This is a genomic window from Rhodovulum kholense (assembly GCF_003053725.1).
GTDB lineage: Bacteria > Pseudomonadota > Alphaproteobacteria > Rhodobacterales > Rhodobacteraceae > Rhodovulum > Rhodovulum kholense.
Genome location: NZ_QAYC01000003.1, coordinates 113,617 through 336,538, shown reverse-complemented (window position 1 = coordinate 336,538; position 222,922 = coordinate 113,617). Strand labels below are relative to the sequence as shown.

Here is a 222,922-nt window from a genome sequence, read left to right as displayed (position 1 = left end):
CGCACCGTGAAGAAGTTGCCGAGGCTCTTCGACATCTTCTTGCCCTCGACCAGCAGCATCTCGTTATGCATCCAGATCGTCGCGAAATTGCCTTCGGGATGGGCGCAGCAGCTTTGCGCGATCTCGTTCTCGTGGTGGGGAAACTGCAGATCGATCCCGCCGCCATGAATGTCGAAACTCGGCCCCAAAAGCTCATAGGACATGGCCGAGCATTCGATATGCCAGCCCGGCCGCCCGCGGCCCCAGGGGCTGTCCCAGCCCGGCAGGTCACCGTCCGAGGGCTTCCACAGCACGAAATCCATCGGGTCTTCCTTGAAGGGCGCGACCTCGACCCGGGCGCCCGCGATCATGTCATCGACCGACCGGCCCGACAGCGCGCCATAGTCCTTGTAGGACCGCACCCGGAACAGCACATGGCCCTCGGCCGCATAGGCGTGGCCCTTCGCGATCAGGTCCTCGATCATCGCGATCATCGCGCCGATGAATTCGGTCGCACGGGGCTCGCGACCGGGCCTCAGCGCCCCAAGCGCGTCCATGTCGGCATGGTACCAGCCGATGGTCTCTTCGGTGCGCTCGCGGATCAGCTCTTCCAGCGAACGCGGATCGCCCGCCTGCTTGCGCTTCAGCGCCGCGGCGTTGATCTTGTCGTCGACATCGGTGAAATTGCGGACATAGGTGACTTTTTGCCAGTTCTTCTCCTTCGCGAGGCACTTCAAGAGCCGGTAGAGCACATCGAAGGTCACCACCGGCCGGGCATTGCCCAGATGGGCGCGGTCATAAACGGTGGGCCCGCAGACATACATGCGCACATTCGCAGGGTCGATCGGCTCGAACCGTTCCTTCTGCCGGGTCCTGGTGTTGTAAAGACGGATTTCGGTCATGGCGTCAGAGATCCTTCGCGCGCGTCCCGCGGCGGGTTCTGGCACATATCCTGTCTGAGGGAAATACGACGCCCGGCCCGCCCGAGGGATGTCAGCGGGTAATGCAGCAAATGGGGTTGCGGACGGTCGTCATGGCGCTGTCATATCAGCGCGGCACGGTCCTGCCAAGCCTGCGATCCCTGTCCCGACGCCCGGAACCCCGCCCCATGTCCGACCTGACACCCGACCAGACGCCTGCCCCGATGACCGAAGACCAGATCCTGGCCTTTTGCGACGGCCTGCCCGGGGCCGCGCGCAGCCAGCCCTTCGGCCCCGGAACCGACGTCTGGAAGGTCGGCGACAAGATCTTTGCGCTGATGGCGCCGGGCTCGGGCCGGGTCTCGCTGAAATGTGCCGATCCGGGCTTTGCCGAAATGCTGATCTCGGTCGGCCGGGCGGGGAAAGCGCCCTATCTGCCGCGCGGCGGCTGGATCGCGCTCGAAACCGCCAGCCAAGACCCCGAAGAAATGGCCCACCGCCTGCGCGAAAGTTACGACACCGTGCGCGCGAGCCTGCCGCGCCGGGTGCAGGCGACGCTCGACTGACCCCGCCCTCCCCCGCTGAGGCACCCCGCCTCCTTGCCCGCCACGCCGTCCCGGGCCTATCCCGGTCCCGAACAGAGGGGACAGGCCATGAATCACGACGATCTCGCCTATTGGTCGAAACGCGCCGCCGACTGGGCGCAGGCCTATCACGCGGGGCTCCGCGACCGGCCGGTCCGGGGCCAGACCGCCCCCGGCGAAACGGCCGCGAACCTGCCCGCCGCGCCGCCCGAGGCCCCGGAACCGGTCGAGACGATCTTCGCCGATTTCGAGGCGCTGGTGCCGGGCGCGATGACCCACTGGCAGCATCCCCGCTTCTTCGCCTATTTCCCGTCGAACGCCTCGCCCGCCTCGATGCTGGCCGAGCAGCTGGCCAATGCCATGGCCGCGCAATGCATGCTGTGGCAGACCTCGCCCGCCGCGACCGAGATCGAACAGGTGATGGTCAGCTGGCTGCGTCAGGCGCTTGGGCTTTCGGACCGCTTCACCGGCACGATCCATGACAGCGCCACCACCGCGACGCTTTCGGCGGTGCTGACGATGCGCGAACGCGCGCTGGGCTGGGCGGGCAACAGCGAGGGTCTGGCCGGGCAGCCGAGGCTGCGGATCTATGCCAGCGCCCAGACCCACAGCTCGGTCGACAAGGCGGTTCGGATCGCCGGGATCGGGCAGGAGAATCTCGTCAAGGTCGCGACCGACGCCGATTTCGCCATGGACCCGACCGCGCTCGATGCCGCGATCCGGGCCGATCTCATGGCCGGGCGGGTCCCGGCGGGGGTCATTCTGTGTGTCGGCGCCACCGGCATCGGCGCGACCGACCCCATCGCCGCCTGCGCGGCCGTGGCCCGGGCGCACGGGCTTTATATCCATGTCGATGCCGCCTGGGCTGGCTCGGCGATGATCTGCCCCGAATTCCGGGACCTGTGGGAGGGGATCGAGACGGTCGACTCGCTTGTCTTCAACCCGCACAAGTGGCTGGGCGTCCAGTTCGACTGTTCGGTACAGTTCCTGGCCGACCCGGCGCCGCAGGTCCGTACCCTTGGCCTGCGCCCCGACTACCTGCAGACGCTCGGCCAGGCGGAGGTGACGGATTTCAACGAATGGACGGTGCCTCTGGGGCGCCGCTTCCGGGCGCTGAAGCTATGGTTCACGCTGCGCGCCTACGGGCTCGAGGGACTGCGCACTCGGATCAGGAACCATGTCTCCTGGGCGGCCGAGGCGCGCGACGCCATCGCGGCGCTGCCGGGGATCGAGATCGTGACCGAACCGCGCCTGTCGCTGTTCACCTTCGCCCTGAACGACGAAGCCGCCACCGCCGACCTGCTCACGCGGGTCAACGATGACGGCCGTACCTATCTGACCCAGACCCGCCACGAGGGACGGCTGGTGATCCGGGTTCAGGTCGGGCCGTTCGACTGCACCCGCGAGGACGTTCTGACGATCCCGCGGGTGCTGGCCGATCTGACCCGGTGACCGGTCAGAACCGGTAGGACACGCGGACCGCCGCGGTGGTCGCGTCGGCGCCCACGCCCGAGCTGCCGAATTCGTCGAAGTCGTGATACAGCACTTCGGCGCCCAGCACCCAGTTCGGGGTCATCTGATAATCGACGCCGAGACCGACCAGATAGCCGGTTTCGCTGCCGATCGAGGTGTCGGTGGGCGCGATACCCGCGGTCGCGTAGGCCAGGGTACGGCCGAAATCGTAGCCGTACTGGCCCTTGATCCGCCACACCGAGTCGACCTCTTCCGAGCCGAAGTTCAGATCGGGTTCACCATATTCGACCTCGACACCGGCGACGGTCTTGCCGAAGTCCCAGCGATAGCCCGCCATGATGCCAAGGGCATCGCTGTCATCGTCCGGGGCCCCGCTATCGGTCGACACGTCGATATAGCCGTAGCTCAGACCAACATAGGCGCCGCCCCAGTCGCCATCGGGCGCGGCAGCCGGCACGGCGGGCACGATCACGGGTTCGGCCGGAGCCGGGGCATAGCTGCCCGCCATCGCCGGGGCGGCCATCGCCGCGGACAGACCCAATGCGATCGCGGCGGGTGCAAAATAGGATGTCATTGTCTTCTCCTTGCCTCTCGTTTGTTCTCCGCCTCCAGGGAGGAGGGGCGGTGTGTACGATTCTGGTGCGGAACCGGGAGCCATCCCGCACCTCATAACAAAATCCTCATGCCCGCCCCTGAAAAGAGCTAAGCACGGGGATGTGAGCCGTAGCGCCGCCGGTTGCACCGATCCGGCAGATACTGGCCGGTCCTTGCCCCTCGCTGAGCAAAGTCCTGCGCATCTGACGCAAGCGAAACGCCCGCCCCCGTGAAGGGCACCCCGACGGCCGCCCTTCAGCCAGAGAACGCCTCCCTTCCCCAAAAGTTCCCTTTGGCCGCCCGGGCCCGCGGCTTCACCAGCCCGGACCGGCGCCGCGCGGCGCGGATCCTGCTTGAGGCGCGACCCATGTGCGCCGCTCGCCGGATCGAGACGGACCTGGAAATACCTCCCAAGGTGCGTTTCCCGTCGATTGGTCATGACCGGTTCGCGAATGGACGGAGCGTCCAGCCGCTCGAAACACCCCAAGGTGCCGCCGACACATCCGGTGCGACTCAGGCGACCGGGACCCGGATCCAGCGGCATGACAGCGCGCCGGGCAAGCCGATGCCGAACGGACTGGCGCAGAGAACCAACGGTCAGATGCGGAAAGACCGCGCAACCACCCGACGGTCCGGAACCCGGCCCGGACTTGCGTCGGGACCGTGCCGGGATCGACGTTCTTGCTGCCGGTCATGCGCCCGTCCCCGCGGCCCCGGACGACCAGAGCGCGGAGGACTGCGCGCGGGCTCTGACTGCCGTGATCGCCCGCCGCTCTGCGCATCTGCAATGGTCCCCGAGATCGAGAGAGCAAGACAGCCGCGATTCTGCCGACCATGTGTCATTTCGGCAAAGCGCGTCGAGAACGGATCGTATCAGCAGGTTGCCAGGGCATTCCAACGGCATTGTGACCGGGCATCTGCACCAGGTCTTCTGCCCCCCGGGCCCGCGCAGCCGACGTGCTGGACGTCACAAAGCTCCGACAGGGTCAGTGAACCCGGGAACACTTCGCAAAAACGCCATAAGCCATTGAGAAGATGGTGGGTGATAAGAGATTCGAACTCCTGACATCTTCGATGTGAACGAAGCGCTCTACCACTGAGCTAATCACCCGTGGCGCGCTTGTTATCCGTCCGTGCCGAGCTTTGCAAGAGGGTCGGGGAAAATTGGCTTGGGCTTTTTTCAGGCACCGCCTTGTCGCCGTTGCGATGGCCGGATGCGAAAAGACGCGCCCTTTCGGGCGCGTCATTGGTTCTGTCCCGGAAAGGGATCGCGTCAGTGCGCGACCTGCCCCGCCGCCTCGCCGCCCGAGGCCTTGGCGGCGGCGGCCGCTGCGGCTTCCTCGGCGGCTTCGTCCCATTCGATGGGCTCGGGTTCGCGCACCAAGGCCTGTTTCAGAACCTCGCGGACATGAGAGACGGGGATGATCGTCAGCCCCTCCTTCACGTTGTCGGGGATCTCGCGCAGGTCCTTCTCGTTCTCTTCCGGGATCAGCACCGTCTTGATCCCGCCGCGCAGCGCCGCCAGCAGTTTCTCCTTGAGCCCGCCGATGGCCAGCACATTGCCGCGCAGCGTCACCTCGCCGGTCATCGCGATATCCTTGCGGACCGGGATCTGGGTCAGCACCGAAACGATCGAGGTCACCATCGCCACCCCGGCCGAGGGGCCGTCCTTGGGCGTCGCGCCCTCGGGCACGTGGACGTGGATGTCGATCTTGTCGAAGCGCGGCGGCTTGAAGCCGATCTCGGGCGCGATCGAGCGGACATAGCTCGAGGCGGCGTCGATCGATTCCTTCATCACATCGCCCAGCTTGCCGGTGGTCTTCATCCGGCCCTTGCCCGGCAACTTGAGCGCCTCGATCGACAGAAGATCGCCCCCGACCGAGGTCCAGGCCAGCCCGGTCACGACGCCGATCTGGTCTTCCTTCTCGGCCAGCCCGTAGCGGTACTTCTTGACCCCCAGATAGTCCTCGAGGACATCCGGCCCGATGGTGACCTTGTCGGTCTCTTTCTTGATCAGCTTGGTCACGGCCTTCCGGCCCAGCTTGGCGATCTCGCGCTCGAGGTTCCGCACCCCCGCCTCGCGGGTATAGCGGCGGATGATCTCGGTCAGCGCCTCGGGCGTCAGCTCGAATTCCTTGGCCTTCAGCCCGTGGTTCTTCATCTGCTTGGGCACCAGGTGACGTTCGGCGATCTCGCGCTTTTCGTCCTCGGTGTAGCCCGCGAGGCTGATGATCTCCATCCGGTCCAGAAGCGGGCCCGGCATGTTGTAGCTGTTGGCCGTGGTCAGGAACATCACGTTCGAGAGGTCGTATTCGACCTCGAGATAGTGATCGACGAAGGTCGCGTTCTGTTCCGGGTCCAGCACTTCCAGCATGGCCGAGGCCGGGTCGCCACGGAAATCCTGCCCCATCTTGTCGATTTCATCGAGCAGGATCAGCGGGTTGGTGGTCTTGGCCTTCTTCATCGCCTGGATGATCTTGCCGGGCATCGAGCCGATATAGGTCCGGCGGTGGCCGCGGATCTCGGATTCGTCGCGCACGCCGCCCAGGCTGATGCGGATGAATTCGCGTCCCGTCGCCCGCGCGACCGACTTGCCAAGCGAGGTCTTGCCGACGCCAGGCGGGCCGACGAGGCAGAGGATCGGGCCTTTCAGCTTCTGGCTGCGCTGCTGCACCGCCAGATATTCGACGATCCGTTCCTTGACCTTCTCAAGCCCGTAATGGTCGTTGTCCAGAACCTTCTCGGCCGCGGTCAGGTCCTTCTTGACCCGCGATTTCACGCCCCAGGGCAGCGACAGGATCCAGTCGAGATAGTTGCGCACGACCGTCGCCTCGGCCGACATCGGGGACATCGACTTCAGCTTCTTGACCTCGGCCGCGACCTTCTCGGAGGCTTCCTTCGACAGCTTGGTGCCAGCGATGCGTTCTTCCAGCTCGGCGATCTCGTTCTGGCCATCGTCGCCATCGCCCAGCTCGCGCTGGATCGCCTTCATCTGCTCGTTCAGATAGTATTCGCGCTGGGTGCGCTCCATCTGCGACTTGACGCGGGTCTTGATCTTCTTCTCGACCTGCAGGACCGACATCTCGCCCTGCATCAGGCCATAGACCTTCTCCAGCCGCTCGGCGACGGTCAGCGTTTCCAGAAGCTCCTGCTTCTGCGCGACCTCGACGCCCAGATGGCCCGCGACCAGATCGGCCAGCTTGGCCGGTTCGCGGGTATCGGCGACCGCCGACAGCGCCTCTTCGGGGATGTTCTTCTTGACCTTGGCATAGCGCTCGAACTCGGCGCCGACCGAGCGCAGCAACGCCTCGACCACCTCCTCGTCGCCTAGGTCCTCGGACAGCGGCTCGCAACTCGCCTCGAAGAAGGAGGGATTGTCGAGATAGCCGGTGGTGCGCACCCGCGTCTTGCCCTCGACCAGCACCTTGACGGTGCCGTCGGGCAGCTTGAGCAGTTGCAGCACGTTGGCCAGCACGCCGGTCCGGTAGATGCCCTCGGTCGAGGGTTCGTCCACCGCCGGGTCGATCTGTGCCGACAGAAGGATCTGCTTGTCGTCCTGCATCACCTCTTCGAGCGCACGGACGGATTTCTCGCGGCCGACGAAGAGCGGCACGATCATGTGGGGGAAGACCACGATATCGCGCAGCGGAAGGACTGGATAGGAAGAGCTGATATGCTCGGGCATGAGGTATCCTTAGGTTCGCTGGACGGCTACCGGCCCCGATCATCGGCAGCGCATGGCCGTCCCCGGTCTGCTGTCATTATCTGGGGCAATTGGTCGCCAATTCAACATGCCCGCCATGTTCCGGGGTCCAGAATGCCCGCCCGGCGCACCCGGCGCAAGCGCCGAGACGGCCCCCGTCCGGGCAAAGCCCCGCCAGGGTAAACCCGCCATCAACGGCGCCCGCCGCCTAGAGCGGGTCGATGTCGCCCTCGGCCCGCTTGGCATGGAACGCCGCCTGCCAGGCCGCGAAACGGCCCTCGGCGATGGCCGCGCGCATGCCCGCCATCAGCTCCTGGAAATAATGCAGGTTGTGCCAGGTCAGCAGCATCGACGAGAGGATCTCCTGCGCGCGGAACACATGGTGCAGATAGGCGCGCGAATAGTTGCGGCAGGCCGGGCAGGAACAGTGCTCGTCCAGCGGCCGAGGATCGTCGGCATGGCGCGCGTTCTTGATGTTGACGACGCCGCGCCGGGTAAAGGCCTGCCCCGTGCGCCCCGAGCGCGAGGGCAGAACGCAATCCATCATGTCGATGCCGCGCGCGACCGCGCCGACAATGTCGTCGGGCTTGCCGACGCCCATCAGATAGCGCGGCCGGTCCTCGGGCAAAAATCCGGTGGCATAGTCGAGGACGCCGAACATCGCCTCCTGCCCCTCGCCAACCGCGAGCCCGCCCACCGCATAGCCGTCGAAGCCGATGGCCGTCAGCGCCCGGGCCGATTCCTCGCGCAGCTCGCGGGTGACGCCGCCCTGCATGATCCCGAACAGCGCATGGCCCGGACGGTCGCCGAACGCCGCCTTCGACCGCTCGGCCCAGCGCATCGACAGCCGCATCGCGCGCGCGACCTCGGCCTCCGAGGCCGGGAGCGCCGGGCATTCGTCGAAACACATCACGATGTCGGACCCCAAGAGGCGCTGGATCTCCATGCTGCGCTCGGGGCTCAGCATGTGGGTCGAGCCATCGATATGCGACCGGAAGGCGACCCCGTCCTCCGACATTTTCCTCAGCCCCGACAGGCTCATGACCTGGAAGCCGCCGGAATCGGTGAGGATGGGCTTGTCCCAATGCATGAAGGCGTGCAACCCTCCAAGGCGTGCCACCCGCTCGGCCCCGGGCCGCAGCATCAGGTGATAGGTATTGCCCAGCAGGATGTCGGCGCCGGTCGCCGCCACGCTTTCGGGCAGCATCGCCTTGACCGTGCCGGCGGTGCCGACAGGCATGAAGGCGGGGGTGCGGATCGTGCCGCGCGGGGTTGCAATGGCGCCGGTGCGCGCGGCACCGTCGGTAGCGTGAAGGGTGAAACCGAATGTCGTCATGGACGTTCGCATATCAGCCCGGCGCGGCCGGGGACAGAGGCTCCGGCGCGCCGCTTCAGACGAAAATCTCCGGCCCCGGGACGATGCGCCGCTTGTGCCCCCGGAGCGGGCTTCGCTAACAGGGCGCGACAGGTCCGGCCTCGGGACAGGACACCGGACAGCACTTGGGAAGGAAACGGGCCGCGCGCCCGGCCACCGCACAGGACGATCCGCATGACCGAGCACACCGAACTGGCGCTCCCGGGCTTTCGCCTTGGCTGGGAAGAATGGATCTCGCTGCCCGAGCTGGGGTTGCCCGCGATGAAGGCCAAGGTCGATACCGGGGCCAAGACCTCGGCGCTGCATGCCTTCGACATCGAGCCCTTCGGGCCCGCCTCGCGGCCCAAGGTCCGCTTTGCGGTGCATCCGATCCCCGGGCGCGAGGATCTGTCGATCCCCTGCTCGGCCACCGTCGTCGACCGCCGCGAGGTGACCTCGTCGAACGGCGATTCCGAATGGCGCTATGTCATCGCCGCCGACATCGTGGTGGGCGAGCGGCGCTGGCCGATCGAGCTGACCCTGACCCACCGGGGCGGCATGGCCTACCGGATGCTGCTGGGCCGGCAGGCGCTGGGCGAGGACGTCCTCGTCAGCCCGGTCGACAGTTTCTGCCAGCCGATCCTGTCCTATGACGTCTATCACAGCCAGCGCGTGCGCGAGGTGGCGCCCGCGCGGGTGCTGCGCGTCGCCGTGCTCAGCCGCGAGCCGCACAACTATTCGACCGCGCGGCTGGTGTCCGAGGGCGAGACGCGCGGCCATGTGGTCGAGGTGATCGACACCGCGCGCTGTTACATGGCGCTCGACGCGCTGGCGCCCGAGGTCCATTACGACGGCGCCCGCCTGCCCCGCTATGACGCGATCATCCCGCGGATCGGCGCCTCGGTCACCGCCTACGGCACCGCCGTCATCCGGCAGTTCGAGACCATCGGCACCTATTGCGTCAACGGCTCCGAAGGCATCACCGCGAGCCGCGACAAGCTGCATGCCCATCAGATCCTCGCCCGGCACCGGATCGGCATGCCGACGACCGCCTTTGCCGCCTCGCCCAAGGATACCGGCAACCTGATCTCGCTGGTGGGCGGCGCGCCGCTGATCGTCAAGCTGCTGGAATCGACGCAGGGCAAGGGCGTCGTGCTGGCCGAAACCACCAACGCGGCCGAATCGGTGATCTCGGCCTTTCGCGGGCTGAAGGCCTCGTTCCTCGTCCAGCGCTTCATCAAGGAAGCCGCGGGCGAGGACATCCGCTGTCTTGTCGTCGGATCGAAGGTCGTGGCGGCAATGAAACGAACTGGCGCCGAGGGCGAATTCCGGTCGAACCTGCATCAGGGCGGCTATGCGGTGCCGGTCAAGATCACCCCGCAGGAACGCGAAACCGCGGTGCGCGCGGCCCGCGCCTTCAAGCTCAACCTCGCCGGGGTCGACGTTCTGCGCGCCCATGACGGGCCCAAGGTGCTGGAGGTCAATTCCTCGCCCGGGCTCGAGGGAATCGAGAAGGCCTCGGCCAAGAACATCGCGGGCATGCTGTACGACGAGATCGAAAAGCGGGTGCGCCCGCTGCCGGTTCCCAAGGGACGGCGGCGGCGCTGACGCTCAGCGCTCGGTCAGTTTCAGCTCGATCCGGCGGTTCTGGGCGCGCGCCTCCGGGCTGTCGCCCGCCGCCACCGGCTGGTACTGGCCGAAGCCCGCCGCCGCCAGCCGGTCGGGCGGAAAGCCCAGATCCTCGGTCATGTAGCGCACCACCGACAGGGCGCGGGCCTGGCTCAGTTCCCAGTTGTCGGCGAAATCGGCCCCCTTCGCCAGCGGCACATCGTCGGTATGGCCGTCGACCCGCAGGATCCAGTCGATATCGGGCGGGATTTCGCCCGCGACCTCGCGCAGGATCGACACCACATTGGCGATCTGCGCCTCGCCATCGTCCGACAGATCCGCCTTGCCGGTCTCGAACAGCACCTCTGACGAAAACACGAAGCGGTCGCCCACGATCCTGACGCCCTCGCGCCCGGCCAGAAGGGTGCGCATGCGCCCGAAGAATTCCGACCGGTAGCCTTCCAGCGTCTTCTTCTCGGCCGCCAGCCGCGCGGCCTCTTCCTCGGCCTTCCGGCGCGCGGCCTCTTCCAGCTCGGCGCGCGCGCGCTGTTCGGACGCCGCCTGCGCCAGCGCCGCGTTCAGCTTGCTGCCCAGCGTCTCGATCTGGACGCGCGCGGCGGCGTCGCGATCCTCGGCCGCGTCCAGCAGCCCCTGCAAATGGCCCAGCTGGCCGCGCAGCGCCGCCATCTGCCGGTTCAGCAACTCGACCTGCCGCTGGCTTTCGGCCGATTTGGCCTCTTCCTTGTCGAGCGTCTCGTTCGCCACCGCCAGCAACGCCGCGCGCCGGTCGGCCTCGTCCAGCGCGCCCTCGGCCTTCGTCGCGGCCTGATCGCGCGCCTTCTCGGCCGCCGCCAGCAGGGTCAGCGTGTCCTCGGCGCGCTTGCGGGCCTCTTCCAGCGCCAGGCTCATGGCGGTCAATTCATCCTCGGACCCGGCCAGCTTGTCGCGCAGCGCCGCAGCCGCCGCCGCCTCGGCCAGACGGTCCTTCTCGGCCTGCGACAGCGCGGCCTCGGTGCTTTCGACCTTGTCCGCCAGTTCCGCGCGCGCCGCCTCGGTTTCAGCGTTCCGGGCGTGCAGGTCGGCAATCAGGGCCTCCAGCGCCTCGCGTCGCGCCGCGGCCAGCCGCGCAGCCTCGGTCTGGGCATCGACCTCCTGCCGGGTGGAAGCCAGCGCCGCCTCCAGCCGGTCGCGGGTGCCCTTGAGATCGGCCACCTCGCCCGCCAGCGCATCGCCCCGCGCCTGCGCCGCATCGCGCTCGGTCAAAATCTGGGCCAGGCGCGCCTCGACATCGTCGATCCGGCTCCGCGCGGCGGCCAGATCGGCCTCGCCCACCGAGACCCGGTCGCGCAGCGTCGCGATCAGCGCGGCCTGCGCCTCGGCATCGCTGCGCGCCGTGCTCAGCGCAGCGCCCAGCTCGCCCACCTGATCTTGCAGCCCCGAGGCGCGCTGCCGTTCCATTCCCAGCGCATCGGCCAGTGCCGACAGCTCGGCATTCAGCTCGGTCAGTTCGCTTTTCTGCCCGGTGATGGTCTCGCGCAGCATCTCCTGCACCAGCATGAATATCGACAGCACGAACATCAGGACCAGCAACAGCGCCGTCATCGCATCGACGAAGCCCGGCCAGATCGTGGCCTGGAACCGTCCGCCGCTGCGCCGGGTCAGGGCCATCTCAGCCCCACCGCTCGTCCCCGGGCGCCAGTCGCGACAGCACCCGACCCAGCGCCGCCAGGTCGCCGCGCAGATCGGTGACCGTCTCCTGACGCCCGGCGGAAATCTCTTCGAGGATGCGCAGAAGCTGCACGTCGATCGACCGCAGCCGCATCCGCGCCTCGGCATCGGCCAGCGCGCCCTCCTCGCCCATCCGCGCCTCGATGGCAGCGGTGGCGCGGCCCTGCGCATCGGCCACCCGCGACAGCGCGTCCGTCACCGCGCGGGTGTCGTCAAGCTGCCGCTCCATCGCCGCGCCCAGCGTATTGACCGCCTCGGCCAGCGTGCCGACCCGGCTTTCCAGCGCCACCCGCTCGCCCTCGGATTCGGCGAAAAGCGTGTGCAGCCCCTCCATCTGCTCGGCCAGCTGGTCGAGCGTGGCAGCCAGAAGACCGACCTCGGCGCTGACTTCGCCCTCGCCGTCGCCGGACGAGAACCCGAGCCGGGTGATCGACGACAGCCATTCCTCGAGTTCCTGATAGAACCGGTTCTGGCCATGCCCGGCGAACAGCTCGAGCAGCCCCACCACCAGCGAGCCCGCGAGCCCCAGAAGCGACGAGGCGAAGGCCGTGCCCATGCCGCCCAGCTGGCTTTCGAGCCCGGTCATCAGCCGCCCGAACACCTCGACGCCGCCCTCGCCTTCGCGGGGCGCGAGCGAGCGGATGGTGTCCACCACCGCCGGCACCACCGTGGCCAGCCCGTAGAATGTGCCCAGAAGCCCAAGGAAAATCAAGAGGTTGGTCAGATAGCGCGTGATGTCGCGCTGTTCCTCGATCCGGGTTGCGACGGAATCGAGGATGGTGCGGGCCGAGCCCGTGTTGATCTGCATCCGCTTGTCGCGGCGCTTGCGCAGCAATGCCGCCAGCGGCGCCAGCAGCCGCGGCGCGCGGGTCAGGTTGTGCCCCGGAATGCCCGAGGCGAAATCCTCGATCCAGCGCACCGAGGCGCCCAGCTGGATCACCTGCAGAAAGCAGGTCGCGACCCCGATCAGAAAGACAAAGAAGATGGCCCCGTTCAGATAGGGGCTGGCCATGAAGACCGGCGCCACCTGGGGGTAGGCCAGATAGGCTCCCGTCGCGAACAGCACGCAGGAACTGGTCATCAACACAACCTGCCGCAGCGGTCTGGAAAACTGCGGCTCGGCCTCGCGGGGAGTCTTGTCCATGGGATTGGGTTCTGGCCCGGTCATTCCTGGGGCAGAGACTAGGCGAAGCCGGGCGGCCCCACAACAATCAATCCGTTTGCAACGCCCTGACCCGCTGGGCGAGCCAGTCGAGATCGGGGTCCGACAGGCCCAGTTCGGCCAGATGCGCCACCGTGTTGAACAGGTACTCGTCGTTCGGTCCCATCCCGCCCCGCGCGCGGGCGATGATGCGCGCCTGTTCCTCCAGCGGCAGCCCGCCGCAATACTGCACGTGATCGGGGTCGATCACATAGGCCACCACTCGCAAGGGCGCGGGCACCGTCCCGTCCGGGCTCGCCTCGGGCGTCACCTCAAGCTCGACCTCGAAATAGGCCGACGAGATCAGTTCGCGCTCGCGCAGCGCGGCCAGGGTCGCCGCCTCGGTCCCCGGCGCGGCCCGCAGCGCCACGCCATGGCAAGAGGCCCCCGGCGCGGCATCCAGCGCCAGCACCAGCCCCGGCTCGGCCTCGGTGCCGCGATGGTGGATCGAGCGCATGCAGAAGCTGCGATGCCAGCCGTCAAGCCGCGCGAGCCGCCGCTCGGCCACCTCGAAGCCCGGCTTCCACAGAAGCGATCCATAGCCGAAAACCCACAAGCCGTCCTGCATCGTCTGGTCCTTTCCCGTCGCCCCCTGTTACCCTCATCGGGGCATGGGACGAAAGGGGGCCCCGGCGATGCGGTTTCTTCTGTCTCTGGCGCTGCTGGCGGCGCTGGCCTGGTCGGGCTACTGGGCGCTGGCCGCGCGCGGGATCGAACGGGGTCTTGCAGCCTGGCTCGATGCCCGCCGCGCCGAGGGCTGGGTGGCCGATGCGGGCCGCATCTCGGTGAGCGGCTTCCCCACCCGTTTCGACACCCGTCTCTCGCCTCTGGACCTGGCCGATCCGCGCACCGGGCTCGCCTGGTCGATGCCCGGCTTCGGATTTTCCGCGCGCAGCCACCGGCCGCAACACGTCACCGTCCGCTGGCCCGAGACCCAGCGGATCGCGACACCCGCCGAGCGGATCGAAGTCACCGCCGAAGCGATGACCGGCGCGCTGGCCTTCCGCCCGGGCCTCGCGCTGGAGCTTGCCTCGGCGCGGCTTTCGGTCGGCGCCTTCGGGCTGGTGTCGGATGCGGGCTGGCGCGCCTCGATGGATGGCGCCGAGATCGAGACCGCCGCGCTCGACGACCGCCCCGGCGCCCAACGGCTGCGGCTCAGGGCCAGCGGCATGCGCCCGCCCGAGGGGCTTGTCGCGACGCTCGACCCCGCGGGGCTTCTGCCGCCAGTCTTCGACCGGATCGCGCTCGAGGCCGTGGCGGTCTTCGACACGCCCTGGGACCGGCACGCGGTCGAGGACCGGCGCCCGCAGCTGCAACAGGTCGAGATCGGACGGCTCGACGCGCAATGGGGCGATCTGGCGCTGAAGGCGGCCGGGCGCTTCGATGTCGATGCCGAGGGCCAGCCCTCGGGAACGATCACGCTGCGGGCCACCAACTGGCGCGAGATGATCGCGCTTGCGCGCGGCTCGGGGCGGCTTTCCGCGCCGCTGGCGGACCGGCTGGACGCGGCGTTGGGACTGCTGGCGGGGCTGTCGGGGCGGCCCGACATGCTGGACGTGCCGCTGCGCCTTGCGCTGGGGCAGGTCTGGCTCGGCCCGGTGCCGCTGGGACCTGCGCCGAATTTGCGGCTGCGCTAGACGGCGCCGGCCGCTTCAGCGGCAATAGGACCCGCTGCGATAGCGCGCGGTATCGACATGGATGTGATCCTTGTGGAACCCGTCCGAGCCGGGACCAAGCACCGTGCCGAAGGGACCGCAGGCCGCGCGATGGATGCGTTTCAGGATCTTGCCCTGCGAGGCGTCGTTCCAGCCCCGGGCCACCGTCATCGACACGCCGTTGCGCAAGGTCACCGCGCCGATATCGACGGCATGGCCGCGCCCGTGTTCGGACACCTTGGCGCCCTTCTGGTTGTTGCGCGGACGGCAGGCGTAATGGGCAAAGACCTTCAGCGAGGCAACGCCCCCGCCCAGACGGCCCACGGCGGGCTTGATGCCGTCGCTGACCCAGACCCGCAGCGCGCGGGCGGTGTCGCAATCGATGGTGGCGGCCTGGCTGAGCGCCACGCCGTCGACCGCCGTCACCCGCACCGGTCGGTCGACCCCGCAGCCCGCGATCCGGCCCGGGATCGGCGCGATCATCTGGCCCGTGATCGCCGGATCGCCGCAGACCACGCCGCCGCGCGGGGTCAGGATGGCCGAGGGCTGGGTGCGGATGCCCGCCGCCGCAAGCGAGGCGGTCTGATAGGGCGTTCTCGGGCGCGGCTCGGGCCGGGCGGACCGCTCGAGGGTCAGATCGGCCATGACCTCGCGCACGCGGACGGGCGCCCCCGCGACGGTCGGCCGGGGATGCGGGCGCAGCGCAAGCCCCGGGCCGGCCACAGGCGCGGCCCCGGCACCCGGCGGTGCGGCATCGTCCTCGGGACGCATCTGCGGCCGGGCCGCCAGAAGGGCGGCCACCGGCGCCTCGGCCGGGACGACCGTCTGGCTGGCAACCGGGCGCGGCTTCGGGCGCGGTGCACTGTCGAGCGTGGCGGCGCTTCCCGTTCCGGCGATCAGAACCAGCGCAAGACCGAGGCCCGCCCGCCGCATCAGCTGCGAGCCTTGGTGCCGCGGCCGAAATCGGGCGCGTCGGTATCCTGCCCGGCCTCGATGATGCCGCGGCGGATGGCGCGCGTCCGGGTGAAATAGTCGAACAGCTCGTCGCCCTGCCCGGTCCGGATCGCCCGTTGCAGCGCGAACAGTTCTTCGGTGAAGCGGCCGAGGATTTCCAGCGTCGCTTCCTTGTTGGTCAGGAACACATCGCGCCACATGGTCGGGTCCGAGGCCGCGATTCGGGTGAAATCGCGAAAGCCCGCCGCCGAATACTTGATGACCTCGCTGTCGGTCACCCGGCGCAGGTCGTCGGCGACGCCCACCATGGTATAGGCGATGAGGTGCGGCACATGCGAGGTCACCGCCAGCACCAGATCGTGGTGGTCGGGGTCCATCTCCTCGACATTGGCGCCCATGCCTTCCCAGAGCCGCTTCAGCCGCTCGGTCGCGGCGGGGTCTGTGCCGGGCACCGGCACGATCAGGCTCCAGCGATTGTCGAACAGTTCGGCAAAGCCCGAGCGCGGCCCCGAATGCTCGGTCCCGGCCAGCGGGTGCGCGGGAATGAAGTGAACCCCCTCGGGCACATGCGGCGCGACCGCCTCGATCACCGAACGCTTGACAGACCCCACGTCGGTCAAGGTGGCACCGGGTGCCAGATGCGGCGCGATCTCGGCCGCAACCGCGCCCATCGCGCCGACCGGCACCGCCAGAACCACCAGATCGGCGCCCTCCGCCGCCTCGGCCGCAGTCTCGACCACGCGGTCGACCAGCCCGATCTCGGCGGCAACGGCGCGGGTTTCGGCCGAGCGGGCGGTGCCGACGATCTCGCCCGCCAGCCCCGCCCGGCGCATCGCCAGCGCCATCGAGCCCGCGATCAGGCCCAGCCCGATCAGCGCGACCCGATCGTAGATGGGGCTCACCGAGCCCCCTCCTTGAAGGCCCGCACGGCATGGGCCACCCGGCGGCAGGCCGCCTCGTCGCCCACGGTGATGCGCAGCGCATGGGGCAGCTTGTAGCCCCCGACCCGGCGCACGATCAGCCCCTGCGACTTGAGATAGGCATCGCAGGCCTCGGCCTCGGCCGCGTCGGCAAAGCGCGGCAGCACGAAGTTGGCGAAGGTCGGATCGGTCGGTACGCCCGCCTCGGTCAGCGCCCCGGCCAGCCAGGCCGCAAGCCGCGTGTTCTCGGCCCGGCAGCGCGTCACGAACGCCTGATCGCGCACCGCCGCCTCGGCGGTCTCAAGCTGCGCCTGGCCGAGGTTGAAGGGGCTGCGGACCCGGTTCAGCACGCCGATCACCTCGGGCGCGGCAAAGGCCCAGCCGACCCGCAGCCCGCCAAGGCCGTAGATCTTCGAGAAGGTCCGGGTCATCACCACGTTATGGTGCCGGTCGACCAGCGCACGGCCGCCATCGAAGCCCTCGACATATTCGGCATAGGCCGCGTCAAGCACCAGCACCACGCGATCGGGCAGGTTTTCGGCCAGCCGCCGGGTCTCGGCCTCGGGGATCATGGTGCCGGTGGGATTGCCCGGATTGGCCAGAAACACGATCCGGGTCCGGTCGGTCACCCCGGCAAGGATCGCATCGACATCGACGGTGCGCTCGACCTCGTCGACCTCGACCGGGGTCGCCCCCGCCGCCAGCGCCGAGATCCGGTACATGGCAAAGCCGTGCCGGGTATGGATCACCTCGTCGCCGGGACCGGCATAGGCCTGACACAGAAAGGCGATGATCTCGTCCGAGCCGACACCGCAGATCACCCGCTCGGGGTCGAGATCGTGCTGTTCGCCGATGGCGGCGCGCAGCTCGGCATGGTCGGTCGAGGGATAGCGATGCAGGCTGTGCACGCAGCGCGAGAAGGCGGCTTTCGTCTTCTCGGAGGTGCCGAACGGGTTCTCGTTCGACGACAGCTTGACGACGTCGCTCATCCCCTCGATTTTCGACTGCCCGCCCTGGTAAAGGGCGATCTCGAGAATTCCGGGTTGGGGGGGGATCCTGGTCATTTTCGTTGTCTCCTTGGCGCGCATCCGTAGCCCACGGCAGGGGCCAAGGCCAGCACGAAAAGCCCCCGCCCGGGCCGTTCGGCGGACCGCGTGACCGGCGTGGCCGCGCCGTCCGGGCTCAGTGCTTCTTGGCGCGCGCCGAGAGCCAGTCCATCGCCGCCAGCAGCACGCCCGACAGCACGAAAACCATATGGATCAGCACCAGCCAGAACAGTTCTGTATTGCCATAGACCGCATCGGCCTTGGCCTGCCCGATCTCCATGAAGCGTTTCAGCAGGTGAATCCCGGAAATCGCCACGATCGAGGCGATCAGCTTCATCTTGAGGCCCGAGAAATCGACCGTGCCCATCCAGTCGGGCCGGTCGTTATGGGCGCCGATATCCAGCTTCGAGACGAAATTCTCGTAGCCCGAGAACAGCACGATCAGCAGCAGGTTGGCCGCCAGCGTCAGGTCGATCAGCGTCAGCACCGCCAGGATCGCGGTCTCGCTGGACATGGTCAGCACCTGTGGCGCGTAATAGGCGATCTCGCGCATGAAGACGACGACCAGCATCGCCAGCGACACCACAAGGCCCAGATACATCGGCGCCATCAGCCAGCGCGACGCGAAAAGCCCGCGTTCGAAAGCCTGCTCGACGGAAGGTTTTTCGGCCATGATCGGAACTCCCAGGGACCCTCTGCGCGCGGCCCATAGCGCGCCGCCCGGATTCGGGCAAGCGGGCGAACCGGCGCGGCGACAGGTGTGCCGTCGGACGGGCGCCCGAGACCGCAGCGCCGGCAATGGAAAGGGCCCGCCCTGCGCGCAGCAGGACGGGCCCCAGATCTTGCGTGTCGGCGCGGAACCTTAGTTCTGCGCGTAGAATTCGATGACGAGGTGGGGTTCCATCACCACCGGATAGGGCACATCGCCCAGCCCCGGGATCCGCACGAAGGTGGCGGTCATCTTGGAATGGTCGGCCTCGATGTAGTCGGGCACGTCGCGTTCGGACAGCTGGGTCGCTTCGAGCAGCGCGGCCATCTGCTTGGACTTCTCGCGGACCTCGACGACGTCGCCTTCCTTGACCCGGTAGGACGGGATGTTGACGCGCTGGCCGTTCACCGTCACGTGGCCGTGGTTCACGAACTGGCGGGCGGCGAAGATGGTCGGCACGAACTTGGCGCGGTAGACGACGGTGTCCAGACGGCGTTCCAGCAGACCGACCAGCAGCTCGCCGGTATCGCCGCGCTGACGTTCGGCCTCGGCGAAGATGCGGCGGAACTGTTTCTCGGTCATGTCGCCGTAGTAGCCTTTCAGCTTCTGCTTGGCGCGCAGCTGGATCCCGAAGTCGGACAGCTTGCCCTTGCGGCGCTGGCCATGCTGGCCGGGGCCGTATTCGCGGCGGTTGACCGGGGACTTGGCGCGGCCCCAGATGTTTTCGCCCATGCGGCGGTCGATCTTGTACTTGGCAGACGTGCGTTTGGTCACGGCTGATCTCCTTCAAACGGGCGCCGCCCGACGGGCGGCAATGAAGGGCGTTGTCCTCTGGACCCGTTCCGGCACGGCCCGGACCCTGACAGGCATCCCCTTGCGGGGGCCACCAACACCAATGAAAATCCCGGCCGCGAGGGGCCGGAATGGCGCGCTTATACAGGGGCGGCCGCCGCTGTCAAGCGCCCAGCGCCCGGATCGCCGCCTCGGCCGCCATCATCCCCATCCGCCGGAAGCTCTGGTCGCCGCGCGCCGCCGCATGGGGCGAGACCAGCGCATTCGGCAGCGTGAAAAGCGGGTCCGAGGGCCGCGCCGGTTCGGTCTCGAACACATCGAGCCCGATGCCGCCCAGCCGGGGCGCGGCCGCGACCAGCGCCGCCTCGTCGACGATGCCGCCCCGCCCGGTATTGATCAGGATCGCCCCCTCAGGGAGTGCCGCCAGCTCGGCCGCGCCGATCAGCCCGCGCGTGCCCTCGTTCAGCGGCAGATGCAGGCTGAGGATCTGCGCGGCGGGCAGTGCCGCCCGCAGATCGCGCACCACCGGCACGCCCGCGTCTTCGGCGCTCAGCCGCCGGTGCCACAGCGTGACCTCGATCCCGAAGGCCTGCGCCAGCTGCGCGACCCGCTGGCCGATCGGCCCGAAGCCCGCGATCAGCATCCGCCGGCCCGAAAGCTCGACCGGCGCCAGCTGCTCGACGCCGGCAAAGCCCGCCCGCGCGACCCGGTCCATCGCCACCGCCTGCCGCGCCAGCGCCAGAAGCAGCATCATCGTATGCTCGGCCACCGCATTGGCATTGGCCCCGGGGGTGTTGAAGACCGGAATCCCCCGGCCTTCTGCCTCGGCCACCGGGATGTTGTCGGTGCCGACCCCGTGCTTGCAGATCGCCTTCAGCGCGGGCGCCCCGGCGATCATCGCGGGGCTCAGGCGAAAAGTGCGCACGATCCAGGCGCGCGCGGCCGCCAGCCCGGCGGCGGGGTCGCTGTCCTGCCAGCCGCAGGATACACTCAGCCCCGCCGAGGCCAGCAGCGCCAGCGCGTCGGGATGGATCGGTTCGGTCACATGCACATCGGCCATCGAGGCCCTATGCGCCGCCGCCGCGCCGAATGCAATCGCCCCGGCCCCGGGCCGCGCTATAGTCGGGCCATGAGCGTTCTGAGCGTCACCGAGCACGGGCTTTACTGCCCCGCAGGCGATTTTTACATCGACCCCTGGGCGCCGGTCGACCGGGCGCTGATCACCCATGGCCATTCCGACCATGCCCGCCCCGGCCACCGCCGCTATCTGGCAACCGACACCGGCGCCCCGGTGATCCGCCACCGGCTGGGCGCCATCGCGCTGGAAACCATCCGCTACGCCGAGACCCGCCGGATCGGCGCGGCGATGGTCTCGTTCCACCCGGCGGGCCATGTGCCGGGCTCGGCCCAGATCCGGGTCGAGGTGGCGGGCGAGGTCTGGGTCGTCTCGGGCGATTACAAGCCCGGGCCCGACGGGCTGTCCGAACCGTTCGAGCCGGTGCCCTGCCATACCTTCATCAGCGAATGCACCTTCGGGCTGCCGGTCTTCCGCTGGCGCCCGCAAGCGCAGGTGATGGCCGAGATCCGCGACTGGTGGGCGGAAAACGCAGCTCAGGGCCAGGCCAGCCTTCTGGGCGCATATGCGCTTGGCAAGGCGCAGCGGCTGCTGGTGGGGCTTGGCGACAGCGGGGGACCGATCCTGACCCATGGCGCCATCGAGGCCACCTGCCGGGTGATGCGCGCGCAAGGTATCGCCCTGCCCGACACGGTGCCGGTCACGCCCGAGACCGATCCGCGCACCCATCCCGGCGCTCTGGTGCTGGCCCCGCCCTCGGCCCTTGGCAGCACCTGGGCGCGGCGCTTCGGTCAGGCCTCGACCGGGCTTGCCTCGGGCTGGATGGCGCTGCGCGGCGTACGGCGGCGGCGCGCGGCCGACCGGGGCTTCGTGCTGTCCGATCATGCCGACTGGGACGGGCTCAACGCCGCGATCCGCGCGACGGGGGCCGAGCGGGTGCTGATGACCCATGGCTACACCGGCCCGTTCCGGCGCTGGCTGGCAGAACAGGGCTATGACGCGGGCATCGTCGCCACCGCCTGGGAGGGCGAAACGACCGAAGGCGACGCGGAATGAAGCGCTTCGCCGCCCTCTATACCGCTCTTGACCGGACCACCCGCACCACCGCCAAGGTCGAGGCACTCGCCGCCTATCTGGCCGAGGCGCCCGAGCCCGACCGGCTCTGGACCGTGGCGCTTCTTTCGGGACGCCGCCCGCGCCGGGCGGTGACCGCGACGCGGCTGCGGGAATGGGCGGCCGAACGGGCGGGGCTGCCGCTTTGGCTGTTCGAGGACTGCTATCCGGTCGTAGGCGATCTGGCCGAAACCATCGCGCTGGTCCTGCCCCCGCCCGCGCAGGACAGCGACCTCAGCCTGTCGGCCCGGATGACCGACATCCTTGCCATGGCCGCGATGGACGAGCCCGCCCGCAAGGCCGCGATCCTAGACGCCTGGGACAGCCTCGGCGGGACCGAACGGTTCCTCTACACCAAACTGCTGACCGGCGGGTTTCGCGTCGGCGTCAGCCAGACCCTGATGACCCGCGCGCTGGCCCGCGCCACCGGGCAGGACGAGGCCGAACTGGCGCACCGGCTGATGGGCGACTGGACCCCCGCGACGACCAGCTGGCAGACGCTGATCGAGGCGCCCGACCCGGCGGCGGCGCTGTCGCGCCCCTATCCCTTCTACCTGGCCTATCAGATCGAGGGCCCGCCCGAGGCGTTGGGCGTGCCCGCCGACTGGATCGCCGAATACAAGTGGGACGGCATCCGCGGCCAGCTGATCGCACGCGGCGGGGTGCATTTCCTGTGGTCGCGCGGCGAGGACCTGATCACGGACCGCTTCCCCGAACTGGCCGTCGCCCGCGATTTCCTGCCCGCAGGCACCGTGCTCGACGGCGAGATCCTGGCCTGGAAGGACGGCCGCCCCCTGCCCTTCGCCGCGCTCCAGACCCGGATCGGGCGGAAGACCGTGTCGAAACGGCTGCTGGCCGAGACCCCGGCCGCCTTCGTCGCCTATGACCTGCTGGAAGATGGCGGCACCGATATCCGCGCCCGCCCGCTGGCCGAACGCCGCGCGCGGGTGGAAGAGATCATCGCAGGGGTGCCGCCCGGCGGGCCGCTGCGCCTGTCCCCGGTTCTGCCCTTCGACGACTGGCAGGATCTGGCCCGGACCCGGGGCGCGGCTCGTGCGGCCGAGGCCGAAGGCGTGATGCTGAAACGCGCGGACGCGCCCTATCTGGCCGGTCGCAAAAAGGGCGACTGGTGGAAATGGAAGCTCGACCCGCTGACCGTCGATGCGGTGATGATCTATGCCCAGGCGGGGCACGGGCGGCGCGCGACGCTTTACACCGATTTCACCTTCGCGGTCAGGGACGGCGAGGCGCTGGTGCCGGTGACCAAGGCCTATTCCGGGCTGACCGATGCCGAATTCCGCGAAATCACCGCCTGGGTGCGGAAGAACACGCTGCAACGCTTTGGCCCGGTGCGGCAGGTCGCGCCCGAACTGGTCTTCGAGATCGCCTTCGAGGGCATCCGGGCCAGCCCCCGGCACAAGTCGGGCCTTGCCCTGCGCTTTCCCCGGATGGCGCGCTGGCGGCGCGACAAGCCCGCGGCCGAGGCCAATACGCTGGACGATCTGAAGGCCCTGCTGGAGGCGCCGGACCGGGACGCAGGCTCTGAAGGACAGCGCGGCGCTTGAACCGCCGCCCCCCGGCACTCTATCTCTGGATCGAGACAACAAATGAGGATCGCCCATGCGCATCGCCCCGCCCGCCCCCGTCTTCGACGCCAATGCCAGCGCCGGCGGCGCGCTGGGCGATCTGCCGGAATGGGATCTGTCCGATCTCTACGCCGCGCCCGACGCCCCCGAAATCGCCCGCGACATGGACTGGCTCGAACAGGAATGCACAGCCTTCGCGGCCGATTTCGAGGGCAAGCTGGCCGGGCTCGACGCCGTTGGGATGCTGGCTTGCGTCGAACGCTACGAGGCCATCGACCGCGTCGCCGGGCGGATCATGTCCTATGCGGGGCTGCGCTATTACCAGAACACCATGGATGCGAGCCGCGCCAAGTTCCTGTCGGATTGCCAGGACCGGATCACCGCCGCGACCACGCCGCTTGTCTTCTTCTCGCTCGAATTCAACCGGATCGCGGACAGCGCCTATGAGGCCGTGATCACGGCCGACCCGGCCCTGACGCGCTACAAGCCCGTCTTCGACCGGATGCGGGCGATGCGGCCCTATCAGCTGTCGGACGAACTGGAAAAATTCCTGCACGACCAGTCGGTGGTGGGCGCGAGCGCCTGGAACAAGCTGTTCGACGAAACCGTGGCCGGGCTGGGCTTCGAGGTCGGTGACGAGGCGCTGGGGATCGAGGGCACGCTGAACCTGCTGACCGATCCCGACCGCACGAAACGCGAGGCGGCGGCGCGCGCGCTGGCCGAGGTCTTCGGCGCCAACATCAAGCTCTTTGCCCGGGTGCATAACACGCTGGCCAAGGAGAAGGAGATCGAGGACCGCTGGCGCAAGATGCCGACGCCCCAGACCGGGCGGCACCTGTCGAACCATGTCGAACCCGAGGTGGTCGAGGCGCTGCGCAATGCCGTGGTCGCGGCCTATCCCAAGCTCTCGCACCGCTATTACGCGCTGAAGGCCAAGTGGCTGGGGCTCGACAAGCTGCAGGTCTGGGACCGCAACGCGCCCTTGCCCATCGAGGAACCGAAGACCGTCGGCTGGGACGCCGCCAAGGCCACGGTGATGGAGGCCTATTCCGAATTCTCGCCGAAGATGGCCGAGATCGCGCAGCCCTTCTTCGACAAGGGCTGGATCGACGCGGGCGTCAAACCCGGCAAGGCCCCCGGCGCCTTCGCCCATCCGACCGTGACCGACGTCCACCCCTATGTGATGCTGAACTATCTGGGCAAGCCGCGCGACGTGATGACGCTGGCGCATGAGCTGGGGCACGGCGTCCATCAGGTGCTGGCCGCCGGTCAGGGCGAGCTGCTGGCCTCGACGCCGCTGACGCTGGCCGAGACGGCATCGGTCTTCGGCGAGATGCTGACCTTCCGCAAGCTGCTGGCGGGCGCCACGACTCCGGCGCAGAAAAAGACGCTGCTGGCGGGCAAGGTCGAGGACATGATCAACACGGTCGTGCGCCAGATCGCCTTCTACGATTTCGAATGCAAGCTGCACGAGGCCCGGCGCGGCGGCGAACTGACGCCCGAGGACATCAACGAGATCTGGATGAGCGTGCAGGGCGAAAGCCTTGGGCCGGTCTTCGAGTTCATGCCGGGCTACGAGACCTTCTGGGCCTATGTCCCGCATTTCGTCCATTCGCCCTTCTACGTCTATGCCTATGCCTTCGGCGACGGGCTGGTGAACGCGCTTTACGCGGTCTACGAGGAAAGCGGTCCGGGCTTCCAGGACAAGTATTTCGACATGCTGAAGGCGGGCGGGTCCAAGCACCACAAGGAACTGCTGGCGCCCTTCGGGCTCGATGCCTCGGACCCGGCCTTCTGGGACAAGGGCCTGTCGATGATCTCGGGCTTCATCGACGAGCTGGAGGCGATGGAGGACTGATCCCCCGCCGCACTGCCGGGCGGCGCAATCTCTGCGCCACCCGGCCCGATCAAGCCCGGGACCGGCTTATTTCCAGTCGGTCCAGGGGAAGGGCTTGGCTTCGCTCGTCACCGTCAGGTAGCGCGCGGCAATCGCCATCCAGTTGGCCAGCTTGTCGCCGAATTCGGCGATCCTCTCGCTCTCTTCCTTGGCAAAGAGAAGCCAGCCGAATTGCAGCACGGCCGCGATGATCAGGATCATCTGCGCGGCATAGAAGAGGGCCAGCATCAACAGCATCCAGCCCCCCCGGATCAGCGCGGGACGGTAGCCCGTTTCCTGGGCGCCCGATGCCCGCGCGCCGTCGTTGAGCGTCGAGTTGGTATCGGTCATAGGTCCAGCCTCCGCTGCGACCGCATTCCCGGGATACCCCACGCATCCCGTCTCAGAACACGATCACTTCCTCGAAATGGCGAGGCAGGTCCGCCGCTGCAACCCCCACGATGTCCTTGTTCAGATCGACGGCAAGCGCGCGCTCAAGCGGGCCCTCGATCCGGTTGCGCAATTCGCCCAGCATCTGCGGCGGCGCGGTCATCACGAAGCGGTCGTAATCCCCCCGCGCCCACACCTCGGCCGTGACGCTCAGCACGTCCGTCGCGAAACTTTCGCGGTTCTGGGTCCGGGGGCTTGTGGTCGGCTCCAGCGCATGGCGCCCGGCCGCCGGTCCGCCCTGGTCGCGGCCGCGCCCGTCGGCATATTCGATTTCGCGCGTCTTCTGGAAATGGCTGACCTCCCTCAGCCCCTTGCCGGGACCCAGATTGACCAGCAGTCGGGCCTCGCGCTCGTTGGCGACGAGAACCAGTGTCTTGAACGGTTTCATGGCCTCCCCTCCCTTGCCGTAGACATCCTTACAACAAGACAGGCGCGGCGGTTGTTCCGTCAAGCGGAGAACGGGGCTCTGCCCCGCCCGCTCAGCCCGGGCTCATGCCGCGCATCTTCTCGGACCTGCGGCGCAGGATTTCGACCGCGGTCAGCAGCCCGATCGAGATCACCACGAGGATCGTCGCGACCGCGAGGATGGTCGGGCTGATCTGCTCGCGCAGGCCGGTGAACATCTGCCAGGGCAGCGTCTGCTGATTGGCCGAGCCGACAAACAGCACCACCACCACCTCGTCGAAGGAGGTGATGAAGGCGAAAAGCCCGCCCGAGACGACGCCCGGCAGGATCAGCGGCATCTGCACCTTGAAGAAGGTCGTGACCGGGTTCGCGCCAAGGCTGGCCGAGGCGCGCGTCAGCGACTTGTCGAAGCCCACCAGCGTCGCGGTCACGGTGATGATGACGAAGGGAATGCCCAGCGCGGCATGGGCCAGCACCACGCCCAGATAGGTGCCCTGCAGCCCGATCCGGGAATAGAAGAAATACATCCCCGCCGCCGAGATGATCAGCGGCACGATCATCGGAGAGATCATGATCGCCATGATCGCCCGCCGGAACGGCACATGCTCCTGACTGAGCCCGACCGCCGCCAGCGTACCCAGCCCGACCGCCAGAAGCGTCGCGGCGGGCGCGATCTTGACCGAGTTCCACAGCGCATGCTGCCAGGCATTGCTGGTGAAGAACTCCTGGTAGTGCTTGAGCGAATAGCCCTCGGGGTCGAGCGCCAGCATTTTCGGCGTGAAGGTGAAGAAATTCTCGGCATTGAAGCTGAGCGGGATGATCACGAGGATCGGCGCGATCAGGAAGAAGAAGATCAGCCCGCAGATCACGTAGAAGGCATAATGCCAGATCCGCTGTCCGGTCGTGGCATAGGGGGGAAGGTCCATTTGCGACATCTGCGTTACCCCAGGCTCACGTTGTCGATGCCCACGAGCTTGTCATAGGCCCAGTAAAGGATCAGCACGACCGCCAGCAGGATCGAGCCCAGAGCGGCCGCGAGGCCCCAGTTGAGCGAGCTGGAGATATGATAGGCGATCCGGTTCGAGATGAAGGTGCCCGAGGTGCCGCCGACCAGTTCCGGCGTGATGTAATAGCCGATGGCCAGGATGAAGACGAGGATGCAGCCCGCGCCGATCCCCGGCACCGATTGCGGGAAGTAAACCCGCCAGAACGCCGTCCAGTTGGTGGCGCCAAGGCTCTTCGCGGCCCGCACGTAGGAGGGCGGGATGGTCTTCATCACCGAGTAAAGCGGCAGGATCATGAAGGGCAGCAGGATATGCGTCATCGCGATGATGGTGCCGGTCTGGTTGTTGATCAGGATCAGCCGCCCGCTGTTCGACACGATCCCCAGCCAGACGAGGATGTCGTTGATCACGCCCTGCTGCTGCAGCAACACCTTCCAGGCCGAGGTCCTGACCAGAAGCGAGGTCCAGAACGGCAAGAGCACAAGGATCATCAGCAGGTTCGAGGTCCTGAGCGGCAGGTTCGACAGCAGATAGGCGATCGGATAGCCCAGAAGCACGCAGGACCCCATGATCATCAGGCTCATGAACAGCGTCCGCTCGAACAGCATGATGTAGATCTGCCGGTCCTCGGGCTGGGCCGCGACCCCGTCCGGCGTCAGTTGCAGATCGACGGCGTTCAGGAAATAGCCCGGCGTATAGGCAGACGAGAAGGTCTTGATGGTGCCCCAGACCCCCGGATCGCCCCAGTCCTTGTCGGCCTCGAGATAGAGATCGGCAAGGTTGACCGTCTCGAACCCCTCGACCGCGTCATGGGCGGCATCCAGCATCGCCTCGGCCTCGGGACCGAGCTGGGCGATGGCGCCCGGTCCGACGTGCAGAAGATCGCGGTAAAGCGCCAGATAGACCGGCGCCCAGGGATCCTCGGCGGCCGGATCGTCGCCATCCTCGACCTGCGCGATGCGGGCGAATTCGGCATAGGCGCTGGCGGTCTCGGGCAGCACGTCCGCCACTTCGTCGCGCAGCCGGAACAGCGGCTGGGCCTGGGTGAACTCGCGCCGCGCGGCCTTGGCGGCCTCGCCCGCCGCGGTCCAGGCCCGGTATTCGGCGACCCAGTCCGGGTCGGCCATCAGCGCGATCCAGGTGGCGGGCTCTTCCCAGGCGGGATCGACGGCGGCGAACTGGTCGCGATAGGTCTCGCCGAAATCATCGACCCGGCGGCCCGCCTTGCGGAACAGCGACGAAACCCCGGTATATTCATAGTTCAGCCGCGTCCCCAGCCGGGTGTGCAGCTTGCGCTCGCTGGCGGCGGTCAGGTCGTAGGTGAAGGCCGCCAGCACCGCCTCGGAGGGCATGGTGCCGCTGTCGGGGTCGTAATCCTGGATCGCACGGGCGGTGCGCGGCAGGGTCTCGGCGACGATCTGGTTCTCGACCGACCGGAACAGCATGTCGGCGATGGGCGCGATGAAGGTCACCAGGATGAAGATCAGCAGCGGCGCGATCAGCATCAGCGCGCGCAGCTTCTGCGCCCTCAGCGCGCGGCGCAGGCTGCGCTTGAGCGGCAGGCCGTCGGCGGCCAGGACCGGGCCCGTGTCCGTGCCTGCGGGGGCGGTGGCAGTTTCCGTCATGCCACGCCCTCGACCAGAACGATGTCGCTGAACGCGGTGGCGTGGCGGATGCGCGCGACCTCCTGGTATTCGGGCGAATGGAAGGCGCGTTTCGCGGTTTCGAAATCGGGGAACTCGATCACCACATGGCGGTCCTTCATCGGGCCTTCGGGCGCTTCCGAGGCGCCGCCGCGGACGATGAACCGCCCGCCGAAGCCTTCGAGAATCGGCGTGTCGCGGTCGACATACTCGCGGTAGGCCTCCGGATCGGTCACGGTGATATGGGCGATGATATACCCCTTGGGCATCTCGCGCGTCCCCCTGGTCTTGTGCTGGGGCCGAGGCGCGCGCCGCCTGGGGCGCGCGCCGTGGCCGGGATGTCGGGGGCGGCGCGCCTCCCGAAGGGCACGCCGCCTTGCGGTCTTAGCGGGCGAGCCAGGCCTGGAACTTGGCCTCGACGTCGTCCTGGTTGTCGGCCCACCATTCGATGTTGTTCACCAGATAGTTCTTCTGGTTCGCGGGGTTGGTGGGCATGAACGGCGCCATCTCGATGCCCAGCTCGGCATGGGTCGACACCAGCGGCTGCGACGAGGCGCGTGACGGGCCGTAAGAGATATACTTGGCCTGATCGGCCAGGCGCTGGGTGTCGGTCGCGAAATGCAGGAAGTGCATCACCCGGTTCAGCCGGTCCTCGGGCAGGTCGGCGGGGATGATCCAGCCGTCATAGTCGAAGACCTGCCAGTCCCACAGCATCTTCACGGGTTGCTTCTGTTCCACGATCAGGCTGAAGAGCCGGCCGTTATAGGTCGAGCCGATCACCACTTCGCCATCGGCCAGGCGCTGCGGCGTCTCGGCGCCCGCCGACCACCAGATCACGTCGTCCTTGATGGTGTCGAGCTTGGCCAGCGCGCGATCGACACCCTCGGGCGTGTCGAGCACATCGTACAGGTCGTCCTTCTCGACGCCGTCGCACAGCAGCGCCCATTCGAGGTTCTTCTTCGGGCGCTTTTCGAGGCTGCGCTTGCCGGGGAAGGTCTCGGTATCGAACAGCGCGCAGAGATTCTCGGGCTCCTTGCCGTTCCAGGCCGCGACATCGGTACGGTAGCCGAAGGTGGTCGAGAAGACGATCTGCGGCACGAAACAGTCATTGATGACGCTGTCGCCGAAATCCTTGGTCGCCGGGGTGCCGTCGGGCGCGGCCGCCAGCATCTCGTCGAGATCCACTTCCATCGCCAGGCCCTCGTCGCAGAGCCGCTGGCTGTCGGGGCCCTCGACATCGACCAGATCCCAGGTGATGTTGCCCGCCTCGTTCATGGCGCGCAGCTTGGCCACCGCCTCGTTCGAGCTTTCGTCCCAGGTGAAGCCGGTGCCGGTCATCTCGGCATAGGGCTCGGAATAGGCCTTCTGCTGGCTGGTCTGGTAGGCGCCGCCCCAGGAGACGACAGTGAGGCCGTCGGCACAGCCCTCGCAGGGCGGCAGGTCCTCGGCAAGGGCAAACCCGGCGGGCAGTGCCGCCAGAGCGGTTGCGGAAAGAAGATGTCGGATCGTCATTGCGATCTCCCTGCTGACTTGGCCCGGATCCGTGTTGCTCCGGCCATCGCCCCCGGGCGAGGCGCGACCGGAAGCTGTCAGGGCGCGTCCAGCGCGCGGCAATCCTCGGGCAGCCAGCCGATCTCGATATGTTCGCCGGGCCTCAGCCGACGCTGGTCGGGGGCGTTGCGGGTCTTGATGACAAAATCGTCGTTGCCCGCGACCCGAAGCCGGGTCCGGTAAATGTCGCCCATATAGATGAATTCCAGCACCTCGGCATGGATCAGATGCGCCCCGGGCGTAAGCCGCTTGGGGTCGATCTCGACCCGCTCGGGCCGGATCGAGACCAGCGTGCGGTCGCCGCGGTTCCTGACGTTGACCGGGATCGCGTCGATCACCTCGCCATCGTCCAGCTCGACCAGCGCGGTGCCGTTGATTTCCTTGACGCGGCCAAGCAGCGTGTTGTTCTCGCCGATGAACTGGGCGACGAAACTGTTCACGGGCTTTTCGTAAAGCTCGTCGGGCCGGGCCAGCTGCTGGATGCGGCCGTCGTTGAAGACCGCGACCCGGTCGGACATGGTCAGCGCCTCGGTCTGGTCATGGGTCACATAGACGGTGGTGATCCCCAGATTATGCGCCAGCCGCGTGATCTCGAACTGCATGTGCTCGCGCAGCTGCTTGTCGAGCGCGCCCAGCGGCTCGTCCATCAGGACCAGCTCGGGCTCGAAGACCAGCGCGCGGGCCAGCGCGATCCGCTGTTGCTGACCGCCCGACAGCTGCGCCGGGCGGCGGCCGCCGAAGGCGCCCATCTGCACCATCTCCAGCGCCCGCTGCACCTTGGCCTCGCGGTCCGCCCGGCCGATCTTGCGCACCTCCAGCGGGAAGGCCAGGTTCTCGGCCACCGTCATGTGCGGGAAAAGCGCGTAGTTCTGGAACACCATGCCGATCCCGCGCTTGTGCGGCGGGATGTTGTTGATCGGCTTGCCGTCCAGAAGGATGTCGCCATGGGTCGCGGTCTCGAACCCGGCCAGCATCATCAGACAGGTGGTCTTGCCCGACCCCGAGGGCCCGAGCATGGTCAGGAACTCACCCTTGCCGATGGAGAGATTGAGGTCTTTGACGACGAGAGTTTCCCCGTCATAGCTCTTCTGCACGCGGTCGAAGACCACGAAACCGTCGCTTGTTCCGGTCAACCGGTATCCCCTGTCGTTCTGGCGCCCCCTTTTTGGGGCCGCTCTTCTTGTCGGCTCTGCGTCCGTTGCCCAAAAAGGTATCATCTGAACCCGTAAGTGCAACGCAGAACTTGAAGGCTGCGTGAAACGATCCGGCCCGTCCCCATCCCGACCGCGTCCGCAGGCCCCCCGGCCAAGGCCGACGGACCCCTTTCTCTTAGCCGAGCCCCGCGAGCCCACCATCCCCGCCCTGACGCCCGGCCGCGGGGGCGCTGACATCTGCCGCATCTTTGGGCAGATGTGGCCGTCGCTGCCCGGCGGCCGGGCAGCCGATGCGCCGCTGAGAGGTCGCACCTCGGCGACGGCCGCCCCGCGCGCGGGCCTTTCCCCGCAAAGGCTGCGATCTGGCAAGGCAGGTCGGAACGGCGGGCAGAAACCCGGGCGCCCCTATTCTTTGAACAATAGCGTCACGCCGTCGGGATCGACCCGGAAGGTCAGACTGCACGCCCCCGAGGCCCCGACGCGTCCGCAGGCACTGCCATGCACATCGACGCGCAGCACCCCCGGGCTTGGCACCTCGAACCCGTACATCGTATCGCCGTAGATCGGACGATAGCCCCCGCCCGCAACCCCCAGGTAGATCTGCTGCGAACAGCCGCCCGAGCCGCAATACATCGAGCTCGCGCTCGAACACCGGACCGCTCCGAAATCGACGGCAAGATCCATGGGCGCGACGCCGTCGATATCGACCGGCCGGGCCATCGGCGGCTCTAGCGTGACGGTGCCGCCGATGTCGGCGCAATCGCGCTGCACCTGCGCCAGCGCGGCCCCGGCGGGGTCCGCCACGGGCGCAGGCAGCGGCATCGGGCAGACCGACAGCGCATGGTCGATGGCCCGGGACGACCCCCGCAACGAGCCCTGAAGCGTCAGTCCCGCAGCGCCCCCCTCGAATTCCAGCGCGAAGCGGCTGCCCCGGCGCAGCGGTTCCGCGATGGCCTCGATGCCCTGCCGGGTCTCGCCAGCGAAGAAGAGATCGTCATGGCCCTCCTGTCGCTGGAACGCGGCAAAGGAGATGACGCGCCCATCGACAGTCAGCATCGCATCGGTCAGCCCGGACCGCGTGAGCGTGCGGGAGACGACATAAAGATCGATCGGCTGCCCGGCGCGGCATCCGAAAAGGATGCAGGAGCTTTCGCCCCAGGGGTGATCCTCGCAGACCACGGCACCGTCGAACTCGCCGCCGGTGCCGGTCAGCGGCATCCACATCTGGGCCTCGACCGAGGCCGCGTGCAGCAGGCCTGCCGCCAGAAGGATCAGAAACCGCCTCATGCCGCCCGACGTCCTTGCGCCGCCAAAGCCTAGGGGGCGGGGTGCGGCGGATCAAGTGCGCGGGCGCGCCCGGGAATCATGCCGACGGACCGTCCTCGCGGCCGCGTGGCGCGGATCTCGGTCCGGACGACACCGGGCGAGGTCCGAGCCGAGCGGAACCACCGGATCGGCCCGGTCGGGATCGGCATATTGCCCGGGGACCGTGACGCGCCAAAGCGTGAAGCCCCTGCGGTCAGGCTGCGCCGATGCCCGGCTGCGCATCGGGGGACTGGCGGGGGGGATTACTGTCAAACGCAGGTCCAAGCCTTTGATCTTGCCTGGACTATGGTGCGGTCGAGAAGACTCGAACTTCCACGGGAGTTACCCCACAGCGACCTCAACGCTGCGCGTCTACCAATTCCGCCACGACCGCACGTGTCTGGTAGTGCCGGGGTTCATAGCGAGTCGGTTCGGGGATGTGAAGGGGGATTCTTGCCTTTTTCGCCCCATCGGGTGCGGCGCAACGGCCGGGTCCCGCAGACGTGCGACACCCGGCCTCGCGGACAGCTAGTCCGCGACCGAAAACGCCGGCAGCGCAGGCATGGCCGCCCGCCCCGGGACAGCGGGGGCGGGCGCCGCAAACGCAGTCCCTTCGCCGCGCCCGCCGATCCGGTAGGCGGCCTTGCGGATCAGTTCCGACCGTTCGGGCTGGCCGGGGGCAAAGACCGGCGCGGCGCCCCGCGCCACGGCATCGAGCCCCGCATCGTACCAGTCGAGCGCCAGATCGGCCCGGGTCGCGGTGCCGAATCCCTGGCTCAGATGGTGGCCCAGAAGTTCGCTATAAACGTCCTCGCCCAGCACATTCAGCAAAAGCGCCGACCCCAGAGCCACATCCATATTGTCGGTGCGATAGCCGACCGACAGGCAGATCCGCGCGGTGCCCGCCAGCTGTTCGGGCGACATGCCCGAGCCCTGCACGAAGCCCCCGAGATCGGACATCACCTCGGCACGCGGCCGGAAGGACAGCGCCGAGACATAGGGCTTGAGCAACGGCCCGAGGCGGTCGCATTGTGCGGCGATCTGATCCTGCGACAGGGTCGAGACCCGGCCCGCCATGTCCTCGCCCGAAGCGATGGCATAGGTGCGCGCGAGGCAGAACTGTTCGTTCAGCGCGACCGAGGGGTCGGTCATCGCCGCCGAGGTGACGAAACCGCCATTGGTGCTGGTCAGCAGGCTGACCTTGTTGCAATGCGAGGCCAGCGACTTGCCGGTGCCCGAGCTCAGGAAATTGGGCAGCCCCGTGCCGCCCGCGCCCGGATCGCGCGCGGCATTCATCACCGGGATGGTCGCGGGGACCGGGGCTGGCGCGGGCGCGGCGGGCGCGATGACGACGGTGGTGTTCGGCACCGGCTGCGCCACAGGCGGCGGCGCAATGCCGGCGGCCTGCTTCTGATAGGTGCGCAGCAGCCCGCGCGGCCCCATCGGGTCGCCGGCGATCATCTGTGCGGTGGCCGGGCCGCCCGCGATGGCGCGGCGATAGGAAGCGGTCAGGAAATCACGCTCATAGGGCTGGAGCCGTCCCGTGACCGGGTACCCCATGGTCGCCTGATACTCGGAAATGGCCGTGCGCGACCGGCTGCCCAGAACGCCGTCGACGGCGCCGACCGGGAAGCCGAAATAGTTCAGCGAGGTCTGGACCTCGCGGTTCTGCGCCACCGTGGCCGGGTCGGCATAGGTCCGGTGCTGGCCGGTACGATGCTGGCGCCCCTTGCTGGCCTCGTTGAGGATGGCACCGCCGATGATCCCGGCGATCAGTCCGCCGACGACATCGCCGCCATCGGCGGCGGCCCGGGTGGCGGGGGTGAGGGCGAGGCTGGCCGCGAGGCAGGCCATTGCAACTTTCGTCTTCATGCCGACATGTCTCTCCTGCAATGCCGTGAAGGCGCCCGCCCCACCCGGAAGGCACCAGACTGCCCGCACTGTCCGGGCGCACCGCGATACCTGTCAAGCAAGGAAGGCCTTAAGATGGAGCCGGAATGGATTGAATTCGAACAGCTTTCTCCGTATCTGGAAACTGTTGCCGCGATGGAAACGCGCGCCGATGCCATCGCTGCCGGCCGCGCGGGCGAGGCGATCTGGCTGATCGAACATCCTCCGCTTTACACTGCGGGCACCTCGGCCCGGCCCGCCGATCTGACAGATCCCGGCCGGTTTCCGGTCTTCGAGACGCGCCGGGGCGGGCAATACACCTATCACGGGCCGGGCCAGCGGGTGGTCTATGCGATGCTCGACGTGGGCCAGCGCGGCCATGACGTCCGCCGCTTTGTCTGGCAGCTCGAGGAGTGGGTGATCGCGACCCTGGCCGAGTTCAACGTCCGGGGCGAACGGCGCCCGGGCCGGGTCGGGGTCTGGGTGGTGCGGCCCGAATTGCCCCCCGGCCCCGACGGCGCCCCGCGCGAGGACAAGATCGCGGCCATCGGCGTGAGGCTGCGCCGCTGGGTCAGCTTTCACGGGCTGGCGATCAATGTCGATCCCGATCTCGGCCATTTCGACGGCATCGTGCCCTGCGGCATCCGCGACCATGGCGTCACCAGTCTGGTCGATCTGGGGCTTCCGGTGACGATTGGCGATGTCGACGTGGCGCTGAAGCGCAGCTTCGCCCGGGTCTTCGGCCCGCTGCCCGCGCGCCGGACGGCGACGGGATAGCCGCCTCTTCGCAAGCGGACGGACCCCGGATCCGAGGCCCCTCCGCAGCATATCCTGTTTCGGCGACCGGTCAGTGCCGCGTCGAGCGGGTCGAGATGTCTTTCAGCGAGGCCGCGCCTTCGATCAGCAGCGGGTGGCGCTCGGTCTGCTGAGCGTCCTCCCGGGCACCGTGCAGTTCCTTTTCGTATTCCTCGGCCTTCAGGCGGAAGAACCGCTGCGACAGATCCTCATACATCTCGCGCGCCAGCAAAAGCCCCATCACCAGCGCGGACAGGATGAACAGCGGGTGCTGATAGATGAAGAGGAAGACGATCAGATGCACCGTGATCAGCAAGAGCGCCCCGACGCGCAGCAGCAGAGCAGGCCAGTCTTCCGGTCTGACTTTCTTCAGGTAAGTGAACATGAGCTGGTCCCCGCCTCCGTGTAAGCGTTCACGTTATCCCCCCTCGGGTCCGGGAGGAAGTGCCCGCAGATGCTTCCTATCCGCCGATCCGTTACCAAATCGCTTTCCAGATGGCCCCGCAGACGCGTGACACAAGACTTACAGGACAGGCTCCGCCGAAAAAACGGGCACAGGTTGCCGCAGGGCCGCCCACGTCACCGCGTTCAGGCCAGGCGCTGCCGCACCGCGGGGCCCACGGCCGCGAAATCCATCCGCCCGGCATACTCGGCTTTCAGCAGCGCCATGACCCGGCCCATGTCGCGGATCGAATTGGCCTGGGTCTCGACGATGGCGGCGCCGATCGCCGCATCGACCTCGTCCTCGGTCAGCTGGCGGGGAAGGAAGTCCTCGATCACCCCGATCTCGTCGCGTTCGCGTTCCGCGAGGTCGAGCCGCCCGCCCTCTTCATAGGCGCGCGCGCTTTCCTGACGCTGCTTGACCATCCGCGCGAGGATCGCCAGCACCTCGGCCTCGCCGACGCCGTCCTCGCCACCTTCGGTCCGTGCCGCGATGTCGCGATCCTTGATCGCGGCATTGATCAGCCGCAGCGTTCCCAGCCGGTCGGCCTCCCTGTCCTTCATCGCCGCCTTGAGCGCCGCCGAAATGCGGGTGCGCAGGTCCATGGGGTGCCTCGTGTCTTTGCTTGGATCAAGTTGGGCAAGATAAGGGCAGGATCTTGCCATGACAACCCGGAGAGACCCGCGCCAAGTCCTTGAAATCGTGTGGTTCTACAATTTGCCGCTGGCTCTTGATTCTTCCTTGGCACCGACCTAGTGTCCGCGCGACCAGCGCCCAGGAGATCCCGATGCCCGCCGCCACGCCCCGCCCGACCGCCTGCCTGACCCTTGCAGATGGCACAGTTTTCTACGGCCAGGGCTTCGGCGCCGTGGGCGAAACAGTGGCCGAGTTGTGCTTCAACACGGCGATGACCGGCTATCAGGAGATCATGACCGATCCGTCCTATGCAGGTCAGGTTGTGACCTTCACCTTCCCCCATGTCGGCAATGTCGGCGTCAATGACGACGACGACGAGACGGCCGAGCCCGTCGCCGAGGGCATGGTGGTGAAATGGGACCCGACCGAGCCGTCGAACTGGCGCGCCGCCGAAGAGCTGAAGACCTGGCTGGCCCGGCGCGGCCGGATCGGCATCGGCGGGCTCGACACCCGGCGGCTGACCCGGGCGATCCGCCAGCAGGGCGCGCCGCATGTGGCCATCGCCCATGACCCCGAGGGCAGGTTCGACATCGAGAAGCTGGTCGCCAAGGCGCGCGGCTGGTCCGGACTTGTCGGGCTTGACCTCGCCAAGGACGTGACCTGCGCCCAGAGCTATCGCTGGGACGAGATGCGCTGGGCCTGGCCCGAGGGTCACGCCAAACGGACCGAGCCCGGCCACCGGGTCGTTGCCATCGACTATGGCGCCAAGCGCAACATCCTGCGCTGCCTGGCCTCGGCCGGCTGCGACGTGACCGTGCTGCCCGCGACCGCGACCGCCGAGGACGTGCTGGCGCTGGATCCCGAAGGCGTCTTCCTGTCGAACGGCCCGGGCGATCCGGCGGCGACCGGGGATTATGCGGTGCCGATGATCCGCAAGGTTCTGGAAAAGGACGTGCCGCTGTTCGGAATCTGCCTCGGCCACCAGATGCTGGCGTTGGCGCTGGGCGCCAAGACCGTCAAGATGAACCACGGCCATCACGGCGCGAACCACCCGGTCAAGGATCTGGAAACCGGCAAGGTCGAGATCACCTCAATGAACCACGGCTTCACCGTGGACAGCCAGACCCTGCCCGAGGGCGTCAAGGAAACCCATGTGTCGCTGTTCGACGGGTCGAATTGCGGCATCCGGATGACCGGCCGCCCGGTCTTCTCGGTGCAGTATCACCCCGAGGCGAGCCCGGGTCCGCAGGACAGCTATTACCTGTTCGAACGCTTCGCGGACGCCATGGCCGAGCGCCAGCAGGCCTGACCGGACTGGGGGCTTCACGGGGGGCTTCCGCCCCCGTCCCCAGTTCGGCCCCCGTCACCGCCCGCCTCCGGGCTCAGTTTTCCAGCAGATCCAGCACCCGCTCGGGCGGACGGCCCAGCACGGCGCGGCCATCGGCCATCGCAATCGGCCGCTCGATCAGCCTGGGATGGGCGGCCATGGCGGCGATCAGCACCTCGTCGGGCGCGTCCTTCGTCAGGTCGAGATCCGAAAACACATCCTCGCCCGTGCGCATCATGTCGATGGCGGGTCCGCCCAGCATGTCAAGCGTCTCGCGCAGTTCCTTTTCGGTCGGCGGCACGTCCAGATAGCGCCGAACGGTCGGCTCGGCCCCCTTCTCTTCCAGAAGCCGCAGCGCCTCGCGCGATTTCGAACAGCGCGGGTTGTGCCAGATCACGATGCCGGTCATTCCCAATCCTTTCGTCCGGTGCCCACGGCCTCGGCGACATGCGCAAAGCCGTCCCGCGCCAGCAGCAGGTCAAGCCCGTCGACGATGTCGCGCACGAGGCTCATGCCGCCATAGACAAGCGCGGTGTAAAGCTGCACCGCCGAGGCGCCCGCGCGGATCTTGGCATAGGCCTCTTCGGCCGAGCCCACGCCGCCCACCCCGATCAGGGGAAGACGGCCACAGGTGGCGGCCGACAGCCGCGCCAGCACCCGGGTCGACCGGGCGAAAAGCGGCGCGCCCGAAAGCCCCCCGGCCTGCCCCGCCTCCGGGCTTTTCAGCCCGGCCCGGGCCAGCGTCGTGTTGGTGGCGACGATGCCGGAGACCCCGGCCTCCAGCGCCACCTGAGCGATATCGTCGATCTCGGCGTCGGTCAGATCCGGCGCGATCTTGAGGAAAACCGGGATCGGGCGGGAAAGTTCCGCCCGCGCGGCCATCACGCCCGCCAGCAACGCCGTCAGCGCGGCATGCCCCTGCAGATCGCGCAGCTTTTCGGTATTGGGCGAGGACACGTTCACGGTCGCGAAATCCACATGCGCGCCGCACGCCGCCAAAACCGTCGCGAAATCGGCCGCACGGTCGGCGCTGTCCTTGTTGGCGCCGAGGTTCAGCCCCACCGGCACGCCCGCGGGGCGCGCCGCCAGCCGGGCACCGATCGCCTCCATGCCGTCATTGTTGAAGCCAAAGCGGTTGATCGCCGCCCGGTCCTCGATCAGCCGGAACAGCCGCGGCCGCGGATTGCCGGGCTGCGGGCGGGGCGTCGCCGCGCCGACCTCGAGAAAGCCGAAGCCCGCGCACATCAGCGGGCCCAGCGCCACCGCGTTCTTGTCATAGCCTGCCGCAAGACCGACCGGATTGGGCAGCGACAACCCGGCCAGATCCGTTGCAAGGCGCGGGCTGGTGAGCCGCCCCGGCAGCGGCACGAGCCCGCTTTGCAGCGCCGTCAGCGACAGCGCATGGGCGCGTTCGGGGTCCATCCGGTGAAACACCGCAAGACCCGCACGTTCGAGCGGCGTCATACCACCCCCTCGGGAAAGATATGGCCCGTGGCACCCAGCGGCAGCGACTTGTCCCAGACCAGATCGGCAAGCCGAAGCTCGCGGTAAAGATGCGGAAACAGCGCGCCCCCGCGCGAGGGCTCCCATTTCAGGTCCGCCCCCAGCCTGTCGGCCTCGACAGCGACCAGCACCAGATCGCTTTCCCCCGCAAAATGCTTCTCGGCGGTGCCGGTCACCTGCTCGGCGGTCGACAGGTGAATGAAGCCATCGGCCAGATCGACCGGCGCGCCAAGGCTGGCGCCCCGCTCGCGGAGCGCGTCCCATTCGGCGCGGCGGAAAATCTTGTAGATCAGCATGTGCCCGACATGCCCCCTGCCGCGCCCCGGGTCAAGCGCGGCGGGCTTTGACAGCCCCATCGAACCGCGCCACTCTGGCCCGCGTCAACCCAGATGGAGACCCTGACCGATGACCATGCGCATCCTCTCCTCGGCGGCGGTGCTGGCGCTGCTGTCCGGCGGCGCGGCACAGGCCGAGTTCGCGCTGACCCTGCTGCACACCAACGATGTGCATGCCCGGCTGGAGCCGATCTCGAAATACGATTCGGGCTGCCCCGAAGAGGACAACCAGGCCGGGGACTGCTTCGGGGGGTCGGCGCGGCTGGCCACTGCCATCGCCGCGGCCCGGGCCGAGGGCGGGCCGAGCCTGCTGCTCGATGCGGGCGATCAGTTCCAGGGCACGCTGTTCTACACCTATTACAAGGGCAAGGCCGCCTCCGAGATGGTCAACCGGCTGGGCTATGACGCCATGGCCGTCGGCAACCACGAATTCGACGACGGCCCCGAGGTGCTGGCCGAATTCGCCGCCCGGCTGACGATGCCGCTTCTGATGGCCAATGCCGATCTCTCGGCCGAACCGCAGCTGAAGGACAGGATCCGGAAATCGGTCGTGATCGAGGAAGCGGACGAACGGATCGGCGTGATCGGCCTCACCCCCCGCGACAACCCCGAACTGGCCAGCCCCGGCCCCAATATCGTCTTCACCGATCCCATCGACGCGGTCCAGGCCGAGGTCGACCGCCTGACCGCCGAGGGCATCGACAAGATCGTCCTGCTCAGCCATTCGGGCTATGAGGCCGACAAGCGGATCGCGGCAGGTACCAGCGGCGTCGATGTGATCGTCGGTGGCCACAGCCATACGCTTCTGTCGAATACCGACGAGACCGCCGCAGGCCCCTACCCGACCATGGTGGGCGACACCGCCATCGTGCAGGCCTATGGCTATGGCAAGTATCTCGGGCGGCTGAACGTGGTCTTCGACGATGCGGGCAAGCTGGTCTCGGCCGAGGGCGCGCCGATCCTTCTCGATGCCTCGGTCGCCGAGGACGAGGGCGTCAAGGCCCGGGTCGCCGAACTGGCGCAGCCGCTGGAAGAGATCCGCCAGAAGGTCGTGGCCGAAACCACCGCCCCCATCGACGGCGAACGCGGCTCCTGCCGCGCGGGCGAATGCCAGATGGGCAATCTGGTGGCCGAGGCGATGCTCGACCGGGTGCGCAGCCAGGGCATCCAGATCGCGCTTCAGAATGGCGGGGGCGTGCGCGCCTCGATCGATGAGGGTTCGGTGACCATGGGCGAAGTGCTGACGGTGCTGCCCTTCCAGAACACGCTGTCCACGTTCCACGTCCCCGGCGCGACGGTGCGCGCGGCACTGGAACACGGTCTGAGCCAGGTCGAGGAAGGCGCGGGCCGCTTCCCGCAGGTCGCGGGGCTGCGCTTCACCTGGGACCCCGAGGCCGAGCCCGGCCAGCGGCTGCGCACGGTCGAGGTGCAGGAAGGTGCCGAGTGGCTGCCGCTCGATCCCGAAAAGTCCTACGGGCTTGTGTCGAACAACTATGTCCGGAACGGCGGCGACGGCTATGCCATGTTCCTCGACGCGCGCGAGGTCTATGATTTCGGCCCCGATCTGGCCGATGTGACGGCCGACTATCTGGCCGCCCGGGCGCCCTATACGCCCCGTCTCGACGGGCGCATCGCCACCGAGTGACCTCGGCCCGGGCGGCGCGTCCAGTCACGATGCCCCGCCCGGCGGGCGCGGCCGATCTTCCGGCTTGATCTTGCGCCCCCGGGCGGGTTCAACGGGGTCCGACCCGGCCCCGCGAAGGTTCCCCGATGCCCGACCCCGACCCCGCCGCCCCGATCGCGGGCACCCGCCCGGCCCCGCTCGCGACCGGGGTGCTGGTCGCGGGCGCGGGCTTTGCGGGCCTCGTCGCGGCCATCGAGGCGCGTCTGCAAGGCGTGGCGGTGACGCTGATCGACCCGGCTCCGCCGACGCTTCTGGGCGGCAATACCCGCCATTGCCGCAACATCCGTCTGGCCCATGACCGCGAGACGCCGTGGCAGCGCGGCGGCTATCCGGCGGCCGAGTTCGCCACCGATCTGGCGCGGCTTTCCCCGACCGAAACCGGCCTCGGGGCCGTTCTGGCCGAGGGCTCGGCCGGGCTCGGCCCCTGGCTGGCCGCTCGGGGCGTCGCCTTCGAGCCCTGGGCCGAGGGCAACCTGCCCTTCTCGCGCCGCACCGCCTTCTTCCGGGGCGGCGGGCAGGCGCTGACCAACACGCTTGTCCGTTGCGCCGAAGGGCTGGGGGTAGAGATCCTTTGCGGCTGGCGGATCGACGCGCTTCCCCAAGGCTGGGCCGAGGATCGCCCGCTGGTCCTGACCGCCGAAACGCCCGACGGTCCCCGCGCCGTCGAGGCCGGGGCGCTGATCCTCGCCTCGGGCGGCTACGGCGCCAACCGGGCCGAACTGATCCGCCATCTCGGCCCCGGCGCGGACGCGTTCGCCAATCGCGGCACGCCGCATCAGGACGGCGCGCCGCTTCTGTGGCTGATGGCGCACGGTGCAAAGACGGCCGGGCGGCCCGGCGACGGGCATCTGGTCGCCGTCGATGCGCGCGCGCCACGGGACGACGCGGGCATCGTCAGCCGCGCCGACGGGATGCAGGTCGGCCTTGTCGTCGACGCGGACGGGCGGCGGTTCCGCGACGAGGGCGCCGAGACCGGATCGGCGCGCTATTCGGTCTGGGGCCGGGCGCTGGCAGAGCGCGCCGATCCGCGCGCCTGGCTGATCCTCGACGCCGAGGGCGCCCGGCGGCTGCCGCCGCTCCTCTACCCGCCGCTTGCCGCCGACAGCCCGACCGAACTCGCCCGGCTCTGCGGCATCGATGCCGAGGGGTTGACCCGGACGCTGCAGACAGCAACGGAAGACGCCCCGCTCGACCCGCCCCGAAGCCGCCCCGGCGGCCTGTCCCTCGCCCGGCCGCCCTTTGCGGCGATCCCGCTGGTGCCGGGGCTCGGCTTCACCCGCCACGGGGTCGCGGTCGACGCGACAGCACGGGTCCGGCTTGAGGGCGGCGGCACCGCGCACCGGGTCTTTGCCGCGGGCGCCGCGATGACCGGCGCGGTGCTGGGCGAGGGCTATCTCTCGGGCACCGGGCTGACCGTCGGCGGCGTCTTCGGCCGCATCGCCGGGGCAGGCGCGGCCGCGTTTGCAGGCGCCGGCATCGCGGCGCGCGCGCCACGGCCCATGCCCGAAGCGCCCGCAGCCGAAACCGACCCGGAGCCCTGGGCCGAGGCCGCCCGCGCGCTGAACATCTGCAATACCTGCGGCTTCTGCACCGGGCTTTGCGCGGTCTTTCCGGCGGCCCGGCGGCGCCCGGACCTCACGGCGGGCGATCTGCGCCATCTGGCCCATCTCTGCCATGACTGCCGGTCCTGCCATTACGACTGCCAATACGCGCCGCCCCATGCGCTGGCCGTCAACCTGCCCGCGGCGCTGGCCGCCGCGCGCGCCGCCGATCACGCAGCAGGGCTGCCCCCGCGCCTGCCCGACCTGATCTTCCTGATATGCCTGATCGGCCTGCCGCTGGCCGCCCTGATCCTGCTCCCGCCCGAAGTTCTTTTTTCCCCAAGAACCGGGCCCGGCGCCTTCTATGCGGTGATCCCACACGCGGCGATGGCGGGCGGCGCGGCACTGGCCTTCGCGGGGGCCGGTCTTGGCCTCGGGCTGCGGCTCTGGCGGTTCTGGCGCGCAACCGGCGGCCCGGTCGCCCGGCCCTCGCTCGCAAGCCTTGGCCGGGGCTGCCGCGATGCGCTGACGCTCGCCAATCTCGGGGCCGCGCGCGCCTGCGATGGGGCGCACGGCCCGGTGGGGCGGGCGCGGCGCTGGAGCCATCACCTGCTGGTCACAGGCACCGCGCTGACCGCGCTCGCAACCCTTGCCGGAGCCGTCCTACATCTGGGCGGCGCGCTTGCGCCCTATCCGCTGGCCAGCGCGCCCGTGCTGCTGGGCAGCCTTGGCGGCATCGCCATGCTGGGGGGGCTCGCCGGGCTCGAACGCTGGCACCGGACCGCCGACCGCCGACCTGCCGCGGCGCGCATGCAGGCCGCCAATCGCGGGCTTCGGGCGCAGCTTGCCATCGTCGCAGCCTCGGGCCTTGCGCTTCTGGCCTTGCGCGACGGCGCCGCCATGGGGCTGATGCTGGCACTGCATCTGGGCGCGGTGCTGGGGCTGGTGCTGGCGCTGCCCTTCGGCAAGCTCGGCCATGGCGGGTTTCGCGGCCTCGCGCTGATCCGCCATGCGGGCGAAGAGGCCGCCCGCCGCCCCGGCCCCGACCATCGCGCTTGACAAGACCCGCGCGAGGCGGGCATGACACGCGGCGCTGGTGCCCGCCTCAGGACGGGTGAAAAGGGAATGCGCCAGAGGCCGGAGTCGATGCATCGGGCCTTCAAGCGCAGCCGCCCCCGCGACCGTGACCGGAGAGGCCGCCCGCTGCCACTGGCCCGATGAGGCTGGGAAGGCAGGGCCGCCGCCAGAGGCCCCGCCTCTGACATCCGCAAGCCGGGAGACCTGCCAGCCCGAACGACGTGAACCGGACGGGGTGTTCCGGTGTCGGGTCCGGCTTCGGCTCTGCCCGCGCTTCGCCCTTGTCCCCCGACCAAGTGGGGCCCGACGATGAGTGTTTCCGTTTCCTTCTGCCGCTCCTTCATGCGCCGGGCCTGTCCGGCATGAGCGCGCCCGAGCCCGCCGCGGTCGAGCTGCTGGTCTGCACGACCTGCAAGCGCCGCCAGCCCGCCGATCCCGATACCCCCCGTCCGGGCAGCCTGCTTCACGAGGCCGTCCGCGCCCATGGCTTGCCCGACGGCGTGCGCCTTGTGCCCGTCGAATGCCTCTCGGCCTGTGCCTCGGGTTGCACCGTCGCGCTGCGGGGGCCGGGCCGCTGGACCTATGTCTATGGCAATTTCGACGAGACGACCGGCGCGCCCATCCTCGCCGAGGGCGCCCGTGCCTATCGCGACGCCGCCGACGGGCTCGTGCCCTGGCGCGAACGCCCCGAGCATTTCCGCAAGAACTGCATTGCCCGCATCCCGCCCATGGAGGCCCTGAAATGACCGATCTCGCCAAGCTTCCCGTCACCGTCGTCACCGGCTTTCTGGGCTCGGGCAAGACCACGCTGATCCGCCACCTGATGCAGAATGCGGGCGGCCGCCGGCTGGCCGTCCTGGTCAACGAATTCGGCGATGTCGGCGTCGATGGCGAGATCCTGAAGGGCTGCGCCCTGCCCGACTGCCCGGCCGAGAACGTGGTGGAACTGGCCAATGGCTGCATCTGCTGCACCGTCGCCGACGAGTTCATCCCGACGATGGAGGCGCTTTTGCAGCTTGACCCGCGCCCCGACCATATCCTGATCGAGACCTCGGGGCTGGCCCTGCCGAAACCTCTGCTGAAGGCGTTCGACTGGCCCGCGATCCGCTCGCGCATCACCGTCGACGGGGTGATCGCGGTGGCCGATGCCGAGGCCGTGGCCGCGGGCCGCTTCGCGCCGAATGTCGCCGCCGTCGATGCCCAGCGCGCCGCCGATGACAGCCTCGATCACGAAACCCCGCTGTCCGAGGTCTTCGAGGACCAGATCGCCTGCGCCGATATCGTGCTGCTGACCAAGCCCGATCTGGCCGGGCCCGAAGGCGTGGCCGCCGCCCGCGCCGTGATCGAGGCCGAGGCGCCGCGCCCGCTGCCCGTGGTCGAGGTGACCGAGGGCGCGGTCGATCCGCGCGTGATCCTGGGGCTCGGCGCGGCCGCCGAGGATGATCTGGACGCCCGGCCCAGCCATCACGACAGCGGCGCCGAGCATGACCATGACGAATTCGAAAGCGTGGTGGTCGATCTGCCCGAACAGGACGACCCCGAGGCGCTCTCGGCCCGGATCGAGGCGCTGGCGCGCACGCAGAACATCCTGCGGGTCAAGGGCCATGTCGCGGTCGCGGGCAAGCCGATGCGGCTTCTGGTGCAGGCAGTTGGCGCGCGGGTGCGCCATCAGTTCGACCGGCCCTGGGGGCCCGACGAGACCCGCGCCACCCGGCTTGTCGTGATCGCCGAGCATGACGATATCGACGAAGGCGCGATCCGCGCGGCCCTGAGCGCCTGAGGCCGCCCCCATGCATGTCGTCTTCCGCGAAAGCCACGGGCTCGAGGAAACCGCCGTTCCGACGGATCTGGGTCAGGACCCGGCCGATCTGGCGGTGCTGTCCTTTTCAGACAGCGATCTCGGGGCCTTCGCGGCGGGCTGGCATCGCGGCGGCGGCCCCGAAGGCCGCATGCCCACCCTGCGGCTTGCCAATCTCGCCGCCCTGATCCATCCGCTGTCGGTCGATACCTATACCGAGCGCACGCTTTCGGCGGCGAAGGGCATCCTGATCCGGCTGATCGGCGGACGTGCCTACTGGGAGTACGGGCTGACCCAGATCGGGGCGCTGGCCCGCGCGCATGGCATCGCGCTGGCCGTGCTGCCCGCGGACGGACGGCCAGACCCCCGGCTCGACGCGGCGTCGACCCTGCCGATCTCGACGCTCAGGCGGCTCTCCGAACTTTGCGACGAGGGCGGCGCGGTCGCGGCGCAGGCGGCACTGGCGCAGCTGGCGCTGGCCGCGGGGCTTTACGCCGCGCCCGTGATCGGCACCAAGACCGTGCCCGAAATGGGCGCCTGGAGCCCCGAGGGCGGCGCCGTGCCCGCGCCCGACCTGTCGCCGGCGGATGCCCCACGGATCGTCCTGACCTTCTACCGTGCCTATGTCACCGCCGCCGATCTCGGCCCTGTCGAGGCGCTTTTCGACGCGTTCCGGGCGCGTGGCTGCGCCGTCACCGGGCTTTTTGTGCCGTCCCTGAAGGCGCCCGAGGCGGCGCGCTGGCTGGCGGACCAGCTGCGCGCCCTGAGCCCTGCCGCCATCGTCAACGCCACCGCTTTTTCCGGCAAGGGCGAGGATGGCAGCTCGGCGCTGGACGCGGCGGGCGTGCCGGTCTTTCAGGTGGCGCTGTCCGCCGCGCCGGAAACCGCCTGGGCCGAGGCCGAGCGCGGGCTTTCCCCCGCCGATCTCGCCATGCATGTGGTCCTGCCCGAGGTCGATGGCCGGATCTTCGCGGGCGTTGCGTCCTTCAAGGAGGCGGGCACCCGCGACCCCGACCTGCAATTCGCCCGCATCGCCCATCGCGCCCATCCGGGCCGGATCGCGGCCATCGCCGACCGCGTCATGGCCTGGACCGGCCTTGCCCGCACATCGCTGGCGAACCGCCGCCCGGCGCTGGTGCTCTCGACCTATCCCGGACGGCCCTGGCAGATGGCCCATGCCGTCGGGCTCGATGCGCTGGCCTCGGCCGAGGCGGTGCTGGAGGATCTGACTCGCGCCGGTCTTCCGGGCGCCCCGGCCGGGGATCTTGCGGGCGATCCGGCGAAAGATCTGGCTGAAAACCTGGCGGGCGCCCTCGGCCGCGAGACCCTGAGCTGGCCGCTTGCAGATTACCAGACCGCGTTGGCCGCCCTGCCCGCCGCCTTGCGCGACGCCCTGTCGGACGCCTGGGGCGCGCCCGGGGCCGATCCGGCCTGCCGCGACGGCGCCTTTCATTTCGCGGCCACCCGGCGCGGCGCGGCGCTGGTCGCGCTCCAGCCCGAGCGCGGCACGCCCGAGAGCCGCGAGGGCGATTATCACGACCTGTCGCGGGTGCCGCGCCACGGCTATGTCGCCTTCTACCTGTGGCTGCGCCGCGCCATGGGCTGCGATGCGCTGATCCATATGGGCGCGCATGGCACGCTGGAATGGCTGCCCGGAAAGGCGGTCGCGCTGTCCGAGGCCTGCTGGCCCGAGGCGCTGATCGGCGATCTGCCGGTGATCTATCCCTTCATCGTCAACGATCCCGGCGAGGCGGCGCAGGCCAAGCGCCGGATCGGAGCCGTCACCCTCGGCCACCTGCCGCCGCCCCAGCGGCGGGCGGGCGTCTCGGACCGGCTGGCCCGGCTCGAGGAGCTGCTGGACGAGTTTTCCAATGCCGACGGGCTCGACCCGCGCCGCCGCGACCGACTGATGGCCGATATCCGCGCCGAGGCGCAGGCGCTGGGCGTCGAGGCCGATCTGGGGCTGGACCCGGGCCTCTCGCCCGCCGAGGCCATCACCCGCATCGACCGCTTCGTCTGCGACGTGAAGGAAAGCCAGTTCGGCGACGGGTTGCATGTCTTCGGCCGCCGCCCCGAGGCCGCCTCCGGCTTCGACACCTCCCCCTCCGTCGCGGCCGAAAGCGCTGCCCTTCTCGGCGCGCTGCAGGGCGCCCCGGTCGCGCCCGGCCCCTCGGGGTCGCCCTGGCGCGGGCGGTGCGACGTGCTGCCGACGGGGCGCAACCTCTTCACCACCGATCCGCGCGCGGTGCCGACACGATCCGCCCATGCCCAGGGCGTGCGGCTGGCCGAGGATCTGGTGCGCCGCCACCTGCAGGACCATGGCGACTGGCCGCGCCAGTTGGTCGTCGATCTCTGGGGCTCGGCCACCATGCGCACGGCGGGCGAAGATTTCGCCATGGCGCTGCACCTGCTGGGCGTGAAGCCGGTCTGGGACGAGGGCTCGGGCCGCGTCTCGGGCATCGAGGTGCTCCCCATCGCGCTGCTCGACCGGCCGAGGCTCGACGTGACCCTGCGCGTCTCGGGGCTCTTCCGCGACGTCTTCCCGTCGCTTTCTGCGCTTTATCAGCAGGCCATCCGCGCGCTCGGCCAGCGCGACGAGGCCCCCGACTGGAACCCCTATGCCGGACGGCCCGAAACCCCGCGCGTCTACGGCCCCGCGCCGGGGATCTACGGGATCGGCCTGGAAACGCCCGAACCGACCGAGGCGGGCCGTCAGGCCGCTGGCGCCGCCTGGCTCGCCGCCAGTGCCTGGGCGCTGGACGGGGCCGAGGCGCGGCGCGACGCCGAGGGCATCCGCGACCGGGTCGCGGGGGCCGAGGCCTTCGTTCATGCCCAGGACCTGCCCGAGACCGACCTGCTGCTGGCGGCCGACTATGCCCGGCACGAGGCGGGCTTTGCCGCTGCGCAGGGCGTCACCGGGGGCCGCGCCGCGCTTTACCATCTGGACAATACCGACCCCGCCCGACCCCGCACCCGGACCCTGAGCGAAGAGATCGCACGCGTCGTCCGCGCCCGGGCCACCCACCCGGCTTGGCTGGCAGGGATGCAGCGCCACGGCTTTCGCGGCGCGGCCGAAATCGCTGCGACGCTCGACCACATGGCGGCCTTCGCCCGTCTGGCGGGGGTCGTGCCCGACCACCTTTTCGACCTCTATTTCGAAGCCACGCTGGCCGATCCGGGCTTGACGGCCTTCCTCGAAGAGGCCAACCCGCAGGCGCTCGCGGCGATGCGGGCCGAATTCGCGGCGCTGGCGCGGGACGGGCTCTGGCGGACCCGCCGGAACTCGATCGCCGCCGCGCTGACAGATCTGGAGACCCCGAATGCCCCATGAGTACGAAAAGGACGGCGCGGCGATCTACCTGCACTCCTTCGCCACGATCCGGGCCGAGGCCGATCTGGCCCGCTTCGACGCCGATGAGGAACAGGTGGCGGTGCGGATGATCCATGCCGCAGGCATGGTCGAACTGGCGCCCCATATCCGCTTTTCACCGGGCTTCGTGACAAAGGCCCGCGCGGCGCTCGAGGGCGGCGCGCCGATCCTCTGCGATGCGCGCATGGTGTCCGAAGGGATCACCCGCAAGCGCCTGCCCGCAGATAACGAGGTGCTCTGCACCCTGCAGGCCGAGGGCATCGCCGAACGCGCCGCCGCCATGGGCAACACCCGCTCGGCCGCCGCGCTGGAACTCTGGCGGCCGCATCTCGCGGGCGCGCTGGTTGCCATCGGCAATGCGCCGACCGCGCTGTTCCACCTGCTGAACATGCTGGAAGACCCCGCCTGCCCGCGCCCCGCCGCCATCATCGGCTGCCCGGTGGGCTTCGTCGGCGCGGCCGAGTCCAAGGACGCGCTCTGGGCGGACCAGCCCGTGCCCTGCTGCATCGTCGAGGGGCGCCTGGGCGGCAGCGCCATCGCCGTCGCCGCCATCAACGCGATCGCCAGCCGCAAGGAATGACCATGGCAACCGTCTACGGCCTGGGCCTCGGCCCGGGCGACCCCGACCTGATGACCGTCCGCGCCGACCGCCTGCTGCGGGGCGCGCGCCATGTGGCCTTCTTCCGCAAGGCGGGCTGTGAGGGCCAGGCCCGGTCCATCGTCGCCGATCTGATCCCCGAGGGCGCCGCCGAGCACCCGATGGAATATCCCGTCACCACCGAAATCCCCTTCGACGATCCGCGCTACAACGAGATCCTCGCGGCCTTCTACGCGGACTGCACCGCGCATCTGAAGGCGCTGGCCGAGGCGGGCGAGGACGTGGTCGTGCTGTGCGAGGGCGACCCGTTCTTCTACGGCTCGTTCATGCATCTCTATACCCGCCTCAAGGACGATGTCCCGGTCGAGGTCGTGCCCGGCATCACCGGCATGTCGGCGGCCTGGACGGCGACCGGCGCGCCGATCACCTGGGGCGATGACGTGCTGTCGGTGCTGCCCGGCACCCTGCCCGAGGAGGACCTGATCCGGGGCCTGCGCGCCGCCGATGCGGTCGTGGTGATGAAGATGGGGCGCCATCTGGGCAAGCTCCGCCGCGCGCTGCTGATGGCGGGCCGGGCCGACGAGGCCTGGATCGTCGAATATGCCTCGATGAAGGGGCAGACGGTGACCCGGCTCAAGGACTATCCCGGCACCTCGGCGCCCTATTTCTCGATTGCCCTGATCCACGGGCGGGGGCGGCGGCCGTGACCGGCTGGGTCGCCATCGCAGGCCTTGGCCCGGGCGCCGAGGCGCTGGTCACGCCCGAGGTCACCGCGACGCTCGCCGACGCCACCGACGTCGTGGGCTACATTCCCTATGTGGCGCGGGTCGCGGAGCGGCCCGGGCTGACGCTCCATGCCTCCGACAACCGGGTCGAGGTGGACCGCGCCCGCCATGCATTGCAGATGGCCGCCGAGGGCCGCCGCGTCGTCGTGGTCTCGTCGGGCGATCCGGGTGTCTTCGCCATGGCCGCCGCGGTCTTCGAGGCTTTGGAGGCGGGCGCGCCCGACTGGCGCGATCTCGAGATCCGGGTGCTGCCCGGCATCACCGCGATGCTGGCCGCCTCGGCCCGGGCAGGCGCGCCGCTGGGCCACGATTTCTGCGCGATCAACCTTTCCGACAATCTCAAGCCCTGGGCATTGATCGAAAAACGCCTGCGGCTCGCGGCCGAGGCCGATTTCGCGATGGCCTTCTACAACCCGCGCTCCAAGGCCCGCCCCGAGGGCTTTGCCCGGGTGCTGGAGGTGCTGCGCGCGGCCTGCGGCGACGACCGCCCGGTGATCTTCGCCCGCGCGGTCTCGACGCCCGAGGAAAAGCTGACCGTCGTGCCCCTGACCGAAGCCCGCCCCGAGATGGCCGACATGCGCACCGTGGTGCTGGTCGGGTCCTCGCTGACCCGGGTGCTGCGCGCGGGCGACCGGCCGCTGGTCTACACCCCCAGATCCGCCCCGGAATGAGCGAGCCAGTCCAGAACCTCGTCGGGATGCGCCAGTTCCCGCCGCGCGGGCAGGACGGGACGGTCGATCATCAGGACCGGCAGGCCCAGCGCCCGGGCCGCATCGATCTTGGCCCGCGCGCCCGTCCCGCCCGCGTTCTTCGACACGACAAGCTCGGTGCCATGCCCCTCCATCAGCGCCCGGTCGCCCGCTTCGGTGAACGGCCCGCGCGAGACGATGACATCGGCCTGCGGCAAGGGCAGCGGCCCCTTCGGCGCATCGACCAGACGCAGCAGATAGCGGTGCTGGGGCTGGGCCGCGAAGGCCTCCAGATGCATCCGCCCCACCGCCAGGAACACCCGCCGGGGCGGCCCGGACAGCGCCGCGACCGCAGATGCGATGTCGGGCACATGCCGCCAGGTGTCAAGCAGCCCGGCCATCCAGGCGGGACGGGTCAGCGCGACCAGCGGCAGGCCGAGGGCCGCGCAGGCCTCGACCGCGTTGCGGCTCATCTGGGCCGCGAAGGGATGGGTCGCGTCGATCACATGGGTCACGCCCTCGGCGCGCAGATAGGCGATCAGGCCCGGCACGCCGCCAAAGCCGCCCACCCGCATCGGAATGGGCTGGGCCTTCGGCGTCTCGACCCGGCCTGCCAGCGACAGCGTGGCCTTGAGCCCGGTGCCCGCCAGCCGCGCGGCCAGCGCCGTCGCCTCGGTGGTGCCGCCAAGGATCAGAAGGGTGGGACGCATGGCTGAGACTCCGTGGCTGACCATCGTGGGGCTTGGCGAAGATGGCCCGGACGGGCTGCCGCCTGCAAGCCGTGCGGCGCTGGAAGAGGCCGAAATCGTCATGGGGCCGGCCCGGCATCTGGCGCTTCTGCCGGATCTCGCGGCCGAGAAGGTCGACTGGCCCGTGCCCTTCGCCGACGGGCTGCCGCTCCTGCAGGGCCTGCGCGGGCGCCGGGTCGCGGTGCTGGCCTCGGGCGATCCGTTCTGGTTCGGCGCAGGCAGCGTTATCGCACGGACCTTCGCGCCCGAGGACTGGCGCGCCCTGCCCGGCCCTTCGGTCTTTTCGCTGGCCGCCGCGCGGCTTGGCTGGCCCTTGGAGGCCACCCATTGCGCCGGACTCCATGCCGCCCCCTTCGCCCGGCTGCGCCCCCTGCTGGCGCCGGGCTTCACTGCCATCGTCACCCTTCGGGACGGCGCGGCGGTGGCCGAGTTCGCGGCCTTCCTGACCGAAGCGGGCTTCGGCGACAGCCGCCTTCACGTGCTCGAGGCCCTTGGCGGCCCGCGCGAGCGCATCCGCGAGACCACCGCCCGCGCCATGGACCTGGAGGGTATCGCCCATCCGGTGGCCGTGGCGCTGGAAACGGCGGGCGACGGCCCCGCCATTCCCGCCGCCTCGGGCTGGCCCGACGGCTTTTTCGACAATGACGGCCAGATCACCAAGCGCCCCGTCCGCGCACTGACGCTGTCGGCGCTGGCCCCGCTGCCGGGCGAGCATCTGTGGGATATCGGCGGGGGTTCGGGGTCGATTTCCATCGAATGGCTCGCCCGTCACCCGAGGATGCAGGCGACCGCCATCGAGACCGATCCCGTCCGCGCCGAACGCATCGCCGCCAATGCCGCGGCCCTCGGGGTCGAGCGGCTGCGTGTCGTCACCGGCCGCGCGCCGGAGGCGCTCGAGGGGCTCGCCGCCCCCGATGCGGTCTTTGTCGGCGGCGGGCTCTCGCAAGAGCTGCTGGAGACGCTCTGGGCGCGCCTTCCCCCCGGCACGCGGATCGTCGCCAACGCCGTCACGCTCGAATCCGAAGCGCTGCTGGCCCTCTGGCAGGCCGCCCATGGCGGTGAGCTTTTGAGGATCGAGCTGGCCGAGGCCCGCCCGCTGGGCCGCAGGCGCGGCTGGCGCGCCGCCTTCCCGGTGGTGCAATGGACCGTCCGGCGGTGAGGGTCGCAGGCTTTGGCTTTCGGGCCGCCGCGACCGAGGCGAGCCTGACGGACGCGCTCGCGCGCGCGGGCGGGCCCACCGGGCTGACGGCGCTGGCCGCGCCCGCCGACAAGGCCGCCGCAGCCGCGATCACCGCACTGGCCGCGCGGCTGGCCCTGCCCATATGCCCGGTCACCGCCGACGCGCTGCACCGCCCCGCCACGCCGACCCGATCGGCGCAGAGCCTCGCCCGTCGCGGGACCGGATCGGTCGCCGAAGCCGCGGCCCTTGCGGCCTGTGGCGAGGGGGCTCGCCTTCTGACCCCGCGCAAGGTATCGAACGACCGGATGTCCACCTGCGCCATCGCAACGAAAGACCTGCCATGACCGTCCATTTCATCGGTGCCGGGCCCGGCGCCCCCGATCTTCTGACCCTGCGCGGCCGCGACCTGATCGCCGCCTGCCCGGTCTGTCTTTATGCCGGATCACTGGTCCCCGAAGAGATCCTCGGCCATTGCCCCGAGGGCGCGCGGATCGTGAACACCGCGCCGCTGGATCTCGATGCCATCATCGCCGAGTGCAAGCGCGCCCATGAGGCCGGGCAGGACGTGGCGCGGCTGCATTCGGGCGATCTGTCGGTCTGGTCGGCCATGGGCGAGCAGATCCGGCGGCTGAAGGCCGAAGGCATCCCGGTCAGCGTGACCCCGGGCGTGCCGTCGTTCGCCGCCGCCGCCGCCGCGCTCGGCACCGAGCTGACCCTGCCCGGCCTGGCCCAGTCGGTGGTGCTGACCCGGACGCCCGGCCGCGCCTCGTCGATGCCCGAGGGCGAGAGCCTGGCCAATTTCGCCGCGACCGGCGCGACGCTGGCCATCCATCTCTCGATCCACAATCTCGCGAAGGTGGTCGCGGATCTCGTGCCGCATTACGGCGCCGATTGCCCGGCCGCCATCGTCTACCGCGCCAGCTGGCCCGACCAGCAGATCCTGCGCGGCACGCTTGCGACGCTGGAAGCGGCGCTGCCCGAGGACATCGAGCGCACCGCGCTGATCCTTGTCGGCCGCAGCCTCGGCGCCGAGGGCTTCGACGAAAGCTGCCTTTACGATCCCGATTACGACCGGCGGTTCCGGCCGCGCTCGGCCCGGGCGGGCAGCGATGGCTGAAAGGTCGCCGGGTCTGGTGATCGCGGCGCCCGCCTCGGGCAGCGGCAAGACCACCGTCACGCTGGGGCTCCTTCGGGCCTTCCGCGCGGCGGGTGTTGCCGTGCAGCCCTTCAAGAACGGCCCCGATTACATCGACCCGGCCTTCCATGCCCGTGCCTCGGGACGGGCCTCCTACAATCTCGACCCCTGGGCAATGGACGAGGGTCTGCTGGCCACGCTGGCGGCCGAGGGCCATGGCGCCGATCTGGTGATCGCCGAGGGCGCGATGGGGCTTTACGACGGCACCCTGACGCGCGGCGTCGCGGGCCATGGCACAAGCGCCGAACTGGCGCGGCGCTTCGGCTGGCCGGTGGTGCTCGTGATCGACGTCTCGGGGCAGGCGCAATCGGCGGCGGCGGTCGCCCATGGCTTTGCCAGCCATCCCGACGCCCCGCCCCTCGCGGGCGTGATCCTGAACCGCGTCGCGGGCGCGCGGCACGAGGCGATGATCCGCCCCGAAATGGCCCGGCTCGGCATCGCGGTCCTGGGTGCCCTGCCCCGCCGCCCCGACCTCACCCTGCCCGAACGCCATCTGGGCCTCGTGCAGGCGGGCGAGCAGGCCGATCTGGAGGCGCGGATCGACGCCATCGGCCAGTTCGTCGCCGAGCATGTCGAGCTAGACGCGCTCCGCGCCGCCGCCCGGCCCGGGATCTCGGGCACCACGGGCAACTGGCCCGCCCCCCCGGCCCAGCGCATCGCGCTTGCGCGGGATGCGGCGTTTTCCTTCGCCTATCCGCATCTTCTGGAAGGCTGGCGCCGCGCGGGCGCCGAGATCCTGCCCTTCTCGCCGCTGGCCGACGAGGCGCCTGACGCGGGCGCCGATCTGGTCTGGCTGCCCGGCGGCTATCCCGAGCTTCATGCGGGCAGGATCGCCGGGGCCGCGCGGTTTCTGAAGGGCCTCCGCGCCCATGCCGGAACCCGCCCCGTCCATGGCGAATGCGGCGGCTACATGGTGCTGGGTGAGACCCTGATCGACAAGGACGGCACGGCACACGCAATGGCGGGGCTTCTGGGCCTTGTCACCAGCTTCGAAAGCCGCCGCCTGCATCTGGGCTATCGCCGGGCAGAACTGCTGGCGCCGATGCCCGGCCACGCCCCCGGCACGAGGCTGCGGGGCCATGAATTCCATTATTCGACGATCCTTTCCCAGCCCGACGCGGCCTTGGCACGCGTCACCGATGCCAATGGCGCCGAGCTGGCCGAAACCGGATCGCGGCGCGGCCCGGTCACGGGCAGCTTCTTTCACCTGATCGCGGAGGACCCAAGATGAGCGGTTTCGTGAGCTTCGTGAGTTCCGGCCCCGGCGATCCCGAGCTTCTGACCCTGAAGGCGGTCGACCGGCTGTCAAAGGCCGATGCGGTCCTGTTCGACGATCTGTCCTCGGGGCCGATCCTGGGCCACGTGCGGCCGGGCGCCGATCTGGTCGGCGTCGGCAAGCGCGCGGGCCGGGCCTCGCCCAAGCAGGACCATGTCAGCCGCCTGCTGGTCGACTACGCCGCCTCGGGTCAGCGCGTGGTGCGTCTCAAATCGGGCGATTCCGGGTTGTTCGGACGGCTCGAAGAGGAAATCACCGCGCTGCGGGCGGCGGGTATCGGTTACGAAGTCATCCCCGGTGTCACCTCGGCCTGCGCGGCGGCGGCGGCGGCGGGCATTCCGCTGACCCGGCGGCTGACCGCCCGGCGGGTGCAGTTCGTGACCGGCCATGACGTGACCGGCGACCTGCCCCGCGACATCGACCTGGCCGCGCTGGCCGACGAACATGCGACGACGGTGGTCTATATGGGCAAGCGCACCTTCCCCGCCTTGGCCGGGGCGCTGATCGCGCGCGGCCTGCCCGGCACCACGCCCGCGCTGCTGGCCGAGGGCGTGGGCACGCCCGATCAGGCGCTGACCCGGACCACGGTCGCGGACCTGGCGGCACGTCTGGCCGAGGCCCCGGGGTCGGCCGCGCCGGGTCTGATCCTGTTCGGGCCGCTGGTCGAGGAGGCCTCCGATGCATGAGCTGTTCCTGATCGGCATCGGCACCGGCAACCCCGATCACATCACCTTTCAGGCCGCCGAGGCGATCCGCGGCGCCGATCTGATCCTGATCCCGCGCAAGGGCGCCGACAAGGCCGACCTCGCCGATCTGCGCCGCCAGATCTGCGCGCGCGTGATGGGCGAGGACGCAAGCGACCGGATCGCCGAGTTCGACCTGCCCGTCCGCGACGCCTCGGGCGACTATCGCGCGGGCGTTCTGGACTGGCACGACGCCATTGCCGGGGTCTGGACCGACACTGTCGCCGCCGCCAGCCCTGCGCCGCGCAAGGTCGCGCTGCTGATCTGGGGCGATCCCTCGCTGTACGACAGCTCGCTGAGGATCGCGGCGCGGCTGTCGCCTGCGCCCAAGATCACCGTCATTCCGGGCATCACCGCGATCCAGGCGCTCTGCGCCGCCCATCGCATTCCGCTGAACGAGATCGGCGCGCCGGTCGTCATCACCACGGGGCGGCAGATCCGCGACCATGGCTGGCCCGAAGGGGCCGATACCGTGGTCGCGATGCTCGATGGCGGCTGCGCCTTTCAGACGCTGGCGCCCGAGGGCATCCGGATCTGGTGGGGCGCCTATCTGGGCATGGCCGAGGAAATCGTCCTGTCAGGGCAGCTGGCCGAGGCCGGGCCCGAGATCCTGACAACCCGCGAAGAGGCCCGTGCCCGGCATGGCTGGCTGATGGACATCTACCTGATGCGCCGAAGTCAGAAGCGGGGCTGAGACCGGCGCGGACCGCCGGGGCTGACGGCTGACGCCGGAGCCGACCGCTTGCGCCGGGGCTGACGGCTGACGCCGGGGCTGACCGCTGATGCGGGGGCTGAGGGCTTACGCCGGAACCAGCCGCCCGGCGCTGAGCCGCATTCCCTCGGGCGCGATGCGCGCGCGCATCTCTGCGTCATGGGTCACCAGCAGGATGGCCTGCGGCAAGCCTTGCAGGATCGCGACCAGCCGCTCGGCATTCTCTTCATCCAGCGCATTGGTCGGCTCGTCCAGAAGCAGCACCTCGGGCTCCATCGCCAGCACGGCGGCAAGGCTGACCAGCCGCTTTTCGCCGCCCGACAGCCGGTGGGTGACCCGGTCCTTCAGATGCATGAGGTCAAGCCGGGTCAGAACCGCCTCGACCTGCTCCATCGCCGCCGCGCGCCCAAGCCCCAGATTGAGCGGCCCGAAGGCCACGTCCTCGGCCACGGTGGGGCAGAACAGCTGATCGTCGGGGTCCTGAAACACCAGCCCCGCCCGGCGGCGCACCTCGTGGAAGTCGGGCTCGGCCCGGCGCTCCTGCCCGAAGGCCCGGATCTGCCCCGATTGCGGGACGAGAAGCCCCACCATCAGCTGCAGAAGCGTCGACTTGCCCGACCCGTTCGCGCCCGCGATCGACAGCCGCTGGCCCGCCTCGAGGGTCAGGCTCGCGCCTTGCAGGATCCTGGGCCGGCCGGGATAGCCGAAAACGAGCCCGTCGAGGTCAAAAAGCGCCATGGGCGACCTCGGCAACCAGCATCGCGATGAGGATCGCCCCCAGCCCCGCGCCGAAGACCGCGTCGCGCGGCCCGTAGGCGAAGGCAGCGAGGACCGGCATCCGGCCCGAAAAGCCCCGGCATTTCATCGCCGCCAGCACCCGTTCGGACCGTTCGACCGCGCGGACCAGCATCATGCCGACCAGATAGCCCAAGCTGCGATAGCTGTGCCAGGACGTGCCCGGCCGGAAGCCCCGGACCTTCATCGCCCGGCGCAGCCGCAGGTGTTCGGCGCGCAGCACCTCGATATAGCGGATGGTGAACAGCAGCAGATGCACCAGCCTCTCGGGCGTGCCCAGCCGGTGCAGCGCCTGCCCCATCACCGCCGGTTCCAGCGTGCCCGCCAGCGACAGCAGCGCCAGAACGACGGCATTGGCGGTCAAGAGGATCTCGGCCGAATGGACGATCCCCTCGCGCGAGGCGGCAAATCCCAAAAGCGTGAAGACCGGATCGCCGGGCGTGGTGAAGGGCAGCATGGCGATCAGCAGGAAGATGAACCCGTCCATCGCCGCCATCCGCCGCAGCGTCGGGCCGACCGCCCGCCCCGACAGCGTCATAAAGGCGATGGCAAGGATCAGCGCGGCCAGCAGCAGCGGCAGCCAGGAACAGGCGACGGTCACGCAGGCAAAGCCCGCCGCCCCGATCAGCCGCGCGCGGGGATCGATCGCGTCGAGCGCGGCGCCCTCCGGCCCGGCGCGGTCCTGCATCAGGATGTCGGACATGCCCCTATCCCTTCAGACGCCGGCGCGCGGCGATGTAGAAGCCAAGCCCGAAGAGCCCCGCGATATAGCCGATCCCGCCCAGGATCGACTGCAGGTCGTTCCGTTCGCGATAGGCGGCGATCTCGCGCCGGAGCGGGCGCATCTCGTCGCGGACGATCCGTGCGATCTCGGCCTTGTCGGTGTCGCTCAGCCCCGGCGCGGCGACCAGCGGCACCGCCGCCAGCGCTCCGGAGGCTGCCCCGGCGGGCGCCCGATCCAGGGGGAAGGTCGAGGGATTGCCCGCGCCGGTTTCGTCCCCCGTGCCAGGGGCGGCCCCGGTTTCGGCGGCGGCCCGGGCGGCGGGGCTGTCGAGGATCGCGGCGACCTCATCGGCGCTCAGGGTGAATTCGGCGACATGGCCCGCGCCCAGATCGGCGCGGAAGACATGGGCGACGGCGGCGGTCGGGCGGTAGGTGAAGATGCCGTCGCCATCGGTCCGGGTCTCGCCCAGCCGGGTGCCCGCCGGGTCGAAGACCTCGACCAGGGCATCGGCGGCCATGTCGCCATTCGAAAAGCCGATCTCGCCCTCGATCAGCGCGCCGTCGGCATAGGCCCCGCCGATCACCTTGTGGGCCAGCGCAGGCAGCGGCGCCATCGCAAGCGCCAGGGTCAAAGCAAGGGGTCGGATCATCGTTGGGGTCCTTGAACTGTCGCGAAGAGGTCGGGCTTCACCTGGGCGGCAAGATAGACGGCGGCGGCGGTCAGAAGACCCTCGACCGCCATCACCGGGATATGGGCCAGAAAGACCAGCCGGGCGGCGGGCAGGAAGGCCTCGCCCGACAGCGCCAGCGCGAGACCGACGCCAAGCGCCGTCAGCGCGATGGCCAGCGCCCCGCCCATCCCGGCCCAAAGCGCGGCGATCCGGGGGGTGCCGCGCGCAAGACCCCGGCGGCAGAGATAATGCACGATCACCGCGGGCAGCGCGATGTTCAGGGTATTGACCCCCAGCACCGTCAGCCCGCCGAACCCGAAAAAGACCGCCTGCAGCAAGAGCCCCACGAACAGCGCCGGAAAGGCGGCCCAGCCGAGCACCAGCCCGGCCAGACCGTTCAGGATCAGGTGCACCGAGGACGGGCCGATGGGCACATGGATCAGCGAGGCCACGAAGAAGCTGGCCGAGAGCATCCCGGCAGCGGGGATCTTTTCCAGCGTCAGATCGCGCAATCCGCGCGCCACGCCCCCCACCGCCAGCACCGCGCCGCCGATCACCACGGGCGCCGCCAGCGCCCCGTCCACGATATGCATGGGCCCGCCCCTATTTCAGATCGAAGGCGCGGATCCAGAGCACCGCATCCTGGCTGAGCTCCTTGCCCTCGAACGCGGTATCGGGGCCCACGCCCAGCGCGGCAAAGCCCCAATAGCCTGCCTTGGGCACGCCGAAAGTGAAATAGCCGTTCTCGTCCGACACGGCCACGATCGCGCCACCCGGCAGCGGCCCGGCGGTCGCGGGCTTGGGCGCGCCCGTGGCCATGTCGGGCTCGGCCGCCATGTATTCGATCTCGATCTCGGCACCCGCGACAGGCTGGCCCGCCGACAGCACCCGCCCGGTGAAGGTCGAGCCCGCGATCACGTTATAGGGTTTGACCAGCGGCACGATCTCGGCCTTCAGCCCCTGCGCGCTGTCCCAGTCGGTCGGCATCTGGCCGCGATTGAGATAGGTCTTGGTGATCTGCTGGATGTAGATATCCTCGGAGTCCTCGTAATAGGGCGCGGGCACCGTCACCAGCACGTAGTCGCCCATCCGCTTGACCGGCAGGCTGCCGTCCCAGGCGACGGCCTCGTTCAGCGGACCGCGGAACACGGTCTGGCTGAGGCTGGATTTGAGGTCGATCTTCTCGCCGCGATGGATGGCGTAGAATTCCAGCGGTTCGCCCATGTCCATGACCGGGCCGCTTTCCTGCGGGTGCCAGAAGATCAGCTTGACCGGCACGTCGCCGGGCGCGTCGATCAGGCTTTCTTCGGTATAGGCCAGCTGGAAATGCGCGGCGGCCACCCCGGGAACGAGGGTCAGGGCCAGCGCGGCGGTTACGAGATTGCCGTGGAAGATCAAGGTCGTTGCCTTTCAACAGGGGCGGCCGGACAGGCCGCGGGTGAAAGGACGAGGGGATGAGAGGCTCGAACGGGTCGCAACGCGGCCGATCCGGGCCAGACGCGCACCCCGGCGTCCGGTGGAAACCGCCTCCCTTGCGGGAAAACGGGCGGCCGGCAGGTCTCCTGGCTTGCGGGTCTCAGCTTGGCTGGCCTTCCCGGGGGGTATCCCCAGTGGCGTTCTCAGCCGTGCTCGCCGCTTACAGTTGCGGGGGCAGCCGCGGACTTGCCCCTTGCGGGGGCGCACCGCGTTCCCTTTTCACGTCCGGACCCTCGGGGCCCGGGCGAACCGGTCACGCCTCCGTCATTGCAAGCGGCTCGGGACTTGTCAATCGGCACGACCGCCGCGCGGCCCGGGTTTGACGCTGGGCCCCCGCCCGCTAAGCTGTCCCCGACACGCGCAAGGAGCCCCCATGACCGACGAGACCGCCGATACCGTTGCCGACGACGCCCGCCATGCCGCCAAGATGGCCAGGAAGAAGGCCGCGCGCGACAAGATCATGGCCGGGAAATCCGGCGAGAAGGGGCTGATCCTCGTGCATACCGGCACCGGCAAGGGCAAGTCTTCCTCGGGCTTCGGGATGATCCTGCGCTGCATCGCCCATCAGATGCCCTGCGCCGTGGTCCAGTTCGTCAAGGGCGCCTGGGACACGGGCGAGCGGCGGCTTCTGACCTCGCATTTCGGCGATCTCTGCCAGTTCCATGCCATGGGCGAGGGCTTTACCTGGGAAACCCAGGACCGCGCCCGCGACATCGCCGCCGCAGAAAAAGGCTGGGAAAAGGCGAAAGAGCTGATCCGCGATCCCGCCATCCGCATGGTGCTGCTGGACGAGATCAACATCGCGCTGCGCTACGGCTATCTCGATGCCGACCGCGTGGTGGCCTTCCTGCAGGCCGAAAAGCCGCCCCTGACCCATGTCGTGCTGACCGGCCGCAACGCCCCCGAGGCGCTGATCGAGGCGGCCGATCTGGTCACCGAGATGACGCTGGTCAAGCACCCGTTCCGGTCGGGCATCAAGGGCCAGCCCGGCGTCGAGTTCTGAGCCGCGCTTGACATCCGGAAAGGCCCGTCCGACACCCCTGCCGAACGCCGCAGGAGCCCCGATGACATCCCACAGGACCCCGAGCCCGCCTTCCGACCTGCCCCCCGACGACGCCGCGCCGCCGATGCCCGAGATTTCGGTGCCGATGCTCGATCCTGCCCCGCCGCGCCGGGCGAAGGCGCTGATGTTCCAGGGCACCAGTTCGGACGTGGGCAAGAGCCTGCTGGTCGCGGGGCTCTGCCGCGCCTATGCGCGGCGGGGCGTGAAGGTGGCGCCCTTCAAGGCGCAGAACATGTCGAACAACGCCGCCGTTGCCGCCGACAGCGACCTGCCCCCCGGCCCCGACGGCGAGGCCCCGAGGGGCGAGATCGGCCGGGCCCAGGCGCTGCAGGCCCGGGCGGCGGGCCTGCCTCCCTCGATCCACATGAACCCGGTGCTGCTGAAACCCCAGGCCATGGTCGGCTCGCAGGTGGTGCTGCGGGGCCGCGCGCTCGGCAACTGGCCCGCGCGCCATTATCACGAACTCAAGCCGAAGCTCCTGCCCGCGGTGATGGACAGTTTCAACCGCATCGCCGCCGAAGCCGATCTGGTGCTGGTCGAGGGCGCGGGCTCGGGCACCGAGACCTATCTGCGCAAGAGCGACATCGCCAATATGCGCTTTGCCGAGGCCGCCGACCTGCCGGTAGTGCTGGTCACCGATAACGACCGGGGCGGCGCGATGGCCGCTGTCGTGGGGTCCTGGCTGCTGCATACCGAACCCGAGCGGGCGCGCGTCGCGGGCTTTCTGGTGAACAAGTTCCGCGGCTATTTCTCGCTTTACGACCCGGCCTGCCGCAGCATCGCCGAGATCACGGGCTGGCCGCTTCTGGGGGTCGCGCGCTGGTTCGACGAGGCCTCGCGCCTGCCCGCCGAGGATGCGCTGGCGCTGGAACGGCCCGCTTCGGGCGGCGGGCACGGGCTGGTGATCGCGGTACCGCTGATCGCAAGGATGGCCAATTTCGACGATCTCGATCCGCTGTCGGCCGAACCGGGCGTCGATCTGCGCTGGGTCCGGCCCGGCGAGCCGATCCCGGCCGAGGCCGATGTCGTGCTGCTGCCGGGGTCCAAGACCACGCGGCCCGCGCTCGACTCGCTCCGCGCCAATGGCTGGGACATCGACATCCTCGCGCATCTGCGCCATGGCGGGCGCGTGGCGGGGATCTGCGCGGGCTTCCAGATGCTGGGGCGCACCGTCCGCGACCCGCAGGGCCTCGAGGGCCCGCCGGGCGAGACGCCGGGGCTGGGGCTTCTCGACATCGAGACCGAGATCGGCCCCGAGAAGCGGCTGGCCGAGGTCGACGCGCTCGACACCGTCAGCGGCGCCCGGGTCACCGGCTACGAGATGCATATGGGCGTGACCCGCGGTCAGGGGCTCGAGCGGCCGTGGCTGATGCTGAACGGCCATCCCGAGGGCGCGCTGTCGGCCGACCGGCGGGTGATGGGCTGCTATGTGCACGGGATCTTCGGCGCCGACGGGTTCCGGCGGCACTGGCTGACGGCGATGGGGGGCCGCGCCTCGGGGCTTGACCATGCCGCGCGGATCGAGGCCACGCTGGATGCGCTGGCCGACCAGCTCGAGACCGATCTCGATCTCGATGCCCTGCTGACGCTGGCCCGATGACCGCCCGGCGGCTCATGGTTCTGGGCACCGGCTCGGACGTGGGGAAAAGCCTGCTGGTCGCGGGGCTGGCCCGCGCCTATGCCCGGCGCGGGCTGAAAGTCGCGCCCTTCAAGGCGCAGAACATGTCGAACAACGCCGCCGTGACCGCCGATGGCGGCGAGATCGGCCGGGCACAGGCGCTGCAGGCCCGCGCGGCGGGCGTGGCCCTGTCGGTCGACATGAACCCGGTCCTGCTGAAGCCCGAGACAGACATCGACTGTCAGGTCGTGCTGCGCGGCCGCGTGCTGGGGCGGCAGTCGGCCAGCGCCTATCAGGCGCTGAAACCGACCTTGCGGGCCGAGGTCGTGGCCAGTCTGAACCGGTTGTCCGAGGCCCATGATCTGGTGCTGGTCGAGGGCGCGGGCAGCGGGGCCGAACGTTATCTGCGCCCGCAGGACATCTCGAACATGGGGCTGGCCGAGGCCGCCGATCTGCCCGCCGTCCTTCTGGGCGACGAGTCGCGCGGCGGCGTGACCGCGGCCGCCATCGGCCATCACCGGCTCTGGACCGAGGCCGAGCGGGCGCGGGTCGCGGGCGTCATCGTGACCAAATTCCGCGGCGATCCGGCCGTCTTCGCCCCTGCCGCGGCCGAGATCCGCGCCGAGACCGGCTGGCCGGTGCTGGGGCTGTTGCGCTGGTCCGAGGCCGCGCGCGCCCTGCCCGAGGAAGATTCGCTGGGACTCGGGCGGCGCGGCGGCCGGGCCGGCCGGCTGGTGATCGCGGTCCCCGAACTGCCCCGGATCGCCAATTTCGACGATCTCGACCCGCTGGCGGCAGAGCCCGACGTGGACCTGCGCTGGCTGAAATCCGGCCAGCCGGTGCCGGGCGATGCGGATGCGGTGATCCTGCTGGGGTCGAAGACCACGCGGCCCGCGCTCGAGGCGCTTCGGGCCGAGGGCTGGGACATCGACATCCGCGCCCATCTGCGCCGGGGCGGGCATGTGCTGGGGCTTTGCGCGGGCTATCAGATGCTGGGCCGCGTCGTGCGCGACCCCGAAGGCATCGAGGGACCGCCGGGCGAGACGCCGGGGCTCGGGCTTCTCGACATCGAGACGGTGATGACCGGCGACAAGCGGCTCGTTGCGGTCGACACGCGCGATGCGATCAGCGGCGCCCGCGTCACCGGCTATGAAATCCATGCCGGGCGCGTCTCGGGGCCGGGAACCGACCGGCCCTGGCTGCGGCTTGACGGCCAGCCCGAAGGCGCGGTCTCGGCCGATGGCCGCATCCGGGGCAGCCATGTGCACGGGCTTTTCGGCGCCGACGGGTTCCGCGCAGCCTGGCTCGCGGCGATGGGCGCGACCGCCGCCGAGGCCGGCCCCGACCGGGTCGAGGCCGCGCTCGACCGTCTGGCCGACGAGATCGAGGCCGATCTGGACCTCGACGCCCTGCTGACGCTCGCGCGCTGAGCCCCCGGCGCCCGGCGCCCGCCGGACGCGACCGACGCTTGCGAACCCCGCCCGCCGCCCGTATCGGAAAAGGCACGCGCGGACCCGACCCAGAGGAGATCGCAGGTGAGCAAGACCCCCCATGGACGGGCGCAGGACCTTGGCTGAGCGGACCGCGACGGCGGCCCCGCCCGAGCGGCTGTCGGCACAGATCCGCGACACGCTGGGTCTGTTCCGCAGTTCGGGCTTCGGGCGGCGGGCGGCGCTTCTGGTGGCGGCGCTGGTCTGCGTGATCGGGCTGACCGCCTATATGCAGATCCGGCTGAACGCCTGGAACGAGCCCTTCTACGACGCCCTCACCCGCAAGGACATGGCGGCCTTCGTGACCCAGCTTGGCGTCTTCGCGGTGCTGGCGGGCATCCTTCTGGTGCTGAATGTCAGCCAGCTCTGGCTGGACCAGACCATGAAACTGACGCTGAGGCGCGGGCTTTTCCGGGCGCTGGTGCGCGACTGGATGGCGCCGGGCCGCGCGCTGCGGCTGTCGCGGGCGGGCAAGATCGGCGAGAACCCCGATCAGCGGTTGCAGGCCGATGTCGACCAGCTGGCCGATCTCAGCGCGGCGCTGGGGATCGGGCTGTTTCAGGCGACGCTGCTTCTGGGGTCGTTCATCGGTGTCCTTTGGCAGAAATCCGAGGGGTTCAGCCTGAGTTTCGGCGGCCAAAGCCATGAAATCCCGGGCTTCATGGTCTGGTGCGCGCTGTTCTACGCGGTCGCGGCCTCCTGGCTCAGCTGGCGCGTCGGCCGGCCGCTGGTGGCGCTTCGGGCCGAGGAATCCGCCCGCGAGGCGGTCTTGCGCTTCGATCTGGTCCGGATCAGCGAGGCCGCCGGGCGGATCGCGCTCGAACGCGGCGAGCGGGCCGAAACCTCGCGGATCGAAACCAGCTTCGCGGGCGTCGTCGGCATCGTCGAGGCGGTGATCCTGGCCACCGCCAACCTGACCTGGGTGACGGCGGGCTATGGCTGGTTCACGCTGGTCGCCCCGATCCTGGTGGCCGCGCCTTTCTATTTCACCTCGGACATGAGCATCGGCGAGCTGATGATGGTGGCAGGCGCCTTCACTCAGGTGCAGGGGTCGCTGCGCTGGTTCGTCAGCAATTTCACCGTGATCGCGACCTGGCGCGCGACGCTCTTCCGGGTCACGAGCTTTCACCGCGCGGTGCTGGCGGTCGACCGCGCCGAAGCTGCGGCCGAAGCGGACGGCCCCCGGATCGTCCGGCGCGAGGACGCGGGCCGCATCGAGATTGCGGGGCTCCATGTCGTGACCCCGCATGTGGGGGTTCGGCTCGATCCGCCTGACGTCACCGTCGCCCCGGGCGAGCGGGTGCTGCTGCATGGCGGCTCGGGGTCGGGCAAGACGCTGCTGTTCGACACGCTGGCCGGGCTCTGGACCCGGGCCGAGGGGCGCATCGCGATGCCGCCGCCCGATCGGGTGATGTACCTGCCGACCCGGGCCTATGTGCCGCCGGGGCGGCTCGATCTGGCGCTGTGCTACCCCAAACCAGCCGACCGTTATGGCCATGATCAGATGGTGGCGGCGCTCGACGCGGTGGGGCTTGGGCATCTGGCCGCCGCGCTGGGCGAGTCGGGGCGCTGGGACCAGCTTCTGGGCCAAAGCGACAAGCAGTGTCTGGTCTTCGCCCGGGCCTTGCTGCGCTGTCCCGACTGGCTGGTGATGGACGACGTGCTGGACCAGCTCGACCCCGAGGCCCTGACCCGGATCGAGGCGCTGTTGCAGGGGCGGCTGGCGCGGCTTGGGGTGCTTGGCATCGGCGACGGGGCCACGCCCTTGCCGGTCTTCGGCCGGGTCGTGCAGATCGTCGCCGAACCGGGCAGCGCCCGGCCCGGGGCCGGGACCGCCGCCCCCTGACGCAAGGCCCGGCCCGACGGCGCCATTCTTGACGTAGCGGAAACTTGTGGAAACCACACGCAAGGAATGAGAGGATCGAAAGCATTCTACCTTGGGAGGACCAAATGTTTGCTCGATCCGTCTTTTCCGCTTTCCTTCTGTCCGCCGCAGCCCCCCTCGGGGCCCAGACCGTCTATGTCGATCAGGGCGACAGCTGGACCGGCGCGCTGCGCTCGGCCTTCTACACCCAGGATCAGGGCTCGCGGATCATGCCGTTGGCCTGGATGCAGGCGCTGACCGGGCCCGACGGGACGCCGTTCCTGGCGGACAGTCTGGCGCGCTACGGCTATCTGCCGATGCCCGACCGCGACGACGACGCGACCCTGCCGGTCGGCTTCACCACCAATGACAGCCCCGACGGCACCGCCATCGGCATGACCTGCGCCGCCTGCCATACCCGCCAGATCGAGGTCGGCGGCACCGCCTACCGGATCGACGGCGGCCCGGCCATCGTCGATTTCCAGAGCTTCCTCGCGGATCTCGACGCCGCGGTGCTGGCGGTGCTGGCCGATGACGCGGCCTTCGACGCCTTCGCCGACAAGGTGGCGGGCGGCGATGGCGACCGCGCCGACCTGCGTGCCGAGCTCGAGATCTGGAGCAAGCGGTTTCACACCCTCATCGCGGGCTCGCTGCCCGATCCGGCCTGGGGTCCGGCCCGGCTCGATGCGGTGTCGATGATCTTCAACCGGCTGACCGGGCTCGATCTGGGGGCGCCCGAAGACGCCTATCTGATCCCCGAGAACATCCTGATCGCCGATGCGCCCACGCGCTATCCGTTCCTGTGGAACGCGGCGCGTCAGGACATGACCCAATGGCCGGGCTTTGCCGAGAATGGCAACGACCTTCTGGGGCTCGCCCGCAATCTGGGCGAGGTCTATGGCGTCTTCGGCGAGTTCCACCCGACGGCAAAACCGGGGCTGTTGTTCGACCGCGACTATGTCACCGACAATTCGGCGAACTGGGAGGGGCTGAAATCGCTTGAGGACGCGATCTGGAAGATCGGCGCGCCGCGCTGGCCCTGGGCGCTGGACGAGGATCTGGCCGAGCAGGGCCGCACCGTCTTCGACCGCGCGACCGACCAGGGCGGCTGCGTCGAGTGCCATGGCAAGAAACAGGGCGCGTTCCGGTCGATCTTCCATTCGACCTGGGCGACGCCGATCCTGCCTGCGGGCACCGACGAACGCGAATGCGAGATCCTGACCCGCACCGCCAAGACCGGCGTTCTGGAGGGCGCCAAGGTGCCGCTGTCGGGCAAGACGCTCGGCGCCGAGGCCGCCGCCTTCGACCTGCTCGGGCTGTCGGTGATCGGGGCGATCATCCAGCATGCCACCGGTTTTCGCCCGACAAGCGACCTCGCCTCGGCCGCCCGCGCCGATCTTGCCAACGACGCGGACTTCATGGGCAGGTTCGACGACCTGCGCGGCGCCTTCCCGTCCAGCGGACCGGACGGCGTCACGCTTGAAACGGCGGCCCCGGCCTGCGCCTACGAATCCCGGGTGCTGGACGGGATCTGGGCGGCCGCACCCTATCTGCATAACGGCTCGGTCCCCACGCTGCGCGATCTGCTGACCCCGCCCGCCGAGCGCACCGCCGCCTTCACGCCCGGCCCCGCCTATGACATCGACGCGGTCGGCATGGCCGCAGGGCAGACCGCCTTCGATCATGTGATCGAGACCACCGGCTGCGACCAGATCAGTTCCGGCAACAGCCGCTGCGGCCATGACTACGGCACGGCGCTGAGCGACGCGGACAAGCGCGCCCTGCTGGAATATCTCAAGTCGATCTGACGCCCGAGCCCCGGGACGCGCCCGTCGCGTCTCGGCCCCGCCACGTCCCTCCCGACCGGCGCAGGACCGGCGCAGGATTGGCCAGCGGTCGCGCGCCGCGGGTCTTTGTGCCCGACCGGTCGCCAGCCGGGCCCGCAAAAGGCGTCAAGCCCCCGACTGCGGCGGCAATCGCCATTGACAACCGGAACGCGATAAATAAGCAACATCTTCACCGAATTGGAATCATCCGGCCATTTCAAATCACCCACATCTAACCACTTGCAAATAAGTCATTTCAGATTCTCCGGGACCGACCGACCCGGCGCCCACGCGACCCCGGCCGGGCGCGACGACGGCCACCCTGCCCCCGGGTAGGGAATTATCCACGTTTCGAAGAGAGAATTTTTTGGACTTTCGGCGGCTTTTCGCCGACAGTTATCGCGGCGCATTCGGAAAGGTGAGCCATCCGGCCCCCCTCGCGTCACACAAACAATCAAGGGCGTCTTGTCCGGGCGGCCGCCTGAAAGGGGCTGGCACGTCGCGGGGAAGGTGCGCGCGAACGAGGCGAGAGCGGTTGTGAGTAAACTGACTGGGTTTTGGGGGCTGGTGACAGCCTACTGGGTCTCCTCCCGCTGGAAAGAGGCCTGGGTCCTGACCATCGTGGTCTTCGGCCTGACGACGCTTCTGAGCAAGGCCAGCGTCTGGGTCGCGACCTCCAGCGCCGATTTCCTCGCCGCGCTTGCCAATTTCCATCGCGCCGAGGCGGGCGTCGACCCGGCCGAGGTCCTGCTGACCGCCGCCGCGGCCCTGGTCGGGATCTACGCCGCGCGGGCTTGCGGCGTCGCCTGTCGCCACTTCCTGTCCACGACGCTTCACCGCCGTGCCCGCGCCTGGCTGGTCGGCCGCTTCGACGCGGCGATCCTGGCCGACGAACGCATCGCGCTCGATCTGATGAGCGACCGCAGCGAAACCGAGCGCGGCGCCCGCCTGCCCGATGCCATCGACCAGCGGATCGACGAATGCTCGATCGGGCTTTACGGCGGGCTGATCGGGCTGACCATGGGGCTGTGGGGCGCGATCACCTCGGTCTGGTTCGTCTCGGCCGCAATCCTCGAACGCAGCCAGCCGGTGCCGCAGCTCGACCGCTGGGGCGCCTCGGCCAATGCCTGGATCGAGGCCCAGGTCGGCCCCGCCCTCGCCGCCCGCATCGACCTGGTGCCCGGCGCCCATGGCACGGCCCTGCTGGTCGCGGGGCTGATCCTGCTTTACGTGCCCGCGATCACCTGGATCGCCTGGCGGCTCGGGCGCATCCTCGAACGCCAGAAGCTGCAGCGCCAGCGCCGCGACGGCGCCTGGCGGGGCGAGCTGGGCGGGCTTTTGCACCGGGTCGGGCAGATCGCCGCCTCGCGCGGGGAACGGGCCCAGCGCCGGATCAATGCCCGGCTTTATGCAGCACTCGACCGGACCTGGGGCCGGCAGAACAGTCTGGGCGCGGCGATGATGCTGTTCACCGATCTCTACAACTTCCTGTCGCACCGGCTTCTGGCCTATCTGCCCGCCCTGCCCGCCTTCATGGCCGGGCATATGAGCTTCAAGACCTTCGCCGCCAGCAGCGAACTGACCGCCGGGCTGATCGGCGATCTTTCGTGGTTCATCAACGTGATGCCAGAAATCGCGACGCTGCGCGCCAATGCCGGGCGGCTGACCGAACTGGCCCGCGCGGTCGAGCGGGTTCGCGCGCGCCAGGACTTCTATGCCGAGACCGGGATCAGCCGCTTCGACCGGCGCCGCGACGCCCGAGGCGCGCTGGTCGAGATCCGGGATCTGGCGCTGTGCCATCGCGGCCACGATGCCGAACCCTTCCTGACCGTGCCGCGCCTGCGGCTCGGGCGCGGCGACCGGATCTATCTGCGCGGCGCCAATGGCTGCGGCAAAAGCAGCCTGCTCAAGGCCGTGGCCGGGCTCTGGCCCTATGGCGAGGGCCGGGTCTCGCTGGCCGGGGGCGCGCGGATGTTCTTTGCGGGACAAGAGCCCGACCTGCCCGAACGGATGAGCCTCAAGACGCTGGTCTGCTACCCCGAAGCTCCCGAGAAGCACGGCGATCTGGTGGTCGCGCGCGTGCTCTACCGGGCCGGGCTTGGGCAGTTCATCACCTCGCTCCATCACGACCTGCATCACGGCAAGACCTGGCGCACCGTGCTGTCGGGCGGGCAGAAACAGCGCCTCGTGCTGGCCCGCATCCTGCTGACGCGCCCCGATATCCTGCTGCTGGACGAGGCGACCTCGGCGCTTGACGCAAACGCTGCGGTAGATTTCCACGACGCGCTGTGCGAGGAATTGCCACGGACCGCGGTGATCGCGGTACTGCATGGCGAAACCGCGCCCTACGACCCGGACGGCCGCCCCTTCTATGCCGCGGTGCTCGACATTGCGGGGGGCGTCGGACAGGTCCGTCCGGTGCTGGCGCCGGGTCTGGCCGCCGCCCGCCACGCCGCGGAGTAGCCGGAAAGGCCACCGGCGCAAGGGGGAATGCGCATGGACCGCAGACGCGGCGGCGAGACCGTCGACCGGCTGATGGCGCAGATGACGCTGGCCGAAAAGATCGGCCAGCTGAACCTGCTGGCCGCGGGCGAAGGCCTGGTGACCGGCGCCGCCACCGCAACGCCGCTGGCCAAGCGGCTCGATGCGGGACAGGTCGGCGCGATCTTCGGTACCAAGTCGCTGGCCTCGGCCCGGGGCCTGCAGGACCGGGCTCTGGCGGGCTCGCGCCTCAAGATCCCGCTGTTCTTCGCCGAAGACGTGATCCACGGCCACCGCACCGTCTTTCCGCTGCCGATCGCGCTGGCCGCGAGCTGGGACATGGCGCTGATCGAGGCGACCGCCGGTTTCGCCGCCGCCGAGGCCTCGGCCGAGGGGCTGCATCAGGTCTATGCCCCGATGATCGACGTCTCCCGCGACGCGCGCTGGGGGCGGATGGCCGAAAGCCCGGGCGAGGACCCGCATCTGGCGGGCGCCATCGCCGCCGCTATGACCCGCGGCCTGCAGGGCGACGACCCCGCAGGTCCGGGCCGGGTCGCGGCCTGCCTCAAGCATTTCGTGGCCTATGGGGCGCCGCTTTCGGGGCGCGACTACGACAATGCCTCGCTGGCCTGGGAGGATCTGCTGGAGATCTACCTTCCGCCCTTCGCCCAAGGTGTGGCGGCGGGCGCGGTGTCGGTCATGGCCGCTTTCAACGCCGTCAACAAGCTGCCGATGCATGCCCATGAGCCATTGATCGAGGGCTGGCTGCGCGGCCAGACCGGTTTCGACGGGCTGGTCGTGTCGGACTATACCGGCATCCGCGAGCTGACCGCCCACGGGCTGGGCAGCCCGGCAACGGTCGTGCTGCGCGCGCTGGCCGCGGGCATCGACATGGACATGGTGGGCGAGGATTACCTCACCCATCTGCCCGCCCTGGCCGAGGCCGGGCTCGACGCGCCCGAGGCCGGGCTGTCCGTCCCGGCCGAGCGGGTGCGCGCCCTGATCGACCGCGCCTGCGCCCGGGTGCTGGGTTTCAAGGCGCGGCTCGGGCTGCTTGACGATCCCTGGCGCAAGCTGACCGGCACGCCCGCCGCGCCCGACCGGGCCGAGGGCCGGGCGCTGGCCCGCAAGGCCGCCGCCCGCTCGGCGGTACTTCTGAAAAACGACGGACTCCTCCCGCTCGATCCGGGCGCGCGGGTGGCGCTGATCGGGCCGCTGGCGCGGGACCGGGCCAACATGCTGGGCACCTGGGCCGTCTCGGGGCGGGCCGCCGACGTTACGCCGCTTTTCGAGGCCATGACCGCCATTGCCGGACACCCGCCCGCCCATGCCCCGGGCTGCAATCTGGTCGAGGAGGACTGGCTGATCGACCGGCTGAACGTCCATGGCGTCACTGTGACCCGCGACCCCCGCCCCGAGGCCGAGATGCTGGCCGAGGCGGTCGCGGTCGCGCAGGCGGCCGATATCGTCGTGGTGGCGCTGGGCGAGGCCAAGGAACATGCGGGCGAATCCTCGTCGCGGCTTTGCCCCGACCTGCCCGCGCCGCAGCGCCGTCTGCTGGACGCACTTGCCGCCACCGGCACGCCGCTGGTCGTCGCGGTCTTCGCGGGCCGGGCGCTGGCGCTGGGTGGCGTGGACGGGCGTTGCGGCGCGCTGCTTTATGCCTGGCATGGCGGCATCGCCGGGCCCGAGGGCGTCGCCGATCTGATCTTCGGCCGCGCCGAACCCTCGGGGCGGCTGCCCGTCACCCTGCCCGCCGCCCCCGGCCAGACCCCGGTCTGCCATGCCGAGGACCCGACCGGCCGCCCTTGGACCGGCCGCTTCGTCAAGTTCCGCACCGGCTGGCTGGATCTGTCGGGCGACCGCCAGCCTTACCCGTTCGGCTTCGGGCTGTCCTATACCGAGGTCGATTACGCCCCCCCGCGCCTGTCTGCGACCGACGCCGGGCCGGAGGACCGGGTGCGCCTCAGCGTAACCCTGACCAATACCGGCCCCCGCCCCGCGACCGAGACAGTTCAGGTCTACCTGTCCGACCCCGAGGCGCGGATCACCCGCCCAGCCCGCCATCTGGTGGCGTTCCGCCAGGTCGATCTGGCACCGGGCGAGGCCCGCGAGCTCGTCTTCGAGATCGGGGCGGACCTGGCGCGCTATCCGCTGGCGCCCTCGCTCGAAACCGCGCGCTGGGTCCGCGACCCGGGCCGGATCGTGCTGCATGTCGGGCCGAACAGCCGCGACACCCGTCCGGTAGAGCTGACATGGCGGGCGTGATCCGCGGCCTGGACGATGCCGCGCTGCGCGACCGCATCGCACAGGCGACGGCGGGGTATTTCCTCGACTGGAGCCATCCGGTCAGCGGCATGGCCCGCGAACGCAGCGCCGGGGCCTTCGGCTATGACATCGAAGACACGGTCTGCACCGGCGGCACCGGCTTCGGGCTTCTGGCCCAGATCGTCGCGGCCGAGCGCGGCTGGCGCCCCCGGCGCGAGATCCTCGACCGCGTCGAACGGCTGGTGGGGTTTCTGGAGACCGCCGACCGCTTCGACGGGGTCTTTCCGCATTTCCTGCATGGCGCGACCGGGCGCGTCCTGCCCTTCATGGCGGGCGACGATGGCGGCGATCTGGTCGAGACCGCCTTCCTGATGACCGGCCTGCTGGGCGCCGCCGCCTTCTTCACCGAGGCCCCCGGGATCGGCGCCCGGATCGAGGCGCTTTTCGACGCGGTGAACTGGGCCGCGCATCTGCGCGAGGATGGCGCGGTGATGTGGCACCGCCATCCCGACCGGCCCTTTGCCCCGAACGCCCTGCCGATCCGGGGCTGGAACGAGGCGATGCCGGTCTTCGTCCTGGGCGCCGGGTCGGACACCCATCCGATCCCGCCCGAAAGCTATCACCAAAGCTGGGTCCGGACGCCCACCTTCCTCAACGGCCGCAGCTATGATGGCACGGTCCTGCCGCTGGGTCCCGACTGGGGCGGGCCGCTGTTCCTGTCGCAATATCCCTTCCTCGGGATCGACCCGCGCGGGCTGACCGACGCCTATGCCGATTACGGCGCCCAGGCCCGCGCCCATGCGCTGGTCAACCGCGCCCATTGCCTGGCGAACCCCAGGGGCCATACGGGCTATGGCGCCGCGTGCTGGGGCCTCACGGCCAGCGACGACCCCAAGGGCTATGCCGCCCATTCGCCCACCCATGACACCGGCGTCATCACCCCCACGGCGGCGCTGTCGTCCTTCGCCTACGCCCCCGCCGAGGCGATGCCGGTTCTGCGCCATCTGCACGACGATCTGGGCGAGAGGATCTGGGGCGAGGCGGGCTTTGTCGATGCCTTCTGCCCCGGCGGCGAATGGGTCGCGGAAAGCCGTCTGGCCATCGATCAGGGCCCGATTGTCGTGGGGCTGGAAAACCACCGCTCGGGGCTGATCTGGCGGCTGGTCTCGGGCCGCCCCGAGATCCGGCGGGGCCTGTTGCGGCTGGGCTTTTCCGCGCCCTATCTGGCCGCCAGCGCCTGATCGCGGGCCGCCGCCGCCATCAGGAAGGCCGCCGCCGACCAGGTCAGCCCGAGGCAGGAGGTTGGCGCGCCGGTCCTGCGGTCGGCCTGTTCGGGCAGGTCGTCCCCCTCGGGCGCGAGGTCTTCGACCACCGCCATCAACGCCTCGGCCCGGCCGAACTCGGCCGCGTCGCCGGTCGCCGCCGCGATCCGGTAATGCGCCTCGGCAAAGCCCAGCGTGACCGGGAACCACGGGTTGCCGCCGCAGAAGACATCTTCGGCCCAGCGCCCCAGCGCGGGGGCCGCGCGGCCGTGGTTCAAGGGATAAAGCCCGGCAAACAGCGTCTCGAGCGCCGCCATGGTGGCCCGGGTCCGGGGCGCGGTCAGGGCAAAGGGGCCATCGCTCCGCCCGGCCTGCACCAGCGCCAGCACCGTCGCGGCATCGAGCGTGTCCGGCGCCACCTCGAGGCTTTCGCGCCAGCCGCCCGAGACCGGATCGGCGGCTTCGGCAATCAGATCGGCGACCGTCTCGGCCGCCCCGGCCAGATCCGCCCGCCCGAGACGCCGTGCCCCCAGCTCCAGCGCATCCCATTGCGCGATCAGCGTGAAGCCGCTGCGCCGGGCGGGCTCTTCCTCCCAGGGGCCGAGGCAGGGCGCCCCGGCCATCGCCAGCGTGAAGTCGAGATCGCGCGCGATCAGCCGGTCGGCCTCCGGACCTCGCGCCTCGGGCATCGCCGCGCCCAGCCGCATCAGCGCCGCCGCCCTGAGCGCCGGTCCATCGTATTGCGGCCGCCCCCAGCGTTCGAGATCGGGGCCGCCATCGGCCGCACAGCGCGGCTCGGCCAACCAGGCGGCGCCGGTCAGGGCGGCCAGCTCGGCATCGGGGCGCAGATAGGGCCGGAAGGCCTCGGTCGCGCTGTCTTTCAACGGGTTGACCGGCGGTCCCCGCCGGTCGGGGTCCGAGATCGCCAGAGAAAAGCGGACATGATCGGCCACCGCCTGCCGCCAGAACGCCGCCGCCTTGGGCTCGGCCGCCATCGCCTCGGGAATGGCGGCAAGCGCAATGGCCGCATCGCGGGTCCAGTGGTGGAAATAGTCGGGCTCGGGGTCCCATGAGGCCACCCGTGTCGAGGCCAGGATCGACCCCCGCGCGGGCACCACCGTCCAGCCGAAGCCCGCGCGGTGGCGCGACAGCCCGGTGGCCGACACCGCGCGGCGCAGCGCCCGCGCGGCCGCCTCGCGCCGGGCCGCGACCCAGTCCGGGTCCGGCCCCGCGCTCACGCGCCCAGCGCGGCCAGCGCGACGCCCAGCATCGCGGCCACGTCGGGGCCTGCCGGGCAATGGTTCTGCCCGGGCAGCGCCCCGAAGAACCGCCCGTTCGGCGCCGCGTTGAAATAGGCGCGCGCATCGGCCAGCGGCACGATCCCGTCCTCGGCCCCGGTGATCACGCCCAAGGGCGCCGCGACCCGGGCCAGCGCGGGCGCGGCATCCTCGGCCTCCATGCCCGCGCGCATCAGGGGCACCTCGCGCTCCAGCGCGGCGACAGCAGGCGGCCCCATGGCCACGCGCGCCGCCAGAAGCCGCGCCCCCGACAGCACCGGCGAGGCGCCCAGCACATGATGCGGGTCGCCCAGATCGGCGGCCAGATGGCCGATGGCGAAGCCGCCCAGACTGTGGCCCGCCAGCGCCAGCGGCGCGTCCGGCCAGCGCGCGCGGGTCCAGACCATGACCTCGGCCGCGGCCCGGCGCAGCCCGTCCATGGTCAGCCGGTCGGCCGGCCCCGAGGCGGGCAGCGCGATGGAATTGGGCAGTTCCGGTGCCACGACGCGCCAGCCGCGCGCCAGATAGGCCTCGGCGATCTCGACGATCTGCGGCTGATCGGGAGCGCCGTTGCGGCCATGCACCAGCAGAACCGTGCCAACAGGCGCCGTTACATCGCAGCCGATGACGACCGGCACCGGCCCGTCATCGCGGTCGCGGCCAGACCGGGCGGTCCAGAGATCGGAGGGCGTGTCCATGCGCCCAGTCTAGCCCGGCCGAGCGCCGCCGCAAGATCGGCCTTGCGGCCCGGCCGCGGAATTGTTGCAAGACTGGAAACTCTGCGGTTCCGCGATTCACGATCCGAACCCAGCCCCGCGCTGCTAGACCGCAAAAGACTGCGAGGAGGTCCGCCCGATGCCCGACCGCACCGTCTCCCTGTCGCTGCAGACCGGCACCGGCTTTCTGTCCGGCGCGCTGGACCGCGATGCCTTCGGCGGGATTTATCTTTCCTACAACAATCTCGCGCGGTTCGACGCGGCCTGTCAGGCCATGGGGTTGCAGGCGATCCGCTGGCCCGGCGGCACGCTCGCCGAGACCCGGGCCGACCGCTACGGCTTTGCCTTCGACGATTTCGTGGCCCCCGCCGCGCATCGCGCCGGGCTGACCGAGATGCTGGCCCATGCCAGCGCGGTCGATGCCAGCTTCTCGATGATCCTGCCGCTTGCGGCCTATGCCGGGGACGAGGCCGGGCTGCGCGCCGCGGTGGCCGGGTTCATGGCGCGGCTTCTGGGCGGCGAATTCGGCCCGTTGCCGCGGGAATTCACCCTCGAACTCGGCAACGAATATTACGCCCAGGACAGCCTTGCCGACGCCCCCGCGCTTTATGGCCAGCTCGCCAATGCCGCCGCCGAAGAGGTGTCGCGCGCGGTCTTCGATGCCGCGATCAATCCCGGCCTCGTCGATGTCTCGGTCGCGGTCCAGGCGGGCCGGACGGCGGCCGAAGACGCCGCGATCAGGGGCCGGATGACTCCGCTTGCGCTGGCCCAGATCGACGAGCTGGTGGTGCACCGCTTTGCCCCCGACTATGCCGGCGCCGATCAGCGCGCCGGGGCGGCGGCCGAGGCTCTGGCCGCCTGGAGCGACGCGGTCGAGGCGGCGGGCGGGTCCGCGCCGACGCTGTTCCTGTCGGCCTGGACCGTCGACAGCCAGACCCGGAGCGAGGCGCTCGATCAGTATGTCGCGGCCCAGGCGCGGCTTTTCGGGGTGGAAATCGACCCCGGCTCCATCGACCTCGACGCGCGCGGCGACGTGGGCTTCGAGACCTTCTGGCAAAGCGGCGTCGTCACCGGCCCCGACGGGCAGGCGGTGGCGCTAGACGCGGGCCTTGCCGCACGCGACTACGGGTTGGCCCAGGCCCGGCTGATGCTCGAGACGCTGGCCAGCTACGCCGCGCTCGGGCTTGAACGGGGCGCCGTCTACGGGATCGACATGGGCCATGCCGGGCATCTGTCGGACCGGTTCGAAACCTTCGTCGCCGCCGACATGATGCGGATGATGAGCGAAAGCCTGATCGGCACCCGGCTGGTGTCGGCCCCCGCCGACGAGGCTGCCGACGCGGCAGCGGTGCAAAGCTACGTCTTCGAGGCCGAGGACCGGATCGTCGTTTTTCTAACGGCGGGCGCGCTTGGCGCGGGGGGGCCGGTCGAGGTGCAGCTCGATCTTGGCGGCATCGCGGGCGGTTTCGCCCATGTCTGGGCCGAAAGCCTGACCTCGGACCTCGCCCCCGACTGGCGCACGCGCTACGGGGTGCCCGACACGCCCGGGGCCGACGAAAGCCCCGAGGCGCGGCTTTACGAAACCGGGCTGCGGCAGGCGCTGGTGCCGCAGATCACGGGCGACACGCTGCGGCTGACGCTGAGCGAGGATCATCAGGTGATCCGGTTGGTGATGGCCCGGACCACGGCCGCAATTCCCGCACTCGCCGACTGGGCCGGGGCGGTGAGCGAACCGCTGGGCTACAGCCCGGCGCTGCCGGTCTTCAGCGACGGCTCGGCGGAGGCGGACCTGCTGACCGGCGGGGGCGGCGACGACCGGCTGAACGGGCTGGACGGCGACGACCGACTGATTGGCGGCCACGGCGACGATCTGATCTTCGGCAGCGACGGCGACGATGCTCTGCGGGGCGACGCGGGCCGCGACCGGCTGCACGGCAATGCAGGCGAAGACGTGCTCGACGGCGGCGCGGGCAACGACGTTCTGGCGGGCTACGAGGGGGACGACACGCTGGCGGGCGGCACCGGCGACGACACGCTGCGCGGCGAGGACGGCCGCGACGCGCTTTACGGCAATGACGGCAACGATTTCCTCGACGGCGGCGCGGGGGCCGACCTGATGGTCGGCGGCGCGGGCGACGATACCTATGTCGTCAACGATCCCGGTGACCGCGTCGTCGAGCTCGAGGACGGCGGCACCGACCGGGTGCTGGCCTCGGTCGATCTGGCCTTGCGCGATTTCGGGCGCGAGATCGAGCGGCTCGACCTGCTGGGCAACGACGATCTGGCGGCCATCGGCAACGGCCGCTCGAATGTCATCGCCGGCAATGCCGGCAACAACCTGATCGACGGCGCCTGGGGCGATGACCAGCTTTGTGGCGGCGCGGGCGACGACACCTTCCGCGACAGCCCGGGCAACGACCGGATCTGCGGCGGGGCCGGGGCGGATCGCTTCGTGCTGGATGCCAATACCGGCTACGACCGCGTGCAGGACTTCGAGGTCGGGGTCGACAGGATCGTGCTTGGCGAGGGGCCGAGCGCCACCGATGTGAAGGTGCTGGATGTCGCGGGCGATGCCGTGGTGCGGATCGCGGGCGGCAACCAGCTCAAGCTGATCGGCGTCGACAGCGATCTCGTCGTGATCGACGACTTCCTGTTCCTCTGATCCCCGCCGCGCCCGGCCCGGCCTTCGGTCCCGGGGCCGACGCGGCATCGCCACGCGGAGAGCGGGCGAGGCGCCTGCGACTCGCTCCGCCGCCCGTCGCCTTGCTGCCCTTTTGGGCGCCAGCGCTGCCATCGCCCAGAAATTGGACGGGATTCCAATCGCCTGGCTGCGACAGATCGCGCCAATCCGGCCCCTGCCCCCGCAAATCCGCTATAAAGTCTGACTTGTTAATGTTCAGCCTTGCGAGGCTCCGGCCGTCACCGTTATGTCGCTTTTATACATAGCGAAACACAGCGACGACAGGAGCCCGGCAGATGTCGGACCCATCCCTGAAGGCAGCCCTGACGCTGCAGCGCGAAGGCGACCCCCGGATCGGCGGCGACCGCATCCGGCTTCTGCGGGCCATCGACGCCAATGGCTCGATCGCGGGCGCCGCGCGCGAGATGGGGCTGTCCTACAAGGCGGCCTGGGACGCGGTCGGCTCGATGAACAACCTCTTCGCCCGGCCCCTGGTCGAGGCCGCGCCGGGCGGCCGGACCGGCGGCGGCGCGCGCGTCACCCGCGCGGGCCATGCCCTGATCGCCTGTTTTTCCATGCTGGAAGCCTCGCTCGGCAAGGCGCTGGCCGCCATCGACACAGGATTGAAGACCTCGCCGGGCGGCGCGGTGAACACACTTTGGAGCCTGATGATGCAAACGAGTACCCGCAACACGTTCCGCTGCACCGTGACCCGGATCACGCCCGGCGCCGTCAGCACCGAGGTCGACATGGCGCTGACCGACGGCCACACGCTGACCGCCGTCATCACCGAACGCAGCGCCACCGACATGGGGCTGGCCGAAGGGTCCGAGGTCTTCGCGCTGATCAAGGCGACCTTCGTGATGCTGGCCGCGGGCGAGGCGCCCGCGAACATCTCGGCCTGCAACCGGCTGACCGGAACCGTCTCGGCGCGCGAGGACGGTCCGGTGAACAGCGAGGTCACCCTCGATCTGGGCGAGGGCAAGACCATCACCGCCATCATCACCCGCACCAGCGCCGATGCGCTCGACTTCGCCGTCGGCAGCACCGCGACCGCGCTGTTCAAGGCCAGTCATGTGATCGTCGCCATGCCGTGACCCGGCCCGAAAACCAGCCCGACACCCGGCCCCGTCTTCATCCATGAAAGGACCCATCATGACCTTCCGTCTGACTGCCCTGCGCGCGGGCTCTGCGGCGTTTCTGGCAGCCCTTGCCCTGAGCGCCCCGGCCCGCGCCGCCGACACCATTGCCGCCGTTGCCGCCAACTTCACCGATGCCGCGACCGAGATCGGCGCGGCCTTCGAGGCCGCAACCGGCCATCATGTCACCTACAGCTTCGGCTCGACCGGCCAGCTTTACACCCAGATCACCCAGGACGCGCCCTTCGAGGTCTTCCTCGCCGCCGACCAGGCCCGCCCCGAAAAGGCCGAGGCCGAGGGCTTTGCCGTGCCCGGCAGCCGCTTCACCTACGCGGTCGGCAAGCTCGTGCTGTTCAGCACCGATCCCGAGGCCATCGACGACAGCCCGGCCGCGCTGGAAAATCCCGACCTGACCCATGTCGCCATCGCCAATCCCGAAACCGCCCCCTATGGCGCGGCGGCGGTCGAGACGATGAAGGCGCTTGGGCTTTACGAGACGCTGGAACCGAAGATCGTGCAGGGCAAGAGCATCAGCCAGACCCATCAGTTCGTCGCGACCGGCAACGCGCCGGTGGGCTTCGTCGCGCTGTCGCAGGTGATCGCCGACGAGACCGGGTCGCGCTGGCTGGTGCCGCAGGACCTTTACACCCCGATCCGTCAGGATGCAGTCTTGCTGGCGAAGGGCGCCGACAGCGAGGCCGCCAAGGCCTATATCGACTTCCTGAAAAGCCCCGAGGCGCTCGCCATCATCGGGAAATACGGCTACGGCACCGAGGACTAGGCGATGACGGCGTCCCCCCTCTTCGACGCGGCGATGATCGAGACGATCCTGCTGACGCTTCGGCTCGCGGGCATCACGACGGTCGTGCTGCTGCTGGTGGGGACGCCGCTGGCCTGGTGGCTGGCGCGGGGCGGCGGGCTCTGGAAAGAGATCGTCGCCACCGTGGTCGCGCTGCCGATCGTGCTGCCGCCGACCGTGCTGGGCTTTTATCTGCTGATCGCGATGGGGCCGCACAGCCCGCTGACCGCCCTGCTGGGGCGGCAGCTGTCCTTCACCTTCACCGGGCTCGTGCTGGGCTCGGTCATCTATTCCCTGCCCTTCGTCGTGAACCCGATCCGCAACGCCTTCGAGGCGATGGGTCCGCGCCCGATGGAGGCCGCGGCGACGCTGCGCGCAGCCCCGCTCGACGCCTTCGTCAGCGTCGCCCTGCCGCTGGCAAGCCCCGGCATCATGACCGGCGCGATCCTGGGCTTTGCCCATACCGTCGGCGAATTCGGCGTGGTGCTGATGATCGGCGGCGGCATCCCGGGCCGGACCAAGGTGCTGTCGGTGACGATCTTCGACTATGTCGAGACGCTGCAATGGCCCAAGGCCCATGTGCTGGCGGGCGGCATGCTGGCGATGTCCTTCGTCGTGATCCTGGCGATGATGCTGATCGAGCGGCGCCTGAACGGAGGCCGGCGATGATCGAGGCCGAGTTTCGCGGCCAGCTGGGCAGCTTTGCGCTGGCGGCCGAGTTCACCGCCCCGGGCGAGGGCATTACCGCGCTGTTCGGCCCCTCGGGCTGTGGCAAGACCACCGTGCTGCGCGCCATCGCGGGGCTTCTGCGGCTGCCGGCCAGCCGCCTCAGCGTGAATGGCGAAACCTGGCAGGACGGTCGGCAGTTCCGCCCGACCCATCGCCGCGCCATCGGCTACGTCTTTCAGGAGGCGAGCCTTTTCCCGCATCTCTCGGTTCGCGCCAACCTGACCTTCGGGCTCTCCCGGGTGAAGGGACCGATCCGGATCGGCGAGGACGAGGTGGCCGATCTGCTGGGCATCGCGCCGCTCTTCGACCGGCCGACCCGGATGCTGTCGGGCGGCGAACGCCAGCGCGTCGCCATCGGCCGGGCGCTGCTGTCGCAACCCGAACTGCTGCTGATGGACGAGCCGCTTTCGGCGCTCGACCGGTTTTCCAAGGACGAGATCCTGCCCTATCTCGAACGGCTGCACGCGGCCCTGTCGATCCCGGTGCTTTATGTCAGCCACGACATCGCCGAGGTCGAGCGGCTGGCCGATACGCTGGTCCTGATGGAGACGGGCCGGGTCCGCGCCGCCGGACCGCTGGCCGAGATGCTGGCCGATCCGGCGCTGCCCCTGATCCACATGCCCCAGCCTGCCGCCGTGATCGACGGCGAGGTCGTGGGCCGCGATACGAAATACGGCCTCTCCGAGGTGCGGGTGCCGGGCGGCGTGGTCGTCGTGCCCGGCGATCTGGGGCCGACCGGCCGCACGCGACGGCTGCGCATTCCCGCCAGCGATGTCAGCCTCGGACGGCATGCGCCGCTCGACACCACGATCCTGAACGCCCTGCCCGCCCGGATCGAGGGCGCCGAGCCCGCGGGCGGCCACCAGATGACCGTGCGCCTGCGCCTTGGTCCCGACGGGCGGGGGGCGGCCCTTCTGGCGCGGGTCTCGCTGAAATCCTGGGACCGGCTGGCGCTGAAACCGGGCGAGCTGGTGGTCGCGCGGCTCAAGGCCGTGGCGCTGGCCGAACCCGCACCCTCGGCCGCACTGGCGCCCCCCGCCGCCGCCGCCCGCCTTCGCTGAGGGCCGGGGGTGAGGACCGCGCCTCGACAGACGTCGGTCGCGCGTCCCCACGCCACGCCCGCCGCACCGGCGCAACGCGGCAGGCAAGGCACCGGACGCGGGCGCGCGCGCCGTTGGCCGGCCCCGGCCCTTGCTGCCCGGCGCGGCCCTTGCCACGCTGGGCCATGACGCTCTGCCAGCCCCCCAGGGAAAGGACACCATTGCCATGCTGCCCCTCGACGACGCGACGCTCCTTGGCCTTCTGAAGGAGGACGCCCCCTATGGCGATCTGACCACCCGAAGCCTTGGCTTCGGCGCATCCGGGGCCAAACTGACGATGCGCGCACGCGGGCCGATGACCGTCTGCGGCAGCGAAGAGGCCGCGCGGGTCTTCGCCCTTCTGGGCGCCCGGGCCGAGATCGCGGCCCCAAGCGGCACGCCGGTCGCGGCGGGCACGCTGCTGGCCGAAGCCACCGGCCCGGCCGAGGCGCTGTTTCTGGGCTGGAAGGTCGCGCAGACCCTGACCGAATGGGCCTCGGGCGTGGCATCGGCCACCGCCGCCCTCGTCGACGCGGCCCGCGCCGTGACCCCCGGCATCGGCATCGCCTGTACCCGCAAGGCCGTGCCCGGCACCCGCGCGCTGTCGCTGAAGGCCGTCGTGGCGGGCGGCGCCGAGATCCACCGCACCGGGCTGTCCGACACGGTGCTGCTGTTTCCCGAACACCGCGCCTTCGGCGGCCCGGACGCGCTTGGAGCCCAGATCGCCCGGCTGCGCGCCGCCTGCCCCGAGCGCCGCGTGGTGGTCGAGGTCAAGACCCTGACCGAGGCCGAGGCGGCCGCCGAGGCCGGGGCCCATGTGCTGCAGCTTGAGAAATTCACCCCCGAGGAGGCCGAAGCCGCCGCCCGCGCGCTGGCGGGCTGGACCGGCTGCCTGGCCGCGGCCGGGGGCATCACCGCCGCCAATGCCGCCGCCTATGCCGCGACCGGCATGCAGGTTCTGGTTACATCCTCGCCCTATTACGCCAAACCTGCCGATGTTTCGGTCGCCATCGCCCCGGCCCGAGACCTGGCCTGATCCGGGCCTCTTGCCCCATGCGCCGTACCGGGCGTAAACCCGAGCACAAGACTCATCTTTGTTCCAGCCGAGGACTCTGCCATGACCGATGCCGTCCCCGAGATCCGGCCCCGCAGGCGCGGCGGCCGGGGCGCGTCCCTGACCGAGATCGCCACCGGGCGGCTTGTCCGCGATGTCTGGCTGTCGCCGCACCGGCCGTTCTTTGCGCTCTCGGCGCTCTGGGCGGTGCTGGCGGTTCTCTGGTGGCGCTTCGGCGACCGGATCGGGCTGCCGGTCCCGGCGCTCGGGACGACGACGCTCTGGCACGCGCATGAAATGACCGTCGGCGTCGGCGGCGCGGCGATGGCGGCCTATTTCCTGACCGCGATGCCCAACTGGACCGGAGCGCGGCGGGTGACCGGGCGGGGGCTGATGGTGCTGGCCGGGCTCTGGGCGCTGGCGCGGCTGGCGGCCGCCCTGGGGCAGGTGCTGCCGCTGGCGGTGGTGCTGGCGCCGGGCCTGGCCTTCTATGCGCTGTTCACGGCCGTCTATACCCGCGCGGTGGTCTCGCAAAGGCGCTGGGACCGCTGGGCCATCCCGGCAGCCATCGCCTTTCTGGGGCTGGCCGATGCGGCCTTCCTTGCGACCGCGCTGGGGTATCTGAGCTTTCCGGGCGACGCCGCGATGACCCGGGTGCTGGTGCTGTTCTTCGCGATCAAGGTCTCGATCATCGCGGGAACCATGGCCCCCGCCTTCATCGCGGGCTGGGTCGGGCGCACGGGCGGCCGCCTGCCCGAGGTCGACCCGATGGCCAGCCGCGCGGGGCTTGTCCTGATGCTGGCCGCGATGGTGCTGACGCTGGGCGGCGCCGTGACCGCCGGATCGGCGCTGTTGATCGCGGCCGGGGCGGCGCAGCTCTGGCGGATGCGGCATTGGCGGAGCGTCTCGGCCTTCGGCTACGCGCCCGCGCTGATGCTGGTGCTGGCCTTCGCCTGGGCGCCCTTGGGACTGGCGCTGACCGGGCTGGCGGCGCTGGTGCCCCTGCCCTGGCGCGAGGCCGACGCGGTGCACGCGCTGATGATGGGCGCGATGTCGGGGCTTGCCTTCTCGATCGCGGCGCGGGCGGCGGCCCGGCGCGCGGGCGGGCTCCTGCGCATCGGTCCGGTCCACAAGGCAGGCTTTGCGCTGATCTGGGGCGCGGTCTGGCTGCGGCTCGCAGCCCCTGCGGTTCCCTCGCTGTACGAGCCGCTTCTCGATGCCACGGCCGTTGCCTTCTGCGCTGGCTGGGGGCTGTTCCTGCTCGGCTATATCCCCAGCCTGCGCGGCCCGGTCATCAACCCGGTCTTCAATGCCGGCGGCCACGGGCATGGTCACCGGCACGGGCACGGGCAGGGCCATGGGCACGGGAATGGTCACGGTTGCGGCTGCGGCGGTCATGGTCACGGCGGGCAGGCGCAGGGCGGCTGCGGCTGCGGCGGTCATGGCGGGCAAGCCGGTCGGCAGGGCGGCTGCGGCTGCGGCGGCCATGACCACGGAAACGCAGGCAGCGCCTGCGGCATCGGCCCAAGCCGACGCGCCGGGCCGTTCCGGATGCCGGGCGAGGCCTAGGCCGGTTCGGTCAGACCGCCGATCTCGCACAGCAGCCGGACGATGGCCCCGACGCCCTCGCCCTGTTTCAGCGCGGCAAAGACGGTGGGCTGCGCCCCGCGCATGCGCTTGGCATCGCGATCCATCACCCCCAGATCGGCGCCGACATAAGGCGCAAGGTCGGTCTTGTTGATGACCAGCAGATCGGACTTTGTGATCGCGGGCCCGCCTTTCCGGGGGATCTCCTCGCCCGCGGCGACGTCGATCACATAGACCGTCACATCGGCCAGCTCGGGGCTGAAGGTCGCCGAAAGATTGTCGCCGCCCGACTCGATCAGCACGATTTCCAGATCGGGAAACCGGGCGGTCAGCTCGGCAATGGCGGCAAGGTTGATCGAGGCATCCTCGCGGATCGCGGTATGCGGACAGCCGCCGGTTTCGACCCCCTTGATCCGGTCCGAGGGCAGCACCTGCATCCGCATCAGCGCCTCGGCGTCTTCCTGGGTGTAGATGTCATTGGTGACGACCGCGATCGAATGGGTGGTCGAGAAGGCGCGGGCCAGGGCGGCCGTCAGCGTGGTCTTGCCGGCGCCGACGGGGCCGCCGATGCCGATGCGAAGGGGGCCATGCGGGGAAGTCATGTTCGAAAAAGCCTCGAATACTGGGTTTCATGCGTCATCGACGCGATATCGGCCAGGAAACTCGTCCCGGCAAGGTCATCGAGCGTCTCGGTCAGCGCGACCTCTGCCACCTCCTCGCAAAGCGGCTGCAGCGCGGTCAGCACCTGCTGGCCCTCGGTCTGGCCGATGGGGATCAGGCGGATACCGGCCGAGACGAGGTTCGACACGAAGGCCTGCAGATACAGCCGCGCGGTCAGCCCAAGCGGCAAATCGTGCAACCGCGCGGCGCGGCCAAGCGCCACCGGATAGGTGAAGTCGGGCAGATCGTCCGGCCAGACCGCAGCGGTGACCCGGGCGAAGGCCGCGCCCTGGGCCGTGGTCTCGGTCCGCCGCTCGGCCGAGGGCTGGAAGGCGCGGGCCAACGCGTCGATGTCGGGCAGATCCTCGGGCGGGGCCTCATAGGCGGCCCTGAGGAAGATGGTGTCGGACCGCCCGGCGCCGAAGCGCAGGATATCGGCCAGCCAGTCCGTCAGCGCGGCGCCGTCCGCGACCGCGCCGGTCGCGACCGCCGATTCCAGCCCATGGCTATAGGCGAAGGCCCCCACCGGATAGGCGGGCGAGAGCCATTGCGCCAGTCGCAGGATCTGGCCGTCAGTGGCCATGCCCGCAGCAGCCCCCGCCTCCGCACCCGCCGGTCTTGCGCCCGGACGCGGGCTCAGGGGTGCCATGATCGTGACCGCCGCAGCCGCAGCCGCCCTGCCCCGACCCGCCGCAGCAGCCTTCGGCCCCATGGTCGTGGTCGTGGTCATGCGCGTGCAGATGGTCCGCCGCCCCGTGGGTATGGTCGTGGATGTGGTGATGGTGGTGCCCATGCCCGTGGTCATGATCGTGCCCATGGTCATGGTCATGCGTGTGGCCATGGGCATCGCCATGGGAATGGCCATGGGTGCGGCCATGACCATAGGCGCCGCCTTCGGGGGTGAAGGGCTCGACCACCTCGCGCACGGTCGCGCCGATCCGGTCGAGCATGTCCAGAAGCACGTGATCGCGCTGGATCAACAGCCGACTCTCCTCGACCTGACAGGGCGTGTGGCGGTTACCGATATGCCAGGCGAGCCGGGCCAGATCGGTGCCCGTCACTTCCAGAAGCGGCTCGGCCGCGGCCCTGACGGCGATGCCGCGCCCGTCTTCCAGCACGATCAGATCGCCCTCGGCCAGCGAGGTCGTATGGGCCAGATCCAGCAGGAACGCGAACCCGCCATCGCTGACCAGCCGCTTGCGCCGCAAAAACCGCGCATCATAGTCAAGCGTCACGCTGTCCGCCCCCGCGCCTGCGCCGGGCCGGACCTCAAGCGCCACCGGAAGCCCGCTCATGCCGCCGCCTCCGGTGCGCAATCCCCTAGTTGAAGAGATCGCGGAAGACATAGCGCGGGATCTCGTCCCGGGTGATGCCAAGTTTGGCCAGCTGCGCGTCGGAACAGGCGTTCAGGTTCTGGATCTCCCGCATCCGCGCGCGCCGGAGCCCATAGGGGTTCACCCCCAGACCGAGGCCCGCAAAGAACAGGTCCAGCCGTTCCGCCATGCCGCCGGGCACGGACTTGACCGTCATGAATGGAGTCGCCATCGGAAACCTCCGTCTGTGTCCACAGGCATGGTTTCCCCCCTTTTCCCTTAAAATAGGGCTTACATACGGCCCGCCCCAGAGCATTCAATGCCCGGGCGCCGTTATTTTGCTGCATTGCAGCGCAAACCGGCAACGTGATCATTCTCGCCTCAGAACATGAAATAGCGTTGTGCCATCGGCAGCACCTCGGCGGGCGCGCAGGTCAGCAGCTCGCCATCGGCGCGGACCTCGTAGGTCTCGGGGTTCACCTCGACCTTGGGCATCGCGTCGTTGAGCTTGAGGTCGCGCTTGCCGATGCCGCGGGTGTGGCGGACCGCGACGGTCTGCTTGGCCAGGCCCAGCTTGCCGCGGATGCCGTCGGCAAGGGCCGCCTCCGACACGAAGGTCACGGCCGAATTCTCGACCGAGCGGCCATAGGCGCCCCACATCGGCCGCGTGTAGACCGGCTGCGGCGTCGGGATCGAGGCGTTCGGGTCGCCCATCTGCGCGCAGACGATGGTGCCGCCCATCAGCACCATCTCCGGCTTCACCCCGAAGAAGGCGGGGGTCCACAGCACCAGATCGGCGCGCTTGCCCTCTTCGATCGACCCGATCTCGTGGCTGATCCCGTGGGCGATCGCGGGGTTGATGGTGTATTTCGCGACATAGCGGCGGACGCGCAGGTTGTCGTTCGCGCCCTGTTCCTCGGCCAGACGGCCGCGCTGGAGCTTCATCTTGTGGGCGGTCTGCCAGGTGCGGATGATGACCTCGCCGACCCGGCCCATGGCCTGGCTGTCCGAGGCGATGATCGAGAAGGCGCCCATGTCGTGCAGGATGTCCTCGGCGGCGATGGTCTCGCGCCGGATCCGGCTTTCGGCGAAGGCCACATCCTCGGGGATCGACTTGTCGAGATGGTGGCAGACCATCAGCATGTCGAGATGTTCTTCCAGCGTGTTCACCGTGAAGGGCCGCGTCGGGTTGGTGGACGAGGGCAGCACGAATTCCTCGCCGCAGACCTTGATGATGTCGGGCGCATGGCCGCCCCCCGCGCCCTCGGTATGGAAGGCGTGGATCGTGCGGCCCTTCATGGCGGCGACGGTATGTTCGACGAAGCCCGATTCGTTCAGCGTGTCGGTATGGATCATCACCTGCACGTCCATCGCATCGGCGACCGACAGGCAGCAGTCGATGGCGGCGGGCGTGGTGCCCCAGTCCTCGTGCAACTTCAGCGCGCAGGCGCCCGCCCTGACCTGTTCCTCCAGCGCGCCGGGCAGCGAGGCGTTGCCCTTGCCCGCGAAGGCGAGGTTCATCGGGAAGGCGTCGGCCGCCTGCAGCATCCGGCCCAGATGCCAGGCCCCCGGCGTGCAGGTGGTGGCAAGCGTCCCATGGGCAGGCCCGGTGCCGCCACCCAGCATGGTCGTCAGGCCCGAATGCAGCGCATCCTCGATCTGCTGCGGGCAGATGTAATGGATATGGCTGTCGAAGCCGCCCGCGGTCAGGATCTTGCCCTCGCCGGCGATGACCTCGGTGCCGGGGCCGACGATGATGTCGACGCCGGGCTGGGTGTCGGGGTTCCCGGCCTTGCCGATCTTGAAGATGCGCCCGTCCCTCAGGCCCACATCGGCCTTGTAGATGCCGGTCCAGTCGAGGATCAGCGCATTGGTGATGACGGTATCGACCGCGCCCTCGGCGCGGGTCGCCTGGGACTGGCCCATGCCGTCGCGAATGACCTTGCCGCCGCCGAACTTGACCTCCTCGCCATAGACCGGCCCGTTGCCGCCCGCGCCCGCCCGCTCGGCGATCAGATCGCGCTCGACCTCGATGATCAGGTCGGTATCGGCCAGACGCAGCTTGTCGCCGGTGGTCGGACCGAACATCGCGGCATAGTCCGCGCGGGAAATCGTGGCAGGCATCTAGAACCTCTTGCGGATGGAAAGGGAGGCGGCGCCGGGGGTGCCGCCGGGAACTGGGAAAGACACAGAGACCCGATCCCCGGCGCGGGCGCCGCATCGCGTCGCGCGCCGGAGAGGGGCTTCGGTCATAGCGGCAACAAGCCGCGCAGGTCGGCCGTCCGCTGTTCGGTCAGGCGACGAAGACACTCGGCATGAACCAGCGGCTGGATGCTGCCGCCCTGATACTGCCCTGCTTCAACAGCGCAGGCGGCATCGCGAAAGGCGATCCACTTGCGTTGCGCATCAAGCAGCATCCCGTCGCCGCCCCAGTTGGCGGCCGCCGCCCGGGCCGCAGGCCAAACCGCGTTCAGCTGGGCGTCCGCGTTGCGATAGGCCGAGGCAGCACAGTCGTTCATCTCGATCTGGGTATTGCCCGGACAGGCGGCGCGCGCCAGACCGGGCAGCGCCGCGGCGATCAGCAGGACCGCCGCCGCAGCACGGGCCGTCACGCCCCGCCCTCGGGCGCCTTGCCACCCGACGGTGGCGCGGGCGGCGCCGACGGCTTGCGGCGGGCCCGCCCGGAGGCCGCCGGACGCGCGGATCGCGCCGACGGGGCCTTGCGGGCCGCGGCCGATGCGGGCTTCGGGTCAGGCTGGCCGGCCGGTGCCGCGGCTTTCGGCGCGGATGCGGCGGCAGCCGGGGCGGGCGCGGCCTCGGGTGTCGCCCCGAGTGTCGTCTCGGGGGGCGCGGACGGCTCCGACACGGCCTCGGGCTGGGCGCGGGCGAAGGCCGTCACGGCGGCGCGTTCGGCAGGCTGCGGCGCCGGTTCGGGTGCAGGCTTGGCCGCAGCCGCCTCTGCCGGTGCGACCTCTGCCGATGCGGCCTTTGCCGAGGCCGTCGCGGCCGACACGGCCGCGGGGGCGGTTTCGGAGGCCACCCCGGCATCGAGCGGCATTTCCTCGAGGCTGTCGGACTCGCTCAGGCCCGAATCTGCGGTCAGCGGGTCGAACCCGCCCGCCCGCATCATCAACACCCACGGATTGGCCCGCAGCATCATGTCGGTGGCGGCCTGAACAAGGCGCATCTGCTGATCGAACATCACAGTCGCCGCCAGGAACGGATTGGCGGCGGAAAAGGCCGGGGATGTGAACGTCATCGCGTCTCTTCCTTCTGATGGGGCGGTCGATGCGGGCGCGTCTCAGAGGGCGCCCATCACCTTCTGATTGAAGCCGAAGATGCGCCGCTGTCCCGAGATCGGGATCAGCCGCACCTCGCGGCGCTGGCCGGGCTCGAACCGGACCGCGGTGCCCGCGGCGATGTCGAGCCGCATGCCCCGCGCGGCGTCCCGGTCGAAGTCGAGCGCGGGGTTGGTCTCGGCGAAATGATAGTGGCTGCCGACCTGGACCGGCCGGTCGCCGGTATTCGCCACCATCAGGGTGAGCGACTCGCGGCCGTCATTCAAGGTCAGGCTGCCTTCGGCGGGAAAAAGCTCTCCGGGGATCATAGGCGCACCTCAGCGGATCGGGTTGTGGACGGTGACAAGCTTGGTGCCATCGGGGAAGGTCGCCTCGACCTGCACCTCGTGGATCATCTCGGCCACGCCCTCCATGCATTGATCCCGGGTCACGACCTGGGCCCCCGCCTCCATCATGTCGGCGACCGACCGGCCGTCGCGGGCCCCTTCGACCACGGCATCGGTGATCAGGGCGATCGCCTCGGGATGGTTCAGCCTGACGCCGCGCGCCAGGCGCTTGCGCGCGACCTCGGCGGCCATGGCGATCAGAAGCTTGTCTTTTTCGCGGGGGGTCAGTTGCATGTCAGGTCATCCATGATCTTGGCAGGGCTTCGGTCAGGCGCGTCAGCACCGGGATCAGCACCTTGCGCAAGTGGTAACTGTCGGGCGCCAGCAGACGCAATGCCAATACGTCCTCGGCCAGCAGGCTGGCGCCGCCGGTTGCGGGCAGAAGGGTGCGGATCGGCGCCAGATGCGCCGCCGCCTCGGGCGCGACCAGAACGAGGCTGGCCAGCGCCCCGGCCCCGGCCGCAACCGCCGGGCGGGCCAGCTGAGCGGCCACGTCACCCTCGAAGCGCAGCGCGTCGAGATAAACCGGCTCTCCCGCCCGCCGGATCTCGATCCGGTCGCGGAAGCGCGCGGCACGCAGGGTCTCGCCCATCGCGGCACGGCCGAAGACCAGCGGCTCGACCAGCAGAAGCCGGGCGCCGGGGGCAAGATCGACGACAAGGCTCCGGTCCAGACGGCAGCCCTCGAACAGGATCGTTTCCTGCGGCAGCCAGTCGAGCCGCGCGCCCGGCGCCACCCTCAGCCGGTTCGCGACCTGCCCGGTCTCGCCCGGCTGGGCGCGATAGGCGCGCTCGGCCGCCTGGGTGGTGACGCGCAGATGGCTGCCCGCCCCGGCCTCGAGCGTGCAGCAAAACCGGTCGCCGCCGGTGATCCCGCCCGCCGTGTTGACCAGCACCGCGTCAAGCGGCGTGCCGCCCGGCAAGGGCGCCGCGCGGGGAAACACCGCCTTGAAGGCGCCGCTTTGCCGGAGCCCGGCCAGGACCGATCCGCGCGGGCCGGGCTTGGACGACAGCCGCACCTCGCCCTGGGCGCGCGGCTGACGCAGCACGCAAGCCCGAGGGGCCGGCGCGAGGCCCGCCGCCGATGAGGCGTGAAAAGCGATGTCCCTGCCCCTTCCCGAAGCCTGCATCCTGTCCGCCCTGTTTTTCCCGCATCCCCGCCCGCTCTGCACGGATTTTCGGCGCGAACCAAGGAGTCGGACAACGTTAAGCCTATAATTTAACCACCTCACTCCATAGAGCCCTTTTCTTGGGCTCTTACCCGGGTCCGCCGGGGAATTCTCCGCCCGGTCACGGGCTCGCGATTGCGAGTCTGCCTGCCCACGGAAAACCTTCGCTCGCCCACACCGGCGACCGGGGTCGATCGAGGCGGGTGTGCGGCGGCCTGGGGGACGGACAGACCGAAGGCGCCGCGCGGGACGCAACAACAGAGGTGGCGATCAGGCCAGAGCCGCCCGCGCGTCAGGCGCAGGGCCGGGCGCGGGCCGGGGACGTCCGGAGGTAGACCATGACATCCATGAAGAAAATCCTGCTTGGCGCGGTCGCGGCCAGCGCGATCTCGCTGCCCGCCTGGGCCCAGGACACGATCAAGGTGGGCGTGCTGCATTCGCTGTCGGGGACGATGGCGATCTCGGAAACGACGCTGAAGGACACGGTCCTGATGATGATCGACGAACAGAACGCCAAGGGCGGGCTGCTCGGCAAACAGCTTGAGGCGGTCGTGGTCGACCCGGCCTCGGACTGGCCGCTTTTCGCCGAAAAGGCGCGCGAGCTGCTGACCGTGCAGGATGTCGACGTGATCTTCGGCTGCTGGACCTCGGTCAGCCGCAAATCGGTGCTGCCAGTGATCGAAGAACTGAACGGGCTGCTGTTCTATCCGGTGCAGTACGAGGGCGAGGAAAGCTCGAAGAACGTCTTCTATACCGGCGCCGCGCCGAACCAGCAGGCGATCCCGGCGACCGACTATTTCCTCGACGAGCTCGGGGTCGAGAAATTCGCGCTTCTGGGCACCGACTATGTCTATCCGCGCACCACGAACAACATCCTGCAGGCCTATCTGAAATCGAAGGGCATCGCGGAAAGCGACATCTTCATCAACTACACCCCCTTCGGCCATTCCGACTGGTCGAAGATCGTGTCGGACGTCAAGGCGCTGGGCGCCGACGGCAAGAAGGTGGGCGTGATCTCGACCATCAATGGCGATGCCAATATCGGCTTCTACAAGGAACTGGCGGCCCAGGGCATCTCGGCCGAGGACATTCCGGTGGTGGCCTTCTCGGTCGGCGAAGAGGAACTGTCGGGCCTCGACACCTCGAACCTGGTCGGCCACCTCGCCGCCTGGAACTATTTCGAATCCGCCGAGTCGCCTGAAAACGAGGCCTTCGTGGCCAAGTGGAAGGAACGCATGGGTCAGGACCGGGTGACCAACGACCCGATGGAAGCAACCTATATCGGCTTCAACATGTGGGTCGACGCGGTCGAGGCGGCCGGCACCACCGATGTCGACGCGGTGTCGGACGCGATGATCGGGCAGACCTATCCCAACCTCACCGGCTCGACCGCCGAGATGCTGCCGAACCACCACCTGACCAAACCGGTGCTGATCGGAGAAATCCGCGCCGACGGCCAGTTCGACATCATCAGCGAAACCGATCCGGTGCCGGGCGACGCCTGGACCGATTACCTGCCGGAATCCGCCGTCCTGACCTCGGACTGGAAGGACCTCGACTGCGGCATGTACAACACCGAAACCAAGACCTGCGTGCAGATCAAGTCGAACTACTGATCCGCACCGGGGGCGGGCCTGTCCGCCCCCCTTCCTTTCCGAGCAGGGTCCCCCATGCGCCTATTCTCCGTCCTTTACGCCTGCCTTGTGGTGGTCACGGTGGTTTTCGCGGGTCTGGCCGCGGGGCCCGCGCTGGCGCAGTCGGGCCCGGTCGATGCCGCCCAGGACCAGACCAGCCAGATCCAGAGCATTCTTCAGGAAAACCGCGAGCTTATCGAGAAAAGCTCGCGCAAGACCATAGGACCCGCCATCGCGGCGCTGCGCGACAGCGGCCTGCCCGCCGCCCAGAGCGTGCTGGAGAAATGGCAGGACAAGGCGCTTTACCAGCGCAAGTCCGACGGGCTGTTCTTTTTCGCCGACCCTGCGGGCGGCGGCACTCTTCGACTGATCGACATCGCGACCGGCGAGGCGGCGGGCGAGGTAGCGCGGGACGAGGTCGACCAGCTCAAACCCAACAGCGGCGTCCGCGGGCTGATCGGCGCGGCGCTGGTGCAGTTCCAGCTGTCCGACCCCGACCCGGCCCGGCGCGCGGCGGCGCTCGATGCCATCGCGCGCGATGCCGAACCCGACCATCTGGAGGCGCTGCGCGGCGCCATCGCGACCGAGACCGACCCGGGGCTCAAGGCCCGCAAACAGCGGCTCGAACGGCTGCTGACCATCGCCTACGCCCCCGACGCGGCCGACCGGATCGCCGCCATCGACAGCTTCGCGGGCGATCTGGGCGTCGACGTGCGCGCCGCGCTGAACCCGCTGGTCGCCACCACCCGCGCGGTCGCCCCCGGCGCGCCGCCCGAGGGCGAGAACGTCGCCCGCCGCCTGACCCCCGGCAGCGACGCCCTGCCCGAGGCCGAGGCCTACCGCCTGCTGGTCGCGGCCGGTCTGGCCCGCCCCCGCATCAGCCCCGCCGACAAGCGCAACGCACTGGCGACCCATGTCGAGAACGGCGCGGTCGCGGGCACGCCCCTGGCCGAGTTGAACAGCGACGAGGCCCGCGACCGCGCCTATGCGGCCCTTGCCGCGCAGGGCCTCGTGCCGCCCACCGCCACCGCCGAAGAGGTGCAGGCGGCCCTTGACGCCCACAGCTTCTACGACCGCTATGCCGAACCCGACCCGTCGGTCACCGCGGCCGCCGAGGACGCGCTGGACGCCATCGCCTTCAAGGTGGGGGTGAACCAGGCGGCGGATCTGTCGCTCGACGCGCTGTCGCTGGCCTCGATCTACTTCCTTGCCGCCATCGGGCTGGCCATCACCTTCGGGGTGATGGGGGTCATCAACATGGCCCATGGCGAATTCATCATGATGGGCGCCTATACCGGCTATGTCGTCCAGCAGATCGTGCCGAACTACACGGTCTCGATCCTGATCGCGCTGCCGCTGGCCTTCGCCGTCACTTTCGCGGCCGGGGTCGCGATGGAACGGCTGGTGATCCGCTGGCTCTACAACCGGCCGCTTGAGACGCTGCTGGCGACCTTCGGCATCTCGATCGCGCTGCAGCAGCTGGCCAAGAACATCTTCGGCACCCAGGCCCGGCCGCTGACCTCGCCCTCCTGGCTCGACGGCGCGCTGCAACTCAACGACGTGGTCTCGATCAGCTATATCCGGATCGCGATCTTCGTGCTGGCGCTTCTGTTCCTCGCGCTCTTCGTCTTCATCATGCGCAGGACCCGGCTGGGGCTCGAGGTGCGTGCAGTGACCCAGAACCCGCGCATGGCGGCCTCGATGGGGATCAATCCCGACCGCATCAACATGCTGACCTTCGGGCTGGGGTCGGGCATCGCGGGCGTCGCGGGCGTGGCGATCGGGCTTTATGCCAAGGTCACCTCGGAACTGGGGCAGGACTACATCGTGCAAAGCTTCATGACCGTCGTGGTGGGCGGCGTCGGTAATATCTGGGGCACCCTGCTGGGCGCCACGCTGATCGGCTTCCTGCAAAAGGGCATCGAGTGGCTGAACCCCAGCAACACGCTCGCGGCCCAGACCTACATGATCCTCTTCATCATCCTCTTCATCCAGGTCCGGCCGCGGGGCATCATCGCGCTGCGGGGCCGCGCGGCAGGAGACTGACACCATGGCCCTTCGCATCGCTCTGGCAGACCTGTCCGATCCGGCGATCCGCAGCCTTCTGGCCACCCATGCCGCCTTTTGCGAATCCACGAGCCCGCCCGAAAGCTGTCACTTCCTCCCGGTCGCGGCGCTCGACGTGCCCGAGGTGGCGGTCTGGGCCGCCTGGGACGGCCCCGATCTTGCCGGCATCGGCGCGCTGAAGGCGCTGTCGCCCGCGGCGGGCGAGATCAAGTCGATGCACACCGCCGCCGCCCACCGTGGGCAAGGGGTCGGCGCGGCGCTGCTGGCAGCGATCCAGACCGAGGCCAGCCGCCGGGGCTATCGCGCGCTCTGGCTGGAAACCGGCGCGACCGAGCCCTTCGCGGCGGCCCGCGCGCTTTACGAACGGCAGGGTTTCGAGCCCTGCGAGCCGTTCGGCGCCTACCGGATCGACCCGCACAGCGCCTATTACACCAAGATCCTCGCGCCGCAGGAGGCATGCCCGTGAAAGACAGCCTGTTTGCCCGAAACCCTTCGGTGCTGATCTTCCTCGGCGTGCTTGCGCTTTTCGTGGCCGCCGTCACGGTCCTTGGCGAGGGCGTCGGCCTGGGCCTGATCTCGACCAGCTTCGTCAAGACGCTGGGCAAGACGCTGTGCCTGTGCCTGATCGCCATCGCGATGGATCTGGTCTGGGGCTATACCGGCATCCTGTCGCTGGGCCATTTCGCCTTCTTCGGGCTTGGCGGCTACATGATCGGCATGTGGCTGATGTATGCCCGGACCGAGACCATCGTCGCGGCCTCGCTGGCCCAGGCCGAGATCCCGCCGACGCCGCAGGAAATCCGCGACGCCATCGGCACCCAGATCTTCGGCGTGGTCGGCGGGTCGGACTTCCCGGCGATCTGGGCCTTCTCCCATTCGCTGCCGTTGCAACTGGCCCTTGTGGTGCTGGTGCCGGGCCTTCTGGCGCTGGTCTTCGGCTGGCTCGCCTTCCGAAGCCGCGTGACCGGCGTCTATCTGTCGATCCTGACCCAGGCGATGACGCTGGCCCTGTCGCTGTATCTGTTCCAGAACGACAGCGGGCTGCGGGGCAATAACGGGTTGTCGGGGCTGCAGAACATCCCCGGCGCCGCGGACGTGCCGCAATCGCTGCTGTCGATCTGGTTCTTCTGGGGCTCGGCCGCCGCGCTGGCGCTGGGCTACGTGATCGCGGCCTTCGTGGTGTCGGGCAAGTTCGGCTCGGTGATCCGGGGCATCCGCGACGACGAGGCCCGGGTGCGGTTCCTCGGCTATTCGGTCGAGGCCTACAAGCTCTTCGTCTTCACCCTGACGGCGGTGATCGCGGGCATCGCGGGCGCGCTCTACTATCCCCAGGCGGGCATCATCAACCCTGCCGAAATGGCGCCCATCGCCTCGATCTATCTGGCGGTCTGGGTCGCCATCGGCGGGCGCGGGCGGCTTTATGGCGCCGTGATCGGCGCGGGCGTCGTGTCGCTTCTGTCGACCTGGTTCACCGGCGGACAGGTGCCCGACCTGCCGCTGGGGATCTACACGATCAAATGGGTCGACTGGTGGCAGGTGCTGCTGGGGCTCGGCTTCGTTCTGGTCACGCTGTTCGCGCCGAAGGGCATCGGCGGGCTTTTCGACCTGATCTCGGGCCGCCGCGCGCCCGCGCGCCATGGCGCCGATCTCGGCCCCGATACCGGGTCGTTCCGCGAGAAGGAGGCCGATCAATGACAGCCCTTCTCGAGGTCTCGGGCGTCTCGGTCACCTTCGACGGGTTCCGCGCCATCAACAACCTCTCGTTCGAGATCGGTCCTGCAGAGCTGCGTGCCATCATCGGGCCGAACGGCGCTGGCAAGACCACCTTCATGGACATCGTCACCGGCAAGACCCGCCCCGATAGCGGCCGGGTGCTCTGGGGCGAACGCTCGGTCTCGCTCCTGAAGATGAGCGAAAGCCAGATCGCGCGCGAGGGCGTGGGCCGCAAGTTCCAGCGCCCCACCGTGTTCGAGGACCAGTCGGTTTTCGACAACCTGCTGATGGCGCTGAAGAAGGACCGCGCGCCCTGGAAGGTGCTGGCCTATCGCCAGAGCGCCGAGGACCGCGCCCGGGTGGCCGAACTGGCCGACGAGATCGGCCTTGGCGACCAGCTTTACCGCAAGTCGGGCGAGCTGAGCCACGGCCAGAAGCAATGGCTGGAAATCGGCATGCTGCTGGCGCAGGAGCCGCGCCTGCTGCTGGTCGACGAGCCCGCCGCCGGCATGACCCTGGCCGAGCGCGAGCACACCACCGACCTTCTGAAGGAGGCCGCGAAGACCCGTGCCGTGGTGGTCGTCGAACATGACATGGAATTCGTGCGGCGGCTCGACTGCAAGGTGACGGTGCTGCACGAGGGATCGGTGCTAGCCGAGGGCAGTCTCGACCATGTCACGAAGAACCGGCAGGTGATCGATGTCTATCTGGGGCGCTGAGCGATGCTGAAAACAACCGGCCTGACCCTGCATTACGGCGGCTCGCAGATCCTGCACGGCGTCGATATCGAGGCCCGCGCGGGCGAGGTGACCTGCGTCATGGGCACCAATGGCGTGGGCAAGACCAGCCTGCTCAAGGCGATTTCGGGCACCCACCCCCGCTCGGGCGGCGAGATCGAGCTGGACGGCGCCGCCGTCGGCCGGGTCCCGGCCCAGGGCATGGCCCATCGCGGCGTGGGCTACGTGCCGCAGGGGCGGATGATCTTTCCGCTGCTGACCGTGCGCGAGAATCTGGAAACCGGATTCGCTTGCCTGCCCCGCCCCGACCGCGTCGTGCCGGACGAGATCTATGAACTCTTCCCGGTGCTCAGGGACATGGCGCACCGGCGCGGCGGCGATCTGTCGGGCGGCCAGCAACAGCAACTGGCCATCGCCCGGGCGATGATCACCAAGCCCAAGCTTCTGTTGCTGGACGAACCGACCGAGGGCATCCAGCCCAACATCATCCAGCAGATCGGCCGGGTGATCGACTATTTGCGCGACCAGGGCCGGATGGCCATCGTGCTGGTCGAACAGTATTTCGAATTCGCCTATGCCCTCGCCGACCGGTTCTACGTGATGGAACGCGGCGCGGTCACGCTGTCGGGCTCCAAGGCCGAGCTGGCAAAGGACCGCCTGATCCGCGCCGTCTCGGTCTGACCGGGGCAGGACCGCACCGAAAACGCCGCGCCCCTGCCCTAATTTCGCCCCGAGTCCCGCCTTCTCTGAGCCCATTGCGGCAGATGAATGGGAAACGGGAATGCTGGGTCTGGTCTTGGTCGGAATGGCCGTCGGGTATGCCTGCGCGGGTCTGGCCCTTGTGCTGACGCAGTCCTGGCTGATGGCGCTGGCAACCCTCTCGCTGACCGGAACGATCGCGGTGCTGACCGTGGCAGCCCGTCTGTGGATCTCTGCCGAGAGCCCGGCCGCGGTCGCAGGCTGACGTTTTTTCTGGCGCGGGCCGACCGGATCGGGGCCATACGGGCGTCCTGTCGCCGCCGTGCCGATATCGACGGTCCCGGACCCGTTCCGGGCCGCAACGGCTGGCTGTCCGCCCCTCCAGCGCCCTGGCTACCCCCATATCGAGGACTCCCCGGGCTGCGGAGCGCCCCCCCCCGAAGCCGACCGAAAAACGTTTCGAATGCGACCGAAGCGGGACCGTTAAGGGTCTTGTTAGGGGTTCGCTTCGTAGACCGTATCCGAGGCCACCCGAGGCCCGGATTCCGGAACGGCGTATGGATTCGACCAGTAACTCGTTTCACCGGTTGTTTGGAAATGCCGCAACCCCTGCGCTCCTGCTCGTTCCGGACGGGCGTGTTCTGGCGGGGAACCCGGCGATGGCGCGGGCGCTTGGCCTGCCGCACCGGCCGCTCGACGCGGTCCCGGATGACGGGCTGCTGGACGGGCTGCTCAGCGCGAAGGATGCGGCACGCTTCTCCGAAGCCTGCAGGGCGCTGCAGCGGCCCGGCACCGAACGGCTGCGGGCGCGCTTCGGGTTCCGGGCGGCCGACGGCACCGAACGGGTCTTCGACTGTTGCCTGCGCCCGGTGCCGAACGCCACCGGCGGGATCGAGGCCATCCTGCTTGAGACCGACGGCCCGGCCCTGCCCACGCTGACGGACGCGCGGCCGCCGCGCCCGGCGACCGGCGAGGGCATCTCCCCCGAGCGGCACGCCCGCATCCTTCAGATCGCCGCCGAAACCGCCGGGGTCGGCCAGTTCTATTTCGATCTCGAACGGCGGCAGATGTGGGCCAGCGACCCCTATTACCGGATGCTCGGCTTCGAGCCCGGGGCCTTCGCGCTCGACTCGGCCTGGGTGCGCGCCCGCATCCACCCCGCCGATCTCGATGCGGCAATCGCCGCCTTCGACGACCTCGTCAGCGGGAGCGTACCTCAGATCCGCCTGCGCTACCGGCTGCGCTGCCGCGACACGTCGTGGAAATGGGTCGAGGTGACCGCCAAGACCTACCGGGCCGAGGATCCGGGCGTGCCCGCCATGGTCTGCGGCAGCCTGATCGACATCACCGCGCACAAGGCCGCGGCGGCCGATCTGGCCGAGGCGCTGGCCGAAACCGAATCCGCGCGCGGGATGCTGCAGCGCACCGTGGCGCTGCACCGGGCCGCGACCGAAAGCGGCGGCATCGGCCCCTGGATGCTTGACCCCGAGACCCGGCTGGAAACCCGCAGCGACCACTTCTACCGCATCCTCGGTCTCGAGCGCAGCGACCTCGCCGACGCGCAGGACAGCTTTCTGAGCCTCGTGCATCCCGAGGACCGCGCCGCCGCCACCGCCGGGATCGACGACCTGATCGCCGGGCGACGCCAGAGCTATCAGGCCGATTTCCGGGTCCGCCACCGCGACGGCTCGTGGATCTGGTGCGAATCGAGCGCGCGCCCGGTGCGCACCGCGGGTCCGGGCCGCCCGCCGGTGATCTGCGGCAGCCTCAAGGACATCACCGCACGCAAACGCAACGAACAGCGTCTGGCCGAGGCGCTGGCCGAGGCCGAGGCCTCGCGCAATGCCGCCTGGGAACGTGAGGAGATGCTGCGCACCTCGGCCCGGTCGGGCGGGATCGGCCATTGGGCGGTCTGCCCGGCCGAACAGACCGGCTGGGCCCCGGCCGAAACCTACCGGCTTCTGAACTACGCGCCCTGGGCCTTTGCCTCGACCGTCGAGAACTGGCATGCGCTGGTCCATCCCGAGGACCGCCCGGGCGCCGTGGCGGCGTTCGACGACATGCTGGCGGGGCGGACCGACACGCTGGTTCACGATCACCGCAAGCGCCATGGCGACGGCAGCTATCACTGGTACCGGTCGGTGGCGCGCAAGATCGACCGCTCGGCCCGCGGGCTGGCCGATCTGATCGCGGGCGCGATGATCCTGATCGACGAGACCAAGGAGCGCGAGCGCATGCTGGCCGAGGCCGCCGCCAGCGCGCGCCAGGCCGGGGCGCTGCTGCAGACCCTGGCCGACAACCTGCCGGGCGCGCTTTACGAACGGCGGCAGGGGCCGGACGGGCGGATCTGGTTTCCCTATTTCAGCGCCCGCCTGCCCGATCTGATGGGCGTGACCCGGGCCGAAATCTCCGCCGATGGCGAATGCATCTATGCCCGCATCCATCCCGAGGACCGCGACCGCATCCGAAACCGGCGCCGCTCGCAGGATGCCGACAGGGACGAAAGCCGGTTCGAAGACCGGTTCCGGCTGCTCCATCCCCAGCGCGGCATGCGCTGGATCCTGGTTTCGGCGGTGCGCTTCCGGGCACCCGAGGGCACCGAAAGCTGGTTCGGCAACCTGATGGACGTCACCGACAACATGGAGGCCGAAAACCGCGCTGCCGATGCCGCCCGCGCGGTGCGCGACGCCCATGAGCGGCTGCGTTCCATCGCCGACAACACCCCCGGCGGGATCTTCGAATACCGCCTGCTGCCCGACGGGCGCAGCGAGTTCCTGTATACCAGCGGCCAGTTCGACGAGCTGGTCGATACGCCGGTGACCCGGGCCGGCCACGCCAGGACGATGGCCTTCGAGCAGATCGACCCCGAGGACCGCCCCGCCTTCATCGCCAGCATCCACGAAAGCGCCCGGCGGCTGACCGCCTGGCGTCGCCGGTTCCGGATCCGGACGGCCCGGAACGGCCAGCGCTGGCTGTCGGGCTCGGCCACGCCGCGGCGCGAACCCGACGGGTCGGTCTGCTTCACCGGTCTTCTGCTCGACGTGACCCGTGACGTGCAGCGCGAGAACGAACTGAAATCGGCGCATCTGCTGGCCGACAGGATGCGCCGCGAGAACGAGCATCAGGCGATGCATGACGGGCTGACCGGCCTGCCCAACCGCCGCGCCTACGACCAGCGGCTCGCCGCCCGCCTGCGCGCCGCCGCCGAAGGCCGTGGCCCGTGCGACGGGGTGCTGATCCGCATGGATCTGGACCATTTCAAGTATGTCAACGACACCCTGGGCCACGAGGCGGGCGACGAGGTGCTGATCCGTGTGGCCGAGGTGCTGCACTCGGCGCTGCGACCCATGGATTTCGCCGCGCGGATCGGCGGCGACGAATTCTCGATCCTGCTCGGGGCCGGGGTCACGCCCGCCCAGGCGCGCAACGCCGTCGAACGCATCCAGGCGCGGCTGGCCGCACCCCTGATGTATGGCGGGCGGCATTGCCGCTTCGGCGCGAGCTTCGGCATCGCCCATACCGAGGATCTGCGCGAGACCGGGGCCGAGCTGTCGCTGTTCGCCGATGCCGCGCTGTACCGCGCCAAGGAGGCGGGCCGGAACCGGATGGAATTCTTCACCTCCGACCTGCACCAGTCGATCCTGAACGACCGGCGCCTTGCGGCCGAGATCCAGGAGGGGCTCGAGCACGACGAGTTCGTGCCCTTCTTCCAGCCCCAGGTGTCGGCCGAGGACGGGCGGCTGGTGGGCGTCGAGACGCTGCTGCGCTGGCGCCATCCGGAAAAGGGACTGCTGGCCCCCGACGATTTCATGCATGTGGCCGAACAGCTGAGGATCGTGCCCGAGATCGACCGCATCATGATGCAGAAGGCGCGCGGCGCGCTCGATCGCTGGCAGGCGCAGGGGCTCCGGGTGCCCAAGATCAGCTTCAACGTCAGTTCCGGGCGGATGCATGACCCCGATCTGGTCTCGGGCGCGCTCGACATCGCCGCCACCGACACGCGGGTGACCTTCGAATTGCTGGAATCGATCCTCGTCGAAGAGGAAAGCGACGCCTTCCGCTTCCATCTCGACAAGATCCGCGAGGCCGGGATCGACATCGAGATCGACGATTTCGGCTCGGGCCATGCCTCGATCATCGGGGTGATGCAGATCCGCCCTTCGGCGCTGAAGATCGACCGGCGGATCGTCTCGCCCGCCGCGCGCGACCCGCAGGCCCGCAACCTGGTGCGCGCCATCGTCGAGATCGCCGAGACGCTGGGCATCGGCACCGTCGCCGAAGGGGTCGAGACCCAGGCCCATGCCGACATCCTGCGCGGCATCGGCTGCAACGTGCTGCAGGGCTACCTGTTCGCCCGCCCGCTGAGTGAGGCCGATCTGGTGGCCTACGCGCTCGATCAGACGCGCCAGACCGCCTGATCAGTCGACCCCCTGATCACCGGACGTGTCGTTCGCCGGACGTCCTGTTCGCAAGACTGCCCGGGCGACAGATTGGCGGACCGGCCAGACCCGACCGCCCCGCACCAGTCGCCCCGGACCAATCGGCCAGACGCAACCGGACCGAACAGACCGGCCCGAACAGACCGGCTTGCCCCGGCCGCCCCGGACCCGCTCAGGCCTCGGCCAGCACCGCGGCCAGCGTCGCCGCCGAAAGTGGCACCGGATTGCCCTTCATCGAGGACGAGCCCAGCGCCTCGGTCGCCACCGCCGCGCGGTCCATCTCTGGCAAGGGCGGCAGGCCCGAGGCCGCGATCCAGTCCGCGAACCGGTCCAGCGCCTCCGCGCCCTGCCCGCCGAAGGCCGCGCCGATCCAGTCCAGGACCCGCTCGATCCGGGCGAGGTCCCCCCCTGCCCCGGCCAGCGCCGCGCGGTTGGCGCGCAAGACCGGCACCAGCAAGCGGCCGCAGATCGCGCCATGGGCCGCCCCGGTCCGCCCGCCGATCACGCCCGCAAGCCCGTGCACCGCACCGAGCCCGGCATTGGCCAGCGCCAGCCCGCCGGTGAGGCTGACCCGCGCCATCGCCTCCCGCGCCGCCGGGTCCTCGGCCGCCATCAGCCGCGGCAGCGCCGCCAGCCCCTCGGGGATCGCGGCTGCGCACAGCGCATCGGTCAGGGGCGTCGCGCGGCAGGAAAGATAGGGCTCGATCACCTGCACGATGGCATCGAGCCCCGAGGCCAGCGTCACCGCCCGCGGGCAGCCGTCGGTCAGGGCCGGGTCGACCAGCGCCAAACGGGGCAGCATGCGGATATCGCGCAGGCTGACCTTGCGGCCCGCCGCAGGCACCCCGATGACCGCGTTGCGCGTGGCCTCGGCCCCGGTTCCGGCGGTGCTGGGCAACGCGGCGAACGGCAAGGGCGCGCGCGGCAGCGGCAGACCGGCACCCACCACCTCTAGATGGTCGATCACCGGCCGGTCCGAGGGCACCAGTGCCGCCAGCGCCTTGCCCAGATCGATGACCGCACCGCCGCCGACGGCCACCACCGCCTCGGGCGCGAAGGCCCGCGCCTCGGCCAGCGCCGCCTCCAGCCCCGGCAGATCGGGCTCGCCCCGGCTGCGGATCTGGCAGACCGTGGCGCCCGCCCCGACCAGATCGGCCGCGAGCCGGTCGGCAAAGGCCACCGACCCGCCGCGCACCAGCAGGATGCGCCGGCCCCAGCCCAGAAGCGCGGGCACCGCCTCGGCCGCCCGGCCCCGGCCGAAGACGATGCGCCCCGGCGCGGCGAAGTCGAAACCCGTCACGCTCAGACCGCCTGAACGGCCGCGACCGCGCGTTTCCAGCGGCCATAACGCGCCTCGCGCTCGTCGGCCTCCATGGCGGGGGTGAAGCTCCGGTCCAGCGCCCAGGTCTCGCCGAACTCGGCCATCGCCGGGTAAAGCCCCGCGCGCTGGCCCGCGAGCCAGGCCGCCCCCATCGCCGTCGTCTCCAGCACCTTCGGCCGGTCGACCGGGGCGCCCAGAATGTCGGCCAGGAACTGCATCGCCCAGTCCGACGCGCTCATGCCGCCATCGACACGCAGCGCGGTATCGCCCTCGGCCGACCAGTCGGCCCGCATCGCCTCCAGCAGGTCGCGGGTCTGGTAGCCGACCGATTCCAGCGCGGCCCGGGCGAATTCGGCAGGCCCCGAATTGCGGGTCAGCCCGAAGACCCCGCCCCGGCAGTCGGCGTTCCAGTAGGGCGCGCCAAGCCCCGTGAAGGCGGGCACCAGCACCAGATCCTGACCGGGATCGGCCCGTTCCGCGAGCCCCTGCGTCTCGGCCGCAGAGCGGATCACCTGCAGCCCGTCGCGCAGCCATTGCACCACCGCACCCGCGATGAAGATCGAGCCTTCCAGCGCATAGGTGCGCTTGCCGTCCATCTGATAGGCGATCGTGGTCAGCAGGCGGTTCTTCGAGGCGACCGGCGCATCGCCCGTGTTCAGGAGCGCGAAACAACCGGTGCCATAGGTCGATTTCAGCATGCCGGGCCGGAAGCAGGCCTGACCGATGGTCGCCGCCTGCTGGTCGCCCGCGATGCCCAGGATCGGGATCTCGCGGCCGAAAAGATCGGGCCGGGTCATGCCGAAATCGCTGGCGCAGTCCCGCACCTCGGGCAGCATCGCCATCGGGATGTCGAGCATCCGGCACATGTCCTCGGACCAGACGCCCTTGCGGATGTCGAACAGCATCGTCCGCGCGGCATTGGTGGCGTCGGTGACATGCACCTTGCCCCCGGTCAGACGCCAGACCAGCCAGCTGTCGACGGTGCCGAAGGCCAGTTCGCCCGCCTCGGCGCGCGCGCGGGCACCCTCGACAGTGTCGAGGATCCACTTGAGCTTGGTGGCCGAAAAGTAAGGGTCGAGCAGCAGCCCGGTGATCTCGGTCACCTGCGTCGCGCAGCCCTGCTCGCGCAGGTCCCGGCACAGATCGGCGGTGCGCCGGTCCTGCCAGACGATGGCATTGTGCACCGGGCGGCCGGTCGCACGGTCCCACACCAGCGTCGTCTCGCGCTGGTTGGTGATGCCGATGGCGGCGATATCCTCCGGACCCAGTCCGGCACGCTCGATCACCTCGCGGCTGGTCCCCGCGGTCGAGGTCCAGAGGTCGTCGGCATCGTGCTCGACCCAGCCGCTGGCCGGGTAATGCTGCTCGAATTCCTCCTGAGCGGTGGCGGTGACCGAAAGATCGGTGTCGAACAGGATCGCGCGGCTCGAGGTCGTGCCCTGATCGATGGCCAGGATATGCTTCATCGCGTTTGCCTCCTTGGGTCCTGCAATCGTTAACCAATTGCTATCGCCAAACCGGCAGGACAGGAAGAGACAGGAGAAACCCGGCGCCGCGCGCTCAGACGCGACCGTCCGCGCCCGAGAGGAAGACATCGACCGCAAGATCGATCCGGCCGCGAATGCTGTCGACATCGTCGGTCACGCCGCAGCCCTTGCACAGCAGGTCTTCCAGCGTGCAGGGCAGCGCCATGTCCAGCAGCAGTTCGGCCGCCTTCCCGGTATCGCTCAGCCGGATCTCGCCGCGCTCGACGGCGCGGTCGAGTTCCTTGCGGATCTCGCGGCGGAAGGTGCGCGGCCCCTCCTCCAGCAGCAATTCGACCAGATCGGAGTCACTGGTTGCCTCGGCAAGGGTCGCGCGCAAAAGCTCCAGCGGTGCCGCACAGATGCCGGGCGCCAGATCCGGTCCCAGCAGCCGACGCAGGCGATCCGGCAGCGGCAGCGCCAGATCCGGCGGATCGAGCGGCCGGACCACCCGGACCCGGAGCCGCCGCAGCACCCCCGCGAACAGCGCGGTCCGCCCGTCGAAGACCGCATAAAGCGTGCGCTTCGACATGCCGGCGGCGCCCGCCACCGCGGCCATCGTGGTGCCGGTCAGCCCCTGCTCCAGCAGCACCCGCTCGGCCGCATCCAGAATCACCGTCTCGCGTTCGAGAGCGGTCATCTGCAGCGGGCGGCCTCGCTTTGGTGCATCTTCGCATCGGTTCAAGACCACTGTCCCCGGATTAAGGTTCCTGTCATATCCGCATTGCAGTTTGATGTTGCAGAAATGCGCGGAAGCAAATACCGAAACTCGAAGGTTTTGTAAATCCGTCCGACCGAATTCCCCAGCCCCGAGAGGAGCTCCGCCATGCCGCGATCCTGTCCGCGACCCGTCCGGGCCGTCTTTCCCCTTCTTGCCGTGGTCCTGGCGCTCGGCGCCGCCGCGGCACAGGCGCAGGCACCCGGAGGCGGCGGCGACCGCCCGCCGCCGGCCGTGACCGTGGTGACGCTGCATGCCAGCGACGTCACGCTCCGGACCCGGCTTCCCGGACGCGTGGTGGCCTCGGGCGTGGCAGAGGTTCGCCCGCAGGTGGCGGGCATCATCATCGACCGATTGTTCGAGGAAGGCGCCGAGGTCGAGCTGGGCGACGCGCTTTATTCCATCGACCCGGCTTCCTACGAGGCGCAGGTCGCTGCGGCCAAGGCCTCGGTGGCCCAGGCCCAGGCCAATCTGAAGGCCGCCGAGAAGGACGCCAAGCGGGTCGAGGCGCTGCTCAATCGCAGTGTCGCCAGCGAACAGACCGTGGACGACGCGGTCGCCCAGCGCGACTCGGCGGCGGCCGCGCTGCAGGTGGCCGAGGCCCAGCTTCTGACCGCGCAGATCGATCTGGAACGGACCACGATCAAGGCGCCGCTGTCGGGCACGGTCGGCCGGTCGCTGACCACCCGGGGCTCGCTTGTGACCGCCGGTCAGTCCACCCCGCTGGCGGTGATCCGCACGCTCGACCCGGTCTATGTAGACGTGACGATGTCTGCGGCCGAACTGGTGCGCTGGCGCCGCGGCCATACCGAGGAGGCGCTGGCCGATGCCGATGTCTCGGTCCAGCTCAGCCTGCCCGATGGCAGCACCTATGAACATGAGGGCACGCTGACCGCGGCCGAACCCCATGTCGACGAACAGACCGGCGTGATCCTGCTCAGGATGAACTTCTCGAACCCCGAGGGGCTGCTGCTGCCCGGCATGTACGTGCAGGCCGAAATGCCCCAGGGCGTCGTGCCGAACGCGATCCTGGTGCCGCAGGAAGCCGTCGGCCGCGACACGCGCGGCCGTCCGACCGCGCTGGTCGTCACCGCCGACAACGTGGTCGAATCCCGTGTGCTGACCGTGCTGCGCGACAGCGGCACCGACTGGATCGTCACCGACGGCGTGGCCGATGGCGACCGGGTGATCGTCGCGGGGCTGCAGAAGGTCCAGCCCGGCGCGCCCGTGACCCCGCAGGAACGCGGCGCCCAGACGAACGGCGACGACGCCACCGGCGGCGGCGACAGCACCGGCGGCAACGGCCAGGGTGGCCAGCCGGCCCAAGGCAACTGATCGGCAGGGAACCCAAGTCATGGCCCGTTTCTTCATCGACCGCCCGGTCTTCGCCTGGGTCATCGCGATCCTGATCATGGGGATCGGCCTGCTGTCGATCTCGTCGCTGCCGATCGCGCAATATCCGCAGATCGCGCCGCCGAACGTGACGGTGTCGGCCACCTATCCCGGCGCCTCGGCCGAGACGGTGGCCAACACCGTGACCCAGGTGATCGAACAGCAGATGACCGGCCTCGACGGGCTGCGCTACATCTCGTCCTCCTCGACCTCGGCCGGGACCTCCTCGATCGAGCTGACCTTCGAGACCGGAACCGACCCCGACATCGCCCAGGTGCAGGTCCAGAACAAGCTGTCCCAGGCGACCGCGCTGCTGCCCGACACGGTGCAGCGCCAGGGCGTGACCGTGCGCAAGTCCTCGGCCAGCTTCCTTATGGTGGTCGCGCTGATCTCGAAGGACAGCTCGCTCGAACAGGTCGACCTGTCGGACTACATGGAATCGAACCTCGTCGACGAATTCGCCCGGATCCAGGGCGTGGGCGAGGTCCAGGTCTTCGGCGCGCAATACGCGATGCGGATCTGGCTCGACCCGTCCAAGCTGGCCGCCTATGACATGACGCCCGCGGACGTGGTCTCGGCGGTCTCGGCGGAAAACGCGCAGATCTCGGCCGGGGCCTTCGGCGAACTGCCCGCGCCCGAGGGCCAGCAGCTGAACGCCACGATCACCGCGCAGTCGCTCCTGTCGACGCCCGAGGATTTCGAGCAGATCGTGCTGCGCGCCGAAACCGACGGGGGACTTGTTTTACTGAAGGATGTCGCCCGGGTCGAGATCGGCGCCGAGGATTACTCGACCATCGCCAACCGCAACGGCCAACCGGCGGCGGGCATGGCGATCCGGCTGGCCTCGGGCGCCAACGCGCTCGACACCGCCGAACGGGTCAAGGCGAAGATCGAGGAATTCTCCGAGTTCTTTCCCGAAAACGTCGAATATGTGATCCCCTTCGACACCACCCCCTTCGTGAAGATCTCGATCGAAGAGGTGGTCAAGACGCTGTTCGAGGCGATCATCCTCGTGTTCCTGGTGATGCTGCTGTTCCTGCAGAACATCCGGGCCACGCTGATCCCCACGCTTGCGGTGCCGGTGGTGCTGCTGGGCACGTTCGGCATCCTGTCGATCTTCGGCTATTCGATCAACACGCTGACCATGCTGGCCATGGTGCTGGCCATCGGGCTTCTGGTCGATGACGCCATCGTCGTGGTCGAGAACGTGGAACGGATCATCGAGGAAGAGGGCCTGACGCCGCGCGAGGCCACGCGCAAGTCGATGGGCCAGATCACCGGGGCGCTGGTCGGGATCGCGCTGGTGCTGTCGGCGGTGTTCATTCCGATGGCTTTCTTCGGCGGCTCGACCGGGGTCATCTACCAGCAGTTCTCGGTGACCATCGTCTCGGCGATGGGTCTGTCGGTGCTGGTCGCGCTGACCCTGACGCCCGCGCTTTGCGCCTCGATCCTGCGCTCGAAGGATGCGGTCCACACCCATCGCGGGCCCTTCGGCTGGTTCAACATCTTCTTCGAGAAGCTCGCCGGAGGCTACGGGTCCACCGTGGGCTGGATCGTGCGGCGGCCGCTGCGGGTGGGGGTGGTCTATCTCGCGCTGGCCGCGGTGATGGCGCTGCTCTTCCTCCGGACGCCGACCGGCTTTCTGCCCGACGAGGATCAGGGCATCCTCTTCACGCTGGTCCAGGGGCCGACCGGCGCCAGCGCCCAGCGCACCGAGGAGGTTGCCAAGCAGATCCAGAACTACTTCCTGACCGCCGAAACCGACAACGTCGACTCGGTCTTCACGGTGGTCGGCTTCTCCTTCGCCGGGCGGGGGCAGAACATGGGGATCGGCTTCGTCCAGCTCAAGGACTGGGACGACCGGCAGGACCCGTCGCAAAGCGTGCAGGCCATCGCCGGGCGTGCCTTCGGCGCCTTCAGCCAGATCCAGGACGCAATGGTGTTCCCGATCGTGCCGCCCTCGGTGATCGAGCTTGGCAACGTTTCGGGCTTCGACTTCTACCTGCAGGCCCGCAGCGGCCAGAGCCACGAGGAATTGCTGGCCGCGCGCAACCAGCTTCTGGGCATGGCCTCGCAAAGCCCGCTGATCGGATCGATCCGGCCCAATGGGCTGGAGGATGCGGCCCAGTTCAATCTGGACATAGATTGGCGCGCAGCCGGTGCGATGGGGCTGTCGGCGACCGATGTGGGCAATCTGCTCTCGGTCGCCTGGGCAGGGCAATACGTCAACGATTTCGTCGACCGCGGGCGTATCAAGCGGGTCTATGTGCAGGGCGAGCCCGATGCCCGGGCGACGCCCGAGGACATCGAGCTCTGGCGGGTGCGCAACGACTCGGGCGGGCTGGTGCCCTTCTCGAACATCTCGACCGCCAGCTGGGACTTCGGCCCCCAGGGCCTGAACCGCTATAACGGCATGCCCTCGATGCAGCTGCAGGGCTCGCCCGCCGCGGGCGTGACCACCGGCGAGGCCATGGCCGAGATGGAGCGGCTGGCCAGCCAGCTGCCGCCGGGCTTCGCCATCGCCTGGACCGGGCTCTCGCTCGAAGAGCGCGAATCCGGCAGTCAGGCGCCCTTGCTCTACACGCTGTCGCTGGCGGCGGTGTTCCTGTGCCTCGCCGCGCTTTACGAAAGCTGGGCGATCCCCTTCGCGGTGATGCTGGCCATGCCGATCGGGGTTCTGGGGGCGCTGCTGGGGGCCTGGCTCGGGCATTTCGAGAACGGGGTGTTCTTCCAGGTGGCGCTGCTGACGGTGATCGGCCTGACCGGCAAGAACGCCATCCTGATCGTGGAATTCGCACGCGACCGGCAGGAGGCGGGCGACAGCCTGTTCGAGGCCATCGTTCAGGCCGCGCAACAGCGGTTCCGCCCGATCATCATGACCTCGATGGCCTTCAGCCTCGGCGTCCTGCCGCTGGTGCTGAGTTCGGGCGCGGGCTCGGGCGGGCGCAACGCCATCGGATCGGGGGTTCTGGGCGGGACGCTCAGCGCGACCATCCTCGGGGTGCTCTTCGTGCCGCTCTTCTATACCGCGATCCGCAAGATCGCCGGGGGCAAGATGGCCAAGTAGCGGCTCGCCCGCCCCAAGGACAACGAAACGCCCGGCCGCAGGACCGGGCGTTTTTTCATGCGCCGCGAACCGGTCCGACCCGTCCGGTCAGCCGGTGTCGCCGTTGGCCGACCGGCGCCGTTCCAGCCAGTCGTCGTAGAAGGTCACGCGGCCCCGGCCCCGGCGCTTGGATTCGTAAAGCGCGATGTCGGCTTCCTGCAGCAGAACCTCGGGCGAGGGATGGCGTTGCCGGGTCGCCAGCGCGATTCCGATGCTGGCCGAGATCCGGCATTCGGTCTCCTGCACCTGCATCGGCTGTTCGAGCCGCGCGATCAGCCGCGCGGCATTGTCCGACAGCTTCGCCCTGTCGGTGAAATCGACCATCAGGATCACGAATTCGTCGCCGCCGACCCGCGCCACCACATCGCGGCCGCGGCAATGGCCGCGCAGCACCGCGGCCACCGCCCGCAGCACGGCATCGCCCGCGGCATGGCCATGGCTGTCATTGACCGCCTTGAACAGATCGAGGTCCAGCTGCAGCAGCGCAAAGGGCAGCCCGCTGGCCGAAAGCCGCATCAGCGCCTCGTCGAAGGCGCGCCGGTTGGCCAGCCCGGTCAGCGTGTCGGTCGCGGCCTCCACCTCGGCGGTGACGCGGGCCCCGTTCAGCCGCAGCGCCAGCCGCCGCAATTCGCCCGCGACGGCGGTCTTGGCCTCGTTCAGATACAAGAGCTCGACCGCCAGGTCGGTCGGTGCGAAATCGGACAGGGTCAGGTCGAACCGCCCGACCGCCTCGATCAGCGAGATCCCGAGCGACAGGTTCAACAGCGCCGCCCCGCCGGGCAAGGGCACCACCAGCCCCTTCAGCGCGATCTCGGGCGCCGCGTTCAAGGTGAATTTCAGCGCCACCCCCTGCATCCGCAACAGCTCTTCCAGCCGCATCGTCGGGCGCGGCCGACGCAGGGTCACGACCTCGGTCCAGGGCCGCAGGGTCAGCGGTCCTCCGGCCAGCCGCGGCAGGGTCGGTCCGGTGCGGACCACATCGCCGGTGGCACTGATCCAGACATGCATCGGCATCAGCCGGTCGAGCGAGGCCCCGGGCAAGCCCAGCACACGGTCGCGCGGCCGGGGATCGAGCGGCAGGTTCATGCCATCGGCCCTTTCAGCGAGAAACTGCGCCCGGCCGAGAAGGAGGTATCCAGCAGGCGCACCCCGAGAAGCCCGCCATCGGGCCGCTCTTCCAGCGGGTCGAGCAGGACCAGCGCGCCGTAATCGTCCGCCATCGCCCGCAACAGGCCCTGCAGGATATAGAACGCCTCGGGCCAGCCGCCGCGACAGTCGAGCTTGAACCCGTCCGAGACGTCTTCGGCCAGGCGCAGCTCGGGCAGGTCGAGATCGGGCACCGCCAGCCGGGCGCGGTCGGGAAGATCCTCGAGCGAGAACAGGAACTCGAGAAATGTCTCGCCGCCGAAGCGCAGCAGGCGGCGGACCGGTTCCAGCGCGCGATGCGACACGAGATAGGTGCCCAGGTCTTCCAGCAGCATGGCGCGCGGCAGGCAAAGCCGGGCGCTGGCCGCGATCAGAAGCGCATCGGTGGTCTTGTCGTCATAGCTCAGCATCGACTCGAAGGCATGGCGTTCCAGCCCCGCATCGCGCACAATCTCGCCCCACACCTGACGGCCGTAGGTGTCGGCAAGAAAGAAATGAATAGCGCGATTGATCAGCCCGTGCATACGAACTGGCCCACTCCTGGATGATTGGCCTGGGCGATCCTCAGCGCGCCGCCTTAAGAAATGGCAAACGGACCCGAAGTGCCGCAGCGGCACCGGGACTTAACGACCGAAAAACAGGGTCCGGCCCTCGACCTCGACCGCGTTCAGCCGCATCGGCCGCAGGTCGTAGCGCCCCGCCAGCAGGGCGTCGATGGCAGCGGCCGCGTCGCGGTAAAGATCGTCGCCACCGACATAATCGGGACTGCGCATCGAGAAGCTGTCGCCATCGGCGAAATAGGCGCGCAGCAAGGGCCCCTCGCCCGGGCTTTGCGCCAGAATGAGGATCTCGTCGCCGGGCCGGTCCTGGGAAAGATCGGCCAGCAGCGCGACGCAGGCCGGGTTGCCCTGGGGCGTGCGCGCCTTGCAGGCCTCGGCGATCTGCTGCAGCTCCCAGGGCCGCAGGCTCGACAGGAATCCTTGGGGCAGAGCCGCCCCGGCCGGGCGCACCGGCAGCGTCCGGGCCAGACCGGCCCGGTCGGCCGCAATGTCCGAGCCGCGCCGCGCCACCTCGAAATCGGCGCGGGTCTCGGCGGTGTCCAGCGCCGCAAGCTGTTCGGCCAGCTTCGGGTCCCCCCCGGCCCCGGCCCGCTCTTCCAGCCGGTCGAGCGCCGCGCGCCCGGCCCGGCCCCAGTCATGGCCCAGCGTCCACAGATCCAGCCGGTCGGCGGCCACCCGGCCGCTGTCATAGCGCGCGAGCTGATTGGCGGCCGAAATCCGCTGCGGATCGAACACGGGCGTCAGAAGTGCCGCCGCCAGCGCCGCCGCCGCCAGTGCCATGGCCACGTTGACCCGCCGCACCCGGGCCGTCCAGCCCCGCGCCCCGAGCACGGCCCCTGCATAGCCAAGCCCATAGCCCATCGCCAGCACCGCCAGCGCGGCCGCCAGCAGCCGGTCCGGCGTCGCGCCGTACTGGCGCAGCCGCAGCGCGACCGCAACGCCCGCAAGCCCCGCAAGAAACGGCAGCAGCAGCGCCAAAAGCCGCGCGCTCCAGCCGGTCACCGCGCCAAGGCGCAGCCGTCCGTCCTCGGCATCGGCGGCCGACGAGATCAGCGTGACCGCCCCGAACACCATCGCCATCAGGATCGAGGCCGCCGAAAGCCCTCCGAAAAGCTGCCCGATCCCCCGCGCCGGAAGTGCTGCCAGAAACACCGCGACCACCGCCAGAACCACCGGCAGCAGCAGCCGGAAGAGCCCGAGCACCAGATCGGGCGAGACGTAATCGGACCGCTCGCCCACCACCGCCAGCGCAACCCCCAGCGTCAGTCCGGTCACCAGATAGGGCATCGCCTCGACATCGAGCAGCCAGTCGATGACCCCGATGCCGACCAGTCCGAACAGCGCGTTCGACAGAAACAGGATGCCCCAGACCAGCCCGACGAAAAGCCAGGCCGCGGCCATCCGCACCACGATCTGCCAGGCCCGGGTGAACAGCGCCGCATAGTCGAACCAGCGCGCCCCGGGCGACAGCCCCGTGATCGCGAAGGGCGTCGCCAGCACCAGCAGCGCCGCGAAAGCGGGCACCGCGACATCGTCGCCCAAAAGGGCCGCGACCGTATCGAAGCGGAGGCTCGCCCAGGTCAGCAGCCCCGCCAGCGGCAACCCCAGACCGGCGGCCGCGCCCAGCGCCCGTCCCGGCCGCAGCACTCCGGCCATGGCCAGCCCCGCCCCGAAAAAGGCCGTCGCGAAGGCCGCCAGAAACAGATGCAGCCGCGCGAGGCCCATCGCCGCCATGGGCTGAGGCAGGACGCCGAAAAGGACCCAGGCCGCCAGCCCGGCCAGGGCGCCCAGACCGCCCAGCATCCACCGCCCCGGCCGGACCTCTGCCGCTTCTGCCATCGCTGCCTCCGTTCAGACTGTCGGGCGACCATAGCGCCGCCCCCTGCCCCCGGCCAGACCGCCGGACACCCTTCCCGCCGGCTCAGGCGGCCCCGGCCCCAAGCCGGTCCAGATAGGCGGGCAAGGCGCCGATATCGGGCAGCACGACGCCCGCGAGATCGCAAAGCTCCTCGGCGCAGGCGGTGCCGGTCAGCACCGCGGCGGTCGAGGCGCCCGCGGCGCGCCCGGCGGCCAGATCGAAGCGACTGTCGCCCACCATCAGCACCTCGGCCGGGCGGCGGCCCGTCGCCTCGGCGAAGGCCAGCACCTGCCCCGGCCCGGGCTTGGCGCCGTGCCCGCTGTCGAAGCCCGCGACGAAATCGAAGGCCCGGCGCACGCCCGCCGCCTCGAGCTGGGCCAGCGCCGGGGCCTCGGCATCGTTGGTCGCGACCCCAAGCGCCAGGCCGCGCGCCGCCAGTCCCGCCAGCAGCGGCCCCAGATCGACCGCGGGCACCATCGGCGCCTGGGCCGAAGCCTCGGTCAGATAGGCGCCCAGCGCCGGCCCCGTCCAGCCCGGCAGATAGGGCAGCATCAGCCGCACCACATCGTCCGTCGTGCCCGCGACCACGGGGCTTTCGGGCCGGAACCGTGCCGCACAGAGATCGAAGCCCAGCGCATCGGCCAGCGCCGCGCGGCGCGCCGGACTGCCGTCCGAAAGCTCGGTCAGAAGATCCAGAGCCCAGCCCGCCCAGCTGCGCTGGAAATCGAAAAGCGTCCCGTCCTTGTCGAAAAGGACTGCCGAAATCTTGCCCATGCCGGTTCCTGTCTGCCCCGGCCCGTTCTGCGGGCCCAAAAGCCCGGCCGCAAGCATTTCCGGACGCAAAAGCAATGAAAAAACCTTGCCGTCAGGTCCAGTGCGGATCGGCCCCGCCCGGGAGCCCGGCGCGCGCCCTCAGCACCGCCTCGCCCGGCAGGCCGGCCGACTCGCAGAATCGCATCACCCAGCCATCGTCCAGCAAGATAAAGTCCAGAACCGACGCCAGAAAGTCGGTTTCCGACGCCCGGCTGCGCAGATCCTCCGCGCTGGCTCCGGTTGCCCCAAGGAAAACCGGCAGCAGATCGTCGTCGCCGACCAGCCAGGCCAGCGCCTCAAGCGCCACAGTCTCGGCAAAATCTTGCATGGGATCACACTCTGCAGAAGGTTAAAGGGTTTGTTAACGAATACGTCTCAAAGATGAACCCCGAAAACAGAGTAAATGGTTCCCAAACGCGAGTCCTGCGGAGAGCCTTTGCTGTGGAGAGCCAATGTCTCGCCGAATACTGATCGTGGATGACGTTGCGACCAACCGGATCGTGATGAAGGTTCGTCTTCGCAACGCTCATTACCAGGTCCTTCAGGCCAGCGACGGCCGGACGGCCCTCGAGGTGGCGCGCGCCGAACGTCCGGACCTGATCCTTCTGGACATGGGGCTGCCCGACATCGACGGAACCGATCTCTGCCGGATGCTGAAATCCGGCCGGGAGACCGCCTCGATCCCGCTGATCGTGGTGACCGCGGGCCGGGCGCCCGAAACCAAGATGCGCGCGCTGGAGGCCGGGGCCGACGAGTTCCTGTCGAAACCGCTGGACGAGATGATCCTGCTGGCCCGGGTGCGCAGCCTGCTGCGGGCCCGGGAGACCGCCGAGGAACTGGCGCTCCGGAACGGGACCGATCAGGTTCTGGGCTTCGGCGAGGCCGCGCCCGGCTTCATCCCGCCCGGGCTGGTCGCGCTGATCGCCAGCGACCCGCGCCGGGCGCGGGCCTGGCGCGCGGCGCTGGTGCCGCAGATCTCGGACAGCCTGACGGTGCTCAGCCGGGCCGAGGCGCTGAACCCGGTGCCCGGGGCGCCCAGACCCGATGTCTACGTCGTCGATGCCGATCTGTCGCCCGAGGGCGCCGGGCTGCGGCTGGTCAGCGAATTGCGCGCCCATCCCGGATCGCGCGATGCCGCGATCCTGATCGTGGTGCCGGAATCGGCGCGCGAAACCGCGGCGATGGCGCTCGATCTGGGCGCCAACGACCTGATCGCCGACCCGATGGACGCGCAGGAACTGGCGCTTCGGATCAAGATGCAGATCCGTCGCAAGACCCAGTCGGACCGGCTGCGGGCGACGCTCGAAGATGGCCTCCGGCTGGCCGTGACCGACCCGCTGACCGGGCTTTTCAACCGCCGCTACGCGCTGCCCCATCTGGCGCGGATCGCCGAACGCGCGGCCGAGACCGGGCGCAGCTTTGCGCTGATGATCCTCGACATCGACCGCTTCAAGCTGGTCAACGACCGCTATGGCCACGGCTCGGGCGACGCGGTGCTGGTCGAGGTGGCGCGGCGGCTGAAAGAGAACCTGCGCGCGGTCGATCTGGTGGCCCGGATCGGCGGCGAGGAATTCCTGGTGGCCCTGCCCGAGACCGACACCGACCGCGCCTGCACCGCCGCCGAGCGGCTGCGCCAGGCGATCGAGTGCCGTCCCGTGGCGCTGCCGGGCGGGGCGGGCGAGATCCGGGTGACGATCAGCGTGGGCGTCGCGCTGGGCGATGGCCGCAGGCTGATGTCCGGCGCGCCCGATATCGACGCGCAGGTGCGCGGGCTGATGGATCAGGCCGACCGGGCGCTTTACGGCGCCAAGGCCGCCGGGCGCAACACGGTCGAGATGTCGCGAAGCGCCGCCTGAGAAAGTCCGCGCAGCCCCCCCTCGAGTGCATCCGGGACAAGGCGATCGGGGTCGGCTGCGCGCGCAGCCGGCCCCTGGACGCATGCCGACAGGGCGGGCCCGGCCAATGCCCGGCCCCGGGACTGCGCGATCACGCTTGCTGCCGGAAGATGCCGAAACGCCCAGGCTGGCTCGGGCTTCAGGGCTCGGGTTTCAGGGCTCGGGGTTCACGGATCGGAGGGCGGACCGCCCCGGTCCCTGTGATCATGGCGCGGGGGGCCGCGCCGCAGCACGGCTTCCAGCCGGTCGGCGAAGGCCGCGCGCTCGGCCTGGCTCATCGTGGCAAGCCGGTCGATCATCAGTTGCCGCACCAGATCGACATGGGACTGCACCCCCCGCTCCTGCCGGTCGAGCAGGCTCGACACCTGCGCCGCATCGAACGGCTCGGCCCGCAGCGCCGCCAGCAGGTCGCGGAAGCTTTGCCGGACCTCGCGCCGTTCCTGCCGGAAGCGCGGCGCCTCGGTGCGCAGCGCCTCGCGGATCGCCGCACGGTCGGCCTCGTCCAGAGCCCGCCCGTAGGGACCAAGCGCCATCATCGCCCCGGGATCGTCGGGACCGCCGCCCGGCCGGTGCCCCAGCAGGGCGCCGCAGATCAGCCCCAGAAGCAGCACGTTCAGCGCCAGGCTCAGGCCCAGCGCCGGACGCAACCAGCTCCGGCGCCGCGGCGCTGCGGATGCGGCAGGATCGGACATGCTCATCCCTCCGTCAGATAGGTGTCGAGGCTTGGGACCAGGTCGTTCGGCCCATAGGCCGAGCCGAGGATCGTGGCGGTCAGCGTGCCGACATCGCCCGGCCCGGCATAGCCGATCCAGAGCCCGAAGACCCCTGCGGTCGCGACCCCGGCCAGCGCCGGCCAGCCGCCGATCGCGGCGACCAGAACCGCCAGCAGCCCGCGCCGCCCCGTCTGCGCCGCAACCGGACGTGGCGCGACCGGACGCGGCGCGGCAGCCTCCGCCGCCGCGATCATCGCGTCGTCCATGATCCGCGCCATCAGCGCCGCCGAGGGCTCGGCCCGCTCGGCGCGGGCGGCCGCGAACAGCGCCTCGATCTCGTGGTCGTTCATCCTCGGGTCAGTCATCGTCGAACCCCAATTCCTCGCGCCGCCCGGCCAGAGCCTGGGCCAGCGCCCGCTTGCCCCGCGCGGTCAGGCTTTCGACCGCCTCGGTGCCGATCTCGAGAATGGCGGCGATCTCGGGATTCGAAAGCCCCTCGATATGCCTCAGGATCACCGCCTGCCGCTGCCGGTCCGGCAGCCCTGCCAGTGCTGCGTCCAGCGCCGCCACCCGCGCCGCCTGCTGCAGCCGGGTCTCGGCCCCCGGGCTGTCATCGACCGGCTCGGGCACCGCGTCGAGCGCCGCCCCCCGCCGCCGCCGCAGCCGGTCCGTGCACAGGTTGGTGACGACGCGATAAAGCCAGGTCGTCACCTTGGCCTCGCCACTCCGCCAGTCGGGCGCGATCCGCCAGAGCCGCAGCATCGCCTCCTGCGCCACGTCCTCGGCCTCGGCGGCGTCGCGCAGAAGCCTGCGCGCATAGGCCAGAACCCAGGGCGTCAACCGCAACGTCAGCACGCGCGCGGCCCGGGCGTCGCCCCGGCCATAGGCCAGAAGCAGCGCCTCGTCCGTGTCCTGATCTGCGGCGTCGAAGGGCATGTGCATCCTGCCTCTGGCCTACTCCGTGGCACGGAGCGCGGCAAGCGGGCGGGTTCTCCCCGCCCGCACCGCGTCAGCGCCTTACTGCGCGGGGACCTGACGCTGGTCGCGCATGAAGCTGCGGAACTTCTCGAGAGCGGTCTCGAATTCCTCCTGCGTCAGCACGCCGTCGCCATCGGCGTCGATCCGGTTGAACATCATCGCCGGACCCGGCCGCTGGGCCAGTTCCTCGGGGCTGAGCAGGCCATCGCCATCGGCATCCATCATGTCGACCAGCCGCTGGGCGCGCTCGGCGCGGTCCTCGGGGCTGAGCGTCGGATCGCCGAAGCCGCCATAGCCCATCGGCCCGGTGCCCTCGAGCCCGCCGAACATGCCGTAGCCGCCGCCCATCGGCCCCGGCCCCTGCATCCCGGCACCGCGCCCGCCACAGGCCCCGGGCATGCCCATGCCCTGGCCGCCCATGCCCATGCCCGGCCCCATTCCGTGCCCCATGCCCATGCCTTGACCCATGCCGCAGCCGCCCTGCATCCCGGCGCCGCGATGCATGCCGTGATGACCGCCCTGCATGCCGTGCATGCCCGGACCGCCGCAGCCCGGACCGCCCTTGCCGCCCTGACCGCCACCCTGACCGGCTGCCCGCGCCTGGCGTCCGGCCGGGCCGAGCTTCTGCGCCTCCTCGGCCGAGATCTTGCCGTCGCCATCGGTATCCAGATCGGCAAAGCGGGCCCGTGCGCGGGCGGTGAATTCCTCAAGCGTGATCGCGCCGTCGCCGTCCGCATCCATGCGGTCGAACATCCTGCCCTGACGGCCCGCACCTGCTCCGGCTCCGGCTCCGGCACCAACTCCTGCTCCGGCGCCCATACCGGCGCCCGCTCCGGCCCCGGGCCCCTGTTGCGCCATCACCGGCTCGGCCAGGCCCAGAATCGCCGCCGCCCCGATCGCCAGCGCCGCGGTCGACATCTTCGTCACAGTCCATGCCATCTCGGTCTCCTTCGGTCGTTGCTTCCGGACGACCCCGTGCCGCCCGCCTTCCTCATCTCTTACGGAGCGCGCGCCGGTTTCCGTCTGCCCCGACAGGCAATTATTGTCCAAACGGGGAGAGGTGTTGTCCAGTTGCCGGGCCATTCCTGTCCCCCCCTGACTAACCGGTTGAAATATATCAATACGAGGACCGATCCCCTGAGGGACGGCAGCCCTCGTCTCCCGGATGCGCCGTCTGATCGCCGTCTCGTCGCGGACGGCGCCGCACGCCGTCCCTGCCCCCGCAGGCTCCCAGGTGGCAGGTCGTCCCGATCCAGCGTTCCGTCCGGAGCGGCGAGCACGTCCGGAAGAGCCCGCGGACAACTGAACGGCACAAGATGCCCGCTTGACCTTCTTTCCATGCGCCTCCGGGAAAAGAGATCCCGTGGGCACATGGTCCGCATCCCTTGTCGGTGTCGGCGACGGGTCGTGCGGTCGGCACCGTGCCGCCATCGATCAGATATTCGGTGCCGATAAAGGCCGTCGCGCGGTCGGAGGCGAGGACGGCGATGAGGCTGGCGATCTCCCGGCGCTTCGTGGGCCGCCCTCAGGGTCTGTGCCGGTCTCGGCGGCCAGGCGCCCGGCCAGCCGGATCGCGGCCCTGGTCTCGATCCGGCCGGGGGCGGCCATGCGCAGCACCCGGACGCCCTTGGGCGGGACCTCCCTCCAGAGGCTCTTGCTGCAGACCCGCAGCGCGGCCTTGGCAGCGGCAGCAGGCGCTGGATCGAGAAGACATGGATCACCAAGCCCGCGCCCGGACCACGGTCCGTCCATCAGCCTCGGAGACATCCATCAGGTCTGCATGGTGGCGATACCGGGCCTTCCGGATATCGCACAGGACAGTATCGGCGCGGCCTGACCGACGTCGGGCGCGGGCTGCCCCCGCCACGGAGGGACGGAGGCCCCCGTCGTCTCGATCAGCCAGGCAGGGTGATCGCCTTGGCGTTGATGAACTCGGTCATGCCGAAACCGCCATGCTCGCGCCCGTAGCCGCTGTCCTTCACGCCCCCGAAGGGCATTTCCGGCGTGGCGAGGTTGAAGTGGTTGATGAACACCATGCCGGTGTCGAAATGTTCTTTCGCCAGCTTCCGCGCGCGCGCCTCGTCTCGGCTGAAGATGCCGCCGCCAAGGCCGAAGCGGCTGTCATTGGCAATGCGCATGGCGTCCTCGTCGTCCCTGGCCCGGATCACCGAAGCCACGGGGCCGAAAAGTTCCTCGTCATAGGCCGGCTGGCCGGGGGCCACGTCCGTCAGGACGGTCGCCGGGTAGAAATAGCCGGTGCGCGCGGGCATCTCGCCGCCCACGGCGATCTTCGCGCCCTTCGCCACGGACTTTTCGACCTGCTCGTGGAGGGTGTCCCGCAGGTCCTTGCGGGCCATGGGGCCGAGGTCGGTCTCCTCCTCGGTAGGATCGCCCAGAGTCACATCGCCCATCGCCTGCACATAGCCCTCGACGAAGGCGTCATAGACCTTGTCAGTGACGATGAAGCGCTTGGCATTCACGCAGGTCTGGCCATTGTTGTAGATCCGGCCCGCGACGCAGGTCTTGACCGCGAGGTCGATGTCGGCGTCTTCCAGCACCAGATAGGCGTCGTTGGAGCCCAGTTCCATCACCGTCTTCTTGAGGTGCTCGCCGACCTTGGCCGCGATCTTGCGGCCGGACGCCGCGCTGCCGGTCATGGTGACGCCGCGCACCAGCTTGTGCCCGATCAGCGCGTCGGACTGGTCGTGGTCGATCAGCATGACGGTAAAGAGGTCTTTCGGCAGGCCCGCATCCTCGAAGATGTCGCGCAGCAGGAGGCCGGAGCCGGTGCAATTGCCGGCATGCTTCAGCAGGACGCCGTTGCCCGCCATCAGGTTCGCGATGGCATAGCGCACCGCCTGATAGGCCGGAAAGTTCCACGGTTGAATGCCGTAGACAACGCCGATCGGCGATTTGGCGATGACGCCCTTGCGCCCATCCTGCAGGCTGCGCTCTTCGTCTGCCAGAACCTCGGGACCGGCTTCGGCGGTCCAGTCGCAGATCGCGGCGCAAAGATCGACCTCGTCGCGGCTGTCCTGAAGCCGTTTGCCCATCTCGCGCGTCATCAGCAGGGCAAGGTCTTCCTTGCGCTCGCGCAGCTCCCGGCCGATGGCCCTGAGAACCTTGCCGCGCTCCGCGTGCGTTTCCAGCCGCCACCGGTCGAAGGCGGCATGACAGGCTTCGAGCGCAGCCACCATCTCTGCGTCGGTCATCAGGGGATAGGTTTCCAGCGCCTCCTCCGTGGCCGGGTTCGTGGTGGTCAGGGCGCGGTCGGGACTGAGACCATCCTTCATGTCGTATCCTTTCAATGTCGCTTCTGTTCCCCAACGTCCGCCTGTCGTCCCCGTTCCTTGGCAGGGGCTGACCTATGGCCCCTGTCAGGCGATCTCTCGCGATGGTGAGGACATGAGAGGCCGCGTTCGCGCTCCGCAGGCGCGACGGCGCCAAGGCGCGCGCTCCCGGACATCGGCAGCAAGCGCACCCGGCGAGATCGGGGCCAAGCCGGGCAAGGACGAGACGGCCTGCCATGGCGGTGCCAGGCGGCCGCAGGAAACCGACCCGAAATCTGCGCAGACCGAAACGCCTAGCCCCGGCTGTCCTCGGGCGCGTCGGCGGTGTCGGGGTCGTTGTAGGCGTCGGGATTGAACTCTTCCGGATCGAACCCCTCCTGGTCCTCGCCGATTCCGGTCACGTAAGAGGTTCCCGTCTCTTCGTCGAAGACCAGGCCATAGCTCGCCCGGCCCTCCGATCTGAACCGGAGGTATTCGTGGATGCCGGCGTAGAGGAACGCCACCACGAAGGGCGACAGGATCAGGACGGCAAGCAGATGAGCGTCGATGGGAAACTCCTTGGTGGTTGATCGGCAGGATGGGCTTTCGAGTCCGCGCGGCGCGGCGTTCGTGACGGCATATAGCATCAACCGGGCACGGATTCGAACACCCTGACGACGCAACGGGACCGGATCTCTGGCCAGTGCGCCCCAGTTGATGGCCGAGGCGGCCTGCCAATGTCACTCGCGCGGGTCGAGAAGATCGGGATGTTGCCCATCGGCTGCCCTGCCCCCCTGACCGAAACGGGTTTCGGCCATGTCAGGGCGCTGGCGCCGGGGGCATGTGCGGCCCGGTCGTCCAGACCCAGCGCGCGGGCGGCCTCCAGCGCGGCGCGCAGTTCCGCGACCGTCATCGTCTCTTGCAGGGCGCTGACGCCCCGGCCTGTCCGGAGGACCCGTTGCGCGACCATGAGGATCAAGACCCGTATCTCCGAACGTTCCGTGACGAACGCCAAGGGCGCGCAGACGAGGTTCATCGTGGTTCATCGTGGGGGCAGACATCAAGAGGTGTCTGCGTGATCATGTCAGCCTCGCAGACCTTGCGGCGTCCCGGTCCGTCGCGGTCAAGGCGATGAGGGCAGTACTCGATGCCCGGGGCATTGCGCCAATCGCTTCAGATCGCGGGGGGGAACGGCTCTATTGCCGGAAGGCCGATCCCCCCGGCCCAAGCCGCAAACTCCTGCTCGACCGGTCATCCGGGCCACCCATTCGGGCGGTTTTCTCTTCGCGCCCTGACGTTCGCTGGTCAAATACGGGTGTGTGAGGGGAACAAATCGCTGACCAAAGATCTTCCGGAAACCCAATAAAACAAGGCCTTTCGGTGATACATCGGACGATAAGCGGGGGTCTCGACACCCGCGCCGCGCCGCGACTCGCGCCGCCCGGCCGGCATCGGACCCCGCCAGGCGCCGTTTTGCGACATCCCGCCGCAAGGACAGACGGCCATCTTTTTAACCGTTCCACGCTTGACTAGGTTCAGACCAGCACGCCCGGGGACGGCGTGCAGTTGGGACAGACGGAAACAGGACATGATGGGATCTCATGCCAGGCCCCTTGGCGCGGCCGTTCTGCGCGGCTGGTGCAAGCGCTGCCCGAATTGCGGCGCAGGCCCGATGCTGTCGGGCTATCTGACGGTGCGCGAACACTGCCCGGTCTGCATGGAGGAATTGCACCACCACCATTCCGATGACGGCCCGGCCTACCTGACGGTGCTGATCGTGGGCCTGCTGACCGCGCCGCTGGTGGCCGGGGCGGTCACGGCGTTCCGTCCCGACCCGCTGGTGCTGACCTCGGTCTTTTCCGTTGGCTGCGTCGCGCTTGCCCTATACCTTCTGCCCCGGTTGACTGGGATAATGGTGGCGCTGCAATGGGCGAAACGGATGCACGGCTTCGGCCATCCGGCGGAATAGACGACCAACCGATCCGCGACGCGGCCACGGTGATCGTGGTGCGCGATGCCGCGACCGGCCCGCGTGTGCTGATGGGCCAGCGTGGCGAAAGCGCGGCCTTCATGCCCAACAAGGTGGTGTTTCCCGGCGGCGCGGTCGACGCGGCCGACGGGGACGTGCCGCTGGCCTGCCCGCTGTCGCCCGCCTGTGCCCGGCGGCTGACGGCCGAGGCCGATCCGGCGCTGGCCGGGGCGCTGGCGGCGGCCGCGATCCGCGAGCTCTGGGAAGAGACCGGGCTGATCCTCGGGCGCCCGGGGGCCTGGCCGGGTCCGGCGCCGAAGGGCTGGCGCGGCTTTGCCGCCTCGGGCCACCTGCCCTCGCCCGAAGGCTTTCACTTCATCTTCCGCGCGATCACCCCGCCCGGGCGGCCGCGCCGGTTCGACGCGCGGTTCTTCCTGGTCGAGGCCGAGGCGCTGGCCAGCGACCCCGACGATTTTTCGCGTGCCGAGGACGAGCTCAGCCAGTTGCAATGGATCCCGCTGGCCGACGTGCGCCGGTTCAACCTGCCCTTCATCACCGAGGTGGTGCTGGCCGAGGTCAGCCAACTGATCCGGGGCGGCCTGCCCCCGGCCAGCGTGCCGTTCTTCGACAATCGCGACAGGGTCTCGCGGTTCCAGCGGCTGGCCTGAGCCGACCCTTGCGTCAGCCCGGTTTCTGCCCGACTGCGCGGCCGATACCCTCGGGGCGGGGCAGGGTTGCATGGGCGCTGGCGATCTCGGACATCCGGCGCGCCACGTCCGGCCCGGGCTCCGAGGCCTGCCGGGTCTCGAGGCTGACATGCACCAGCAGCGCCTCGCCAGTCGCGATCTCGCGGCCGTCCGAGAACAGCCGGTGGAACAGATGCATCTTGCGCCCGCCCGCCGCCAAGCACAGGCTTTCGACCCGAAGCGCGTCGCCGACCCTGGCCTCGGCCAGATGGCGGATATGGGATTCGGCGGTGAAGAAGCTCGACCCGCCCGCGACATAGGCCGCGTCGCAGCCGACAAGCTCCATCATCCGGTCGGTCGCGTCGGAAAACACCTGCATGTAGCGCGGCTCGGTCATGTGGCCGTTATAGTCGGTCCAGTCCAGCGGCACGGTCCGCGCCACGGTACGGATCGGCCCGGCCACGTCGATCTCGCCGCCATCCAGCCGGGCGTCGAAGCCGCGCAGATGCGCGCCCGCGCCCCAGCCCGCCCATTTCAGCGCGCGCAACACCGCGACCAGGTTCTTGTCGCGCACCTGTTCCAGCTCTTCCAGCGGCCGGTCGCCCGCCTGCGCCCCGGTCTGTTCGGCCACGGTGCGGGCCAGCGCCTCGGTCGCCTCGGGCATCTCGGTCAGATGGGTGCGCGGCAGATCGAGCCCCGGCCCGATCCGCGACACCACCTCGTCGACCCCGGCCGCGCCCCCCGCCAGCAGCGCGGATTCGAAGGGCCCCATCTGCGCCCAGTTGAGCCCGAAGCCCATCCGCACCGCATCGTCGATCTCGGCCGTGGTGGCGACCCCGTCATGCACGAGCCACAGCGCCTCGCGCCAGACCGCCTCCATCAGCCGGTCGGCGATATGGCCGTCGATCTCGCGCCGGACCGGCAGGGGCATCATGCCGATGCCGCGCAGCACCTCATGCGCACGGTCGAGCGCCCAGCCGGGCGTGTCCTCGGCCACGACCAGCTCGACCAGCGGCAGCAGATAGACCGGGTTGAACGGATGCGCGACCAGGATCTGGCAGCGCCGGGCGCTTTGCCCGTAAAGCGCGGTCGGCGTGAAGCCCGCGGTCGAGGAGGCGATGATCGCCTCGTCGGCCGCGTGTTCCTGCACCTTCTGGTAAAGCGTGCGCTTGAGATCGAGCCGCTCGGGCACGCTTTCCTGGATCCAGTCCGCGCCCGACACCGCCTGCGAGATGGTGGCGGCATGGATCACCGCGCCCTCGGCGGGCAAGGGGCGGTCCGACAGGCCCGGCAGCGCGCGGCGGGCATTGTCCAGCACCGCAGCCACGCGCCCGGCCGCCTCGGGGTCGGGGTCGAAGACGCGCACGGTCCAGCCCATCAGCGCAAAGCGCGCGGCCCAGCCCGCGCCCGCGACCCCGGCGCCCAGTATGGCCACGGCGCCGGTCACGGTCTTCCGCCCGTCCTGGCAAGGCCCCGCCCCGGCCCGCGATCCGTCTGAACGTTCATGCATTTCCCCCATCCGCAGCGCCCATAATGTCCCCCCCGTCCGCGGGGGCAAGGGCCGAAGGGGAAGACACGCGCGATGGATGCCGGCCGTGCCAGAGATGCAACGGACCGGCGAGAGGCGACCGCGTCAGAAGGGCAGCGGATAGGCCTTGTGCATCGCCGCGATCTCGGCCTCGACCTCGGGCGACAGGGTCAGGTCGGCCGCGCCCAGCGCGATTTCCAGCTGCGCGGTCGAGGTGGCGCCGATAATCGGGATCACCGGGAAGGGACGGCTGGCCACGAAGGCGATGGCCATCTGCACCGGGTCGAGCCCATGCGCCTTGGCAATCGCCAGATAGCCCGACACCGCCTCCCATACCCGGGGCGTGATCCGGCCGCCAAGATCGGGGCTGCGCGACCGGCGCGACCCCTCGGGCGTGACATCGCCCGCATATTTGCCGCTGAGAAGGCCCGCGGCCAGCGGGCTGTAGGCCAGCAGCGTGACGTCCTCGTTGACGCCGAGTTCGGCCAGATCGGTATCATACAGCCGACAGAGCAGCGAATATTCGTTCTGAAGCGTCTCGGCCCGCGGCAGACCCTTGTCCTCGGCCAGGCGCAGCCATTGCGCCATGCCCCAGGCGCTTTCGTTCGACAGGCCGAAATGGCGGATCTTGCCCGCCTTGACCAGCTCGTCCAGCGTCTCGAGCACCTCGTGCATATGCGCAAGCGTCGCGGCACGGTCCTGATGCGAGGGGTCGTAGCGCCAGTTCTTGCGGAAATGGTAGGACCCGCGGTTCGGCCAGTGCAGCTGGTAAAGGTCGATATAGTCGGTGCGCAGCCGCCGAAGTGACCCCTCGACCGCGTTGATCAGGGACTTGCGGCAGATCGGCTCGCCCTCGCGCACCGCCTTCAGGCCCTCGCCGGTCATCTTGGTGGCGACGATCCAGTCCTTGCGGCGGCCGGTATCCCGGAACCAGTTGCCGATGATCCTTTCGGTGCGCCCGACGGTTTCGGCCAGGACCGGCGCCACCGGATACATCTCGGCGGTGTCCATGAAATGCACGCCCGTCTCATAGGCGAGGTCGATCTGGGCATGGGCCTCGTCCTGGTCGTTCTGGCTGCCCCAGGTCATCGTTCCCAGGCACAGGCAGGACACATCCAGGCCGGTCCGGCCCAGCTTCACTTTTCGCATGGTCTTCTGTTCCTCGTTTCGGTCTGGGAGGGAGGGTATCCTGCCACCCGCCGGGTGCAAGGCGGATTTGGCGATGGACAGGCATTCCGTAGCAGTGGCGCGACGGCCCGGACGCCGGCCCGAAACCCGGCACGGGCGCAGCCGCAAGGGCATGGCCGGGACGAAAACCCCGTGCCGTCCCGGCTGAACGGACTGTCCGATGGCGTGCCTCAGGCCCGGTCCTCCCTGTTCGCGCCGTCACTCTAGCAGATCGGCCCGCTGTCATGCTGGAGAAAACGCGTTGAGAACATATAAAGAACATCATAGAGTTTCGCCATGTCAGGTTCGTCGCTTTCGCTTGCCTCCGAGCTGTTCCGCACGGGCCACTCCCGTCCGGCGCTGACCGCGCTTGGCGCGCTGTCGCTGCCGCTGGCGCGCGCCCATGAACTGACGGGATCGTCCCGCCATGCGCTGGCCTTGCTGCTGGCCGCCGCGACCGAGGGGCCGGTGCTCTGGATCGTGCCCGCCTGGGCGCCCGGACGGCTTTATCCCGACAGCGTGGCCGAATGGATCGAGCCGGGGCGGCTGATCCTGGCCACGCCCAAGCGGGCCGAGGACCTGCTGTGGTGCATGGAAGAGGCGCTGCGCGCGGGCGTCGTGCCGGTGGTGGTGGCCGAACTGCCCGCGCCGCCGCCGCTGACCCCGGTCCGGCGGCTGCATCTGGCCGCCGAGACCGGCGCAAGCCTCGGCCGCTGCGCGCCGCTGGGGCTGATCCTCTCGACCGGGTCGGGCGGCGCCGCCGGGGTCGAGACCCGCTGGCACATGGCCTCGCGCCACGGCCCCGGCGTCACCGCCTGGCATCTGGAACGCCGCCGCGCCCGGCTGGACCCGCCCCGCGCCTGGCGGCTGAGCCGGGACGCGGACGGCCGCCTGTCGCTGGACCCCGCCCTGCTGGAACCCGAAACCGCTGGCGCCTGACTCTGCGGATGCCTGACTCTGCTGGCGCCTGTCTCTGCTGATACCTGTGTCTGCTGATACCTGTGCCTGCGGATGCCTGTGCGCGCCTGTCCCCCTGCGACCCGAGCGCACCCCGGCTTGCGCCGCCCTGCCCCGGTCCCGATCTCGACCGGGGATCGCGCGCAACCGGAGGAAAGAAAATGGAAATCCGCTTCGACGGGAAAATCGCTCTGGTCACCGGCGGCAGCACCGGGATCGGCGCCGCCATCGCCTGCGAGCTGGCCGCCTCGGGGGCCACGGTCTGCCTGGCCGCGCGCACGGCCTCGAAGCTGATCCCGGTGGTCGACCGGATCGCCGCGGCGGGCGGCAAGGCCTATGCCATGCCCTGCGACGTGTCCGACCCGGGCGCCGTCGAGGCGCTGGTCGCGCGCACGGTCGAAACCACCGGCGGGCTGCATCTGCTGGTCAACAATGCCGGGATCTCGGGGCCTTCGGCCGATGCCGGGGCCTATCCGCTGGACGGCTGGCGCGAGGTCATCGACACCAACCTCAACGGCGTCTTCTACGGCCTGCGCTTCGGCCTGCCCGCGATCGAGGCCTCGGGCGGCGGGGCGGTGGTCAACATGAGCTCGATCCTCGGCAGCGTCGGCATGGCCACGGCACCCGCCTATGTCGCGGCCAAGCACGCGTTGCTGGGCCTGACGAAATCGGCGGCTCTGGCCTATGCGACGCGCGGCATCCGCATCAACGCGGTCGGCCCCGCCTTCGTCCGGACGCCGATGATCGATGACGGGCTCGACGCCGAGACCCAGGCGCGGGTGACGGCACTGCATCCGGTCGGGCGGATGGGCCGGTCGGACGAGATTTCGGGGCTGGTGGCCTTCCTTCTGTCGGACCGGGCGAGCTTCATCACCGGCAGCTATCACCTCGCCGATGGCGGCTATACCGCGCAATAGCGCTCCGAAGGCCCGGCCAGAGCCCCACGAGGCTCTGGCCCTCGGGCGCATGGCGCGATAAACGGGCCTCAAGATCCGGCAAGAAGGCAACGGCAGATGGCACGCATCCTGATCACCTCGGCGATCCCCTATATCAACGGGATCAAGCACCTGGGCAACCTCGTCGGCAGCCAGCTTCCGGCCGATCTTTACGCCCGCTACTGCCGCGCCCGCGGCCATGAGGTCATGTTCCTCTGCGCCACCGACGAACATGGCACCCCCGCCGAACTGGCCGCGGCCAAGGCCGGCAAGCCGGTCGCGGACTACTGCGCCGAGATGCACGAGGTGCAGGCCGAACTGGCCCGCGGCTTCCGCCTGTCCTTCGACCATTTCGGCCGGTCTTCGAGCCCGCAGAACCACAGGCTGACCCAGTATTTCGCGGGCCGTCTGGCCGAGAACGGGCTGATCGAGGAAGTCAGCGAACGTCAGGTCTATTCCAATGCCGACGGCCGCTTCCTGCCCGACCGCTATATCGAGGGCACCTGCCCCAATTGCGGCTACGAGAAGGCCCGGGGCGATCAGTGCGAGAACTGCACCAAGCAGCTCGACCCGACCGACCTGATCGACCCGCGCTCGGCGATTTCCGGGTCCACCGATCTGGAGGTGCGCGAGACCAAGCACCTGTATCTCAAGCAGCGCTCGCTGAGGGGCGATCTCGAGGCCTGGATCGACAGCAAGACCGACTGGCCGGTCCTGACCACCTCGATCGCGAAAAAATGGCTGAACGACGGCGACGGGCTGCAGGACCGGGGCATCACGCGCGATCTGAGCTGGGGCATTCCGGTGAAGAAGGGCGAGGCAGACTGGCCCGGCATGGAGGGCAAGGTCTTCTATGTCTGGTTCGACGCCCCCATCGAATATATCGCGGCCTCGGCCGAATGGGCCGAGAAGAACGGCCGCCCCGAGGCCGACTGGCGGCGCTGGTGGCGGCTGGACGAGGGCGCCGAGGACGTGCGCTATGTCCAGTTCATGGGCAAGGACAACGTGCCCTTCCATACGCTGAGCTTCCCGGCGACGATCATGGGCTCGCGCGATCCCTGGAAGCTGGTCGACTACATCAAGTCCTTCAACTACCTGAACTACGATGGCGGCCAGTTCTCGACCAGCCAGGGGCGCGGCGTCTTCATGGATCAGGCGCTGTCGATCCTTCCGGCCGATTACTGGCGCTGGTGGCTTCTGTCCCACGCCCCCGAAAGCTCGGACAGCGAATTCACCTGGGAGAATTTCCAGGCCTCGGTGAACAAGGACCTGGCCGACGTGCTGGGCAATTTCGTCAGCCGCGTGACCAAGTTCTGCCGGTCCAAGTTCGGCGAGGTGGTGCCCGAGGGCGGCGCCTATGGCGACCGCGAACAGGAGCTGAACGACGATCTCTATATCCGCATCCGCGCCTATGACGCGCATATGGAGGCGATGGAGATCCGCAAGGCCGCGGCCGAGCTGCGCGCGATCTGGGTCGCGGGCAACGAATACCTGCAATCGGCCGCGCCCTGGACGGTCTACAAGGAAGACCCCGATCAGGCGGCGGCGATCATCCGCTTCTCGCTGAACCTGATCCGGCTTTACGCGGTGCTGTCCGCGCCTTTCATCCCCGATGCCGCCAAGGCGATGATGGACGCGATGGGCTGCGAGGACGACACCTGGCCCGCGCAGATGACCCATGCGATGGAGCGGCTCGCCCCGGGTCAGGCCTTCACCACGCCCGAGATGCCGTTCCGCAAGATCTCGGACGAAGAGCGCGAGGAGTGGCAGGCGCGCTTTGCCGGTCAGCGCGGCTGACCCCGGCCGCGCGCCCCTGGGCCAGCCTCTGAAGATGGGTATTTGAGCCAAGAAGAAGGGACCGTCGGGTCCCTTTTTCCACATCGGGACGGTTCGGCCCACTTGAGCGTTTTCAGGACGGGCGGGCTCTGGTTCACTTCGGACAGAGGCGCCGCGCCGGGCGACTCGTCTGTCCGGAGGCCCCATGTCTCATCTCATTCCCCGTGCTCCGGGCGCGGTCCGGCCCATGGTCGACCGCGGCGAGGGCGTCTATCTCATCGACCAGAGCGGCAAGCGCTATCTCGATGCCTCGGGCGGGGCAGCGGTCTCGTGCCTTGGCCATTCCGATCCGGCGGTCATCGCCGCGATCAAGGCCCAGCTCGACCGGGTCGCCTTCGCCCATACCGGCTTTTTCACCTCGGAGCCCGCCGAGCGGCTGGCCGATCTGCTGATCGCCCATGCGCCTGCGGGGATCGACCGGGTCTGTCTGGTCTCGGGCGGGTCCGAGGCGATGGAGGCGGCGCTGAAGCTCGCGCGGCAATACATGCTGGAGAGCGGCCAGCCGGGGCGCCACCGGGTGATCGCCCGGCGCCAGAGCTATCACGGCACCACGCTGGGGGCGCTGGCGACGGGCGGCAACGCAGGACGGCGCGCGCCCTTCGCGCCCCTGCTGGCCGAGACCACCCATATCGCACCCTGTTATGCCTATCGCGGCCGGGCCGAGGGCGAAAGCGACGAGGCCTATGGGCTGCGCGTGGCGGACGAGCTGGAGACCGAGATAGAGCGGCTCGGCCCCGAAACGGTGATGGCCTTCGTCGCCGAACCGGTCGTGGGCGCGACGCTGGGCGCGGTGCCTGCGGTTTCGGGCTATTTCCGCCGCATCCGCGAGATCTGCGACCGCCACGGGGTGTTGCTGATCCTTGACGAGGTGATGTGCGGCATGGGCCGGACAGGGACGCTTTTCGCCTGCGAACAGGACGGCATCGCCCCCGACATCGTCACCATCGCCAAGGGGCTGGGTGCGGACTATCAGCCGGTGGGCGCGATGCTCTGTACCGGCCGCATCCATGACGCGATCGCGGCGGGCAGCGGCGCCTTTCAGCACGGCCATACCTATATGGGCCATCCGACCGCCGCCGCCGCAGCGCTGGCGGTGCTGACCCGGCTGACCCGGGACGGGCTGGTCGCGCGGGCGCGCCGCATGGGCGAACGGCTTGAGGCCAGCCTGCGCGCGGCCTTCGCCGAGCATTCCCATATCGGCGACATTCGCGGCCGCGGGCTTTTCCGCGGGCTCGAACTGGTCGAGGACCGCGCCAGCCGCCGCCCCTTTGCGCCAGACCTCCGGGTTCATGCGCGGCTGAAGGCCGCCGCCTTCGAGGCCGGGCTGATCTGCTATCCGATGGGCGGCACCGTCGACGGGCGCGCGGGCGATCACGTGCTGCTGGCCCCGCCCTTCATCCTTGAGGACAGCCATGTTTCGGAGATCACGGATAAGTTGAAATCGGCCCTGACAGCGGCGCTGTGACCCGCGACGCCCGGCCCCCTGTCCCAAAGACGAGCTTGAAATCCGGCGCATTCTGATCTTCACCGGAAGGCAGAGAAAAGAACGGGATGGCAAAGCCGCCCGATAAAGGACCCCGGTCCGACACCCAACGACAGGAGACCACCCGATGCCCGGCCAGATGAGTTTCGATGCGTTGAAGAGGGCCGTGGCCGAGGGCGGGATCGACACGGTTCTGGTCTGCCTGATCGACATGCAGGGCCGGCTGATGGGCAAGCGCTTCGTCGCGCAGCATTTCGTCGACAGCGCCTGGGAAGAAACCCATTGCTGCAACTACCTGCTGGCCACCGATCTGGAAATGGCCACGCCCGACGGCTATGCCTCGACCTCCTGGCGCGCGGGCTACGGCGATTATGTGATGAAGCCCGACCTCGAAACGATCCGCCCGGTGCCCTGGCTGGAGGGAACGGCGCTGGTGCTGTGCGACCTGCTCGACCATCACAGCCACGACCCCGTGCCCCATGCCCCCCGCCAGGTGCTGAAGGCGCAGGTCGCGCGGGCCGAGGCGATGGGCCTGACCCCGATCATGGCGACCGAGCTTGAATTCTTCCTCTTCGAGAAGAGCCTGCGCGAGATCGCCGCCTCGGGCTTTCGCGACCTGACCCCGATCAGCGCCTATAACGAGGACTACAACATCTTCCAGACCACCAAGGAAGAGGCGGTGATGCGGCCCCTGCGCAACCATCTCTGGGCCGCGGGCATTCCGGTCGAGAATTCCAAGGGCGAGGCCGAGGCCGGGCAGGAAGAGCTGAACATCAAATACGGCCCGGCCCTGCTGGCGGCCGATTACCACACCATCGCCAAGCACGCGACCAAGGAGATCGCCTGGGCCCAGGGCCATGCCGCGACCTTCCTGCCGAAATGGCACAAGGACCGGGTCGGCAGCGCCGCCCATGTGCACCAGTCGCTGTGGAAGGACGGCCGGAACGCGTTTTTCGAGAAGGGCGCCGATCACGGCATGTCCGAGTTGATGCGCCAGTACGTGGCGGGCCAGATCAAATATGCCGCCGATCTGACCGTGTTCCTCGCGCCCTACGTCAACAGCTACAAGCGCTTCGTCAAGGGCACCTTCGCGCCGACGAAGACGGTCTGGTCGGTCGACAACCGCACCGCCGGGTTCCGTCTGTGCGGCGAGAACACCCCGGGCGTGCGGATCGAATGCCGGATCGCCGGGTCCGACATCAACCCCTATCTGGCGCTGGCAGCCCTGCTGGCCGCCGGGCTCAGGGGCATCGAGGAAAAGCTGGACCTGGCCCCGCCCACCCGGGGCGACATCTACGAAAGCGCCGACGTGCCGGAAATTCCGCGCACCCTGCGCGAGGCGACGGAAACGCTCCGGTCCTCGGCCATGCTGCGCGCGGCGATGGGCGATTTCGTCGTCGACCACTACACCCGTGCCGCCGAGGTCGAACAGGACGCCTTCGACCTGGCGGTGACCGACTGGGAACTCGCCCGCGGCTTCGAGCGCGCCTGATGCGCCCGGACCGCCTCCAACGAAGATCGGCCCTTGGCGCGGACAGGCGCCGCACGGGCCCGGACCTTTCACAACGGAAGACCCTCCGATGACCACATTGACCTGTATCTCTCCCATCGACGGATCGGTTCTGGCCGAACGCGAGGCGCTCGCGCCCGAAGCCGCCCGCGCCGCTGTGGCGCGCGCCCGCGCAGCCCAGGCCGCCTGGGCCGCGCGGCCGCTGGCCGAACGCATCGACCTGGTGCTGAAAGGCGTCGCCAATGTCGGCGCGATGAACGACGCCATCGTGCCCGAACTCGCGCGCCAGATGGGCCGCCCGGTCCGCTATGGCGGCGAATTCCGCGGCTTCGAAGAGCGCGCGAAATACATGGCCCAGATCGCCGAGACGGCGCTGGCCCCGATCGAGGCCGAGGACAGCGGCAGCTTCAAGCGCTATGTCGCCCGCGATCCGCATGGCGTGGTGCTGGTGATCGCGCCCTGGAACTATCCCTACATGACCGCGATCAACACCGTCGCGCCCGCGCTGATCGCGGGCAACACGGTGATGCTGAAACACGCGACCCAGACGCTTCTGGTGGGCGAACGGATGGCGCGCGCCTTCCACGAGGCGGGCGTGCCCGACGACGTCTTCATGAACGTCTTCCTCGATCACGACACCACCTCGGCGCTGATCGCCGAACGCGCCTTCGGCTTCGTCAACTTCACCGGCTCGGTCGGCGGCGGGCGCGCCATCGAGCGCGCGGCGGCCGGCACCTTCACGCCGCTGGGGCTCGAACTTGGCGGCAAGGACCCGGGCTACGTGATGGAGGACTGCAATCTCGACATGGCGGTCGAGGTGCTGATCGACGGGGCGATGTACAATTCGGGCCAGTGCTGCTGCGGGATCGAGCGGATCTACGTGGCCGAAAGCCTTTACGACAGTTTCGTCGAGAAGGCGGTGAAACTGGTCGAGGGCTACCGGCTGGGCGACCCGCTCGACCCCGAGACCACCATCGGCCCGATGGCGCAGGCGCGCTTTGCCGATCTGGTGCGCGCCCAGACCGCCGAGGCCGTGGCCGCTGGCGCCAGGGCGATGATCGACCCCGCGCTCTTCCCGCAGGATGGCGGCACCTACCTCATGCCGCAGATCCTGACCGGCGTGACCCACGAGATGCGGGTGATGCGCGAGGAAAGCTTCGGCCCCGTGGTCGGCATCATGCCGGTGAAGGACGACGAAGAGGCGATCCGGCTGATGAATGACAGCGATTACGGGCTGACCTGTTCGCTCTGGACCAATGATGTGGCGCGGGCCGAGCGGATCGGCCGGCAGATCGAGACCGGCACCGTCTTCCTGAACCGGGCCGACTATCTCGACCCGGCGCTCTGCTGGACCGGCTGCAAGGATACCGGCCGGGGTGGCGGGCTGTCGGTGATCGGTTTCCACAACCTGACCCGTCCGAAATCCTATCACCTGAGGAAACTCTGAATGACGCCGAACGCCAACTGGTCCTATCCCACCGCCATCCGCTTCGGCGCAGGCCGCATCGCGGAACTGCCCGCGGCCTGTGCCGCGGCGGGGCTGATCCGGCCGCTCTTGGTGACCGACAAGGGGCTCGCAGGGCTGCCGATCACCGCTCGCGCGCTGGACATCCTCGAGGCCGCGGGGCTCGGCCGCGCGGTCTTTGCCGAGGTCGACGCGAACCCGACCGAGCTGAATCTCGCGCTCGGGCTCGAGGCCTACCGGGCCGGGGGTCATGACGGGGTGATCGCCTTCGGCGGCGGCTCGGGGCTCGATCTGGGCAAGATGGTCGCGTTCATGGCGGGCCAGACCCGCCCGGTCTGGGATTTCGAGGATATCGGCGACTGGTGGACCCGCGCCGATGCCGATGCCATCGCCCCCATCGTGGCGGTGCCGACCACCGCGGGCACCGGGTCCGAGGTCGGCCGCGCCAGCGTGCTGACCAATTCCGAAACCCATGAGAAGAAGATCATCTTCCACCCGAAGGTGCTGCCCGGCGTCGTGATCTGCGACCCGGAACTGACCGTCGGCATGCCGAAAGCGATCACCGCGGGCACCGGCATGGATGCCTTCGCCCATTGCCTCGAGGCCTATTGCTCGCCGCATTACCACCCGATGTCGCAAGGCATCGCGCTGGAGGGGCTTCGGCTCGTGACCGAGTACCTGCCCCGCGCCTATGCCGACGGCACCGACCTTGAGGCCCGCGCGCAGATGATGTCGGCGGCGATGATGGGCGCGGTTGCCTTCCAGAAGGGCCTGGGCGCGATCCATGCGATCTCGCATCCCATAGGCGCCGTGCACAACACCCATCACGGCACCACCAACGCCACCGTGATGCAGCCCGTCCTGCGGATGAACCGCCCCGCCATCGAGGACCGTCTGGGCCGGGCCGCCGCCTATCTGGGCATCGGCCACGATTTCGACGCCTTCTATGCGCTGGTCGGCCGTCTGAATGCCGAGCTGGGCATCCCGGCCAGCCTGACCGCGCTGGGGGTCACCGACCCCGATCTCGACGCGCTTACGGCCTCGGCGCTGAAAGACCCCTCGACCGGCGGCAATCCGGTCGAGATGACGGCCGAGAACACGCGCCGTCTGTTGGAGGATTGCCTCTGAAACGGGCAGACGCGCCCTGAAAGAGACCGGCGGGCGGCGCGAGCCCGGCCGCCGGAGACCAGGAATGGACCCCAAAGCGCACGCGGGACAACACTCGCGGCAGGATGACGGGGCAACAGGGAAATGGTGACGGCATGACAGCCACAAGGATCGGCGCGCCCGCGCGAAAGGCGGCGCCATGACCGGGTTCATGCGCGGCTATGTGCGCACGGTCGACGGGGTCAATTACCACATCGGCCGGGTGATGATGTACGGGATCTTCGTGATGATGGGGATCCTGCTGTGGTCCTCGATCTCGAAGACCTTCTTCCTGCCCTCGCTCTGGACGCTGGAAATGGCCCAGTTCGCGATGGTCGCCTATTACATCATGGGCGGGCCCTATTCGATCCAGCTGGGGTCGAACGTGCGGATGGACCTGTTCTACGGCCGCTGGTCGGTGCAGACGCGGGCCTGGGTCGACAGCTTTACCGTGCTCTTCCTGATCTTCTTCCTGGGCGTGCTGCTTTATGGCGGCATCGACAGCCTGATCTACGCGATCCAGTACAACGAGCGCAGCCCGACCGCCTGGCGCCCGGTGCTCTGGCCGATCAAGTCGGTCATGTGCCTCGGCCTCTTCCTGATGATCCTGCAGGCCGTCTCCGAGCTCTTCAAGGACATCGCCCATATCCGCGGCGAGGAGCTTTAGCCCATGTCCTACGAGATGATCGCAATCCTGATGTTCGCCTCGATGATGCTGATGCTGATGACCGGACAACGGGTCTTCGGCGCCATCGGGGCGGTGGCGGCGGTGGCCGCGCTGGCGCTGTGGGGGACGGGCGGGTCGGTCATTCCGTTCTCGGCCTCGATGAAGCTGATGAAATGGTATCCGCTGCTGACCCTGCCGATGTTCATCTTCATGGGCTACGTGCTGTCCGAAAGCCGCATCGCCGACGATCTTTACAAGATGTTCCATGTCTGGATGGGGCCGGTGCCGGGCGGGCTGGCCATCGGCACCATCGGGCTGATGGTGCTGATCTCGGCGATGAACGGGCTGTCGGTCGCGGGCATGGCCATCGGCGCGACCATCGCCCTGCCGGAACTGCTGAGGCGCGGCTATGACAAGCGGATGGTCACGGGGGTGATCCAGGCGGGATCCTCGCTGGGCATTCTGGTGCCACCTTCGGTCGTTCTGGTGCTGTATGCCATGATCGCGCGCCAGCCGGTCGGTCAGCTCTGGCTGGCGGGCATCCTGCCGGGGCTGCTGATGGCCGGGCTCTTCATCCTCTATATCTACCTGCACTGCCGGATCTCGCCCGGGCTGGGCCCGGTCCTGCCGCCCGAGGAACGCGCCGGGATCGCCTTCGCCGAAAAGGTCCGGCTGTTGGGCGCGGGCGTGCTGCCGCTGGTGATCTTCGCCACGATGATGGTGCCCTTCGTCAACGGCTGGACCTCGCTTGTGGAAAGCTCGGCCATCGGCGCGCTGGCGGCGCTGGTCGCGGCGGTGCTGAAGGGGCGGATGAGTCGCACGGTGTTCGAGACCTCGGTGCGCCAGACGCTGGCGGTGTCCTGCATGTTCATGTGGATCATCGTCGCCGCCATGGCCTTCGGCGCGGTCTTCGACGGGCTGGGCGCCGTCAAGGCCATCGAGAGCCTCTTCACCGAAAAGCTGGGCCTCGACCCCTGGATGATCCTGATCCTGATGCAGCTGAGCTTCATCCTGATGGGGACCTTCCTCGACGATACCGCGATGCTGGTGATCGTGGCGCCGCTTTACATTCCGCTGGTCAAGGCGCTGGGGTTCGACCTGATCTGGTACGGGGTGCTTTACACCATCACCACCCAGATCGCCTACATGACACCGCCCTTCGGCTATAACCTCTTCCTGATGAAGGCGATGGCCCCGAAAGAGATCGGGCTGAAGGACATCTACGCCTCGATCGTGCCCTTCGTTCTGGTGATGATCGCGGCGCTGGCCATCGTCATGGCCTTTCCGCAGATCGCGCTCTGGCTGCCGCATCAGGTCTACGGCCTCTGAAGACGGCCCCAAAGAAACGGCCCTTCAAAACGGAGCCCCGGGTCGCGGGGTCCGGAAAACCGGGGGGCAAAAGCCCTCTGCCAACAAGGAGAGAAGACGATGACCACAAGACGCAAGTTCCTGGCCTCTGCCGGGGTCGGCGCCGCCGCAGCCGGTCTGGCCGCCCCGGCGCTCGCCCAGTCCAAGATCCGCTGGCGGATGCAGACCTATGCGGGCGTCGCGCTGGCCGATCACGTCATCCGCCCCGCCATCGAAAGCTTCAACAAGATCGCCGGCGACGAGATGGAGATCGAGCTTTACACTGCCGACCAGCTGGTCCCCACGGGCGAGCTGTTCCGCGCGATGCAGCAGGGCACCATCGACGCGGTGCAGTCCGACGACGATTCCATGGCCTCGCCGACCGAGGTCACCGTCTTCGGCGGCTATTTCCCCTTCGCCTCGCGCTATTCGCTCGATGTGCCGGTGCTGTTCAACCAGTACGGCCTGAACGAGATCTGGGGCGCCGAATATGAAAAGGTCGGCGTCAAGCACATCTCGGCCGGGTCCTGGGATCCCTGCAACTTCGCCACGATCAGCCCGATCAAGTCGCTCGACGACCTCAAGGGCAAGCGCGTCTTCACCTTCCCGACGGCGGGCCGGTTCCTCGCGCAGTTCGGCGTGGTGCCGGTGACGCTGCCCTATGAGGATGTCGAGGTCGCGATGCAGACCGGCGAGCTGGACGGCGTCGCCTGGTCGGGCATCACCGAGGATTACACCGTGGGCTGGGCCGGGCCTGCCAAGTATTTCCTGACCAACAACATCTCGGGCGCCTGGATCGGCCATTTCTTCGCCAACATGGACCGCTGGAACGAGGTGCCGGAACGGCTGCAAGAGCTGCTGCGGGTCTGCATGGAGCAGTCGCATTACTACCGTCAGTGGTGGTACTGGGGCGGCGAGGCGCGGCTGCGCGTCGAGGGCACCAAGATGGAGCTGACCTCGATCCCCGACGAGGACTGGGATCAGGTCGAGACCGCCGCCCGGACCTTCTGGGACGAGATCGCAGAGGAATCCGAGACCAAGGCGAAGATCGTCGACATCTTCAAGAAATACAACGAAGACATGCAGAAGGCGGGACGGCCCTACCGCTATACCAGGGCCTGATCCCCGGGCCCGATCGCAAAAGGGGCGCCCGTTTCCGGGCGCCCCGCCGCCTGCGGGCGGTCCCCACCCTGCGCGACCGCCGCCCATGGCGAACCGGCATCGCGCAAGACCGCCTGCGGGCGGTGCCCCCTGCCCCCAGATCCGTTTCCCGGCCCCGTTTCCCAGACCCGTCCCCGGCCCCGTTTCCCGGCCCCGCTCCCGGCGGAGCTTGCGCGCCGGTCCCCGGCGGGACCGGCGTGAAAAGGCGTGCTCCGGCCGCGCCGCAACGGGCGACCAAACCCGGCCGCGGCGCCTGACGGTCCCCGCTCCGCCCGCCCGGCCGGTGCCGGTCTGGCAATGCGGGGCCGCCCGGGCCGCAAGGCGCGCCGGTGGCCGGAGGCGGGATGCGCAAGTCGTGCCGTCGGACGAAAAACCTGACATTGGACCTCGTCACCAACCCCCAGGCACTGCGCATCCGCCCCCGCCTCCGGCCTCCGGCGACAGGACGCCGCCGGAGCACGCGAGCCACCTTTCGCCCGCTCCCCCCTTTGGAGCGTCCGAAAGGCTGGCCTGTGCCGAGGGTGCGAGGGAGGATCTCGGCACAGGCATCCGGCGTCAGGCGCGCATGCCCGCCGCCCGGATCAAGGCTGCCACCGTCGTGACCGGTTCGCCCGCCGGCCGGACCCCGTCGCGGGGATGCCAGCGGCCGTGATCCGACCCCAGATGGTGCCAGTAACTGTCGGGATCGCAGACGCAGAGCCCCACCAGGGTCTCGGCCACGATCCGGCTGCCCAGCGGGCCCAGACGACGCCCGCCGGTCCGCGCTTCGGCCTCGCGCAGGATGTAGTACCAAAGCGGCGTCGCCTCGAGCATCCCGGCCCGCGCCAGAACCCCGCCGCCGGGGCCCTCGGCCAGCTCGACCGCGCTCAGCGGCGCGATCCGCACTCCAAGCCGCGCCATCCCGCGCAGGCAGTCCTGCCCCGAGGCCAGGTTCAGCCGCAGCCCCCGGCGCAGCGTGCGCTCGGCCAGCTGGCGCATCCGCCCGTGCAGCCCCGGCGGCTCGTCATGCAGGCACAGCAGATCCGGCGTGATCCGGGTGTTGATGCCGCGCGCATGGCGGTCGGGACGGGTGCCGCTTTCATCGGTCAGGCGCGAGAAATCCATCCGCCCCGACGCCCGCCGCCACCCCGGCGGCCCGGCGACGGATGCCGCTCCGCAGCCAAAGCCATGGCGCGCCGACCAGTCATAGCTCGGCCGGGCCATGGTCTCGCCCAGACGGATGGCGGCGGCCTGGAACTCGAAGGGCAGCGGCAGCCGCCCCTCGGGCAGGCCGGGACAGCGCTGCAGCAGATCGCGATAGACCGGCGCCTCTTCGGCCATGACCGCGTCCAGAACCTCGGGCAAACAGATCCGGCGCAGGTAGTCGTTGACCACAAGCCACTGGAAGTGCTTGCGCACCTCGTCCCGGGCGAAGTCGAAGGCGGTATCGCCCGCCTCGGCCCGGGGGCCGCCGATCCCCGGCGCCCGGGCGACAACCGCATTGTGAAACCGCGCCAGAACCAGATGGACCTCGGCCGTCGCCAGGCCCGCATCTGTCTGCGGAGCGCCGATATAGGCCTTGTCCTGCTCGGCCAGGGCCGGTTGCGGCCAGCGGTTCCGCCGCGCCGGATCGACCCGGACCCCCTCCCCCATGCTCCCGGACGGACCGGTCACGCCCGACCAGAGCCGGGCCGGGGCCGCCGGATCGCGCCGCCACCCGCCCGTCTCGGCGCCATAGAGGCTCTCGAGGTTCAACCGGCCGCTTCTGTCATTGCTGAGATCGGCCATCGCCCGGCGGCGCGGCAGCGGATCGACGCAGTCGAGGTCAAGCCCCGACAGCCCACCCTCGGGGTCGGTCCCGGCGGCCAGTTCCCGGGCGATGACCTGTCCCAGATAGGTATAGATCGCGGGCATGCCGGAATCGTCCCCGCCGCCCGTCCCCCGGCCCGCCATCGCCGAGGCCAGATCGCGCAGCGCGGCAGTCGCCGCCACCCCGCCCCGCGCCTCGGCCGCGTCGGGAAAGAGATAGCCGAACGGGCCATGCGGGGCCTCGGGCCAGACCGGATAGGAAAACGCATCGATGGTGGCGCTCGGGGGGCAGGCGGTTCCTGCCTCCTCGGGCGCGGGGTGCGCGGCGAACGCGGGGCATTCGTGGCTTTGAAGCGGCAACATCTTCCCTCGACTCCCTGACCGTTTTCCCTCAACGACTCGAGGATCGCGGACCGCCGTCAACGCAGCGTCAAAGGTAAACAAAACCTTTACGACACGGGAAAAGGAGCGGTCGGGCAACGGCTTGACGCAACAAGGCCTGACACCCGCCGGGACAGTACGCAGGCCCGCCCTGTCGAAAGACCGGCGCCGGAGCGGCAAATGGTCCGCGCAAAACCGCTTCGTCCAACCAGGGGCCTCGGCCTAGGCTCTGTAACCCTATCACAGCGGAGCGCAGGAAATGGACCTGACCTATTGGGCCCTCTTTGCCGGCACGGTCATCGCCGTCTCGATGATCCCGGGACCGAGCACCCTGATCGCCTTTTCGCATGGGGCAAGCCATGGCTGGCTGCGCAGCACGATCACGGCCAGCGGAAATGCCGCGGCCTCCGCCTGTCAGGCCATCGCGGCCTCGGCCGGACTGGGGCTGGTCCTCACCGGGTCGGCAACGCTTTTCCTGACGCTGAAATATGCCGGGGCGGCCTATCTGGTCTATGTCGGTATCCAGCTCTGGCGCAGCGCCGCCCGGCGCGTCAGCCTCTCCGATAGAACCCACAACCTCCCCGAGCCCGCGCGCAAGCTGTTCGCCGGGGGCTTCACCGTGGCCGCGAGCAACCCCAAGGCCATCGCCTTCTTCACGGCACTCTTCCCGCAATTCCTGTCGCCGGAGGGCACGGGCGTCGGGCAACTGGCGGGCATGGTCGCGGTGGTCTGCCTCAGCGCCTTTGCCGTTGCCACCGTCTACGGCGGTCTCGGCGCCTGGCTGCGGCGGCTGGAGCTGTCGCAACGCGCGGTGACGCGGATCCACAAGACGACGGGCGGGATCTTCGTGGCCAGCGGGATCGGCCTTGCCGCATCGCGAAGCGGCTGAGCGCGGCCCCGCCGGTCGCCCGCCCGGCTCTCGTCTGGACGCGCCTGCCTCAGTCGCGCCAGGAGGTCATCCGGGTCAGGGTCTGGTCGCAGACCTCGGCATTCATCCGCGCCAGCCGCTCGGCCTCGTCGCGGCAGACCGCGACCGTCTCGCCCAGATAGTCGCCCTGCCAGTCGGTCAGGCTTTCGGGCGTGCGGCAGGCGGCCAGGCGCTGCATCGCGTCGGCGTTGCGCCGGGCCTCGTCGCGGGCAAAGGCCGCCATCTCGCTGCTGGTGCGGCGGACGTGATCGACCATGGTGGCACTCACCCAGGCCATCAGCCCCCAGCCCTCGGCCTGGGCACGCAAGGCCGCCTCAAGCGCGGCGGCGGCAGAGGGCGTCACGGGGGTCTTGGGCATGGTGGATCTCCTCACACGCAAACCGATGGCTACTGATCCGAAAATAGGAAAGTCCGGGGACCGGGTCAAAGCCTTGCAGCGCGCCGCGCCCCCGCAACCGGCAGCCTCAGGCGACGCGCCCCCCCTGCACCCAGGCGCCGCGCACCACCGGCACGCCGTCGATCCGCGCCACCCGGATCAGATCGGCCCGCGCCCCGGGCGCGATCCGGCCGCGATCCCTCAGCCCCACCGCATCGGCGGGCGCCCGGGTCACCGTGGCGATGCCCCGCGCCATGTCGTCCCAGAGATCGCCCAGCATCACCCCGGCCATCAGCAAGGCCGAGGGCACGTAATCCGACGACAGGATGTCGAGAAGCCCCAGACCGGCCAGCTCGGCCGCCGCCACATTGCCCGAATGCGACCCGCCCCGGATCAGGTTCGGCGCGCCCATCATCACCGCGATGCCGCTGGCCCGGCAGGCCCGCGCCGCCTCGAGCGTGGTCGGAAACTCGGCCAGCCGGATGCCATGCCCGGCCGAGACCGCGACATGGGCCTCGGTGGTGTCGTCATGGCTGGCAAGGATCGCCCCGCAGCGCCGGGCCTCGGCCACGGCGACCTCTTCGTGGCGCTCGCCATGACGGTCGCGCAACGCCTTCAGCGTCGCGACATGGGCCTCGAAATCGGCTTCGGAAAAGTTGTTCTTGCCCATCACATAGGCCTTCAGCTTGTCCAGATCGCGGAACTGCCGCTGGCCGGGGGTGTGGTCCATCAGGCTGACGATGCCGACCCGGTCCTCGGGACCGAATTCGGCCATCTCCTCGGCCAGGGTCTCGGAACAGACCTCGGCGCGCAGATGCAGGAAATGGCTGATCCTCAGCGCGCCCCGCGCCCTCAGATCCAGCATCTCGCTGGCCAGTCCGCGCGCATAGGCCCGGTAGCGCGCCTTGCCGGACGGGATCGACCCCACCCGCATCGCATCGAAGACCGTGGTGATGCCGACCCCGGCAAGTTCGGCATCATGGGCGACGATCGCGCTGGCATGGGGCCAGTCGACCGAGGGGCGCGGCTGGATATGCCGCTCCAGGTTGTCGGTATGCAGCTCGATCAGCCCCGGCATCACCAGATCGCCGCCGCAATCGATGGCCCCCGCGGGCACGGCCCCGCCGGGGTCGATCCCGGCGATGCGCCCGTCCGCGACCCGGACCGATCCGGTCAGCGTCTCATCGGGCAGAACCAGCGTGGCATTGGCAAGAACGGTCTCGGAAACCGGGGACATGGGCGCCTCCTTCTTGATGCGCGGGGAGGATTGGGGCAGGACAAGGGGGGAAACGGCGCGGCATCCCAGTGCGGAGGGGGCAATGGAAGGCTACCGGCGCTACGCGATCTATTTCGCGCCCGAAGAGGGCGCGCTTGGCGATTTCGGCAAGGCCTGGCTCGGCTGGGACGCCGAGGCCGGGGCACCACGGGCGCATCCCCGGCTGCGCGGGCTGCCGCGGCCGGTCGAGGACCTGACCGAGGTGCCCCGCAAATACGGGTTTCACGCCACCGTCAAGGCGCCGTTCCGGCTGGCCGAGGGCAGCGATATCGGGCTCTTGCATGCCTCGGCCGTGGCGCTGTCGGGCCAGCTGCGGCCGGTGCTGATCGAGGGGCTGCGGCTGTCGCTTCAGAGCGGCTTCCTGGCCCTCACCCCGCGCGGCGACACGCGGGCGCTGGCGGCGCTGGCGGGCAGCGTGGTCGAGGCGCTGGACGGGTTTCGCGCCCCACCCACCGCCGCAGAGCTCGCCCGCCGCAATCCCGACCGGCTGAGCGCCCGGCAAAGGAAGCTCCTTGAAAAATGGGGCTATCCCTACGTGATGGAGGAATACCGCTTTCACCTGACCCTGACCGGCCCGCTGAAGCCCCCCGAGGCCGACGCGACGCGGATGGTGCTGGGCCCGGTGCTCGACCCGCTGATCGACCGGCCGATCCGGATCAGAAGCCTGTGCCTCTTCGGCGAGGCCGAGGACGGGAAGTTTCACAACCTGCACCGCTATCGCCTGTCGGGCTGAAGCGCGGCCAGAAAGGCCTCGACGGCGTCGTCAAGCGCGCCGTCATTGTCGATGCGGACCGCCACGATCCCGTCGGGCAGCGCATAGCCCGCGCGCCCCAGCCGTGCCGCGATCTCCTCGGCGCTCTCGCGCCCGCGCCCGGCAAGCCGCGCCGCCAGCGTCTCGGGCCGGGCCATCACGTGCAGCACGGTCAGATCGGGAAACCGCGCCCGCGCCTCGGCCAGCATCGCGCGCGAGCCGTTGAAGACCACATCCTCCCCCTCCCAGAGCGCCTCGTCGACGCTGCGCGGGATGCCATAGCTCAGCCCGTGCGCGCGCCACCACAGCGCAAAGGCGCCCCCGGCACGCATCCGCTCGAACGCGGCCGCGCTGACGCAATCGCAGTCCTCGCCCCCGGCCCCGGGCGCCCGGGTCACCACCCGGCGCACCAGATGCAGATCGGGCCGGCGCAGCCAGGCCGCCGCCATCAGCGTGTCCTTGCCCGCCCCCGACGGCCCCACCACCGCGAACAACCGCCCCGGCCCGACCCCGCTCATGGCGCCACCGCAAAGGCCGAGACATCGACCTCGCGGTCGCAGACCCGCGCGCGCGCGCCCGCGTCGTGAAAGATCCCGAGGATCGCCGCGCCCCGCGCCTTGGCCGCCTCGATCAGCCCCAGCACCACCTCGCGGTTGCCGGGGTCGAGGCTCGCCGTGGGCTCGTCCAGCAGAAGCGCCGGATAGTCATGGGCAAAGCCCCGCGCGATATTGACCCGCTGCTGTTCGCCGCCCGAAAACGTGGTCGGGCTCAGATCCCAAAGCGGGCGCGGGATGTTCAGCCGCGCCAGCAGGGCCGCCGCCCGGTCGCGCGCGGCCTCGACCGGCACGCCCACCGCCAGCAAGGGCTCGGCCACGACATCGAGCGTCGGCACCCGCGGCACCACCCGCAGAAACTGGCTGACATAGCCCAGCACATGGCGCCGCAGCGCCAGGATCTCGCGCGGCTCGGCCGCCGCCACATCGAGCCCGCCGACGACGATCCGCCCCGAGGCGGCCAGGTAATTGCCATGGATCATCCGCATCAGGGTCGACTTGCCCGCGCCCGAGGCCCCGGTCAGCGCCACGCATTCGCCCGGCGCCACCGACAGCGCCGCCCCCGCCATCACCGGGATCGCCGCGCCCCCCTGATTATACAGCGTGAAACTCTTGGCCACGCCCGAAAGCTCGATCATCGCTTCGTCCTTCTTCTTGGCCCAAATACCCATTGCCCCGCCGCCCCCCACGGGCGCGCCTTCAGACCTGAAGCCCCTCAAACCTGAAGCACAGAACTCACCAGAAGCTGGGTATAGCCATGCTGCGGATCGTCCAGCACCTGATCGGTCAGCCCGGTCTCGACCACCCGCCCGCCCTTCATCACCATCAGCCGATGCGCCAGCAGCCGCACGACGGCCAGATCATGGGTCACGATCACCGCCGATAGCCCCATGTCCCGCACAAGCCCGCGCAGCAGATCCAGAAGCCGCGCCTGCACGCTGACATCGAGCCCGCCCGTCGGTTCGTCCATGAACACCAGCCGCGGCCCCGTCACCAGATTGCGCGCGATCTGCAGCCGCTGCTGCATACCGCCCGAAAAGGCCGCGGGCCGGTCGTCGATCCGGTCGGCCGCGATCTCGACCCGGCCCAGCCAGTCCAGCGCCGAGGCCCGGATCGCCCCGTAATTCCGCGCGCCGACCGCCATCAGCCGCTCGCCGACATTGCCGCCCGCCGAGACCGTCATCCTCAGCCCGTCGCGCGGGTTCTGATGCACGAAGGCCCAGTCGGTGCGGGCAAGCCGCCGCCGCTCGGGCTCGGACAGCGCCAGCGTATCGCAGAGGCCCTCCTCGCCCAGATCGAACAGCACCTCGCCCGCATCGGGCCGCAGATGGCCCGCGAGACAGTTCAAAAGCGTCGACTTGCCCGATCCGCTTTCGCCGACGATCCCCATCACCTCGCCGGGATAAAGATCGAAGCCCACATCCTCGCAGCCTACACGCCCGCCATAGCGTTTCGTCAGCCCCCGGACCGACAGAAGCGGTGCCACCGGCGCCTCGGCCCGGAACGCATCCGCCCTCATGCCCGGCCCTCCCCTGCGGCCGCGCCCTCGGCCCCCACATGCCCGGCCGCCCGCCGCCCGGCGCAGTAATCGGTGTCGGAACAGACGAACATCCGCCCGCCCCGGTCATCGACGATCACCTCGTCCAGATAGCTTGTCTCTGACCCGCAGAGCGCGCAGGCCCCTTCGGCCTTGCCGGGCACGAAGGGATGATCCTCGAAATCGAGGCTCACCACCTCGGTATAGGGCGGCAGCGCATAGATCCGCTGCTCGCGCCCCGCGCCGAACAGCTGGATCGCCGCCATCCTCAGCTTGGGGTTGTCGAATTTCGGGATCGGCGAGGGGTCCATCACATAGCGCCCCTCGATTTGCACCGGATAGGCATAGGCGGTCGCGATCTCGCCATGGCGGGCGATATCCTCGTAAAGCTTCACATGCATCAGCCCGTACTCTTCCAGCGCATGCATCCTGCGGGTCTCGGTCTCGCGCGGTTCCAGGAACCGCAAGGGTTCCGGGATCGGCACCTGATAGACGAGGATCTGCCCCTCGGTCAGCGGCGCTTCGGGGATGCGGTGGCGGGTCTGGATCACCGTCGCCTCGCCGGTATGCCCGGTCACGGCAATGCCCGCCGTCTTCTGGAAGAACTTGCGGATCGAGACGGCGTTGGTGGTGTCGTCCGCCCCCTGATCGATCACCTTCAGCCTATCCCCGGGCACCAGCACCGCGGCAGACACCTGCACGCCCCCGGTGCCCCAGCCATAGGGCATCGGCATCTCTCGGCTGGCGAAGGGCACCTGATAGCCCGGCACCGCCAGCGCCTTCAAAAGCGCCCGCCGGATCATCCGCTTGGTCTGTTCGTCGAGATAGGCGAAATTGTAGTCTGCCCCGGGGGCCTCGACCCGGCTTTCCGCTTCGGTCATTCCGCCGCCTCCCGCTCGGCCGCGCTGGCTGCGGCTTCGGCCCGGATCCGCCGCACCAGCTCCAGCTCGGACTGGAAATCCACGTAATGCGGCAGCTTGATATGTTCGAGAAAGCCCGAGGCCTGGATGTTGTCGCCATGCGAAATGACGAATTCGGCATCCTGCGCCGGGGCGCCCGTGAAATCCTCGCCCAGGTCCTCCCAGCGCAGCGCGCGGTCGACCAGCGCCATGGAAATCGCCTTGCGCTCGGACTGGCCGAAGACCAGGCCATAGCCCCGGGTGAATTGCGGCGGCTCGGTCTTCGAGCCCGCAAACTGGTTCACGGTCTCGCATTCGGTCAGCTCGATCTCGGCGATTTCGACGGCAAAGCCCAGCTCGGGGATCTCTACCTCGACGCCCACCCGGCCCAGGCGCAGCTCGCCCACGAAGGGGTGGTTGCGCCCGTAACCGCGCTGGGTCGAATAGGCCATGCCCAGCGCAAAGCCCTCGTCGCTGCGGGTCAGCGCCTGCAGCCGCAGCGCGCGGCCCGCGGGAAAGCCCAGCGGTTCGCGGGTCAGATCGGGCGGGGTCTCGTCCGAGGCCGGTTCCGTCTCGATCAACCCGTCGCGGTCCAGAAGCCCGGTGATCCGGGGCTTGGGCGCCGCATCCGGGGCGGCGGTGGCAGCCTCCGGTACCTCGCCCTCGGCGGCCAGCGCGAAATCCAGCAGCCGGTGGGTATAATCGAAGGTCGGCCCCAGCACCTGCCCGCCCGGCACGTCCTTGAAGGTGGCAGAGATCCGGCGGTCGCAGCGCATCCCGCCGGTCTCGACCGGTTCGGACGCCCCCAGGCGCGGCAGGGTGGTGCGATAGGCGCGGATCAGGAAGATCGCCTCGATCAGATCGCCCCGCGCCTGCTTGATCGCCAGCGCGGCCAGATCGGGATCGTACAGCGAGCCCTCGGCCATCACCCGGTTGACCGCCAGCGTCATCTGTTCGCGGATCTGGGCGACGGCGAGTTCCGGGATCGCGGGATCGCCCCGGCGTTCCTCGGCCAGCCAGGCATGGGCCGCGTCGATCGCCCGCTCGCCCCCCTTGACGGCAACATACATCAGACGGCCTCCACATGCGTGCTCCGGGGCAGCGCGGCCAGCCGCTCGCCCGCGGTCAGGAAGAAATCGAGCCCCAGCGGAAACCGCGCCCGATTGGCCCGGAAGGCCGCGATCTCGGGCAGCGACAGCCCATGGCTGGTCTCGATGCCGGGGCCGGTCAGCCGCGCCCCCGTCGCGTCAAGCGCGTCCATCTCGACGATCAGCGTGGCCGAGCGGTCGGGATAATCGGGCGTCCCGAGGCTGTAGGCATCGAGCGGCAACAGATCGGCCCAGCGCCCGACGGCAAAGACGGCGCCCGCGCGGTCCGAAAGCGGCGCCCCGGTGTGAAACCGCAGCCAGTCGCGGAGGCCGGGCCGGTCGAGCGCGCCCGCCAGATGCACCGGGGTCGTCGGATCGGCCAGCACCAGAAGAAGCGTCCCGGCGGCAACCGACAGCGGCGCGGGCGGCCGCGCCCCCGCGACAGCCTCGATGCGCCCGGGCCGCGCCATCGCGGTCAGCGCCGCGCGAAACGCCAGCGCCGCCTCGCGCGGGGTGTCGGCAAAACCGCCCGACAGGGCCTGATCGTCCATCGCCTCAATCCTCTCCGCGCACCATGGTGAAGAACTCGACCCGGGTCGCGGCGGCCCGCGCCGCCCGCCCCGTTTCAGCCGCCGCCATCTCTTCGGCCAGCGGGTCCAGCAGCCGCGCGCGCAGCTCGTCCGCCCGCCCGGTCTGCATCAGCGCATCGGCCAGCGCGGCCCGGCGCGCCTTGGCCTTGTCGCGCCCCTGCACCCAGGCATGACCGACCACGCCCCCCTCTTGCAGTCGCAGCGCACAGCGGGTAACCGTCACCTCCCCGAGGTTGAAGGGCGCGCCCGTGCCCCCCATCCGGCCGCGCACCATCACCCCTCCGGTTTCGGGGGGCCGAAGCCATGCGTATTCGGGATCTGGTCCCAGACTTATCCACAGGCGCTCCAGCGTCGCCGCAGGCGCGCGCGCCAGCAGCCCCATCCATTCGCGACGTGTTTCCGGTTCGGTCATCCGACTGCTTGCCGAGTTATCCACAGGCTTGTCCGACCTCTACAGATTCCCTATACAACTAGACAAATCCCTACGCGCGCTTCCCGAGTCGTGCAAGCGCCACCTGGATGAAGTTTCGATGACATGACCCCGACCGCGCTCTGGACCTCGATCGCCGCGACGCTTCGCGACGAAATCGCCGCGGGCCGCTACCGGCCCGGCGACAAGCTGCCGACCGAGGCCGACCTGGCGCGCCGGTTCGGGGTCAATCGCCATACCGTCCGGCGGGCGCTGGCCGATCTGGCCGAGGCGCGGCTGGTGCATGCCCGGCGCGGCTCGGGCGTCTATGTGGCGGCGCGGCCGACCGATTATCCGCTGGGCCGCCGGGTGCGGTTTCACCAGAACCTCGCCGCGGCCGGGCGCAGCGCCGACCGCAAGGTGCTGCTGCGTGCGACCGGCAAGGCCGACCGGCGCGAGGCCGAGGCGCTGGCCCTGCCCGAGGGCGCGGCCGTCCATGTCTACGAGGGCATCTCGCTGGCCGACGGTCAGCCGATCGCGCTGTTTCGCAGCGTGTTCCCGGCCGACCGCCTGCCCGGGCTGCTCGACGCGCTGGCCGAAGACCCCTCGGTGACCCGGGCGCTGGCGCGCGCGGGCGTCGCGGACTACACCCGCGCCTCGACCCGGCTGACCGCCAAGCGCGCCACGCCGACCCAGGCCCTGCATCTGGAATTGCGCCCGGGGGACCCGATCCTGCGCAGCGTCTCGATCAACGTCGATGCCGAGGGCCGGCCGGTCGAATATGGCCGCACTTGGTTCGCGGGCGACCGCGTCAGCCTGATCGTCGCGCCCGAGTAAGCGCCGCGAATGATCGAATTGAAGGCAGAACCGCGAGGGCTGTCATACCCGCGATACAGTGCAGAGGTATCCCGGTCGCCACGTAACCTCAGGACCGCCCGAGCAGCGACATGCCCCAGTATCTTCAGCCCCTGCGCTTTACCGGCGCGACCATCCTGCGCGACGGCGAGCTGCAACGGCGCTCGCTTGCCATTGCCGATGGCCGGATCACCAAGGGCCCGCTGCCCGAGGTCGATCTGTCGGGCTATCTGATCCTGCCGGGCATTGTCGATCTGCATGGCGACGCCTTCGAACGGCATATCGCGCCCCGCCCCGCCGCGCCCTTCGCGCTCGAGGTCGGGCTGGCCGCGACCGACCGCGAGGCGGCCGCGAACGGCATCACCACCGGCTGGCTCGCCCAGGGCTGGTCCTGGGAGGGCGGACGCCGTGCCCCCGATCAGGCCGAGGCCTTGATGGCCGCGCTCGACGCCTACCGGCCGCGGATGCTGACCGACCTGCGCATCCAGCTGCGCTGCGAGACCCATACCGTGGGCACCGCCCAACGCCTGCTCGAGGCGGTCGAGCGGCACGGGATCGACTATGTCGTCTTCAACAACCACCTCGAAGAGGCCGAAGAGCTGGCGCGCGCGCGGCCCGAGCGGCTGCACCACTGGGCGACCGAAAACGGCCGCTCCGTGCAGGATCACATGGCCGCGGTCGCCGCCGCGCAGGCGATGGCGCCCGACGTGCCGCGCCATCTGTGCCGACTGGCCGAGGCGTTCGACCTGATGGGCGTGATGTACGGATCGCATGACGATCCCGACGGCGAGACGCGCGAGCGGTTCTCGATGATCGGGGCCCGCATCGCCGAGTTCCCGACCACCCGCCGCGCCGCCGCCGCCGCCAAGGCGATGAACGACCCGGTCCTGCTGGGCGCGCCCAATGTGGCGCGGGGCGGCTCGCAGGCGGGCAACGCCTCGGCCACCGATCTGATCGCGCAGGGGCTGTGCGACGCGCTGGTGTCCGATTTCTACTATCCCGCCCTGACCCATGCGGTCTGGCGGCTGGTCGATCTGGGCCTCAGGACCCTGCCGCAGGCCTGGGCGATGATCTCGCAGCACCCGGCCGAGATCCTGCGCCTGCCCGACCGGGGGCGGCTCGATTTCGGACGCCGAGCGGATCTGTGCGTGATCAACGAAGAGACTCGCGCGGTCGAGATGACCATTGCGGGCGGGCGGCTGACCTATCTGGCCGGCGAGGCGGCGCATCGCTTCGCCCATCGCATCCATGCGCTGGATATGGCGGCGGAATAGCCGCAACGCAGCGAAATTTATAGCCGCGTCGCAGAAAATTTACCTCCCGGCAACGAATTCCATAGGCATCCGCCACAAAAGCGAATTAGACTAAGTCCCGTTAAACGGTGTGATCGGGGTTTTCGGTAGAGGTTGTTCCGCCGTCAGGCGACCGGGGATTTCAGCTTCGATTTCAGCAGGCTCAGGGGGATGCGGCTTCGGCCCGTTCCCCTTTTTCTGTCCGGCGGCCCGCGCGGCAGGCTCAGCCGCCATGGGCCTCGAGGAAGGCCTCGACAGAGAGGCTGCGAAAGCCGTCCAGCGCATGCCGCAGCGCCGCATGATCCCAGTCCCACCAGGCCAGCGCCTGCAGCCGCCGGGCGATGGCGGGGGCAAAGCGGTCGCGGATCGGCACCGCCGGAACCCCGGCCACGACGGTATAGGGCGCCACGTCGCGGGTCACCACGGCGCCCGCCCCCACCACCGCGCCGTCACCCACCGTTACCTCGGGGCGGACGATGGCGCCATGGCCGATCCAGGTGTCATGCCCGATCCGGGCGCGGCGGCTGGCGCGATGGGCGAAGAAGGCCGGGTCGTCCCCAGCATCCTCCCAGTAATCGGCCGAGCGATAGAGGAAATGGTGCAGGCTCGCGCGCTGCATCGGGTGGTCGGTGGGCCCGATCCGGGCGAAGGCGGCGATATTGGCGAACTTGCCCAGATCGGCATTGGCGATGTCGGCATAGCGGTCGCAATAGGAATAGTCGCCCATGGCGACGTTCAGCAGCCGCGCGCCCTGCCCGATCTCGACATAGCGGCCAAGGGTACAGCCTGTGACCGAGCAATCGGGATGCAGAACGGGCGTCTCGGCGGACAGGCGGGGCATCGGCGGGCTCCTCGGAAAGCGGGACGCATCGTCCCCGCGGGGAAGGTGCGGGATCAGGCGCCGCGGATCAGGCGGCGGCGGAGAATCCCCGAGATCCAGTCCATCGCCGAGACCATCAGCACGATCAGCACGATGTAATAGCTGACCTCTTCCCAGTCCTTCTGGGTGATGATCGCCTGGGTCAGCAAAAGCCCGATCCCGCCGCCGGTGATGGCACCGATCACGGTGGCGCTGCGGGTATTCGATTCCAGATAGTACAGCGCCTGCGACAGCAGCACCGGCGTGATCTGCGGGATCACCCCGAAGCGGTAGCGCGCCAGCAGCGGCGCCCCGGTCGACTGCACGCCCTCGATCTGGCGCCGGTCGACATTTTCCAGCGCCTCCGAGAACATCTTGCCGAAGGTGCCGCTGTCGGTGAAGAGGATCGCCAGCGCCCCGGTCATCGGCCCCGGCCCGAAGGCGCGCGCCAGAACGATGGTCCAGATCAGCCCGTCGACCCCGCGCACGAAATCGAAGACCCGCCTTATGCCGAAGCGGATCGCCATCACCGGCGTGAAGTTCCGCGCCGCCAGAAAAGCCAGCGGCAGGGCCACCAGCGCGGCCCCCATGGTGCCGAGAAAGGCCATCAGCACGGTCTCGAACAGCGCCCAGGCCACATCCGCGTGACGCCACATCGGGTTGCGCCAGAAATCGTGCCAGGCGCCCGCGAGATTGCTGCGATCAGGATCGATCTGGGGGCCGAACAGAAGGCTTGCGGCCGAGTGCCCGTGATAGGGGCTGTCGAGGGTGAAGAAGAACAGCTCCCATCCGACGAAATAGCGGAACACCTCGCTTCGGTTGCGGGTCACGGTCAGCCGCCCGGCCTCGGTCGTCACCGCAAGCCGGTTCCGCGACAGGCTGATCCAGTCGGGCAGCGGCCCGGTCAGGTTGGTCTCGACCCCGGCAGAAACGCTGGGCCGCGCCTCGATCAGCCCGTAGCCCGGGACGTTGTAGCTCACCATCTCCGGCCCGAAACTGACCAGATGGCCGTCGCCCAGGTCGATTTGGGTGCGCGCGCCCTTGCGCTCGACCCAGTCGGGCGGCGCGTCGGCGGCATAGGTGCCCTTCCTCTCGCCCTCGATGGCGACGGTAACCTCGCCCGAGCGGTTGTCGCGGGTGACATGGGTCTTGTAGCTGTAGCTGTCGGCCAGCAGCGTCCGGCCATTATCAAGCCGCGCCCTCTCGGCCAGCCCGGCCACGTCGAAGGCGATGGCGACATAGGCCAGATAGGCCAGGACCAGCCCCGGAAACGCGAAGGCGATCAGACGCTTGCGCCCGATCAGGCCGACCGCGCCCCGTTTGAGAACCGCGGTATCGCTCATGCCGCGGCTCCCTTTGTCAGGCGGTCGCGGACATGGCTCGACAGCTGGTCGAAGACGACGATGGCCGCGAAGAGCAGCAGGAAGATCGCCGCCGCCTGATCGAACCGCCCCTGCCCCCAGGACATCGCGTTCTTCAGCTCGTAGCCGAGCCCCCCCGCGCCGACGAAGCCGAGGATCGCCGAGGCGCGGATATTGATCTCGAATCGCAACAGCGCATAGCTGAGGTAATTCGGTGCCACTTGCGGCACGACCCCCAGCCACATCCGCTGCGCCCAGCCCGCGCCGACCGAAGCGAGCCCCTCGACGGGCTTAAGGTCGGCGTTCTCATTGACCTCCGAGAACAGCTTGCCCAGCGCGCCCGCGGTATGAAAGGCGATGGCGATCATCGCGGGCACCGGCCCGCCGCCCAGCACGTAGATCAGGACCAGCGCGATGACGATCTCGGGCACCGCCCGCATCACATCCATCGCCCGGCGAAAGAGCGGAATCGCCAGCGCCCAGGGCGCCAGCCCCCGGGTCGACAAGAGCGCCAGCGCAAACCCGGCCGTCCCGCCCACAAGGGTCGAGACCGCGGCGATGTTGACCGTCTCGACCAGCGCCGGGAAGAAGCGCAGCAGATTGGCGGGCATGTCGGCGATCTTGGCGGCGGCCTCTTCGATCACATTGGCCGGGAAGGCAAAGATGTTGCCGATCCCGTCCAGAAACCCGCCGGCATTGCGGTCATTGGCAAGCCCGAAGCCTGACGCCATCAGCACCGCGAAGATCGTCAGCGTCAGGCCCGAATAAAGCTGCCGGCGGCGCACCAGATCGAGATAGCGGCTGCGGATCGGATCGATCCGGGGGGCGGGGAAGCTGTCGGCCATGAGGAGGTACTTTCACGAGAAGGCGGCGGACCCGAACAGGGGCCCGCCGCCGCCGGTGATCCGGCTCAGTTCGATTGCGCCTTGCGGGCCTCGATGATCGACAGATAGGCGTCATGGGTGATCGGCATCACGCCCTTCGCCTCGCCCGCCAGCACGCCATAGGAACAGTCGGGGTCCATCGAGGCCAGCGACGCCACCAGCGCGGTCATCTTCAGCTTGGCATCTTCCGGCAGCGCGGTGCGCAGCACGAACGGGCCTTCCGGGATCTGCTTGGACCGCCAGATCTCGACCATGTCATTCATGTCGACGATGCCCGCATCGACGGCCTTGCGCAGCGCGCCGGAATTATAGCCGTCTTCCCAGTTGCCCTGCCCGTCGGCCCAGGTCACTCCCGCATCGACATCGCCGTTGTTGACCGCGACGATGGTCTGTTCGTGCCCGCCGGTGAACACGACCTCGCCGAAGAAGTCGCCCGACTGCATCGAATGGCCGGTCTCGGCCGGGATCTCGATCGAGGGGATCAGATAACCGCTCGTCGAGTTCGGATCGCCGAAGCCGAATTTCTTGCCCTGCATGTCGTCGAGCGAGGCGATGCCGCTGTCCTTGCGGGCAAAGCCGATGGCGTAATAGCCGTAGGACCCGTCGGTGTTGACCTTGACCAGCACCGGCTCGACCGCGGTCGGGTCTTCCAGATAGACCTTGGCATAGCCCGAGGCTCCCAGCCAGGCCATGTCGATGGTGCCGCCCAGAAGGCCCTGGATCACGCCGTCATAATCGGCGGGAGCGAACAGCTTGGTCGGCACGCCCAGCAGGTCCTCGGACTTGACGCGCAGGCATTCGTAGGAGTTCAGGCGGTCCTGGGCGTTCTCGCCGCCGAGGATGCCGATGCGGAATTCGTCGATCTTGTCCTGCGCGAAGGCGGGCGCGGCCAGCGCGGAGGTCGCGACAAGGGCAGCAAGCAGTCGGGTCATGGTCTTACTCTTTCTTTCGGTTGGAATGCCCCGTCGGACCGACCCGGGGGGCGGGAAAGCTGTCAGATCAGTTCGGTTTCGGCCATCGCGGCGCGCGTGGCGCGCGTGGCGCGGTCCAGCACCTCGATCGAGGTCGAGGTGGCCTGTTCCGAGAACGAGGCATCGGCGCCGTAGATGTCGCGGGCGACGCCGGTGGTCAGCTGTTCTGGGCGGCCGTCGAACACCATGCGGCCCTCGCGCATGCCGATCACCCGGTCGCAATAGCGCCGCGCGGTGTCCAGCGTGTGCAGGTTGGCGATCACCATCCGCCCGTCCTCCTCGTGGATGCGGCGCAGCGCGTCCATCACCACCTGGGCGTTCATCGGGTCGAGGCTGGCGATGGGCTCGTCGGCGAGGATGATCCTCGGGTCCTGCATCAGGGCGCGGGCGATGGCCACGCGCTGCTGCTGGCCGCCCGACAACGCCTCGGCGCGCTTGGCGGCCTGTTCGGCGATGCCCAGCCGGTCGAGAATGTCGATGGCGCGGTGAATGTCGGCGCGCGGATAGAGGTTGAAGACCGTGGCCAGCGCCGAGCGGCGGTTCAGCGTGCCGTGCAGCACGTTCGAGACCACGTCGAGCCGCGGCACCAGATTGAACTGCTGGAAGATCATCGCGCAGTCCGATTGCCAGGCGCGCTTGGCCGCGCCCGTCAGCGCCAGCACGTTGCGGCCCTCGAAGCGGATCTCGCCCGCGGTGGCGTCGGTCAGGCGGTTGAGCATGCGCAGCAAGGTCGACTTGCCCGCACCGGACCGGCCGATGATGCCGATGAAGGCCGGGCGCTCGACCGAAAAGCTGACGCGGTCGACGGCGGCGATCCGGCCGAAATGCCGTGTCAGATTGTCAACGCTAAGCAGCATCTGCCCCCCGGGTGCTGGTCCTTGCCGGGGTGGGTAGAGGCGCGGGGAAACGGAAATGTTGCGACGGGGTGAAGCTTTGGTGACACGGCCCGAACCGGGAACGACCGGGGCCGACCGGGTCCAGTCGCCGGGCCGAGGTTGCCGCCGCCCGCCATCTGGCGCATTGTGCGGCCCGCAACAGACCGGAAAAGACGGCAGGACGCATGGAACGATTCATTCCCGGCCCGGACACCCAGCGGCTTTACCGCGACGCGCTGGGCAGCTTTGCGACCGGCGTGACGGTGGTCACGGCGTTTGGGTCAGACGGGCCGGTCGGCATGACCGCGAACAGCTTTTCCTCGGTCTCGCTCGACCCGCCGCTGGTGCTGTGGTCGCCCGCGCGCGCCTCGACCCGCTATCCGGCGATGTCGGGCGCCGAGCGTTTCGCGATCCATGTGCTGGGCGCGGGCGAAGAGGACCTGGCCGCGCGCTTTGCCCGGTCGGGCGCCGATTTCGAGGGGCTCGGCCCCGAGACCGGGGACGACCCGCCGCTGCTGGAGCAGGGCTGGATCGCGCGCTTTGTCTGCCGCCGGGTCGCGCTGCACGAGGCCGGGGACCACGCCATCGTGGTCGGTCATGTCGAGGACTGCGCCCGGCGCGAAGGCCCGCCGCTGGTTTTCGCGGGCGGGGCCTATGGCGATTTCAGCCCGCTGGGCTGAGCCGCCCTCCGGGCGCCCGGCCGGAGGGCCTCCCCCGAAGGCAAGGCCCGGACCGAACCCGGTTGCGCTGGCGATGGCGATGGCGATGGCTTGGCAGGTGCCCCTGACGGCGGGGCGGACGATCAGTCCGCCGCCGCGTCGCAGACCCCGAGGCTGCGCTTGAGCCGCCGCACCGAGGACGGCGTCACGCCGAAATAGCGGCCGATCTCGGCCTCGTTCAGGCCGTAGCCGACCATCGCGCGCAGCGAGGCCGCCGGCATCGGGCCGAGCTTGCCGAAGACGGGATGCACACGCGGGCGCATCGCCAGCCGGCGGGCGGTGTTTCTGGGTTCCTGAATCATGTTCACGGCCGACTCCTCCCAATTCGTCTCTGCCGTACGGGCCGTCCTCATCGCCTGGCAGAGCAATGGGCGACCCTACGGAAAGATATACCACGTCCTGAGGGAATTTTCTCCTCTTGACGACAACCTTTCCGCGACCGGCCGGCAGGATTTCGCCACACCGCACCGCAGCATTACGCTGCGTCACAGCATCTTAGGCGCCGCGCCCGGCCCGCAAGGCGCCCCCGGGCGGCCCCTTCGGACCGTCCGGGGACGCCGCTCCGGACCTAGCCGAAGATGTCGGCGGTGATGCCCGCGTACCAGCCGAGGCTTTCCTCGAAGGTCGCCTTCCTCAGCGCCGCATCCTCGCCGGTCTGGCTGACGAAGCCGTCGACCTTGGCGATCTTGTCCTCGGCGGCCTGATAAGAGGCGCCGACCTTGACGCCGTCCCCGGTGTCGATCAGCGACCAGCAGGTGTTCGAGTATTTCGCCGGGAAGGCCCGTGCCCCGGTCAGCGCGGCACGCACTTGCATCGCCGCCACCTTGGCCTGGCTGTTGGCCGAGAAGGCCGATTTCGGCATGTCGCCCGCGATGGTCGCATCGCCGAGAACATGGATGGTCTCGTCGATCCGGCTTTGCATCGTCCCCGGCACGATGGGGCAGAAGCCGCTGTCATTGGCAAGCCCCGCCAGACCCGCGATATGCCCCGCCTTCTGGGCCGGGATCACGTTGCAGACATCGACCGCCTCGGGCGTGCCGTCGATCACGACCTCCATGCTGTCCGGCCGCACCTCGACATTGGCGGCGCCGAAATCGGGGCCGACCCGCTCGATCATGCCGGGATAGTGCCGTCCCCAGCCCTCCTCGAACAGCGCCTGTTTCGAGAATTTCTCCTTCGGATCGACGATCAGGATCTTGGCGGTCGGGTTCCGGTCTTTCAGCACATGGGCCACCATCGAGACCCTCTCGTAAGGGCCGGGGGGGCAGCGATAGGGGTCGGGCGGGGCCACCATGCAGAAGACGCCGCCCTCGCGCATCGCCTCGATCTGGGCCTTCAGCAGCTGGGTCTGGCTGCCCGCCTTCCAGGCATGGGGCATGCGGTTCTGCACCGTCAGGTCCCAGCCCGGCACCGCGCCGTCGACGAAGTCGATGCCCGGCGACACGATCAGCCGGTCATAGCCCAGCGCATGGCCCGAGGCGAGCGCGACCGACCGGGCCTCGCGGTCGATATCGACGGCAAGATCGTGGATCACGTTGATGCCGTAGCGGCTGGCAAGCCGCCCGTAGTCATGGGCGATCGAGGCGAAGTCGCGGAACCCGCCCAGATAGAGGTTCGAGAAGAAACAGGTGTAATAGGTCTTGCCCGGCTCGATCAGCACCACGTCGATGGCGCCGCCGCTGTCCTTGGCGATGTAGCGGGCGGCGGTGGCGCCCCCCGCGCCGCCGCCCACGATCACCACCCGCGGCCGGGCCTGGCCGATGACGGCGGGCGCCGACAGGGCCGCACCCAGCGCCAGCCCGGTTCCCAGAAAGCTTCGTCTGTTCAGGCTCATGTCTCTGTCTCCTCCCTGGACATGATTTCGCGCGTCTCCGGTCGTTTTCGTGAATGACGGCGGGCCGTCAGAGGCCGAGCGCCCCGAAATAGGCCGCCAGCGCCGCGATTTCCTCGTCCGAAAGCCGCCCGGCCATCATCTGCATCACCGGATGCGGGCGCAGATGCTGCTTGTAGGCATGCATCGCCAGCACGAACTTGCGCTGGGGCCAGAGCGTGATCGAGGGAATTCCCTGATCGGACCCGTCGCGCTGATGGCAGGTCGTGCATTCGCTCGACAGGTATTCGCCGTAAGCCGGGTCGCCCACCAGCGCCAGCGTCGCCTCGCTCAGCACCGGATCGCCCGCGCGCGCGGTCGGCGCCGCCTCGGGGATGTTCGAGGGCTTGTCGGAATACTGGCGCAGGAAGGCCAGCAGATCGGCCCGCTCGCCCGCATCCTCGAGCCCCGGAAAGCTCATCCTGGTGCCCGAGACCAGCACCACCGGGTTTTCCAGATAGGCATCGAGCGTCTCGAGCGTCCAGGTCAGCCCGTCCTGGCCCGCCCGCTGCATCGATAGCGAATAGGGAAAGCCCGCGACCGTCGCCGCGCGCCGTCCGAAAAGCCCTGTCAGCGGCGGCCCGATGCTGGCCTGAGCCCCGGGACCGATTTCATGGCAGCCGCTGCAATAGACCCAGATTTCGGCGCCGCGCACGGGGTCGCCGATGGCCTCGACATGCGTCTCGGCCCGCCCCGCGCCCGCCCCTCCCAAGGCGAGCGCGAGGATCAGACTTAGTTCCTCCCTCATATGCAAATAATGCAATTCCGCTATGCGTCGGGCAAGATGATTCGCCCCGTCGAATCGCCCCGGGGCATGGACGGAATGACGCGGGCGGACCCTGAAACGGAAAAGGGGCGACCGGACGGTCGCCCCATATCCCCTGCCCGCAGATCGCGTCGCTATTGACCTTCGTCCGGGGTCACGTCCAGCACGGCGGCGCGCATGGTGATTTCGACCTCCGGCTTGCAGTCGGTCATGCAGGGCGGCTGCGAGAAACGCGGCAGTTCGGTCGTCTCGCGGTCGTCGACGATGAAGCCGTCGGCATTGGGCATCTCGACCTCCAGGAAGTTCTCGTTCGACAGCACGAAATCTTCGTCGACCAGATAGTTCGAATAAAGGATGTAGGCGGTGACGGCATAGACCTCGTCGACCGTCAGCACCTGCGCCGCGCCGAAGGGCATCGAGCGGTGGACATAGTCCCAGACGGTCGAAAGGTACGGCCAGTAGGACCCCACGGTCTTGAGCGGGTCGTCGCGGTCGAGCGTGCCCTCGCCGCCCGCAAGCTTGGGATAATTGCCGACACCCTCGGCGAATTCGCCATGGCAGACCGCGCAATTGGCCGAAAAGATCTCTTCGCCATCCTCGACCGAGCCAGAGCCCTCGGGCAGGCCCACCCCGTCGGGGGCCACATCGAGGTTCCAGGCCGCGACCTCTTCGGGCAGCGCCGGACGGCCGAGCCCGAAATGACCCGCCTGGGCCGGACCGGTCAGGGCCAGCAGCAGGGCGGCCGCGGACAGGTTACGAGACCTCGACATTTTCCGCCTCCCCGTTGGCCTTGACCCACCAGGTCTGGATGCCGTTGTTGTGGTAGATCGAGTTCAGCCCGCGGATTTCGCGCAGCGCGTTCTTGGTCGGCTGGACATAGCCGGTCTCGTCCATCGCGCGGGATTGCAGCAGCATCTCGGACCCGTCCCAGTCGATATCCAGATAGAACCGGCTGAGCGCCATGTTCTGCCCGGGCTGCGCCAGCCGCGCGGTCTGCCAGGACTTGCCGCCATCGCGCGAAACATCGACCCGCGAGATCGCCCCCCGGCCCGACCAGGCGAGCCCGGTGATGACCAGCGGCCCCGGCCCGTGGGTAATGGGCGATTGCGGACTGGGCGAGGTGATGACCGATTTCGCATCCATCACCCAGGTCCATTTGCGCGAGGTGCCGTCAGCCAGCGTATCGGTGTATTTCGAGGTCTCCTCGCGGCTTTCGACGGCTTCGGTCGTGACCTCGACCCGGCGCAGCCACTTGATCCACATGTTGCCCTCCCAGCCCGGCACGCAGAGCCGGACCGGATAGCCATGTTCCTTGCGCAGCGCCTCGCCATTGGCCTTGAAGGCCACGAGGCAATCGTCGAGCGCCTTGTCCAGCGGGATCGAGCGGCCGTTCGACGAGGCATCGGCCCCCTCGACATAGACCCATTTGCCCTCGGGCTTGACGCCTGCCTCTTCCAGCAGCATCCGAAGCGGCACGCCGGAATATTCCATGTTGTGGATCATGCCATGGGTGAATTGCGCGCCGTTGAGCTGCGCCCCCGCCCATTCCATGCCCGAATTGGCCGCGCATTCGAGGAAATAGGTGTGATTCACCCGCGGGAAGCGTTCGAGATCGGCATAGGTGAAGACCAGCGGCGTCTCGACCAGCCCGTTGATCATCAGCCGGTAGTCTTCCTTCGGCAGGTCGATGGCGCCGGAATGGTGGCGTTCGAAGGCGCAGCCCTGGGGCGTGATGGTGCCGTCGAGCGCATGGATCGGCGAGAAATTGACCGACGAGATCGTGTCGGCGGTCAGCCAGCCCACATTGCGGCGGATCACGTCGGATTCGTACTCGATGGGCATCCCGTAGGGAGTCGCATCGACCCCGTCGCCCCACATCTGCGCCCAGGGCTGTTTTTCGGTGATCAGCGGATCGGGCTCTTGCGCCGCGGCGCCGCCCGCGACCAGCGCGCCGCCGCCCGCAAGCCCCGCCTTCAGAAATCCGCGCCGCGTGGGGGCGCCCGGCCGGTCCGTCATCGTCGTCTCCTCCTTCGTCCCGCTCATGCGCCGCTGACCACGACCGACGTGTTCGGATCGACCCGGACCGTGCCCTGACGCTTGACGTAGCTTTCGACCACCTCCCAGATCGGCGGTCCCTCGGTGCCCTCGTTGACGCTGGCCCAGCCCGAAACCACGTAGGACCGGGCCGGATCGACCGGCTCGCCGGTCTTCAGCAGCGTCATGTCGGTGATGCGGCTGCCCTGGGGTTTGGTGACGTCGATCCGGTAGCCCATGCCGCCGACCCGGACCATGTCGCCGCCCTGCTGGTAATAGGGATCGGGGTTGAAGAGGTTGTCGGCCACGTCCTCCAGGATCGTGTGCAACATCTCGCCCGTCATCTCGGAGCGGTAGGCGTTCGGATAGGTCATGGCGGTCGCGCTATACAGATCCTCGCGGGTGATCGGATCGCCCGGCAGCAGGCTCGGCCCCCAGCGGAAGCCGGGGCTCAGCGCGATATCGGCCTCGCGCTCGTCGATCAGTGCGTTGCAGATCAGATCGTCCCAGGTGCCGTTGAAATTGCCCCGCCGGTAGAGAAGCCCGTCGGTCGTGCCCAGCACCTCGGCCATCTCGTCGCGGTAGGGCGCGCGTTCGCGTTCGATCAGCGCGGCCATCTCGGGATCGGGGGCGATCGCGTCCGAGAAGACCGGGATCAGCTTGTGGCGGAAGCCCATCATCCGCCCTTCGCGCACGTCCAGATCGAGCCGGGTGACGAACTTGCCGTTCGAGCCCGAGGCGATCAGAAGGGTTTGCCCCACCATCACCGGCTCGGGCAGCGCGTCATGGGTGTGGCCGGTCAGGATCACGTCGATGCCGGGCACGTTGCCGGCCATCTTGCGGTCGACATCGAAGCCGTTATGGCTGAGCACCACCACCAGATCGGCGCCCTTGCCGCGGACCTCGGCCACCACCTCGGCCATGCGCTCTTCTCGAACGCCGAAGCTGAGGCCGGGGAACATCCATTTCGGGTTGGCGATGGGCAGATAGGGGAAGGCCTGGCCGATCACCGCGATCTGCGCGCCGCCCCGTTCGAACATCTTGTAGGGCTCGTAGGCGGGCTCGTCCCATTCGGCATCGAAGATGTTGGCACCGAGGAAGGCGAAGTCGAGCCCGTCCACGATCTCGGTCACCCGGTCGACGCCGAGGGTGAATTCCCAATGGCTGGTCATCGCGTCGGGTTTCAGCAGGTTCATGGCGTTGACCATGTCCTGCGCATCCGAGCGCAGGCAGGTATAGGACCCGTGCCAGGTGTCGCCGCCATCGAGCAGCAGCGCCTCGGGCCGCTCCGCGCGAATGGCGTTGATCACCGTCGCCACCCGGTCGAGCCCGCCCATCCGGCCATAGCTCTTCGCCAGCGAGACGAAATCGACATAGCTCAGCGCATAGGCCTCGGGCGTGCCGGGGGCGATGCCGTAAAGCTTGAGGAAATCGGCGCCGGTCACATGGGGCGGCTTGCCGGCCGCGGCGCCGACGCCGATATTGATCTCGGGTTCGCGGAACCACACGGGCACCAGCTGGCCGTGGATGTCCGTGACATGGATGAGGGTCACGTTGCCGAAGGTGTCGAACTCCAGCAGCCGGTCCTGGGTCAGCGCCTGCTGAGCCGCAAGCCGCGCCCAGTTTCCCATGCCCGACGCGCCCCAGACCGCCGAGGCGGCCAGCGCGGCCTGCAGGAAATCCCTTCGCGAAATCATCGTCTCGGCATCCTTTCCGGGTGGCGGCCCGCGCCTCACATGCACGAAACCGAATGTTTCAGATCGGACGGGGCCCGCGCCGGATCAGCGGCGCGGGCCCCGGGATCAGTTGCGGACGGACGGTCCTTCGACCGACAGCCCGTTGCCGCGCGAGGCGACGTAAAGCTCCAGCGCCACGAATTCGGGCGAGCCGACCGCGAAGGGCACGCCGCGGGTGTCGCGGATGCAGCCCTTGAACCGGTCCTGCACGGCATTGAGCTTGGTGTTCTTCAGCCGGTAGCTGGGAAAGCCGTTGATCTGGCCCTGACTCAGATGGTCGGCGCGGATGTAATGGTCGAAATACTGCTCGTGGCAATTCGCGCAGGACAGGTCGAGCTGGCCGTAGCGGGTGTAGTAGATGTCCTTGCCCTTCTCCCAGGTCGACCGGGCGGGGCCGTCGATGGCCACATCGACCGGCATCCCGCGCGAGACCGAGGCGATCAGCGCGACCATCTGGGTCATGTCGTCGCCGATGTATTTCCATTCGTCGGCACCCATGCGCGAGGTGCGGCAGGCATTGATCATCTGCTCGACCGTGCGGACCTCGCCCGCGCTTTCGACCCATTTCGGGTAATGCGCGCGGACCCCCAGCATGCCCTCGTCGACCGCGCCGTGGCAGTCGGCGCAGGACTTGCCGGCGCTGCCCTTGGGCGTGTCCCAGACCTCGCGCGCGGCCTCGACGAAGATCATGCCCGGATTGTCGAAATCGTCCATCTCGAGCGCCTGGGTATCGTCGGTGCGGAAGGTCCAGCCGGACCGGATCTCGTCGAGATGGCCTTCGAGATGGGGCGGCGCGGCGGTGCGGGTGACGATCTCGAGATCGCCGTTGATGATCAGCGGATCGTCCGGCCCGGCCCAGGCGGCCGCGCCCCCCAGCAGGGCGCCGCAGGCCAGCGCCGCAGCCATGCCCGTGAGTGTCTTGGTCTTCATCTGCTCCCCTCCCTCGAAACAGCGCGCCAGAGGCGCGGGCGGCTCAGCCGATGGCGATCGACTTCACGTCCTCGTAGACCGACCCGTCATCGTCGTACCAGGTGAACACCATGTCGCCCGCCTCCGGGATCACCGCGTCGAACTCGAAATAGGGATTGGTCGAGATCGCCGGGGCCAGCGCCACATCGACCACGTTCTGGCCGTTGAAGGCCACGGTGAAGCGGTTGATGATCGAGCGCGGAATGGGGATGCCGTCGCTGTCCTTGCGCTGGCCGGATTCCATCTGGTGGCTGATCAGGGTCTTGATGACCACGGTTTCGCCCGCCGCGGCCGTCTTCGGGGCCTTGACGCGGGGCTTGACGCCTTCTGCCATGTGCTTTCCTCCTCTCGTCTCAGCCGCCGCAGCCGCCGATGGTGACCTTCACGGTGTTCGCCGCGCGCTGGAAGCTGCCATCGCCCATCTTCGCGATGGCGATCACGTCCTGGGTGCCGCCCAGCCGGATGCGGGTCGACAGGCGCTGCGCGCCCGCGAGCGGGCCGAAGCTGACCCGCGCCACGTCGGGCGTCGGGTTGGCCGAGGCCAGAACCAGGATCTCGACCGCGCCGGGGGCGCTGACCTCGATCGGGACGGTGTTGCCGTTTTCGGCGATCTCGGGCGTGGTCAGGGTGATGCCCCCCTCGCCCATCGCGGCGCCGCCGGTGAATTCGGCGATCTTGTCATCGGCGGCCGCGCGCAGCGCGCGTGCCGGAAGCATCAGCGCGGCGGCGAGCCCCGCGCCCAGCGCCATTGCGCCTCGTCTGGTGAACTCCATCTCTTCCTCCTTGCTCAGGCGCGCCCGGTGGCCGGGGCGGTCATTGCGTCAGCGTCATCAGATAGGCGACGACATCCTCGATCTGCGCGGCCGTCATCAGCGGCTGGATCTCGCCCTCGATGGGTTTCGAGGTGAACTCGATGCCCGGGCGGTTGAAGCCCTCGACCCGGTAATAGGCGGGCATCACGGTCTCGGGGAACACGTTCTTGGAATTGACCAGAATGCCCCGGATCATCGCCTCGGAATAGCGCGTGGCGACCCCGTCGAGCGACGGGCCGACAGTTCCGGGGAACGGCGCGTCGGACATTTCGGTGACCTGATGGCAGGCGATGCAATTGGCCACCGTGCGGTCGGTCATCAGGCTGCGCCCGGCCGCCGGATCGCCCGGCGCATCGGTCAGCGGCGACGCCACATGGCCCTGCCCGTCGATCGCGACGTCGCGCGGCGCCACCTCGGATGCCAGCCCCGCGCCCGTCCAGACGGCCAGGCAGACGGCGGTCAGACCCACCTTTCTCATCGCTGAGACTCCTCCCTTTTCTCTCCCTTGACCCGACTGTAGCGGAGCGGTCCGGCGTGACGCAACAACAAATATAGTTTTTTGCATACGACTTTCCGGCACCCCCTGCCCCGGTCAGTTGGACGGGTCGGCCATGGTGCGGGCCACGTATTTCTGGAAATGCTCGTCGCCCTCATAGCCGCGGTCGAGCACCCATTGCAGCAGCGCCCGGGTCGTGCCCTTGCCGAAGGCGCCGGGCATGGTCGCAACCGCCGCCTGGGCCGCGGTGCCGCCTTCGGGGGCGGTTTCGGGCATGAACATCAGCGTGGGCGTGAACATCACCCCCCAGCGCGTCGCCATCTCTTTCTCGGGCAGCACGGTGCCGTCGAAATCGGTCACCTCGACATCGCCGAACAGGTTCATCTGCACGACGAAATAATTCTGGCGGATCAGCGCCTCGATCTCGGGATCGGGGAACACCTCCTCGTGCATCCTGGTGCAGTAGATGCAGCCGCGCTGTTCCCAGATCACCAGCATCCGCCGGTTCTCGGCCCCGGCCTCGGCCAGGTCCTCGCGCATGTCGCGGAAAGTGTCGCGCAGCCAGTCGGGCTTGTGCAACCCGTCATCGCCCATCGGCGAGGCCAGCACCGGGGCTGCAAGGGCCGCAAAGCCCGCGGCCAGAAGCGTCGTCAGTTTCATGGTTGTCCTCCCTGAAGCATGCTCAGCCGAGCGTGGTGAACCACGGCACGGTGTCGATCAGCACCTGCGCGAGGTAGCCGACCGAATTGGTGGCGATGAGCACGGCGAAGACGACCAGCATCACCCCCATCGCCTTTTCCACATGGCCCAGATGCCGCCGGTTGCGCTGCATCCAGGCCAGGAACGGCCGGGCGAAGGCCGCGGCCAGCACGAAAGGCAGCGTCATCGCCAGCCCGTAGACCAGCAAGAGAAGCGCCCCCCGGGCAATGTCGCCCATGCCGCTGGCCACCATCAGGATCGCGGCCAGCGCCGGGCCCACGCAGGGCGTCCAGCCAAAACCGAAGGCCAGCCCCATCAGATAGGCGCCCAGCACCGTCGTCGGCTCGGCCCGGCTTTCGATCCGCGCCTCGCGATACAATAGCGGAATGCGCAGGATGCCGAGGAAATGCAGCCCGAACAGGAACAGCATCGCCGCCGCCACATAGCTGAGTTCGTCCTTCCATTCGCGGAAGCCCTGCCCCAGCGCCGTCGCCCCCATGCCCAGAAGCACGAAGATCGAGGTCACCCCCAGCGCAAAGGCGATGGCCGACACCACCAGGCGGCGCACCGCGCCGGGCGGGATCCGGTCGGACCCGCGCAGCTCGGTCATCGAGATGCCCGCCATGTAACACAGATAGAACGGAACGATCGGCAGGATGCAGGGCGACAGGAAGGACAGAAGCCCCGCCAGCGCCGCACCCCCGTAGGAAATCTCCAGCATCACAGCCCTCCCTTGCCGATGACGCGAAAACATATTACGATTTGTCTATGTGATAGGATAGCCCAAAATGAAACCTGACCTTGCGGCACGGATCTGCGCGGCGGGGCTGGCGCTGATCGCCGGGTCGGCCGTGCGCGCCGATCTGGCGCTTGGGATTGTCGAACGCACGGGCTGTGCCTATTGCGTGCTGTGGAACCGGGAAATCGCGCCGATCTGGCCGAAGACCCGCGAAGGCCGCACCGCCCCCTTGCGCCGGATCGATCTGGACGCCAAGCTGCCAGAGGACGTGCGACTTGTCTCCAGACCCCAATTCACGCCGACCTTCGTGCTGTTGCGCGACGGGGTGGAGGTCGGTCGTCTTGAAGGCTATCCGGGCGAGGATTTCTTCTGGGGCCTGATCGGCGCCATGGTACAGCGACAGCCCGAATGGGCGCAGACGGACGAGGGTGAGTGAGGATGAGCAACAGGCAGGCCGGACCCCGTGGCGCGGCGGGCGCGGCCGCAACCGGGGAGAAGACGGGGCGGTGATGATGCCCCGCGATGCCATGGCGACAGAGGCTGCCCCGCCAGAGGACGATGGCCGCAACGGCGGCCGCGACGGCGCCATGCCGTCGATGGATGAGGTGCAGGCCGAGGATATGGTCCAGCATGCCGAGACCGCGTCGAGCTTTCTGAAAGCGCTGTCGCATGAGGGTCGGCTGATGATCCTGTGCCACCTGTCGACCGGCGAGAAATCGGTGACCGAGCTGGAAACGCTTCTGTCCTCGCGCCAGGCGGCGGTCAGCCAGCAACTGGCGCGGCTGCGGCTTGAGGGGCTGGTGTCCTACCGGCGCGAGGGCAAGGCGATCTACTATTCGCTGGCCGACGAACGGGCGCGTCGGCTGCTTGAGCTGATGCATGACATGTTCTGCACTGCCAAGGCGCCGCCCCGGGCGGCGACGGGGCGCGACTGACGAAGGAGGCGGGCGCCCGCAGAGGCGGCCCGGCCGAGGGGGGAAGACGCGATGGAGACGATACCGCCGGGCGCCCTGGCCGCGCTGATCGGCCTTGTCACCGGCTCGGTGCTGGGGCTTGCCGCCCGGCTGGGCGATTTCTGTACGCTCGGCGCGCTCGAGACCGCGGTCTGGGGCGGCGACCAGCGGCGGCTGCGGATGTGGGGCGTAATCCTCGGCACCGCCATCGCCGCGACCTCGCTGCTGGCCGCCGCGGGCCAGATCGACACCGGCGCCACCATCTATCACGCGATCCGCTGGAACCCCGCGGCCAGCGTGCTGGGCGGGGTGACCTTCGGCTATGGCATGGCGCTGGCAGGCAATTGCGGCTTTGGCGCACTGGCGCGGTTCGGCGGCGGCGACCTCAGGTCGCTGGTGATCGTGGTGGTGATCTCGATCTTCGGCTTCGTCACCCTGTCGGGCCCGCTGGCACCCCTGCGCGATCTGGCCTTCCCGCAAGAGCCCTCGGACGGGCTGCAAAGCCTGGCGGTCTCGGCCGCGCAGGTGACCGGTCTGCCGCCCCTTGCGCTGGCTCTGGCAATTGCCGCCGCAGCCTTCGGCTGGGGCATCCTGCACCGGCCGATGCGGTCCGAGCCGCACCGGATCGGCTGGGCGGTCGCGGTCGGGCTGGCGGTGACGGCGGCGCTGTGGGGGACCTCGGCGATCAGCCACGCGACGCTGGGCGCGGTCGCGGTCGAGGGCCATACCTTCACCGCCCCGCTGGGCCGCACGCTTTTGTGGATGATGACCTCCTCGGCGGGCGGGCTGTCGTTTTCCGTCGGCTCGGTGCTGGGGGTTCTGGCGGGCGCCTGGCTCGGGTCGCGCCGCAAACGCTCGTTCCGCTGGGAGGCCTGCGAGGACCCGCGCGAGCTGGGCCGTCAGGTCGGCGGCGCGGCGCTGATGGGGGTCGGCGGCGTGGTCGCGCTGGGCTGTTCGGTCGGCCAGGGGATCACCGCCTTCGCGACCCTGGCCTGGTCGGCGCCGGTGACGCTGGCGGCGATTTCGGCGGGGGCGGTCTTCGGGCTGCGCCGGCTGATCGCGGGGTTCCAGCCCGATTGACCGGACCGGCCCACCCCCTGCCCCGCATTGCCGCCATCGACCTCGCCCGCAGCGCGGCGCTTCTGGGCATGGCGGTCTTTCATTTCAGCTACGATCTCGAGATGTTCGGCCACCTGCCGCCGGGCACGGTCGTCTCGGGCGGCTTCCGGGTGCTGTCGGTCACGGTCGCGGCGGCCTTTCTGGCGCTGGCCGGGGTCAGCCTTCAGCTGGCCCATCGCGCGCGCGTCCGCCCCCGCGCCTTCCTGCGCCGCCTGCTGCGGATCGCGGCCGCGGCCGGGGCGGTCAGCCTCGGCACCTGGGCGGTGTTTCCCGACGCCTTCGTCTATTTCGGCATCCTGCATGCGATCGCAACCGCGAGCCTTCTGGGGCTTTTCATGCTGCGCCTGCCGCCCCTCGTCCCGGCGCTGCTGGCGCTGGCGGTCCTGCTGCCCCCCCGCCCGGCGCCGATCCCGGATCTCGCATGGCTCGACTGGACCGGGCTGACTGCGACCCCGCGCCCGAGCGTCGATTTCGAGCCCCTCTTTCCCTGGGTAGCCGCCTTCCTCGCCGGGATGGCGCTGGGCGGGCTCGCCCGCCGCCACGGGCTGTGGGACAGGCTCTCGGGGTCGCCCGGCCGCCTGACCCGCTGCCTGGCCTGGCCCGGGCGGCACAGCCTTGCGATCTATCTGATCCATCAGCCGGTGCTGATCGCGCTCGTCTGGGGCCTGACCCGGATCGGCCTGTCCTAGCGGCTGCGGCCGGTCCCGGCCGCGCACCGACGATCCCGTCGCATCCCCGATTGCCAGCACGGGACCCATCGTCTAAACCTGCATGGGCATTGCCCTCGTAGCTCAGTTGGCCAGAGCAGCGCTCTTGTAAAGCGAAGGTCCGCGGTTCGAATCCGTGCGGGGGCACCAAACATAATTGATTACATTGAGAAATTTGGCGATACGCCCCGCCAGCATACCACCCAGGATACCAGCCGGTCCTCATTTGACCTGCGCCTCGGGCCAGCGATGGAAGGTCGCGCGGCTCACCCCATGCACGACCCTGCCCCGGGCTGCTCGATATCCCCTGGATGCGGGACGCGCACTCCGGCGACGCCGCGCGTTGCGCGCAGACCCAGGTGCAGCTCGCCGCGGCCCTCGGCCCCAAGCGTTCGCCCCTCGAGCGAGATCCTCGTGACGAGCTGGCTTTGCGAGCGCCTCAAGCGCCGCCCGGAACCTGCGAGGCGGTCGCCGGAGGCGGGATCTTGGCCGGACCTCAACACAGGGGCATCCAGAGGTCCATTCGTCCTCGGCATGACCAAGGCGCTGATCGACAAGAGCACAGTCGATGGCCTTCGGCCTCACATGACTCCACGTGCCATTTTGACGCAGCATTAACCCATGCTAGCTTAACCTTTCCCAAACGGGGGCCATCGACGACCGGGAGACCGTCATGCTGGACGATTTTCGCGCCTATACCCGCGCCGAGCGTCTGTCCGACGCCGTGGTGCATGTGACCGGACTGGCCGCTGTGGCCATCGGGGTGCCCATTCTCGTGATCCTGGCCATCCTGATCCGCGGCGACACGCCCGCGGTGCTGGGCATTGCCGTCTATGGGGCGGCGCTTTTCGCCATGATCGGGTTTTCGGCGCTGTACCACATGGTGCGCCATCCGGACTGGACGCCGGTCTTTCGCCGGCTCGACCATTCCGCCATCTACTGGAAGATCGCGGGCACCTACACGCCCTTCACGCTGTTGTCGGGCCATGGGGTGACTTTGCTGGCCGGGCTCTGGGCGGCGGCCGTGGCGGGCACCGGGCTGCGCGTCTTCGCGCCCTACCGGTTCCGCGCGGTGAACCTCGCGCTTTACCCGGCCATGGGCTGGGCCGGGGCGGTCGCGGGCTGGAGCATGTTCGCCACCCTGTCGCCCCCGGTGCTGGGCCTCGTGATCGCGGGAGGCGTGCTTTATACGGTCGGCATGGTCTTCTACCTGTGGGAACGGCTGCCCTATCACAACACCATCTGGCATGTCTTCGTCCTGGTCGCGAGCATGCTGTTCTTCGCCGCCATCACGACACACGTGGTCCAGACCGCCTGATCCTGCGCCGCCCTGCCCGGTTGCGGCGGCCTCTCCGTCTGCGCTATTGTCGCGCAAAGAAACGCGTCCGGAGTCGGAAGAGCAGACCGCCACCGGACCAGGAGAGCGATGATGACAGTGAAGCCCCTTGCGATTGCGGCCGTTCTGGCCAGCTTTTCCGCCTTTGCCGCCGAAGCCGGACAGATCGAGCGCGCCTGCCTTTCCTCGGGGCGCCCGGGCGTCACCCGGGGCCTCTGCGGCTGCATCCAGCATGCCGCCGACATCACCCTGACCCGTGGCGACCAGAGCCGCGCCGCCGGGTTCTTCCGCGATCCGCATCGGGCCCAGGTGGTCCGCCAGTCCGACCGCCGGAGCGACGAGGAATTCTGGCGCCGTTACCAGCTCTTCGGCGACACCGCAGCCGCCTATTGCAGCTAGGCCGATGGCAGGACGCGGCGACGGGCTTTATCCTCCGCTGTCGGTGCCAAAGCCGCTGGGGCGCGAGCTGTGGGTCGTCGACGGCCCGGCGATCAGCTTCTACGGCATGCCCTTTCCCACCCGGATGTGCGTGGTGCGTCTGCCCTCGGGCGGGCTCTGGCTGCATTCGCCGATCAGGCCCGACGAAGACCTGATCGCCCAGGTCGAGGCGCTGGGGCCGGTCGCGCATCTGGTGGCCCCGAACGCGCTGCACTACGCCTTTCTGCCCGCCTGGGCCGCCCGCTTTCCCGAGGCCGCGGTCCATGCCGCGCCCGGGGCGGCCGAACGCGCCGCCCGGCATGGGCTTGTCTTTCCGGACCACGCGCCGCTTGGACCCCGCGCGCCCGAGGCCTGGCGAGGCATGATCCGTCAGCGTCTGGTGCCGGGGCATCCCTTCCTGAAAGAGGCGATCTTCTTTCACCGTCCGTCGCGCACGCTGATCCTGACCGACCTGATCGAGGCGTTCGAGCCCGCCCGGCTGGGTCCGTTGATGAAGATTGCCACCTGGATCGGCGGCATCCGCAGCCCCGGCGGCACCCCGCGCGACGCCCGGCTGACCTGGGCCGACAGGGCCGCAGCCGCGGCCGTCCTGCGCGAGGCCATGAGCTGGGAGCCGGACCGGGTGATCATGGCCCATGGCGCACCGATCGAAACCGATGTCGCGGCGCGGCTGCGCCAGGCCTTCGCCTGGGCGCTTGGCCCTGAGGCGGACGCCCGGGCCTGACCGGCGCGCGAGGCCCTCTGTGCCGCAACGGCGCATCTGGACAGAGACCGGTTTTCCCGCTAAAGGCGCAGCCCATGACCTGTTGCGTTCATATCCCTGCGCGCCGACGCCGCCGCCGTTTCTGAGACGGCCGCCTGCGCGTGCGCCCACGCGACACCACCTCCCCCCCCCCGCGCCCCGGCGCATTTCCGAAGACATTGACACCCCGTCCCGCCCGAGGCACCCATAGGGCCTCTTTTTCCGAAGGATTTCCCAGATGATCCCGTCCGTCCTGCCAACCTATAACCGCGCGCCGCTCAGCTTCGAGAGCGGCGAGGGCTCCTGGCTTGTCGCGACCGACGGCACGCGATACCTGGATCTCGGCGCCGGGATCGCGGTCAACGCGCTCGGCCATGCCCATCCCGCGCTGGTCGCGGCGCTGACCGCCCAGGCCAACCGGATCTGGCATCTGTCGAACCTCTACCACATCCCCGAGCAGGAGGCGCTGGCCGACGCGCTGGTCGAGAAGACCTTCGCCGACACGGTGTTCTTTACCAATTCGGGGACCGAGGCCTGCGAACTCGCCGTCAAGATGGCGCGGAAATACTGGTACGACAAAGGCCAGCCCGACCGGGTGAACATCGTCACCTTCTCGGGCGCCTTCCACGGCCGGTCCTCGGCCGCCATCGCGGCGGTGGGGTCCGAGAAGATGACCAAGGGGTTCGGGCCGCTTCTGCCGGGCTTCATCCACCTGCCCTTCGGCGCCCATGGCTCGGTGCTGCAGAACGCCATCGACGACACCGTCGCGGCCATTCTGGTCGAGCCCGTCCAGGGCGAGGGCGGCATCCGGCCCCTGCCCGATGCCTGCCTCAAGGGCCTGCGCGATCTCTGCGACGAGACCGGCGCGCTGCTGATCTATGACGAGGTGCAATGCGGGATGGGCCGGACCGGCAAGCTGTTCGCCCATGAATGGTCGGGCGCGGCACCCGATATCATGATGATCGCCAAGGGGATCGGCGGCGGCTTTCCTCTGGGGGCGGTGCTGGCCACCGAGGCCGCCGCGGCGGGCATGACGGTCGGCACCCATGGCTCGACCTATGGCGGCAACCCGCTGGCCTGTGCTGTCGGCAAGGCCGTGCTCGACATCGTCGCCGAGCCCGCCTTCCTCGACGAGGTGAACCGCAAGGCCGGGCTGTTCCGGCAGCGGCTCGAGGGGCTGGTCGCGAGCCATCCCGACATCTTCGAGGAGGTGCGCGGCGCGGGGCTGATGCTGGGGCTGAAATGCCGGGCCGCGAATACCGATCTGGTGCAGGCGGGCTATGCCCAGCATCTGCTGACGGTGCCCGCGGCTGACAATGTGGTGCGGCTGCTGCCGGCGCTGACCATCACCGATGACGAAATCGCCGAGGCGGTGACCCGGCTCGATGCGGCCGCCACGGCCGTCGCAGCCAAGGAGGCCCGGGCATGACCCATTTTCTCGATATTGCCACGACCGAGCCCGCCGATCTGAGGGGGATCCTCGACAAGGCCCTGGCGATGAAGCGGGCCCGCGCCGGGCGCAGCAAGGGCGCGCCCGATGACGACCGGCCGCTTGACGGGCGGATGGTGGCGCTGATCTTCGAAAAGCCCTCGACCCGGACCCGGATCAGCTTTGATGTTGGCGTGCGGCAGATGGGCGGAGAGACCATGGTGCTGTCCGGCAAGGACATGCAGCTGGGTCATGGCGAGACCATCGCCGACACCGCGCGGGTGCTGTCGCGCTATGTCGACCTGATCATGATCCGGACCTTCGAGGAGGCGACGCTGCAGGAGATGGCGGATTATGCCAGCGTGCCGGTGATCAACGGGCTCACGAACCGCACCCATCCCTGCCAGATCATGGCGGACCTGCTGACCTTCGAGGAACATCGCGGGCCGATTGCCGGGCGCAAGGTGGTCTGGTCGGGCGACGGCAACAATGTCTGCGCCTCGTTCATCCAGGCCGCCGGGCAGCTTGGCTTCGATCTGACCTTCACTGGCCCCGCGACGCTCGACCCCGAGGCCGTCTTCGTCGAAGCGGCGCGGGCGAAGGGGGCGACCGTCACCATCGAGCGCGATCCGCTGAAGGCTGTCGAAGGCGCCGATCTGGTGGTGACCGACACCTGGGTGTCGATGCACGATCCGCAATCGGCGCGCGAGCGGCGGCATAACCAGCTGCGCCCCTATCAGGTGAACGAGCGGCTGATGGAAGCGGCGAAGCCCGATGCCCTGTTCATGCATTGCCTGCCCGCGCATCGCAACGAGGAAGCCACCAATGCGGTGATGGACGGGCCGCATTCGGTGATCTTCGATGAGGCCGAAAACCGGCTGCATGCCCAGAAGGCGGTGATGCGCTACTGTCTCGGCGTTTAGGACCCGGCAAGCGGGGCGCTCCCGCCCCCGGATCCGCACGGGGCTGCGCCCCGCTTGTCCGGCGTTGGGCCGGGCCGCGCGCGTTCCGCGCGCGGCGCCTCCGGCGGGGGTATTTGGCCCAAGAAGACGGGACGGGGCGCATTCCGAGGCGACGGCCGACCGGCCGGAGCCGAGACAAGAGCCTTGCGCCGCACGGCGCTCCGTCTTGCAAGCGCTGTTTCGTCAGTTCCGGCGTTTGGTGCGGAGCGTCGGGTCGGCGGCGGTCGGGTCCTCGGGCCAGGGATGGCGGGGATAACGGCCGCGCATCTCCTTGCGCACATCGGCATAGCTGGTCGCCCAGAAGCCCGGCAGGTCCATGGTGACCTGGACCGGGCGACTGCCCGGCGACAACAGCGTGATCCGGAGCGGCAGGCGCCTTGGGCCGACCGTCGGGTGCCGGGTCACGCCGAAAAGCTCCTGCAGGCGCAGCGCGATCCCCGGGGCCTCGGCGTCGTAGTCGATGGGGATCTTTCGGCCCAGCGGCGTTTCGAAACTGGCAGGTGCGAGACGATCGACCATCTGCCGCGCCTCCCAGTCAAGGCGGCCGGTCAGTGCAGGCAGCGGGTCGAAGCGTTTGAGGTCCTCCGCCGTCCTAAGCCCGCCCAGATGGGGCAGCAGCCAGTCCTCGAGGTCCGCTATCAGTCCGGAATCGGAGCAATCGGGCAGATCCGCGCCCTCGGCGCGCAAAAGCTCTACCCGTGCGCGGAAACGGCGCGTCGCATCGGTCCAGGGCAGGCCGAGGCTGCGGACGCCCTCCAGCATCGCGCGTGCCACGGCCTCGGACGGAGCGCCGGGCCAATTGCGATCCTCCAGCACCAGCGCGCCGAAGCGTTCCTGCCGCCGCGCGGTTACCCGGGCCTCGCGCCGGGACCAGGCGCAGACCTCCTGCCAGGCGATGGCCGGGCCATGCACGGCGCGCAAATCCGCCTCGGACAGCGGGGCGGCCAGGCGCACGCGTGCCTCGCGGGTGTCGCCGTCGAGATCGAGCGCCACGATCAGCCGCTGGCCCGCCAGCGGATCGGCCGGATCGATCACCGCCCCCTTGCCGCCGGACAGCACATAGCGCGGGTCATCGCCCTTCCGCCGCAGCCCGATCCGGTCGGGATAGGCCAGCGCCGCCATCTCGCCCGGGCCCATCGGGCGGGGGGCGTCGGGGGCCTGTGCGGCGAGACGTTTGGCCTCGGTCCGGATCCGGGCCAGCGCGCCCCGGTCGGGCGGCACCGGGGTCGGCGCCGTCGGGTCGGCGATGCAGCGCAGGCGCAGCGCCAGATCGCTGCCCGCCCCGCGCAGCGGATCGCGGTCGGACAGGAGCGCGGCCAGAGGCGCCGCCTGACGCCCCGCCGAAAGCAGCATATGCACGAGCCGGGGGTGCAGCGGCAGCGCCGCCAGCGCGCGGCCATGCGCGGTGATCCGCCCGGTGGCGTCGAGCGCGCCGAGCCCGGCAAGCAGCGCCCGCGCCTCGGCGAAGGCGCCTGGATTGGGCGGCGTCAGGAAGGCCAGATCCTCGGGGCCGGACGCGCCCCAGGCCGCCAGTTCCAGTGCCAGCCCGGTCAGGTCGCCCGCCTCGATCTCGGCCGGAGGATAGGCGGCCAGCGCGCCCTCCTCGCCCTTCGTCCAGAGCCGGTAGCAGACGCCCTCGGCCACGCGCCCGGCCCGGCCGCGGCGCTGGTCGGCCTCGGCCCGAGTGACCCGTTCTGTCACCAGCCGCGACATGCCCGAGTTCGGATCGAACCGGGCACGCCGGGCGCGGCCCGCATCGACCACCACGCGGACATCCTCGATGGTCAGCGAGGTTTCGGCGATGGCCGTCGCCAGCACCAGCTTGCGGCCCTCGCGCGCGGGCCGGATCGCGGCCTGCTGTTCGGCAAAGGGCAGCGCGCCATAAAGCGGGCGGATCGCGCAGTCGGCGGGCAACCGCCCCTGCAACGCTGCGGCACAGCGCCGGATCTCGGCCTCGCCGGGCAGAAAGACCAGAACGCCGCCTTCGGTCTCGGCCGCGGCCTGGGCCACAAGATCCGCCGCCGCCTCGGCCAGCCGCGCGCCCTTCGGCAGGGGCGCCGGCAGCCAGCGGGTCTCGACCGGGAAGGCCCGGCCCCCGGAGGTCACGACCGGTGCGTCCTCCATCAGCGCGGCGACCGGGGCCGCGTCGAGCGTCGCCGACATCACCAGCAGGACCAGATCGTCGCGCAGCGCCTGGCGTGCCTCCCAGGCCAGCGCCAGTCCCAGATCGGCACTCAGCGAGCGTTCGTGAAACTCGTCGAAGATCACCGCACCGATGCCCTCGAGCCCCGGATCGGACTGGATCATCCGGGTCAGGATGCCTTCGGTCACGACCTCGATCCGGGTGGCGCGGCCGGTCTTCGCCTCGCCCCGGATACGGTAGCCCACGGTCTGGCCGACCGGCTCGCCCAGGGTCTCGGCCATCCGTTCGGCGGCGGCGCGCGCGGCCAGGCGCCGCGGCTCGAGCATCACGATCCGTCCCGCCGTCAGCCCGGCCTGCAGGATCGCCAGCGGCACCCGCGTGGTCTTGCCCGCCCCGGGCGGCGCCTGCAATACGGCCCGGCCCGCACGGGCGAGGGCCGCGGTCAGCTCGGGCAGGACGGCGTCGATGGGCAAGGGCGTCATGCCCGCCTTATGGGCCAAACCGCCGCGCCGGGCCAGAGGGCGCGGCAGCCCGCCCGGGGGGCTGGACAGCCGGGCCCCGGCAGGGCAAGACAGGGGCCGCCCCTGACGATCCGGAGCCGCCGATGACCCCTGACGAGCTTGCCCCCCGCATCAAGTCCGGCGAACGCCGGGCGCTTGCCCGGGCGATCACCCTGATCGAAAGCGGCCGCGAGGATCACCGCGCCCAGGCGCAGGAGCTTCTGGGCCTTCTGGCCGACGCGCCCGGCCAGGCGCTGCGGATCGGGCTGTCGGGCACGCCGGGCGTCGGCAAGTCGACCTTCATCGAAAGCTTCGGGATGATGCTGACCGCCGAGGGCCACAAGGTCGCGGTGCTGGCGGTCGACCCGTCCTCGGCGCGCTCTGGCGGGTCCATCCTCGGCGACAAGACCCGGATGGAACGGCTGTCGCGCGAGCCCAACGCCTTCATCCGCCCCTCGCCCAGCCAGTCGGCGCTGGGGGGCGTCGCGCGCCGCACCCGCGAGGCGGTGGCGCTGTGCGAGGCGGCGGGCTTCGGCATCGTGCTGATCGAAACCGTGGGGGTCGGCCAGTCCGAGACCATGGTGGCCGAGATGACCGATCTGTTCGTGCTGCTGATGGCGCCCGCGGGCGGCGACGAGCTGCAGGGGGTCAAGCGCGGCATCATGGAAATGGCCGACCTGATCCTTGTGAACAAGGCCGATGGCGATCTGAAGCCCGCCGCCGAACGCACCCGGGCCGATTACGCGGGCGCGCTGCACCTCTTGCGCCGCCGCCCGCAGGACCCCGAGGGGTTCCCCAAGGCGGTCGCGGTCTCGGCGGTCGAGGACCGCGGCCTGCGCGAGGCCTGGGACGATATGCAGGCGCTTGCCGACTGGCGCCGCGAGAACGGCCATTTCGACGCCCGCCGCGCCGCCCAGGCGCGCTACTGGTTCACCGAAGAGGTCCGCCGCGGCCTGCTGGCCCGGCTTGACCGCGACCCGGCGATGCGGGCGCGCATGACGGATCTGGGCGAGAAGGTCGCGGCCGGCGAGCTGACCGTCGCCCATGCCTCGGCCGAGATGCTGGCAGCCCTCGGCGTCACCGCCTGAGCCTGCGGAGGGCGCCCCATGAAGCCCTTCCTGATCCTTCAGCTGCGCCCCGAAACCGAAGCCGCCGACGACGAATACGCGGCCTTCCTGCAGAAAGGCAGGCTCGCCCCCGAAAACGCCCGCCGCCTGCGGCTCGATTGCGAACCCCTGCCCCCGGATCTCGCGCTCGACGCCTTTTCGGGCGTGATCGTGGGCGGCGGCCCGGGCTGCATCTCGGACGGCGAGGCCGCGAAATCCGAAACCGACCGCCGGATCGAGGCCGCGATCCTCGGCCTTCTGCCCGAGATCACCGCCCGCGACCTGCCGTTCCTCGGCTGCTGCTACGGCATCGGCCTTCTGGCCCACCATCTTGGCGCGCCGGTGGCCAAGGGCCGCTTTGGCGAACCGGTCGGCGCCACCACCTGCCGCCTGACCGAGGCCGGGCGCGCCGACCCGCTGACCCGCAACTTGCCCGAAACCTTCGCGGCCTTCGTCGGCCACAAGGAGGCGGTCGAGGCGTTGCCCCCCGGCTGTGCCCATCTGCTGGCCTCGGCCCCCTGCCCGTTCCAGATGATCCGCCACGGCGCCAATGTCTACGCCACCCAGTTCCACCCCGAGGCCGACAGCGCGGGCTTCGAGCTGCGGATCCGGATCTATCGCGACCGGGGCTATTTCCCGCCCGAGGCGGCCGACGACCTGATCGCGCTGTGCCGGGCCCAGGCGGTCGACTGGCCGGAAACCATCCTCGCCCGGTTCGTCGCGCGCTTTGCCCGCCCGTGATCCGGCGGAGCCAAGGCCGGGGATGAATCGCTTGACCTCGCCCCCTCTTCCCCCTATTAGGCCCGGACGGATTTCTCGGCGCTGCCTTTGCGGCGTCGGTCGCTTTATCGAAACGAGGATATGAACCATGTCGCGCGTCTGCGAACTGACCGGCAAAGGGCCGATGACCGGCAACAATGTCAGCCACGCCCATAACAAGACCAGGCGCCGGTTCCTGCCGAACCTCAACGAGGTCACGCTGATCTCGGACGTTCTGGGCCGGGCGTTCAAGTTCCGCGTGTCGGCCGCCGGCCTGCGCACCGTCGATCACCGTGGCGGTCTGGACAACTTCCTGGCCAAAGCTCGCGACGCCGAGCTGTCGGACAAGGCCCTGAAGGTCAAGAAAGAGATCGAAAAGGCCCAGGCCACCGCCTGATCCGGCGCGACCGGCCTGCCTTGCGACATTGCTTGACGGCCCCGCACCCGCGGGGCCTTTCGCGTTTCCCCTTTCTTCTTGGCGCAAATACCCCCGCCGGAGGCGCCGCGCGCTTGCGCGCGGCCGGGCCCAAGGCCGGGCAAGCGGGGCGAAGCCCCGTGCGGGCCGGAGGCGGGAGCCCCCCGCCCCGGCTCCCTTTGGCGAATCCGGATCGCGCCGGGCCTCGAGTCGTTCTAGGATCGCGCCATGACCCGGCTCCGCCCCGCCTTCGGCCTCGGCCTTGCCCTCCTGCTGGCGCTCACCTCGCTGAGCCTCGCGGCGGCGCGCGCCACGCCGCGCCCGGTGGACCGGATCGTGCTCTGCACCGGTTTCGGCCTGCAGACCGTCGAGATCGACGCAACCGGCCACCCGGTCGGCGCGCCCCATATCTGCCCCGACGGTCTGGCGGCGCTGGCGGCTCTTGCCCTCTCGCCTCCCGTGCTGCCGCTGCGGACGCTCCGCGCCCGGCCGCTTGACCGCCGCAGCCACGCCCCCGCGCCCTGCGGACGCCGCCCGCCAAAACCCCGGTCGCGCGCGCCTCCCGCTTTCATCGCCTGACCCCGACGACCCTTGTTTCAGACCTTGAAGGACCAGGAGGCCAGCGATGTCCCTGAAAACCACCCTTGCCGCGAGCCTGATCGCGCTCGCTCCCGCCCTGCCCGCCGCCGCGGGCGATATCGCCGTCGAAGGCGCCTATGCCCGCGCCTCGTCGATGATGGCGCAATCCGGCGCCGCCTTCATGACCCTCGTCAATAGCGGCGCCACCGACGACCGGCTGATCGCGGCCGCCTCGGACGCCGCCGACCGGGTCGAGTTGCACACCCATGTCTCGGACGCCAATGGCGTGATGCAGATGATCGAGGTCAAGGAGGGCTTCCCGGTGCCCGCCCATGGAAGCCACGAACTGCGCCGGGGCGGCGATCACGTGATGCTGCTGGGACTGACCCGCTCGCTGACCGAGGGTGACAGCGTCCACCTGACGCTGACCTTCGAACAGGCCGGCACGGTCGAGGTCGACGCCCCGGTCGGGGTCGTCCGCCAGCCGATGGGCGGCCAGATGGGCTCGCGGCCGGCCATGGGGAACTGACAGGCCGGGACAGAACCCGGCGCCGGGGGCCGAACGGCCTCCGGCATGTCATCCCCTTGTCAGCTCGTTCAGACACTCCTCGACCCAGACCGGCACGATCCCCGAGGCCGGACCGTGCCGCACCCGGTCGAAATCGCTGACCGTCTCGGAGGGCTCCAGGTTCAGCTCCAGCGTCTCGGCCCCGGCGCGCGATGCATCCTGCACGAAAGCCGCCGCCGGATAGACATTGCCCGAGGTGCCGATCGCCACGAACAGATCGGCCGACCGCAGCGCCTCCCAGATCTCGTCCATGTAATAGGGCATCTCGCCGAACCAGACGATGTCGGGCCGGGTCGCGGGCGCGCCGCAGGCGGGGCACGGATCCTCGGCCCGCATCACCGGCGGGGCCGCCCAATCCGCGCCGCAGGCCGCACAGCGCGCCCGCGCCAGTTGCCCGTGCATGTGCCAGACCGCGCGGCTTCCGGCGCGCTCGTGCAGATCGTCGACATTCTGGGTCACGATCCGGACCGCCCCCGGCGGCAGCGCGGCCTCGAGCCGGGCCAGCGCCAGATGCGCCGGGTTCGGCGCCGCCTCGGCCGCATTCCGGCGGCGCGCATTGTAGAACTCCATCACCAGCGCGGGGTTGCGGGCAAAGCCCTCGGGCGTCGCCACGTCGTTCAGGTCGTAGCGGGTCCAGAGCCCGTCCACGTCGCGAAACGTGCCAAGCCCGCTTTCGGCCGAAATCCCGGCCCCGGTGAGAATCACGATCTTGGTCATCGGGCGTACCTCCACTATCCCTCAGAGCAAAAGGAGGCCGCCATGACCACCCGAATCCTGTTCGTCTGTCTGGGCAATATCTGCCGCTCGCCGACCGCGCACGGGGTCTTTCAAACCCTGGCCGAGGCCGAAGGGCTGGCAGTCGAGGTCGAAAGCGCGGGCACCGGCGGCTGGCATGTGGGCGATCCGCCCGATCCGCGCGCGATCCGTGCCGCGGCCGGGCGCGGCTATGACCTTACCGCCTTGCGCGCCCGGCAGGTCAAGGCGGCCGATTTCGCGGCCTACGATCTGATCCTCGCCATGGACCGCTCGAACCTCACGGCCCTGGAACGGATGCGCCCCATCGACAGCGAAACCCCCGTCAGGCTGTTTCTCGACTTTGCCGACGCCGACCGCGACGAGCTGCCCGACCCCTATTACGACGGCAGCTTCGATCTGGTGCTCGATCTGGTCGAGGACGCCTCGCGCGGGCTCATCCGCCATCTGGCGGGCTGAGCCCCGACCGCTCAGCCGACCGGATTGGGCAGCGGCCGGCCGTCCAGATGGGCGCGGATATTCTCGACCGCCATCATCCCCATGGCGGTCCTGACCTCCAGCGTCGCCGTGCCCAGATGCGGCAGCAGCGTCACGTTCTCGCGGCGCCTTAGCGCCTCGGGCACCTCGGGTTCGAATTCGTAGACATCGAGCCCCGCCCCCGCGATCTTGCCCGCCTCGAGCGCCGCGATCAGCGCCGCCTCGTCGACCACCTCGCCACGCGAGATGTTAACCAGATGCGCGGTGGGCTTCATCGCCGCCAGCACGCCGGCCCCGATCAGATGCCGGGTCGCCGCCCCGCCCGGCACCGCCGAGACGAGGATATCGGCCTCGGCCGCCAGCGCCTCGGGACTGCCCAGCGCGCGGGCCGGGAAATCCAGATCCTTCGGGCTGCGGGTATGGTAGAGAACCTCCATGCCGAAGCCGAAATGACAGCGCCGGGCGATGGCCTGCCCGATATTGCCCATGCCGAGAATGCCGACCGTCCGGCCGGTGACATGCAGGCCCAGCATCTGGGTCGGATGCCAGCCCTGCCAGTCGCCCGCGCGCACCAGCCGTTCGCCTTCGCCCGCGCGGCGGCAGGTCATCAGGATCAGCATCATGCCGATATCGGCGGTCGCATCGGTCACGGCGCCGGGCGTGTTGGTGACGGCCACCCCGGCCGCCTTTGCCGCCGCCACGTCGATATGGTTGAAACCGACGCCGAAATTGGCCAGCAGGCGCGCGCGGGGCGCAGGCACATCGGCAAAGACCGCGGCCGAGAACGCATCGCCCAGCGTCGGCAGCACGATGTCATAGCCCGTCAGCGCGGCGCGCAGCTCGGCGGGCGACAGCGGCAGCGTCGACGCGCGGAACTCGGGTTCGCCCAAGGCCCGGACCGCCTCGGCGACCGTCCCGGGCATCGGGCGGGTGACAAGGATCTTCGCCATCAGAACAGCCGCCCGCCCAGGGGCACGTCCTTGTCGGGCACGATCAGCACGACCTCGCCGTTCTCGTCGGGCAGGCCCAGCACCAGAACCTCGGAGCGGACCTTGCCGATCTGGCGCGGCGGGAAATTGACGACGCCCAGCACGCGGCGGCCCGGCAGGTCCTCGGGCGTGTAATGGGCCGTGATCTGGGCCGAGCTTTTCTTCTCGCCGATCTCGGGGCCGAAATCGACCCAGAGCTTGATCGCGGGCTTGCGCGCCTCGGGATAGGGCTCGGCCCGGGTGATCCGGCCCACGCGGATATCGACCTTGAGGAAATCGTCGAAGGAAATCTCGCTCATGCGCCCAGCTCCCTGCCCCGTGCCGTCGCTGCCGCGACCGCCTTTTCCAGAAGCGGCGGAAAGCCGGTCTCGGGGTCCATCAGCACCGCCAGCGCGGCCGCGGTGGTGCCGCCCGGCGAGGTCACGTTGATGCGCAGTTGGGCGGGGTCCTCGGCGGCCTCCTCGGCCAGCTGCCCCGCCCCCGCGACCGTGGCCCTGGCCAGTTTCATCGCCATTTCCGGCGGCAGGCCAGCGGCTTCGCCCGCCTTGGCGAGCGTCTCTATCAGGTGGAACACATAGGCGGGCCCCGAGCCGGAAACGGCCGTCACCGCATCCATCTGGCTTTCGTCGTCCAGCCGCACCGTCTGGCCCACCGCCGACAGAAGCGTCTCGGCCAGCGCCAGCCCGGCCTCGTCGACCTTGGCGTTGCCGATCAGCGCGGTGATGCCGCGCCCGACGGCGGCGGGGGTGTTCGGGATGGTCCGCACCACCGGCGCCCCGGCCCCCAGCCGGTCCGCGAAATAGCCCAGCGTCTTGCCCGCCGCGATCGAGACGAAAAGCGTCTGCCCATCGGCAAAACCCGCGACCTGCGGCAGCGCCTCGTCCATCAGCTGCGGCTTGACCGCGATCAGCACCAGCGCGGGCGCCTCGGGCAGGTCCTCGTTGAGGTGAAGCCCCTCGGCCGCGCGGGCGCGCAGCCAGTCGGACGGGTGCGGGTCGATGGCCCAGACCGCGCCCGCGGGCAGGCCGCGTTTCAGCCAGCCCTCGAGCAGCGCAGAGCCCATCTTGCCGCAGCCCAGAAGCACCAGCCCCCGGGCGGAAAGGTCGTCGAATTGCATGGTCGCCCCCTTTACGCCTGTCGGGGCGCGAGGTTAGGCGCGCCCGAAGGCATCCGCAATGGCCACCTGCAAGGCATTGGCGGGCGTGCGGTCGGCCCAGACCACCAGCTGGAAGGCCGGGTAGAACCGTTCGCAGGACGAGACCGCCGCCTGGATCAGCTGATCGACCTGTTCGGGGCTGGCGGTTTGCCCGCCCGACAGCATCAGCCCGTGGCGCCAGACCATCAGCCGCTGGTCGCGCCAGAAGGTGAAGGCCCCGGCCCAGCACATGTCGTTGGTGGCGTTGAGCGCCTCGTAAAGCGCGGGCAGCCGTTCGGGCGGCGGCTCCATCTCGAAGGTGCAGATCAGTCGCAGGGTCTCGTCGAAGCCCGACCAGGCGAGCGTGATCGAATAGGTCCGCCACTGGCCCACCACCGCCATCGCGATCTGGTCGTCGGCGACCCGGTCGAATTCCCAGTCGTGATGCGATGCGAGGGTCTCGACGAGGTCGATGGGGTGGATCTCGTCGCTCAGCAGGAAGTCTTCGGAAGTTCGCATGCCCGGCCTCTTTGTTTTCTAGCCCAAGCCGACCCGAGGCCCACTAGGCTTTGGTTCCTGCTCTAGGTCCGGGGTGATATCCCCGTCTCCTCACAAAATATGGTGAGGGGAAAGCCGGAGGCTGTAAAGCGAATTTTTGTTAAGATTGAACGACGCACCGCAATATCTTGTGGACAACCGGGGCGGCGCGAAACGGGGCTTCGGATCGGGACGAGCCGGCGTTGAGGCCCGGGGCATCGGCCCGGCAGAACGCCTCCCCCTGCCCGGCGAGCCCTGGAACGGACCTGATCGTCGGGCGGTCGGTCCGCCCCTGAAAACCGCTGGCGCGAAGCGTTCAGGCCCGTCGCGGGACCGTCGCGAAGGCCATTGAGGGGAAAGGCGGCCGCGCTCTGCGGCGCTGACGGGTCGACGCCCCCGGCCGGATCAGGATGATTCCGAAAGCCAGCCTTCAAGCCTGCCCGCATCCGGCAGGCCTCCGGAATGAACCAGCTTGCCATTGACGGAAACGCCCGGCGTGGACATCACGCCCGCCATGGCGATGGATCTGGGATCGGTGACCTTTTCGACATCCACCTCGATCCCGAGTTTCGCTGCGGCCTCCCGGACCATCGCGGCTGTTGTTTCGCAGCGTTTGCATCCGGGGCCGTAGACCTTGACGGTTTTCATGATGGCGTCCTTTCAGAAGAGCACGTTGAACAGAAAACCGACCGCCAGAATGCCGCTGGCCACGACACCGATGAAGACGGCGATCAGGCGCAGCGTCAGCACCTGCCGAAGAATGATCATCTCGGGCAGGGAGAGCGCGATCACGCTCATCATGAAGGCCAGAACAGTGCCCAGAGCGGCGCCCTTGCCCAAGAGCGCCTCGACGATGGGAATCACACCGGCGGCGTTCGTGTACATGGGAATGCCCAGGATCACGGCGGCGGGCACCGACCACCAGGCGTCCGCACCCATGATCCGCACCATCAGGTCCTCGGGCACATAGCCGTGGATCACCGCGCCGAGGCCGATGCCGAGGACGATCCAGAGCCAGACCTTGCCGAAGATCTCGCGCACCGCCTCGATGCCGTGCCTGTAGCGGTCGGCCATGGACAGCCGCTTGCCCGCGACGCCTCCCGGGGCGGCGGCGCCCGAATGGATCTCGCGCACCCAGTCCTGCAACCAGCCTTCCAGCCGCAGCTTGCCGATGACGACGCCCGCCAGGATGGCGATGCCCAGCCCGAAGGCCAGATAGGCCAGCGCCACCTGCCAGCCGACCAGGCCGAAGAGCAGGACCAGCGCGACCTCGTTCACCATCGGCGCGGCGATCAGGAAGGAGAAGGTGACGCCCAGAGGCACGCCCGCCGAAACAAACCCGATGAAGAGCGGCACGGCCGAGCAGGAACAGAATGGCGTGAAGATCCCCAGCCCCGCCGACAGGACATTGCCGGCGCCCTCGCGTTTTCCCGACAGCAACGCGCGGGTCTTTTCGGGCGAGAAATAGCTGCGCACCACGCCCATGGCGAAGACGATCAGCGTCAGCAGCAGCATCACCTTCGGCACATCGTAGAAGAAGAAGGCCAGAGCCTCGCCGGCGTGACTATGCCGGTTCACCGGAACCTGTCCGGAGAGGCGTTCCGCAAGCGGGCCGAGCAGGTGATAGAGAAGCCCCCACAGCAGGACCGCCCCGGCAACGCCGAGGTGCCACGGCCATTCAGGTCGAGGCCGACGGATCGTTCGAGCGGCCCCAACGTTCATGCCGCGCTCCGTTCCCCGTCCGCGGAGGCGGCAAGCGCGGCCGCGACGATGGCGCGAATCCCCGCGGGCATGTCGGGGTTCAGGCGATAGCGGACCCATTGCGCGTCGCGGCGGTCGGTGACCAGACCGGCCTGCTTGAGCACCTTCATGTGCCGCGACATCCTGCTTTGGGTGGCATCGAGCCTGGCCATCAATTCGCAGACGCAATGCTCCGACCCGTCCTCGAGCAGGCGCATCGCCTCCAGCCGGGTGGGCTCGGCAAGGGCTGCGAGACTGGACAGCACCATGGGTCACCTCCGCTCATGCGCATTTGCGCATGAACGGCAACATACGTCCTTGATATGGCTCAATCCGTGCGGCACGGGCCGGGCCGACAGCGCAGGGGTCAGGCGGGTCGGCGGCGCCGGGTTTTCCGCCGCGTCCTTCCGTTCTCCGGACATGAGAAACCCGCGCCGGGGCGCGGGTCGGGCAGGTGGGAGCTGTCGAGGTCCAAAGGCGGATCAGGTCTCGAGGCCAGCCTGGAGGGCGTCGTTCTTGCGGAAGAGCGTCTCGTGGCGTTCATGGGTCAAGGAGGTGGCGGCGGCGGTCATGCCGGCCTTCTCGACCCGGACCTCGGTGAGTTCGTCCGGAGTCGGCCCCCCTGCCCCGCGGAGGACGGCGAGCGCCGTGGCATCGACGGTCAGCATGATCAGACTGTTCAGATCGGCGATCTCGGGGAGGACGAAGGGGCCCAGAACTCGCTGTCCCCAAGGCGGGCGACGGGAGTATACGATGCGGTAGGTGGGCGCGATCCCGCTGCGGTTCCTGACGCGGCCCGGCGTAGCAGTCGGCCCGGGGCTCGGCACAGACCGGACCGCGACCCGGCGCAGCCTCTCGGCCTGTTTCTCAAGCGGCCCATGGTCCGGTTGCACGACGGTGCACGGCTGTCGGGGAAGACTCCGGACTCGCGCGCGCCGCGCGCCTCCGACCTACAGGACGGGTTATGCGGACGGGGCACCCCGGCGCCCGATGCCGCGCTCTGCCGGACATTGCCCGGCGGTGTCGCGCCGGGAGAACTTGGTTGGCGATCGTTGCGTCCGGCATCGGGCTTCAACTGCGTGAGGGTTCGCCTGACGGCACGACGCTCGAAGCCCCACTGGCCGTCAAAGACGCCATTGCGGCCCGGTCCCGGAACCACCGGCCCGACCACCGCGCGCGGGCGACAGATGTCTCACAGGCACCAAAGCCCCGGGCTGGGGCCATACCCGTCCCCCGGGCCCCGAATTTTCGCAGAAAATTCGCCCCCTTCGCCCGCCCGAACGCCTCCGGGGTCCCTCAGGGCGGCCCTGCCCGCGCCCCGCTCCGGGCCGATCCTCTGCGCTATTTCGCTTCCAGGGCCGCGATCCGGGCCTTCAGCGCCTCGTTTTCCTCGCGCGCTTTCTGGGCCATTGCGCGCACCGCGTCGAATTCCTCGCGGGTCACGAAATTGCGGTCGGCAAGCCAGCGATCGAGCATGCTCTTCATCGCCGTCTCGGCCTCGTCCTTGGCACCCTGGGCCACGCCCATGGCATTCGTCATCAGCTTCGACATGTCGTCGAGAAATTTGTTGCGGGTCTGCATGGCGGCCTCTGGCATTTACATTCGCGCCCTATATGGCCCGCAGGCGGCGCAAGCTCAAGGTTGACTTCGCCGCGCAGCCCAGAGAACAGAAGGCCCAAGATGCACGCGGTTCTCCCCTTTCCCGACCTCACCCCCGAGATCTTCTCGATCTCGGTCTTCGGTTTCGACTTCGCGCTCCGCTGGTATGCGCTGGCCTACATCGCCGGGATCGTGATCGGCTGGCGGCTGGTCGTCGCACTGATGCGGCGCGAGCGGCTCTGGCCCGCCTCCCGCCCGCCGATGCGTCCAGAGCAGGTCGAGGAACTGCTGACCTGGATCGTGCTGGGCGTGATCCTCGGCGGACGGCTGGGCTTCGTGCTGTTCTACAAGCCGCTCTACTATCTGCACGCTCCCTGGGAGATCCCGATCCTCTGGCACGGGGGCATGGCCTTCCATGGCGGCTTGCTGGGGGTCATGGCGGCGGTGCTTCTGTTCACCCGAAAGCACGGCATCCCGCTGCTGCCCGCCGCCGACGCGCTGGCGCTGGCGACGCCGCCGGGGCTTTTCTTCGGGCGGATCGCGAATTTCATCAATGCCGAGCTCTGGGGCCGCCCGTCCGATCTGCCCTGGGCTGTCGTCTTCCCCGGAGAGGCCGCGCAATACTGCCCCGGCTGGGACAGCTTTCCCTGCGCCCGCCACCCCTCGCAGCTCTACGAAGCCGGGCTTGAAGGGCTTTTGCTTGGCGCGGTCCTGCTCTGGCTCGCGCTGGCCCGGGGCACGCTGAAGACGCCAGGACGCGTCGCCGGGACCTTCTTTGCGGGCTACGGGCTCGCGCGGTTTGCCGTCGAATTCGTCCGTCAGCCCGATGCGCAATTCACAGGCCCGGGCAATCCGCTGGGCCTTGCGCTGCACTGGCAGGGCTACGGGCTGACCATGGGCCAGCTTCTGTCGCTGCCGATGATGGCGCTGGGGCTCGGGCTCATCCTGGTCTCGGCGCGGCGGCGGGCATGACCCCGCTCGCGCGGATTCTCGCCCGGCGGATCGCCGCGACCGGGCCCATCGGCATCGCCGACTTCATGGCCGATTGCCTGATGCATCCCGAGCACGGCTATTACAGCACCCGCGATCCGTTCGGCGAGACGGGCGATTTCACCACCGCCCCCGAGATCAGCCAGATGTTCGGCGAGCTTCTGGGGCTCTGGCTCGCGCAGGTCTGGCTCGACCAGGGCGCGCCCGCGCCCTTTGTTCTGGCCGAGCTCGGCCCCGGGCGCGGCACGCTGATGGCCGATCTCTGGCGCGCCACGAAACGGGTGCCGGGCTTTCACGCGGGCGCCCGGATACATCTGGTCGAGACCTCGCCCCATCTGCGCGCCCGCCAGCGCCAGGCGTTGCCGGGGCTCGACATCGCCTGGATCGACAGCGCCGCCCCCCTGCCCGACGCGCCCCTTTTCGTGATCGCCAACGAATTTTTCGACGCCCTGCCGATCCGCCAGTTCCAGCGCGATCCGGCGGGCTGGCGCGAACGGCTGGTCGGGCTCGAGGATGACAGGCTGACCCTCGGGCTTTCGGCGCCGCTGCCGCTTGCCGCACTGGACCACCGGCTGGCCGATACCGAACCGGGCGACATCGTCGAGACCTGCGCCCCTGCCTGCGCCATCGTCGAGACCCTGGCGGCGCGGATCGCCGCCCGGGGCGGGGCCGCGCTGATCGTCGATTACGGCGGCTGGCACAGCCTCGGCGACACGCTGCAAGCCCTGCGCGCGCACCGACCCGAGCCGCCGCTCGCCCATCCCGGCGAGGCCGATCTGACCGCCCATGTCGATTTCGAGGCGCTGGCCCGCGCCGCCCGAACCGTCGAGGGCGTCCGGGTCAGCGGTCCGACCCCGCAGGGCGTGCTGCTCGAACGGCTCGGGATTGCGGCCCGCGCCCAGGCGCTGGCGCAAAACCTCGCCGGTGCGGCGCTCCGAAGCCATATTGCCGCACATCGCCGCTTGACCCACCCCGAGGAAATGGGAACGCTCTTCCAGACACTCGCGCTGACCCCCGCACGGGCCCCCGATCCCCCAGGACTTCGTTCATGACTTTGGAAATTCTCACTTCGAACGCACTCGCGCCGCTGCGTCACGGGTTCTTCACCCGGCAGGGCGGCGCGTCGTCCGGAATTTTCTGGGGACTCAACTGCGGCGGGGGCTCGTCGGACCTGTCCGAGGCGGTGGCGATCAACCGCAACCGGGTCGCGGGCGCGATGGGCGTGGAACCCGACCGCCTGGTCACCGTGCATCAGGTCCATTCCGCCGCTGTCGCGGTGATCGAAACCCTGCCCGAATCTCCGCTGCGCGCCGATGCCATGGTCACCCGGACTCCGGGGCTGGCGCTGGGCGTGCTGACCGCCGATTGCCAGCCGGTGCTGTTTGCCGACCGCACGGCGGGTGTGGTGGGGGCGGCCCATGCGGGCTGGAAGGGCGCGCTTGGGGGCATTCTCGAGGCCACGCTCGAGGCGATGGAGAGGCTCGGCGCCCGGCGCGACGACACGGTCGCCGTGATCGGCCCGACCATCAGCCAGCGCGCCTATGAGGTCGGGCCGGAATTCCTCGACACGTTCCTGAGCGAGGACCCCGACTCGACGCGGTTCTTCGCCGCCGGCAAGGGCGACCGCGTCCAGTTCGACCTGCCGGGCTTCAGCCTCGCCCGGCTGCGCGGCGCGGGCATCGGGCAGGCGCTCTGGACCCGCCATTGCACCTATTCAGACCCCGACCGGTTCTTTTCCTACCGCCGCAGCGTCCATACCGGCGAGGCCGATTACGGGCGGCTGATCTCGGCGATCAGGCTCTGAGCCCGCGATGAGCGCCAAGGACCCGTTCCGCCCGGCCGACGATGACGCCCGCGCGCTGGCCCGCAAGCTGATCGCCGAGGCGCGGTACGGCGCGCTGGCGGTCCTGCGCGAGGGCGCCCCCTTCGTCACCCGGATCGCGCTGGCGCCGGGGCCGGACGGTTTGCCGGTGACGCTGATCTCGGATCTCGCACCGCATACGGCGGCGCTGCGCGCCCTGCCCGACTGTTCGCTTCTGGTGGGCGAGCCCGGCCCCAAGGGCGACCCGCTGACGCATCCCCGGCTGACCCTGCAGGCCCGCGCGGTCTTCGCGACCCGGCCCGCCGACCGCATCGCGCTGCGCGACCATTACCTCGACCATCAGCCCAAGGCGCAGCTTTACGCGGATTTCGCCGATTTCCATTTCGTCCGGCTGGTGCCCCATTCGGGCCATCTGAACGGCGGATTCGGCCAGGCCTTCCGCCTGACGGCCGAAGATCTGGGCGCCTGACGCTCATTTTCGCGGCTCCGCGACGCCTGACCGCAGCCGCGCGTCGGGCGCAGGGACGCTGCGCCGCGGGCGCATCTTCCTCTCCTGTCACAAAGGACTAACATCCCGGTTCTAGGCATCGGATCGGATTCCGGAATCATACGAGTTCAAGGACGCGACTTTCCCAGCATGACCTATCGCCTGAAACGCTCGGACAAGAGCACCGAAGCGGCCCTGCGCCGGATCGCGATCGAGGAAATCGACGCCGCCCTCACCGAACTCGACGACCCGGGGATCGAGCTGCATGAAAAGGTCCACGGCCTGCGCAAGCGCGCCAAGAAGCTGCGCGGGCTGATCCGCCTCGTGCGCCCCGCCTTCCCGGCCTATGCCCGCGAGAACGGCGCGATCCGCGACGCGGCGCGGCGCCTGTCGGGGTTGCGCGACCGCGAGGGCATGGTCGAGACCTTCGACAAGCTGGCCGCCGGAGGTCGGCTGGACGGGTTCGAGCCGGTGCGCGCGCATCTGGTCGCGGCCCGCGACCGCGCCGCCGCCAAGGCCCATGTCGAGGAGGATCTGGCGGCGTTCCGGCTGGACATGCTGGCGCTGCGTGAACGGGCGCGAAGCTGGGCGCTTTACGGTGACGGGTTCCGGCCGATGCGGCGCGGGCTGCAGCGCACCTTCGACCGCGCGCGCAAGGGACGCGCCGCCGCCGCCGAGGCGCCCGAGGTCGCGGTGATCCACGACTGGCGCAAGCGGGTGAAATATCACTGGTATCACACCCGGCTTCTGCGGCCGATCGAACGCGCGCCGCTGGGGCGCCGGGCGAAGAAGGTCGCGGAACTGTCCGAACTTCTGGGCGATCATCACGATCTGGCGGTGCTGGACACCCATCTTGCAGCGACCCCCGACCTGCCGGGCGGGACCGAGACCCGCGACGCCCTGCGCGCGCGGATCGCGGCGCGGCAGGCCGATCTGGCCGAGGCCGCTCAGACCCTCGGCGCGCGGCTTTTCGCCAGCCCGGCCAAGGATCTGGGACGAAGCTGGAAACGCTGGTGGAAGTCCTGGCACCGGGACTAAGCGTCCCGGCAGCCGGGCGGCCCGGGCGGCTCAGCCCCGGGCCAGCGCGTCCTCGATCAGCCGCACGGTTTCATCGACGCCGTAAAGCGCGATGAACCCGCCAAAGCGCGGCCCCTGGCTCGCGCCCAGCAGCACCTCGTAAAGCGCCTTGAACCAGTCGCGCAGCGGCTCGAACCCGTGATCCTTGCCGACCGCGAAGACGAGGCTTTGCAGCTCTTCGGCGTCGAGCCCGCCGTCCCAGACCTTGAGCCGGGCGACCAGATCCTCCATCGCCGCGCGTTCGGTCGCGACGGGCTCGCGGAACTGGCGCTGCGGGGCCACGAAATCGTGGAAATAGCGCACCGCGAAGGCCGCCGCCTGATCGAGATCGGGATGGGTTTCGGGCGAGGCCTCGGGCGCATAGCGCTTGATGAACCCCCACAGCCCGTCCTTGTCGGTCGCCCCTGCCACCGAGGCGAGGTTCAGGAGCATTGCGAAGGGCACAACCATCCGGCTTTCGGGCGGGGTGCCGCCATGGATGTGCCAGACCGGGTTGTCGATCTGGGCCTTCAGCTCCTGCCCCGGGAAGGCGCGCAGCTGCTGATGATATTCGTCCACCGCCTTCGGGATCACGTCCCACCACAGCCGCTTGGCGGTCTTGGGCTTCTGGTACATGAAATAGGACAGGCTCTCGGTCGCGGCATAGGTCAGCCATTCGTCGATGGTCAGCCCGTTGCCCTTCGATTTCGAGATCTTCTCGCCGCTTTCGTCGAGGAACAGTTCGTAGGTGAAATGCTCGGGCTTCCTGCCGCCGAGGATTTCGCAGATCCGGTCATAGATCGGCGTGTTGGTCGAATGGTCCTTGCCATACATCTCGAAATCGACGCCCAGCGCGGCCCAGCGCGCGCCGAAATCGGGCTTCCACTGCAGCTTGACCTTGCCGCCCGTCACCGGCAGCGTCCATTCGCGGCCGTCCTCGTCGTCGAAGGTGATGGTGTGGTTGACCGCATCGACCTGCTTCATCGGCACGTACAGCACGCGCCCGGTCTCGGGGTGGATCGGCAGGAAGATCGAATAGGTCTGCTGACGTTCCTCGCGCAGCGATTTCAGCATCACCGCCATCAGGTCGTCATAGCGTTCGGTCGCCAGCTTCAGCGTGTCGTCGAACCGGCCCGAGCGGTAGAATTCGGTCGCCGAGTAGAATTCGTATTCGAAGCCGAAGGTGTCGAGGAACCGCCGCAGCATCGCGTTGTTGTGATGGCCGAAGCTTTCGTATTCCTCGAACGGATCGGGCACCGAGGTCAGCGGCCGCTGCAGATGTTCGCGCAGCATCTCCTGGTTCGGCACGTTGCCCGGCACCTTGCGCATGCCGTCCATGTCGTCCGAGAAACAGATCAGCCGGGTCGGGATGTCCGAGATCGCCTCGAAGGCGCGGCGGATCATCGTCGTGCGCAGAACCTCGCCGAAGGTGCCGATATGGGGCAGGCCCGAGGGACCGTAGCCGGTCTCGAACAGGATATAGCCCTTGTCCGCGGCCCCCTTTTCGGCGCGCTTGAGCAGCTTCCGGGCCTCTTCGAAGGGCCAGGCCTTGGAACTCATCGCGGCGTCGCGGAGGTTGGACATCGTTTCGCACTCTCTTCGCTGGACGGGCCCCGGGCCCGGCGCTTCGCTGGCCGGACCCCATGCCCGGCAAGGCCCCGACTCCTATTGCCCCCCTTGCGCCTCGTCAATATTCTGCGCCGCAACACGACCCGACGGAGACCCCCATGAGCGAACCCGAAACGCCCCTTTCCGCCCAGGACGCGCTGGTCGCGATCATGGTGGCGGTTTCCGCCTCGGACGAGACCATCCGCACCGCCGAACTGGTGACCATCGAGCGGATGGTGAATCACCTGCCGATCTTTGCCGATTACGACCAGGATCGCATCCGCATCGTCGCCCAGACGGTGTTCGACCTGTTCAGCGAATATGACGGGCTCGACGCGCTGTTCGGGCTGGTCAACGAGGCGCTGCCCGAGAAGCTGCACGAAACCGCCTATGTGCTGGCCTGCGACGTGGCCGCGGCCGACGGGCGGCTGGGCGAGACCGAATTGCGGCTTCTGGAAGAGATCCGCTACGAGCTGAACATCGACCGGCTGGCGGGCGCGGCCATCGAGCGGGCGGCGCGGGCGCGCCATATGGTGCTTTAGCCGGTGATCCCCGTCAGCGTTCCCGTCGATCTGCCCGCGCGGTTCTGGCCCTTCGCCGACCGCTTCGTCGCCGCCGCGGAAATCGTGGTGGACCGGCCCAAGGGCTCGGCCCATCCGCGCTTTCCCGAACTCGTCTATCCGCTGGACTATGGCTATCTCGACGGGACCCGCGCCATCGACGGCGACGGGGTGGACCTGTGGCGCGGCAGCCTGCCCGAGCCTAGGGTGACCGGCGTTCTGGCCTCGATGGATCTCAGCAAGCGCGATGCCGAACTGAAGCTGCTCTTGGGCTGCACCGAGGCCGAAATGGTCGAGATCGACGCCTTTCACAATCAGGCGGGGTTCATCGCGGGGCTGCTGGTGGTCCGGCCCGACGGCGTCTGAGACGGCCGGTCAGGCGTACAGGTCCGCCCAGCGCCTCAGGAAATCCTGCTGCAGCGCGCGCGAGCGCGAAATCCAGGCCTTGCCGCCTGGCGGGCGTTCCATCTCTTCGGGGCCGAGCCGCGCGCGGCGTTCCTCGTCGGCCGAGAACATCGCGAAAGCCATCTGCCGCCCGCCGGGCGCCCCGATATAGCCCGCCAGCGCCGAGACGAAATTCAGCGTGCCGGTCTTGGCCGACACCTCGACCGGATGCCCGGTCTGCGGCCGTCCCGCGTCGTCGCGGATCGGAATGTCCTTCAGAAGCGGCCGCAGCCGCCCTTCGGGCGCGGCGATGGCCAGCGTGCGGACCAGTTCCATCGGCGACAGCCGCGAGGCATCGCCCAGCCCCGAATGATCGACAAACCGCGCCTTGTGCGCGCCCATCCGGGTCTGCATCCACTCGGTCATCGCCTGCCCGGACTCGGCCAGGCTTTGCGGGCGGGCACCGCGCGCGATGGTCGAGGCCAGCCCCACCGCCTCGGCGGTGACATTGGTCGAGTATTTCAGCATCTCGCGCAGGATCTCGGCCAGAGGCGCGCTGTCGATTCGGCCCAGCTGGGTGCCGGCGGGCGCTCCGGCCACCTCCTGCGGTGTGTCGAGCACGATGCCATGTGAGCGCGCCAGCGTCTGGAACACCTCGGCACAGTAAAGCGCCGGGCGGCGCACCGGCAGCCAGCGCGCGCCCTCTGCCCCAAGCGCGCCCTGGGCCACGGTCCATTCGTCGATGCCCCCGTTCGAGGCATAGGTGTAGACCGGCGTCGCCCGGTCGACGACATGAATGCGCGCCACACCGACCTGGGGCGCATAGCGCCGGGCGCGGGCATCCATTGTCACCGCATAACCGCCCGCCGCGCGGTGCCATTCGAAATGGACCCGGTTGAAGTTGAGGTTCAGCCCCGAAATCGCCGGGTTGTAGCCGACCTGCGGCGGCTGGCCCGGATCGATCGCGGGCAACCCCGGCAGCGCCCCCGCATGGTAGAGGAACCGCCCCCGCACTTCGGTCACCCCGGCGGCCTTCAACTGGGCGGCCAGATCGCCCAGCAGGTCGGTATCGAGCGTCGGATCGCCGCCGCCTGCCAGCACCAGATCGCCCTCGAGCCGCCCGCCGGTCACCGGCCCCGTCGCGATCAGCCGCGTGGTAAAGCGAAACTCGGACCCGAGCGCATCCAGCGCATAAAGCGCCGTGACCGATTTCGCGACCGAGGCCGGGGGCAGGCCCAGAAGCGGCTTGTGCGCCTCCAGCAGCGTGCCTGTCCCGACATCGACAAGGGCGAAGGCGAACTTGCCCGAAAGCCCCGCCGCCTCGATCAGCTGCGCCGCATCGGCCACCCGGCCGCGCAATTCGGGACGCGGCCGCGGCACCGGCGAACGGTCGAGCGGCGCGCCCAGCGCCGAAGCGGCGGGACCCGCCATGAGACCGGCCAGAAAGAGCCGTCGCGAAAGCTGTGAGAGGGGCGTCGTCATGCGCGGGAGTGAACCAGACCGGCCCGGTTCGGGCAAGGTGGGAAAGGGTTAATCGCCACAACCTCCATGCCTAGCCGCGCCAGTCGCCGCGCGCCCGGATCTCGGAGGACGACAGATCGACCATCGGCATGTTCAGATAGCACCAGGCCGGGGGCTGCCGGTCTGCCAAGCAAGGCGCACGATCGGCCGACAGCCGATAACGGGCATGGGTGATCGCGGCGCGCGACCGGCGCGCCGCCACCCCCTGCCCCGGGCGCGCCAGCACACCCACCGGCACGTTGTCGAGGATCCAGCGCCAGCGGTCCCAGCGGTGAAAGTCGATCAGATTGTCGGCCCCCATCAGCCAGACGAACCGCACCCTGGGATAAAGCGCCATCAGCCGCTCCAGCGTCTCGGCCGTGTAGCGGGTGCCGATCCGGGCCTCCAGATCGGTGATCTCGACCCGCGGGTGATCCATCACCGCCCGTGCCGCCGCGATCCGCCGCGCCATCGGGGCCGGGCCTTCGGACTTCAGCGGATTGCCCGGCGAGACCAGCCACCAGACCCGGTCCAGCCGGAACCGTTTCAGGGCAATGCGCGTGATATGCGCATGCCCCTCATGGGCCGGATCGAAAGACCCGCCCAGAAGCCCGATCCGCATCCCGGCCCGCGCCGTCGGAAGCCCCGCCCGCATTCGCCCGTCCCACCGCCTCATTCGACACAGGGCCGCACGTTAACCTGCCCGTCATTGCCCTTGTCCAGCGGAATCGCTATGTGCAGACACAACTCTTTCCCCTTCTGCACGAGGCGTTCGCGATGGCTTCCTACCAATATGTCTACCACATGGACGGCGTGTCCAAGACCTATCCGGGCGGCAAGAAGTGCTTTGAGAACATCCGCCTGAACTTCCTGCCCGGGGTCAAGATCGGGGTCGTGGGCGTCAACGGCGCCGGCAAATCGACGCTTCTGCGGATCATGGCGGGCTGGGACAAGGACTTTTCCGGCGAGGCCTGGGCGGCCAAGGGCGCCCGCGTCGGCTATCTGCCGCAGGAACCCGAACTCGACCCCGCGCTGACCGTGCGCGAGAACGTCATGCTGGGCGTGGCCGGGAAGAAGGCCAAGATCGACCGGTTCAACGAGATCGCCATGCAGGTCGCCGAGGATTACTCGGACGAGCTGATGGAAGAGATGACGACCCTGCAGGACCAGATCGACGCGGAAAACCTCTGGGATCTCGACAGCCAGATCGACGTCGCGATGGAGGCCCTGCGCTGCCCGCCCGACGATGCGCCGGTCGAAACCCTTTCGGGCGGCGAAAAGCGCCGGGTGGCGCTGTGCAAGCTGCTGCTGGAAGCGCCCGACATGCTGCTGCTGGACGAACCCACCAACCACCTCGACGCCGAGACCATCGCCTGGCTGCAACAGCACCTGATCGAGTACAAGGGCACGATCCTGATCGTCACCCACGACCGCTATTTCCTCGACGACATCACCGGCTGGATCCTCGAACTCGACCGCGGCCGGGGCATTCCCTACGAGGGCAACTATTCGAGCTGGCTGGAACAGAAGGCCAAGCGGCTGGAACAGGAAGCGCGCGAGGACAAGGCCAAGCAGAAACAGCTGGAACGCGAACTGGACTGGATCCGCGCCGGCCAGAAGGCGCGGCAGGCGAAATCCAAGGCCCGGATCCAGGCCTATGAGGAACTGGCCGGCCAGTCCGAACGCGAAAAGCTGGGCCGCGCGCAGATCATCATTCCGAACGGGCCCCGTCTGGGCGGCAAGGTGATCGAGATCGAGGGGCTGAAGAAGGGCTATGGCGACCGGCTGCTGATCGAGGATCTCAGCCTCGCCCTGCCCCCGGGCGGCATCGTCGGCGTGATCGGCCCGAACGGCGCCGGGAAATCAACGCTGTTCCGCATGCTGACGGGGCAGGAAACGCCCGATGCGGGCGCCATCACCTTCGGCGACACCGTCAAGCTGAGCTATGTCGACCAGTCCCGCGACGCGCTCGACCCCAACAAGACGGTCTGGGAAGAGATCTCGGACGGGCTCGACATCGTCGTTCTGGGCGATGCCGAGGTGAACAGCCGCGCCTATTGTTCGTCCTTCAACTTCAAGGGCGGCGATCAGCAGAAGAAGGTGGGGCTGCTGTCGGGCGGCGAGCGCAACCGCGTCCACATGGCCAAGCTGCTGAAATCGGGCGGCAACGTGCTGCTTCTGGACGAACCGACCAACGATCTGGACGTCGAGACCCTGCAGGCGCTGGAAGCCGCGCTGGAAGATTTCGCGGGCTGCGCGGTCATCATCAGCCACGACCGCTTCTTCCTCGACCGCCTCTGCACCCACATCCTGGCCTTCGAGGGCGAGGCCCATGTGGAATGGTTCGAGGGCAACTTCGAGGCCTACGAGGAAGACAAGATCCGCCGTCTGGGTCCGGACTCGGTCGAGCCGAAGCGGGTGAAGTACAAGAAGTTCGCGCGGTAAGCCTGAATTTGCGCCCGGGGCGCCCGATCCTGCGGGCGTCCCTCGACGGATCACCCCCCGAGCATCGCGTCCGCGCGGCGGAGGGTGATCCGGAGCGTGCGCCCCAATCCGGCGGGTGAATCCCAGGTTTGCCTCTTCGGCGTTTACGCCTTTCGCTCATACGGGCGCCCGTTCGCCCCTTTGCTCTCGCCCCGTTCGGTCGGGACCGTCTGAGCGGCGCCCAATCTGTCAACGTTCTCTCGACCAGCGCCTGACGTCCCCCCTTTCCAGACCGGCGAAGAGGACAACAGCCGCCTCAGGCGCTTGCCCAACCCCATGCCGCGGGCGTAGGCACGCCGAGGCGCCACCCCGCGCGCCCATATAGCGAGGCTCCCATGACCGACACCGCCGCCGAGGCCAAGCGTATCGTCGAGGCCTATCTCGAACGCTCGATGATCCCCGATCCCGAAGGCGCCGCCGCCTTTCTGGCCGAGGATTTCCGGATGACCTTCACCGGCGGGCGAAAATTCGGCGGGCCGGCCGACAGCGCGGGCTTCAACGGCAAGCGCTACGGATGGGTCAAGAAACGGTTCCTTCGGACCGATGCCGTCACCGATCCCGAAACCGGCGAGGTCCGGGTCTACAATACCGGCCATCTCTATGGCGAATGGCCCGACGGCGCCCCCTTCGACGGCAACCGCTATATCGACATCTTCACCGTCCGGGACGGCAAGATCGTCTCGACCGACGTCTGGAACGACAGCGCCGAGATCCTGCTGGACCGCGCGGGACTGGCCGAGGCGCCGCTGTGAGCCTGAAGGCCCACGGCCGCTACGACTACAGCCCGATCACCGACCGGCCCGATTTCACCTGGCCCGGGGGCAAGCGGCTTGCAGTTTATCTGGGCGTGAACCTCGAACATTTCGCCTTTGGCGAGGGGCTCGGGGCAGAGCTGGCGCCCGGCGGGCCGCAGCCCGACATCCTGAATTATGCCTGGCGCGACTATGGCAACCGGGTGGGCGCCTGGCGGCTGATCGAGATGCTAGACGCGCTTGCGTTGCCCGCGACGGTGCTGGCCAATTCGGCGATGTGCGACCACGCGCCCGAATTGATGGCCGCCCATCGCGCCCGGGGCGACGAGATCGCGGGCCATGGGCGCAGCAACAGCGAACGGCAGGGCACCATGGACGAGGCCGCCGAGCGGGCGATGATCCGCGAGGCGACAGAGACGCTCGCCCGCGCGGAGGGCAAGGCGCCGCGGGGCTGGCTCAGCCCCTGGATTTCCGAAAGCCCGGTCACGCCGGACCTGCTGGCCGAAGCGGGCTATGCCTATACGTTGAACTGGTGCATGGACGATCAGCCGGTCTGGATGCGCACCGCCCATGGGCCGCTGCTGGCGGTGCCCTATCCGCAGGAACTGAACGACATTCCCGCCATTGTCGGCCGCAAGGACAGCGCCGAAACCTTCGCCCGGATGATCGTCGACAATTTCGACGAGATGCTGGAGCAGTCGGCGCACCAGTCGCTGGTGATGGGGATCGCGCTGCACCCTTATATCATGGGCCAGCCCCACCGGCTGAGGGCGTTGCGCGGAGCGCTGGCGCATATCGCCGGGCATCGCGACCGCATCTGGATCACCACCGCAGGCGCCATCTGCGACAGCTTCGCCGCGCAACGGCCCGCCTGATCCGCGCGCGCAGCACCCCGGCGGGTCTTCGCCCATGGTGCCGTCGCAACCGGGCAACGCTGGCGGGATAAGGCGCCCCGGGGCCAGGAGCCCCCTTGTGGCCGGCTCGAACCCGCCCCATTGAGGGGGCGCACAGAAGACCCAACGTGGAGCGGCACACATGGCCCAGGCAATCATCTCGGAAGACCTGACGATCGAGGGCGATCTCGTCGCCAAGGACAGCGCCGTGATCGTCAATGGCCGGGTCAAGGGCAACATCGCGGCCAAGGCGATCGAGATCAGCGCGACCGGACAGGTCACGGGCTCGCTCTCGGCCGAGACCGTCACCATCAGCGGCGAAATCTCGGGCCGGGTCACCTGCACCGACCTGGCGCTGTCGGCCACGGCACGGGTTCAGGCCGACCTGACGGCCGAAAGCCTGACCTCGAGCAAGGGCGCGCGGGTTTCGGGCCGGGTCGAGATCACCGGCCGCTGACGCGCAACCTGAACGCCCGGGCGGGCCGTCAGGCCGCGATCGCGGACAGGGCGGGCAGCACCGGCTCGTCGAAACTGAGAAGCCCCAGCATCAGCGTCGCCTGGGCGTGCAGCGTGTCCCGCATATCCTCGACCGCGTCATGCGACCCGGGATGTTCCGACAGAAGCCGCAGATTGGACGACAAGGCCCGCGAGATGGGCTCGCCCGCGTGGCGCCGGGCCGCGATGTCGGCCTGCCAGTCGAGCGTGCGCAACATGTGGACATTGGCCCCCAGAATAAGCTCCAGCGCCCGGGGCGGGGCGGCGGCGTGGCGCAGGCTGCCGGCATGGGGCGTCAGCGCGCCATAGGCCAGAAGTCCTGGTGCCGACAGGATTTCCTCCAGCCGGAACAGATCCTGACGCGCCTCGGCCTCGAGATACCGGCCCGCAAGGCAGACCGGGCGCCCGTCCTCGCCCATGACAACCAGCGCCTCGGCCGGATGCCCGGTGAGCGAGCGTCGCCCGAAAGAGATGAACCGCTTGACGATACCGATGCACTCGCCCACCCGGGCGTCGTGCGCCCTGGGAAACAGATCGGCCAGCAAGGCACTTGCGCGCGCGCTGACCAGTCCGCGCGTCCATGCAAAAGGCACGGGCGCAATTTCTGCGACCTGGGTCATTTCACGTCCTGCTCGATTTTTTATCTGTTATGCAATTCAGGATAGAATTGCTTTAAATTTTCGAGCAAGCAGAAATTTCACGCCCGCGGGATAGACCGAAAGGTGTTGCAGCGGCGCCGCCCCGGTCAAACCGCGGCGGCCCGCCCGATGCCCGGCCTTACGGCCTGTGGGCCTCAGACGGCTTCGGGGTCGCGGGCGGCCAGGATCGGCCGCGTCAGGTCGGACAGCCGCACGCGCTGCTGCCCGTCGGCGTCGAAATTGGCGGGGTCGAGCCAGGTTTCGTAGGCGGCTTTCAGCGTCGGCCATTCCGTGTCGATGGCGGCGAACCAGGCGGTGTCGCGGTTCCGCCCCTTGACCACCGTCGCCTGCCGGAAGACGCCCTCGTAGCTCAGCCCGTAGCGTTCCGCTGCCCGCCGCGAGGCCCGGTTCAGCGCATTGCATTTCCATTCGAGCCGCCGGTAGCCCAGCGCGAAGGCATGGCCGATCAGCAGCGTGACCGCCTCGGTCGCGGCGGGGCGCCGTTGCAGCGGGGCCGAGAAATTCACATGGCCGATCTCGATCGACCCGGCCTCGGGCGCGATCCTCAGATAACTGAGCACGCCCAGCGCCCGGCCCGACACCACCTCGCGCACCGCGAAGAACAGCGGGTCCGGGCCCGAGGCGGCCCGCGCGATCCAGTCGGCCAGCGCGGCTTCGTCCGGGAAGGGGCCGTAAGGCAGATAGGTCCAGATCGAGGCATCGGCCTGATTGGCGGCGTGCAGCTCGGCGGCATGGTCGCGCGAGAGCGGCTCGAGCCGGCAATAGCGTCCCGAAAGGCTGTCATGGGCGGGCCGGGGCGGCGGCGTCCAGCGGGCAAGCGGTGCGCCGAGGGGCAGGTTCTGGGTCATGGCAGGATCCTTTGCGCTTGCCTCCGGTCTAGCCCGGGCCCCGCGCGGGCAAAAGCCCGGAAACCGCCCCGGCTTCGGGACAGCCCGGCCCGAGTCCCGCCCCATTCACCCGTTATCGAATTGGTAACGATTGACGACCTAGGATGAAGCATGATGATCGCACGTCTCAAGACGCTGATCGACCAGACCATCTTCTGGGGCGGCGCCACGTCCTTCACCGTGGCCGTCATCGGCACTCTCTGGCCGCTCTGATCCCCCCTGACGGCCGGACCCAAGTCTGAACGCACCACTCACGAAAAAGAAAAGGCCCCGGCAGAAACGCCAGGGCCTTTTCGATCGGCCCCGAGGGGCCTCACTCCTGCGGGATCACACGCAGAGAGAGGTCGCGAAGCTGGTCGTTGCTGGGCTCGGACGGCGCTCCCATCATCAGGTCCTCGGCGCGCTGGTTCATCGGGAACATGATGACCTCGCGGATGTTCAGCTCGTCCGCCAGCAGCATCACGATCCGGTCGATCCCGGCCGCGCAGCCGCCGTGGGGCGGCGGGCCGTAGCGGAAGGCGTTGACAAGGCTCGGGAAGCGCTTGCGCACCTCGTCCTCGGCATAGCCCGCCAGCGCGAAGGCCTTGAACATGATGTCCAGCCGGTGGTTCCGGATCGCGCCCGACACCAGTTCATAGCCGTTGCAGGCCAGGTCGTACTGATAGCCCCGCACCTTGAGCGGGTCGCCCTCCAGCGCCTCGAGCCCGCCTTGCGGCATCGAGAAGGGGTTATGCTCGAAGTCGATGGCGCCGGTTTCGGCATCCTGCTCGTACATCGGGAAATCGACGATCCAGCAGAAGGCGAACCGGTCCTTGTCGGTCAGGCCCAGTTCCTCGCCAATGACGGTGCGCGCCTTGCCCGCGACGGTCTGGAAGGCCGAGGGCTTGCCGCCGAGGAAGAAGGCGGCGTCGCCTACGCCAAGGCCCAGCTGCTGGCGGATCGCCTCGGTCCGCTCGGGGCCGATATTCTTGGCCAGCGGGCCCGCGGCCTCGGTCTGGCCATCGGTCTCGCGCCAGAAGATGTAGCCCATCCCGGGCAGCCCTTCCTTCTGGGCGAAAGCGTTCATCCGGTCGCAGAACTTGCGGCTGCCGCCGGTGGGCGCGGGGATTGCGCGGATCTCGGTGCCGTCCTGTTCCAGCAGTTTCGCGAAGATCGCGAAGCCCGAGCCGCGGAAATGTTCGCTGACGTCCTGCATCCTGATCGGGTTGCGCAGGTCGGGCTTGTCGGTGCCGTACCAGAGCGCCGCATCGGCATAGGAAATCTGCGGCCAGTCGGTATCGACCTTCCGGCCGCCGCCGAACTCCTCGAAGATGCCTGCGATCACCGGCTGGACGGTGTCGAACACGTCCTGCTGCTGAACGAAGCTCATTTCCAGGTCGAGCTGATAGAAGTCCGTGGGCGAGCGGTCGGCGCGTGGGTCCTCGTCCCGGAAGCAGGGCGCGATCTGGAAATAGCGGTCGAAGCCCGAGACCATGATCAGCTGCTTGAAGATCTGCGGCGCCTGCGGCAGCGCGTAGAACTTGCCCGGATGCAGCCGCGAGGGCACCAGGAAGTCGCGCGCGCCCTCGGGGCTGGACGCGGTGATGATCGGCGTCTGGAATTCGCGGAAGCCCTTGTCCCACATCCGCCGCCGGATCGAGGCCACCACGTCCGAGCGCAGCGTCATGTTCGCCTGCATGCTCTCGCGGCGCAGGTCGAGATAGCGATAGCGCAGCCGGGTTTCCTCGGGGTAGTCTTGGTCCCCGAACACCATCAGCGGCAGTTCCTCGGCCTGGCCCAGAACCTCCAGTTCGCGCACGAAGACCTCGACCTCGCCGGTCGGGATCTTGGCGTTCACAAGGCTTTCGTCGCGCGCCTTCACCACCCCGTCGATGCGAATGCACCATTCGGACCGCACCTTCTCGACATCGGCGAAAGCCGGGCTGTCGGGATCGGCCAGAACCTGGGTGATGCCATAATGGTCGCGCAGGTCGATGAACAGGATGCCGCCGTGATCTCGCACCCGATGGACCCAGCCCGACAGGCGCACGGTCTCGCCCACATGGGACTTGTTCAGGTCGGCGCAGGTATGGCTGCGATAGGCGTGCATCGGACGGTCCTCGGGGCTCGTGTCTCGGTTCGGGCCGATACACCCCCGATGGCTCCCGAAGTCAAGGGGAGCCGAGACACCGCCGCCCCGCAGTCGCCGCTTTGTCCGCCCCGAAGCCCTCTGGCCAGCCCCCGGGCCTCGACGTCCGCCTCACGCCGCGCCGCCGCGCGGCGCGGTCCCCGTGAAAGCGCAAAGCGCCCGGCCGGATGGCCGGGCGGTTTTCCGTGTGACAGGCCCGATCTAGGGGCGTGCGATCTCGAACCGGCAGACGGCGCCGCCGCTGGCCGAACAGGTCAACTCGCGGGTGCGCAGGCGCCGGTCGACGAGGGTCTGGAACAGCCGGTCGAACACCGCCTCATGCCAGACGCAGATCGGGTGCGGCGCGGTCTCGCCCCGGATCAGCGGGTTGTCGGTCAGCTCGAAGACCAGCGGCCGGGTCGACACGACCCGGAAGGCCCCCGACCCCGCGAAGGTCCAGCTGTGCTTGGCGATGGCTTTGGCCAGAACGGGCGCGGCCAGCGCGGGCGGCAGCAGCTTCAGCACCCGCTGTGCCATCGGCGGAATGCGATGGGCCAGGATATAGTCCCCGGTCCGCGCCCCGGCCTCGCGCAGCAACTCGGGCGCGCGGCCGGGCAGACGCTGGCGCAGCGCGCGGTGCATGGCCCCCGCCGGGCCCTCATCCATCAGCCCGGCATCGGACGGAGGGGCCGACAGCCCCGCCGCCCCGAGCATCTCGTCGCGCAGCGCGCCCCCGCCCGCCGCCTCCAGCACAGGCAGAAGCTGGAGCACGGCATTCGGTCCGATCCGGCCGGGACGGCCGGACAGGTCGTCCTTCATCTCAGACTTCTTCCATCTGCTGATCGCCGCCGCCGCAGGCCTTCACCTGCGAGGGATCGTCGGCGGGCATCTTGAAGCTCGTGTCCTTGGACTTGCGCCGGGCCGCGGCCTGGGCCGCGCGGTCGGCGTTAGATTCCCAGTCCTCGATCTGCGCGGCGGCAGGTTTGCGGGACATGTCGAAGTCGAAATGCACCTTGTCCTTCGATTGCGGACCCCAGTAGTTGTTCTTGCCAAGGTCATAGAAGGACCGGCCCACGCCCGCCTTGAGGAACGCCTTGAGGCAGCCCAGCAGATACCGGCGGCGGAAGCCGTTGCCGCGCCACGGGTAGTGGAACAGCGCCTTGCGCATGTAGAACCGGCGGTAGTTGTGCATCACCCGGTCCAGAAGCTGGGCACGGTCCATCGCCTCGGGCTTCATGATCGGGTTCACGAAGTTGTAGCGGCTGTAATCGAAGACCTCGACCTTGTTGTGCAGCTCCTGGAAGAGCGGCGTGAAGGGCCAGGGCGTGTACATCGCCCAGTTGGCGAGGTCAGGCTGCCAGTCCCAGCAGAGCTGGAAGGTCTCTTCCAGGGTTTCCTCGGTCTCGTTGTCCATGCCGACGATGAACTGGGCCTCGGTCAGGATGTCGGCCTCGCGCAGAAGCTGGATCGCGCGCTTGTTGTCCTCGACCCGGGTTTCCTTGTTGAACTGGTCGAGCTTCAGCTGTGCGGCCGCCTCGGTCCCGAGCGAGATATGGACGAGCCCCGCCTTGCGGTAGAAGGGCAGCAGTTCTTCGTCGCGCAGGATGTCGGTCACGCGGGTGTTGATGCCCCATTTGACCTTGTCGGGCAGGCCGCGGTCGATCAGCTCCTGACAGAAGGCGATGAACTTCTTGCGGTTGATGGTGGGTTCCTCGTCGGCGAGGATGAAGAAGCCCACCTTGTGGTTCACGACCAGATCCTCGATCTCGTCGACGACCTTCTTGGGATCGCGGATGCGGTAATCGCGCCAGAACTTCCATTGCGAGCAGAACGAACAGGTGAACGGGCAGCCCCGCGCCATGTTCGGGATCGCGACCCGGCAGTTCAGCGGGATGTAGATGTATTTCTCCCACTCGAGGATGGTCCAGTCGGGCTTGATCGAATCGACATCCTTGATGGTGGGCGCGGCGGCCGTCGCCACGATCTCGTCGCCGTCAAGGAAGGCCAGGCCCTTGATCTCGCGCCGGTTCTCGGGCCATTTGCCGTCCCGGATCGCGTTCATCAGCTCGACCACGATCTCTTCGCCCTCGCCGCGCACGATGGCGTCGATCCAGGGCGCCTCCGACAGCACCTGCTTGAACATGAAGGTCGCGTGGATGCCGCCGAGGACACGGATCGCGTCGGGGACCTCTTCCTTGGCGATCTCAAGCAGCCGCTCGGCCGCGTAGATCGAGGGCGTGATCGAGGTCGACGCCACCACGTCGGGCTTCAGCGCCTTCAGCTGCTTGCGGATGTCGTCTTCCGAGATGTTGTTGGTCATCGCGTCGATGAACGTGATGTCGTCATATCCCGCAGTCCGCAGCGACCCGGTCAGATACGCGACCCAGGCCGGAGGCCAGTTGCCTGCGATCTCGGCGCCGCCGGACTTGTAGTTGGGATGAATAAAGACAATGCGCATGGATCGACTCCCCGTGTTTCGCGGGGGAACATGACACATCCCCTGTCAAGCTGACTTGACACAAGTCAAATCGCCGCCACGCGTCTTTCCGGGTCCGGTCTAAAACGGGCGCACCACATTTCCGGAATAGAAAAGGATGCCAAGCCCGCCGATGAACAGGATCCAGCCCGCCACCGCATGCAGCACCACCGCCAGCGGAAAATTCCGGCGCGCCTCATGGGCCCAGGCGAAGACGATTCCGCCCAGAAAGGTCAGGGCCGAGACCACCACGCTCCAGTACATCAGATGGGCAAGCGAGAAGACCGCGGCATTCAGCACGATCGCGTGCCTGAGGTCCGGCAGGATCGGTCCGTAGCGGCGGAAGAAGAGCGCCCGGAAGACGATTTCCTGCGGCAGCGCCGAAAGCGGCGGATAGAATAGCAGAATCGAGCCCAGAAGCGCCGGGTTGGTCCGCACCAGCGCCAGCGCCTCCTGCGGGACCACCAGCATCGTCAAGGGACCGACGATCAGGGTCGTGACCGCCGAAAAGCCCAGCACCAGCCAGGGGTCGATCCGACCGAGTCCGCGGATCAGATCGGACCAGCGGAAGCCTTCGGTGACCTGCAACAGCAAGAGCCCCATGGCGGTCAGGCTCAGCAGCACCGGAAACAGCGCCTGCGGCGGCATCAGCAGCGCCATCCCGAGCGGCGTCAACAGATAGAACACCACGAATTCCCCCCAGAGACGGCCCCGGCTGGGGACGCGGGTTTCAAGGGAAAGATCGAGTGTCCAGGCCATTCCTGTCTCCTTTCGCAAGATCGCGGTCGGCCCCTTGCGCGCCGGGCCGCAGCCGACAGCCGCCCCGCCCGCGATCCCGGCCACAAAAGATAGCGCAGGACCCGGGCGTCACAGGGGCGGCCCTCCGGCAGTATGCAGGCAGATCGTTCACAAATGCGGTAACGCCCCGGAGGTTCCGCAACGCCCGGCAAGACTGCCGCCCGCAGCCGGTTTTCCGCCATTTGCCTGCGCCCGCCGCGCTCTACGGGCGCGCCCCCGCGCCCGGTCCGGCCCCGCAAGGACCGGCACGTGCCGAATTTCCCCTCTCCTGCCCTTGCGCCCCAAGGCCGCTTGGCTATAACGCCCAGCAATTTGCGCAAACTGAGGGCGGGACATGCCGAAGAGAACCGATATCAAGTCCATCATGATCATCGGCGCAGGTCCCATCATCATCGGGCAGGCCTGCGAGTTCGATTATTCCGGTGCCCAGGCCTGCAAGGCGCTGCGCGAGGAAGGCTACCGGGTCATCCTGGTCAACTCGAACCCGGCCACGATCATGACCGACCCGGGTCTGGCCGACGCCACCTATATCGAGCCGATCACCCCCGAGGTCGTCGCCAAGATCATCGAGAAGGAGCGCCCCGACGCGCTGCTGCCGACGATGGGCGGGCAGACCGGGCTGAACACCTCGCTCAAGCTGGCCGACATGGGCGTGCTGCACAAATACGGGGTCGAGCTGATCGGCGCCAACCGCGCCGCCATCGAGATGGCCGAGGACCGCAAGCTGTTCCGCGAGGCGATGGACCGGATCGGGCTGGAAAACCCCAAGGCCGTGATCGCCAACACCATGGACGAATGCATGGCCGCGCTGGAACATGTGGGCCTGCCCGCGATCATCCGGCCCGCCTTCACGCTGGGCGGCACCGGCGGCGGCGTCGCCTATAACCGGCAGGAATTCGAGTATTACTGCAAAAGCGGGCTCGACGCCTCGCCGGTCAGCCAGATCCTGATCGACGAAAGCCTGCTGGGCTGGAAGGAATTCGAGATGGAGGTCGTCCGCGACAAGGCGGACAACGCGATCATCGTCTGCGCCATCGAGAATGTCGATCCGATGGGCGTGCATACCGGCGACTCGATCACCGTGGCCCCTGCCCTGACGCTGACCGACAAGGAATACCAGATCATGCGCAACGGCTCGATTGCCGTCCTGCGCGAGATCGGGGTCGAGACCGGCGGGTCGAACGTGCAATGGGCGATCAACCCCGCAGACGGCCGCATGGTGGTGATCGAGATGAACCCGCGGGTGTCGCGGTCCTCGGCGCTGGCCTCGAAGGCCACCGGCTTCCCGATCGCCAAGATCGCGGCGAAACTCGCCGTGGGCTACACGCTGGACGAACTGGACAACGACATCACCAAGGTCACGCCCGCAAGCTTCGAGCCGACCATCGACTATGTCGTGACCAAGATCCCGCGCTTTGCCTTCGAGAAATTCCCGGGCTCGAAAGCGGAACTGACCACCGCGATGAAATCGGTCGGCGAGGCCATGGCCATCGGCCGTACCATCCACGAATCGCTGCAAAAGGCGCTGGCGTCTCTCGAAACCGGCCTGACCGGATTTGACGAGATCGAGATCCCCGGCGCCCCCGACCGCGCCCAGATCGTCGCCGCACTGACCCGGCAGACCCCGGAGCGGCTGCGGATCGTCGCCCAGGCGATGCGCCACGGCCTCAGCGACGAGGACATCCACGCCGCGACAAGCTACGACCCCTGGTTCCTCGCCCGCATCCGCGAGATCGTCGATGCCGAGGCCCGGGTCCGCAAGGAGGGCCTGCCGGTCACCGAAGCCGGCCTGCGCCAGCTCAAGATGCTGGGCTTCACCGATGCGCGTCTGGCCAGGCTCAGCGGCCGCGACGAGGATCAGGTGCGCCGCGCCCGCGACAATCTGGGGGTCCATGCGGTCTTCAAGCGGATCGACACCTGCGCCGCCGAATTCGAGGCGCAGACGCCCTACATGTATTCGACCTACGAAACCCCGGTGATGGGCGAGACCGAATGCGAGGCCCGCCCCTCGGCCCGCAAGAAGGTGGTGATCCTCGGCGGCGGCCCGAACCGGATCGGCCAGGGGATCGAGTTCGACTATTGCTGCTGCCATGCCTGCTTCGCGCTGACCGAAGCCGGGTATGAGACCATCATGATCAACTGCAACCCGGAAACGGTCTCGACCGACTATGATACCTCGGACCGGCTTTATTTCGAGCCGCTGACCTTCGAGCATGTGATGGAGATCCTGCGGGTCGAGAAGATGGCGGGCACGCTGCATGGCGTGATCGTGCAATTCGGCGGGCAGACGCCGCTGAAGCTTGCGAATGCGCTGGAAGAGGCGGGCATCCCGATCCTCGGGACCACGCCCGACGCCATCGACCTGGCTGAAGACCGCGAGCGGTTCCAGGCACTGGTGAATAGGCTCGGCCTCAAGCAACCGAAAAACGCCATCGCCCATTCCGCCAAGGCCGCCCTCGAAGCCGCCGGAGAGATCGGCTATCCGCTGGTGATCCGGCCCTCCTACGTGCTGGGCGGCCGCGCCATGGAGATCGTGCGCGACACGCCCCAGCTGGAACGTTACATCGCCGAGGCCGTGGTGGTGTCGGGCAAGTCCCCTGTCCTGCTCGACAGCTATCTCTCGGGCGCGACCGAGGTCGATGTCGATGCGCTCTGCGATGGCGAAAAGGTCCATGTCGCGGGCATCATGGAACATATCGAGGAAGCGGGCGTCCATTCCGGCGACAGTGCCTGCTGTCTGCCGCCGCACCGCCTGCCACAAGACATCGTGGCCGAGCTGAAGCGCCAGACCGAGGCGCTGGCGTTGGCGCTTGGTGTGGTCGGGCTGATGAACGTGCAATTCGCGGTCAAGGACGGCGAGATCTACCTGATCGAGGTGAACCCGCGCGCCAGCCGCACCGTGCCTTTCGTGGCCAAGGCGACCGACAGCGCCATCGCCTCGATCGCGGCGCGGCTGATGGCGGGCGAGAAACTGTCGGCCTTCCCGATGCGCGCACCCTACCCCGCCGAGACCAGCCCCGACACGCCGCTGCCGCTGGCCGACCAGATGTCGCTGGCCGACCCGATCATGCCGTGGTTCTCGGTCAAGGAGGCGGTGATGCCCTTTGCCCGCTTCCCCGGCGTCGACACGCTGCTGGGCCCGGAAATGCGCTCGACCGGCGAGGTCATGGGCTGGGACCGGTCCTTCCCGCGCGCCTTCCTCAAGGCGCAGATGGGCGCCGGGTCGGACCTGCCCCGCGAGGGTCAGGTGTTCCTGTCGATCAAGGATGCCGACAAGACGCCCGAACTGGTCGAAACCGCCCAGATCCTGCAGGCGCTGGGTTTCCGCATTCTCGCGACGCGCGGCACCGCCAGTTTCCTGGCCGAGAGCGGGATCGAGACCACGCTGGTGAACAAGGCCTATGAGGGCGGGCGCACCATCGTCGACGTGATGAAGGACGGTCTGGTGCAGCTGGTGATGAACACCACCGAGGGCAACCGCGCGGTCGAGGACAGCCGCTCGATCCGCAACGTGGCGCTGATGGACCGGATCCCCTATTTCACCACCGCCGCGGCCAGCCATGCCGCCGCTCTGGCGATGAAATCGCGCGAGGAAGGCGAAATCGGGGTGCGTAGCCTGCAAGGCTGACGCGCCCCGCGCCGCGCAAACGGCCCCTCGGTCGACTTTGCCGTCGACCGAGGCCTTGTGCTTTGCCCGGACCGCTCTGGACCGGCGTTTCGGCGCCGGGGCCAGCCCTTTTTCAGGACAGGCCGTGTGGTCGTCTCTCGTCCGCCTCGCGCGGCGGGGGCCGCGGCATCTCACGCTCGCCAGCCACGTCCTGACGGTGGGGGGAATGCGGCGCCGGTCAGGGCACGAGATCGCATCCGTCGTCAGGCGCCCGCCCCTTCCCTGAGGAGCCTGCCATTCGGGTGACACGCGCCACGAGCGCGTCAGGACGACCCGGCCGCCCCTCCCATGCCCCCAACACAAGCAAAAGGCCGCGCAAGCAAGCTTGCACGGCCTTCCTGTCTTTTCCGACCCCAGACCGCCGCCTGCATCAGGCGCGGCCTGTTGGGCTGACCGGAGGTCTCGGACCCCGGATCGCGCGGCCTCAGGCCAGCGCGGCCTTGGCCTTCTCGACGATGGCACCGAAGGCTTCGGGCTCGTTCACCGCCAGATCGGCCAGAACCTTGCGGTCGACCTCGATCCCGGCAACGGCCAGCGCGTTGATGAAGCGCGAATAGGTCAGCGATTCGTCATGGGCGCGAACGGCCGCGTTGATCCGCTGGATCCACAGCGCGCGGAAGTTGCGCTTGCGCTGCTTGCGGTCGCGGGTCGCGTACTGGTTGGCCTTGTCGACCGCCTGGGTCGCGGTGCGGAAGGCATTGCCGCGGCGGCCGTAATAGCCTTTCGCAGCCTTGATGACCTTCTTGTGACGGGCGTGGGTGGTGGTGCCGCCTTTGACTCGGGACATGGATCAGGCCTCCGTTAGCGCGAATAGGGCATGTAGGACTTGGCGAGCTTCTCGTCCGGAGCCGAGAGCATCGTCGTCCCGCGCGCGTCGCGGATGAACTTGGTGGTCCGCTTGATCATGCCGTGGCGTTTGCCGGCCTGACCCGCCTTGACCCGGCCGGTGGCCGTGACCTTGAAGCGCTTCTTGGCGCTCGACTTGGTTTTCATCTTGGGCATTTCCGTCTCCTTTCGGGCGGTGAAGGCGCGACTCGGCATGCCACAACGGCCGGTCGCACCAGGTGAGTGGCGAGCATATAGAAAGCCCGGGGCCTGCATGCAAGGAGAAATCGCCTCGGGTCCTGTCGCGAGGAACGACCCGGGCCACCACATCGGGCCCCCTCTCCGGCGTGTCGCCGCGAGGGGGCTCGCCGCCGATCATCACCGGACTGGCCGCGGCGCGCAGCCATCGGCCACGGCTGCGTAAAGCGCCGGAATCGCCATCGGTCCGATGGCAATCCCGATCACGAAAAAGGGGGCGGATCGCCTGCCGGCTTGGGACAGCTCCGCGCCCCGGGACCACGCCCGGGGCCGGTTTTCGGGGGCCAAGTGTTCCGCGCGCCGGTGAACCGGCCCTATTCGGGCTCCAGATTGAAGATCAGCCGCTCTTCGCAGGGCGCCACGCGCAGGATGTTGGTCGATCCGGGGATGTTGAAGGGCAGACCGGCGATCACGATGATCTTGTCCTCGCCCTCGCCATAGCCGCCCGCCCGCGCCGCGCGGGCGGCGCTGACCACGGCCATTTTGAACCGCTCGACCTTCTCGTTGTAATAGCAGTTGATGCCCCAGCTGAGGCACAGCCGCCGCCCCGTCGCCGGAAACGGGGTCAGCGCCAGGATCGGCACGCGCGGCCGTTCGCGCGAGGTCTTGAGCGCGGTCGTCCCGGATTCGGTAAAGCAGCAGATCGCCTTGATGTCGGTCGTCTCGGCGATCTCGCGCGCGGCGGACACGATGCCGTCGGCCACGGTCGAACGTTCGGCCTGGCGGCTGGCCTCGATCACCGAGCGGTAGGTCGGGTCGCTTTCGACCTCGACCGCGACATTGTCCATCATCGTCACCGCCTCGACCGGATAGCGCCCGGCGGCGGATTCGGCCGACAGCATGACCGCGTCCGCCCCCTCGTAAATCGCCGAGGCCACGTCGGACACCTCGGCCCGGGTCGGCATCGGGCTTTCGATCATCGATTCCAGCATCTGCGTCGCCACGATCACCGGCTTGGCCGCCGCCCGGCAGGAGCGCACCAGACGTTTCTGGATCGGCGGCACGCTTTGCACCGGCAACTCGACCCCCAGATCGCCGCGGGCGACCATGATGCCGTCCGAGACCGCAAGGATCGCGTCGAAGGCCTTCACCGCCGCAGGCTTCTCGATCTTCGACAGGATCGCGGCGCGCGTGCCCACGATCTCGCGCGCCTCGATCACATCCTCAGGTCGCTGAACGAAGCTGAGCGCGACCCAGTCGACGCCCAGATCCAGCGCGAAATGCAGGTCGTCGCGGTCCTTTTCGGACAAGGCCGCCAGCGGCAGCACCACATCGGGCACGTTCACGCCCTTGCGGTTCGAGATGGTGCCGCCGACGATCACCTCGCAATCGGCAAAATCGGGGCCATGCTCCTTGACCCGCAGCCGCAGCTTGCCGTCATTGACCAGAAGCGTCGCGCCCGGTTCCAGCGCGTCGAAGATTTCCTTGTGGGGTAGTTGCACCCGATGCGCCTCGCCCGGGGTCGGGTCGAGATCGAAGCGAAAGATCTGCCCGTCTTCCAGTTCGGCCGCGCCGTTGGCGAACTGCCCGCAGCGCAGCTTGGGCCCCTGCAGGTCGGCGAGGATCGCGATCGGGCGGCCGGTATCCGCCTCGATCTGGCGGATCGTCGCGTGGCGCTGCGCGATTTCCTCGTGGCTGCCATGGCTCATGTTCAGCCGGAACACATCGGCCCCGGCCTCGAACAGCGCCCGGATCGTCGGGTAGTCGTTCGAGGACGGCCCCAGCGTGGCCACGATCTTGAGGTTGCGTAGACGTCTCATCCTGCCCTATCTGTCTTCAGATGACCCATGCGCAGTATGCGCCGGTGTACAATCTCTCCTTCTAGGCCGAAGCCCTCGGCGAGACAACTGGCACCTGTGTAAGGGTCTGCGCAAAAGGATGTGACGCGAAAAGGTGACATGTCGATGAACGACCGGCCATTCGAGACCGTGGGCGAGGCGCGCGGGGGACGCTGGCTGGTCACCTGCGATCATGCCACCAACATCGTGCCGCCCTGCGTGAACGGCGGCAGCCTCGGGATCTCGCCGGCCGACATGGTCCGCCACATCGCCTGGGACCCGGGCGCCGCCGGCGTGGCCCGGGCGGTGGCCGAGGCGCTCGATGCGCCGCTGGTGCTCAGCCGCTTCTCGCGGCTGGTGATCGACCCGAACCGGGGCGAGGACGACCCGACCCTGGTGATGCGGGTCTATGACGGCACCGTGATCCCCGCGAACCGCGCCATCGCCGAGGCCGAGATCGACCGCCGCATCCGGACCTTCTGGCGGCCCTATCACACCGAGGTCGCGCGGCTTGCGGCGCGGCGGCCCGATACGGTCCTGCTGGACATCCACAGCTTCACGCCGCAACTGAAGGGGCGTCCGCCCCGACCCTGGCAGATCGGCATCCTGCATGCCGCCGACGACCGGCTGGCCCGGCCGCTGATCGCGCGGCTGCGCGCCGAGCCCGATCTTTGCGTGGGCGAGAACGAGCCCTATGGCGGCCATCTGCCGGGCGATTCCGTCGACCGCCATGCCGAGGCCTTCGGCCGGCCGAACGTGCTGATCGAGCTGCGCAACGACGTCATCGCCTCGCCCGCCGATCAGGCCGCCTGGGGCGCGCGGCTGGCCCCGATCCTGACGGCCGCACTGGCCGAGACCGGCGCCTGAACGCCGCCCGCCCACCGCAAAGGGAGACCCCCCATGGACGACGCCACCCGCACCGAAATCGAGGCCGCCGCCTTCCGGCGGCTCCGGCGCCACCTGATGGAGGACCGGCCCGAGGTCCAGAACATCGACCTGATGACCCTGGCCGGGTTCTGCCGCAACTGCCTGTCGCGCTGGATGGCCGAGGCCGCCGCCGAGCGCGGCGTCGCACTGACCGAGGCCGAGGCGCGCGAGGCCTTCTATGGCATGCCCTATGCCGAGTGGAAGGCTGCCCATCAGACCGAGGCGCGCCCCGAACAGAAGGCGGCCTTCGACAGAGCCTTCGCCGCCAATGTCGGCCCGCGCAAGGACTGACCCGCCCGGCCCCGGACGCGGCGGTCGCCCCTGTCGTCCCCCGTGCCCCTGGCCCACGGCTGCCGGTCAGCGGACCTCGTTGCCAGAGGCAACGCAAGAAAGCGGTCGCATTCGCCCCCCGGATCGGGAGTAGACTGCGCCGCGACTCATGACACCGCCTTGCCGGGCGCGCCTCTTCGGGCGCGGGCCGTTCGTTGGTGCCGCGACCCGAGACCGACGGAGGCAGACGATGACCCCAACCAGCGGCCCGATGCTGCAATTCACCCCGAAGCTACTGACCGTTCTGGCCGAGGGCTACGGGCTGCGCGCCTTCCGCGCCGATCTGGTGGCCGGGCTGACCGTGGCGGTGGTGGCGCTGCCCCTGTCGCTGGCCATCGCCATCGCCTCGGGCGTGCCGCCGGATCGCGGCCTGATCACCGCCATCGTCGGCGGCTTTCTGGTCTCGGCGCTGGGCGGCAGCCGGTTCCAGATCGGCGGCCCGGCGGGGGCCTTCATCGTGCTGGTGCTGGCGACGGTCCAGCGCCATGGGCTGGACGGGCTGGCGCTTGCGACCTTCCTGTCGGGGATCTTCCTCGCCCTGGCCGGCGCGCTCCGGCTGGGGAGTTTCGTCAAGTTCATCCCCTACCCGGTCACCGTGGGCTTCACCGCCGGGATCGGCGTCATCATCCTCGCCAGCCAGATGCGACCGTTTCTGGGGCTGACCCTCGACGGCCCCGAACCCGGCCCCTTCCTCGAAAAGATCCCCGCGCTCTGGGCCGCGCTGCCGACGCTGAGCCTTCTGGATCTGGCGATGGGGATCGGCACCTTCGGTTTCATCCTCGCCCAGCGCCGCTATGCGCCGCGCGTTCCGGGCATGCTGATGGCGATCGCTCTGGCGGGGCTGACGGTGTGGCTGTTCGACCTTCCGGTGCCCACCATCGGCAGCGCCTATGGCGGCATCGCCTCCAGCCTGCCCGCGCCGCATCTGCCGCCGCTGGGGCTCGACAAGATCCGCGCAGTCCTGCCCGACGCGCTGGCCTTCACCCTTCTGGGCGCGATTGAGTCGCTGCTGTCGGCCGTTGTCGCGGATTCGATGACCGGGCGGCGGCACCGGTCGAACGCCGAACTGATCGGACAGGGCGCGGCCAACATGGCCTCGGCCTGTTTCGGAGGCTTTTGCGTCACAGGCACCATCGCCCGGACCGCCACCAACGTGCGCGCGGGCGCCCATGGGCCGGTCGCGGGCATGATCCATGCGCTGGCGCTGCTGGGCATGGTGCTGCTGCTGGCGCCGCTCGCCTCGGCCATTCCGCTGGCGGCGCTGGCGGGGGTGCTGGTGTCGGTCTCGCTGCACATGATCGACCTTCGCGCGATCCGGACGCTTGCACGCACCGCCCGGGCCGAGGTCGTGGTGCTGCTGGCGACGCTCGCGATGACCGTGCTGCGCGATCTGACCGAGGCCATCGTGACCGGCCTTGCGCTGGGTGCGCTGGTCTTCCTGCACCGGCTGGCCCAGATGAGCGGGGTCGACGCGATGCTGGACGAGACCGACACCGAAAGCCGTCCCGAGGATCGCGGCCAGAGCCGCCAGACCGTGGTGCTGCGCCTGACCGGAGCCTATTTCTTCGGCTCGGCCCCGGTGATCGAAAGCGTGCTCGACCGGATCGCGGCGCGGCCGCGCCACCTGATCCTCGACATGGCCGATGTGCCGCTGCTGGACATGACCGGCGCGCACAGCCTGACGGGCTTCGTGCGCAAGGCGCTCGATCAGGGGATGGCGGTGACGCTGGCGGGCACACGGCCGCCGCATATGACGATGCTGCAGGCGGCGGGCCTGCCCGCGGCGGCCCGGAGCGCGCCCGATGTGTCGGCCGCCCGGGCTGCGGCCTGACCCCTCGGGACCAAACGCTCAGCGGTTGGCGCGCGCCAGCAACCCGACCGCAACGAGCCCCACCAGACAGACCAGAAGCGCCGCGGGCGAAGCGTCGCCGAGGTTCTCGAGGCTCGCCTTGTCATAGACCCGCGTCGCCAGCGTGTTGTAGTTGAAGGGCCGCAGCAGCAGCGTCGCCGGAAGCTCCTTGACGCAATCGACGAAGACCAGAAGCAGCGCGGTGCCGATCGAGGTCCGGATCAGCGGCAGGTACACCGATGTCAGCGTGCCGCGCGCGGTCCGGCCCAGCGACCGCGCGGCCATCGGCAAGCTGGGCGCGATCCGCCCCATCGCGGCGTCGGCCGCGCCCTGCGCGATGGCGAAGAAACGCACCCCATAGGCATAGACGATGGCAAAGGCCGACCCGGTCATCAAAAGCCCCGGATCGGCGCCGAAGAGCCAGAGCCAGCCATCGGCCAGCGCATTGTCGGCTGCGGCCATCGGGATCAAGAGCCCGACCCCCAGCACCGCGCCGGGCGCCGCATAGCCGATGGTGGTGACCGGCAACAGAATCCGGGGCAGCGTCCGGCCGGTCAGCCGCACGCCATAGACCAGGAAAAGCCCTGCCGCGACGGTCAGCACGGCGGCGATGCCGCCCACCGTCAGCGTGTGCAGCAGCGCCCGGATCAGCCCGGGATCGGCCCAGCCCTCGGCATTGGCCAACGCGTGGCTGAGGATCACCCCGACCGGCAGCGCGAAACCGAACGCGACCGGCAGCGCGCAGGCCAGCGTCGCGGCCCATCCGGCGACACCTTCCAGCCGCACCGGGACCAGCGGGCGGTGATGCCGGCCGAGCGCATGAAACCGCAGGTTCCGGCGGCTGACCTTCTCCAGCGCGACCAGCGCCAGGATCACCGCGAGGATCACCCCCGCGATCTGCGCGGCGCCCCCGGCATTGCCCCCCTCGAGCCAGACCGAGAAGATCCCGGCGGTCAGGGTCTGCACCGCGAAATACTCGACCACGCCGAAATCGTTCACCGTCTCCATCATCGCGATGGCCGCGCCCGCGGCGATGGCGGGTCGCGCCAGCGGCAGGCCGACCCGCCAGAACAGCCCAACCGGCCCCGCCCCCAGCGCCCGCGCCACCTCATAGGCCGCGCCCGACTGTTCGCGGAAGGCCGCGCGGGCCAGCAGATAGACGTAGGGATAAAGCGCCGCCGACAGCACCAGCACGGCCGCGCCGCGCGACCGGATCTCGGGGAACCAGTAATCCCGCGCGTTCTGCCAGCCGAACAGCGACCGCAGCCCGGTCTGCACCGGCCCCGCATATTCCAGGAAATCGACCAGTGCATAGGCGCCCACATAGGCCGGGATCGCCAGCGGCAGCAGCAGCAGCCATTCCAGCCAGCGCGCGCCCGGAAAGCGGTACATCGACACCAGCCAGGCCGCGCCCGCCCCCACCGCCGAGGCCAGCAGGGCGACCCCGCCCATCATCGCCAGCGTGTTGGTCAGATAGCGCGGCAGCGTGGTCGCGATCAGATGCGGCCAGATGTTCTCGTCGGGGGTCAGCGCCAGAACGACCACCGACAGGATCGGCAGCAGCACCAGCGCCGCGATCGCCAGCGCCCCGACCGACCAGGGATCGGGCCGCAGCCGGAGCGGCCGCCGCCGGTTAACTTGAGTGATTTGGTCAGCCATGATGCCGTGGGTAGCGCAAAGCGAAATTTCTGTCCAGAATAGGACGCGCGGGTCTGCCAGAAGGGTCAGGCCTCGAAAGGCCCGCCCTGGCCCCGGCATCGCCCGGGGAAAAACCGCCAGAAGGCAGGGACAAGAAGGCAGGTGCAGGATGGATGTCGTCTTTCACATCGGGGCGCATTGCACGGATGACGACCTGCTGGTGCGCAGCCTGATCCGCAACCGCGAGACCCTGGCCGCACATGGCGTGGCGGTGCCCGATCCGCAAAGCTATCGCCCGGTGCTGCGCGAGATGCTGGTGGCGCTGCGCGGCGCGCCCGCCTCGGACGAGATGCAGACCGCGATGCTGCAGGCCGCGCTCGATGGAAAGACAGCCAAGCGGCTGGTGCTGACCAACCCCTCGTTCCTGTGCATGCCGCAGAAGGCGCTGGCGCAGCACATGCTGTATCCGATGGCGGGGGAAAAGGCGCATTGGCTGGCCCAGCTCTTTCCCGGCGCCCGCCAGTCGTTCCTGTTCGGGCTGCGCAATCCGGCGACCTTCGTTCCGGCGCTGTTCGCCCTGTCGAAAGAGCGCGACTTCGCGGCCTTCATCGCGGGCGCGGACCCGGTGCGGCTCTCGTGGAAGGATACCGTCCAGCGCATCCGCAATGCCTTGCCCGGGGCCGAGCTGACGGTCTGGTGCAACGAGGACACGCCGCTGATCTGGCCCGATCTGATGCAGGTCGCGGCAGGCGACGGGGCCATGGACCTTGCCGGGGGCGACGCGGTTCTTGCCAAGGTCATGACCCCGGCCGGTCTTGCGCGGCTCAACGGGTTCCTGGCCGACAGTCCGGCGCTCGACCCGGCGGCCCGGCGGCGGGCGGCCGCGGCCTTTCTCGACAAATACGCGATCCCCGAGGCGGTGGAGGAGGAGATCGACCTGCCGGGCTGGACCGGCGAGCTGATCGAGACGCTGACCGACCGCTATGCCGAAGACATCGCCGCCATCGCTGCGATGCCCGGCATCCGCTTTCTCGCCGCCTGATCCCGGGACGCCCGCCCCAAAAGGGGCGGCGCGCGGTCAGGCCATGCCCAGCGCTTCCTTGTAAAGTTCGAGGATCGCCTCTTCCTCGGCGATGTCGTCCTTGTCGCGCTTGCGCAGCGAAATCACCTTGCGCATCACCTTGGTGTCGTAGCCGCGCGCCTTGGCCTCGGCCATCACCTCTTTCTGCTGGTCCGCGAGGTCCTTCTTCTCGGCCTCGAGCCGCTCGAACCGTTCGATGAACTGCCGCAGCTCGCCAGCGGTGACGCGGTACGTGCTGTCGGCAGAGCGGGTGTCGTCCTGCTCGTCCTCGATCTCCATCGGGTCCTTGTCCTTCTGTCTGCTCGGGCTGTCTGCCCCGGCTGTCTGCCCGGGGTCCTGACGTAGCGAAGCGCCCCCTCTGCCGCAAGACCCTTGCGCGCCGGAAGAGGTTGGACTAGGCGCGGGTGCGCCAAGCCAAGGAGGAGGATGCGATGGACGCGTTGATCTGGGCCGGAGCGGCCGTGTCGGTGATGGGGCTGGCCGGTATCGTCTGGTGCATCCGCAACATGCTGAGCGCGCGTGGCGCCAACCTGCCCGAGCCCG

The 222,922-nt window shown here is 69.2% G+C and carries 210 protein-coding genes, 3 tRNA genes, 2 pseudogenes and 2 riboswitches (2 of these 217 running past the window's edge); of the genes and pseudogenes, 99 read left to right on the top strand and 116 right to left on the bottom strand.

Annotation, left to right across the window (positions count from 1 at the left end; all coding sequences use genetic code 11):
* Positions 1-881, bottom strand: the 5' portion of a protein-coding gene (cysS, locus tag C8N38_RS06330; protein ID WP_108025000.1) for a cysteine--tRNA ligase. It extends 586 nt beyond the left edge of the window; the window shows 881 of its 1,467 coding nt (coding positions 1-881); its start codon is at positions 879-881; its stop codon lies off the left edge, out of view.
* A 206-nt stretch (positions 882-1,087) separates the two neighbouring features.
* Between cysS and C8N38_RS06325 the strand changes: the two genes are divergently transcribed.
* Positions 1,088-1,465 (top strand): MmcQ/YjbR family DNA-binding protein, encoded by a 378-nt coding sequence (locus C8N38_RS06325; RefSeq protein WP_158272313.1) that lies wholly within the window; start codon positions 1,088-1,090, stop codon positions 1,463-1,465.
* An 87-nt stretch (positions 1,466-1,552) separates the two neighbouring features.
* Positions 1,553-2,935: a pyridoxal phosphate-dependent decarboxylase family protein gene (locus tag C8N38_RS06320; RefSeq protein ID WP_108024996.1), complete on the top strand. Its 1,383-nt coding sequence runs from the start codon at positions 1,553-1,555 to the stop codon at positions 2,933-2,935.
* 4 nt (positions 2,936-2,939) lie between these two features.
* Here C8N38_RS06320 and C8N38_RS06315 read toward each other — a convergent pair whose 3' ends face one another.
* From C8N38_RS06315 to tgt, 4 genes are all read right to left on the bottom strand, one after another.
* Positions 2,940-3,530: an outer membrane protein gene (locus C8N38_RS06315; protein ID WP_108024994.1), complete on the bottom strand. Its 591-nt coding sequence runs from the start codon at positions 3,528-3,530 to the stop codon at positions 2,940-2,942.
* 1,056 nt (positions 3,531-4,586) lie between these two features.
* A tRNA-Val gene (locus C8N38_RS06310) sits at positions 4,587-4,661 on the bottom strand.
* 162 nt (positions 4,662-4,823) lie between these two features.
* Positions 4,824-7,235, bottom strand: a complete 2,412-nt coding sequence (gene lon, locus C8N38_RS06305; protein WP_108024992.1) for an endopeptidase La — start codon at positions 7,233-7,235, stop codon at positions 4,824-4,826.
* A gap of 226 nt (positions 7,236-7,461) precedes the next feature.
* Positions 7,462-8,589 carry a tRNA guanosine(34) transglycosylase Tgt gene (gene tgt / locus C8N38_RS06300; protein WP_108024990.1) on the bottom strand — a complete coding sequence of 376 codons (1,128 nt, stop codon included), beginning with the start codon at positions 8,587-8,589 and terminating at the stop codon, positions 7,462-7,464.
* A gap of 213 nt (positions 8,590-8,802) precedes the next feature.
* Between tgt and rimK the strand changes: the two genes are divergently transcribed.
* Positions 8,803-10,215 (top strand): 30S ribosomal protein S6--L-glutamate ligase, encoded by a 1,413-nt coding sequence (gene rimK / locus C8N38_RS06295; protein WP_108024988.1) that lies wholly within the window; start codon positions 8,803-8,805, stop codon positions 10,213-10,215.
* 3 nt (positions 10,216-10,218) lie between these two features.
* Here the strand turns inward: rimK and C8N38_RS06290 are convergent, their stop codons facing one another.
* From C8N38_RS06290 to C8N38_RS06280, 3 genes are all read right to left on the bottom strand, one after another.
* On the bottom strand, positions 10,219-11,883 hold the full coding sequence (locus C8N38_RS06290) for a peptidoglycan -binding protein (protein WP_108024986.1): 1,665 nt from the start codon (positions 11,881-11,883) through the stop codon (positions 10,219-10,221).
* A 1-nt stretch (position 11,884) separates the two neighbouring features.
* Positions 11,885-13,087, bottom strand: coding sequence for a biopolymer transporter ExbB (locus C8N38_RS06285; RefSeq protein WP_108024984.1), 1,203 nt, complete (start codon positions 13,085-13,087; stop codon positions 11,885-11,887).
* A gap of 67 nt (positions 13,088-13,154) precedes the next feature.
* Positions 13,155-13,712, bottom strand: coding sequence for a gamma-glutamylcyclotransferase (locus C8N38_RS06280; RefSeq protein ID WP_108024982.1), 558 nt, complete (start codon positions 13,710-13,712; stop codon positions 13,155-13,157).
* Between the two features lie 67 nt (positions 13,713-13,779).
* Between C8N38_RS06280 and C8N38_RS06275 the strand changes: the two genes are divergently transcribed.
* Positions 13,780-14,781, top strand: a complete 1,002-nt coding sequence (locus C8N38_RS06275; RefSeq protein ID WP_158272312.1) for a DUF2125 domain-containing protein — start codon at positions 13,780-13,782, stop codon at positions 14,779-14,781.
* Positions 14,782-14,796: 15 nt separating this feature from the next.
* Here the strand turns inward: C8N38_RS06275 and C8N38_RS06270 are convergent, their stop codons facing one another.
* The 6 genes from C8N38_RS06270 to C8N38_RS06245 form a co-directional block, all read right to left on the bottom strand.
* A complete protein-coding gene (locus C8N38_RS06270) occupies positions 14,797-15,732 on the bottom strand; it encodes an extensin-like domain-containing protein (RefSeq protein WP_108024977.1) in 936 nt (311 codons plus the stop codon).
* Complete coding sequence (locus C8N38_RS06265) at positions 15,732-16,655, bottom strand: prephenate/arogenate dehydrogenase family protein (protein ID WP_108024976.1); 924 nt, start codon at positions 16,653-16,655, stop codon at positions 15,732-15,734. The genes C8N38_RS06270 and C8N38_RS06265 overlap by 1 nt, the downstream gene beginning before the upstream one ends.
* Positions 16,652-17,737 (bottom strand): histidinol-phosphate transaminase, encoded by a 1,086-nt coding sequence (gene hisC / locus C8N38_RS06260; RefSeq protein ID WP_108024974.1) that lies wholly within the window; start codon positions 17,735-17,737, stop codon positions 16,652-16,654. The genes C8N38_RS06265 and hisC overlap by 4 nt, the downstream gene beginning before the upstream one ends.
* Before the next feature lie 118 nt (positions 17,738-17,855).
* The gene (locus tag C8N38_RS06255; RefSeq protein ID WP_108024972.1) at positions 17,856-18,392 is read right to left on the bottom strand and encodes a TIGR00645 family protein; all 537 of its coding nucleotides are present in this window, start codon (positions 18,390-18,392) and stop codon (positions 17,856-17,858) included.
* Positions 18,393-18,581: 189 nt separating this feature from the next.
* Entirely contained in the window at positions 18,582-19,202 is a 621-nt protein-coding gene (gene rpsD / locus C8N38_RS06250; RefSeq protein ID WP_108024970.1) for a 30S ribosomal protein S4, read from the bottom strand.
* Positions 19,203-19,383: 181 nt separating this feature from the next.
* Positions 19,384-20,280, bottom strand: coding sequence for an NAD(P)-dependent oxidoreductase (locus C8N38_RS06245; RefSeq protein ID WP_158272311.1), 897 nt, complete (start codon positions 20,278-20,280; stop codon positions 19,384-19,386).
* Positions 20,281-20,349: 69 nt separating this feature from the next.
* Here C8N38_RS06245 and C8N38_RS06240 point away from each other — a divergent pair, with 69 nt between their 5' ends.
* From C8N38_RS06240 to C8N38_RS06230, 3 genes are read left to right on the top strand one after another with little or no spacing between them, the layout of a single operon-like run.
* Positions 20,350-21,351, top strand: a complete 1,002-nt coding sequence (locus C8N38_RS06240) for a ligase-associated DNA damage response exonuclease (protein ID WP_108024966.1) — start codon at positions 20,350-20,352, stop codon at positions 21,349-21,351.
* Positions 21,348-22,973, top strand: coding sequence for an ATP-dependent DNA ligase (locus C8N38_RS06235; protein ID WP_108024964.1), 1,626 nt, complete (start codon positions 21,348-21,350; stop codon positions 22,971-22,973). The genes C8N38_RS06240 and C8N38_RS06235 overlap by 4 nt, the downstream gene beginning before the upstream one ends.
* 55 nt (positions 22,974-23,028) lie before the next feature.
* The gene (locus C8N38_RS06230) at positions 23,029-24,852 is read left to right on the top strand and encodes a M3 family oligoendopeptidase (protein ID WP_108024962.1); all 1,824 of its coding nucleotides are present in this window, start codon (positions 23,029-23,031) and stop codon (positions 24,850-24,852) included.
* Between the two features lie 66 nt (positions 24,853-24,918).
* Here the strand turns inward: C8N38_RS06230 and C8N38_RS06225 are convergent, their stop codons facing one another.
* The 10 genes from C8N38_RS06225 to C8N38_RS06180 form a co-directional block, all read right to left on the bottom strand.
* On the bottom strand, positions 24,919-25,221 hold the full coding sequence (locus C8N38_RS06225) for a DUF4389 domain-containing protein (protein WP_108024960.1): 303 nt from the start codon (positions 25,219-25,221) through the stop codon (positions 24,919-24,921).
* 52 nt (positions 25,222-25,273) lie between these two features.
* A complete protein-coding gene (locus C8N38_RS06220) occupies positions 25,274-25,708 on the bottom strand; it encodes a baeRF12 domain-containing protein (RefSeq protein ID WP_108024958.1) in 435 nt (144 codons plus the stop codon).
* Between the two features lie 91 nt (positions 25,709-25,799).
* Complete coding sequence (locus C8N38_RS06215) at positions 25,800-26,651, bottom strand: ABC transporter permease (protein ID WP_108024956.1); 852 nt, start codon at positions 26,649-26,651, stop codon at positions 25,800-25,802.
* A 14-nt stretch (positions 26,652-26,665) separates the two neighbouring features.
* On the bottom strand, positions 26,666-28,354 hold the full coding sequence (locus tag C8N38_RS06210; RefSeq protein WP_108024954.1) for an ABC transporter permease: 1,689 nt from the start codon (positions 28,352-28,354) through the stop codon (positions 26,666-26,668).
* Entirely contained in the window at positions 28,351-28,641 is a 291-nt protein-coding gene (locus C8N38_RS06205) for a DUF1330 domain-containing protein (RefSeq protein WP_075786964.1), read from the bottom strand. The genes C8N38_RS06210 and C8N38_RS06205 overlap by 4 nt, the downstream gene beginning before the upstream one ends.
* A 115-nt stretch (positions 28,642-28,756) precedes the next feature.
* On the bottom strand, positions 28,757-29,884 hold the full coding sequence (locus C8N38_RS06200) for an extracellular solute-binding protein (RefSeq protein ID WP_108024952.1): 1,128 nt from the start codon (positions 29,882-29,884) through the stop codon (positions 28,757-28,759).
* 77 nt (positions 29,885-29,961) lie between these two features.
* Entirely contained in the window at positions 29,962-31,056 is a 1,095-nt protein-coding gene (locus C8N38_RS06195; protein WP_108024950.1) for an ABC transporter ATP-binding protein, read from the bottom strand.
* A 426-nt stretch (positions 31,057-31,482) separates the two neighbouring features.
* Positions 31,483-32,364: a hypothetical protein gene (locus C8N38_RS06190; protein ID WP_108024948.1), complete on the bottom strand. Its 882-nt coding sequence runs from the start codon at positions 32,362-32,364 to the stop codon at positions 31,483-31,485.
* Positions 32,365-32,689: 325 nt separating this feature from the next.
* Positions 32,690-32,776, bottom strand: a tRNA-Leu gene (locus tag C8N38_RS06185).
* Between the two features lie 134 nt (positions 32,777-32,910).
* A complete protein-coding gene (locus tag C8N38_RS06180; protein ID WP_108024947.1) occupies positions 32,911-34,254 on the bottom strand; it encodes a peptidoglycan-binding domain-containing protein in 1,344 nt (447 codons plus the stop codon).
* A 114-nt stretch (positions 34,255-34,368) separates the two neighbouring features.
* On the opposite strand from C8N38_RS06180, the gene lipB reads away from it, so the two are divergent.
* Entirely contained in the window at positions 34,369-35,049 is a 681-nt protein-coding gene (gene lipB, locus C8N38_RS06175; protein ID WP_108024945.1) for a lipoyl(octanoyl) transferase LipB, read from the top strand.
* Positions 35,050-35,119: 70 nt separating this feature from the next.
* Here lipB and C8N38_RS06170 read toward each other — a convergent pair whose 3' ends face one another.
* Positions 35,120-35,452: a hypothetical protein gene (locus C8N38_RS06170; protein ID WP_108024943.1), complete on the bottom strand. Its 333-nt coding sequence runs from the start codon at positions 35,450-35,452 to the stop codon at positions 35,120-35,122.
* 203 nt (positions 35,453-35,655) lie between these two features.
* Positions 35,656-36,114, bottom strand: a complete 459-nt coding sequence (locus tag C8N38_RS06165; RefSeq protein ID WP_108024942.1) for a GatB/YqeY domain-containing protein — start codon at positions 36,112-36,114, stop codon at positions 35,656-35,658.
* 182 nt (positions 36,115-36,296) lie between these two features.
* Between C8N38_RS06165 and carA the strand changes: the two genes are divergently transcribed.
* Positions 36,297-37,454, top strand: a complete 1,158-nt coding sequence (carA, locus tag C8N38_RS06160; RefSeq protein ID WP_108024940.1) for a glutamine-hydrolyzing carbamoyl-phosphate synthase small subunit — start codon at positions 36,297-36,299, stop codon at positions 37,452-37,454.
* A 73-nt stretch (positions 37,455-37,527) separates the two neighbouring features.
* Here the strand turns inward: carA and arsC are convergent, their stop codons facing one another.
* The 3 genes from arsC to C8N38_RS06145 are packed head-to-tail and all read right to left on the bottom strand — an operon-like array spanning position 37,528 to position 39,271.
* Complete coding sequence (gene arsC / locus C8N38_RS06155; protein ID WP_108024939.1) at positions 37,528-37,881, bottom strand: arsenate reductase (glutaredoxin); 354 nt, start codon at positions 37,879-37,881, stop codon at positions 37,528-37,530.
* Positions 37,878-38,936, bottom strand: coding sequence for a quinone-dependent dihydroorotate dehydrogenase (locus C8N38_RS06150; protein WP_108024937.1), 1,059 nt, complete (start codon positions 38,934-38,936; stop codon positions 37,878-37,880). The genes arsC and C8N38_RS06150 overlap by 4 nt, the downstream gene beginning before the upstream one ends.
* Positions 38,933-39,271, bottom strand: a complete 339-nt coding sequence (locus tag C8N38_RS06145) for a DUF952 domain-containing protein (RefSeq protein ID WP_108025108.1) — start codon at positions 39,269-39,271, stop codon at positions 38,933-38,935. Before C8N38_RS06145 ends, C8N38_RS06150 begins: the two co-directional genes overlap by 4 nt.
* Before the next feature lie 109 nt (positions 39,272-39,380).
* On the opposite strand from C8N38_RS06145, the gene C8N38_RS06140 reads away from it, so the two are divergent.
* The 8 genes from C8N38_RS06140 to cobJ all read left to right on the top strand — a co-directional run bounded on the left by C8N38_RS06140 (position 39,381) and on the right by cobJ (position 50,834).
* On the top strand, positions 39,381-40,955 hold the full coding sequence (locus tag C8N38_RS06140) for a bifunctional metallophosphatase/5'-nucleotidase (protein WP_108024935.1): 1,575 nt from the start codon (positions 39,381-39,383) through the stop codon (positions 40,953-40,955).
* A gap of 125 nt (positions 40,956-41,080) precedes the next feature.
* Positions 41,081-43,594 carry an FAD-dependent tricarballylate dehydrogenase TcuA gene (tcuA, locus tag C8N38_RS06135; RefSeq protein ID WP_108024933.1) on the top strand — a complete coding sequence of 838 codons (2,514 nt, stop codon included), beginning with the start codon at positions 41,081-41,083 and terminating at the stop codon, positions 43,592-43,594.
* 21 nt (positions 43,595-43,615) lie between these two features.
* A riboswitch (cobalamin riboswitch) is annotated at positions 43,616-43,838 on the top strand.
* Between the two features lie 136 nt (positions 43,839-43,974).
* Positions 43,975-44,358 (top strand): DUF1636 family protein, encoded by a 384-nt coding sequence (locus C8N38_RS06130; protein WP_108025106.1) that lies wholly within the window; start codon positions 43,975-43,977, stop codon positions 44,356-44,358.
* Positions 44,355-45,392, top strand: coding sequence for a cobalamin biosynthesis protein CobW (gene cobW, locus C8N38_RS06125; protein ID WP_108024931.1), 1,038 nt, complete (start codon positions 44,355-44,357; stop codon positions 45,390-45,392). The genes C8N38_RS06130 and cobW overlap by 4 nt, the downstream gene beginning before the upstream one ends.
* A gap of 10 nt (positions 45,393-45,402) precedes the next feature.
* On the top strand, positions 45,403-48,741 hold the full coding sequence (cobN, locus tag C8N38_RS06120; RefSeq protein WP_108024929.1) for a cobaltochelatase subunit CobN: 3,339 nt from the start codon (positions 45,403-45,405) through the stop codon (positions 48,739-48,741).
* Positions 48,731-49,360 carry a precorrin-8X methylmutase gene (locus tag C8N38_RS06115; protein ID WP_108024927.1) on the top strand — a complete coding sequence of 210 codons (630 nt, stop codon included), beginning with the start codon at positions 48,731-48,733 and terminating at the stop codon, positions 49,358-49,360. Before cobN ends, C8N38_RS06115 begins: the two co-directional genes overlap by 11 nt.
* A complete protein-coding gene (cobI, locus tag C8N38_RS06110; RefSeq protein ID WP_108024925.1) occupies positions 49,357-50,085 on the top strand; it encodes a precorrin-2 C(20)-methyltransferase in 729 nt (242 codons plus the stop codon). Before C8N38_RS06115 ends, cobI begins: the two co-directional genes overlap by 4 nt.
* Complete coding sequence (gene cobJ / locus C8N38_RS06105) at positions 50,082-50,834, top strand: precorrin-3B C(17)-methyltransferase (RefSeq protein ID WP_108024924.1); 753 nt, start codon at positions 50,082-50,084, stop codon at positions 50,832-50,834. The genes cobI and cobJ overlap by 4 nt, the downstream gene beginning before the upstream one ends.
* Here cobJ and C8N38_RS06100 read toward each other — a convergent pair.
* Positions 50,807-51,562: a cobalt-precorrin-6A reductase gene (locus C8N38_RS06100; RefSeq protein WP_108024922.1), complete on the bottom strand. Its 756-nt coding sequence runs from the start codon at positions 51,560-51,562 to the stop codon at positions 50,807-50,809. The two genes, cobJ and C8N38_RS06100, sit on opposite strands and share 28 nt — an antisense overlap.
* Between C8N38_RS06100 and cbiE the strand changes: the two genes are divergently transcribed.
* From cbiE to cobF, 6 genes are read left to right on the top strand one after another with little or no spacing between them, the layout of a single operon-like run.
* Positions 51,561-52,760, top strand: coding sequence for a precorrin-6y C5,15-methyltransferase (decarboxylating) subunit CbiE (cbiE, locus tag C8N38_RS06095; protein WP_108024921.1), 1,200 nt, complete (start codon positions 51,561-51,563; stop codon positions 52,758-52,760). The genes C8N38_RS06100 and cbiE overlap by 2 nt on opposite strands.
* A complete protein-coding gene (locus C8N38_RS06090) occupies positions 52,742-53,125 on the top strand; it encodes a cobalamin biosynthesis protein (RefSeq protein ID WP_425440024.1) in 384 nt (127 codons plus the stop codon). Before cbiE ends, C8N38_RS06090 begins: the two co-directional genes overlap by 19 nt.
* Positions 53,122-53,898 (top strand): precorrin-4 C(11)-methyltransferase, encoded by a 777-nt coding sequence (gene cobM / locus C8N38_RS06085; protein ID WP_108024919.1) that lies wholly within the window; start codon positions 53,122-53,124, stop codon positions 53,896-53,898. Before C8N38_RS06090 ends, cobM begins: the two co-directional genes overlap by 4 nt.
* Complete coding sequence (locus C8N38_RS06080) at positions 53,891-55,207, top strand: cobyrinic acid a,c-diamide synthase CobB (protein ID WP_108024917.1); 1,317 nt, start codon at positions 53,891-53,893, stop codon at positions 55,205-55,207. The genes cobM and C8N38_RS06080 overlap by 8 nt, the downstream gene beginning before the upstream one ends.
* Positions 55,204-55,938: a uroporphyrinogen-III C-methyltransferase gene (cobA, locus tag C8N38_RS06075; protein ID WP_108024915.1), complete on the top strand. Its 735-nt coding sequence runs from the start codon at positions 55,204-55,206 to the stop codon at positions 55,936-55,938. Before C8N38_RS06080 ends, cobA begins: the two co-directional genes overlap by 4 nt.
* Positions 55,931-56,689 carry a precorrin-6A synthase (deacetylating) gene (cobF, locus tag C8N38_RS06070; RefSeq protein WP_108024913.1) on the top strand — a complete coding sequence of 253 codons (759 nt, stop codon included), beginning with the start codon at positions 55,931-55,933 and terminating at the stop codon, positions 56,687-56,689. Before cobA ends, cobF begins: the two co-directional genes overlap by 8 nt.
* Positions 56,690-56,794: 105 nt before the next feature.
* On the opposite strand, the gene C8N38_RS06065 is transcribed toward cobF, so the two are convergent.
* Genes C8N38_RS06065 through C8N38_RS06045 form a run of 5 tightly spaced genes read right to left on the bottom strand, consistent with a single transcriptional unit; the run spans position 56,795 to position 60,294 of the window.
* Complete coding sequence (locus C8N38_RS06065; RefSeq protein ID WP_108024911.1) at positions 56,795-57,445, bottom strand: energy-coupling factor ABC transporter ATP-binding protein; 651 nt, start codon at positions 57,443-57,445, stop codon at positions 56,795-56,797.
* The gene (gene cbiQ, locus C8N38_RS06060) at positions 57,432-58,205 is read right to left on the bottom strand and encodes a cobalt ECF transporter T component CbiQ (RefSeq protein ID WP_108024909.1); all 774 of its coding nucleotides are present in this window, start codon (positions 58,203-58,205) and stop codon (positions 57,432-57,434) included. Before cbiQ ends, C8N38_RS06065 begins: the two co-directional genes overlap by 14 nt.
* Before the next feature lie 4 nt (positions 58,206-58,209).
* Positions 58,210-58,875: a cobalt ABC transporter permease gene (locus C8N38_RS06055; RefSeq protein ID WP_170120303.1), complete on the bottom strand. Its 666-nt coding sequence runs from the start codon at positions 58,873-58,875 to the stop codon at positions 58,210-58,212.
* The gene (gene cbiM, locus C8N38_RS06050) at positions 58,872-59,489 is read right to left on the bottom strand and encodes a cobalt transporter CbiM (protein WP_108024907.1); all 618 of its coding nucleotides are present in this window, start codon (positions 59,487-59,489) and stop codon (positions 58,872-58,874) included. The genes C8N38_RS06055 and cbiM overlap by 4 nt, the downstream gene beginning before the upstream one ends.
* Positions 59,490-59,499: 10 nt before the next feature.
* Entirely contained in the window at positions 59,500-60,294 is a 795-nt protein-coding gene (locus C8N38_RS06045) for a DUF4198 domain-containing protein (RefSeq protein WP_245895534.1), read from the bottom strand.
* 137 nt (positions 60,295-60,431) lie between these two features.
* Positions 60,432-60,641: riboswitch (cobalamin riboswitch) on the bottom strand.
* 104 nt (positions 60,642-60,745) lie between these two features.
* Here C8N38_RS06045 and cobO point away from each other — a divergent pair.
* From cobO to C8N38_RS06005, 8 genes are all read left to right on the top strand, one after another.
* Positions 60,746-61,375 (top strand): cob(I)yrinic acid a,c-diamide adenosyltransferase, encoded by a 630-nt coding sequence (gene cobO, locus C8N38_RS06040; protein ID WP_108024905.1) that lies wholly within the window; start codon positions 60,746-60,748, stop codon positions 61,373-61,375.
* Positions 61,376-61,520: 145 nt separating this feature from the next.
* On the top strand, positions 61,521-63,035 hold the full coding sequence (locus tag C8N38_RS06035; RefSeq protein WP_108025098.1) for a cobyric acid synthase: 1,515 nt from the start codon (positions 61,521-61,523) through the stop codon (positions 63,033-63,035).
* The gene (locus C8N38_RS06030; RefSeq protein ID WP_108024903.1) at positions 63,032-64,483 is read left to right on the top strand and encodes a cobyric acid synthase; all 1,452 of its coding nucleotides are present in this window, start codon (positions 63,032-63,034) and stop codon (positions 64,481-64,483) included. The genes C8N38_RS06035 and C8N38_RS06030 overlap by 4 nt, the downstream gene beginning before the upstream one ends.
* A 139-nt stretch (positions 64,484-64,622) precedes the next feature.
* A complete protein-coding gene (locus C8N38_RS06025; RefSeq protein WP_158272310.1) occupies positions 64,623-66,389 on the top strand; it encodes an ABC transporter ATP-binding protein/permease in 1,767 nt (588 codons plus the stop codon).
* Between the two features lie 104 nt (positions 66,390-66,493).
* A complete protein-coding gene (locus C8N38_RS06020; RefSeq protein ID WP_108024899.1) occupies positions 66,494-68,215 on the top strand; it encodes a di-heme-cytochrome C peroxidase in 1,722 nt (573 codons plus the stop codon).
* A gap of 555 nt (positions 68,216-68,770) precedes the next feature.
* Positions 68,771-70,696 (top strand): ATP-binding cassette domain-containing protein, encoded by a 1,926-nt coding sequence (locus C8N38_RS21090; protein WP_146176231.1) that lies wholly within the window; start codon positions 68,771-68,773, stop codon positions 70,694-70,696.
* 33 nt (positions 70,697-70,729) lie between these two features.
* Positions 70,730-72,982, top strand: coding sequence for a glycoside hydrolase family 3 N-terminal domain-containing protein (locus C8N38_RS06010; protein WP_158272309.1), 2,253 nt, complete (start codon positions 70,730-70,732; stop codon positions 72,980-72,982).
* A complete protein-coding gene (locus C8N38_RS06005; protein ID WP_108024896.1) occupies positions 72,970-74,223 on the top strand; it encodes a glucoamylase family protein in 1,254 nt (417 codons plus the stop codon). Before C8N38_RS06010 ends, C8N38_RS06005 begins: the two co-directional genes overlap by 13 nt.
* Here the strand turns inward: C8N38_RS06005 and C8N38_RS06000 are convergent.
* Both C8N38_RS06000 and C8N38_RS05995 read right to left on the bottom strand, forming a co-directional pair.
* Positions 74,202-75,482 carry a glycoside hydrolase family 15 protein gene (locus C8N38_RS06000; RefSeq protein ID WP_108024893.1) on the bottom strand — a complete coding sequence of 427 codons (1,281 nt, stop codon included), beginning with the start codon at positions 75,480-75,482 and terminating at the stop codon, positions 74,202-74,204. The genes C8N38_RS06005 and C8N38_RS06000 overlap by 22 nt on opposite strands.
* A complete protein-coding gene (locus C8N38_RS05995) occupies positions 75,479-76,219 on the bottom strand; it encodes an alpha/beta hydrolase (protein WP_108024891.1) in 741 nt (246 codons plus the stop codon). Before C8N38_RS05995 ends, C8N38_RS06000 begins: the two co-directional genes overlap by 4 nt.
* A gap of 157 nt (positions 76,220-76,376) precedes the next feature.
* Here C8N38_RS05995 and C8N38_RS22110 point away from each other — a divergent pair, with 157 nt between their 5' ends.
* From C8N38_RS22110 to C8N38_RS05960, 7 genes are all read left to right on the top strand, one after another.
* Complete coding sequence (locus C8N38_RS22110) at positions 76,377-78,899, top strand: calcium-binding protein (RefSeq protein ID WP_108024889.1); 2,523 nt, start codon at positions 76,377-76,379, stop codon at positions 78,897-78,899.
* A 314-nt stretch (positions 78,900-79,213) separates the two neighbouring features.
* A complete protein-coding gene (locus C8N38_RS05985; protein WP_108024888.1) occupies positions 79,214-80,014 on the top strand; it encodes a TOBE domain-containing protein in 801 nt (266 codons plus the stop codon).
* A 58-nt stretch (positions 80,015-80,072) separates the two neighbouring features.
* Positions 80,073-80,837, top strand: coding sequence for a molybdate ABC transporter substrate-binding protein (gene modA / locus C8N38_RS05980; protein WP_108024886.1), 765 nt, complete (start codon positions 80,073-80,075; stop codon positions 80,835-80,837).
* Positions 80,838-80,840: 3 nt separating this feature from the next.
* Positions 80,841-81,524, top strand: a complete 684-nt coding sequence (gene modB / locus C8N38_RS05975) for a molybdate ABC transporter permease subunit (protein WP_075785554.1) — start codon at positions 80,841-80,843, stop codon at positions 81,522-81,524.
* Positions 81,521-82,645 (top strand): molybdenum ABC transporter ATP-binding protein, encoded by a 1,125-nt coding sequence (modC, locus tag C8N38_RS05970; RefSeq protein ID WP_108024884.1) that lies wholly within the window; start codon positions 81,521-81,523, stop codon positions 82,643-82,645. The genes modB and modC overlap by 4 nt, the downstream gene beginning before the upstream one ends.
* A 205-nt stretch (positions 82,646-82,850) precedes the next feature.
* On the top strand, positions 82,851-83,699 hold the full coding sequence (gene modD / locus C8N38_RS05965; protein WP_108024883.1) for a ModD protein: 849 nt from the start codon (positions 82,851-82,853) through the stop codon (positions 83,697-83,699).
* Positions 83,700-83,780: 81 nt separating this feature from the next.
* Positions 83,781-85,286 carry an NnrS family protein gene (locus tag C8N38_RS05960; RefSeq protein ID WP_108024881.1) on the top strand — a complete coding sequence of 502 codons (1,506 nt, stop codon included), beginning with the start codon at positions 83,781-83,783 and terminating at the stop codon, positions 85,284-85,286.
* On the opposite strand, the gene ureG is transcribed toward C8N38_RS05960, so the two are convergent.
* The 10 genes and pseudogenes from ureG to C8N38_RS05910 all read right to left on the bottom strand — a co-directional run bounded on the left by ureG (position 85,283) and on the right by C8N38_RS05910 (position 92,010).
* Entirely contained in the window at positions 85,283-85,906 is a 624-nt protein-coding gene (gene ureG, locus C8N38_RS05955; RefSeq protein WP_108024879.1) for an urease accessory protein UreG, read from the bottom strand. The two genes, C8N38_RS05960 and ureG, sit on opposite strands and share 4 nt — an antisense overlap.
* Positions 85,903-86,547 carry an urease accessory protein UreF gene (locus C8N38_RS05950; RefSeq protein WP_108024878.1) on the bottom strand — a complete coding sequence of 215 codons (645 nt, stop codon included), beginning with the start codon at positions 86,545-86,547 and terminating at the stop codon, positions 85,903-85,905. Before C8N38_RS05950 ends, ureG begins: the two co-directional genes overlap by 4 nt.
* Before the next feature lie 214 nt (positions 86,548-86,761).
* A pseudogene (ureE, locus tag C8N38_RS05945) lies at positions 86,762-87,259 on the bottom strand (urease accessory protein UreE); the annotation flags it as partial.
* Positions 87,260-87,284: 25 nt separating this feature from the next.
* Complete coding sequence (locus tag C8N38_RS05940) at positions 87,285-87,509, bottom strand: hypothetical protein (protein ID WP_220086802.1); 225 nt, start codon at positions 87,507-87,509, stop codon at positions 87,285-87,287.
* Between the two features lie 149 nt (positions 87,510-87,658).
* Positions 87,659-89,401 (bottom strand): urease subunit alpha, encoded by a 1,743-nt coding sequence (gene ureC / locus C8N38_RS05935; RefSeq protein ID WP_108024874.1) that lies wholly within the window; start codon positions 89,399-89,401, stop codon positions 87,659-87,661.
* Positions 89,402-89,526: 125 nt separating this feature from the next.
* Positions 89,527-89,889 carry a lysozyme inhibitor LprI family protein gene (locus tag C8N38_RS05930; protein ID WP_215731091.1) on the bottom strand — a complete coding sequence of 121 codons (363 nt, stop codon included), beginning with the start codon at positions 89,887-89,889 and terminating at the stop codon, positions 89,527-89,529.
* Positions 89,886-90,536, bottom strand: coding sequence for a hypothetical protein (locus tag C8N38_RS05925; protein WP_108024872.1), 651 nt, complete (start codon positions 90,534-90,536; stop codon positions 89,886-89,888). The genes C8N38_RS05930 and C8N38_RS05925 overlap by 4 nt, the downstream gene beginning before the upstream one ends.
* 42 nt (positions 90,537-90,578) lie before the next feature.
* Entirely contained in the window at positions 90,579-90,884 is a 306-nt protein-coding gene (locus tag C8N38_RS05920; protein ID WP_108024870.1) for an urease subunit beta, read from the bottom strand.
* Positions 90,885-90,893: 9 nt separating this feature from the next.
* The gene (locus C8N38_RS05915; protein ID WP_108024868.1) at positions 90,894-91,196 is read right to left on the bottom strand and encodes an urease subunit gamma; all 303 of its coding nucleotides are present in this window, start codon (positions 91,194-91,196) and stop codon (positions 90,894-90,896) included.
* 1 nt (position 91,197) lies between these two features.
* On the bottom strand, positions 91,198-92,010 hold the full coding sequence (locus tag C8N38_RS05910) for an urease accessory protein UreD (protein WP_245895532.1): 813 nt from the start codon (positions 92,008-92,010) through the stop codon (positions 91,198-91,200).
* Between the two features lie 458 nt (positions 92,011-92,468).
* On the opposite strand from C8N38_RS05910, the gene urtA reads away from it, so the two are divergent.
* The 8 genes from urtA to C8N38_RS05870 all read left to right on the top strand — a co-directional run bounded on the left by urtA (position 92,469) and on the right by C8N38_RS05870 (position 103,398).
* Entirely contained in the window at positions 92,469-93,746 is a 1,278-nt protein-coding gene (gene urtA, locus C8N38_RS05905) for an urea ABC transporter substrate-binding protein (RefSeq protein ID WP_108024864.1), read from the top strand.
* A 54-nt stretch (positions 93,747-93,800) separates the two neighbouring features.
* The gene (gene urtB, locus C8N38_RS05900; RefSeq protein WP_108024862.1) at positions 93,801-95,810 is read left to right on the top strand and encodes an urea ABC transporter permease subunit UrtB; all 2,010 of its coding nucleotides are present in this window, start codon (positions 93,801-93,803) and stop codon (positions 95,808-95,810) included.
* Positions 95,811-95,814: 4 nt separating this feature from the next.
* Positions 95,815-96,297: a GNAT family N-acetyltransferase gene (locus tag C8N38_RS05895; protein WP_108024860.1), complete on the top strand. Its 483-nt coding sequence runs from the start codon at positions 95,815-95,817 to the stop codon at positions 96,295-96,297.
* Positions 96,294-97,526 (top strand): urea ABC transporter permease subunit UrtC, encoded by a 1,233-nt coding sequence (urtC, locus tag C8N38_RS05890; RefSeq protein WP_108025092.1) that lies wholly within the window; start codon positions 96,294-96,296, stop codon positions 97,524-97,526. The genes C8N38_RS05895 and urtC overlap by 4 nt, the downstream gene beginning before the upstream one ends.
* Positions 97,523-98,263: an urea ABC transporter ATP-binding protein UrtD gene (gene urtD, locus C8N38_RS05885; protein ID WP_108024858.1), complete on the top strand. Its 741-nt coding sequence runs from the start codon at positions 97,523-97,525 to the stop codon at positions 98,261-98,263. Before urtC ends, urtD begins: the two co-directional genes overlap by 4 nt.
* Positions 98,264-98,266: 3 nt before the next feature.
* Positions 98,267-98,962: an urea ABC transporter ATP-binding subunit UrtE gene (gene urtE / locus C8N38_RS05880; RefSeq protein WP_108024856.1), complete on the top strand. Its 696-nt coding sequence runs from the start codon at positions 98,267-98,269 to the stop codon at positions 98,960-98,962.
* A gap of 100 nt (positions 98,963-99,062) precedes the next feature.
* Positions 99,063-99,245: a hypothetical protein gene (locus tag C8N38_RS05875; RefSeq protein WP_108024854.1), complete on the top strand. Its 183-nt coding sequence runs from the start codon at positions 99,063-99,065 to the stop codon at positions 99,243-99,245.
* Positions 99,246-99,639: 394 nt separating this feature from the next.
* On the top strand, positions 99,640-103,398 hold the full coding sequence (locus tag C8N38_RS05870; RefSeq protein ID WP_158272308.1) for a sensor domain-containing protein: 3,759 nt from the start codon (positions 99,640-99,642) through the stop codon (positions 103,396-103,398).
* 193 nt (positions 103,399-103,591) lie between these two features.
* Here C8N38_RS05870 and C8N38_RS05865 read toward each other — a convergent pair whose 3' ends face one another.
* The 3 genes from C8N38_RS05865 to C8N38_RS05855 all read right to left on the bottom strand — a co-directional run bounded on the left by C8N38_RS05865 (position 103,592) and on the right by C8N38_RS05855 (position 106,903).
* Positions 103,592-104,719 (bottom strand): iron-containing alcohol dehydrogenase, encoded by a 1,128-nt coding sequence (locus C8N38_RS05865; RefSeq protein WP_108024851.1) that lies wholly within the window; start codon positions 104,717-104,719, stop codon positions 103,592-103,594.
* A gap of 2 nt (positions 104,720-104,721) precedes the next feature.
* Complete coding sequence (gene glpK, locus C8N38_RS05860) at positions 104,722-106,206, bottom strand: glycerol kinase GlpK (protein WP_108024849.1); 1,485 nt, start codon at positions 106,204-106,206, stop codon at positions 104,722-104,724.
* A 94-nt stretch (positions 106,207-106,300) separates the two neighbouring features.
* The gene (locus tag C8N38_RS05855) at positions 106,301-106,903 is read right to left on the bottom strand and encodes a TetR family transcriptional regulator (RefSeq protein ID WP_108024847.1); all 603 of its coding nucleotides are present in this window, start codon (positions 106,901-106,903) and stop codon (positions 106,301-106,303) included.
* Between the two features lie 186 nt (positions 106,904-107,089).
* Between C8N38_RS05855 and C8N38_RS05850 the strand changes: the two genes are divergently transcribed.
* Positions 107,090-108,316: an efflux RND transporter periplasmic adaptor subunit gene (locus C8N38_RS05850; RefSeq protein ID WP_108024845.1), complete on the top strand. Its 1,227-nt coding sequence runs from the start codon at positions 107,090-107,092 to the stop codon at positions 108,314-108,316.
* A gap of 19 nt (positions 108,317-108,335) precedes the next feature.
* Entirely contained in the window at positions 108,336-111,440 is a 3,105-nt protein-coding gene (locus C8N38_RS05845) for an efflux RND transporter permease subunit (RefSeq protein WP_108024843.1), read from the top strand.
* Positions 111,441-111,527: 87 nt separating this feature from the next.
* On the opposite strand, the gene C8N38_RS05840 is transcribed toward C8N38_RS05845, so the two are convergent.
* From C8N38_RS05840 to C8N38_RS05820, 5 genes are all read right to left on the bottom strand, one after another.
* Positions 111,528-112,565, bottom strand: coding sequence for a GGDEF domain-containing protein (locus C8N38_RS05840; RefSeq protein ID WP_108024841.1), 1,038 nt, complete (start codon positions 112,563-112,565; stop codon positions 111,528-111,530).
* A complete protein-coding gene (locus C8N38_RS05835) occupies positions 112,562-113,149 on the bottom strand; it encodes a heme NO-binding domain-containing protein (RefSeq protein WP_075785528.1) in 588 nt (195 codons plus the stop codon). The genes C8N38_RS05840 and C8N38_RS05835 overlap by 4 nt, the downstream gene beginning before the upstream one ends.
* A gap of 99 nt (positions 113,150-113,248) precedes the next feature.
* Positions 113,249-115,024 (bottom strand): DUF4153 domain-containing protein, encoded by a 1,776-nt coding sequence (locus C8N38_RS05830; RefSeq protein ID WP_108024839.1) that lies wholly within the window; start codon positions 115,022-115,024, stop codon positions 113,249-113,251.
* 82 nt (positions 115,025-115,106) lie between these two features.
* Positions 115,107-115,817 carry an HAD family hydrolase gene (locus tag C8N38_RS05825; protein WP_108024837.1) on the bottom strand — a complete coding sequence of 237 codons (711 nt, stop codon included), beginning with the start codon at positions 115,815-115,817 and terminating at the stop codon, positions 115,107-115,109.
* A 91-nt stretch (positions 115,818-115,908) separates the two neighbouring features.
* Positions 115,909-116,184 (bottom strand): DUF3572 domain-containing protein, encoded by a 276-nt coding sequence (locus C8N38_RS05820; protein ID WP_108024835.1) that lies wholly within the window; start codon positions 116,182-116,184, stop codon positions 115,909-115,911.
* A 124-nt stretch (positions 116,185-116,308) separates the two neighbouring features.
* Between C8N38_RS05820 and C8N38_RS05815 the strand changes: the two genes are divergently transcribed.
* Entirely contained in the window at positions 116,309-117,712 is a 1,404-nt protein-coding gene (locus C8N38_RS05815) for a diguanylate cyclase (RefSeq protein ID WP_108024833.1), read from the top strand.
* A gap of 206 nt (positions 117,713-117,918) precedes the next feature.
* Here the strand turns inward: C8N38_RS05815 and C8N38_RS05810 are convergent, their stop codons facing one another.
* The 7 genes from C8N38_RS05810 to C8N38_RS05770 form a co-directional block, all read right to left on the bottom strand.
* Entirely contained in the window at positions 117,919-118,443 is a 525-nt protein-coding gene (locus tag C8N38_RS05810) for a periplasmic heavy metal sensor (protein WP_158272307.1), read from the bottom strand.
* A gap of 2 nt (positions 118,444-118,445) precedes the next feature.
* Positions 118,446-118,829 carry a dihydroorotate dehydrogenase gene (locus C8N38_RS05805; protein ID WP_146176230.1) on the bottom strand — a complete coding sequence of 128 codons (384 nt, stop codon included), beginning with the start codon at positions 118,827-118,829 and terminating at the stop codon, positions 118,446-118,448.
* Positions 118,822-119,406 carry an RNA polymerase sigma factor gene (locus C8N38_RS05800; RefSeq protein WP_108024827.1) on the bottom strand — a complete coding sequence of 195 codons (585 nt, stop codon included), beginning with the start codon at positions 119,404-119,406 and terminating at the stop codon, positions 118,822-118,824. The genes C8N38_RS05805 and C8N38_RS05800 overlap by 8 nt, the downstream gene beginning before the upstream one ends.
* A 75-nt stretch (positions 119,407-119,481) precedes the next feature.
* Complete coding sequence (locus tag C8N38_RS21365; protein WP_158272306.1) at positions 119,482-120,381, bottom strand: EF-hand domain-containing protein; 900 nt, start codon at positions 120,379-120,381, stop codon at positions 119,482-119,484.
* Between the two features lie 956 nt (positions 120,382-121,337).
* Positions 121,338-122,735 carry an NAD-dependent succinate-semialdehyde dehydrogenase gene (locus C8N38_RS05780; RefSeq protein WP_108024826.1) on the bottom strand — a complete coding sequence of 466 codons (1,398 nt, stop codon included), beginning with the start codon at positions 122,733-122,735 and terminating at the stop codon, positions 121,338-121,340.
* Positions 122,736-123,025: 290 nt separating this feature from the next.
* Positions 123,026-123,358: a hypothetical protein gene (locus C8N38_RS05775; protein ID WP_342750289.1), complete on the bottom strand. Its 333-nt coding sequence runs from the start codon at positions 123,356-123,358 to the stop codon at positions 123,026-123,028.
* On the bottom strand, positions 123,358-123,747 hold the full coding sequence (locus C8N38_RS05770; RefSeq protein ID WP_108024824.1) for a hypothetical protein: 390 nt from the start codon (positions 123,745-123,747) through the stop codon (positions 123,358-123,360). The genes C8N38_RS05775 and C8N38_RS05770 overlap by 1 nt, the downstream gene beginning before the upstream one ends.
* A gap of 552 nt (positions 123,748-124,299) precedes the next feature.
* On the opposite strand from C8N38_RS05770, the gene C8N38_RS05765 reads away from it, so the two are divergent.
* Both C8N38_RS05765 and C8N38_RS05760 read left to right on the top strand, forming a co-directional pair.
* Entirely contained in the window at positions 124,300-124,680 is a 381-nt protein-coding gene (locus C8N38_RS05765) for a DUF983 domain-containing protein (protein WP_108024822.1), read from the top strand.
* A complete protein-coding gene (locus tag C8N38_RS05760) occupies positions 124,638-125,348 on the top strand; it encodes an NUDIX hydrolase (protein WP_108024821.1) in 711 nt (236 codons plus the stop codon). The genes C8N38_RS05765 and C8N38_RS05760 overlap by 43 nt, the downstream gene beginning before the upstream one ends.
* 13 nt (positions 125,349-125,361) lie before the next feature.
* Here C8N38_RS05760 and C8N38_RS05755 read toward each other — a convergent pair whose 3' ends face one another.
* Positions 125,362-126,876 (bottom strand): carnitine 3-dehydrogenase, encoded by a 1,515-nt coding sequence (locus C8N38_RS05755; RefSeq protein WP_245895530.1) that lies wholly within the window; start codon positions 126,874-126,876, stop codon positions 125,362-125,364.
* Between the two features lie 123 nt (positions 126,877-126,999).
* On the bottom strand, positions 127,000-128,043 hold the full coding sequence (locus C8N38_RS05750; RefSeq protein ID WP_108024817.1) for an aldo/keto reductase: 1,044 nt from the start codon (positions 128,041-128,043) through the stop codon (positions 127,000-127,002).
* A 315-nt stretch (positions 128,044-128,358) separates the two neighbouring features.
* On the opposite strand from C8N38_RS05750, the gene C8N38_RS05745 reads away from it, so the two are divergent.
* The 10 genes from C8N38_RS05745 to C8N38_RS05700 all read left to right on the top strand — a co-directional run bounded on the left by C8N38_RS05745 (position 128,359) and on the right by C8N38_RS05700 (position 140,529).
* Positions 128,359-129,000 (top strand): ImuA family protein, encoded by a 642-nt coding sequence (locus C8N38_RS05745; RefSeq protein WP_245895528.1) that lies wholly within the window; start codon positions 128,359-128,361, stop codon positions 128,998-129,000.
* Positions 129,001-129,179: 179 nt separating this feature from the next.
* Positions 129,180-129,935 (top strand): SDR family NAD(P)-dependent oxidoreductase, encoded by a 756-nt coding sequence (locus C8N38_RS05740; protein WP_108024816.1) that lies wholly within the window; start codon positions 129,180-129,182, stop codon positions 129,933-129,935.
* Between the two features lie 96 nt (positions 129,936-130,031).
* Entirely contained in the window at positions 130,032-131,750 is a 1,719-nt protein-coding gene (metG, locus tag C8N38_RS05735; protein WP_108024814.1) for a methionine--tRNA ligase, read from the top strand.
* 184 nt (positions 131,751-131,934) lie between these two features.
* Entirely contained in the window at positions 131,935-133,254 is a 1,320-nt protein-coding gene (locus tag C8N38_RS05730) for an aspartate aminotransferase family protein (RefSeq protein WP_108024812.1), read from the top strand.
* A gap of 145 nt (positions 133,255-133,399) precedes the next feature.
* Positions 133,400-134,764 carry a glutamine synthetase family protein gene (locus tag C8N38_RS05725; protein WP_108024810.1) on the top strand — a complete coding sequence of 455 codons (1,365 nt, stop codon included), beginning with the start codon at positions 133,400-133,402 and terminating at the stop codon, positions 134,762-134,764.
* An 88-nt stretch (positions 134,765-134,852) separates the two neighbouring features.
* Positions 134,853-136,229 carry an aldehyde dehydrogenase family protein gene (locus C8N38_RS05720; protein WP_108024808.1) on the top strand — a complete coding sequence of 459 codons (1,377 nt, stop codon included), beginning with the start codon at positions 134,853-134,855 and terminating at the stop codon, positions 136,227-136,229.
* Entirely contained in the window at positions 136,230-137,375 is a 1,146-nt protein-coding gene (locus C8N38_RS05715; RefSeq protein WP_108024806.1) for an iron-containing alcohol dehydrogenase, read from the top strand.
* Between the two features lie 178 nt (positions 137,376-137,553).
* Positions 137,554-138,060 carry a TRAP transporter small permease subunit gene (locus tag C8N38_RS05710; RefSeq protein WP_075785508.1) on the top strand — a complete coding sequence of 169 codons (507 nt, stop codon included), beginning with the start codon at positions 137,554-137,556 and terminating at the stop codon, positions 138,058-138,060.
* 3 nt (positions 138,061-138,063) lie between these two features.
* A complete protein-coding gene (locus C8N38_RS05705) occupies positions 138,064-139,389 on the top strand; it encodes a TRAP transporter large permease (RefSeq protein ID WP_108024804.1) in 1,326 nt (441 codons plus the stop codon).
* Positions 139,390-139,488: 99 nt separating this feature from the next.
* Positions 139,489-140,529: a TRAP transporter substrate-binding protein gene (locus C8N38_RS05700; protein ID WP_108024802.1), complete on the top strand. Its 1,041-nt coding sequence runs from the start codon at positions 139,489-139,491 to the stop codon at positions 140,527-140,529.
* Positions 140,530-141,123: 594 nt separating this feature from the next.
* On the opposite strand, the gene C8N38_RS05695 is transcribed toward C8N38_RS05700, so the two are convergent.
* The gene (locus tag C8N38_RS05695) at positions 141,124-142,719 is read right to left on the bottom strand and encodes a peroxidase family protein (RefSeq protein WP_108024800.1); all 1,596 of its coding nucleotides are present in this window, start codon (positions 142,717-142,719) and stop codon (positions 141,124-141,126) included.
* Between the two features lie 277 nt (positions 142,720-142,996).
* Between C8N38_RS05695 and C8N38_RS05690 the strand changes: the two genes are divergently transcribed.
* Complete coding sequence (locus tag C8N38_RS05690; RefSeq protein WP_108024799.1) at positions 142,997-143,626, top strand: LysE family translocator; 630 nt, start codon at positions 142,997-142,999, stop codon at positions 143,624-143,626.
* A 49-nt stretch (positions 143,627-143,675) separates the two neighbouring features.
* Here the strand turns inward: C8N38_RS05690 and C8N38_RS05685 are convergent, their stop codons facing one another.
* A complete protein-coding gene (locus C8N38_RS05685) occupies positions 143,676-144,023 on the bottom strand; it encodes a phasin family protein (protein WP_108024797.1) in 348 nt (115 codons plus the stop codon).
* Between the two features lie 106 nt (positions 144,024-144,129).
* Positions 144,130-145,278: an alpha-D-ribose 1-methylphosphonate 5-triphosphate diphosphatase gene (locus tag C8N38_RS05680; protein WP_108024795.1), complete on the bottom strand. Its 1,149-nt coding sequence runs from the start codon at positions 145,276-145,278 to the stop codon at positions 144,130-144,132.
* A gap of 82 nt (positions 145,279-145,360) precedes the next feature.
* Here C8N38_RS05680 and C8N38_RS05675 point away from each other — a divergent pair, with 82 nt between their 5' ends.
* Positions 145,361-146,050, top strand: a complete 690-nt coding sequence (locus C8N38_RS05675; RefSeq protein ID WP_108024793.1) for a DUF1045 domain-containing protein — start codon at positions 145,361-145,363, stop codon at positions 146,048-146,050.
* On the opposite strand, the gene phnN is transcribed toward C8N38_RS05675, so the two are convergent.
* The 7 genes from phnN to phnG form a co-directional block, all read right to left on the bottom strand.
* The gene (gene phnN / locus C8N38_RS05670) at positions 146,032-146,586 is read right to left on the bottom strand and encodes a phosphonate metabolism protein/1,5-bisphosphokinase (PRPP-forming) PhnN (RefSeq protein WP_108024791.1); all 555 of its coding nucleotides are present in this window, start codon (positions 146,584-146,586) and stop codon (positions 146,032-146,034) included. The two genes, C8N38_RS05675 and phnN, sit on opposite strands and share 19 nt — an antisense overlap.
* Entirely contained in the window at positions 146,583-147,260 is a 678-nt protein-coding gene (gene phnL, locus C8N38_RS05665) for a phosphonate C-P lyase system protein PhnL (RefSeq protein ID WP_108024789.1), read from the bottom strand. The genes phnN and phnL overlap by 4 nt, the downstream gene beginning before the upstream one ends.
* A gap of 77 nt (positions 147,261-147,337) precedes the next feature.
* Positions 147,338-148,108: a phosphonate C-P lyase system protein PhnK gene (gene phnK / locus C8N38_RS05660; protein WP_108025085.1), complete on the bottom strand. Its 771-nt coding sequence runs from the start codon at positions 148,106-148,108 to the stop codon at positions 147,338-147,340.
* Between the two features lie 29 nt (positions 148,109-148,137).
* Entirely contained in the window at positions 148,138-149,040 is a 903-nt protein-coding gene (locus C8N38_RS05655; protein WP_108024787.1) for an alpha-D-ribose 1-methylphosphonate 5-phosphate C-P-lyase PhnJ, read from the bottom strand.
* A complete protein-coding gene (locus C8N38_RS05650; protein ID WP_108024785.1) occupies positions 149,037-150,128 on the bottom strand; it encodes a carbon-phosphorus lyase complex subunit in 1,092 nt (363 codons plus the stop codon). Before C8N38_RS05650 ends, C8N38_RS05655 begins: the two co-directional genes overlap by 4 nt.
* On the bottom strand, positions 150,128-150,697 hold the full coding sequence (gene phnH, locus C8N38_RS05645; RefSeq protein ID WP_108024783.1) for a phosphonate C-P lyase system protein PhnH: 570 nt from the start codon (positions 150,695-150,697) through the stop codon (positions 150,128-150,130). The genes C8N38_RS05650 and phnH overlap by 1 nt, the downstream gene beginning before the upstream one ends.
* A 4-nt stretch (positions 150,698-150,701) precedes the next feature.
* Complete coding sequence (gene phnG, locus C8N38_RS05640) at positions 150,702-151,148, bottom strand: phosphonate C-P lyase system protein PhnG (RefSeq protein WP_108024781.1); 447 nt, start codon at positions 151,146-151,148, stop codon at positions 150,702-150,704.
* Between the two features lie 123 nt (positions 151,149-151,271).
* On the opposite strand from phnG, the gene phnF reads away from it, so the two are divergent.
* Both phnF and C8N38_RS05630 read left to right on the top strand, forming a co-directional pair.
* Positions 151,272-151,982 carry a phosphonate metabolism transcriptional regulator PhnF gene (gene phnF, locus C8N38_RS05635; protein ID WP_108024779.1) on the top strand — a complete coding sequence of 237 codons (711 nt, stop codon included), beginning with the start codon at positions 151,272-151,274 and terminating at the stop codon, positions 151,980-151,982.
* 110 nt (positions 151,983-152,092) lie between these two features.
* Complete coding sequence (locus C8N38_RS05630; RefSeq protein WP_108024777.1) at positions 152,093-153,274, top strand: alpha-D-ribose 1-methylphosphonate 5-triphosphate diphosphatase; 1,182 nt, start codon at positions 152,093-152,095, stop codon at positions 153,272-153,274.
* Positions 153,275-153,515: 241 nt separating this feature from the next.
* Here C8N38_RS05630 and C8N38_RS05625 read toward each other — a convergent pair whose 3' ends face one another.
* The 5 genes from C8N38_RS05625 to phnC all read right to left on the bottom strand — a co-directional run bounded on the left by C8N38_RS05625 (position 153,516) and on the right by phnC (position 158,221).
* Positions 153,516-154,133 (bottom strand): DapH/DapD/GlmU-related protein, encoded by a 618-nt coding sequence (locus C8N38_RS05625; protein WP_108024775.1) that lies wholly within the window; start codon positions 154,131-154,133, stop codon positions 153,516-153,518.
* Between the two features lie 53 nt (positions 154,134-154,186).
* The gene (phnE, locus tag C8N38_RS05620) at positions 154,187-155,494 is read right to left on the bottom strand and encodes a phosphonate ABC transporter, permease protein PhnE (protein WP_108024773.1); all 1,308 of its coding nucleotides are present in this window, start codon (positions 155,492-155,494) and stop codon (positions 154,187-154,189) included.
* Complete coding sequence (gene phnE, locus C8N38_RS05615; RefSeq protein WP_108024771.1) at positions 155,491-156,357, bottom strand: phosphonate ABC transporter, permease protein PhnE; 867 nt, start codon at positions 156,355-156,357, stop codon at positions 155,491-155,493. The genes phnE (C8N38_RS05620) and phnE (C8N38_RS05615) overlap by 4 nt, the downstream gene beginning before the upstream one ends.
* A gap of 65 nt (positions 156,358-156,422) precedes the next feature.
* A complete protein-coding gene (gene phnD, locus C8N38_RS05610) occupies positions 156,423-157,328 on the bottom strand; it encodes a phosphonate ABC transporter substrate-binding protein (protein WP_108024769.1) in 906 nt (301 codons plus the stop codon).
* A 62-nt stretch (positions 157,329-157,390) separates the two neighbouring features.
* Positions 157,391-158,221, bottom strand: a complete 831-nt coding sequence (gene phnC / locus C8N38_RS05605) for a phosphonate ABC transporter ATP-binding protein (protein ID WP_108025084.1) — start codon at positions 158,219-158,221, stop codon at positions 157,391-157,393.
* 206 nt (positions 158,222-158,427) lie between these two features.
* Here phnC and C8N38_RS05600 point away from each other — a divergent pair, with 206 nt between their 5' ends.
* Positions 158,428-158,922: a flavin reductase family protein gene (locus tag C8N38_RS05600; protein WP_108024767.1), complete on the top strand. Its 495-nt coding sequence runs from the start codon at positions 158,428-158,430 to the stop codon at positions 158,920-158,922.
* 122 nt (positions 158,923-159,044) lie between these two features.
* Here the strand turns inward: C8N38_RS05600 and C8N38_RS05595 are convergent, their stop codons facing one another.
* The 12 genes and pseudogenes from C8N38_RS05595 to C8N38_RS05540 all read right to left on the bottom strand — a co-directional run bounded on the left by C8N38_RS05595 (position 159,045) and on the right by C8N38_RS05540 (position 169,064).
* Positions 159,045-159,269 (bottom strand): hypothetical protein, encoded by a 225-nt coding sequence (locus C8N38_RS05595; RefSeq protein ID WP_075785487.1) that lies wholly within the window; start codon positions 159,267-159,269, stop codon positions 159,045-159,047.
* A gap of 260 nt (positions 159,270-159,529) precedes the next feature.
* Positions 159,530-160,795 (bottom strand): NAD(P)/FAD-dependent oxidoreductase, encoded by a 1,266-nt coding sequence (locus C8N38_RS05590; RefSeq protein ID WP_108024764.1) that lies wholly within the window; start codon positions 160,793-160,795, stop codon positions 159,530-159,532.
* Positions 160,796-160,862: 67 nt separating this feature from the next.
* Positions 160,863-161,579, bottom strand: coding sequence for a c-type cytochrome (locus C8N38_RS05585; protein WP_108024762.1), 717 nt, complete (start codon positions 161,577-161,579; stop codon positions 160,863-160,865).
* Between the two features lie 161 nt (positions 161,580-161,740).
* Positions 161,741-162,367, bottom strand: a pseudogene (locus C8N38_RS05580) (c-type cytochrome); the annotation flags it as partial.
* Positions 162,351-163,613 carry a sulfite dehydrogenase gene (gene soxC / locus C8N38_RS05575; protein ID WP_108024759.1) on the bottom strand — a complete coding sequence of 421 codons (1,263 nt, stop codon included), beginning with the start codon at positions 163,611-163,613 and terminating at the stop codon, positions 162,351-162,353. The pseudogene C8N38_RS05580 and the gene soxC, both read right to left, overlap by 17 nt.
* Before the next feature lie 23 nt (positions 163,614-163,636).
* On the bottom strand, positions 163,637-165,328 hold the full coding sequence (gene soxB, locus C8N38_RS05570; protein WP_108024757.1) for a thiosulfohydrolase SoxB: 1,692 nt from the start codon (positions 165,326-165,328) through the stop codon (positions 163,637-163,639).
* Between the two features lie 105 nt (positions 165,329-165,433).
* Complete coding sequence (gene soxA, locus C8N38_RS05565) at positions 165,434-166,297, bottom strand: sulfur oxidation c-type cytochrome SoxA (RefSeq protein ID WP_108024755.1); 864 nt, start codon at positions 166,295-166,297, stop codon at positions 165,434-165,436.
* 43 nt (positions 166,298-166,340) lie between these two features.
* On the bottom strand, positions 166,341-166,670 hold the full coding sequence (gene soxZ, locus C8N38_RS05560) for a thiosulfate oxidation carrier complex protein SoxZ (protein WP_108024747.1): 330 nt from the start codon (positions 166,668-166,670) through the stop codon (positions 166,341-166,343).
* 19 nt (positions 166,671-166,689) lie between these two features.
* Positions 166,690-167,109 carry a thiosulfate oxidation carrier protein SoxY gene (gene soxY / locus C8N38_RS05555; protein ID WP_108024745.1) on the bottom strand — a complete coding sequence of 140 codons (420 nt, stop codon included), beginning with the start codon at positions 167,107-167,109 and terminating at the stop codon, positions 166,690-166,692.
* Between the two features lie 40 nt (positions 167,110-167,149).
* Entirely contained in the window at positions 167,150-167,626 is a 477-nt protein-coding gene (soxX, locus tag C8N38_RS05550) for a sulfur oxidation c-type cytochrome SoxX (RefSeq protein WP_108024743.1), read from the bottom strand.
* 114 nt (positions 167,627-167,740) lie between these two features.
* A complete protein-coding gene (locus tag C8N38_RS05545) occupies positions 167,741-168,304 on the bottom strand; it encodes a thioredoxin family protein (protein ID WP_108024741.1) in 564 nt (187 codons plus the stop codon).
* Positions 168,305-168,326: 22 nt separating this feature from the next.
* A complete protein-coding gene (locus tag C8N38_RS05540) occupies positions 168,327-169,064 on the bottom strand; it encodes a cytochrome c biogenesis CcdA family protein (protein ID WP_075785476.1) in 738 nt (245 codons plus the stop codon).
* Positions 169,065-169,131: 67 nt separating this feature from the next.
* Between C8N38_RS05540 and C8N38_RS05535 the strand changes: the two genes are divergently transcribed.
* The 10 genes from C8N38_RS05535 (at position 169,132) to argF (ending at position 176,729) form a co-directional block, all read left to right on the top strand.
* Complete coding sequence (locus C8N38_RS05535) at positions 169,132-169,518, top strand: thioredoxin domain-containing protein (protein WP_215731088.1); 387 nt, start codon at positions 169,132-169,134, stop codon at positions 169,516-169,518.
* Positions 169,519-169,669: 151 nt separating this feature from the next.
* Complete coding sequence (locus C8N38_RS05530; protein WP_245895550.1) at positions 169,670-170,017, top strand: ArsR/SmtB family transcription factor; 348 nt, start codon at positions 169,670-169,672, stop codon at positions 170,015-170,017.
* 51 nt (positions 170,018-170,068) lie between these two features.
* Entirely contained in the window at positions 170,069-171,115 is a 1,047-nt protein-coding gene (locus C8N38_RS05525) for a YeeE/YedE family protein (protein ID WP_108024739.1), read from the top strand.
* Positions 171,112-171,843 carry a heparan-alpha-glucosaminide N-acetyltransferase gene (locus C8N38_RS05520; RefSeq protein WP_245895526.1) on the top strand — a complete coding sequence of 244 codons (732 nt, stop codon included), beginning with the start codon at positions 171,112-171,114 and terminating at the stop codon, positions 171,841-171,843. Before C8N38_RS05525 ends, C8N38_RS05520 begins: the two co-directional genes overlap by 4 nt.
* Before the next feature lie 91 nt (positions 171,844-171,934).
* Positions 171,935-172,011: transfer RNA gene (locus tag C8N38_RS05515), tRNA-Thr, on the top strand.
* Between the two features lie 523 nt (positions 172,012-172,534).
* Positions 172,535-173,179, top strand: a complete 645-nt coding sequence (gene trhA, locus C8N38_RS05505) for a PAQR family membrane homeostasis protein TrhA (protein WP_108024736.1) — start codon at positions 172,535-172,537, stop codon at positions 173,177-173,179.
* A 111-nt stretch (positions 173,180-173,290) separates the two neighbouring features.
* Positions 173,291-173,596 (top strand): hypothetical protein, encoded by a 306-nt coding sequence (locus tag C8N38_RS05500; RefSeq protein ID WP_108025076.1) that lies wholly within the window; start codon positions 173,291-173,293, stop codon positions 173,594-173,596.
* Between the two features lie 4 nt (positions 173,597-173,600).
* Entirely contained in the window at positions 173,601-174,359 is a 759-nt protein-coding gene (locus C8N38_RS05495; RefSeq protein ID WP_108024734.1) for a DUF4336 domain-containing protein, read from the top strand.
* 256 nt (positions 174,360-174,615) lie between these two features.
* A complete protein-coding gene (locus C8N38_RS05490; RefSeq protein WP_108024732.1) occupies positions 174,616-175,806 on the top strand; it encodes an aspartate aminotransferase family protein in 1,191 nt (396 codons plus the stop codon).
* Entirely contained in the window at positions 175,803-176,729 is a 927-nt protein-coding gene (gene argF / locus C8N38_RS05485; protein ID WP_108024730.1) for an ornithine carbamoyltransferase, read from the top strand. Before C8N38_RS05490 ends, argF begins: the two co-directional genes overlap by 4 nt.
* Positions 176,730-176,951: 222 nt before the next feature.
* Here argF and hrpB read toward each other — a convergent pair whose 3' ends face one another.
* Positions 176,952-179,393: an ATP-dependent helicase HrpB gene (hrpB, locus tag C8N38_RS05480; RefSeq protein ID WP_108024728.1), complete on the bottom strand. Its 2,442-nt coding sequence runs from the start codon at positions 179,391-179,393 to the stop codon at positions 176,952-176,954.
* 122 nt (positions 179,394-179,515) lie between these two features.
* Here hrpB and meaB point away from each other — a divergent pair, with 122 nt between their 5' ends.
* The 5 genes from meaB to C8N38_RS05455 all read left to right on the top strand — a co-directional run bounded on the left by meaB (position 179,516) and on the right by C8N38_RS05455 (position 182,799).
* Entirely contained in the window at positions 179,516-180,499 is a 984-nt protein-coding gene (gene meaB / locus C8N38_RS05475) for a methylmalonyl Co-A mutase-associated GTPase MeaB (RefSeq protein WP_108024726.1), read from the top strand.
* Positions 180,500-180,517: 18 nt separating this feature from the next.
* Positions 180,518-181,258 carry a glutamine amidotransferase gene (locus C8N38_RS05470; RefSeq protein ID WP_108024724.1) on the top strand — a complete coding sequence of 247 codons (741 nt, stop codon included), beginning with the start codon at positions 180,518-180,520 and terminating at the stop codon, positions 181,256-181,258.
* A gap of 127 nt (positions 181,259-181,385) precedes the next feature.
* Entirely contained in the window at positions 181,386-181,673 is a 288-nt protein-coding gene (gene rpmB / locus C8N38_RS05465) for a 50S ribosomal protein L28 (RefSeq protein ID WP_075785056.1), read from the top strand.
* A gap of 246 nt (positions 181,674-181,919) precedes the next feature.
* Positions 181,920-182,270 (top strand): hypothetical protein, encoded by a 351-nt coding sequence (locus tag C8N38_RS05460; protein WP_108024722.1) that lies wholly within the window; start codon positions 181,920-181,922, stop codon positions 182,268-182,270.
* 46 nt (positions 182,271-182,316) lie between these two features.
* Positions 182,317-182,799, top strand: a complete 483-nt coding sequence (locus C8N38_RS05455; protein ID WP_108024720.1) for a copper chaperone PCu(A)C — start codon at positions 182,317-182,319, stop codon at positions 182,797-182,799.
* Positions 182,800-182,847: 48 nt separating this feature from the next.
* On the opposite strand, the gene C8N38_RS05450 is transcribed toward C8N38_RS05455, so the two are convergent.
* Positions 182,848-183,555 (bottom strand): Sir2 family NAD-dependent protein deacetylase, encoded by a 708-nt coding sequence (locus C8N38_RS05450; RefSeq protein WP_108024718.1) that lies wholly within the window; start codon positions 183,553-183,555, stop codon positions 182,848-182,850.
* A gap of 42 nt (positions 183,556-183,597) precedes the next feature.
* Between C8N38_RS05450 and C8N38_RS05445 the strand changes: the two genes are divergently transcribed.
* Positions 183,598-184,050 carry a low molecular weight protein-tyrosine-phosphatase gene (locus C8N38_RS05445; RefSeq protein WP_108024716.1) on the top strand — a complete coding sequence of 151 codons (453 nt, stop codon included), beginning with the start codon at positions 183,598-183,600 and terminating at the stop codon, positions 184,048-184,050.
* Between the two features lie 11 nt (positions 184,051-184,061).
* Here the strand turns inward: C8N38_RS05445 and C8N38_RS05440 are convergent, their stop codons facing one another.
* The 9 genes from C8N38_RS05440 to C8N38_RS05400 all read right to left on the bottom strand — a co-directional run bounded on the left by C8N38_RS05440 (position 184,062) and on the right by C8N38_RS05400 (position 190,050).
* Positions 184,062-185,018: a 2-hydroxyacid dehydrogenase gene (locus C8N38_RS05440; protein WP_108024714.1), complete on the bottom strand. Its 957-nt coding sequence runs from the start codon at positions 185,016-185,018 to the stop codon at positions 184,062-184,064.
* Positions 185,018-185,356: a tRNA-binding protein gene (locus C8N38_RS05435; protein WP_108024712.1), complete on the bottom strand. Its 339-nt coding sequence runs from the start codon at positions 185,354-185,356 to the stop codon at positions 185,018-185,020. Before C8N38_RS05435 ends, C8N38_RS05440 begins: the two co-directional genes overlap by 1 nt.
* Positions 185,353-186,174 (bottom strand): pyrroline-5-carboxylate reductase, encoded by an 822-nt coding sequence (gene proC, locus C8N38_RS05430; RefSeq protein WP_108024710.1) that lies wholly within the window; start codon positions 186,172-186,174, stop codon positions 185,353-185,355. The genes C8N38_RS05435 and proC overlap by 4 nt, the downstream gene beginning before the upstream one ends.
* Positions 186,175-186,207: 33 nt before the next feature.
* Positions 186,208-186,711 carry a type III secretion system chaperone family protein gene (locus C8N38_RS05425; protein ID WP_108024708.1) on the bottom strand — a complete coding sequence of 168 codons (504 nt, stop codon included), beginning with the start codon at positions 186,709-186,711 and terminating at the stop codon, positions 186,208-186,210.
* Between the two features lie 423 nt (positions 186,712-187,134).
* A complete protein-coding gene (locus tag C8N38_RS05420; RefSeq protein ID WP_108024705.1) occupies positions 187,135-187,377 on the bottom strand; it encodes a thioredoxin family protein in 243 nt (80 codons plus the stop codon).
* A 12-nt stretch (positions 187,378-187,389) separates the two neighbouring features.
* Positions 187,390-188,451, bottom strand: coding sequence for a permease (locus C8N38_RS05415; protein WP_108024703.1), 1,062 nt, complete (start codon positions 188,449-188,451; stop codon positions 187,390-187,392).
* Positions 188,448-188,738, bottom strand: a complete 291-nt coding sequence (locus tag C8N38_RS05410; RefSeq protein WP_108024701.1) for an ArsR/SmtB family transcription factor — start codon at positions 188,736-188,738, stop codon at positions 188,448-188,450. Before C8N38_RS05410 ends, C8N38_RS05415 begins: the two co-directional genes overlap by 4 nt.
* A 213-nt stretch (positions 188,739-188,951) precedes the next feature.
* The gene (locus C8N38_RS21080; protein ID WP_146176228.1) at positions 188,952-189,137 is read right to left on the bottom strand and encodes a hypothetical protein; all 186 of its coding nucleotides are present in this window, start codon (positions 189,135-189,137) and stop codon (positions 188,952-188,954) included.
* A 673-nt stretch (positions 189,138-189,810) separates the two neighbouring features.
* Positions 189,811-190,050: an accessory factor UbiK family protein gene (locus tag C8N38_RS05400; RefSeq protein WP_075785043.1), complete on the bottom strand. Its 240-nt coding sequence runs from the start codon at positions 190,048-190,050 to the stop codon at positions 189,811-189,813.
* Between the two features lie 99 nt (positions 190,051-190,149).
* On the opposite strand from C8N38_RS05400, the gene lgt reads away from it, so the two are divergent.
* From lgt to C8N38_RS05375, 5 genes are all read left to right on the top strand, one after another.
* A complete protein-coding gene (gene lgt / locus C8N38_RS05395; RefSeq protein ID WP_108024697.1) occupies positions 190,150-191,040 on the top strand; it encodes a prolipoprotein diacylglyceryl transferase in 891 nt (296 codons plus the stop codon).
* Complete coding sequence (locus tag C8N38_RS05390) at positions 191,037-192,110, top strand: class I SAM-dependent methyltransferase (RefSeq protein WP_108024695.1); 1,074 nt, start codon at positions 191,037-191,039, stop codon at positions 192,108-192,110. Before lgt ends, C8N38_RS05390 begins: the two co-directional genes overlap by 4 nt.
* Positions 192,107-192,862: a peptidoglycan editing factor PgeF gene (gene pgeF, locus C8N38_RS05385; RefSeq protein WP_108024693.1), complete on the top strand. Its 756-nt coding sequence runs from the start codon at positions 192,107-192,109 to the stop codon at positions 192,860-192,862. The genes C8N38_RS05390 and pgeF overlap by 4 nt, the downstream gene beginning before the upstream one ends.
* A gap of 7 nt (positions 192,863-192,869) precedes the next feature.
* Positions 192,870-193,349 carry a HugZ family pyridoxamine 5'-phosphate oxidase gene (locus C8N38_RS05380; RefSeq protein ID WP_108024691.1) on the top strand — a complete coding sequence of 160 codons (480 nt, stop codon included), beginning with the start codon at positions 192,870-192,872 and terminating at the stop codon, positions 193,347-193,349.
* 168 nt (positions 193,350-193,517) lie between these two features.
* On the top strand, positions 193,518-194,405 hold the full coding sequence (locus tag C8N38_RS05375) for a CHAD domain-containing protein (protein ID WP_108024690.1): 888 nt from the start codon (positions 193,518-193,520) through the stop codon (positions 194,403-194,405).
* Between the two features lie 30 nt (positions 194,406-194,435).
* On the opposite strand, the gene C8N38_RS05370 is transcribed toward C8N38_RS05375, so the two are convergent.
* A complete protein-coding gene (locus C8N38_RS05370; RefSeq protein WP_108024688.1) occupies positions 194,436-196,007 on the bottom strand; it encodes a lysine--tRNA ligase in 1,572 nt (523 codons plus the stop codon).
* Between the two features lie 143 nt (positions 196,008-196,150).
* Between C8N38_RS05370 and C8N38_RS05365 the strand changes: the two genes are divergently transcribed.
* Positions 196,151-196,573: a tellurite resistance TerB family protein gene (locus tag C8N38_RS05365; RefSeq protein WP_108024686.1), complete on the top strand. Its 423-nt coding sequence runs from the start codon at positions 196,151-196,153 to the stop codon at positions 196,571-196,573.
* Between the two features lie 3 nt (positions 196,574-196,576).
* A complete protein-coding gene (locus tag C8N38_RS05360) occupies positions 196,577-196,957 on the top strand; it encodes a hypothetical protein (protein ID WP_215731086.1) in 381 nt (126 codons plus the stop codon).
* Positions 196,958-196,966: 9 nt separating this feature from the next.
* On the opposite strand, the gene dacB is transcribed toward C8N38_RS05360, so the two are convergent.
* Both dacB and C8N38_RS05350 read right to left on the bottom strand, forming a co-directional pair.
* Positions 196,967-198,406, bottom strand: coding sequence for a D-alanyl-D-alanine carboxypeptidase/D-alanyl-D-alanine endopeptidase (gene dacB, locus C8N38_RS05355; protein ID WP_245895525.1), 1,440 nt, complete (start codon positions 198,404-198,406; stop codon positions 196,967-196,969).
* A 121-nt stretch (positions 198,407-198,527) separates the two neighbouring features.
* A complete protein-coding gene (locus tag C8N38_RS05350) occupies positions 198,528-199,130 on the bottom strand; it encodes a nicotinate-nucleotide adenylyltransferase (RefSeq protein WP_108024682.1) in 603 nt (200 codons plus the stop codon).
* A 122-nt stretch (positions 199,131-199,252) separates the two neighbouring features.
* Between C8N38_RS05350 and ettA the strand changes: the two genes are divergently transcribed.
* The 4 genes from ettA to C8N38_RS05330 all read left to right on the top strand — a co-directional run bounded on the left by ettA (position 199,253) and on the right by C8N38_RS05330 (position 203,061).
* A complete protein-coding gene (gene ettA / locus C8N38_RS05345) occupies positions 199,253-200,920 on the top strand; it encodes an energy-dependent translational throttle protein EttA (RefSeq protein ID WP_108025072.1) in 1,668 nt (555 codons plus the stop codon).
* A 374-nt stretch (positions 200,921-201,294) separates the two neighbouring features.
* The gene (locus tag C8N38_RS05340) at positions 201,295-201,711 is read left to right on the top strand and encodes a nuclear transport factor 2 family protein (RefSeq protein ID WP_108024680.1); all 417 of its coding nucleotides are present in this window, start codon (positions 201,295-201,297) and stop codon (positions 201,709-201,711) included.
* Positions 201,708-202,586 (top strand): polysaccharide deacetylase family protein, encoded by an 879-nt coding sequence (locus C8N38_RS05335; protein WP_108024678.1) that lies wholly within the window; start codon positions 201,708-201,710, stop codon positions 202,584-202,586. Before C8N38_RS05340 ends, C8N38_RS05335 begins: the two co-directional genes overlap by 4 nt.
* A 160-nt stretch (positions 202,587-202,746) precedes the next feature.
* Positions 202,747-203,061, top strand: a complete 315-nt coding sequence (locus tag C8N38_RS05330; RefSeq protein ID WP_075785030.1) for a bactofilin family protein — start codon at positions 202,747-202,749, stop codon at positions 203,059-203,061.
* Between the two features lie 28 nt (positions 203,062-203,089).
* On the opposite strand, the gene C8N38_RS05325 is transcribed toward C8N38_RS05330, so the two are convergent.
* From C8N38_RS05325 to C8N38_RS05300, 6 genes are all read right to left on the bottom strand, one after another.
* Entirely contained in the window at positions 203,090-203,719 is a 630-nt protein-coding gene (locus C8N38_RS05325) for a hypothetical protein (protein ID WP_108024676.1), read from the bottom strand.
* A gap of 173 nt (positions 203,720-203,892) precedes the next feature.
* Positions 203,893-204,606: a GNAT family N-acetyltransferase gene (locus C8N38_RS05320; protein ID WP_108024674.1), complete on the bottom strand. Its 714-nt coding sequence runs from the start codon at positions 204,604-204,606 to the stop codon at positions 203,893-203,895.
* A 352-nt stretch (positions 204,607-204,958) separates the two neighbouring features.
* Positions 204,959-206,734: an aspartate--tRNA ligase gene (gene aspS / locus C8N38_RS05315; RefSeq protein WP_108024672.1), complete on the bottom strand. Its 1,776-nt coding sequence runs from the start codon at positions 206,732-206,734 to the stop codon at positions 204,959-204,961.
* Positions 206,735-206,974: 240 nt separating this feature from the next.
* Positions 206,975-207,571 (bottom strand): bacteriochlorophyll 4-vinyl reductase, encoded by a 597-nt coding sequence (bchJ, locus tag C8N38_RS05310; RefSeq protein WP_108024670.1) that lies wholly within the window; start codon positions 207,569-207,571, stop codon positions 206,975-206,977.
* 1 nt (position 207,572) lies between these two features.
* A complete protein-coding gene (gene bchE / locus C8N38_RS05305; RefSeq protein WP_108024668.1) occupies positions 207,573-209,210 on the bottom strand; it encodes a magnesium-protoporphyrin IX monomethyl ester anaerobic oxidative cyclase in 1,638 nt (545 codons plus the stop codon).
* A gap of 99 nt (positions 209,211-209,309) precedes the next feature.
* Complete coding sequence (locus tag C8N38_RS05300) at positions 209,310-209,987, bottom strand: CPBP family intramembrane glutamic endopeptidase (RefSeq protein WP_108024666.1); 678 nt, start codon at positions 209,985-209,987, stop codon at positions 209,310-209,312.
* A 373-nt stretch (positions 209,988-210,360) separates the two neighbouring features.
* On the opposite strand from C8N38_RS05300, the gene carB reads away from it, so the two are divergent.
* Positions 210,361-213,654, top strand: a complete 3,294-nt coding sequence (gene carB, locus C8N38_RS05295; protein WP_108024664.1) for a carbamoyl-phosphate synthase large subunit — start codon at positions 210,361-210,363, stop codon at positions 213,652-213,654.
* A gap of 463 nt (positions 213,655-214,117) precedes the next feature.
* Here the strand turns inward: carB and rplT are convergent, their stop codons facing one another.
* From rplT to pyk, 3 genes are all read right to left on the bottom strand, one after another.
* The gene (gene rplT, locus C8N38_RS05290) at positions 214,118-214,480 is read right to left on the bottom strand and encodes a 50S ribosomal protein L20 (protein ID WP_042460507.1); all 363 of its coding nucleotides are present in this window, start codon (positions 214,478-214,480) and stop codon (positions 214,118-214,120) included.
* Between the two features lie 14 nt (positions 214,481-214,494).
* Positions 214,495-214,695, bottom strand: coding sequence for a 50S ribosomal protein L35 (gene rpmI / locus C8N38_RS05285; protein WP_075785022.1), 201 nt, complete (start codon positions 214,693-214,695; stop codon positions 214,495-214,497).
* A gap of 395 nt (positions 214,696-215,090) precedes the next feature.
* A complete protein-coding gene (gene pyk / locus C8N38_RS05280; RefSeq protein WP_108024662.1) occupies positions 215,091-216,536 on the bottom strand; it encodes a pyruvate kinase in 1,446 nt (481 codons plus the stop codon).
* Positions 216,537-216,680: 144 nt separating this feature from the next.
* Between pyk and C8N38_RS05275 the strand changes: the two genes are divergently transcribed.
* The 3 genes from C8N38_RS05275 to C8N38_RS05265 all read left to right on the top strand — a co-directional run bounded on the left by C8N38_RS05275 (position 216,681) and on the right by C8N38_RS05265 (position 219,642).
* The gene (locus tag C8N38_RS05275; RefSeq protein ID WP_245895523.1) at positions 216,681-217,421 is read left to right on the top strand and encodes an N-formylglutamate amidohydrolase; all 741 of its coding nucleotides are present in this window, start codon (positions 216,681-216,683) and stop codon (positions 217,419-217,421) included.
* 33 nt (positions 217,422-217,454) lie between these two features.
* Positions 217,455-217,772, top strand: coding sequence for a DUF1244 domain-containing protein (locus C8N38_RS05270; RefSeq protein ID WP_108024658.1), 318 nt, complete (start codon positions 217,455-217,457; stop codon positions 217,770-217,772).
* A gap of 229 nt (positions 217,773-218,001) precedes the next feature.
* Complete coding sequence (locus tag C8N38_RS05265; protein ID WP_108024656.1) at positions 218,002-219,642, top strand: SulP family inorganic anion transporter; 1,641 nt, start codon at positions 218,002-218,004, stop codon at positions 219,640-219,642.
* Between the two features lie 18 nt (positions 219,643-219,660).
* On the opposite strand, the gene C8N38_RS05260 is transcribed toward C8N38_RS05265, so the two are convergent.
* A complete protein-coding gene (locus C8N38_RS05260) occupies positions 219,661-221,319 on the bottom strand; it encodes an ABC transporter permease (RefSeq protein ID WP_108024654.1) in 1,659 nt (552 codons plus the stop codon).
* A 148-nt stretch (positions 221,320-221,467) separates the two neighbouring features.
* Between C8N38_RS05260 and C8N38_RS05255 the strand changes: the two genes are divergently transcribed.
* Positions 221,468-222,340 carry a hypothetical protein gene (locus tag C8N38_RS05255; protein WP_108024652.1) on the top strand — a complete coding sequence of 291 codons (873 nt, stop codon included), beginning with the start codon at positions 221,468-221,470 and terminating at the stop codon, positions 222,338-222,340.
* A gap of 36 nt (positions 222,341-222,376) precedes the next feature.
* Here the strand turns inward: C8N38_RS05255 and C8N38_RS05250 are convergent, their stop codons facing one another.
* Positions 222,377-222,658: a DUF2312 domain-containing protein gene (locus tag C8N38_RS05250; RefSeq protein WP_075785071.1), complete on the bottom strand. Its 282-nt coding sequence runs from the start codon at positions 222,656-222,658 to the stop codon at positions 222,377-222,379.
* Between the two features lie 152 nt (positions 222,659-222,810).
* Here C8N38_RS05250 and C8N38_RS05245 point away from each other — a divergent pair, with 152 nt between their 5' ends.
* Positions 222,811-222,922, top strand: the 5' portion of a protein-coding gene (locus C8N38_RS05245; RefSeq protein WP_075785070.1) for a hypothetical protein. 104 nt of this gene lie beyond the right edge of the window; 112 of the gene's 216 nt are visible here — the first part of the coding sequence; its start codon is at positions 222,811-222,813; its stop codon lies beyond the right edge, outside the window.

What these genes read in the sequence shown, in the direction of transcription:
- C8N38_RS06325 (WP_158272313.1), top strand. Translation starts at nt 1,088, where the DNA reads ATGTCCGACCTGACACCCGACCAGACGCCTGCCCCGATGACCGAAGAC.
- C8N38_RS06320 (WP_108024996.1), top strand. Translation starts at nt 1,553, where the DNA reads ATGAATCACGACGATCTCGCCTATTGGTCGAAACGCGCCGCCGACTGG.
- C8N38_RS06315 (WP_108024994.1), bottom strand. Translation starts at nt 3,530, where the DNA reads ATGACATCCTATTTTGCACCCGCCGCGATCGCATTGGGTCTGTCCGCG.
- lon (WP_108024992.1), bottom strand. Translation starts at nt 7,235, where the DNA reads ATGCCCGAGCATATCAGCTCTTCCTATCCAGTCCTTCCGCTGCGCGAT.
- tgt (WP_108024990.1), bottom strand. Translation starts at nt 8,589, where the DNA reads ATGACGACATTCGGTTTCACCCTTCACGCTACCGACGGTGCCGCGCGC.
- rimK (WP_108024988.1), top strand. Translation starts at nt 8,803, where the DNA reads ATGACCGAGCACACCGAACTGGCGCTCCCGGGCTTTCGCCTTGGCTGG.
- C8N38_RS06290 (WP_108024986.1), bottom strand. Translation starts at nt 11,883, where the DNA reads ATGGCCCTGACCCGGCGCAGCGGCGGACGGTTCCAGGCCACGATCTGG.
- C8N38_RS06285 (WP_108024984.1), bottom strand. Translation starts at nt 13,087, where the DNA reads ATGGACAAGACTCCCCGCGAGGCCGAGCCGCAGTTTTCCAGACCGCTG.
- C8N38_RS06280 (WP_108024982.1), bottom strand. Translation starts at nt 13,712, where the DNA reads ATGCAGGACGGCTTGTGGGTTTTCGGCTATGGATCGCTTCTGTGGAAG.
- C8N38_RS06275 (WP_158272312.1), top strand. Translation starts at nt 13,780, where the DNA reads ATGCGGTTTCTTCTGTCTCTGGCGCTGCTGGCGGCGCTGGCCTGGTCG.
- C8N38_RS06270 (WP_108024977.1), bottom strand. Translation starts at nt 15,732, where the DNA reads ATGCGGCGGGCGGGCCTCGGTCTTGCGCTGGTTCTGATCGCCGGAACG.
- hisC (WP_108024974.1), bottom strand. Translation starts at nt 17,737, where the DNA reads ATGACCAGGATCCCCCCCCAACCCGGAATTCTCGAGATCGCCCTTTAC.
- C8N38_RS06255 (WP_108024972.1), bottom strand. Translation starts at nt 18,392, where the DNA reads ATGGCCGAAAAACCTTCCGTCGAGCAGGCTTTCGAACGCGGGCTTTTC.
- C8N38_RS06245 (WP_158272311.1), bottom strand. Translation starts at nt 20,280, where the DNA reads ATGGCCGATGTGCATGTGACCGAACCGATCCATCCCGACGCGCTGGCG.
- C8N38_RS06240 (WP_108024966.1), top strand. Translation starts at nt 20,350, where the DNA reads ATGAGCGTTCTGAGCGTCACCGAGCACGGGCTTTACTGCCCCGCAGGC.
- C8N38_RS06235 (WP_108024964.1), top strand. Translation starts at nt 21,348, where the DNA reads ATGAAGCGCTTCGCCGCCCTCTATACCGCTCTTGACCGGACCACCCGC.
- C8N38_RS06230 (WP_108024962.1), top strand. Translation starts at nt 23,029, where the DNA reads ATGCGCATCGCCCCGCCCGCCCCCGTCTTCGACGCCAATGCCAGCGCC.
- C8N38_RS06225 (WP_108024960.1), bottom strand. Translation starts at nt 25,221, where the DNA reads ATGACCGATACCAACTCGACGCTCAACGACGGCGCGCGGGCATCGGGC.
- C8N38_RS06220 (WP_108024958.1), bottom strand. Translation starts at nt 25,708, where the DNA reads ATGAAACCGTTCAAGACACTGGTTCTCGTCGCCAACGAGCGCGAGGCC.
- C8N38_RS06215 (WP_108024956.1), bottom strand. Translation starts at nt 26,651, where the DNA reads ATGGACCTTCCCCCCTATGCCACGACCGGACAGCGGATCTGGCATTAT.
- C8N38_RS06210 (WP_108024954.1), bottom strand. Translation starts at nt 28,354, where the DNA reads ATGACGGAAACTGCCACCGCCCCCGCAGGCACGGACACGGGCCCGGTC.
- C8N38_RS06205 (WP_075786964.1), bottom strand. Translation starts at nt 28,641, where the DNA reads ATGCCCAAGGGGTATATCATCGCCCATATCACCGTGACCGATCCGGAG.
- C8N38_RS06200 (WP_108024952.1), bottom strand. Translation starts at nt 29,884, where the DNA reads ATGACGATCCGACATCTTCTTTCCGCAACCGCTCTGGCGGCACTGCCC.
- C8N38_RS06190 (WP_108024948.1), bottom strand. Translation starts at nt 32,364, where the DNA reads ATGAGGCGGTTTCTGATCCTTCTGGCGGCAGGCCTGCTGCACGCGGCC.
- C8N38_RS06180 (WP_108024947.1), bottom strand. Translation starts at nt 34,254, where the DNA reads ATGAAGACGAAAGTTGCAATGGCCTGCCTCGCGGCCAGCCTCGCCCTC.
- lipB (WP_108024945.1), top strand. Translation starts at nt 34,369, where the DNA reads ATGGAGCCGGAATGGATTGAATTCGAACAGCTTTCTCCGTATCTGGAA.
- C8N38_RS06170 (WP_108024943.1), bottom strand. Translation starts at nt 35,452, where the DNA reads ATGTTCACTTACCTGAAGAAAGTCAGACCGGAAGACTGGCCTGCTCTG.
- C8N38_RS06165 (WP_108024942.1), bottom strand. Translation starts at nt 36,114, where the DNA reads ATGGACCTGCGCACCCGCATTTCGGCGGCGCTCAAGGCGGCGATGAAG.
- carA (WP_108024940.1), top strand. Translation starts at nt 36,297, where the DNA reads ATGCCCGCCGCCACGCCCCGCCCGACCGCCTGCCTGACCCTTGCAGAT.
- arsC (WP_108024939.1), bottom strand. Translation starts at nt 37,881, where the DNA reads ATGACCGGCATCGTGATCTGGCACAACCCGCGCTGTTCGAAATCGCGC.
- C8N38_RS06150 (WP_108024937.1), bottom strand. Translation starts at nt 38,936, where the DNA reads ATGACGCCGCTCGAACGTGCGGGTCTTGCGGTGTTTCACCGGATGGAC.
- C8N38_RS06145 (WP_108025108.1), bottom strand. Translation starts at nt 39,271, where the DNA reads ATGCTGATCTACAAGATTTTCCGCCGCGCCGAATGGGACGCGCTCCGC.
- C8N38_RS06140 (WP_108024935.1), top strand. Translation starts at nt 39,381, where the DNA reads ATGACCATGCGCATCCTCTCCTCGGCGGCGGTGCTGGCGCTGCTGTCC.
- tcuA (WP_108024933.1), top strand. Translation starts at nt 41,081, where the DNA reads ATGCCCGACCCCGACCCCGCCGCCCCGATCGCGGGCACCCGCCCGGCC.
- C8N38_RS06130 (WP_108025106.1), top strand. Translation starts at nt 43,975, where the DNA reads ATGAGCGCGCCCGAGCCCGCCGCGGTCGAGCTGCTGGTCTGCACGACC.
- cobW (WP_108024931.1), top strand. Translation starts at nt 44,355, where the DNA reads ATGACCGATCTCGCCAAGCTTCCCGTCACCGTCGTCACCGGCTTTCTG.
- cobN (WP_108024929.1), top strand. Translation starts at nt 45,403, where the DNA reads ATGCATGTCGTCTTCCGCGAAAGCCACGGGCTCGAGGAAACCGCCGTT.
- C8N38_RS06115 (WP_108024927.1), top strand. Translation starts at nt 48,731, where the DNA reads ATGCCCCATGAGTACGAAAAGGACGGCGCGGCGATCTACCTGCACTCC.
- cobI (WP_108024925.1), top strand. Translation starts at nt 49,357, where the DNA reads ATGACCATGGCAACCGTCTACGGCCTGGGCCTCGGCCCGGGCGACCCC.
- cbiE (WP_108024921.1), top strand. Translation starts at nt 51,561, where the DNA reads ATGGCTGAGACTCCGTGGCTGACCATCGTGGGGCTTGGCGAAGATGGC.
- C8N38_RS06100 (WP_108024922.1), bottom strand. Translation starts at nt 51,562, where the DNA reads ATGCGTCCCACCCTTCTGATCCTTGGCGGCACCACCGAGGCGACGGCG.
- C8N38_RS06090 (WP_425440024.1), top strand. Translation starts at nt 52,742, where the DNA reads ATGGACCGTCCGGCGGTGAGGGTCGCAGGCTTTGGCTTTCGGGCCGCC.
- cobM (WP_108024919.1), top strand. Translation starts at nt 53,122, where the DNA reads ATGACCGTCCATTTCATCGGTGCCGGGCCCGGCGCCCCCGATCTTCTG.
- C8N38_RS06080 (WP_108024917.1), top strand. Translation starts at nt 53,891, where the DNA reads ATGGCTGAAAGGTCGCCGGGTCTGGTGATCGCGGCGCCCGCCTCGGGC.
- cobA (WP_108024915.1), top strand. Translation starts at nt 55,204, where the DNA reads ATGAGCGGTTTCGTGAGCTTCGTGAGTTCCGGCCCCGGCGATCCCGAG.
- cobF (WP_108024913.1), top strand. Translation starts at nt 55,931, where the DNA reads ATGCATGAGCTGTTCCTGATCGGCATCGGCACCGGCAACCCCGATCAC.
- C8N38_RS06065 (WP_108024911.1), bottom strand. Translation starts at nt 57,445, where the DNA reads ATGGCGCTTTTTGACCTCGACGGGCTCGTTTTCGGCTATCCCGGCCGG.
- cbiQ (WP_108024909.1), bottom strand. Translation starts at nt 58,205, where the DNA reads ATGTCCGACATCCTGATGCAGGACCGCGCCGGGCCGGAGGGCGCCGCG.
- C8N38_RS06055 (WP_170120303.1), bottom strand. Translation starts at nt 58,875, where the DNA reads ATGATCCGACCCCTTGCTTTGACCCTGGCGCTTGCGATGGCGCCGCTG.
- cbiM (WP_108024907.1), bottom strand. Translation starts at nt 59,489, where the DNA reads ATGCATATCGTGGACGGGGCGCTGGCGGCGCCCGTGGTGATCGGCGGC.
- cobO (WP_108024905.1), top strand. Translation starts at nt 60,746, where the DNA reads ATGACCGACGAGACCGCCGATACCGTTGCCGACGACGCCCGCCATGCC.
- C8N38_RS06035 (WP_108025098.1), top strand. Translation starts at nt 61,521, where the DNA reads ATGCTCGATCCTGCCCCGCCGCGCCGGGCGAAGGCGCTGATGTTCCAG.
- C8N38_RS06030 (WP_108024903.1), top strand. Translation starts at nt 63,032, where the DNA reads ATGACCGCCCGGCGGCTCATGGTTCTGGGCACCGGCTCGGACGTGGGG.
- C8N38_RS06020 (WP_108024899.1), top strand. Translation starts at nt 66,494, where the DNA reads ATGTTTGCTCGATCCGTCTTTTCCGCTTTCCTTCTGTCCGCCGCAGCC.
- C8N38_RS06010 (WP_158272309.1), top strand. Translation starts at nt 70,730, where the DNA reads ATGGACCGCAGACGCGGCGGCGAGACCGTCGACCGGCTGATGGCGCAG.
- C8N38_RS06005 (WP_108024896.1), top strand. Translation starts at nt 72,970, where the DNA reads ATGGCGGGCGTGATCCGCGGCCTGGACGATGCCGCGCTGCGCGACCGC.
- C8N38_RS05995 (WP_108024891.1), bottom strand. Translation starts at nt 76,219, where the DNA reads ATGGACACGCCCTCCGATCTCTGGACCGCCCGGTCTGGCCGCGACCGC.
- C8N38_RS22110 (WP_108024889.1), top strand. Translation starts at nt 76,377, where the DNA reads ATGCCCGACCGCACCGTCTCCCTGTCGCTGCAGACCGGCACCGGCTTT.
- C8N38_RS05985 (WP_108024888.1), top strand. Translation starts at nt 79,214, where the DNA reads ATGTCGGACCCATCCCTGAAGGCAGCCCTGACGCTGCAGCGCGAAGGC.
- modA (WP_108024886.1), top strand. Translation starts at nt 80,073, where the DNA reads ATGACCTTCCGTCTGACTGCCCTGCGCGCGGGCTCTGCGGCGTTTCTG.
- modB (WP_075785554.1), top strand. Translation starts at nt 80,841, where the DNA reads ATGACGGCGTCCCCCCTCTTCGACGCGGCGATGATCGAGACGATCCTG.
- modC (WP_108024884.1), top strand. Translation starts at nt 81,521, where the DNA reads ATGATCGAGGCCGAGTTTCGCGGCCAGCTGGGCAGCTTTGCGCTGGCG.
- modD (WP_108024883.1), top strand. Translation starts at nt 82,851, where the DNA reads ATGCTGCCCCTCGACGACGCGACGCTCCTTGGCCTTCTGAAGGAGGAC.
- C8N38_RS05960 (WP_108024881.1), top strand. Translation starts at nt 83,781, where the DNA reads ATGACCGATGCCGTCCCCGAGATCCGGCCCCGCAGGCGCGGCGGCCGG.
- ureG (WP_108024879.1), bottom strand. Translation starts at nt 85,906, where the DNA reads ATGACTTCCCCGCATGGCCCCCTTCGCATCGGCATCGGCGGCCCCGTC.
- C8N38_RS05950 (WP_108024878.1), bottom strand. Translation starts at nt 86,547, where the DNA reads ATGGCCACTGACGGCCAGATCCTGCGACTGGCGCAATGGCTCTCGCCC.
- C8N38_RS05940 (WP_220086802.1), bottom strand. Translation starts at nt 87,509, where the DNA reads ATGGCGACTCCATTCATGACGGTCAAGTCCGTGCCCGGCGGCATGGCG.
- ureC (WP_108024874.1), bottom strand. Translation starts at nt 89,401, where the DNA reads ATGCCTGCCACGATTTCCCGCGCGGACTATGCCGCGATGTTCGGTCCG.
- C8N38_RS05925 (WP_108024872.1), bottom strand. Translation starts at nt 90,536, where the DNA reads ATGACGTTCACATCCCCGGCCTTTTCCGCCGCCAATCCGTTCCTGGCG.
- C8N38_RS05920 (WP_108024870.1), bottom strand. Translation starts at nt 90,884, where the DNA reads ATGATCCCCGGAGAGCTTTTTCCCGCCGAAGGCAGCCTGACCTTGAAT.
- C8N38_RS05915 (WP_108024868.1), bottom strand. Translation starts at nt 91,196, where the DNA reads ATGCAACTGACCCCCCGCGAAAAAGACAAGCTTCTGATCGCCATGGCC.
- urtA (WP_108024864.1), top strand. Translation starts at nt 92,469, where the DNA reads ATGACATCCATGAAGAAAATCCTGCTTGGCGCGGTCGCGGCCAGCGCG.
- urtB (WP_108024862.1), top strand. Translation starts at nt 93,801, where the DNA reads ATGCGCCTATTCTCCGTCCTTTACGCCTGCCTTGTGGTGGTCACGGTG.
- C8N38_RS05895 (WP_108024860.1), top strand. Translation starts at nt 95,815, where the DNA reads ATGGCCCTTCGCATCGCTCTGGCAGACCTGTCCGATCCGGCGATCCGC.
- urtD (WP_108024858.1), top strand. Translation starts at nt 97,523, where the DNA reads ATGACAGCCCTTCTCGAGGTCTCGGGCGTCTCGGTCACCTTCGACGGG.
- urtE (WP_108024856.1), top strand. Translation starts at nt 98,267, where the DNA reads ATGCTGAAAACAACCGGCCTGACCCTGCATTACGGCGGCTCGCAGATC.
- C8N38_RS05875 (WP_108024854.1), top strand. Translation starts at nt 99,063, where the DNA reads ATGCTGGGTCTGGTCTTGGTCGGAATGGCCGTCGGGTATGCCTGCGCG.
- C8N38_RS05870 (WP_158272308.1), top strand. Translation starts at nt 99,640, where the DNA reads ATGGCGCGGGCGCTTGGCCTGCCGCACCGGCCGCTCGACGCGGTCCCG.
- glpK (WP_108024849.1), bottom strand. Translation starts at nt 106,206, where the DNA reads ATGAAGCATATCCTGGCCATCGATCAGGGCACGACCTCGAGCCGCGCG.
- C8N38_RS05855 (WP_108024847.1), bottom strand. Translation starts at nt 106,903, where the DNA reads ATGACCGCTCTCGAACGCGAGACGGTGATTCTGGATGCGGCCGAGCGG.
- C8N38_RS05850 (WP_108024845.1), top strand. Translation starts at nt 107,090, where the DNA reads ATGCCGCGATCCTGTCCGCGACCCGTCCGGGCCGTCTTTCCCCTTCTT.
- C8N38_RS05845 (WP_108024843.1), top strand. Translation starts at nt 108,336, where the DNA reads ATGGCCCGTTTCTTCATCGACCGCCCGGTCTTCGCCTGGGTCATCGCG.
- C8N38_RS05840 (WP_108024841.1), bottom strand. Translation starts at nt 112,565, where the DNA reads ATGAACCTGCCGCTCGATCCCCGGCCGCGCGACCGTGTGCTGGGCTTG.
- C8N38_RS05835 (WP_075785528.1), bottom strand. Translation starts at nt 113,149, where the DNA reads ATGCACGGGCTGATCAATCGCGCTATTCATTTCTTTCTTGCCGACACC.
- C8N38_RS05830 (WP_108024839.1), bottom strand. Translation starts at nt 115,024, where the DNA reads ATGGCAGAAGCGGCAGAGGTCCGGCCGGGGCGGTGGATGCTGGGCGGT.
- C8N38_RS05825 (WP_108024837.1), bottom strand. Translation starts at nt 115,817, where the DNA reads ATGGGCAAGATTTCGGCAGTCCTTTTCGACAAGGACGGGACGCTTTTC.
- C8N38_RS05820 (WP_108024835.1), bottom strand. Translation starts at nt 116,184, where the DNA reads ATGCAAGATTTTGCCGAGACTGTGGCGCTTGAGGCGCTGGCCTGGCTG.
- C8N38_RS05815 (WP_108024833.1), top strand. Translation starts at nt 116,309, where the DNA reads ATGTCTCGCCGAATACTGATCGTGGATGACGTTGCGACCAACCGGATC.
- C8N38_RS05810 (WP_158272307.1), bottom strand. Translation starts at nt 118,443, where the DNA reads ATGTCCGATCCTGCCGCATCCGCAGCGCCGCGGCGCCGGAGCTGGTTG.
- C8N38_RS05805 (WP_146176230.1), bottom strand. Translation starts at nt 118,829, where the DNA reads ATGACTGACCCGAGGATGAACGACCACGAGATCGAGGCGCTGTTCGCG.
- C8N38_RS05800 (WP_108024827.1), bottom strand. Translation starts at nt 119,406, where the DNA reads ATGCACATGCCCTTCGACGCCGCAGATCAGGACACGGACGAGGCGCTG.
- C8N38_RS21365 (WP_158272306.1), bottom strand. Translation starts at nt 120,381, where the DNA reads ATGGCATGGACTGTGACGAAGATGTCGACCGCGGCGCTGGCGATCGGG.
- C8N38_RS05780 (WP_108024826.1), bottom strand. Translation starts at nt 122,735, where the DNA reads ATGAAGGATGGTCTCAGTCCCGACCGCGCCCTGACCACCACGAACCCG.
- C8N38_RS05775 (WP_342750289.1), bottom strand. Translation starts at nt 123,358, where the DNA reads ATGCTATATGCCGTCACGAACGCCGCGCCGCGCGGACTCGAAAGCCCA.
- C8N38_RS05770 (WP_108024824.1), bottom strand. Translation starts at nt 123,747, where the DNA reads ATGAACCTCGTCTGCGCGCCCTTGGCGTTCGTCACGGAACGTTCGGAG.
- C8N38_RS05765 (WP_108024822.1), top strand. Translation starts at nt 124,300, where the DNA reads ATGATGGGATCTCATGCCAGGCCCCTTGGCGCGGCCGTTCTGCGCGGC.
- C8N38_RS05760 (WP_108024821.1), top strand. Translation starts at nt 124,638, where the DNA reads ATGGGCGAAACGGATGCACGGCTTCGGCCATCCGGCGGAATAGACGAC.
- C8N38_RS05755 (WP_245895530.1), bottom strand. Translation starts at nt 126,876, where the DNA reads ATGCATGAACGTTCAGACGGATCGCGGGCCGGGGCGGGGCCTTGCCAG.
- C8N38_RS05750 (WP_108024817.1), bottom strand. Translation starts at nt 128,043, where the DNA reads ATGCGAAAAGTGAAGCTGGGCCGGACCGGCCTGGATGTGTCCTGCCTG.
- C8N38_RS05745 (WP_245895528.1), top strand. Translation starts at nt 128,359, where the DNA reads ATGTCAGGTTCGTCGCTTTCGCTTGCCTCCGAGCTGTTCCGCACGGGC.
- C8N38_RS05740 (WP_108024816.1), top strand. Translation starts at nt 129,180, where the DNA reads ATGGAAATCCGCTTCGACGGGAAAATCGCTCTGGTCACCGGCGGCAGC.
- metG (WP_108024814.1), top strand. Translation starts at nt 130,032, where the DNA reads ATGGCACGCATCCTGATCACCTCGGCGATCCCCTATATCAACGGGATC.
- C8N38_RS05730 (WP_108024812.1), top strand. Translation starts at nt 131,935, where the DNA reads ATGTCTCATCTCATTCCCCGTGCTCCGGGCGCGGTCCGGCCCATGGTC.
- C8N38_RS05725 (WP_108024810.1), top strand. Translation starts at nt 133,400, where the DNA reads ATGCCCGGCCAGATGAGTTTCGATGCGTTGAAGAGGGCCGTGGCCGAG.
- C8N38_RS05720 (WP_108024808.1), top strand. Translation starts at nt 134,853, where the DNA reads ATGACCACATTGACCTGTATCTCTCCCATCGACGGATCGGTTCTGGCC.
- C8N38_RS05715 (WP_108024806.1), top strand. Translation starts at nt 136,230, where the DNA reads ATGACGCCGAACGCCAACTGGTCCTATCCCACCGCCATCCGCTTCGGC.
- C8N38_RS05710 (WP_075785508.1), top strand. Translation starts at nt 137,554, where the DNA reads ATGACCGGGTTCATGCGCGGCTATGTGCGCACGGTCGACGGGGTCAAT.
- C8N38_RS05705 (WP_108024804.1), top strand. Translation starts at nt 138,064, where the DNA reads ATGTCCTACGAGATGATCGCAATCCTGATGTTCGCCTCGATGATGCTG.
- C8N38_RS05700 (WP_108024802.1), top strand. Translation starts at nt 139,489, where the DNA reads ATGACCACAAGACGCAAGTTCCTGGCCTCTGCCGGGGTCGGCGCCGCC.
- C8N38_RS05695 (WP_108024800.1), bottom strand. Translation starts at nt 142,719, where the DNA reads ATGTTGCCGCTTCAAAGCCACGAATGCCCCGCGTTCGCCGCGCACCCC.
- C8N38_RS05690 (WP_108024799.1), top strand. Translation starts at nt 142,997, where the DNA reads ATGGACCTGACCTATTGGGCCCTCTTTGCCGGCACGGTCATCGCCGTC.
- C8N38_RS05685 (WP_108024797.1), bottom strand. Translation starts at nt 144,023, where the DNA reads ATGCCCAAGACCCCCGTGACGCCCTCTGCCGCCGCCGCGCTTGAGGCG.
- C8N38_RS05680 (WP_108024795.1), bottom strand. Translation starts at nt 145,278, where the DNA reads ATGTCCCCGGTTTCCGAGACCGTTCTTGCCAATGCCACGCTGGTTCTG.
- C8N38_RS05675 (WP_108024793.1), top strand. Translation starts at nt 145,361, where the DNA reads ATGGAAGGCTACCGGCGCTACGCGATCTATTTCGCGCCCGAAGAGGGC.
- phnN (WP_108024791.1), bottom strand. Translation starts at nt 146,586, where the DNA reads ATGAGCGGGGTCGGGCCGGGGCGGTTGTTCGCGGTGGTGGGGCCGTCG.
- phnL (WP_108024789.1), bottom strand. Translation starts at nt 147,260, where the DNA reads ATGATCGAGCTTTCGGGCGTGGCCAAGAGTTTCACGCTGTATAATCAG.
- C8N38_RS05655 (WP_108024787.1), bottom strand. Translation starts at nt 149,040, where the DNA reads ATGACCGAAGCGGAAAGCCGGGTCGAGGCCCCCGGGGCAGACTACAAT.
- C8N38_RS05650 (WP_108024785.1), bottom strand. Translation starts at nt 150,128, where the DNA reads ATGTATGTTGCCGTCAAGGGGGGCGAGCGGGCGATCGACGCGGCCCAT.
- phnH (WP_108024783.1), bottom strand. Translation starts at nt 150,697, where the DNA reads ATGGACGATCAGGCCCTGTCGGGCGGTTTTGCCGACACCCCGCGCGAG.
- phnG (WP_108024781.1), bottom strand. Translation starts at nt 151,148, where the DNA reads ATGACCGAACCGGAAACACGTCGCGAATGGATGGGGCTGCTGGCGCGC.
- phnF (WP_108024779.1), top strand. Translation starts at nt 151,272, where the DNA reads ATGACCCCGACCGCGCTCTGGACCTCGATCGCCGCGACGCTTCGCGAC.
- C8N38_RS05630 (WP_108024777.1), top strand. Translation starts at nt 152,093, where the DNA reads ATGCCCCAGTATCTTCAGCCCCTGCGCTTTACCGGCGCGACCATCCTG.
- C8N38_RS05625 (WP_108024775.1), bottom strand. Translation starts at nt 154,133, where the DNA reads ATGCCCCGCCTGTCCGCCGAGACGCCCGTTCTGCATCCCGATTGCTCG.
- phnE (WP_108024773.1), bottom strand. Translation starts at nt 155,494, where the DNA reads ATGAGCGATACCGCGGTTCTCAAACGGGGCGCGGTCGGCCTGATCGGG.
- phnE (WP_108024771.1), bottom strand. Translation starts at nt 156,357, where the DNA reads ATGGCCGACAGCTTCCCCGCCCCCCGGATCGATCCGATCCGCAGCCGC.
- phnD (WP_108024769.1), bottom strand. Translation starts at nt 157,328, where the DNA reads ATGACCCGACTGCTTGCTGCCCTTGTCGCGACCTCCGCGCTGGCCGCG.
- C8N38_RS05600 (WP_108024767.1), top strand. Translation starts at nt 158,428, where the DNA reads ATGGAACGATTCATTCCCGGCCCGGACACCCAGCGGCTTTACCGCGAC.
- C8N38_RS05590 (WP_108024764.1), bottom strand. Translation starts at nt 160,795, where the DNA reads ATGAGCCTGAACAGACGAAGCTTTCTGGGAACCGGGCTGGCGCTGGGT.
- C8N38_RS05585 (WP_108024762.1), bottom strand. Translation starts at nt 161,579, where the DNA reads ATGAGGGAGGAACTAAGTCTGATCCTCGCGCTCGCCTTGGGAGGGGCG.
- soxC (WP_108024759.1), bottom strand. Translation starts at nt 163,613, where the DNA reads ATGACGGACCGGCCGGGCGCCCCCACGCGGCGCGGATTTCTGAAGGCG.
- soxB (WP_108024757.1), bottom strand. Translation starts at nt 165,328, where the DNA reads ATGATTTCGCGAAGGGATTTCCTGCAGGCCGCGCTGGCCGCCTCGGCG.
- soxA (WP_108024755.1), bottom strand. Translation starts at nt 166,297, where the DNA reads ATGAAGACCAAGACACTCACGGGCATGGCTGCGGCGCTGGCCTGCGGC.
- soxZ (WP_108024747.1), bottom strand. Translation starts at nt 166,670, where the DNA reads ATGGCAGAAGGCGTCAAGCCCCGCGTCAAGGCCCCGAAGACGGCCGCG.
- soxY (WP_108024745.1), bottom strand. Translation starts at nt 167,109, where the DNA reads ATGGAGTTCACCAGACGAGGCGCAATGGCGCTGGGCGCGGGGCTCGCC.
- soxX (WP_108024743.1), bottom strand. Translation starts at nt 167,626, where the DNA reads ATGAGAAAGGTGGGTCTGACCGCCGTCTGCCTGGCCGTCTGGACGGGC.
- C8N38_RS05545 (WP_108024741.1), bottom strand. Translation starts at nt 168,304, where the DNA reads ATGAAACTGACGACGCTTCTGGCCGCGGGCTTTGCGGCCCTTGCAGCC.
- C8N38_RS05540 (WP_075785476.1), bottom strand. Translation starts at nt 169,064, where the DNA reads ATGCTGGAGATTTCCTACGGGGGTGCGGCGCTGGCGGGGCTTCTGTCC.
- C8N38_RS05535 (WP_215731088.1), top strand. Translation starts at nt 169,132, where the DNA reads ATGAAACCTGACCTTGCGGCACGGATCTGCGCGGCGGGGCTGGCGCTG.
- C8N38_RS05530 (WP_245895550.1), top strand. Translation starts at nt 169,670, where the DNA reads ATGCCGTCGATGGATGAGGTGCAGGCCGAGGATATGGTCCAGCATGCC.
- C8N38_RS05525 (WP_108024739.1), top strand. Translation starts at nt 170,069, where the DNA reads ATGGAGACGATACCGCCGGGCGCCCTGGCCGCGCTGATCGGCCTTGTC.
- trhA (WP_108024736.1), top strand. Translation starts at nt 172,535, where the DNA reads ATGCTGGACGATTTTCGCGCCTATACCCGCGCCGAGCGTCTGTCCGAC.
- C8N38_RS05500 (WP_108025076.1), top strand. Translation starts at nt 173,291, where the DNA reads ATGACAGTGAAGCCCCTTGCGATTGCGGCCGTTCTGGCCAGCTTTTCC.
- C8N38_RS05495 (WP_108024734.1), top strand. Translation starts at nt 173,601, where the DNA reads ATGGCAGGACGCGGCGACGGGCTTTATCCTCCGCTGTCGGTGCCAAAG.
- C8N38_RS05490 (WP_108024732.1), top strand. Translation starts at nt 174,616, where the DNA reads ATGATCCCGTCCGTCCTGCCAACCTATAACCGCGCGCCGCTCAGCTTC.
- argF (WP_108024730.1), top strand. Translation starts at nt 175,803, where the DNA reads ATGACCCATTTTCTCGATATTGCCACGACCGAGCCCGCCGATCTGAGG.
- hrpB (WP_108024728.1), bottom strand. Translation starts at nt 179,393, where the DNA reads ATGACGCCCTTGCCCATCGACGCCGTCCTGCCCGAGCTGACCGCGGCC.
- meaB (WP_108024726.1), top strand. Translation starts at nt 179,516, where the DNA reads ATGACCCCTGACGAGCTTGCCCCCCGCATCAAGTCCGGCGAACGCCGG.
- C8N38_RS05470 (WP_108024724.1), top strand. Translation starts at nt 180,518, where the DNA reads ATGAAGCCCTTCCTGATCCTTCAGCTGCGCCCCGAAACCGAAGCCGCC.
- rpmB (WP_075785056.1), top strand. Translation starts at nt 181,386, where the DNA reads ATGTCGCGCGTCTGCGAACTGACCGGCAAAGGGCCGATGACCGGCAAC.
- C8N38_RS05460 (WP_108024722.1), top strand. Translation starts at nt 181,920, where the DNA reads ATGACCCGGCTCCGCCCCGCCTTCGGCCTCGGCCTTGCCCTCCTGCTG.
- C8N38_RS05455 (WP_108024720.1), top strand. Translation starts at nt 182,317, where the DNA reads ATGTCCCTGAAAACCACCCTTGCCGCGAGCCTGATCGCGCTCGCTCCC.
- C8N38_RS05450 (WP_108024718.1), bottom strand. Translation starts at nt 183,555, where the DNA reads ATGACCAAGATCGTGATTCTCACCGGGGCCGGGATTTCGGCCGAAAGC.
- C8N38_RS05445 (WP_108024716.1), top strand. Translation starts at nt 183,598, where the DNA reads ATGACCACCCGAATCCTGTTCGTCTGTCTGGGCAATATCTGCCGCTCG.
- C8N38_RS05440 (WP_108024714.1), bottom strand. Translation starts at nt 185,018, where the DNA reads ATGGCGAAGATCCTTGTCACCCGCCCGATGCCCGGGACGGTCGCCGAG.
- C8N38_RS05435 (WP_108024712.1), bottom strand. Translation starts at nt 185,356, where the DNA reads ATGAGCGAGATTTCCTTCGACGATTTCCTCAAGGTCGATATCCGCGTG.
- proC (WP_108024710.1), bottom strand. Translation starts at nt 186,174, where the DNA reads ATGCAATTCGACGACCTTTCCGCCCGGGGGCTGGTGCTTCTGGGCTGC.
- C8N38_RS05425 (WP_108024708.1), bottom strand. Translation starts at nt 186,711, where the DNA reads ATGCGAACTTCCGAAGACTTCCTGCTGAGCGACGAGATCCACCCCATC.
- C8N38_RS05420 (WP_108024705.1), bottom strand. Translation starts at nt 187,377, where the DNA reads ATGAAAACCGTCAAGGTCTACGGCCCCGGATGCAAACGCTGCGAAACA.
- C8N38_RS05415 (WP_108024703.1), bottom strand. Translation starts at nt 188,451, where the DNA reads ATGAACGTTGGGGCCGCTCGAACGATCCGTCGGCCTCGACCTGAATGG.
- C8N38_RS05410 (WP_108024701.1), bottom strand. Translation starts at nt 188,738, where the DNA reads ATGGTGCTGTCCAGTCTCGCAGCCCTTGCCGAGCCCACCCGGCTGGAG.
- C8N38_RS21080 (WP_146176228.1), bottom strand. Translation starts at nt 189,137, where the DNA reads ATGCTGACCGTCGATGCCACGGCGCTCGCCGTCCTCCGCGGGGCAGGG.
- C8N38_RS05400 (WP_075785043.1), bottom strand. Translation starts at nt 190,050, where the DNA reads ATGCAGACCCGCAACAAATTTCTCGACGACATGTCGAAGCTGATGACG.
- lgt (WP_108024697.1), top strand. Translation starts at nt 190,150, where the DNA reads ATGCACGCGGTTCTCCCCTTTCCCGACCTCACCCCCGAGATCTTCTCG.
- C8N38_RS05390 (WP_108024695.1), top strand. Translation starts at nt 191,037, where the DNA reads ATGACCCCGCTCGCGCGGATTCTCGCCCGGCGGATCGCCGCGACCGGG.
- pgeF (WP_108024693.1), top strand. Translation starts at nt 192,107, where the DNA reads ATGACTTTGGAAATTCTCACTTCGAACGCACTCGCGCCGCTGCGTCAC.
- C8N38_RS05380 (WP_108024691.1), top strand. Translation starts at nt 192,870, where the DNA reads ATGAGCGCCAAGGACCCGTTCCGCCCGGCCGACGATGACGCCCGCGCG.
- C8N38_RS05375 (WP_108024690.1), top strand. Translation starts at nt 193,518, where the DNA reads ATGACCTATCGCCTGAAACGCTCGGACAAGAGCACCGAAGCGGCCCTG.
- C8N38_RS05370 (WP_108024688.1), bottom strand. Translation starts at nt 196,007, where the DNA reads ATGTCCAACCTCCGCGACGCCGCGATGAGTTCCAAGGCCTGGCCCTTC.
- C8N38_RS05365 (WP_108024686.1), top strand. Translation starts at nt 196,151, where the DNA reads ATGAGCGAACCCGAAACGCCCCTTTCCGCCCAGGACGCGCTGGTCGCG.
- dacB (WP_245895525.1), bottom strand. Translation starts at nt 198,406, where the DNA reads ATGGCGGGTCCCGCCGCTTCGGCGCTGGGCGCGCCGCTCGACCGTTCG.
- C8N38_RS05350 (WP_108024682.1), bottom strand. Translation starts at nt 199,130, where the DNA reads ATGCGGGCGGGGCTTCCGACGGCGCGGGCCGGGATGCGGATCGGGCTT.
- ettA (WP_108025072.1), top strand. Translation starts at nt 199,253, where the DNA reads ATGGCTTCCTACCAATATGTCTACCACATGGACGGCGTGTCCAAGACC.
- C8N38_RS05340 (WP_108024680.1), top strand. Translation starts at nt 201,295, where the DNA reads ATGACCGACACCGCCGCCGAGGCCAAGCGTATCGTCGAGGCCTATCTC.
- C8N38_RS05330 (WP_075785030.1), top strand. Translation starts at nt 202,747, where the DNA reads ATGGCCCAGGCAATCATCTCGGAAGACCTGACGATCGAGGGCGATCTC.
- C8N38_RS05325 (WP_108024676.1), bottom strand. Translation starts at nt 203,719, where the DNA reads ATGACCCAGGTCGCAGAAATTGCGCCCGTGCCTTTTGCATGGACGCGC.
- C8N38_RS05320 (WP_108024674.1), bottom strand. Translation starts at nt 204,606, where the DNA reads ATGACCCAGAACCTGCCCCTCGGCGCACCGCTTGCCCGCTGGACGCCG.
- aspS (WP_108024672.1), bottom strand. Translation starts at nt 206,734, where the DNA reads ATGCACGCCTATCGCAGCCATACCTGCGCCGACCTGAACAAGTCCCAT.
- bchJ (WP_108024670.1), bottom strand. Translation starts at nt 207,571, where the DNA reads ATGAAGGACGACCTGTCCGGCCGTCCCGGCCGGATCGGACCGAATGCC.
- bchE (WP_108024668.1), bottom strand. Translation starts at nt 209,210, where the DNA reads ATGCGCATTGTCTTTATTCATCCCAACTACAAGTCCGGCGGCGCCGAG.
- C8N38_RS05300 (WP_108024666.1), bottom strand. Translation starts at nt 209,987, where the DNA reads ATGGCCTGGACACTCGATCTTTCCCTTGAAACCCGCGTCCCCAGCCGG.
- carB (WP_108024664.1), top strand. Translation starts at nt 210,361, where the DNA reads ATGCCGAAGAGAACCGATATCAAGTCCATCATGATCATCGGCGCAGGT.
- rplT (WP_042460507.1), bottom strand. Translation starts at nt 214,480, where the DNA reads ATGTCCCGAGTCAAAGGCGGCACCACCACCCACGCCCGTCACAAGAAG.
- rpmI (WP_075785022.1), bottom strand. Translation starts at nt 214,695, where the DNA reads ATGCCCAAGATGAAAACCAAGTCGAGCGCCAAGAAGCGCTTCAAGGTC.
- pyk (WP_108024662.1), bottom strand. Translation starts at nt 216,536, where the DNA reads ATGAGACGTCTACGCAACCTCAAGATCGTGGCCACGCTGGGGCCGTCC.
- C8N38_RS05275 (WP_245895523.1), top strand. Translation starts at nt 216,681, where the DNA reads ATGAACGACCGGCCATTCGAGACCGTGGGCGAGGCGCGCGGGGGACGC.
- C8N38_RS05270 (WP_108024658.1), top strand. Translation starts at nt 217,455, where the DNA reads ATGGACGACGCCACCCGCACCGAAATCGAGGCCGCCGCCTTCCGGCGG.
- C8N38_RS05265 (WP_108024656.1), top strand. Translation starts at nt 218,002, where the DNA reads ATGACCCCAACCAGCGGCCCGATGCTGCAATTCACCCCGAAGCTACTG.
- C8N38_RS05260 (WP_108024654.1), bottom strand. Translation starts at nt 221,319, where the DNA reads ATGGCTGACCAAATCACTCAAGTTAACCGGCGGCGGCCGCTCCGGCTG.
- C8N38_RS05255 (WP_108024652.1), top strand. Translation starts at nt 221,468, where the DNA reads ATGGATGTCGTCTTTCACATCGGGGCGCATTGCACGGATGACGACCTG.
- C8N38_RS05250 (WP_075785071.1), bottom strand. Translation starts at nt 222,658, where the DNA reads ATGGAGATCGAGGACGAGCAGGACGACACCCGCTCTGCCGACAGCACG.